This window comes from Aliikangiella coralliicola, from assembly GCF_007004725.1.
Classification (GTDB): Bacteria; Pseudomonadota; Gammaproteobacteria; order Enterobacterales; family Kangiellaceae; genus Aliikangiella; species Aliikangiella coralliicola.
Genome location: NZ_ML660167.1, coordinates 1 through 230,686 on the forward strand (window position 1 = coordinate 1; position 230,686 = coordinate 230,686).

Below are 230,686 nucleotides of genomic sequence, written 5' to 3' on the forward strand. Positions count from 1 at the left end.
TTTGGTCTGACGCAATGAAAGTTGGATATTTTTTAGATGAAGGATATTGGGGGTATTTTGTTCGGCAAGTGGACGAAATTTGCAATAGTCCAGATGAGTTCCATCCATTGCAAGTCCAAGTAGCGAAAGAAGTACAAAAAGTATTTGACGATCCAGAAATACCTGAAAGAGCAAAACTAGATATAGAAAAAAGCCGCGCAGGAGAATATGCCGACTAATAGGAGAGCGGTATGGTTGAAACATTTCTAGCTGTATATTTCGAGTGTAAGTCAAAAGAGCAAGTCAGTAATATTTTAAAATACTTCGATGAAGAACGTCGTCCAGATTTTGTCGAAGAAGTGGATGAAAGCGAAGGCTTCTTAGTTGAATTGTTCGAGTTTTCAGAGTTTCCTGAAATAGAAAAAGAAAATGATAAAGAATACATCATGTATTTTGGTGATGATGATATTTTATTTGGTTTGCATCCATTGTTTAATCATTTCAATGTGACATTTTCGGGAGCGATAGTCGACGCGGAAGATTGTGAGCGGGAGTATTATTTGATGGTTCACGATAAAGCTAATGATTGTCGAGTATTCGAGCAAACATACATTGTTGGGCAGGATGAAATTCTGGATAAAGAATTGCTAGAGTTGGAGGTTCTGAAAGATAAAATCAAGCTTGTTGCGCAGTATTTTGATAAAAAAAAGTTGCTTTAGATTGTATGCTTGTATCAATGAAATAGAGCAACATAGATCAAATTCTTTTGATTGCCCTAAATGCTAACAAGAGGATTTAATAGCAGTGAATATAAAATACTCTGAGAGTGGGGCTTGAGCAATATCTTGAAAATATTAATCAATTCAGTAATTTTAGTGAACTGAGTGCTGCCTTGTGAAGCTTTACGTTTATAAGAGAGTTCCCCATGAACTGGAATGATAAAGGATATGTTTTAACGCAGCTTAAGAATGATGGGCTTCTATTGGAAAGCGCATCGGACGAACTAAAAAATGATGAAGAGATTGTTCTAGCTGCGATTGCACAAGACAAAGAATCATTTGTATATGCATCAGATAAATTAAAGAATGACAAAGAATTCGTTGCTAGAGCTATGGAAACAGAACCTTGGGTTTTCGAATTTGTGAGTGACAATTTACGTGCTGATCCAGACATTGTGCTACAGGCATGCAAAGAAAACTGGATGCTACTCGGGTATGCAGATGAAGTTCTCCAGTGGGATGAACAATTTTTAATTAAAGCAATCAAGCATAACCCTCAAATTATTCAATGTACCGACAAAGAGTTTCAAATAAATAATAGAGAGTTTGTGATTGATGTACTAAAACAAAACCGGGGATTGATAGAAACTGAAGAAGATATTTGTGAGGAGTTAAGGGCTGATGAAGAGGTTGCCAGTTTGTTGGCCTTATAGGCATGTAACAAAATGAATCACATGATTAGTGTGTGATCGAAGTATCGAAGATAAGAGCTCCTGTCATTAGCTATTCAAAAAACTTGGCTGTTTAACAAATGGTCTGCTAAATGCCTTGAAAATACAACTAACATGAGAAATAACTAAGTTGCCTAAATCTGAAAGTACTTTAAGCCTTAAGAAAATTATCGTTTGGTTGATTGTTCTGGCATTTATCCGAGAGACGATTCAAGCTGGCTTAAAAGTATTTAATGACCAAGGCGAGGAAACATTTTTCTTGTTAAGAACCGTCGAGCTAAACTACTACCAGTCAGGCGTCATTTCGCTAACAATCCTGTTAACTATGGCAGGATATTATTTGTACAAAAAAGTATCTGGTTTACCTGAAAAAGAAAAGGCTGATTAATTTTATTTTGACATCAACAGGCATTGCGGTAGCATAAGCGACTCAGGATATTGTGAGTTTTCGACTTTTGCTTCGAAAGGAACTGTATAAAAGGATTAAAAGGATCCCCCCCATGAAAAATACCATTCGTTTACTAGCAGGACTACTATTATTTTGTGGTGCTTTACAGGCTGCTGAAGATGCAGAGAGCTATTATAATAAGGCCAAGGAATTCGATAAAAACTCGGATTATCAACAAGCAGTCGTTTGGCATGAAAAAGCAGCGGAATTAGACCATGTAGAATCTCAATATATTCTTGGTATTAGCTATTATCGAGGAGAAGGAGTAGAGAAAGACTGGGTGAAGTCTGCCTACTGGTACAAACGAGCGGCTGAGCAAGGACACGCAGATGCGCAGGATGCCCTTGGCAGCATGTATGAAAAAGGAGAGGGGGTTGCAAAGAATAGCGATCAGGCTCACTTTTGGTATCGTAAAGCTGCAGAACAATCTCAAGTTAATCCTTAATCCAGGTGAATGGCCGTCATTTTTTTAGAAAAAGCTCTATTGTTGCGTAGTCCAATTAAACCAATAGTCTACGCGTCAAAAATCTGGGTTGTACTTTAAATTAATGCCTTCCTCATTGAAGACAACACTATTTTGGCTGAAATTGAGTCTGATGTCGCTAGTACTGCCGGGTATTGGTCACTTTTCAATTAATCAGTTCAGGCAATCAATTTCTCTCCCAGGCATACTGTTTTTGGGGATCGCTTTAATTGGTTGGAGCGGGTTGTTTTTCTGGAAAAATGGAAGCTGGATTTTACTGGCCTGGGTAGGGGCGGTCTATGTCTATGCGTTCGTTGATCTGGTTAGAAAAGCTCGCTCCAAAAGGCTAAACCTACAAAAAGATATTATAACTGATAGTCTGCCAGTTAGAGGAAGCGCATGGTGGCACACGCTGATTTATGTATGCATTTCCTTAACAATTGCTTTGTTGCTAATTATTCAGAAGTCTATGTTTTTTGGGTTTCAGATATACCGAATCCCCAGTGCTTCTATGCTGCCTACCTTAAAAGTAGGTGACCTGATTGTCGCAGACACTCGCTGGTTTTCATTAAAGCAACCTGTGTCGTCTGATATTGTCGTTTTCAAAAGAAGTCAAAAAGATAAGATTTTTTATATCAAAAGGATCATCGTAACAAGCGAGCAAACAGTAGAAATTAATGATGGTCTGTTGAAGATTAATGGGCAAATCTTTAAGGAAAATATCCGACCTAAATCGTTAAAGAAAAGAAAAATTGCCACGGATCATTATTTTTTAATAGGTGATAATTTTAATCACAGTTTCGATAGCCGACACTGGGGCGAAATACCCCGGAAAAATATTGTTGGTAAGTATCGACGAAAGCTCTTCGCTGAGGCGAAACCTGACAGCTAAATCTTCTTATTTGCCCGTGCAGGAATTGACGCAGGCTCGAAAGTCAACCCACAATCAGCCGTTCAACAATGCTAATCCGGGTACTGATTTTGAATGGCCACGATTTCAGCCATGTTATGTATCAGAATATGGCTTAGCTCTGGGTCAAAGTGCTTGTCACTTTCTGATTGAATAAAATCAATTATTTTACTGAGCGGCCAGGGTTCTTTATAGCAGCGCCGATTGTAGAGTGCATCAAACACGTCGGCAATTGCGGCAATACGTGCGTGGATACTGATTTCTTCTCCTTTTTTACCATTTGGATAACCTGAACCGTCCCATTTTTCATGGTGTTCCCCGGCAATTTTCGCGCCGATTTGGAGAACTTCTAATTTTGAATCAGCTAAAATATCGTGGCCTAGTTGTGCGTGGGTTTTCATAATTTCCCATTCATCATCGACCAATTTACCGGGTTTATTCAGGATGCTATCGGGAATAGCTATTTTACCAATATCGTGGAGCGGCGCAGCCATGCGAATTATTTCAAGATCCCGTTCATCAAAGCCTGATTTTTTCGCGAGCAGATGGCAAATTTCTGCCATGCGTTTAACATGAAAGCTGGTTTCTTTTGAACGGCTTTCGACGGCTTCACTTAATCGATAAACAATTTCCCGTTGAGTGATTTCAACTTCTTCAAACATGCTAATGTTATCGAAAGCAATACCAATGTGGTTGCAGAAAATCTGTAGCAAATGCCGATCTAACTCGGATAGTTTCGGTAGGCCTTCAAGATACAAAATGTTCTTTCGCTTCAGGTGAGATCGGTAAACACCAATGAAATATCCGTCAGCGAAATAGTTGCCGTGTTGTTGAAGATGTTCGAGTAATTTCTGCCGTGTAATATTTTTTACTGCATCTTCAATGTGTTCAGACACAAAATCGCTAAATTTACCAGTTGCGGCCAGTATCTGGTTTTCATCGCCGGATAATGTCGCAGCAATTCCTTCTAACTCTCCGTAAAAAGCGCCTTCGCTGACTTTTAGAAGTGCGGTGAGTTGGTCTAATGCTCCCTGGGTTAATTCTCTGAGTGAATGCTGTGCGAATATTTTTCCAGTTCCGGTGATAATTCCTTCTAACCCGAGTTTATTTCGATGCAGCGCAATAATATCTCGATAGGAGCGAAGGCTTGAGCACATTAATGTATAAAGTTTGTTCGATGTGAGTTCTGTTTTCTCTTTATAGTCATTAATGTCATAGTCGGTAATAACATCTCTCTCAGGAGCCTGACCTGGTTGCCCGGTCCTCAAAATTATCCTGACATGATGATCTTTCAGATCTTCCCGTACCCAGCGAGCCAGCTCCAAACCTGCATGATCAGTCTCCATCACAACATCGAGTAGCACAACAGCAAAGCTGTTTTCGGACATAACTTGTTTTGCTTCGCTGGCAGAGTACGCAGATTTAATATCGAGGGGAGTATCCTGAAAAGTAAAATTCCTCAGCGCTAGTTTAGTAACCTGATGAACTTCTGGCTCATCGTCAACGACCAATAAGTTCCAGCTATCTTTAATTTTATTATCTGATTGATTATTATCAGAATTATCGTTTTCGTCTTGGAATATCAACTCGTCTGACCCTGTCATCAGAAACCTGTATTTTGTTTATGTTCCTTCTATTTATAGTACGGTTTGTCGTTTTGAGCCATTTTTTTGCTCTGGAAGCCATAATCGTTGTACAGTCATCTATACTTTAATCCAGATAAAGAAAAAGGGTTTAAAAACCATGGGAAAATCTGGGAAGACTCTCAATTTGATTGCTTACCTGTTTTTGGTGATTTTTTCCTGCCTGGGTAGCGCAGCGGAATCACCCCAGGAAGCCATTAAGAGTGCGTATATCTATAAATTCCTTAGCTATGTTGAATGGCCGGACGACAGTAATAAAAATACCTTGGTATTAACTTATTTCGGGAAAAACAAACAGTTTTTTGAATTGCTTTCAGCCGTAGAAAAAAGAAAAGTCCGCGGTCATTCTATGAAAACTAGGTGGGTGAGAAATATTGCTGAGCTACTCCCCACCGATGTCATTATCGTTGATCAAAAATTCAATCGCCACCTATCAAAAATTAATTCGCTAATTAAAGATGAACCTGTTCTGGTGATTTCTGACCATGCCAAGGAAAAGCAGTTATTTGGAATTAATTTTACTTCACTTGAGTCGAATAGAATCGGGTTTGAGATCAATCGTTACAATCTGGTTTACCAAAAACTGAAAGTTTCGACAGATATAGTCATTTTAGGGGGAACAGAAATTGAAATTGCGTCTTTGGTTAAGGAAATGGAGTCGGATATTGAGGACAGTCGAGACAAGTTATCTCAAATGGAAAATGAAGTAATCCAGAAACAGAAACTGCTTGATGAACAAAGCCTGGCATTGAAACAACAAGAGCGACAGTTGGCAGATCTCGATCAAACAATCCGAGGTCAGCGGAAATCTTATGACAAACTTAAAAAAGAATACACCGAGCTTAACGCATCGCTGGTTGTTAGTCGAACCGAACTTAATCAAAATAATCAGTTACTGCAAACTAAGCAAGAAGAGCTGCAACAAAAATCGGTTGCGATTGATGATCTTGCTGAGTTAATCAATCGGAATAAACAACTTTTAATTGAGCAGAGCAACGCATTAAAGAGCCAAAAGGCTGAATTGACCCAGTCTCAACGTCAACTAGAAAATCAGATGCAAACTCTCAGTCAACAAGAACTGACGCTAAAAGAGCAGAGTTCAACCATCAAAACGCAGTCCACAGCCTTGTATGGCTCTATCATTTTGTTGTTATCAATTACTGTATCAGTGGTCATGGTATACCGTGGTTTTCGTATTAAACAAAAAGCAAATCTTGATCTTGAAAGTAAAAATAACGAGTTGAAAGAAATTAACTTTAAACTGACTCACACTCAAGATCAGTTGGTGGAATCTGAGAAAATGGCCGCGTTAGGTGGATTGGTGGCAGGCGTTGCTCACGAAATTAATACACCCATTGGTGTTGGCGTAACCTCGTCCAGCCACCTGTTAGACTTACTGAAAAACTTTAGTCGAATGTATGAAAAAGGTCAGATAAAACGCTCTGACCTTGAGAGTTTACTCGCTGATTTGACTGAATCCGGTGATATCCTTCATCGAAACTTATTGCGAGCAAGCGGTTTGATCCGAAGTTTTAAACAAGTATCCGCGGATCAAACTAATGAAGAAATCAGAACATTTAATTTGAACGAATATCTCGGAGAGATATGTCAAAACTTAAGACATAAGTTAAAACAAAAGAAGCATGAAGTAATCATTGATTGTCCCAAACACTTAAGTATCACATCCTATCCAGGGGCTCTGTCACAAGTGATTACGAATTTAATTGTTAATTCAGTTATTCACGGTTTTGGTGATAAGACCAATGGTCAAATTGACATTCAGGCGACGCTCGTTGAAGATCAATTAATCGTTAACTACCGAGACAATGGTAAGGGAATTCCCGAAGGAACTCGAGAAAAAGTTTTTGATCCTTTTTTTACTACCAATCGGTCGGAGGGAGGAACTGGTTTAGGTTTACATATTTCATTTAACCTTACTCAAAAGCTGGGCGGTCGTATCAAGTGTTTACCTGCTAGCGAAGGTGCCTATTTTCAAATAACTTTACCGGTAGTAAAGGAAAAATGAAAAGGTTATTTTATTATTCAGACTATTATTCCAACCCAGGTTTTATTATTTAGAAATGTTATTTTCCAGAAGTATTGTTGTTCCAAATGTAACTGTTCCAAATACTATTTCCTCGAATTCAAGATAGTCAAGGTTGGTTCAAATCAAGCGCATGCTATTCCTGAATGAATAGCGTTAAAACAGCTGACTCGACTAATTCCAGGCTTGGAGCTGAGTTTTTCACTAAGAATACTGTTTCCCTTTTGGAATAGTCGTTGCCGGTGTTGTTGTTGTCACGGTTGTTACTGTCATAATTGTTATTGGTTTGAGCAGAATAGTCAGTGCCGCCGTTTTGGAGATTATTAGCCTGAGTATTGGCGTTGAATTTATCTCCTGAAGAAATAGCAAACAGGGTCGTCGCAATTATTAAGTAAGTCAGGAGAGTTTTTTCTCTAAGTTGCATTGTGGTTTCTCTAAACAGAAAAAGTGGGTCATGAAAATAAATGTGAGAGAAGCATAACCGATCAGCCTGAATCAATACTGAATGACTCTGGTTTGCTAGTGTTTGAAGTATCAAAAAAGCGAGATGTAAAATCTCGCTTATAGTTTTTGGTCGCTATTAGAAATTGAGAAACCAGAAGCAGATAAACCAGAAATAGACAGTCATACTGTTTTTAATTTCCAATGACCAAGTCTGAATATATAAACACTCACCAGCGTCATCAAACTTTCTGCTATTGTAATAGATAGAAAAACGCCCGTTGGACCTAGCTCGAAATATTGCGCAAAAGTATAGGCCATCGGGATCTGACACATCCAAAAACAGAAAAAGTTTATTTTGGTAGGCGTCATAGTATCTCCTGCGCCATTAAAAGCCTGCACTACAATCATACCAATAGCGTAAAAGCCATACCCATAACTGATATATCGAAGACAATCGACACCATATTGGATAACCATCTGGTTGTCAGTGAACAAACCAATAATGATTTCAGCAAAGGCAATAAAAATAATGGCGACGCTTAGCATAAAGTAGACATTGTATTTGGCTAGTTTCCAAACTGATTTTTCTGCGCGTTCAGCTTCTCCAGCGCCCAGGTTTTGCCCAACCAGTGTAGCCACGGCGTTACTTAAACCCCAGGCCGGAAGAATCGTAAAAATAATGACTCTGATGGCAATCGTATAACCCGCGACCGCGGCGCTCCCGTAGGAAGACACTAGCCTGACTAGCACCACCCAACTGGCTGTGGCGATGATAAACTGCAAAATACCACCGACAGATACGCGTAATAATCTGGCACACACTCCAACCACCAGTTTTAAATTTGCGAGTCCAAGGCGAATACGACTGTCTTTGCCACTTAAATGATAAAGCTGATATAAAACGCCGATTCCTCGACCAATGTTTGTGGCAACTGCGGCGCCTGTGACGCCCATTTCCGGGAAAGGCCCGACGCCATAAATGAGTAAAGGATCTAATACAATGTTAATACCATTGGCTAACCAAAGTGATCGCATAGCAATAGTGGCATCACCGGCGCCACGAAAGATCGCATTGATTAAGAATAAGTATAAAATGGTGATAGAACCGCCTAACATAATACTGGTGTAGGATTCTCCAACGGCGAGAACGTTATCGCTTGCACCCATAAATATCAGAATATTATCGGCATAGTTAAGCCCAACCAGGCCGACTATTAAGGCAACTAAAAGTCCAACCCACAAGGTTTGTGCCGCTACGATATTAGCGGCTTCATATTTTTTTTCGCCGATCCGTCTTGCGACCATTGCAGTAACCGCCATACTCAGCCCAATTGCGACAGCGTAGAGTAGTGTGATGACGGCTTCGGTCAGGCCGACGACTGCGACTGCATCTGCACCTAAACCTGATACAAAAAAGATATCTGTGATAGCAAATACTGATTCCATCGCCATTTCTAGTACCATCGGCACTGCGAGTAAAAAGGCTGCTTTTCCAATTGAACCTTTGGTGTAGTCTTGCTGATTGTTACCGGATAGCGCCTGTTTAAATAGTGTAAAAAATGATTCGAGTTTTTTAATATTGGTCATTACAGTTTTCCTTTTCTCGGACTTCATAACAGGCCACCCTGAAAAGCGACTTAGATAGCGAGCTGTATACGATTTGCGCAGCAGGCTATTTCAATTTAATGTCCGAAAATAGATTGTTTAACAACAGCTCAAAGCTGTGGCATAAAATTCAAGTGAATGTTGTCAGGGGATTTTGTTTTAACTTATCAACCCGAATTTGGTTTTATCCATTAGAAGCTAGTGCTAAACCTGTTCATTCGATTTGGTTCGAAAGAACAGCATTGCAAAATGTGGTCTTTAAGGTAACTAAGGCACTACTTTGCCTAAAACATAAAGCTAGTTTAAAACACAAAATTGGGGATATTACGTTTAATCCAACCTGTAAAACTAATTTCTTCGTGGTCGAAGCACAGGAGATCGCATAATGAAAAATGAGAACTTCACTGTGCTTTTCAACACACGGTCAGTGCAAGCAAGTTTGGAGATGACATAACTGTTCATTGACTTGTTCTCATTGATTGAAGTGATGTGCAATATTCTGCACGAATAATCAGGAATGTCAATCTCGTAACGCGAGAACATTCAAACAATTAGTTATAAAATTACCATTGGTGATAAATGGATTAGAAGATCCTTAAACAAGGAAAGTTTTAAAATCATTTGTACGGTAATTAATTCAGTCAATCAACCTGATTAATTTTGCTCAAGCATCGCAAATTTTCATAACAAAAGGATCGTTAAACACCTAATTAAGATCAATTTAAGGTTTTATCTGTTTGTCTAGCTGTCTATAATGGCTTCTTTACATCCTATTAAAAAAAACGAATCGGAGACAAGTATGCGTATCATTCTTCTTGGCGCGCCGGGTGCTGGTAAAGGTACACAAGCTCAGTTCATTAAGGACAAATATAATATCCCGCAAATTTCCACGGGTGATATGCTAAGGGCTGCAGTCAAAGCAGGTACGCCGCTTGGTTTGCAAGCCAAAGAAGTGATGGACGCAGGAAAGCTGGTTTCTGACGACATCATTATTGGTCTGGTGAAAGAGCGAGTGGCCGAGGCTGATTGCGAAAATGGCTATCTATTAGATGGTTTTCCCAGAACAATTCCACAAGCCGATGCGATGAAAGAAAATGGCATCAATGTTGATTATGTTGTGGAAATTGACGTCGCAGATGAAGAAATTATCAAGCGATTGAGTGGACGACGTGTTCACCCAGGTTCAGGCCGAACTTATCACATTCAATATAATCCCCCGAAAGTTGACGGAAAAGACGATGTAACCGGCGAAGATCTGGTACAGCGTCCAGATGATAGTGAGTCGACAGTCAAAGATAGACTATCGGTTTACCATGAGCAAACTCGTCCGTTGGTCGATTACTACTCAGGTTGGGCAAACAAAGGTGGCGAAAATGCGCCAGCTTATGTGACTGTGCCAGGCGTTGGCGGGCTTGATGATATCAGGGAAGCCATCTTTAAGGCGCTCTCCTGATCATTGCCAGTGTTTGAAAGAACATAATGCCTGAAGGAACATAATGTCTGAGCGAAAATATGGTGTTCTCCTGGTAAATCTGGGAACACCTGCAGAGCCAACGGTGCCGGCTGTCAGGTCATTTCTTAAAGATTTTTTAAGTGACCGACGAGTTGTCGATTTGCCGCGTATTATCTGGTTGCCAATATTGTACGGCGTTATTCTCACTTTCAGGCCCAAAAAAGTCACCAAAAACTATCAGAAAATCTGGTTTGAAGATGGCTCTCCACTGATGGTGTACAGTCGTGAGCAACAAGCAGCGCTTCAGATGATATTGGATCAAACTGATAATGCAGCGAACGACGAGATAAATAAAGAGAATAATACTTGCGGGATAAAAGTTGAGTTGGGCATGACCTATGGTCAACCATCTATCAAGCAAGCGGTTAACAATCTCGAAACCTGGGGGGCTGATGAAATTATCGTGCTTCCACTTTATCCTCAATATTCTTTTACCACGACTGCACCGGTCACCGATCAACTTGAATTAATAACTGCCGAGAGTGGTCGAGAGTTTTCCGTGGTTTCCGATTATCATGATGAGGTTAATTATATTCAAGCGTTAGCGGAAACGGTTAAAGCGGCTGGTACGTTCAATGTTGATGAAGACAACAATCAGTCAATTCAACAAAACAATAGCCAGAAAGAAACTGGTCAAGAACAAGCTGATCATGAACACACAAAACCGTTTGATAAATTAATTTTATCTTTTCATGGGATACCGAAAAGGTATGTGGTAAACGGTGATCCCTATCAAGCTCAATGTGAAAAAACAGCGGAAAGATTAGCCGAGGAGCTTGGATTAAAACCGACACAGTGGGAAATAGCCTATCAATCCAGAGTTGGCAGGGAAGAGTGGTTAACGCCTTACCTGGACCAACGAATGACCCAATTAGCCGATGAAGGCGTACATAATATATTGGTCATTTGTCCCGGGTTTTCTGTTGATTGTCTGGAGACGCTGGAAGAGATTGCCATGGAAAATAGAGACATCTTTCTTGAAAATGGCGGCCAGCAATTTCAGTATATCGACGCGTTAAACGCGCAACCAGCTCACATTCAGATGATGAAAAGTCTGGTTAATCAACAAATACAAAAACTGAACACTAAAAAGCCAGCCTGACATTCAAATCAATGAAGTGTCTAAAAACGATGAAGTGCTTAAAAAAGATGAACTGTTTAAAGCGCCGTATCAGGCGCTAAGCGAATTTTGTTTGCCACGGCGTGTAAGCCGGGGCGGGCTTAAAACAACAATTCAAAAACCTGATCATAATGACCAACGAAATGAACTTTCAATCCCTTTTGAATGTGCTTTGGAAGTTTTTCGTATCGTCCCTCAACAGCCTTAGGCAAAATAATGTTGTTGATGCCTTCCCGTTTAGCGGCAATTACCTTTTCTCGGATACCGCCCACAGCCAGCACCGAACCGCTCAATGTCAGTTCACCAGTCATGGCAAACTTGGAGCGAACTTTCTTTTTTAACACGAGTGATAAAAGAGCACTGGCCATCGTAATTCCGGCGCTTGGTCCGTCTTTTGGTGTGGCGCCTTCAGGAACATGTAAATGAACGTATTGTTTATCCAGTGCTTTTTCATCAACCCCATACCTGGCAAGATGTGCAGCGATGTAGCTGTAAGCGATATCTGCAGACTCCTTCATCACATTACCCAACTGACCTGTCAGTTTAAAGCCGCGTGAGCTGCCATGTATTTTGGCGGCTTCAATGCTTAAAGTAACACCACCAAGAGAAGTCCAGGCAAGTCCGGTACATATGCCCACGCCCGTAATCAGAGAGTCTCGACTGAACAGTGGCATCCCCAGAAAATTGGTCAGGTTATTTTTGCTGATACTGATTTTTTTGACGTGTTCGTTGACAATACTAACAGCACATTTGCGAATAATTTTGGCGAGTAACTTATCCAGATTACGAACCCCGGCCTCGCGGGCGTAACCATCAATAAGCGCTTTTAGTGCGCTATCAGTGAGTTTAATTTTGGATGGCGCGATACCCGAGCGCTGAATTTGCTTAGGCCATAAATGTTGTTTCGCGATTTCAATTTTTTCTTCCAGAATATAACCACTCAAGCGGATGACTTCCATACGATCGAGTAACGGGCGAGGTATCGTATCCAGCTGATTTGCGGTACAGATAAACAGCACTTTCGAGAGATCGACGCGTGTATCCAGGTAATGATCGAGAAATTGATTATTTTGCTCCGGATCTAAAACTTCGAGTAATGCAGAGGAAGGATCACCTTGGTAACTGGAACCAATTTTGTCAATCTCATCAAGCATAATCACTGGATTAGAAGAGCCGGATTCAATTAAGGCTTGTACAATTTTTCCCGGCATGGCGCCGATATAAGTACGACGATGTCCCTTTATCTCGGCTTCATCACGCATTCCGCCCACAGAAAAACGGAAGAATTCACGTTTCAACGCAGCGGCGATTGAACGACCCACAGAAGTCTTGCCAACCCCCGGCGGTCCAACTAACAATAAAATCGAGCCAGAAATTTCGCCTTTTAACGCGCCAAGCGCTAAAAATTCGATAATGCGTTGTTTAACGTCTTTTAATCCTGCGTGTTCTCTGTCTAACGCCAGTTTGGCCGAGCGCAACTTTAAGTTATCTTCGGTAAATATTCCCCAGGGGAGTTTAGAAAATACTTCCAGGTAGTTTCGCGTGACTGCGTATTCCGGAGAGCCAGATTCGAGAATTGATAATTTATTGAACTCTTCGTAAAATTTTTCGCGGGCCAGTTTGGGTAATAATTTATCACTGATATTTTTTTCGAATCTCTCCAGATCAGCGGTTTTGTCGTCTTTGGCAATGCCAAGTTCTTTTTGAATCGCTTTTAACTGCTCTTTAAGGAAGAAACGTCGTTGATGTTCGCTCAGTGTTTCTTCAACCTGATCATGGATGTCTTTTTGTAACCTGGCAACTTCCAGTTCCTTCTTGATTAATACCAGCACTTTTTCCATGCGTCTTTTCAAATGTACCGTTTCCAACACTCTTTGTAATTCATTTCGAGTAGCAGTGGTTACGCTGGCTGCAAAGTCAGTCAGTTGCGATGGCTCGTTAGGATCGAAGCGGTTAAGAAAAAACTTGAGCTCTTCACTATACAGCGGGTTTAAAGGAACCATTTCTTTGAGCGTGTTAATAATTGCGATGGCATAAGCCTTCAGTTCGTCGCTTTCTGTATATTCTGGCTCATGGGGGTACTCGACCTGGACAATAAAGGGAGGCGTCCTGTCAATCCATTTCTTAATTCTGAACCGCTGTAATCCTTCTGCGATAAATTGAACCTTGCCAGAAGACAAGACAGGGTGATGAATTTTAACCAGTGTGCCGACTTTAAAAAATTCTTCAGGTTTAGCGTCTTCGGGTAGCGGATTTTTAACCAAAACCAGGCCGGTAATGTTTTTATGTTTTTCACTAATGAATTCGATAGTGTCCCGCCAACTTTCTTCATTCATTAAAATGGGTAATGTTTGCGGCGGAAAAAACGGGCGCTCACTAATAGGTAAAAGGCAAACTTCGCTGGGTAGATATTTGACGCTTTTTTCGCCATCTCGGATTTTTGTTATTTGTTTGTCGTGGTTTTCCATATCAAGACTCAATTAGTTTGTTAATTTCCAGATTAACGGCCGATAGTTTTATCCGATTCAGTACGGTTTAGTGCGGGACTGAATTTCAATGATCTTAACATTGTTTCGGAGATTGATTTAGCATTGAATCAGATTTGTTTTAGAGTATAGCAACTAAACACAAGTTCGCGCATAATTCTGATTTTGCGATAAAATTTACATCAAGGGTTACTAGTGTTTATTAAGTATCCTGGTTAGTTTGTAAACTGGTTGACTATTCATCAGATCTTTTGTCATCAGAACCTTTTCGGGGGAGGTTGGATGTATCCTCCAGGGCAGAAAAAAATATGGTGGTGACGCTTTTGTGGAAATAATTATCTCATATTAAATTTCTAAATTTTAATGCCGATATAAAAGATAAGTAGTATTGAATCAATAGTTCGCAAGTTAGCTCAAACGAGAAAACGTAACACATGATTAATATTGGCGATATCAGCAAACCCAGCGTCAGTGAAAGCCCGGTTAAACCGAAGCGTTCTAAGCAAGGTGTTGCCAAATTGGAGGAGACCACAGCATTGGAGGCTGCCAGTAAAACCACCGTCTTAGAGAAGCGACCTCCAGATGATGGCTATCCAAAGAAGAAACGTCAAAAACGTGCAATTTCGGATGAAAAAAATAAGCTTTCGGATAGTGAGAAAGACTCTTCATTAGAGGGCGAAGAACCTGTCAGTGGAGCTGTGTATCATGGTCGCAGCGAGCAAATGGAGACCTTGTCTGAAGAAAATCGAACCCAGCCCAACAAACCCAGCCCTGGCGAACAAAACACTTATGATAAGCGTGGTCGTAAAACGCCACAAACCCGGGTTGATATTAAAGTGTGATCTTCAATTATTCTGAATTCAAATAAATTTTCATTGATTAAGTAACCTGAGTTCGGGATAAGTATCATCTCCGGCGTTGTTTCAGACCTGAAACTGAGGCCTGTTATCTACTTGTTTATCGGGCTATAATTGCTTGAAATTCGATTGTTTAAAATTAACTCGCCTGACTCAAATTGAAAATAGGTTTGAAGAAAGAGCTCGCATAAAAATACAGTGACCAGTCAAGTAGCAAAAATTACTTATAACATCGCGGCGCTAATGGAGCAGACGCGGTTGGTTGCTGCTGATTATCGCAACACCACAGGACAAGCATTACCTGTGACCGCAGAACTGGCGAGGTTTGATGCGATTGATCGCTTAAATCTACAGAAGCTGGATGGAGAGCAGGGGGTTGATGCGGTTGACGCTAATAAGACCCAAGAAAAATATCTGATCAAAGGCAGGGTTATTTTTAAAGGCGGTAAAGCGCGCCAAAAATTAGGGCAGTTGAGTTTAGAGTCTGGATGGGAATATTTGTTGATGGTAATTTACGATGCGACCTATCAACCGACACAAATCTATAAAGTGGATAGAACAATTATCGAAAAAGAACTGGTTAATTCGCCAAAAGATAAACGGGGATCGATGACTGTAGCTAAATACAAAGCGATTGGCGAGCTTGTCTGGTCGTTAGAATCAGAATGATTGATATTAAACGAGCAAAAAATTGAAGATTAGTGACAAGCAGATCAACGAACTCCTCGGTAATGAAGGTCCTTTTGCAAAAGTTCGAAAAAACTTCAAAGCCAGATCTGAACAGCAAACGATGTCAGTTGCTGTTAATCAAGCCATTCAGAACCAGGATAATCTCATTGTAGAGGCAGGGACGGGAGTAGGTAAGACTTTTGCTTATTTGCTACCTGCGCTTTTGTCAGAAAAACAAGTCGTTATTTCAACGGGCACGAAAAATCTTCAGGATCAGCTGTTCAAGCGTGACTTGCCCACCATAATGAAAGTGTTGCAAATTAGTCCGCTAACAGCATTGCTGAAAGGTCGCAGCAATTATCTTTGCGAATATCGCCTGGAGAGCACGCTGGCGTCAGGACGGTTGCCAGACCCAAAAGCAGTGAAACATCTCGGCATGGTTAATCGCTGGCGTGATAAAACATTGAGCGGTGATCTCTCTGAATTGTCTGCGCTACCCGAAAATTCCCCGGTAATCTCATACGTTACCAGTACTGCTGACAATTGTCTGGGACAAGAATGCCCATTTATTGAGAAATGCTTCCTGGCTGCTGCCAGAGAAAAAGCCCGTAAAGCGAAGGTATTAGTGGTTAATCATCATCTGCTACTGGCCGATCTGGTATTAAAAGAAGATGGATTCGGTGAGCTGCTACCCGATACTGATGTATTTATCGTCGATGAGGCACACCACCTGAGCAGAACCGCTTACCAGTTTTATGGAGATTCAATTTCCAGTCGCCAAATCGCTGATTTATGTCGAGAGGTTGAATTAGAGTATCGGACCCAGGTCACCGATTGCCGAGATTTAATGCTTGAAGCGCAAAGGTTAAATAATGAAGCGAAAGAATTCAGGCTGGCACTGCCGGTATTCGATACTAAAGAAGATTGGAAGCCAGAACCAAGAATTGTCGATGCTGTAAAAAAATTGTCATTAAAAATCAATTCACTATATGAAATAGTTAAAGTTAATTCTACAAGAACTAAAACCCTGGAATCTTGTTTTGAACGGCTCATTGGGTTTCGCCATACCATTGAGCAGTTTATGGCGCAGACCACAGGAGCAACGTCGGGCCAGCGCGGAGCGAGACGGAGTGAAAATACTTCTGATGATGTGGCCGAATCCACTGCTGTAAAACCGAGAATCAACTGGTACGAAACCATGAAAAGTGGTTTCAGGCTAAATACCACACCATTGGATGTGGACGAGTTGTTTCAGCAAAGCCGGCAGCGATATGCAAATTCCAGCTGGATTATGACTTCGGCAACACTGAGCGTTGACGACAGTTTCGACCATTATGTCCAGTCCTTGGGTTGGGATGACGTTAAAAACCTGATTTTACCGTCGTCGTTTGATTACGAAAACCAGTCATTGTTATATGTTCCTCGGGGTTTGCCCTCTATCCGTCAGTCAAACCGGACGCAGGTGATAATTGATACCATTTTACCTTTGCTACAACATGCTACCGGACGGGCTTTTGTTTTATTCACTAGTCACAGGGCGCTAAAAGAAGGGGCGGAAGCCTTGCGAGAAATGGCGTTATTTAATTGTCTTGTGCAAGGAGAAGCGAGTAAAGAAGAGTTGTTAAACCAATTTCACGACCTTGAAAATGCAGTGTTACTCGCTACCGGCAGCTTTTGGGAGGGCATTGACGTGGCTGGTGATAACCTGATTCTAGTGGTGATTGATAAATTGCCGTTTGCGCCGCCTGATGACCCCATTTTAAACGCCAAAATACGCCAAAGCCGTCAACAGGGGGGCAATCCGTTTTTTGAGCTACAAATTCCCGAAGCGGTTTTATCTTTGAAACAGGGTTGTGGTCGATTAATCAGGAGCGTCGAAGACAGAGGGGTTGTTTGCATTTGTGATCCTCGGATTGTGGGCAAGAATTATGGCGAAGTATTTTTAAATAGTCTTCCCGCAATGCGAAGAACGCGCGATCAACAATTGGTCACCCAGTTTTTGACTGATATAATTTTGACCTCTGAAAAAGACGAAATTGAAATTAACGAAGCTGAAGATGATAAGTCGGAGAAAAATACCGCGGCGGAAAAACTGTCTGATGTGGAAGAGCCTGCGCTTGTTGAAAGTTCAGAGTCAGTTAATTGAAGAGCTTAAAAGCTCGTGGCTAAAATTAACGACCATAATTAATATTTCTGATAACCAAACCACCAATAACCAAAATACCGATAATGACAAAAATTCTAGTAATTGATTCGTCCACTGAAGCTTGTTCCGTCGCTTTGTTAAATGATGGAGAAGTCAGCGAACGATACCAGCTTGCTCCGCGAGAACATGCGAAACTGCTGTTGCCCATGGTTCAATCGTTGCTCGCAGATGCAGAACTATCGCTCACCCAATTAGATGCTATTGGATGTAATGTTGGTCCCGGCGCCTTTACCGGAATTCGTATCGCTGTGTCAGTGGCTCAAGGACTAGCCTTCGGTGCCAATTTGCCGGCGATTTCGCTTTCAAGTTTGGCTAACCTGGCTTGCTATGGTCAGGCAGAGTCGGATAAAAAAGCTTGGTTTTGTGCAATAGATGCTCGTATGAATGAAGTGTATTTTTCGGGCTACAAAGTATCAGATGGCGTGGCGACGATTATCGGTGAGGAAATGGTTATTCCTCCTGAGTCGATTAACTGGGCTGAATTAAGCGATAAGTTAGCCGCTGATTTCGATGATGTGGGTTTGATCGGCAGTGGTTGGCTGGCCTACGAGAAAACAATGCTAGCAGCGCCTCTTTGCCGCGAGCAACTCATTGAAGAGCGTTTTCCCAGGGCTTTATACGGGTTAAAACAGGCAGAACAGATTTTTTTAGACTCTCAGAAGTCTGATTCTCAAGAATCCAGCTCGCAATTGTTAGAGCCAGAGTTTTTACAACCAATTTACTTAAGAAACAATGTCGCGAAAAAGTCGACTAAAAAATGAGCTATAATTAGGCGGCTATGTTAAAAAAGCCTTAGTTGTTTTTATTGATTCAGCTATATAAAAGTTAATGACCAGAATGGACCTGTGTTAAAACAGGTGAAAACTTGATGATTAAAACATTAATAATAAATTTGCTTTCAGTTTTGCCTTAGTGAATGAACATTATTAACCCAATAGCAACCAGTTCTCAAGCGTTACCGCAGAATACAAGGGCGAGAGTTGAGGTGTTACCCGCTTCGGATAATGCCCCAGATCCAACCCAGGTTCGCACCAATACTTCGCTTAGGGTCATCCGGGTCGCGGAGGAAGGCGTTGAAATCGCAGAATTTGGTGGTAATGGTGCTTCCGGTGGTGGCACAGGCCTGGTGAACGCCTCGCCTTTGCAACAATATGAGTCGAATCAGCAGTTATTGCAACGGGAACAAATTGCCTCTCAGGTCGGAATTGACTTATTCGCTTAAACTCAATTTTCCAACTTACTCTAACTTGATAATCTTCTAACCAGGCCCTTGGCAATCAACCTCCTATTGAGCCGCTGTTATACCGTTGATAGTAAAAAATCGCCCAATCTTCCCAGGCTGCCGTCTCGTCGTTGAAAATTTGACTCGGCGATTAGTCGGTTATTTTCTCCATAAGGGGTGGAGCGGATTTCAGATAACAATGAAAGGCTATCTATATCGTGTGTTGATAAATGACTTAATACTTGATTGCCTCCAGTATCAAAGTGAAGCAGCATCAGGTTTTCGAAAATTCGATCACTTGCGTTAATTTGTCCATTATTATCATCGTCGTATCGACTCAATTCCTGAAAACCATCTTTAGCGCCATTTGCGTCGCCAAATAGTTCTGAGCCATCATCAATGACACCATTTTCATTGATATCTAGCGCCAGAAACGCGTTACCATTTTGCAAACGATCAATGTTATCAATATTTCCATCGGCATCGAGATCAAATTGAATTTTTTGAGATGGATCGAAATTAAAATCTGAATTGTCCAGATTAAGAATAAGTGGATCGGCTTGTTCTGGCTCAAGGGTTTGCGCTGAAGCGCTAAATGAAAAGTGACTTTGCCGCGAAATGGTGACAGATATTTCAGTTCCTGATAATGGATCGGTCAGCGTGAATTCAAACGTTTCTGAAAAGCTTGTTTCAAAATCAAATGAAAAACCACTCGAATCGCCAGTGTTAAAAAACTCGATGTCAGCAAAGAAAGATTCCTGTTGTGCATATTCGACAGACAAGGTAAAGCCATCTAAAGCATTCGAAGATGTTTCTTCATTGGCTGGTACGAATTCAGCGTCATTGGACTCACCCGAATTAACACGAGCAATCGCTGCCATGAGTTGGAAAACGAGGGAATTTTCCCGATGTTGTTTAATCGATTCATTAATATCTGCTGGTTTTTCATTCGTTGCCTGAGGAACTGGGCTGGAAGTTGGCTGTCTTGGCGGAGAACCTTGACCAGATTTTTCGAATAGAAGGGGAGAATGACCTAATGCCGAATTTCCAATTGAGAAAACCATTATTCAACTCCTGATTTTATTGATAGTAACCGTTGGCTAAAAAATAATTTTAACTAGAGCTTCTTATCGATAGGCAATCCATGCTCAATATAAACGCGCTCAAGTAAAAGGATGAGCGATTACAAAACATGATTAGCTATAACACAAAACGGATTAATCCTATTGTTGAAAAAAAGACTAGCCGTCCCGAATGCCCGATTGTCATTTCAGGGTTTTAAATTCAGGATTGTTTAAACGATAAAAATTGCTGTCACTCAACTATATCGGAGTTTGAAATGCGGTCTTTAAATTTCGCTTGAGTTGATATTAACGTCATAGTGTTTATACCCAAACAATTTAAAAAATTTTGCCTGGGGTATTGATTCAGCGCTAACTAATTGAGTGGTGGAGTTTCTAACAATTAAACCATCTCATTAGTCGCTGAACTAGTGACGTAGACTGCGCTGTCGAATAAATTCGTTGATGCGGTTTAATTGTGAGTTAAGCCTCGCTCTGGCATAGGGATCTTCAGTATGAACATTCAGCGCTTGTTCAAACTGAATTCTCGCACCAGTTAAATCGCCCATCGCCAGGAGAAAATTTCCTTCGGTTTCGTAAACTTCAGATTGGTGGCCTGAACCTTCTTGAGCTTCGGCTAATAGTTTCAATAAGTAAGGCGCATATTCGGTCATGTGGATATTAGCCAACAGTAACTCACGACCTTTGACGTAATCGCTTTTGGCCAAATATAACTCGGCTAATGTTTCGACTAGTGCCTGGTTGCCCGGAGATTGAACTAATAACGATTCAATTAATTTTATTGAATTGGCTGGAGAATTTCTCTCGATATCAAGTTGCGCTAATGCGATGGCATAGCTAGGTTGTTTGGGGGCCGAAAAACGTAAGCTTTTTAGAATCTTTTCGGCAACGTCGAATTGTTTTGCACGGATCATAAAAACTGCATAGCCGTAGCGCTGTGCGTCTGTTTTAATTTCTCCGTTCTTGTAGCGGGTTTTCGTTTTATCGACAGTAACCGGATTAATTTTCGCTGTGAGCGCCTTGATTTTTTCTTTCATTAAAAGGTAAACCAGTCGTTCATCACGACGTCGACTCGGATATTCTCTGGCTCTCAGTCGGGCATCGGTGATTCTTGAGCGAGACAGTGGATGGGTTCTTAAAAATTCAAAAGCATTAGAGTAGTATCGAGAATTCTCCTGCATTTTCTCAAAAAAACTGATCGCACCTTTGGTGTCAAATCCTGCTTTATATAATGTAGAAATTCCGATTCGATCAGCTTCTGCTTCGTTAGAACGAGTGTGATTTATCATTGCCTGTTGCGCAAGTCCCTGAGCCCCCATCAGTGCGCCCATACCGGTCTGTGAACTCTTACTTTGAGAAGCAATCAAAATGGCAGCGGCAAACGCGGCCAGGGAAGGCAAAGTCAACTGGTTTTGTAGTTCGAGTCTGCGAGCTAAATGGCGTTGGGTAACATGGGCAATTTCATGGGAAAGAACAGATGCCAATTCGCTTTCTGTATCAGATTTAGTAATTAGCCCGGTATGAATGCCAATATAACCGCCGGGTAGAGCAAAAGCGTTAATGGAGTTTTCGCGAACGACAAAAAATGAAAATTGGCGATCCTGCGCGTCAGCGTTATTTTCGACCAGCTTAAATCCAAGATGCTGAATATAATCGTTAATCTCCGCGTCATTGACGATCGGCGCTATCGCTCTTATCTGTCGCATGTAGTCGTCGCCAACCGCTTGTTCTTCAACCAGGCTAAAAACTCTGGAAGAGCTACTGCCGATGTCGGGCAACTCGTTGGCGGCATAAGCTGCGGAAAAGAAGAAACAACTAATAAACGAAAAGATCGCTAATTTATACAATGAATGTTCCTCAAACTTCGAATCTCAAGTTAATCATTGACTATCAAAAGTTATCATCAATGGTTATCTACTATCAGAATTGCTTACCTGCCTGATTTGATAGCGGTACAATCCTATCAATCTGAATTGCTCAGACCGACAAAACTATTGCTTATAGGAACGCTTTGAGTATCATAAGTTCCTTATAACATTATATAAAACCAGTCTAGCACTTATGCCCAATTCAGAAAATAGTGATTTTGATGATAATCGTGAAGAAAAAATTGATGTCGGTCGCAATGACGACAATCAACAGCATTTAGATGATGGCATTGGGGAGAAACATGACTACAATATCGACGCCACCAATATCAATTGCCCCCTCCCATTGTTGAAAATGAAACAGGCGTTGAACCAGGCTAAGGTTGGTGAAGTGTTATTTGTGCGTGTGACCGATCCTGTGTCGGAGCGGGATTTTAAGGCATACCTGAAAATGACCAACCACCAGATGAAAATGAAAATTGAAAATAATGAATATTTATACTGGATCAAAAAAATAGATTAGGGGTATTGAATGACCAAGTTATTTGTACGCTGGTTCAGGAGAAATTTTTCGAATCCTCAATCGGTTATTCTGGCAGTGATATTATTATTTCTGTTTTTGGGGCTTTGGTTAATTGGTCCCATTATTATGCCGCTTCTGGTGGCTGTGGTTATCGCCTATCTTCTTGAGTGGGCTGTTTCGGCTATGCAAAAGTCCGGGTTACCTCGTAACGCCGCTGTGGTACTGGTATTTGTTGGCTTTGTGACGATTAGTCTTACAATTGTTATCGGAATTATACCTTTGGTGGGGCGGCAGTTAGAGTCTCTGTTCAGCGATTTGCCTTCAATGGCGAGTCGTATCAATTCGATGTTAATGGCGTTACCGGAAAAATATCCTGATTATGTTACCAAAGAGCAGTTAGAGGATTTCATTCAGAAGTTAGGTGGTAATTTCGGCAATATCGGCGACGTGCTGGTGTCATTTTCGCTGGCGTCGTTTAAAAATATTGTATCAGTATTGATTTATATGATTCTGGTCCCTTTATTGGTGTTCTTTTTCCTGAAAGACAAAGACAAAATTCTTACCTGGTTTTTACGCTGGTTGCCTGACGAGAGGCAGCTATCAACGCGGGTTTGGCAAGAAGTTGACGGCCAAATCGGTGCTTACGCTCGAGGCAAAGTGGTCGAAATCTTTATCGTTGGCTTAGTTAGCTACATCAGTTTTGTCTTCTTCGGGCTTAACTATGCTTTGTTATTGGGTGTTTTGGTCGGTTTTTCAGTGCTTATTCCCTATATTGGCGCGACTATTGTGACGATTCCAGTCGCCCTGGTGGCGCTCATCCAATGGGGCCCAAATGACACTTTCCTTTATTTGATAATTACCTATTTTATTATTCAGGCGCTTGACGGCAATGTGTTGGTTCCTTTACTTTTTTCTGAGGCGAATAATTTGCACCCGGTCGCAATTATCGCGGCAGTTTTATTCTTTGGTGGAATTTGGGGGTTCTGGGGCGTGTTTTTCGCAATACCACTGGCTACACTGGTGGTTGCGGTATTAGATGCCTGGGATGAAGCGAAGTCAGTGCCGGAAATACAAAGTCAGGCAAGTTAGTTGCCAACCTGGTTTGCAAACCTGGTGAGTGGGAGAAGGGGCTACTCGTGAAATGATAGCCAAACTTCCAGGTCACACCTGGTGTAGATTGACTATTTTGTGATTTATCTGAGCTGCGACCTTGTTAAGGTCTGAAATCTAAAGTTCAGAAATCTAAAATTCTGAAATCTAAACAGCCTAGCTACTTCTCTTCGTCAGTTTTGACTTTTTTTCTGGGGGGATTGACCCAGATTGTCTTAACAGCGTAAGGAGAAGTCATAGACATTCTTTCTACCTGGTCGATTTTTTCGGAGTCTTTAACCCAACGATAGCCAGAATTATTGGTTGCGGCACAGCCTGTAAACATTAAACTTGCGAAAACAATTAAAATCTTGGTCTTTTTCATTCCAAATCTCCCGTATTTTGGTGACTATAAAAACGAGATTACCACTCTCTAAAATTAGGCCATGAAAGACAGGGCGGACAAGTTGAAAAAAGTTGAATCGATGCCTATTTGAAAAATGATATAAAAAAATATTTTTTAATTATAATCGCGCATTAAACTAACTCGCCAACAATTGCATTCTGAAATTAAGTTGTGAGGCATTATTTCTAAGTAAGGTAGTTGGAGGAAAGCACCATTTTCGGAGGAAGAGGAGAAGCGGCCGAGTGTGGTTTAGAGACTCGGCCTAACTTAGCAAGTTGATTAATTGATATTGATTTACAAGTTCTCTGAGGCAAAATCTGCGAGGCGAGATCTTTCTCCTCTAATTAACTTAATATGACCGCCGTATTTCCAATTTTTGAAATGATCCACCACATAACTGATCCCTGAACTGGTTTCCGTTAAATAAGGTGTATCGATTTGCGCGACATTACCGAGGCAGACGACTTTGGTACCTGGCCCTGCGCGGGTTATCAGCGTTTTCATCTGTTTGGGCGTCAGGTTTTGTGCTTCGTCAATAATGACAAATTTATTGATGAAAGTTCGACCGCGCATAAAGTTGAGCGATCTGACTTTTAACCATTTTTGTAAGATGTCCTGTGTGGCCTGTCTTCCCCAGTCGTCGTTTGACTGAGACGGAGAAAGGACTTCAAGGTTATCAGTAAACGCGCCCATCCAGGGATTCATTTTTTCTTCTTCCGTTCCTGGTAAAAAGCCGATATCTTCGCCAACTGGTACAGTCACCCGAGTAACAATAATTTCATTGTACAGCTTACTTTCAATGGTTTGCTCCAGCGCGGCGGCAAGGGCTAACAATGTTTTTCCGGTACCGGCGGGGCCCTGAAGTGTGACAAAATCAATTTCCGGATCCATTAGCAAATTCAGCGCAAAACTTTGCTCGATATTTCTTGCCGTGACTCCCCAGACATCGTTAGCCTGCGAGCTGTGATCCTTAGCGAGTTCTATCGTGGCTTCGTCGCCGTTGGTTTCTCTAACGATAGCAGAAAATTCGGAGCCATCTTCCATGTACACAAACTGGTTAACCACCCAATGTTTTACTAAAGGGCCTGAAATACGGTAGAAGGTTCGACCTTCTTCCTTCCAGGACTTCATTTCTTTGTCATGGGATTCCCAGAAATCATTGGGTAGGACGCTCTGCCCGGTAAAAAGAGATTCGAGGTCGTCCAAAACCTGGTCATTAAAGTAATCTTCAGCGTGAACGCCCAATATTTTGGCTTTGATCCTCAAGTTGATGTCTTTCGAAATCAAAGTAACCAGTTTATCTTTATTATCACGCTGTAGTGTGTGGGCAATACTCACAATCGTATTGTCGACCTTGCTTGTTGCCAGGCCGGTTGGAAAATTTGAAGCGTCGATTTCCGATGTTTGGAAAAATAATAAACCATCAGTTCTTTCTTCCTTCGGCAGGTAAGGGGAGTTGCCTAAGGGTAGTCCTTTATTGATTTCATCTTCGCTAGCCGACTCCATTAATTGATCAAAGTATCGACTCACCTGACGGGCATTACGCGCGACTTCTGACATGCCTTTTTTACCGTTGTCGAGCTCTTCAAGGACAACCATCGGAAGGTAGACGTTATGCTCTGCAAAGCGAAAGATTGATGTGGGGTCATGTAGCAACACGTTAGTGTCTAACACGAATAAACGAGAACCAGAAAACTTAAGTCTTGGCATTATTGATTCCTTATTGAATAAGGTATGTAACAGCGAAGATTAATATCATCGCCTTTTACATTGACCTTTTAACAGAGTTAACAGGACCAGTGTCAGTAAACCCTAAAGCTGTTTAACCGCCTCCAGTACCTCATCAACATGGCCTTTTACTCGAACTTTCCTCCATTCATTAGTTAATTTACCTTTTTTATTGAACAAAAACGTACTTCGTTCAACGCCCATAAACTCTTTACCGTACATTTTTTTTAACTTTATCACTTCAAATGCGTTGCATAATTCTTCGTCTGGATCAGACAGTAGATCAAATGGAAATTCCTGTTTTTCTTTGAAACGCTCGTGAGATTTAATCGAATCTCTGGACACACCGAGAATAATGCAATCAAGTTTTTTGAAAGCTTTAATATTATCTCGAAAATCCTGTCCTTCAGTGGTACAGCCAGGAGTGCTGTCTTTGGGGTAAAAGTAGACAACGACGTTATCGCCTTTTAGTTTTGCCAGGTTAATGGTTTGCTCGCCAGTGGCTGCTAAATCAATATTGGGTAATTTATCGCCAATTTTCATGGGCTGAATAATTCCTTATAAAGTTAGTATAGATTATTGTGCGATGGGTTCCATATTTCCGTCTAAATTGGTTTTAGCACAGAATTTATTAAACCTTTCGCGAATTTCTGAAACGGAACTCCCTGAAGGAATACCGACGGTGAGTTTAATTGATCCAATCATTGCACCTGTCTGCACGGCAGGGTAGGTATTACAACTCATTTCTTGAATTTCGATTTTTTGATCAGCAAAAAAATTGGTTAGATCTTTACTGATCCCAGGGTAATCGAGCGCGATTACTTTGACGCGGTAGGGTAATTCTTTCCTCGGTTCGGTTGGACCGGTTCGTTGCATCATGGTGGTCATTCCCAGTGATGATGCTTTGTTCGGTAGTATATGCTCAAGTTTGGCAAGTGCATTCCATTCGCCTTTAGCCATTAATACTAAACTGAAGGTGTTACCCATGGCTTTCATTTTACTTTCTGTGATGTTGCAACCACAGTCAGTTACTAGTGAGATAATTTCGTGGGCGATTCCCGGGCGGTCGGGTGCAATTGCAGAGATAACGAGCTGGCTTGACATATACTTCCTGGTAGAGTCCTGTGTTTGAACTGATGTTATTTTCCTTGAGTATAAGAGGTTTATCGCCAATAGTGAATAAGATTTGCCAGCCCGCAAAACCTTGAACTGAAATTGCGGACTGAGTGGCTAAAAACTATGCAGAGGTGCTCAAAAAACACTCTGATTTGATTGAAAAACAAACAAGTGTTATTAAAAATTAAACAATTTCGCCAATTTTTAAGATCTTTAAAGCATTAGTTCCGCCAAGGATCCCCATGTGGTCTCCTTTGGTTAATAAAATCAGATCGCCTTCTTTAACGACGCCTCGCTTCATTAATTCATCTGCAGCAAGTCGATTAACATCGTGGCGAGCTAGCACTGTTGGGTCAAAACTGATCGCTTCCACACCTCTAAATAGCGCCATTCTTCGTTTTGTTGATTCAAGACGGGTCAACGCGTAAATAGGCATTCCACTACGAATACGAGACATTAGCAACGGAGTAGAACCTGACTCGGTTAAGCAAACAATCGCTTTAATATCAGGCAGATGGTTGGCGGCGTACATCGAAGCCATTGCGATGGTTTCATCAATATTTTTCCACTGCAGCTCGACTCGATGGCCGGATATTTGCGTCGACTTTTGTTTTTCCGCACCTAGACACACCCGCGACATTGCTTCAACGACTCGAATAGGGTGTTCGCCGGTTGCTGTTTCTGCTGACAACATGACGGCATCGGTTCCATCAAGAACGGCATTGGCGACGTCAAAAACTTCAGCTCGAGTAGGAATGGCATTGGTGATCATCGATTCCATCATTTGGGTGGCGGTGATAACTGCGCGATCCTGGGCGCGAGCGCGTTGAATAATCTTTTTCTGTACACCAATTAATTCAGCATCGCCGATTTCTACCCCAAGATCACCCCTGGCTACCATCACAGCCGCTGATGCTTGAATGATTTCGTCAAGCAAGTTGTCATCGGAGACAGTCTCAGCCCTTTCAATTTTTGCGACCATGCCTGCTTCGGAGCCCGCGGCGCGAGTCAGTTTTTTGGCGAAACGAATATCTTCTGCCGTTCTTGGAAAGGAGACGGCAAGATAATCGACACCAATTTTTGCCGCTGTTTTAATATCTTCCATATCTTTATTTGTCAACGCAGACGCGGAAAGACCGCCGCCTCTTAAATTAATGCCCTTATTATTGGAGATTTCGCCGCCGATAATGACTTCTGTGATGACTTTATTGCCGTCAATGTTTTTGATTTCTAGCTCGATACGCCCATCATCGAGTAAAAGTTCGTCGCCAATTTTGCAATCCTTGGGTAATTCTTTGTAATCAATACCAACCTGATTCTCATCACCGGCAGTTTTATCAAGATCGGCATCCAGGATAAAACTATCACCTTGATTTATAATAACTTTATTGTTCTTGAACTTAGCGATGCGAATTTTGGGGCCTTGCAGGTCACCAAGAATTGCAATGTTCAAGTCGAGATCTGCCGCAACTTTTCGAACCATTTTGGCTCGATTTATGTGGTCATCGGCTGTCCCGTGAGAAAAATTCATTCTTACGACATTGGCGCCAGCCTTAAAAAGGTCGGTTAATGCTTCCTCATTATCGGTAGCCGGGCCTAAGGTAGTAACAATTTTCGTGCGACGTATCAAAGTAAACTCCAAAATACAAAATGGTTGGTGGTATTGAATACCGATTTGATTATTTTTTGTGTCAAGTTAGTCAAGCTGGTTATCTACCTTGGCGATTCAATAGAAGATAATCAAGTAGCAAGGGTAGAATTCTTTTTATTTTTACGAATTTTAACCTTGAAAACCCCTCGATGTAACCCAATAGTTAGGCCAATAGGTAATTTAACTAACAACCAGTCATAGGAACCAAGCAATGTCTGAAACTGTGAACAAAGAAACCCATAGTTTTCAAACCGAGGTTAAGCAGCTCCTTAACCTCATGATCCACTCTTTATATAGTAATAAAGAGATCTTCCTGAGAGAGTTAATCTCGAATGCAGCGGATGCGGCTGATAAGTTGCGTTTTGAAGCACTAAGTCATGACAACTATTTCGAAAATGACAGTGAGCTGAAAATTCGTATTACCGCCGATAAAGAAGAAGGCACTCTTACCATCGCCGATAACGGTATCGGGATGAGTCGCGAAGAAGTTATGAAAAATCTGGGCACGATTGCCCGATCGGGTACTGCTGAGTTTTTAGAAGCGCTTTCAAAAGAGCAAAAGTCTGATAGTAATTTGATTGGCCAATTTGGTGTTGGTTTTTACTCAGCGTTTATTGTTGCCGATAAAGTTGAAGTAAGAACGCGCAGAGCTGGTGAGCAAACTGAAGAAGCCGTTAGCTGGATTTCTGCTGGTGAAGGCGAGTTTACTATCGAGCCGCTTGATAAAGAGTCTCGTGGTACCGAAATCATCCTTCATTTAAAAGAAGAAGAAAAAGAGTTCCTGGAACCTTGGCGTTTACGTTCAATTATAGGCAAGTACTCTGATCATATTTCATTACCTGTTGAAATGGAAAAGGTTGACACAGGTAACATGGGTCAGGAAGAAGAGGAAAAAGAAGAAGACGAAGTTGTCGTTCCTGAGTTTGAAGTGGTCAATAAAGCGACTGCTTTATGGACTCGTGGAAAGTCTGACATTGAAGAAGACGAGTATAAAGAATTCTACAAGCATATTTCCCATGACTTTAATGAGCCATTAGTTTGGTCTCACAATAAAGTTGAAGGTAAACAAGAATACACCAGCCTTTTATATCTTCCTAAAAAAGCGCCGTTTGATTTATGGAATCGCGAAAAGCCACGTGGTGTAAAACTCTACGTACAACGCGTTTTTATTATGGACGATGCTGAACAGTTTCTTCCAGTATATCTGCGTATGGTTCGCGGTGTTCTTGATTCGAACGACCTGCCACTGAATGTTTCCAGAGAAATACTGCAAGACAGTTCGGCAACTCAAACACTGCGTAATGCTTGTGTAAAACGCGTATTGAGCATGTTGGAAAAACTTGCCAAAAGCCAGAAAGAAGATTATCAAGGTTTCTGGGATGAGTTTGGCTCGGTGTTAAAAGAAGGTTTAGCCGAAGACCATAGCAACCGCGAAAAAATTGCCGGCTTAATGCGTTTTGCTTCAACCCATGAAAACACCGATGTACAAAATGTTTCACTCAACGAATACGTCGAGCGAATGAAGCCAGAACAAGACAAGATTTATTACCTGGTGGCGGATAATTTTGCGACTGCTAAGAATAGTCCTCATCTTGAAATTTATCGTAAGAAAGGTATTGAAGTATTATTATTGTCAGATCGTATTGACGAGTGGGCGATGGGTTACCTGACTGAGTTTGGCGATAAAAAACTTCAAGCCGTTACCCATGGTGAACTTGATCTTGGTGGACTTGAAAGTGAAGAAGATAAGCAAGCGGTTGAAAAAGCCACCGAAGAAAATTCAGACTTAATTGAAAAAATGAAAACTTTCCTCGGCGAAAAAGTTGAAGATGTTAAAATTTCAGCTCGTTTAGATGAGTCGCCTGCTTGTGTGGTTTCTAGCGACGGCGGTATGAGCTTGCAAATGGCGCGCATGTTAAAAGCGGCCGGACAACCGGCTCCAGAAGCTAAGCCTGTCTTCGAGATTAATATCGACCATCAACTGGTCAAGCAGTTAGATGCAGATATGCCTCAGGAAGTATTTGAGGACTGGGTCGCTTTGCTATTTGACCAGGCGGTATTAGCTGACAGCGGTCAGCTTGAAGATCCTTCAGCGTTTACACAACGATTAAATCGACTGTTAATGAAGTAATTCGATTTTTTAGTCTGTTGAAAAGGGAGCTTCGGCTCCTTTTTTGTGTTCAGGTAACAAAACGGCTATTGAGGCATCTAATATTTGACCTGAGTTGATTTTGTTAATGTATTGATTCAGCTATATTCCTCTTGGATCAAGGCGCGATAGCAAACTAAATCAACTAAACTAACTGTCACATTCGTTTAAACCGGAAAGTTAAATGAAGCCATCTACAATCGGTAAGCAGATACAACAGAACTTATTAGCACTGATTAGTCTCATCGTTGCGATTTCAGCTTTAAGTTATACCTCCTGGCGTAATGAAATTTCTGAAGATAATCGAAACCATCGAGCTGCTGGATTTGAAATTATGCGAGAAGCTGCTCACTTTCAACTGTTAGTTGACCAGGCGACCTTTTCCGACTCTGCACAATTTGACCCAATTCAAGGTTGGGTTCGCGTTAATTTGATCTTGTCGCTCTCGCGATTAATGTCCGAAGAAATTCAAAATAGAGCTGCTAATTTAAAGTTGGTGTGGTCAGAGAACTGGTCATCAATTATGGAAGATAAAAATTCAAATCGTATGGTCTCTGAGTCAATTAGTCAGTTAGTTACTTCTGTAAGTAAACATCTTGAAAGACTAAAATAAAAGAATAATTAGTTCTACAACGCGTACTTTAGAACTCAAACAAAAAATGACTTTCCTTTTCTACTGTTCCTTCTGGTGTAAAACTGCGCTCAACAAAAGTGAGCTTATTATTCGTGTCTATCAATACCAGGGTGCTGGAGCGTGTGCCGTATTCTTTTCCAGTAATAAAAATAGAAGACAGGCGTTTTTCCCATTCTAATGGGATCCCTGTGTCCGGCAGCAAATTAGTTTCTGGTTTTGATTGATCTTTTAATATTTCGAATAACTGATCGAAGGGAATTTGTTCCGTTGAATCCAGCTTGTCGCTTTTTTCAACTAAGGATTTAAGTTGACAAGTTCCTTTAGCCATCTTGGGCCAAATATCGTCAATGGCACCATTGGAAACAGAATGAAAACCTGAGTCGAGGAAAGTGTGAGTTTGAGTGACACTATTAAAACAATAAAGCGTTTTATGGTTACCATAAATTAAGTTAAATGGATTAAATGTGTGTCCATGTTCGGCCAACCAGGTTTGATTAATGGGAGAATCTGGTTCTAATGCCAGCGTGATCAGATCGCCCCTTGAACGCTTATCTGGATCTTGAGCTTGTCCATTTCTGATATTGGTGACCGCAGCAAATTCCCCTCCATTATTGACCCCAAACCAACTTCCGCCGGCTTGCAAATCTTTGCCGGCCAATAAGTAAGGTCGATCAGGCCAAAAGCTCGCCAGGCGAGTAGGGCGGCTATGAGATTCATCTCTGTTGGCGCAAATAATAAGTGGAAATTGTGGATGTTGTCTAATCGCTGTAAACAAAATACACATCAAATGATCCTGATTTATCGCAATGAATTTGATAATAACTTGAATGGAGTGAAAATGGTTTTAGTTTTGCGAACAAATTTGTTTCAATTGATGTTTATGGCGATGACTTTTATCCTCGACGTATCTTAACGCTAAGTATGTTTTTATCTTAATTATATTCTGCAATTGCTAAGCTAAACGAAAACTCAGTACCCACGCCCAATATTGAATTAACTTCTAAAATGCTGTTATGTAAGTGGAGCAACTCACGGGTGATCGGCAGGCCTAATCCAGAGCCTTCATTGGTGCGAGTAGAACTGCCGTCCACTTGTTCAAAAGGCTCAAAAATATGGAGTAACTCTTCTTCAGGGATCCCAATTCCCTGGTCTTTAATCGTTATTTTAATTTCAGCGTCAACTTTCTTTGCAATAATATAAATGCTGCCTTTGTCACTGAATTTTATTGAATTACCGACTAGATTGAGCAGCACTTGGTTTAATCTTTCAGGATCGGCTGAAACTGGCGGTAGTGCCAGTGGTAGTTGAGTTTTTAGTTCGAGACCTTTTTGTCCAGCGAGTTGAGCCAACAAAGAGTAGACCTGCTCGACAACCGTTTCTAAATCAACCGCAGTCACTTTGAGTTTTAATTTGCCAGCTTGTAATTGTGAGAAGTCAGTAATGTCCTGCACAAGACTCAATAGGCGTTGGCCGCAATTTTCGATAACTTTAATGTAATCTGCATTTTCTTCAGAAAGCCCTTCGTTCGATTCATCGAGTAACACCTGGGTCATACCGATGATGCCGTTGAGCGGCGTACGCAGTTCGTGAGAAGTGTTCGCCATGACCTGGTTTTTGACTTTGTCGAGCTCCTTTAACCGCTCGCTGACTTGCTTATGATCGAGTAATAATTTTCGTTGAGTTCGCCGGTAAAATAGAAAGAAAATAATTGCGGCGGCAAACAGCAAGCTACCGATAACGGCCAGGGAAATAACGCGTTGTTGTTCAATTTTTAATAGTTGCAGCGCATTTTCTGACTGAAGCAAATCAATTTGATGATTCTTCTTTTCGAGATCAAACTTTGCTTGCATCACTGACAACTGGGTATTTGCCCTTGAGTTGATAAAATCTCTCTCGATCATTACTGCTGTTTTATATAATTCGAGTGCCTGAGAGTGCTTACCAAGCTCCTCTAAAATCTGAGATTTCATACGATACCCCAGTTTCTGATTTTCCTTGTCATCAGTTTCAAGTGCTAATTTAATTGATCGGTCTACGTCAGTGAGCGCCAATTCAAAGTCACCTAGTTCAAGCAATGCTCTTGCTTTTAAGTGCAAAGTGTTGGCTTCGCGAAACAGGCGATTGCCTTTTTTCGCAGATATCAGCGTTTGTTCGAATAATTCGATAGCTTCCTTTGGTTTACCTTGTTCTAACAGGCTATAACCCAATCCTCTGGAAACAAGTTCTTGCCCCAACTGGTCATTAGTTTTCTTATAAAGTTCTAAGGCTTTATAGAAGTTTTGAATTGCATTTTCAGGTTCTCCAAGCACTTCATAAGTGTTTGCAAAACCCAAATACATCTTAGCCTGATCTCTGTCTGTTGTTGCAATTTCCCCGGACTGTCGATAAAAATCTAACGCAGCATAGGGTTTTGCAGCATGAAGGTAGGTATTGGCGATATTGTTGAATACTCGGCCGAGAAAAATTTTATTGTTTTGTTGGCGATAGTAAGAAGCCGCTTCCTGATAATGTGATAATGCCTCATCATATACTCCGATAGCTTGAAAAACGTTACCCTGTAACACTTTTGAACGAGCAGTGGCACCTTCGAGTTGGTTGTTTTTTGCATGGACTTCGGCATTCTTGGCACGTTGCATCGCCTCTGTGTAGCGACCAAGAAAATAGAGTGCATAAGAAGACTCATTTAATACTGTCGCTTTTGAAACAGCATCCGGCGATTTCTCGAAATATCTGAGCGCTGTTTCGGCAATATTGACCGCGGTCGCAGGATCATTTCGCGCGTGCTCTTTCACCTGGTTTGCGAACCATTTACCATCAAGGCTATCCGGTTGAACATCACTGGACTGGTTTGAAGAGAAGCTGGGAACTCTCGCCGGGCTTAGCGTGCTAATAAAAACAAAGCTCGCCAGAATTAAGTAGCTGGCGAGCTTGATACTGACTGATTTCATAAATATTAATGACTTCGTCTGAGACCTATTAAGCTCACGTTATTGTCGGTATTAGTCGTGTTCGTATTTTGTCCATTAGTGGCACTTTTTTCCAAATTGCTCCAATCACTAGAAACCGAACTAAGCTTCTTAGCCATCAAGTCTTTGAGCTGACTCTGAGTTAAGGATATGATTTCGTCACTTTCTTTAATGCCCGCCTTGGAAAGTATTTTTTTCCTATTTTCGGCGACTTCTTCAACTGTCTTTCCGCTGTTAAATAATTCTAGCTTAGAAGCATCAGTTGATAAGTCGAGATAAAATTGACTTAATTTATCCATACATATTTCCTCTTTAATTAAGTAGTTAAAAATGTAAATCTCCAGGACTAGTTAATCGCTTTTTCTTTTTCATCTTTTACCGGCTGGTCCCAAGCCGACAAATCTGCTTCGGTTAATCCTAACCATTCGAGCCTTTCTTTGGCAAAGTTCAATTCAGAATATGAAGGAACAACCAGCGTGGTTATTGATTTGACCGAAGCCGCTGGTAAGTCTTCTAACTCAATCCAGTCAATACGTGGGTCAAAACCGGGCAGGGTTGGTGCTTCATACAAACAAACCTTATGATCAGACGGATAGTGCTCCATTAGCAAACGTGTTATCGCTGATAATCCTCGCTTACCAGGTTGTTGTAATTTTAAAGTATGTTCACCAACGAGCCCTATTTGCCATAAAATTAATGCTGCGCCGTTGTCGATATCGCGGGCGGTTAATAAAAATTGGGTTGATTCATAAGCTTGGCAGCCTGTTGTTGCAGGGTCCAGGTTTAAATCAGCGAATAAACACGCGTCAGCAGAAATACCGGGCAACATTTTGACAGAGTAACCTTGTTGCTCCAACCGATCACGGGCAATATGGGTCGAAAGTACGAAAATGCCAGGGTGTCCATAGTAGATCGTGCACACCTTTTTTCCGCTCTGCACCAATTCTTCCATTCTATCGACCATTAAATAATAGGTTTGTAGGCGGGTAGTATCTTCTTTATAAAGTAACCCTAAATTTTCTATATTTGGGTTTAACGCGCGAATTTGTTGTACTGACAGCGCATTTGGCGCAACCACCAGAACGATATCAGCATGCTGAATATGGCTTTGAGTCTCAAGCGTCATATGGCCTGGATGAAGTCCACACCCAGCAATTACCAAGCTTCCCTGTTTGCATTGGCTTTCAGATTTTTCCATTTGTATCAAATCCTTAAGAGGTTTTGTTCGTGTTTTTTATCATATTAGAACAAATAGTTGCTCAGGGCGAAAGTTTTTATGACTATCGTTTTAACTGCGTTTTAGTTAGAGGCACCTAAAAGTGTAAAATCATGCTCGTTAAATAAAGTTAACACCTGACTATAATGCTGTTTTCGAATTCAGATTAGTGAGGTGGACAGGCGGATAGTTGCGGTAGATAAGGAAGGCGAAGCGATAATCTCCAGCGATAACCCAGATGGTAAGCATGTTTGATAGCAACCACAAGTTGATTGAGCGATTCTGGATAAAGGCGATGAGTTCGAGCTAAGTCAAGCTCGAACATCGATTTGACTGCCAACTGTTTCTTCAGCAGTTGTCCTTTCTTCCCTTTCATTCGCCGCCGCCTGTTGTTGTTCTCTTTGTTCGCGCGCTTGAACCTGCTCTTGAGCATTGGTTTCGTTGATCGCTGGTGTCTGATTAGTCACGGTTTCTTCCGTTGGCGTCGCAGCGTTTACCTCTGGCGTTTCTAACTCTTGCTGTTGTTCTTGACGCTGCAGGTTGTTGTTAACTTGTGTGTCTAAGACTGGATTCGAAGTATTAATTGAGATTGGCATTATAAGGTTCCTTAGAAAGCTTAAACTTGAAAGTTGATAAAATTACCAATACTTTGTTGCTGTAATTGGAAGCGTTTACGATTAATTTCTAGCTCTTTTTGCTGTAATTGACTTATTTCTCGTTCAATTTGTTGTTCTTGTTGTTGCAGCGCATCCTGGCGGCTTTGTATATCTTGTTGCTCTGTTGTCAGCTCTCTTAATTGATTGAGAGTGGAATCCTGGGGCGGTGGTGGCTCAAACGATTGTTGATTAATATTATTATCTTGAGCGACTTGGCGATTAATTTCAATAAATGGACTTTCGAGCTGATCATCCTGATTGACTTGTATGACTGGAGCAGGTGTAATTCCCACGTTGCCAACAGTGCTAGCAGATATATTTGCTGAAGTGCTATTTGACGATGGGCTATTTGCAACATTGAGTGTCGCCGATGATAAAGCAGCCGTACTTCCCTGTGAAACACTGGTATCATTCGTTTGAGAGCTAATAAGCTGTCCTGGCGCACTGATTGATATTACCACTGCAATACCTCCTCATACTGATTAGAATTTTAGCAGAATGTCGCAAGAAATTTTACTTGGAACGGAGTAAGCTAAGGAATATTTAGATCCATTAACGCTGGCTATTGTAAGAAATCGGAATAAAGCTAGTGACTTTCAGGCGCAAGAAACCAGGCTAGGAAAATGTGAGTTGTCGGACAATAATAGAAGTGAGTTGAAAGTCCATTTTGAATATCGCTACCGGAGAAGTAATGAAATCAGGTGACAAAAGTTTAATTTTTACCGTCATAGTATTCGGTATTTTTATGTGCGTATTTTTTATTGCAACGGAAACCGATGCAATACGTACTGTTAAAGATTTTTTTAACCAACCAGACTCATCCGCTAAAGCGCATAAGCAAAAAATCACATACTATCAGTGGAGCGAGAAAGGAAAAATGGTTATTGACACTCGTCCTCCTGAAGACGGTGTCGACTATATCAGTTTTGAAGCTGATCGAAAATTAAAGAGTTCTACCAATCATATTGACCACGCGCTTATTGCGAAAGCGGAAAAGTATCGCGAAGGCGTTTTACAAGAAAATAAAAGAGGCTCCAGGGACGATAATCAGACACCGGTTGAAGCGGCTTCTTTTGTTGAAGAATTATTGAGTCAACAGCAAGGCGAGGCTGCTCAATGCGTCGGTCTTGAAAACTGGCTGACTGATATTTCTGGTTCGCTAAAGTTTGATGAAGAAAGAACGAAAGAATTTTGCGAACTATTAGAAAAACGCATGAGCTCTCTTGAACAAATTGGATGTAAACAGACATTAAAGCGGTTTGAATCATCAATTTGTGGGTAAAGCCTGAAGTCATTAAATATCTAACTTATTTATCAATATAAGGTTAGTCAAATTCTATGTATTGAATGCTCGATACTCGCTTTGAATAGTAGGCAAAAACCAATCGTTGGTTATGTTTGTCTATGGTCATATTTTTTTGATTCCGAAGTGTGCCCATAGGAAACTTAGCTAAAAGTTGCGTCTCATTAGTATTTAAATCAAGCCGATAAATTTTGTCATAAGCGGGAGCTTCGTCATTTCGATAGCGTTTTAAGTAAACCAGAAAGTTATCATAGACATCCCAGTTTCCCCAGTCAGTATTATCCATATCTTGAACAAGGCGTTTTCTATTATTGAAATTGTTTGTAGCAATTTGCCATATTTCTCCTAATGGATTTGCAGCAAAAAAGTAATCACTATTTGAACCTGGTTTTGTGTGGATAAAGGGAAGGTTTAGTGCCTGGTGTTCTCCATTTTGTCTAAATTGATTTGTCCACAAAAATGGGTGACCATTACTATCCAGCTGGCTGCTAATGATAGCTGAATCATCAAAGTTCCAACTTGGAGATAGCGATTCGATGCTGCTTTCTTTTGTCAGAGGGAACAAGGTGTTCAATTTTAGATCGTAGATAAAAAGTGCAAATTTGTTTGCTTGCTCATGGGAGCGAATTTCAGAATTCGAACCTGAAAAAGCGACATACCTGCCACTTTTCGAACAAGAAGGCGCAAAGGCAATACTTTCATTACCGAAGCGAGTAAGTTGTTTGAGCTTTTCATTTTTTATTTGCCAGATTTCTTGTCCACCAGAAGAGTTTGAGATAAATATTATCGAGTCGGTTCCTTCACAATAACTGGGTTGGAAGTCAATCGAAAATGTCTGGGGATAGGGGAAAATTTCGGTCACAGTTGAAGTTGAATTTAAATTAATGCTGCCGAGTTGGCTTGGTTCTTGTCGTTTTACAAAAAACAGTCGATTATGTTTAGCATCAAATGCAAGATCGCTCATTTGACAGCAAGAGACGCCGAGTTCAAGCAAACTCGTTTTGTCCTTTGATAGCTGATAAAGCGATCTATTGTTGTTGTCTCTATCCCATCCAGTTAGAAATATGTCATTGTTAGGAAGTATCACCAACCCATAAATTTTCGCCAGAGTTTGAGAGATGTTATAGGTAGTTTGGGTTACCTCGCGACTATCAATGTCAACTTGAAATAATTCAGGTCGTTCGATCGATTTTTGCCTGACGAAATAAAGTGTTTTGCTATCAGCAGACCAGGTAGGGAAGAAATCACTAAAGGGTCCTGTTTTTTCTATCAGTGAAATCTGAGAAATCGTTGATGAAGTGTCGGGTCTAATAATACTGATAGTATCTTTGTCAGAACTATAGGCAATAAACTCTCCGCTAGGAGACCAGCTCAGAGAGGCTGCTCCGAATCGGGTGATTAAGCATGGGGCTAGTTTTACCTGTTTGTCTGTAGATAATTGATAGAGCATGACATTGCAGTCCTGGCTTCCTTTTACCATACGTAAATACGCGAAATGATCGCCATCAGGGGACCACACTGGTTTCAAATCATCATGTGTATCATCAGTTAGTTGACGTGGCGCTTTGTTGGAATCAGGTTGTTTAATAAAGATACTTGCTTTGCCTGAATTTTTACGCCAACTAAATAACATTTGATCGCCATTGGGCGCAATAGCAGGGTAGCGCTCTAGCCCAAAATTATTGGATGCGGAAACAACTTTTAAATCGTCGGACACGCCGTTCAAATTTTTATTAGTCAGGCTAAATAAAACGAATACAGTTGCCAAGAGCAGAAAAGTAATGACAAAGAGAAATAGGAGGCGATGAACTTGTTTCTTCCAATTTTTTTCTGAGTTAGGTTGCTGTTGCAAGCTTTCTTCAATAGCTAGCAAGTTAGTCTGTGGAACCAACCATTTGTATCCAACTTTCGGAATAGTTTCCAGGTAAACAGGATTTGCCGCATCTTCCTTAAGTGCTTTACGTATCCGCCATAATGCATTGCTGACTCCCTGGTCACCGACATATTCATTGCCATCCCACACAACATCAATTAACTCTGCCTTGGAAATTGTTTTTCCGGCGTTGTTTATCAGATGAGTTAATACTTGAACAGTTTTTCTTGGTAACTTGGTTTCTGATTGTTCGGTGAGGTTAACGAGGATCCCTCTCTCAGCATCTAATTGCTGATTGGCAAAACTAACAGATGTCAAAAATCAATCCTTAACTATTATCTATACCTAAAAATCTTTGACCACTGTATACATGCCATCGTTGTTAAAATCAATTAGCTTATTGCTGAAGTGTCGAGGAATGCTGATAAACGTAAAATAAAAGGAGCCAGTATTGGGAAGTTTACTTAGCTAGTTTAATTCGATATATTGAATGCTAGAAATATGTTTTAAGTAGTACCCCAAAACTAGTTGATTTTCTTTTGAGTTGTAAGCAAGGTTAGCCTGGTTATGAACAGTTTGATAGGGCAGTTTTGCGATTAATTTTCGCTCATTTGTTGTTATATCAAGTGAGTAGATTTCGTCATGGTCGAGAGCGCGTTTTAAGAAAAACAGAGTGTTTTCATCGATAACCCAGTTTCCCCAATCCATAATATTCAATTCGGCTTCAATAATTTTTCTTTGTTGGTAGTCATTCGCAGAAATTTGCCAGATTTCGCCTTTGTCATTAAAACCATACAGCCATTGGCCGGTTGGCTCCGCCCTGGTGTAGATAAATGCTAGTTCCAGATTTTTATAATGTCCCTGTGCTTTAAACTCATTGAGCCAGAGGTGAGGGACAGGACCATGGTCAACGCTTAGGATGGCTGAATTGTTAAAATTCCAGGATGGTGCATAAATGCCCTTGTTATTTGCCAGTGCAAAGGTTGTATTAAGCTCTTGATCGTAAACATAAAGTTTCAGGTCCATAATTTTTTCTACCTGTGGTATGGCACCGGTAAAAGCTATGTACCGTCCATTGGCTGAACAATTTGGCCAGAAGATAGCACTGTTTTCCCCATAGTGTGTCAGTTGAGTGAGGGAATTATTTTCACCTGACATCATCCAAAGATTAGTGCTACCCGAAGAATTGGATGTAAATACGATACTATCAGTTTTTTCACAGTATGTTGGCTGAAGATCGGAATTGAAAGTTTGTACAAGCGGCAGAACTTTAGTCGCTGGAACCGATGTGTTTAAGTCGATGTATCCTAAGTGAGACTCTTCCACTCGTTTGACAAAATATAGTCGATTATTTCTCGCATCTAGCGCTGGGTCGATTACATGTTGGTTTGAAGCCTCGAGTTTTACTGGGGTGCTCTCGCCAGGTAGAAGTTTAAAAAGTTTGGCGTTTGTAGGACTCTCTTCCGCAGCTGTGAAATAGATAACTTCATCTGGAGAAATACTCATCCCGAAAATACGCTTAAACTTATCAGTTTTTTGCATTACAGGTTTCAATTTTTTGTTGGTGATAGCAACAGCGTAAATTCCTTGACTAACCTGAGCATTTTGCCTGACAAAATACAATTTTTTACTATCGGGACTCCAGCCTGGATAAAGATCCATCACGTCACCAGGATTTTCCACAACAACTTGCGTTTCTCGAGTGTCAAGTGAAATGATACTGATTGAGGAAACTGTAACTTCTTTTTTAGTTTTGCTGTCAGATTTAAGATTGATAGAATTATAAGCGAGGTATTTTCCATCAGGAGACCAGCTCAGCGACGCGATATCAGCAATGAGCATACAGCTAGTCAGCTTATACTCTTCACTGGTTGCTAAATCATGAACCATTAAACTACAGGATACATCGACTTTATCTTGACGGATAAAGGCAAAATATTTTCCGTCCGGTGACCACACAGGTTTAAAATCGTCGTGACTGTCGTCGGTTATTTGCACCGGAGCTTTGATGTTGCCCAATTCTTTAATATAGATACTGGATTTACGCGCGCCTCGTCGCCAACTGAATAACATTTTACTGCCATCGGGGGATATCGCAGGGTAGCGCTCAACCCCATAATTGCTGGATGCGGAATGGATGAGATGTGCACTGCCAGTAAGCTTGCTAATGTCTTTGCGATAAATCGATATTGTGGTACCAATAATCAAAAACATTAGTAGGCTTATTATTGCTATTGTTGTTCGGTTGAAATGACGTTTGAATGAATTTTTATTATATTGCTGGAATTGCTGCGTCTTGTCAGCCACCTGATCAGTTAGCGAGGCTGCTGTTTCATCTGCTTTGAGTGGTGAAGGTTCTGTGGAAGTATACTGAGCAAAAATCTTCCATTTGTAACCAACTTTTGGAATGGTTTCCAGATACCTGGGGCTAGTTGAGTCTTCACCAAGTGCCTTACGAATTCGCCACAAAGCATTACTGACACCCTGATCTCCAACATAATCATTGCCTTTCCATACGTTCTCGATTAATTCCCGTTTCGAGACTGTCTTTCCGGTGTTATCAATAAGATAGATAAGTACAAGAAGCGTTTTTCTGGGGAGCTTAACCTTAGATTGAAGAGTTGCGTTGAAAAGGAGGCCTCTCTCTGTATCTAAATACCAATTGTCGAAATTAATCTGAGCCAAAACTATTCCTGTTGCTGAAACTAAGATAAACCACCGAGAAATTATTTCCCATTCAATTGTTTTGGCATTGTACCAGACAGACCTTCGTTTCAGATAACAGGTATTTCAGATAAAAAGATAGGGGAGAGAGGGGACTGAGACATTATTCAGGATTTTTGTTAGCTAGCAAATGGTGTTTTTCAACTAATTGATATTATTGGAAAAAATAAAAAGTTAAGTAAAAGTGAAGGAAGTTAAAAGGATATTTAATAGGCGTTTTAATCGAGTTGGATTAAGTTTTGCGCAAAACAACGAGCCATTTCAGTTTGAGCTGAGTTGTGTGAATTTTAATCTTTTAGGGAAGACGAAACACGATGAAATTTAAAAAATATCTTGTCTTAATTTTGGGAGTTTTGAGCCTGACGGGGGCAATCCAGTCTTCGGCGGACGAAGATAATATCAATGCACCGATGCAGATATTTGAAACGCGCTCAGACTCTATTGGCAATATTACAAGTTATTCCTCTCGCATTTCGGTCAATGATGTGACCGGAACAGTAAAGGCCAATTTGCCGACGGTTGGACCTGCTGCGTTTGGATTACAGCCTGTCTATGTGACTAATAACCGAGTGGCTGAATTGCCGAATGAAGAAAACACAGAGTCTGGCACCACAGGGTTGATCGGGTCCAAAGAGCTGAGCGGTCGAGGCACAGTCGAAATACCGGGAAATTTTAATGGTAATACTCGATACATTTCGCTACCTGAAGGACATGGCTCGATTGACGATCCCAAACGAGCAAATGTCGGCGAAAGTTGGTGGATGGATTACGGGCGCTTAATTGTTCAAAGGGGTATTCTTGACTGGTCAGTGATACCCAGACCGGGCGGAGCGGTCAAGTGGTCTATGTGGTCGGAAGTCGCACTTTACGAAAATGGCAGCAAAACGCAGTTTTCTCGCGATTTGACTTTTATGAATTACCCGCAGCCTCAGCCTGGAGACCAGGAGCGGATTAATGACTATGGCGATATCTGTTCCAGAGGCGCACTCGTACCAAATTGCCGGCCAGCACAGCTAGATGCTCATTTTATTGACGGAGATTTCAGGCGTATCACTACTGATTCTGATAAAGCCTTCACCAAAGCTTATTATTATTTGTCGAAGCCTAATGGTGAAATAATCACTTATGCGCCCAGAGTCAAAAAGACGATTCCGTCGGAAAAACCTAACGCGGAAGAGTTTGATGCCGAGGCCTACCAGAATTACTTTGCTGAGTTTTACCCCATCGAAATTCAGCGAGCTAATGGGCAGAAAATTTTTATTCACTATCAGGGAGAAACGACACAAGAAGGGATCACTTATACGACAACCAATAAAATTGATTATGTTCAAGATCAATTTGGTCGGAAATTAAAGTTTGAGTATGAAGGACAGAGTCAATACGTCAAATATGTCAGGTTACTTCACGGAACTAAATCGCAGTTGCTGGTTACCTTTAACCGCTCTGACGGGCAAGTTAAACAGTTAGAAGATGCTGAATACCCGGATACTAAATATACAATTTCATATGTCAGACACGGGCATATCGATTTTATCGAGACTATTGAGTCTGATGACTTTGAGAGGGTCGATGTTACCTATAAGCGTTATGCCGTTGACAGGGCCGATCAAAACTCTAATGTGTGTTCGGGACCTCCCAACGACCAATCATGGTGCGATACCATTTTCATTTTCAAGGACATTTATATTCGAGCAGCTGTAGTTTCGACTCAAGGCATTGACTACCAATATTGTTATTTTCAATATGGTGATAGAAACAATAATGGTCAGTTGGATGATGACGAACATATCCGTGCAGATGATCGCGGTTGGGACAATGAAATTGTCGATTGGGCACCGTTTTATACAATGACCGTTTCTAATGGAACCTGTGAAGACAATGTATTGCCGATTGAGCAGGAAGGATTTAACGAAAATACTCATGCGGTAGCATCAGCCTATTTTATAGAAACTAATCTTCACCCAAGACGGAGCATGAGCGATATGCTCCAAGGTTTGATCACGTCAAGATGGGAGTTGTACAAAGGTAAGGAGAAGTGGGAAACCTGGAAATACCGGCCTTATATTGGTGATTGGAAGAAAAGAGGAATGGCTGGAGGAAACGCAGCAAATGGAACTATATTTGCGAAAGCTAAACTTCAGCAATACCGCCAACAGATTGCCGACAACACCTGGCGACAAGTTGTCACAACGGATCCTTTTATAAACGTCGATATTTGGAAGCAGCCGTGGCGAATTGAGAGTTATCTTTGTCAAAAAACTCTCGGCGAAGACACGAATCTCTTTTTCGATAGTTGTGACAAGAAATCAAGAAACCAGTTAGTTCAATATATTCATGAACATCGTAACGCCGATACACTTTATCCTTCTATGGGGGACGAGTTCGATTCTTCAATTCCTTATGTCACCAACTTAAGAACAAAGCGCGAAGTATTTGCAGATGTTAATGTCGATCAGATAAATTCAGGAAAGCAGGTAGGCCGTCTGGAGGCTACTTATCATGATCTTTATCCGATACCGGTATCAACCACTCGTTACCACACACCCAACGATTCTTATACAACGACTTATCAATATCATGGGTTGGACACGGGCTGTACCGATACGACTCACTTTGGATTTCTTTGTAGCGAAACCAAAAATGGCGGAGATAAAACAGAGTTCGGTAATTACCAGTTTGGTCAAGCAGGGCAGGTAAAACAAAATGACATCGTGTTAAAAACTGCGGAATATAATTTTCTTGGGCAAGTCACGAAAGAAACCAGCAATCAAGTCACAACAGCTTATGAGTATTATCCAGAGAATTTACGCCTGAAATTTAAAATAAACCCCTACGGTGTTTTTGAACTGTACGAATATGAAGATGGCAGTTGTCCCGATGACAGCAGCGGTGTTTTCTCTTTCAACAGAGTGACTAATTCTTCCACTGGCAAAGTGACCACCAGTTGTTTTGATCAGTTTAAGCGGCCTGTCAGAACTCACGACATTGTTGACAATAGCGATGGTCAAAACCTGGCCGGTGATGTCAGCGAAACCGAATATGATCCGGTATTAGGGATCAGTCTGACTTCCCACGATTTAACATCACCGCTAGGGAAAACAACCACCACCAAAGAAATTGATGTTTATGGTAGAACCACAAATCAGACAACCAGTTTTTATAGTGAGTCTAGTCAGACAGTTCCCGAAACCATTAATGTTTCCTTTACCTACGAATACGACGACTTTGAACTCACAACGACCGAAAGAACCCAATATCTTGACAAGTTTGTAGAAAAAATCAGTGTTACTGATGAATTTGGCCGCGTGCTGAAAGCCGGATTAGATGGTTCGGGAAGTGATGCGGTTCAATACACTTTGCTTGGTTACTCTCGACAAAATGCTCTTCAGGTAACAGAAGTGAATGCCAACGGAAATATCCGGACCATGAAACATGACTGGATGAATCGTTTGCTGGAGGAAACCCATCCTGAACTGAAAAACATACCCGTTAAAAACGAATATAATGAAAAGGGGTTATTGGAGAAAACCACCACACCAACGGAAGTTTATTATTACTCTTATAATGGTCGAAACTTGCTTGAGCAAGTTGAGTATGCGAGGCCAAATGATCCTGACAACAAAATTATCATTAAACGGTTCGATTATGATCTGAATCGAGGTGTGTTGTTAAAAACTCGAAATGGCGAAGGACTGACTGCAGAACAACCATCCGCTACAGCGAACCCCGATAGTTCCGAAGTTTCAGTGTCATTTTTATCATTTAATTCATTGAATCAACCGACTCATATTCTTGTTGATATTCCTGATTTGCTTGCGCCGCCGACCGGCTTGGAAGTTGAAGGATTTTTGGGCAGAGATACCGAGTCGTTAGAAGTTAATTGGTCAGGTAACAATGACAGTTACGTGGTTGAATTCAGTAAGGCTGATTTACCGCCATTGGTGTGGGAAACCAGTGCGGCATCGTTAACCATTAACGCGAGCTCGTTTACCCAACAGCTTAATTCTCAGTACAGCCATCCTCAAGCGCCGCAAGAGATTAAAGACGTTTACAATGCCTATCAGGCCGACATCAGCGGTTCAAAATTTCTGGCTGATAATGGCGGCTACAAAGTTCGAGTTTATGGCATGAAAGGTTATGAGCCCTCAGTTCCCACGGAATATTTTCAGTTGGGTTCGGGACTCGATGACTTGACACTTGGCAGAGCAGAGTTCGATTTAACTTCACCAGTCGAGGAGAGCGAAAGCGATACTTCGACCCTGACTTACAGCGCAGAAGCAACTGATAATATCGAAGTTGAACTACCGGTTTTCTCTGGTCCATTTGAAGCCAAATTTGTTGATACGCCGGCCAATAAAATGACTCTGATCCCCGGACAATCGGTGAATTTTTCCATCACATTTCACGCGCCCGCAGAAATCACCAGCTTCGAAGAAGAGTCCTTCTTTAAAATCAATGGCGGTGCTTATACCTTACCGCTAAAAGTCAAAGGTACTTCCACTGAAGCAGGCTTGCCGATTATTAGTGTGAGTGGCGATTTAGATTTCGGGACTTTGCAATATGGTGAAAGTCGTGCCGTTGAAATTAGTGTGCGCAATGCTGGCGATGATGCGCTATCGGGTAACGTCATTGTGAGAAGCCTTGATACGGAAAATCCTGATACCTCAGCCATCACGCTTTCCACTCAGCGTTTTTCAGGTTTGAAAGGGGATGACACTCAACCGATTACCGTGACCTATAGCGCAGGGCCTGATGTTAATCAGCAACTGGAGCTCCGTTTTGTGGCGGATAATTCTTCTGTTGCTTCAGTGACTCGTCCCATTCAGGTGAATGTGATCCCCAATCTCAACAGTGGAACCATGCATGTGCGGGATACCCAGGTTGATTTTGGTCAAATCTATGAAGGACATAAGGGAACGGAGCGAGTTCGAGTACGAAATAGTGAAACTCATTCGACCCTGTATCGTTTTGATGTGACCTTAGTGTCTCACCCGAATGATGAATACGCCGGTGATCAACAATATTTTCGGCTTCAATCACCGCCAGGTGAGCAGTGCCCGCCGTTAAATTACAACTGGCAGTGCAGTGTGAAATTCGAATTTAATGCGCCATCAACAAAACGGGTTTATAAAGCCCTGGCGATTTTCACTCATGGTGATAATCCGCCGGTTCAGGTGGAACTGACTGCTGAAAGTGTGGCTATGGCCAAAGCAGTGGTCACAGATACCTATGGCCAAATTCCGGAGTTGTTAAACTTTGGTTTGGTCCCGACCATGACTACGCCGCGAGAGATCGACCTGAAAATCAAAAATATCGGTTCTTTTAAACTGGCTTACCGAGTCTCCAGTTATTCGTATAGCGACGATGGCCATAACCCCTTCAAGTTTAATCCAGCGATGGGTCAATGGTGGCTGCTGAATCCGGGCGATGAAAGTGATATTAAAGCGTTGTTTGATCCAGATGGCATGTATCCAGGAACATATCACGGTGGTTTTAAAATTGAAGAGTGTGCCGCAGGTACATCAAACCCCAATAACATCGTGACTGATTGTGAGGAGTATCGCCAGGAAATCAAACTGCCGGCTTATGGGTTGTTGAATATCGGTACGGTGGTTGAGTGGGAAGACACCCAGCCAACGGTTTTCCCTGCAGGCGCACCAGGACAAAAAGTCAGACTGCCACTGAAGTTGAAAAACCTTAACTATCCAGACAGAGCAGACGCTTTTCCATTGGTGGTTTATGGTAAAGGTGCGTTTGCTGGACGTGTCAGCACATCGGGCGGCTTTGGTTGTTCCAGTTACTATTGCTTGCCGCCATCAGGAAGTTACGCTGAAGATAGACTTTATTTTAAAGTGCCTGCTATCGGCCAGCAAAGCGGCGAAATCTGTGTCGCGATTCAGACCATGGATGAACCGATGACTGAAGAATGTCAGGAATTTACTGCAACCGGTGTGCGTCCGGTTAAAATCGCCACGCAATATTACCCGAACGAAACTTATGAAGTGAAAGTCAATCCATTAAGACAAACTTCCGGTGCATTGCAAATGGATAACTGGGGTGTTTGTCGTCCGGTGAAAATTGAAAAGCCGCAGGGTAGTGTGGATATTTACGCCAGTGTCGATGCGCCTTTCTTCCTGTCGAAATTCAGACGTCATGACTGGGAAGAGTTTCCTAAGTTGCCACTAGAAAGTCGACTTGAAGTTAATGCGGGACCATTTACCGAGTTTCACATCTGTGCCGGACCACAAGCATCTATTGGTGACGAAACCCGAATTACTTTTGAGCTAGATTATCCTGAATCAGCGTCAGACTCTTTTCCTGAAGATACCACCGTTGTCTCTCAGGTTCGCTATTTTGTACCGCAAAATGACGAAGTTGAAATTGAACTCGCCGCACCAAGCGAGCTGAACTTCGCTGCGGCTCAATTTGGCAGTGTGCGTTACCAGGAATTTGAAGTGCGCAACTTATCCACAGTTTCCACTAACTTGAAGTTTGATCGAAGGCTTACTGAATCTGATGGGCTTGGACGACAAATGGTTTATGGCCCTTTCAGAATTACGGCACTGGCAAACGGTAAAGAAGTGCCGGTTGAACAGTTTGGTCTGGGACCAGCCGGTGCTGCTGGTGGTTTCGATCGCATTCGCTTGCGAGCTTATTATGAACCCAAACTCACCAGTGACGCGGAACAAATCAGAATGACATTCCTTAGAGTAGACAACAATCAACCGGTTGACAGTTTGCTGCTTAAGGGAAGCGCGACTGGTTATGCCAATATTTATGACAGTGCAATCACTTTGTCAGAAAATAATCAGGTGTTAACGGAAATTGATTTTGGGAGTTTTGAGTCGAGTGAAATACGCAGCTTTAACTTTCAAATCAAAAATAATTCTCACCATCAATTTAACCTGGATGTAAGATACGTTTCGTCATCCGGCTCCGCTAACGGCGCGATAGGAACATCTGGCGCCAGCTTCGCATATTATGTTGGTGTAGCCGTTAATTCTCCAGGGGGTTATTTATCTAAGTATGGTATGGCGACACTGCCTGTTACTGTTATTGCAGACGGTAAGGGGAACTTCAATGGCAGCTTGCAAATTTTGGCCGGTGGTCAATTGGTGAAGAGCTATCCGGTTAAGGGCAGTGTCGGTCAGTCGAAACCTTTCACAGTTTACTATCGAGGTGAGCGCAAATTCTCGGGTGTTGCAGGAGTCGATAATTTCTCACCGCAAACCGTCGAAATTATTACTAATTCGAGAAGCTCAAGCAAAGGATTTAGTCGAGGCAGAAGTAGTAGCAGTAGTAGCGTGCGTTTCAAGCATCTGAATCAAACTAAAGCGTTGCATCCCATTGGTCCGATTGAGGCATTCCCGACGACTAGTGGTGATGGTTATCGATTTACTTACAATGCCTCTTCAAATTATTGGCTGCATACTTATTACCGGCCAATGATTGAAGATACTTTAACCGGTAAACGTTATTCCTTATCCAATATTTACTATCAGATTGATGCAAAACCTTCGGATGAATTAACGGTGCTCAATCTTGAAAAAGGCTGGATGGATTTCCGTTATACCGAGTATTACAAGCCACCTCATTCAGCGTCGGATTTAAATTACACACCTGAGTGGACGATTGTATTACGTAATAACACCAATCAAGCTCAGACTTATTCCCTTGAGTTTCAGGCCGTGGTCGACTATAGCGATTTTGCTCTGATTGAAAACAACGGTGCTTTCATTGTTTCGCAAAACAGCGTGATTGTAGCGCCCGGTCAAAGTCGAGAAGTCACGATAAGAAATCATCCTCAGGATTATGGTGATACTTTATCGATACTCAGTATCAAAGAGGGAGGCCGTGTCCTTAAAACGATTCCGGTAAGAAGTATGCCGTTACCGAATAGTTTGTGTTACGACCCGGATCATCCTCTGTATGAATCTTTGGAACATTGTGACTGGCCGCTGGCGCACTAAGCGCTGGCTGATGAGAATTAGCATTGAGGATTTTAGATATGAATAGCTTAAAGATTTTAATAGCTACATCTGTACTGGCATTGCTTTCTGGCAATGCCGAGGCCAGACAATTTACCATTAAACTGGACTACGACAATATTGGCCGAGTGGAAAAAGTCACTTACCCTGATGAAAAAGCAGTGGAATATCAATATACAACGTCAGGTATTCCCAAGAGGTTAATCTATGAAGGAAAAACTTTAGTTGAACATTCCGTTTTTGATTTAGCAGGAAATATTTATCAAACCAATTATGCGTCGATTACCGATCAAAATAGTGGTGAAACAATCATCGGTCGACGTTGCGAAGGAAAAGGGTATGACGGACTAGGAAGACTCAAACAGCAATCTTTAGAAACAGGGATTTGCGGCAGTTCGTCTGAGAAAACCTATCATGCTTCGAATATGAAATATGACGTTCGCAGTTATTTGAAAAGTGTGGATATAGATCGTGCATTTAAGGATGGTCAATTTAAAGGAAACTATACCTATGAATATGGTAAGCAGGGACAGTTGACCAACTACATCATTAGCAAAAATGGCACGGTTGAAAATGAGATTGAGTATGATTATGACAACCAGGGAAATTTAAAAAGCGCAATGCCTACTCACGGGCAATCGGGTTTACTAGAAGATTTTCAACCAACAGCAAATGTTCAATATATTGAAAAGTTTTTTCGGGCCGGTTGGCAGTATGATCCAAGTGGTCGGTTAACCGACGATGGAAAGTACCTGTATTTTTATGACAAAGGTAGTCGTTTGGTTTTGATTCGGGAAAAGTACACCCGAAAAGTTGTCGAACACTATTTATATGATGCTAATGGTATGCGGCTACGAAGTTTTGATGGAGAAAACGTTTCTTATAGCTTAAGAGACTCTAGTGACAATATTGTTTCTCAAATTGATGTGGATACCGAGGGCTATGTTATGGCTAAACGGAACTATTTGACCATGGGCGGTGAAAACTTGGTGACTGCTGAATACTTGGGTGACAATCCGACTGATGAATTTATCACTTATCAGTTTAATGATCGTATGGGTAATCCCGCTAATAAATGGGATCGTTTTGGCGAAATCAATCAGGAGTTTTCACCTTTTGGTCAACAGCTCGCTAATAATGATATTGACCGTCACCGAGGTGCCTATGGTTTTACGGGTCATGAAAATGATGAAAAAAATATTTATATGAAGGCGCGTTATTACGATCCGGTTGGTGCTAGGTTTACTAGACCTGATCCGGCTAGGGATTTTAATTTGTTTAAGCCGATGAGTTATAACTTGTATGAGTATGTTGGGAACAATCCGGTTAATGCATGGGATCCTACGGGATTGGCTGGCCAAGAACAGGAAAACACTACGCATAAACCTAAACAAGCTGACCTGGAAACATATCAAGTTGATGCTGCAGAAGAGAAAGAATATAACCTAGTAGATAAGGTTAAAGCGTGGTTTGGTAGAGGGAAGATAGTTGATGATAAAGCGCGAAAAGAAGAAGAAGCTTACATAAAGAAAATGAAAGAGGAAGATCCTGGGTATGATCCTGCCGATGATGTCAATTTGACACGTAAAAGAATGTTTAGAAAGTGGGAAGATGGAGCAGATGACACTCTCGTTGAAATAGGAACGACCGCTGGAGGTAAGAAAAAAGTTAGTGATGTGGCAAAAGAAGTTGGTAAGAAAAATCCAATATTCATCGAGCTAAAAGATAAATTAGTAGAGAAGGCTCAAGAAATGATCGATAAGATATCTTGGGAATGATGGCTTTGAAAAACGTAGTTCAATAGGTTGGGTTGCAAAGCCTAACATCATTAGTTGATGCAAGATAAAAAACTTAACTTTAGAGTGCTTAGTGGAGTCACACAAACCAATAACACGAAAGGTAAGGTGAGTTTGTGATGTTGACTAAATCTTTGATATCTATTGCTGGGTTTCCTTGGCCTAGCCAGCCTACGAGAAAAGTAGATGATAAAAGCTCGAATGAGAATTTTAACGCGTGAATAAGCTCGTAGGTTGGGTGGTAAAACCCAACAACATTGGTTGATGTAAGATAGAAAGCACAACTTCAGAGTGATTGTGAGTCACCCAAATCAATAATATAGAGGAGCATGGAGCTTATGACATTAATTAAAAGTTTGATATTTTTTGATTAGAAGAATTGGAGGTTAAGCGGTAACCAATGGTCAAATACAGCAAAAGACTAATCGATTACTGGCTCAACGATCCAGATGATTATTATGAGACTATTTACATTATCGCTCGAAGTGAAGACTACGAAGAAAGAATTTTATGATGTTCTAAGAAAAATATTTCTTAAGGAGGTTGGCAGAAAGCTCTTTAGCGACGAAGGAGCAAAAGTATACGAATGCTGTGGGGTGATAAGTGTATTAATAAAGTTTTAAGTGGTCAGAATAGTGTAATGAAGCAGGGGGCAGTTTTGAGAAGTTATTTCAAGGAGTTACTTTTTGATAAGAGAGTATACATCGATAACGTGCAAGAGAAATATGAAAAGATTAAATCCTTTTCCGCTATACGCTCCAACCGGTTATTGGTGAAGTGCAAGAATCCAGGAATTCATAGCGTAAAGTTTTTGCAGAGTTCCGAAACCATCGAGTTGCAGGTGCCTGGTTTTATATTAAGATTTTTGTATAGGGTGAATCACTTTGTTTTGAAAGTCTACAAAAGAGACTCGACGTTAAACGGTTCTAGCTATCAAGGTTCCAAGTATCAATACGTAAGGTGCGATCGCGCTACGTTTTTTCTTGCAAGAGATTATCTTGCTGAGGTTATCGACATTGCGTTCGCACCAAAACCAACCCGATTAATGCGAACTTATCGGAACCGTCTAGAATCGCTGATTACGATTTTCGATGAATCAGCTCAAATAAATAATTTGCAACGAATGATTTATCAACCAGCTAAACAGTTAGATTTTAGTGCGAATGATCAGCGAGAGTTGGAGCAAATGTACTGGGATAAGGTGATAGATTGTTTAGAAGGTGAGTGTTACTTTTCGGCAATAGACTGGCAAGACCATCCTGATGTAGTGATTGGTCAACTTAAACGTTTGGGAGCGCGTCACAATAAAGATATTCGTTTGAAAGCCAGCCCACAGATGAAAAAAGATTCGGATGCGCTGCTACTTGAACTTTCCTTACAAATTGCAACGCTTGAATTGCGTATTGTTGCTTTTTGTCTGGGAGATACAACCCTTGTGATGATTGCGAATAGTCATGAATACAGCAGAGCTAGGCAAAGGCGATTTGAACTAAGAAGTTTTGGCATGGAAATTTATTAATAAAGTCATTGGTGTTGCTATTTACTGATGTCGTTGACAGTAGTTTGAGATTTATGCTGGTTTTTAACATTAGCAATGCTCGATTCTCTGGTTCTCCGAGGCCGGTATGAAAAAGCTATACTAAAATTAACAGAGAAATAATTATGAACAATCTATTCTGTAAAACTAAAATCCTGATCTTACTATTACTTCCTTTGTCAGCATTAGCTTCAGATTGTGAAGTCGAATACCAGAGGCACTTGACCACTGACTTGGAGTTATCCTATGAAAAATTCGACCAGACAATGGATAATGGCTTTCGTCATCTCGCCAACGCGGGTTGCTATAAGGAAGCTGCAGATCTCATTGAAGCTTATATTAAACACAATCAGCTAAACAAAAATTCAATGCGCTGGCACGTTGCACAACTTCGCGCGAGCGCAGGTGAGACGGATAAGGCTATAGCGAGCGCTAAGCAGTCTCTTCTCGAAAAAGAAGATTTTTCAATAGAACCATTAAGATGGAATGATTATGTGAAAGCAACAATTGCATTTTTGGAAAAAGATAAGCTTGCTTTGAAACATCACCGAAACAAAGTGGCTGCTGGTCAACATGAATATTTTGGCAATGCGTTAAATTTAAAGTTACTAGACGCTCTTATAAAGCACTTTGATCAAAGCTATCTTTATGCCACCAGTCGCATTGAATGAGAATTTTTTAAGGGCCGAGCGAGTTCGGCTCGGACTTGTTTAAAGAAAATTCTGGCAATGTGACGCTGTGATCTTGCCTGGGAAGTAACGGTTAACTAAAAGGAGAGGAAATGCTCAAGTTATATCGAATAACCGATGACAAAAAAGAATACTGGGAGACTTGGAGTAACGGTGACGGATCTCATACAGTTCACTGGGGAGAACTTGGAACTGAAGGTAATTCGAAATCAGTAAAAGGCTCTTTTTTAAGAAAACCAGAAAAAATAATTCAATCAGAAGTCAACGACATGGTTGCAGCTGGTTTTAAGCCAGCAGAAAAAGAAGTTGTTCTTTTTATTGAGTACAAAGTGGATGGACTGGGCACGCTAGAAGATTTAGAAAAGCGCCACAATCTCCAAAAAAGAATGGACCAGACTTTGGGGTGGGCGGGCCTGGGCCACTGTGACGGCGGAAGCACAGGAAGTGACACTATGGAGGTGTGCTGTATCGTGATTGACTTTGAAATAGCGAAGAGCGTGATCGAAAAAGACTTGAGGGAGACAGCGTTTGAGAACTTCACTCGGATTTACGATGGTGGTACTGCATAATCAGTCAACGAATAAAGGTTGAGGAATTTGAGATTGGAATATGATGAACTATTTAAAAGGTATGTTTTTCAATAGAAAAGTATACATTAAAGATGCAAAAAAGAAATTTGATAAAATTAGTTTGCTTCCAGTAGGTTCGACCAATGCCATTCAAGTTAGTGTTAAAAATCCAAAAATCCATACCGCAAAAGTTTTATTAGATGAGCGAAAGGTTGAGCTGCAAATATCGGATTACACTTTAAATTATTACTACGAAAATGATCGTTTTATGCTTGAGGTTCATCGCAGGTTTCTCGGGGTGACGGGGTTGAGTTATGAACATGTTTTTTGTGACGGTCAGATGCTATCTAGTGCGAAGGACTATTTGAACGAGGTTGTTGATATTGTTCTAGCGCCTGCGCCGACTCACCTGTCAGAAAAAGCTCGAAATGATATTGATGCATATATTTCGATTTTTGACGAATCCAATGATATTAAAATGTTAAAGAAGTTGATTCTAAAGTCAGCTAAACAACTTCGTTTTAAAGTAAGAGATAGAAATGAACTTGAGCGGAAGTACTGGAACAAAGTTGATGATATACTAATGAAGAAAAATTATCATGCGATTGTCGACTGGAAAGAGGAACCTGACAGTGTCCGCGATCACTTGGCTGGACTAAGCCGTCGTCATTTTGACAAACCAATTCAGTTAAGTTTTGAGGAAAGGGAAGTCTATGAAATGGACGAGTTATTGTCAGAGTTTTCTGAGCAGATATTCGCTCAAGGATTAGCACTTGTTTCGTTTTGTACGGGCGATGATTGGATGCTGGTAATGTTGAATACGAACGAAATAGAAAGAGTAAAGACGAGTCGGGAAGAATTGTTAGACCTGGGGATAATTTTTTTTGATGAGTGAGTTCAGAACGGGCGAGATGCAAGAGGGAAACAGGAACATTGAGCCGCTATATTTTGTTGTTTAATTTTACCATCCTTAAATTGAACTAAAGGTCATTTATGTCTAAATGGGCAAGAAAAGCGCGAAAGCTGGGTATAACTCAAGCGAAAGTCTCTCAGCATACTTTACATCATACGATAAATGAAGCAAAGGGATCGCTTGAGTCACTTGAATTTATCATTGGCCATACCTCCTGCGAAGGCAGTTTAAGCTTTGATGTTTCAGGGTTGAACACTCTGGAATACTTTTATCGAAGCCGACTATTTACCAATGAAAGGTTGAATGAGTTTCCTGATGAAACTGTTGAGAGGTTGATGGGGCTTTTTCTAGGGCAGATTTTGGTAGAACACGGTATCGGCTATTGGGCAACATATGAAGGTCGGCATTATGTCGCGTATCCCCATGTCATTAAGCTGAATCAACCGAAAAGCACTTATGTCGATCCAGTTTCTTTTTGTGATGGTTTGCGAAATAAATCTGTAGATGGAAACCAAAGCATGAGTTCGCTTAGGCTTTTTTTCGAGAATGTAGAATCACGTAGCTTTACTTGAGCTTTATTTTGGTTTATGAGCTATTAGATAATTGCAGTACGCTAAAAGTGGCGATAATCATTGACATAATAAAGTGCCAACTTTTGAATATTAAATAAATCACGTTAACTAAAGGTGATTTAAAGGTTTGTAAAGTAACAAATAAGGTAGTCTGTAAAATGGTTAGGTACAGCAAAAGATTTGTAGATAGTCGTCTCAATGGCTCTGAACATTATTATGATGTTATTGACATTATTTTACGGAGCAAAGATTTTGATGAAGGCCTGGAGTTTTATGGTGTCGGAAGAAAAATATTTCTTGCCTATATATTTTGTGATCTGATAGCGACAACCATGCGCAGTGGTGTCGAACCCTTCTATGAGCTTGAACATGATTTCGCAGTGACAATTCAGAAAGCAATCCGAACTGAAGGTTATATTGATATTGCCAATGCCTTGAAGTTTGGAGAAGTTAATGTTAATAATGAAGGGGATATGGAGAAAATCAAGCAATGGATTTATGAAAATGAAGAATATCTTAATGAAACGATAAGGAAGCTTTTGAACGAAGAAAAATCAAAGGTATATCAACTCTGTAGGGTTACTGAGGCTTAATGGCAATATCTCTTGCAAACATTTAGAATTACAGGTTTGTGAGAAAAGGGGGCATAAGGATTTTTTTAAGCTTTTATTCCAACTCAATATATTCGATGCTAGAAACTCGCTTGGAAAAGTAAGCGACGACCAAGCGCTGTCTTTCACTATTAACAGCAAAACTATTTTGATTTCGAATTGTGCCGAATGGGAGCTGCGCAATCAATTTTGTTTTACCATCATTTAAGTTCAGTTGAAAAATTTGATCGTACATAACATTGGTGTTATCCGTTCGCTTTAAGTAGATTAAGGAACTGCCATCGATATCCCAGTTACCCCAGTCTGCTTCATCCATATCTTCGACAACTAACTGCCTTTTGCTGAAATCATTAAGGGCAACTTTCCAGATTTCACCATTTGCATTAGCGGTAAATAAAAAGGTTCCGTTTGGCCCTGACTTTGTGTTTAGAAAAGGTAAGTTTAGATTTTTGTTTTCACCATCTTGCCGAAATTCATTGCTCCACAATGAAGCACTCCCTTGGATATCGAGCTGGCCGCTTATTACTTCAGAGTCATCAAAGTTCCAACTTGGTGATACAGGCTCAAAGTTTTCGTCTTTTGTTAATTCTATAGTTGTATTGAGTTTTATATCATAAACATAAAGGTGAAATTGACGATTGAATTTTGTGCTGTCAGGCTTGGGAACATAACCGGAAAACGCGATGTAACGCCCGCTTTTTGAACAGGCGGGCGAAAAAACAACACTGTTTTCGCCAAAATAAGTGAGTTGCTCCAGTTGGTTGTTTTTAATTTGCCAAAGCTCCTGATTTCCTGAAGAGTTTGACACGAAAATAATGGTATCGGTCTCCTTACAATAACTGGGTTGAACATCGACTGAAAAAGTTGGTTGATAGGGAGAAACTTTGGTTACAACTGAAGGGGCATTTAAGTCGATATCGCCTAGGTGACTGGTGTGATAGGGTTTGGCATAGTACAGACGGTTGTATGTTGGATCAAATGTTAAATCCTTAAGTTTTGTATTCGGTTGTTTAACCGGTTTGAAATTACCGCTTTCAACGATTAACTGATAGAGCAATACGTTGTGGTCGATTCTATCGAGCCCGCTGAGCAATATCACCCCATCGGAAGCCATGGTTAAGCTATCAACTCTAACCAATTTCTTCGCGAGACTTTGAGTAACCTGGTGAACTTCTTTATTTTCTAGATAAACTTGGAAAACTTCAGGGTTATCAATGGCATTCTGTCGGATAAAAAACACCGTTTGACTATCGATAGACCAAGTGGGAAAAACATCAGTAAAAATGCCTGTATTAACAACAAGTGGGATTGATTTTCGTGAGTTTGGTTCGTTAAGGTTAGGATTGATTATACTGATTGTATTATCATTTGAATTATACGCAATAAATTTTCCGTCGGGGGACCAACTAAGTGAGGCTTCGCCAATTTCTGTTATTGTGCAGGAAGCGAGTTCTGTTTGTTCTCGATTTTGTAAATTGTATAGCATTAATTGACATTCACTGCTGCTAATACTTTGACGTAAATAGGCAAAGTGGCTAGCGTCAGGTGACCAGACTGGTTTCAAATCTTGGTAAAGATCATCGGTTAGCTGAATGGGTGTTTGCTCGGAATTTAAATCCTTCAGGAAAATATTTGCCTTCCCAGTTTCTTTACGCCAACTAAATAGCAGTTGGTTTCCATTGGGGGAGACAGCCGGATAGCGCTCGATACCGTAATTACTGGATACTGAGTGAACTTTGAAATCACTATGAGTTGGGATGTTGTCTGTATGCTGAATCAACTTCCAAACGACTATCGCTAATAAGAAAAGGCCAGTCATTACTACGCCAGAAGCATATAGTCTTTTTCTGCCCGCTATTTGAGAAGGAGGATTCTCAGGTTCCGAGCTTACTGGTGGAACTAACCACTTATAACCCACTTTGGGTATCGTTTCTAAAAAGACAGGTTTTGTTGATTCTTCTCCTAGTGCTTTGCGTATTCTCCATAAAGCGTTACTTACCCCTTGATCTCCAACATATTCATTGCCATTCCAGACAGTATCAATTAACTCTTTCTTTGGAATGGTTTTCCCCGAGTTTTGAAGCAGATGACAAAGGACAAGTGTGGTCTTTCTTGGTAATTTGGTTTCTGAATTCTCAGAAAGATCATACAAAATACCTTTTTCTGTATCGAGTTGTTTATCTGCAAAGTATATGTGTATCAAATAAAGAACCTTACTTTTTAATGACAGCTATTTTAAAAACGGCTGTCTAACGATTAACGGGCTAAAATCTAACGAACTTTTTATAAAATGACTTAGAAGTTTGTTGATAAAAATGAGCTTGTATTCAAATCTGATTAGTGTCAGAAATCAAGATGGAAAACCATTAAAGTTTAGTTAAAAAATATTTTAACTGAAATTTTACGCTCGAAAAATGGAATTTCTAAAAGAGCGAAGTACGTTAAGGAAAGAGAGACACTTATTTAGCGTGTATTAGAATTAAGTAACTAATTGAATTTAAAAGGTATGATAAAAAATAAGATAAGTTCAAATCAGAATAAAAGGAGGTAGTTTGACAGGCTTTTTCGGGGCCTCTGCACACCCGCATGCTGGCGCGGGTTGTGTAATAAAAGCTTGTCGCTCTTCAAGCAGTTGGATTTACAATAAATTTCCTGTAAAAGCGAGCAAGCTACAAACATTACTTAGTGCCTGTTAACAAGGCACTAAGTAGAAGCGACAGCTTCCATTTCTGACTATGGATTGAGTAGACAATCATCAATATACATTTGGCTACACAAATCACTGTCAATTCCCGGATCGGCCATGCAGTCTTTATACTGTCGCAAACACTCAGCAAAGTGGCTGCGTACCGAGCTTTCTGTCTTATTGTTGACTAACAAAGCGTTATAGGAATAAGTTTCCAGAGAGAGTTTAGTCGCATGTTCGTTACTTTTTTCTTTAGCGGAAACCTGCGCAAGTGCAATTGCTAAAGATGTAGAAATGGCTAAGTATTTCAGTTTCATGTGTCTTTCCTTTGTTACTGTTTAAGAGTCATCAAACAATAAAATAGATAGGTGCCTTATCAAATCACTTTTCCTTTTATTTTGTCTTGGTTTTAATTCACTGACGATTTCCACTATAAAATCAGCGTTAGTTTAAAGTGAAATTCTGAGTCAGATATCAGATGATCATGCTTTGTCGTTGATTTAGGTGTTGCGAAAATAATAGAACTAATCTGGTGAAGGTATCATTAAATCAAAAAAAACTGGTCTGGCTGATTTTGTTGATAAGCAAAGAAATATTAGTTAAAACAAAAAACGGTTTAACTAAATGCTAACTCATTGAAATCAAAAGGTGTTATGTAAAAGTGAAGTAAATTACAAGCTGAATAAATAGGTTAAATTTAAAAAAAACTTTAGAATTTTTTAAAACAACCTTAAACAAATGAATGGGTTGTAAAGGAAGTCAGTCGTGTGAAAAAAATTGTAAATGCAATTAACTATTTGCTGTGAACAGGCTGGCAATTAACAGGAATTAAATCGAAGTTGTACTAGAGGATTTTTATGAAACCGACTATTAATCAATTGAGTCTACTGGTGTCTATGGCATTGTTTCCAACAGCGCTTTTGGCTGACTCTTTTACAGACGCCCAAAATATAATCACATCTGCCGTTGAAGCTGAAGCAAATGATCATTTGCCAGCTCCGGTACCGGATAACTATCATTGGAAAGGCTGGGAAACTCCTTTTCTACCAAAGAATTATGACAAGGTTTTAACGATCAATGCACAAGATGGTGGTGCAACTGCAAATTCGGCGTTGACTATAGATTCTGACTTTGGCGGAGAGTATAGCGGAAGATTCCAGTTTAAGTGCGATGCAACTTATTCTGAGGGTGATCCATTATCCGGTGGAAAATTAGCATGTCGCACCAATTATACTTATCATCTGCCTAACCACCGACGAGAAGGCACACTGAAAGCTAGTTTAATTGCGGATGTTACGCCTGACGGCATGACCGTTAGCGCGGAAGCGCATCCTGAGGTTGGTATCGAATTGCGTGGAGAAAATACAGACAACATCTCATATGAAGACTTTGAGTTTGTTAATGGAAAATCAACTGCTGAAGTTAGCATCAGTGATCAACGTAAAGGTTCTATTTTACTTAATTCATCCTACAAAATTAGTGGGGGCCTGGAACCTCACCGGGCGTTTGGCGATTTTACAATGTCCTGGGACGCATTTCTTGACAGTTATCAGTTTAATGCTGAAACGAACGCGGACATTCTAGTTGACGCCGTTGAAGTCAATGAGCAGGGTAACAATCGTTATCATATGGCAGATAATTACACTAAGTGGGTCAGCGGTTTACTACCGGTAGACACTACTCAGAAATACCGCTTGAGTGGAAACTTTAAATCCGTTACCGAAGCGCCGTCATTTGTTTACTTCGGCATTGAAAGCTATGATGAAGACTATAACCTGATTTCTTCGGTTATGGTTAATCGTACTGGCAATGATGGGCTAGTCACGTCAGCTTCAGCGAATTCAATTCAAGTTGCGCAGCCTTTTTCGGGGTGGGCTCAAGCTGATGCGATGGAATTGAATAAAGGCATTGGTATCTATTATGACGGAGACACCAGCAAACACCCTGACTTTATTATTGATCCGATTAAATCGCCCGGCGTCCATGTTGGTTATCATAGCATAGGCAATCAGATTGTTGGCTTCGATGATTCGTTACCTGCTGACGTATTGGCAGAAATTGAACCGGGTGTGACAGTGATCAAAAACCACCAGGTCAGCAGCTCTCATATTTATATTGCCGGTCAATATGTACCTGAAGAGTGGACTAGCTTTAGTCAGGTGTTAGAAGGGGATGACCTCTGGTATAACAATCATCACAGCTTCAGACCGGGAACGAAATACGTTAAGGTCTATGTCGCTGGAAATTGGATAAATGGACAGAACTCAGAATTGTACTTTGATGACTTAATATTGGAAAAAATCGTCGAGTAATTGTAGATTAAATAACAGGTTGGTGATGTTTTCTAACCTGTTATTTTTACCAGTGGTTTATCATTCAAGTGACTATGGTTTATTTATTACGAACTCAGTTTATTTAGTTTAAGAGTGGTGATTGTTTTAATTTTTTCAAAGGCATGAAAACGAAATGCGATGGTTAGTTATTGTTATATTCACTTTTTCATTACCCGTTGTTGCCAAGAAAATGGTGACTGATGCCATCGTCGATATAGATTTTAATCATCAGTTTACGCCACTCAATCATAAGCATCGAACCAAGATACTGATCGACCGGTTTCATCAAACAATTTATAAAACGAAAAATGAAGATCATGGTGCTCATGCAATGTTGGATATTGCAAAGCGTGATGGATTTTCTTATCGATACACAGATGTCGCAATCACAAAAAACACACTTGATACAGATATTTTAATTATTCACGGATTACCAAACCTGGAAGTTGAGGTCGCTGAGAATACAACTTTCTGGAAGTCACCAATTAGCAGTAGTGAATTAGAAGCGATAGTTCGTTGGGTCGCAAACGGCGGCGGATTATTTTTGACTTTAAGCCATTTTCCCGGCGGGAGTGGAGCACGCCCTTTATTAGAAGCTTTCAATGTTAAATTTAGAGATGGCTATCTTTATTCTAAGGAATTTCCCAGTTTTACGTCGCCGGATGAAAGGTGTTCCCACTTTTTTGGAATGAGTGAAGGCAACAAAATTCTGAAAAAATCTCATGGCATTTTTGCAATGGGGGAAACGGTCAATAAAGTCGATTTTCATTGTGGGGCCGCAGTTTTTCGAGAACCAGATGACGTGATTCTTGCTTTTCCTAAAGGTTCAGCCAACTATGATGCGAATGACCGGTTGGTTGAGCAGTCTGATCATTATGCTGGAATGATTGGTTTTCAATATGGAAAAGGGAAAGTGGTGGTAGCAACCGATCAGGGAATGTTTCGAAACTTTATATTTACATTTGATGAGAAAGAAAAAGTCTACGTGACAATAACCAGCCCGAATAATGATAATGCTAACCTTTTTGTCAATTTACTGCGCTGGTTGTCGCCTAAAATTAATGATAGTCGGACATTAGTTGAATAACTAGTGTTGTAGTAGGACAAAAGAAACAAGAGGAGAAAACAAAGTGACTAGAATTTTTTATTATTGCTTGTTTATTACTCTATTTTTTCCTTATTTGCCAAGGGGGGAGGCTAACCCTCAAAATGGTAAATTGGTTTCAGCAAGCCTGCCGTCCGGAGAAAAACAAGGCGAAGAAACTCAACCGAAGAAAATGTATAAATGGGTCGATGAGGAGGGCAGAGTTCATTACAGTGAATCAAAACCTGTTACTGGTTCAAATAAAAGTGAAGCGGTTTCGATAAAACAGGTTCAAACAACAAAAATAAAGAAGTCTCCGAAAATTAATATATCTTCGCCGTCTCCTAAAAAAAAATCAAAAGCGCCAGTGAAGTCAGATAAAGAAATTCACTGTCAAAGATTACGAGAACAAATTAAAAGAGATGAAAAGTTCACGACTAATTCTCGTTCGTCTCAGCATCATGCACGAGTTCAGCGAACTAAAGATAATCGTTGGGAGCTGATTAAGAATTGCCATTAAAAAAATAGCCTTGATATCGATATATCAAGGCTATTGTAGGATATTGAATTGATTTTGAGATTAACAACTCAAACTGATTTTTTACCAATCCGCTAATGGACTAACATCTGCATCATAGTCGACACCATCAAATCCAAATCCGAATAACTTAAGAAAATCCTGATTGTAACCGGCATAATCACCGAGTTCGGGGAAGTTTTCAGTGGTTACTTCAGGCCATATTGCTTTAATTTTTCCTTGAATATCGTCGTTTGTTTCAACGCCGTCCATGCGCAAGCGATTGGCTTCGTCAACTGGTGGGTTATCGCTAAGTAACAAAGTATTGAACAGACCATAAATTTGCTCGATAACACCTTCATGACAGCCTTCATCTTTCATCACTTGATACATCAGCGAGATATATAGCGGCATAACAGGGATCGCAGAACTTGCCTGAGTGACCACCGCTTTAAGCGAAGTGACGTAGGCTTTAAGATTAATATCTGAATAGGTGTTGTTTAGTGCGGTTGAAGCGCGATCCAGGTCTTCCTTCGCTTTGCCGATGGTGGCATGACCATAGATTGGCCAGGTTAGTTCTTTGCCGATATAGGTATAAGCTGTAGTACGGCAATTCTGAGACAATACACCAGCTTCATTTAGCGCCTTAATCCAAAGTTCCCAGTCTTCACCACCCATTACTTTAACGGTGTTATCAATCTCGTCTTGATTGGCTGGCTCAAGTGTTATTTCGTGTACGAGCTTTTTGCTTGTGTCGAAAGTCTTTGTGGTATAGACATCACCTACAGGCTTTAAGCTTGATATATAGGCTTCACCTGTGTCAGGGTCGGTTCGGCGAGGAGAGGCAAGGCTGTAAACGATTAAATCAATCTCCCCCAGATCTTGTTTAATTAAATCAATAACTTGCTCTTTTAGCTCATGAGAAAATGCGTCGCCGTTTAACGTTTTATGATACAAACCAGCAGCTTCTGCCTGTTGGTGGAAGGCCGCAGTGTTATACCAGCCGGCAGTGCCTGTTTTACGCTCTGTCGGTTCTTTTTCAAAACAAACACCCAGTGTTTTAGCTTCGGCGCCAAATGCAGCCGTAATTCTAGAAGCCAGTCCGTAACCGGTAGAGCAACCGATAACCAGGACATTCTTAGGTGCATTTTCAAGTGCTCCCTGGCTTTTCACGTAGTCAATCTGTTCTTTGACACTCGCTGCACAGCCCGCTGGATGGGCGTTTGTGCAAATAAATCCTCTGACTTTCGGTTTGATAACCATAGATTACCTAATCCTCAATGATAATGTTTTAACGAATGATAATGTTTAACGAATGTTAGAATTGTCTATTTTATAGACAATTCTCTGGAATTAGCAAAATATGTCGGCATGTTACCTTGCTCGATGGGTATTTTAAAGCAGAATTAGAGAGGTCGGTTAAGTTGCGCCTAACAATTAAGAATAAACAATCTCAACAAAGTGTTAAATTAATCATCAGTGCGCGATAGAGTTCAGGTGTTAGCTTAAATTAAATGGAGTGAATTTTTTTGATCATTCTTCTGATTGCAGACTCCATTTCTCCATCATATCGAAACGAATGTCTATGTCCCGTTCGTTCCCTTAAAAATTTCGACAGAGAATAATTTTTTAAATCAAGCATTTTAATTTGCTCAATGAGATCTTGATCGATGTCGAGTATTTTTAGTGCTGTTAACTCATCGGGATCTCTGGTAAAAATGTTAAATGAATTGACATGCTCGATAAAACTTTTATCGACATTATAAATTTTAAGCCTCAGTGCTTGCGCTAGAGATAGGTTAACTAATTTTAGTTGTTCCATTCGCGACAAAAAATTACGATTAATTCGATGTATTTTCATAGCAAGAAAATCGCTGGCTTCAAGCTCGTCAAAACCGAGTGTTCTGGATTGATTGATAAATTTCGAATCGATATTATGTACAGAGAAAGCAGTGACTTCGTCTGCATCGAGGTCATCAAAACCGAGTTCTTTCAGGTTATTGACATAATCTTTATTGATGCCATGGACTCGAAATGCGATTAGCTCTCCTGCAGACAGATTATCGAAGCCAAACTCTGAAACTTCCTGGATAAAGTTTTGCGTAACATTGTGAACTCTAAAGGCGATTAGTTTTCCTGCTCCGAGGTTGTCATAACCCAGGGCTGAGACTTGATCAATATAATCTTCGGTGACACCGTGTATTCGAAATGCGATTAATTCGTTAGCTTCCAACGAGTCAAAACCTTTGGCTTTCATCGACAGAATATAGTCAGGAGTGACATCGTGAATTTTAAAAGCGACTATTTCATCGCGGTCTAGGTTGTCATATCCCGATGCGGCCAAGCTCTCGATAAAATCATCAGTGATGTTGTGAACATCGTAAGCATCTCGATAGGAGTAGTGACTCGTATAAGCCAAAACGCTTTGATTAATAAATAAGAAGCAAAGGCTAACTAGTAGCATTGATTGGGTTAGCTTTCTGATTGTACTTGATAGTTCTTGATATACTAATCTGCTTAAGTAGTTGTTCATCTTTTTTTCCTGAAGAAGACTATTCTTAGTATTCAATACTTATTTTTCAGGAAAAGGTTTTAAAAAAATAAAAATAATTTCTATCAGCGTCTGGAACTTTGCTGGTGAGAATAGCGAGTATGGATAGAAGGGAAAAAAGAAAAGGTAAAAAGAAAGGGCGAAACTACGCCCTCAGTCAGAATGTTTTGTCATTACTTTGTGTTGAAACTCACGATTCAAAAAAGCGAATGGCGACAAAGGATTAAAACCTTTATTTTTCGCGAATGTATATGTCTCCTCGAAAGGTATTCAACATTAACTTTTGCTGGCCACCATTTAGCTTCGCCGCCATCGCTCCGCCGATTGAGATCCGTTGCCTGTTTTCAGTTTTGTTGTTATCAACTTTATCAATGCTCCTGAACTCAGCATCAATTCCTGAAAAGATATCGCCTTGATAAGTTTTGACCTCAATATTCACTTTACTCTTTTTGGGTAATGTGACATCAATAACACCACGGTGAGCGGTTAATGATGAAGGATTTTTAGGATTGAAACTATCGAAGACGACAGTTACATCTTTGCGTCCAGATTCAGCAACAATCGGCCCTTTAATTCCTGTTGCAACAATAGCACCGCGAGGATTTTCAATATCGATATAACCATGTACATTTGTTACATTAATATCACTTCCACGGTGAAGTTCGAGTTCAAGATTGGTGTTGAAAGGAACCTTTACACTCACATTGATCTTATGGCTTTTCTGTGAAGACTCAATACTCACCTTGTTATTTCGTTCTTCGATATAAAGTTGAATTGCCGAATTGGTAATTCGCTTTAGGCCTTTAGTGGAGCGACCTGAACTCGAATGACTTTCACTTTTTCCGTGTGTCGACGTTTCTGCTTTTTTTACTTTTCCAAGCTTTTTAAGGCTACCTGTAGTCACGCTTATCTCAATTGTTTTTCCTTTATAGCCTTCAACCGCGATAGTACCACTCATCAAAGAGATGTCGAGTTCAGCAACTTTAGCTGGGTCAGTTAGACTGATACTACGTTCAATTGTTCTGGGTTCTGCCAATAAATTAGCAGAAAGAAACACAAAAAATGTTGCGATGATTGTTGCTTTTTTCACGAGCGATACCTCTTTTTTAGTCGTATATATTAATTCGTATTTGTTTAGATTCGTATCTATTCCAGTCTGTAAAGATTTTACTGTTTTGACTTGAATCTATTCCCATTAAACCGGTTGTCAGCTACGCTTCCTGAGCCGGTGTTTTAATAACATTTAGATAATCTGCCACTTCATCAATTAGCTGGTTATTTTCCAATAGCGCGTAAATTTGTTTTTTACTGGTTTGACTGCCGTCTTTTAGTAGCAGTTGAATAAGCGCAATCTGGACAATTGGTGAATCTTGTTTGGTAATACTATCGAGCAATTGATTCTGAAGTTTCTCTTCATTCAATCGTTGAGAAACGGTGTCGACTATTGCCAGGCGCACTGCGCTTGAACTATCAGAATTAAGTAGTTGGAGTAATGTCTGGGTGACTTTTCCATTCGCCTGATTACTCATGCTATAGCTGACGCCGGCAAGTCGTCCACTTGCTGATTGATCGTTGAGCATATTAAGTGCGACCATGGTATTTAGCGTTTCGATTTTTTGTTCGAGTTTAGACACTACTGCTGAAACATGAGGGGTTGGCTCAGGTGAGGTGTTGTTAGTCACATAACCGAGCCCAAACACCATGACCAATAACGCCATGGTGGCTAATGGTTGTGGATTGAATAACCTGGTTAACCAACCGCTTAAAGTTGAATCTGGCTTATTTTTTGTCGTAGCCTCAAGAGGCGGTTTAGCCGAGTTCAACTCAGATTGTGTCTGACTAAGCATTTGGTAAAACCTGGCGTCCATTTGCTGAGAAGGTTGCTCGACAGGTTGATGGTTATCTGCTTGCCATAAAGCTTCCATAAAACTAATCTCACTGGCTAACTCAGGTGAGCTATCAACAAGCTGCTGCATTTCTTCAGGCAGGTTTTGCCCATCTCCTGCTTGTAGCAACTCGATTTTTTTAGCAATAATATCTTCGTGTTTCATACATTCACTCGTTTTGTCTCTATTGACATTTGTATGTCTTAGTCACTTCCTTTCTGCTCACTCAACTGTTTTTTCAAGGAGCAGGTTGGTTGATTCAATTAATCATTTGTTCCGTTCACTGGGCTTCACCGCAAAGAACTTGATATCGTTCATGTAACTTTTCAATTGCCGTCCTCATCCGCGTTTTCAAAGTATTTAGGTTACAGTTGAGTAGCTCTGCAATATCCTGATAACTAAACTGTTGAAATCGACTTAGCACGATTATTTCTCTTTGTTCAACCGGAAGTGATGCCAGAGCCTTATCGAACATGCTGTGCTGGTGCTCATCTTCTAATATCTCCAGTGGTGAGTTTTCGCCTTTAAAATCTTGCTCAACAAAAGGATCATGTATTTCCTGGTTTCCCATTTTTCTGAAGTGATCAGAAACAGTATTTCGAGCGATCCGGTATAACCATGCTTTAAATGTACTTTCCGCTCGATAACTTGTGCGATAAGCAAGCACTCTGACAAAAGTTTCCTGAACCATATCTTCACTTAGTGCTCGATTCAGACCCATTCGCACGAAAAAACTAAACAGCCCTTGCTTATTTTTTTCGAAAAGATTGGCGAGGTAACCTAACTGACCTTCTTTCACTTTTAACATCAAGTCTTGCTCTGAATACATTAAATCCAATTTTCCCCGGTTTTATTGGCCAGGCGCGTTCTTAATGCGCTTATTTGACCTGATTTTATTATTATTACTTAAAAAATCAGAAAAGGTTTTCGAGAATCTTATTTTTTGAAAAATTAATTCGTCTGAATCGGCAAAGAGCAGTTATTACCAGCTCAAAAAATAGACTAATTAGAGGAGGGCGGCAGCTTGACAGTCACAACCGGTTAGATTCAACCAGTTAGACAGTCAAGCCTGTTTTTTTCGTGTTCGAGTTGGATCATTAACCATACTGGTTAGAATATTGAGTTGAGAGCTTTGTAAACCAAATGCGACTTCCAGAACGGCTTTGCTGTTATCACTATCACCGCCGATGCGCAATTTCTCGGCAATAATTACCAGTTCTTTGTGGAGTTCAGTCAGCCGATTTAACTCGTCTGCTATTCGATTACTGTTCACCAGGTGACTTCCTGCGGCTTAAAACAATTAGTTATCAAAGATAAGCTATTCTATACGAATTTTTATAAAGATAATATTCAAAATGTGAGATATCAATTGATGAATACGAATGTTGATAATTTACTAAATATTCGTAGTTACTGGCAGCTCTCTCGTGAAACGAGGTATTAAAAAAGCCCGCGCATGGCGGGCTTAAAACAGTTTTGTCTGATTTTATGTGAAGCCTAGCGAGTTACAGGGAAACCTCGAGCTCTCATTAGTGCTTCCACGCTGGCATCTTTGCCTCTGAACGCTCGGTAGGCGTCAGCAGGATCAACGGCATTTCTAACGCTAAACAAGTGCTCTACAAGTTTGGCTGCCAAAGCCTTGTCATAAAAGCCGCCTGGTGCCTCCGCAAAAGCTTCTGCAGCATCTGCTGTAAGAACCTCTGCCCACATATAACCGTAGTATCCGGCGGAGTAGCCTTCTCCAGAGAATATGTGACCGAAGTGAGGTGTACGATGACGCATAACAATCTCTTCCGGCATATTGAGTGCCGCCAAGGTTTCTCGTTCAAATTTATCGGCATCAATATCTTTCGGATCAGAAGTATGAAGTTTCATATCGACTAATGCAGAAGCAAGATATTCTGTTGTTTTGAAGCCTTCGTTGAATGTTGCTGCTTTCTTAATTTTGTTGATTAGTTCAGCCGGCATCGGCTCACCTGTTTTGTGATGAACCAGGAATTGGCTGATAACTTCATCGGTCGCCAACCAGTTTTCTAGTAGTTGTGATTGAAATTCGGTGTAGTCTCGAACACCGCCATTCAATGTTGGGTAAGCAACATTAGAGGATAAGGCATGTAGCGCATGGCCGAATTCGTGGAAGAAAGTTTCAGCGTCATCCCATGAAACTAATACTGGCTCTCCCGGGCTTGGCTTAATAAAGTTTGAATTATTTGACGCTAATACGTTTTGTTTACCGTCAAATGTCGTGTGGCTGCGATAACTGGTGGCCCAGGCACCAGAGCGTTTGCCTTTACGTGAAAATGGGTCAAGATACCACAATCCAACATGCTCGCCAGAACCTAGTTTGGTTACTTCCCAGACCTTAACATCAGGATGAAATACTGGAACAGAACCCTCTTTAACAGGGGTGAACTTGAAGTTAAAAAGTCGGCCCGCGACGTAAAACATGGCTTCGCGAAGTTTATCTAATTGCAGATATTGTTTTACTTCATCTGAGTCTAATGCGTATTTGGCTTTACGAACTTTTTCAGCATAGTGACGATAATCCCAAGGTTTAATTGCGTCAATTTGTCCACTTTTAGCTGCAAGGGTCTGCATGTCTGCAACTTCCTGTTTAACTCTTGCAATAGCAGCGGGCCAAACCGCTTCCATCAGCTTAATCGCATTTTCTGGCTTTTTGGCCATACGATCTTCTAGTCGCCATGAAGCGTAGTTGGGATAACCGAGCAAATTAACTCTTTCATGACGAAGCTTCAGTATTTCCGCGATAATGGCATTATTGTCGTGATTATCACCATTGTCACCGCGGTTGTAATAGGTCGACCAGACCTTTTTGCGCAATTCTCTTTCAGTTGAATAGGTTAAAAATGGGTCCATTGATGAACGGGTGTTTGTGATGGCATATTTCCCGTCTTGCTCTCGTTCGTTAGCGGCAGCAGCTGCGGCTTTAACTATGGATTCTGGTAGCCCGCCAATTTGTTCTTTGTTGAGGTAGAGCACATAGTTCTCTTCGTCAGCGAGAATGTTATTGGCAAATTTGGTATGCAGCTCTGCTAATTTCTGATTGATTTCTGCATAGCGTTTCTTAGCATCGCCCTTGAGTGTTGCGCCGTTTCGTGCGAAACCATTATAAGTCAGGTTAACCAGCCTTTGTTGATCTGGCCGCAATTGCTTCATTTCGTCGCTTTTATAGACGGTTTCTACGCGTAGAAAGAGCTTTTCATTTTGATTGATTTTCGAAAAGAATGCGGAGATTTTTGGCGCCATTTCAGCCTGTATTTCACGAAATTCTGGTGTAGAGGTGTTACTGCTCCAAATACCCCAGTAGGTGAAAATTCGGTTTAAGGACTTACCTGCGCGCTCCATTTCTACAATGGTATTTTCAAATGTGGCTGGTTCGGAATTGTTAGCAATAGATTCGATTTCTTTGAGGTTACTTGCCATTGCTTCTTTCAGTGCAGGCTTGAGGTCTTTCAATTTGACTTTATCAAATGCAGGGACGCCTTGATATGGACCTGCCCATTCTGCCAGTAGCAGGTTTTGAGTTTGCTGGCTTGGTTTGGCAGAAGTGCTCTCAACTTTTGCTTTTTCCTGGGGTTTTGTCTGTTCTTGCGTGCTAGTGTTGCTCGACTGGTCACTGCATCCGAATATCGCGCCGGATATTAGTGTGGCGATTATCAACTTATTTGGTTTCATAAAGGGCGATCTCCTAAAGGAATTTTATTGTTTTTTGACTGGTTGTTTTCAATTATTCTTATTATATGGTTTTGTTTTTGTAGATTTTGGCTGTTACTTTTTTCTGTAACAATATGATTTTAAAGAAATATTTAGTTGCAGTGCGAAGTCTCGTTTTCTGCTTATTTCTATTATGACCGAAGTACGATACACACAGCTGTATTAGAAAACTAGCCTAAAAATGTAAAAATCCATTATTACATGGCTTTCTCAAAATTATATTTGGAAAAGTGTTTGATTGTTGCGCGGCTAGAAGCCGTTGAATTGGAAAATTTATGGTGTGAGAAAATTCAGAATTTCGGGTTAGGCACAATAATATTCATGTAGTGTGCTAATAATGTTTTTGGCAACGCCTTCTTTTAGCGAGTAATAAATTGTTTGTGATTCCCGTCGAGTGTGAACCAGCTGATCAGAACGCAGCTTTGCGAGGTGCTGGGAGAGGGCAGATTGAGATAAATCGATCATCTCGTTTAGCTGACTAACCGATAGTTCGCCTTCTGATAAAATGCACAAAATCATTAGCCGATTAACATTAGCCAGGGCTTTCAGTTGCCGAGTAGCAGCGCCAGCGTGCATTCTGAGTTCATCAGGTAGACATTCGCTACAACTGAGTTCTGCTTGATTCATCACTGTACTCGCACATTTAATATCAGATAGCGCTAATGTAATGGAATCAACTTGGGGTGTCTATAGATCAGGGGCGACGAAATAGTTCTACCAAAATAACCAAAGAGAATGACGATAGCGGCAAGAGTCGATTTTCTTATAATAAAAACCTAACTAAAAAGGGATTAAAGGTGCTATTATCTTATATGCAGCTGGTAAATCTATGCTGGGACTAGGGCTGGAGAATCAGAAAATTTCGGAATGTACTTTCGGACTTCGCTGTTTTCTTTCAGTATTTCTTTGGCTGTGGGCACACAACGTCCGCAACAGTTTCCTACGCCCAGATGTTTTGTGATTGCACTCATACTGGTGTGGCCATTTTGTTGCGCTTCGATAATTTGACTGTCAGTTACAGCGTTACAAATACAGACGTACATGGGTTTACCTCAACTAAATCTGCGAATAATTATAGGAATCATTCTCATTAGTGTCAAGAGAAAATATGAATATTAATTAGTTGGATTCCAATTGAAACAACAGTCAGGGTATTACTTTTAACTACTTTAACCGAAATAAGCTAGGAGAGGGATTGTGAAAGGCGATAAACAAATCATTGCTCAACTCAATGATGTATTGAAATATCTGCTGACAGGAATCAATCAGTATTTTCTGCATTCAAGAATGTGCGAAAACTGGGGAATGGATCACTTGAAAAAGAAAGATTATGACTATTCGATTTATCTGATGAAGGCGTCTGATAAGTTGATCAAGCGTATTCTATTCCTTGAAGGGCTAGCTAATTTGCAAGACCTGGGCAAACTATACATCGGTGAAGATGTGCCTCAGATTCTCGCTGGAAATTTGAAATTTGATAGTGAGTTACGTGAAGCTTTGGTAAAGACAATTGCTTCATGTGAAAAAGCTGATGATTTTATCAGCCGTGAGTGCCTCGAATCCATTCTTGAAGAATGCGAGGAACAAATTGACTGGTTAGAAGCCCAGCAATATCTGATTGACAACGCAGGATTGAAAAATTACCTCCAATCGGCGGTATGAAGTATTTTTAATAATGTTAATTAACGAAGTACTAAGGATTAATAAATGCAAGGTAATCAAAAGGTTATAGAGCAATTACAGAAACTACTTGAATCAGAGTTAAGTGCATTTGATCAGTATTTTATCCATGCAAGAATGTATGGCGATTGGGATCTTTCTAAGTTAGAAGAAAGAATTTCCCATGAAGCAGAGGAAGAGAGAGAACACGCTCAACTTCTGATTGACCGAATGCTGTTTCTTGAAGCGAAACCTGACTTATCAAAAAGAACGGGCTTAAATATTGGTTCAACAGTACCAGAAATGCTGAAAAGCGATCTGGATTATGAACTCAAAGTTGCTGAAATGCTACGTGATGCGATTAACGTGTGCGAGCAAGAACAAGACTACCAGTCTCGGCAAATATTATTGAAGTTACTGGCTGATACTGAAGAGGATCATATGTATTGGTTAGAACAACAACTGGGCTTAATTGATAAAATGGGTTTGGAAAACTACATCCAAAGCCAAATGTAGTTGGTGAGTTCAATCTTTGAGTTGCTCTAAATAAATCGTTCTAAAGCAGGTTAGTGGAAATGATTGTTATACAGGCTGATTTTTCTATCAGCCTGCTTTATTACGAGCTTCTCTTTTCTTAATTCTCTCTTGCCAGGCGCTTAAAATATGGATTCGCCAGAATAAACGTAATCCCATATAACCTAGTCCAGCAGCGACCACACCACAAAGGAAGCAGCCCCATAAAAAAGGCCCCCAGAAGTCGTTAGCGGCTAACCAATCCCAACTGAGTTCAAATTCTGTACCATCGGTTTCTTGGCCCAATGTCCATAGACCAACCAGGTAAGCAAAACCAAATATGAAAGGCATTGTTATTGGGTTGGTGACCCAGACTAAAGCGACTGAAATGGCAATATTAGCGCGAAACATTATCGCACCACCTGCCGCTAAAACCATTTGGAAAGGAACCGGTATAAACGCACAGAAAAGGCCGACCAGGAAAGCATGGCTCACCGAAAAACGGGTCAGATGCCATAACTGAGGATCATGGATAAACTTTCCGAATACTCTCAGAAATTTGTTGTCCTTGATCGCATCAGGATCAGGCAGATAGCGTTTTATCAGTTTTCTTGGCATACTAGCGAACAGCAAAAGGCAGCGAAAAATTGTGGCTCATTGTATCCGTAAGTTGACGGAAATGTAAGTCACAGCGTATTGATTAATAATAGTGACATTATTAACTTTTGTAGAAAGATCGGTTTCACTACCAGTCATAGTCAGCCGAATAAAAATTGGATAAAGTTGAAAAGGATATTCATTGAGCATCAAGGCATTTGCTTTTTTATCAGGGATGATGAGTTTATTAATTATAACTAAGTCGTCACAGGCAATCTGGGCTTTGGTTATTGCCCTCATTGTTTACTTGTTGACCTATTTTTCTCAAGCTAAACAAACATTGACCAGAATGTTTCTAGCGGGTCTCTGCTGGAGCTGCGTCAATATCATAGTGTGGTCCTGCTATTCCGGTACAACCGTTTCCGAACCTGTTCGCGCCAATATTGATGGCCACATTTGCAGCATTCCGGGCTTTAGTCACGATTCTTACCGTTTTGATTTTTGTATTCATTCCATTGACCAGAAGAGGCTCAGTTTCGGACAACGAAATCGATTTAAATTGACCTGGGGAAAATATGTCACGCCACCGGAAATTGCTCTAAAAGCTGGTCAGCGCTGGCGATTTGCAGTTAAGTTACGACCACCACACGGCCGTGTGAACCCTGCTGGATTTGACTCTGAACAATGGATGTTATCGGAAGGTTATGGCGGAAATGGCTATATCAAAAGTGCAATATTGATGGAGCATGAGTTGACGCTGTCCTCCACCTACCACTACTTAAGACAAAAAGTTTTTGATTATTTAAGTGCTCATCTGGCGGACGTTCCAAATAAAGGATTGATATTAGCGATCACTATGGGAGAGCGTGACCAAGTTAAAACGGACCAATGGCAACTTTTTAAAAATACCGGTACTTCCCATCTTTTAGCGATATCGGGTTTACATATTGGCATCGCTGCGCTCTGGTCCTATTGGATTATTTTGTTTTTATGGCGGTTGAGTCACCGACTTTGTTTAACGGTGTCTGCGCAAAAAGCCGCTCAAATTGGGTCATTGATTGGTGCGTTTATGTTGCTGTTGCTGAGCGGTTTGGGATTACCGGCACAGCGAGCTTTTATCATGTTATTCATCTTTTTGATAAGTCGTTGGAGCGGTCGAAATTATCGGCTTGCCAGCGTGTTATCAATCGCATTGTTAGTGATCTTGATAATCTATCCCTTTGCTTTATTATCAGCCAGTTTCTGGCTCTCATTTTTTGCCATATTCATTATTAGTTGTGTCATCAACCGCGAAGTCAGCGAAGGCCGCCGAGTAACTGAATGGCTGAAAGTTAACTGGTATCTGTATTTAGCGTTAATTCCCATCACTTTGTTATTCTTCAATCTGCTTAGCCCTGTTTCCATCATCGCTAATTTATTATTGATCCCGCTGACTAGCTTTGTATTAACCCCTATTGCCTATGTTGCTTCGCTGGTTAGCATTGTAAACAGTTATTTAGCATCGCAACTATTTCAATTCGCTTCACTAGTTATCGATTTGACTCGGTGGTTACAGACACTATTAACATCGTTTGATTGGACCCACTTCACTTTATCTTTGCATTACTTTTCGATATTTCTGCTTTTGTTGATGGTCATGATTTTATTGGTGCCACGCAAGTTGGTATCTAAAGCAGTTTTGCTGCCCCTTGGTTTACTATTTTCCTTTTCACTATTAGTTTCGGAAAAAGAAAATAGCTTTGAGATGATTGTGTTTGATATTGGGCAGGGACTAGCTATTTATGTACAAACTCCCGAAGGAAACCTGTTGTATGATACGGGTTGGGGGAAGCAACAGTACGCGATTGCCGGCTCGGTGCTTTTACCCTTTTTTGAAGCCAGGGGGATCAAACGGTTAGATAAAGTGGTCATTAGTCATGGCGATGCAGACCATGCCGGTGGATTGAAAGTCGTTCAACAATCACTCCAAATTGATGAGTTGATTGCCGGAGAAGTTTTAGTAGCTGCACAATCACAGAATTGTCACTCGTACACTGACTGGCGTTGGGGAAACGTCCATTTCAAGTTTTTGTCTGCTGAATTATCAGGTGATGCTTTACCAGATGATAGTCTACCAAGTAATAATCTATCAGATAATCAGCGGTTAACGAGACACAGCTTATCTGGAAATAATTCTTCTTGTGTTCTGTCAATTGAAGTGACCCAAAGCAATTATGATGCACCGACAGAAAGTCAGACGCCGCTCACAAAGGCTGGTCCAGTTGAAAAAGAAAAATATAAAATATTGTTAACCGGCGATATTGAAAAACGCGTGGAGAAAAAATTACTAGCCAAAGGAATAGGCAAGTATGATGTCGTGATTGCGCCACACCATGGCAGTAAGACAAGTTCTACCAGCGAGTTTGTGGAACGTCTGAATCCCAGACATGTGATTTTCTCGACTGGCTATGATAATCAATGGAAATTTCCAAGAAAGTCAGTAGTACAGCGTTACTTAAAACAGGAAAGTCAAATTTGGGTAACCCATCAGCAAGGTGCGATTACTCTTAAAATCGCTCCAGAAACCGGGGCGATATTATCCTCGGAGCGAGAAACTCAACCACATTTCTGGACAAGCCAGTACTAGAGTCGCAAATAAATCACTGAGAATTAGGGAACAAATTAACAATTTTGCAAGTCACTAACAGCAAGCCTTGATATAATGCTGGGCATCGCTACAATCGGTTAATTAAATCAGACGGTTAAATAAATCAAGTGGTTAACTGATCTGAAATCAGCACATCTAGTGGTTGATTAATCAAAAAAGCTTTTTAACTCATAAAACGATTATCAAAAAAGTAAGGAAAATAGACTGTATGCTCGAATTACTTAAAGCCGGTGGTTGGCTTATGTTTCCAATTGCGCTTTGTTCCATCGCGGCACTCGCTATCTGTGTCGAGAGAGGCTGGAGTTTAAGAAGAACGAGAATTACGCCAAAACATCTGGTTGCTCAAGTTTGGACATGGATAAAAAACAATCAACTCGATAAAAATAAATTAAAGCAGCTGAAAGGAAGCTCGCCGCTTGGAGAAATACTGGCTGCTGGTTTGGTTAACCACGTTCATGGCCGGGAAACCATGAAAGAAAGCATTCAGGAAGCCGGTCGCCATGCCATTTTGTCTTTGGAAAAATACCTTAATACTTTGGGAACCATTGCCCAGGTGACACCATTACTCGGATTACTCGGAACCGTTATCGGCATGATTGATGTGTTTACCGTCATTACTATCCAGGGGACCGGCGACGCCAACGCACTTTCCAGAGGCATTTCCGAAGCCTTGATAACGACAGCCGCCGGCCTCACTATTGGTATTCCCGCTTTAATCTTCCATCGGCACTATGAAAGACGCGTCGAAGAGTTAGTAACCGCGATGGAACAGGAGGCGCTGAAAATGGTGGAAGTGCTACATGGCGAACGAGAAACTTTAAAAGGATAATTGCGTGTTTTTTAGAACGAAAAAACAAGACGTCGCCATTAACCTGACACCGTTAATTGATGTGGTCTTTTTGCTATTGATCTTTTTTATGGTGTCGACCAGCTTTACCCGTGAAACTCAAATTAAGCTGGAGCTGCCTAAAGCCAATGTAGAGAAACTGAAAACAGAACCGGAAGTTATTGAGATTAGTATCGATAAAGAAGGTCGTATTTTTATTAATGGTAAATCGTTAGTGAATGCACAGGTGGATACTTTGGTGAAGGCGATAACTCCGTTGATTGGCGACGATACAAATACGCCGGTTATTATCAGCGCTGATGCAAACACGGCTTATCAATCTGTTGTTACTGCATTAGACGCGGCATCTCAACTTGGCATTACCAATCTGAAAATGGCGACTCAAAAAAATAAAGAATAATGAGTCAATAAAATTAAAGATTGATAAAAGCAGACTAAAATATAGAAAACTAGAACATAGACAGTCCAATACAATAATTAAAATAATAACGACAGTAACCGAGAGCCGTGAATGAGTAAATTCGATTCCAGAACATCCAGAGCAACCTTGAAGCGACTACTGGGTTATGTGAAAGATCTGCTCGCCATTTTTATTATTGCCATGTTAGCTAATTTGATTTACGCGGCAATGGATGTGTGGTTTATCGCTTTAACAGAACCGCTAATGGATGAAGCGCTTCTTGGCGATAATATTGAGCTCATGAAATTAGCGCCATTATTTATTATTGGGATTTTGTTGATTCGAGGAATAGCTTCCATCATTTCTACCTATTGCATGGGATGGGTTGGGCAAAATGTTGTTCAGAGATTACGCCAACAATTAGTTGAAAGTTATATTTCTTTACCTTGCCGTTTTTTTGACGACAATCCTTCAGGTCAGTTGATTTCCAAAGTAACCTTTAATACTCAGCAGGTCGCTAGCGTAAGCTCCGATGCAATCACAAAACTGGTGAGGGAAGGGGCTTCCATCATTTATGCTGTCGCTTTTTTGTTTTATACGAATTGGCGTCTGGCGACAATTTACTTTATTGCGGTACCCATTATTGCTCTTATTGTCGCAGTAACGAGTAAGCGTTTTAAAAATGTGAGTAAAAATATTCAAAATGCAATGGGCGGTGTCACTCAGACAAGCCAGGAAATTGTTGATGGTTATAAAGTCATTAAGACTTTTAGTGGAGAAGTTTACGAAAAAGATCGATTTTTCAAAGTTGCTAATAAAAACCGTCAACAAAATATGAAGCTTATTCTAACAAAAGCAATCAGCGTTCCGTTAATTCAATTGATTGCCGCGTTAGCGATGGCGGTTGTGATTTATTATTCTGCATTTGAGTTAGAGAACGGCACTTTAAGCCCTGGTGAGTTTGTTGCCATGGTGATGATGATGATGTTTATTCTCAAGCCGTTAAAGGTTGTGTCAAACTTAAATAGTGTTTTGCAGCAAGGCATTGCAGCGGCGCAGGATATTTTCCAGGTTATCGACAGTGAAAAAGAGAAAGACACAGGTAAAAAAGTTTTAGAGACCAAACCTGATTCTATTGAGTTTAATGACATTGGTTTTTCATATGGAAATAGTGACAAGCCAATTATCGATAATGTTTCGTTTAGTATTAACCAGGGCGAAACGGTGGCGTTAGTAGGGCGTTCAGGTAGTGGTAAATCGACGCTAACCAATTTACTGTTGAGATTTTATGAACTTGATAATGGCGAGATAAAATTCGATGGTACCAATATTGAAGAATATAAACTCGCTTCCCTTAGAAAAAATATTGCCTATGTATCACAGCAGGTGACCTTATTTAATGATTCAGTCAGGGCTAATATCGCTTACGCCGAATCTGAAGTTGATGAAGAAAAAATGATTCAAGCTGCAGAGAAAGCCCATGCGCTAGAATTTATCAATCAGCTTGAACATGGTTTTGATTCCAATGTTGGAGAGAATGGTTCTAAGTTGTCGGGGGGACAGAGACAGCGGTTAGCGATTGCTCGTGCAATTTATAAAGATGCACCGATCATTATTTTAGATGAAGCAACTTCTGCTTTAGACACTGAATCAGAACGGCACATTCAGGCAGCGCTTGATGCATTAACGGAAAACAGAACGACGCTTGTGATTGCTCACCGTTTATCGACAATTGAAAATGCTGATAATATTATTGTGATGGATGCGGGAAAAATTGTTGAGCAGGGTGATCACAATAGCTTATTAGAGAAAAACGGTGCCTACGCGCGATTGCACGCGCTGCAGTTTTCCGAAGAATCTAGATAAGTGCTTCAAAAAGATATCCAGGTCGGGTGTTTTGTAGTTTTGATTGGTGGGAGCTACGAGTAGATAAAATATTGTAGGTTGGGTTGCGAAACCCAACATCATTGGCAGGGATTAACGCCGATGTTGAGTTTTATTCTTAAACCCAGCCTACCAAAAAACGCAAAACAAGAAAGTCGGTGTTACGTTTGCGTTGATGATGTCGATGTATAATTATAAGCGGGAAATTGAACAGTGTCGCAAATTTCAATGATCGAAAAATTCTGGTATTCCCCAGGCTATTTTAAATGGCTTTTCTGGCCATTTAGTTTAGTGATTCAAATTATTGCGATGTTGAAGCGTTTTTTTTACGTGCAAGGTATTCAAAAGGTCAATACATCATCGGTTCCTGTGATTGTTGTTGGTAACATTACGGTCGGTGGCACCGGGAAAACGCCTTTCATCAGTTTTCTAGTTAATGAATTTAAAACAAGAAATATTAAGGTTGGTATTGTCAGCCGAGGGTATAAATCGAACGCGGAGAATTACCCTCACATCATTACCGAAGATGATACTGTTGAAGTTGTTGGTGATGAAGCTTTCATGCAATACCACACCACTAAAGTTCCAATGGCGGTTGGCGCTGATAGAGCATCGGCAGTTGATGCCTTGGTACAAACTCACAGTTTGGATGTTATTATTAGTGATGATGGCCTGCAACATTACGCGATGGCTCGTCAATTTGAAATACTAATGGTTGATGGAGAGCGTCAATTTGGAAATCAGCTGATGTTACCCTTTGGCCCGCTAAGAGAGCCAGTTTCTCGGGTTAAGTCAGTTGATTATGTAGTTGTTAATGGCGGCGACACAGAAGCCGACTTGATTGATTTATCCGACGGCATATCACTGTCGCATATGGTAATAGAAACTAGCAAACTGGTTCATATTAAATCTGATGAGTCGGTGTCTTTGTCTAATCTAAAAGAGAACAGTGTTTCTGCTGTTGCTGGAATAGGAAACCCAAATCGTTTTTTTAAAAGTTTATCAAAACATTGTTCAGGTTATGAGCAAAAAGTTTTCGTTGACCATCATGAGTTTCAAGAAAGCGATTTCGATGATCTAAAAAATGATATTGTGGTAATGACGGAGAAAGACGCGGTTAAGTGTAGAAAATTTGCGAAAGATAATTGGTATTTTTTGAAAATTAATGCGAAATTAACGTCAGAAGATTTCAATCAACTTTTTGACAGGCTCGATAGTAAGCTCTTCAATAAAGCATGATTAGGAGTAGGATTGTTGAAGCCTAATGCTATCCAGCACAAAAGGCTTATTCTGACAAGTAACAGGTAAAGAATTATGGATAAAAAACTTCTGGATATCCTAGTATGTCCTATGTGTAACAGTAAATTAAACTATATTAAAGATAAGAAGGTTTTACTTTGTCAGTTTGATAGGGTGACTTATCCGATTGAAGATGATATTCCTGTTTTGTTACCGGAAAGAACAACCCGTCTTACAGCAGAACAACTAGAGACTTTAAATGGATAGTTTTCATGTCATCATTCCCGCACGATACCAATCGAGTCGGTTGCCGGGAAAACCGCTAACGCAAATTGGTAATCAATCTATGATTCTCCACGTTTGTGATAGAGCGAAGGAGAGTGGTGCCGAGTCGATAACTGTTGCCACCGACAATAATGCAATTCTCGATGAAGTTCAGCAGCATGGATATGACGCTGTGTTAACTCGAGAGGATCATCCATCAGGAAGCGATCGGATTTATGAAGCGGCAGAAAAAATTGGTTTGAACGATGAGCAGATTATCGTTAATGTGCAAGGTGATGAACCCTTCATTCCTGCTGAAAATATTTCTCTGGTGGCGTCATTATTAAGTTCTCCTGAAGATCAGATGTCGACACTTTGTTGTCCCATTTCTGAAGCCGAAGAAGTGCTTGATCCGAATGCTGTTAAAGTTATTTTTGATAAGAATGGTAAAGCGATTTATTTTTCTCGCTCTCCGATTCCGTATGATCGAGAAAATATTATTAAATTGGGGTCACCGCTTTCTGCTTCTTATTATCGACACATCGGAATTTATGCATATCGTAAGAGTTTTTTAAAACAGTTTATTTCCTGGTCACCGAGTGAATTAGAAAGTGCTGAATCGTTGGAGCAACTAAGAGTGATTGAAAACGGATTTTCGATAAAAATTGCAGCACTGGAAAAGTCGCCACCTCATGGGGTTGATACGCCGTTAGATTTAGAGAAAGCTAAGCACTATTTCGAAAGTTTAAAGTAGTGTTGAAGCATAAAAATCGCGCCGGAAAACTATTGAGTGCTACTTATTTGGATGAGTATCAAATAACAAGTTATTAACTTGTCGAGTTAAATGGGCATTACTCTATTAATCCCTTGTTAACCCTCTGCAAACACTTTAATTTAACGTTCACTCAACCATGGTTTCCAGAACCGCACTAGTGAGCCGTTTTTCTAAGGAGGTTGTATCTTGGCCGCATAGGAAGAATCGGCAAATTTTTAGAGTACAAAACTTTTCCATGCCCAAACAAGTAAAGGTATCAGCAATGATGTCATTATCCATTTCCAATAAGTGTTGGCGAACTTTCGCAAACTATAAGTTGGATTGACGCTGATAAAAATTTCGTTGTCGATTATCGGATAGTCTTTGAACTCTTGGCCTGTTTCTAACTTAAATCTAGATGTTACTTTTAAGTGAATTTCTTTAAGCCCTAAACTTTTTGCGGTAATATCCCAGCTCCAGTTAGTAACGTCGTTATCGCTGACAATTTGTTCTTCCTCTGATAAAGCAAGGATATCGAAATCATTTCCAATCAATTTTACTTTCATAAATTCTGAAATTTTTAGTTTTTCAAATTGTGGTTTTCCTGCCCCTTTCAAGTTTGCTGCTAATTCCTTCATAAACTTAGTCGAAATTCTTACTTCAACTCTCTCTTTAGTTCCAAGCTTCATCTTTTGGGGCGGGTTATACATTAAGATACCCAAAGGCATGTCTTGAATTACTTTCGAAATAGGAAAGTGGGATTTTTTTACATTTTCAGTAGATTCTTCATTAAAGTTTGGGAGGTCGTAAGAAGTCCCATCGTTCATATCGCCTAAATCAGAGTCATCCCAGTCCTCAGGGATCAAACTATGTTCATGGTCAGGATTGGGGCTAATTACTGCAAGATTGTCAGGATCTAAGCTGGTATCAGAAAAGGCTTCAGAAACTTGCAAGTTTCTCCTGGCATGTTCTAAATTCGTTAATGGATCAGTTTCCTCCTGCAGGCTCTCAGTATACCTTTCTATCGACGGCAAACTGAATGGATCATCATGTCCTTCTGATACTTCATGTAAAATTCTAGTTTCATGTAACGTTGAGTCAAATGGTTCTAAATTGACTACGACTTCGAAGTCTCCGAATACCAGGATATCTTTGTCACATAAAAGCACCTGACGACCTTTTCTAACTTGTACTTCATTTACCTGAGTACCATTTGTACCAAGACTAATTAATTGAAAATTAATGCCGTCAAAAATTATTTCTATATGTTTACTGCTTACAAACTTGTCAGGGTCAATGATATTTATGTCACACGCTTCGTTTCTTCCTATCGTACAACCAATGTCTATTCCTTCCCATAGTATGGGACTTGAGGTTACATTTTCGTTTAATGATTTTATTTTCAGGGATAATTTCATCTTCACTTCAACGTTGTTTCAACTGTTTAATTAGCGTAACTATCTGTTGTTGATTTGTTCTTTTTCGAATAGGTTCTATCTGCTATTTTTGCGATAGTTTTTTGTTTCCTCACTTTCGAACCGGAGGAGAGTCTACTTTCTTAAGAGAGAGTATAAGTGTCCAGGGGGCAAACAGCACCAAGTAAAAGAGCTTCGTGCAATGTGATAGGTCTTTCATGATTCGTCCTTTTATCTCTTTTTGAAATTATTATTGGTTGTGCAGTTAGAAAGTATATAACGAATTCTGCGAATAGTGGAATGAAATATTAGAAAGGCGAATGCAGAGTCGTTGGAGTAATTAAGAGTGATTGAAAATGGATTTTCGATAAAAATTGCGGCGTTGGAAAAATCACCGCCTCATGAGGTTGATACGCCGTTTGATTTGGAGAAAGCTATAAATTATTACGAGCAGTTAAAAACTAACAAAAAAACTTGAGCAAGGAAAAACAAATGAAAAGAGCTATTCGTTATGCTTACTCAAGTAACACCATTCAATGCGGTAAATCTCGTTATTGTCCCTAAGAAATTCTACATATTGTAAGTTTTATTAATTAGAAAAAAGCTTATTGAGCTTAAAGTTAGGTTTCTACGAATATTATCAGATAGTTACTGAACTAATTGGGAATATTGGGTGAGCATTGAGCTCCTTTTTTATTTATAATCGTGCCTTGAGTTATTAAATATAGGAGAAATTTAGTGAAAAAGTATTTGTTTCTAGGGATATTATTGGTTTTATCATCAGATTGTTTTGCTGGCACTTGGACTAATGGACAACAACTAGTAAAGCATGTGATATGGAGACCAGGTTACCATGGCTTTTATGTCGATAGCAGTAAATTTCATGATCCAGAAGGTTGTCGAACTACTGGTACTGCGAACATGTATTTGATAGACCAGACTTGGGAAACTCAAAATGAGAAAACTGTAGATAGACTTTATTCGGCGATTCTTTTGGCGTTTTCAACTGGTAAAAAAGTACATGTATTTGTTGACGGATGTATTGGGCAAATTCCAAAAATGACAGGTATACAAATAAACCCGTAAACCTGCTCTTTCAAAAAGCCCCACTAAAATGGGGTTTCTATAACCGCATTAAACTCGCAAGCTGGGGCTATAAATATACTAAGAGGTTTACGAAATTTTCTGAAATTGAAACTGGTTTTATGAATAAGTTTATTTGTTTACATTGTCTTTTCGGTAAAAAATTACAGCTAAATCCCTCCCAAAAACAATCACGTAAGCATTTGATTTCATCAGTCTGAATAAGGTACGATTTTAACCTAAAATTTCCCGTTTCTTCTGAGGTCAACCCTTTGAAAAATAACAAAATTAATTCAGTCCTTTTCGTCTGCATGGGCAACATTTGCCGTTCTCCAACAGCAGAAGGAGTGTTTCGAAGAATTGCAGATACAGAACTTAATGAGGTCGGCTTATCTATCGATTCCGCCGGAACTATTGGTTATCACTGTGGCGAACATGCTGATCATCGTTCGATAAAAGCGGCAAAAAATCGCGGGTATGATTTATCAAAAATTATTTCTCGCCAGGTGAGAGATAGTGATTTTTCCGAGTTTGATTTAATTTTAGCGATGGATAAAGAAAATTTTCGAAACCTGATTAAGCAAGCTGAAAAGTCGGGTAATGGATCTTATGCGGATAAAATAAAGTTATTTTTAGATTTTTCTAAACAGAGTGATTATGAGGAAGTTCCCGACCCTTATTATGGTGGAGAAAAAGGATTTGATTTGGTAATCGATCTAATTGAAGACGCAAGCAGGGGATTAATTAATTTTATTAATAAGGGAAAAGCGGATTAGATTTCGAGTTAATTAACGACTTATTATTCTCAATAAAAAACCTCCATCATGGAGGTTTTTTATTGGTGTTTCATTAGAAAAATATTTGCTTAAAACTCATCAGGCGCCACAGCCTTGGTCATTGGACTATAACTTCTGTTCGCAGATTGATTTTCTTGAACATTGGAAGTTACTTTTTGCCCAGGCTCAAAGCTTGGAAAGTCAAATGTCACTGCCTGCGGTGGAATCGCTTCCGCAGGTTGTGGCTTAGTTGCAGGCGCATAAGATTTACATTCAATCACCTGTAAAACGGGTTTGCTTGCCACTTTTTCTGGTTGTGACTTTACTTCTTCTTTACTTGTCTCAGCGGCCGGTTGACTGGTCGCTGAATCATCAGATTTTGCTAAAGCATTTGATTCAACAGCCACTTCAGCTGGCGCTGCATTTGAACTTTCAGAAGTTACCGCTTCTGGTGAAGCTACATCATTATTTTGCGGTGCTACCGTGCTTTCAACTGTTTCCTTTTGAGTATTAACGACATCTGGACCTTGGTTTGACGGCTGCGGTGCTTTATTTTGTGCCTCGCTTTTTTGTTCAGTAGTTTCTGATGGTTTTATTTCCGAAGGCTTTGTTTCCGAAACCTTGTCTACTTTATTCGCTACTTTGTTTTCAACAGGCGCTTTTGTTTGTTGTTTTGGTTGTGATTTATCGACAAACTCAGCAACCGTTTTAGCTTCAACTTGTTGCTTTTTCTGCTGCGCAGGTTTCGCATCTGCTGGCGCTTGATTTTTGTGCTGGCCTTGTTCAGGTGCCGCTTTCTGAGCTGCAGCTAAATGCTTTTCACGTGTTTGTGCCTGAGTTTTTTGACGTTCTTCTCTAGACTGGCGAGGCGGACGATCTTTTCTCGGCTTTTGAGTATCTCTGTTAGATGATTTTGCTGAAGCACCTTGTTGCTTTTGTTGCGGTTTTTGCTGACGCTTGCGACGATCATCCTGTTTTTGTCTAGGCTGCTTTTTATCTTGCTTATTACCTTGTTTGTTGTCTGAAGAATCTCCGCCTTTTGCTTGTTGCTTGCGGCGATTGCGAGAGCGGTTTTTGTCGTAACGGCCACCACGGCGATTGCGATTAGGTCGCTTTCCGTGATGTTTTTTCTTCTTCTCTTCTTCTTTGCCAAACAATGCTTGCCATAGTCGGGCAAACAAACCTGGTTTATCTTCTTTCTTTTTGACATGAGTTGGCGCTGGTGGTGGAGCGTCCAAAGTGACGGCTGCTTGCTCTGCCGGCTTAACCGACTGTACTTCAGTTGATGCGGTCACTATTTCTAATTGAGGTTGAACCGGAACGTCATAAGTGGCTGTTTCAAGTTTTTCGCTTCCCCGCATTCTAACGATTTCATAGTTAGGCGTTTCCATGTACGGGTTAGGGATAATAATAATGTGAACTTTCTGGCGCTTTTCGATGGCGTGAATAATTTTACGCTTTTCATTGAGCAGGAAAGTCGCCACTTCGACCGGCAATTGAGCCTGAACCGAAGTTGTTGAATCTTTGGTGGCTTCTTCTTCTAACAAGCGAAGAATTGAAAGTGCCAGAGACTCTACTCCTCGAACTGCGCCGGTGCCGCTACAACGAGGGCAAACATTATGAGCCGACTCTCCCAGCGAAGGTTTGAGACGTTGACGAGACATTTCCAGTAAGCCGAATCTAGAGATTTTTCCAACTTGAACTCTGGCTCTGTCGCGGGTGAGTGCTTCTTTAAGCACTGACTCGACTTCACGCTGGTTTTTGACCGGAGACATGTCAATGAAATCAATAACAATGAGTCCACCCATATCTCTTAAGCGTAATTGACGGGCAATTTCCTGAGCGGCTTCTTTGTTAGTCTGTAATGCTGTTTCTTCAATATCTGCGCCCTTGGTTGCACGGGACGAGTTGATATCAATAGAAACCAATGCTTCGGTTGGATCAATAACAATTGAGCCACCTGAAGGTAGTCTAACTTCTCGCTGATAAGCAGTTTCAATTTGTGATTCAATTTGATAACGGTTGAATAGCGGAATTTCGCGATCTTCATTCAACTTAACTCGGTTAAGAAAAGCTGGGCGAATAGATTGGATCTGCCTTTTTACTTTTTCAAAAACTTCTCGCTTATCCGCAATAATTTCACCGATATCGGAACGCAGATAGTCCCTTAGCGAGCGAATGATAACGTCACTTTCCTGGTGAATCAGGAAAGGGGCGGGGCGTTCTTCTGCAGCTTTCTTAATGGCGGCCCACAAGTTTTGCAGAACCGTCATATCCCATTCAAGTTCTTCAGAATTACGACCAACGCCTGCGGTTCGAACAATACAACCCATACCTTTTGGGGTTTGAATGTTGCGCATTGCATTGCGTAATTCTTCTCTTTCTTCACCTTCAATTCGGCGAGAAATACCACCTGCGCGTGGATTATTGGGCATTAATACAAGGTAGCAACCAGCAAGACTGATAAATGTGGTCAGGGCAGCACCTTTATTACCACGTTCTTCTTTATCGATTTGTACGATAATTTCCTGGCCTTCTGTGACTGTGTCTTTGATGTTTGGACGACCACGGAAGTTTTTGTCGGAAAAGTATTCTCTGGAAATTTCTTTTAGTGGCAAAAAGCCATGTCTTTCTGCGCCATAGTCGACAAATGCGGCTTCAAGGCTGGGTTCTACTCGGGTGACTTTTCCTTTATAAATATTGGCTTTTTTCTGTTCTCGTCCAATAAGCTCAATATCTAAATCAAAAAGTTTTTGACCATCAACTAATGCGACGCGTACTTCTTCAGGTTGCGTTGCATTGATTAACATACGTTTCATAAATGTTTTTCTCTCGTTTTGTTATTATCAAGCAAGGGAAACGAAAGAAGGGAAGGTTGAGAGGTAGCCTGGATTTGACTAGTAAACAGCTAGATTTATATTGTTATTGTAATGCGTAAAGCAAAATTTATTGTTTTAATATTAAACTCATTGTTTTAATAAAAAATAATATTGCTTTAATATCAATAAGTTAGTGTCGGCGCGTTCTGGATTAACGCTATGTTTTGTAAGGTATTTAGCCAGACGGCCGTACTTTAATCTATCGCTACAATATCTGTAGCCCATTGTTTCACTAATACTAAACGGGTCTTATGACCTTCAAAATTCTTTTCTTATGTGGCCTTTGCCTAATCTATTTTGGTGAGCTCAAATCGATCTGATTTTTTAAGCTTTATCGTTAGTCTTTATGACCTGTTAATCGATGAGACTGACAGTCGACTTGATTTTCTCACTGCTAAATTTTTCTACTGTCGCATTGACAATAGATTCATATTCTCTTTTCAATCTTTCAGATTTCAATGTCATTACTGACACTTATACGGTATATATTTATTGCGCTACTCGGTTGTTATCAACTCAAAATAGTTAAGTTGCCGTCTTAAAAAGAGTGTTTGTAGTCAAACACAGATGTTAGGCTTTAATACTTAACTACCTGATTAGCGCGACATATCCCCGCGGGGTAGTACATTTTTTAGCCAGTTAATTAGCCAGCTTCAATGAGTTTTACCAGTGACTGAACTATAGCAACTATTATCTGTAGCATCAATTTTTAGGCCATTTTTGTTCGAAATTTTAGATATTTACTTATTATTGTTCGCTTTTTAATCATTTATTCGACATTATTAATTAGCAGGTTTTCGGATGATGGGGTCATCGATTGCCACTACCGGGTTAATTCCATATAATTCGGCCGCTGGGAAGCGTTGTATATTAGTTTAAACGCTTCAATTTCCTCATCTTTAACTGACATTATGGGCTATTGCCTTATTTTGGAGTATTTCAGTGGACTATTCACAAACGGTTGCAAACCTTAATCCAGAAGTTGTTCAAAAACTGAAAACAGCGATTGAACTAGGTCGCTGGGAAAACGGTGAAAAACTGACATCAGAACAGGTCGAGTCAGCAATGCAAGCGGTTATGCTCTGGGAAGCCCAGTACATTGGTAACAAGGAGAATGAACCATTTATTGTCGGTTCTAAAGGTGAGTTATACACCGGGAAGGGCAAAAGTCATGAATTGACGCCTGCTCCAGAAGTCGATGATCCTAATATCATCGCAAAAAATAAGGTCTAAATATGTTAAAAACAGTAATTAGAAAAGAGCATAAAAATGACTGGGAAAAACGTACTGCGTTAGTCCCGTCAGATGCTGCTGAATTGGTAGAAAAAGGTTTCCCAATCAGCGTTGAACCGAGTGAAATTAGAATTTATTCAGATGCTGATTACCTGGCACACGAGGTTCCTATTGATGGTTGTCCAGAAAAAGGCGAGTTTGTTATTGGTATTAAAGAACCGCCGGTTAGTTCAATTCAGGCTAATCAGGTTCACCTGGCTTTTTCTCACACGATTAAAGGTCAAGACTATAACATGGCGTTGCTCCAAAAATTCATTGATGAAAAAGCGACTCTGTTTGACTACGAACCTATTGTGGATGAGTCTGGAAAACGCACCATTGCGTTCGGCCGGTTTGCTGGAATCGCAGGCGCCATTGATAGTTTTTTTGTAGCGGGTCAAAAACACCTGGTTCGAAATGAGCAAAGTTGTTTAACCCAGGTAAAACAAACCTGGGAATATGGCTGCATTGAAAAAGTTAAGCAGCACTTTGATTCAATTGATATCAATGCGGGAGCTCCTGTTCGAGTATTAGTTGTCGGAACGGGTAATGTTGGCAAAGGGAGTGAAGAAGTTTGCCAATGGTTAGGCTTACCAAAAATTGATATTCAACAATTATTGGACGGTGAAACGCCCGATGGTAGTTGGTATGCAGTAGCGAGTAGCCGACATATTAACCGCCGTAAAGACGGTGGCGCTTTCGATATGCAAGACTTTATCGAGCATGGCGTCGACACTTACGAAAGTACATTTGACCAGTTATTAGGTCAGTTCAATATTCTTTTACAGACACCTTATTGGACGGAAAAATATCCGAAACATTTAGATCAAAACCGAATGTTAGCCAATCAAGACAAACTGCCATTGGTTGTTGGCGATATTAGCTGTGACATTAACGGTTCACTTGAATGCACCACTAAAGCGTCGGATATCGATACACCGGCTTTTACCTATGATGTCGAAAAAGGTGAGTCCACTGACGGTGTTTTTGCTGATGGCATCACAGTGATGTCAATTGATAATTTACCTTGTGAATTATCGTTAGATGCTTCTCAACATTTTTCGAATATTTTGAAAGGCTATATGGAAAACTTGATGTCCATGGATCTGAGTAAACCGTTTGATGGGTGTGGCTTAATTTCAGAGTTAGCAAGAGCGGTCATTGTTTATAACGGTAAGCTCACACCAGACTATCAATATTTGCAGTCTTTTCTGGATGAATTTCACAGATCCAATTCTTAGTCTCTTCAACTCTTAGATTTTTCGGTTTTTGATGTGGGCGGTTTTTGCCCACATTTCCTAGCACATATTTTTTTCTTTTTGAAGTTTTATTCTTGTGGGCAGGTTAGAAAATTATTAATTACTCTACTGCTTAGATATCTATAACATATGAGATTGCCTGTATTGTCGTTTCAACTAAAATTACAGAACGACAAATAATAATGTTAGCGATAAAAATGAATGCTAGATGGGGTTACGATGAGGTTTAAGAAATTTTCGTTAAGCCAGTGGTTTATTATACTTGCTTGTTTATTATTAAATGCTTGTGGAGGAAGTTCGTCTGATACGGTTGAAGAAGTGGTTCAACAAAAGAGTTTTATTACTTTAAAAATAACCGATGCGCCAATTGATACTGCAACTGAGGTAGTGGTTGAATTTACTGGTGTGGAATTAAAGCCTGCTTCGGGTGCTCCACTGAATTTCGACTTTGATGAAGCTAAAACTATTGATCTTTTAGCCTTACAGGGGAATGATTCAGAGGTATTGTTAGAAAATATTGAAGTAGAATCTGGTAGTTACCAGTGGGCCCGGCTAAAAGTTAATGCGCAGATCAATACGATGGATTCGTATATCAGTTTCGAAAATGGTAATAGCTTTTCGCTTTATGTTCCTAGTGGTAATCAGTCTGGACTTAAACTGAATGATAGTTTTACTGTGCTTGCCGGTCAGACAACGTCTTTTACAATTGATTTTGATTTAAGAAAGTCAGTCATTAATCCCAAAGGTCTCGTTAATGATTATATTTTAAAACCTCGGCTTCGGATAATTGATAATGCGGAAATAAGTACTATAACAGGAACAGTTTCAGATGAATTAATGAATCAAGCTTCATGTGCCGAAGGAGCATCTATATATGTATTCTCCGGACATGACATGACACCGGATGATGAAGGAAGTAGTACGCCACCTTTAACCAGTAGTTTTGTTAATTTAAATTCGGAAAGTGGCATTTATGAATTTGTTGTCGCTTACTTGTCTCCGGGAAATTACACTCTGTCGTTAACATGCGATGCTGACTTAGACGCTCCTGAAGTCGATGATGATATCACTTTTTTAGCTAGTGTTAATGTGAGCACTGATGCAAACCAGACTGCAGAAGTAATGATTAATTAGCATTTGTATTAGTTATTATTTATTAATAGATATCAGTGGAAATCTCTTGAGTTTCTTCTAAACTCAGGCAGCTTTTCACTAATATCTTTGATATGACCAGCAATGATGTGCACAACTTTCCGTTCTCTTTCAATTGTACCTTTTATTAACAAGAGGCGACTCCCTAAAATTTCTTTGCGGAATTTTTCCAGTGTTTTTTTCCAGACAATAATATTCATGTTACCGGTTTCATCTTCTAGTGTGATAAATAAAACACCCGAGGCTGTTCCTGGTCTTTGGCGGCAGGTAACAACCCCTGAAACTTTGACAAACTGACCTTGCCTTAGTTTTTTTAAATCAATGGCACGTTTGCATGGTTCAACCCAATTTTTCTCTCGCATGATAGCCAACGGATGCTTTTTTAAAGTGAGTCCGACTGTTTGATAATCAGTGACCATATCCTCAACTTGCGTCGGAGCCCTTAATGAAAGTTCCGATTCTGAAGGGGGTAATGATGTTGAATCTAACTTGATTAAAATCGGTTTGCTTTCTTCAATGGCTAATGATTGCCATTGTGCCTGATAACGATGTTTCGCTAAGCGGGGAAGTGTATTTGCTTGAACCAGGGCGTCTTTTTCAATAGCGTTGAGTTTCACTCTAAAAACGAGATCTTTAATATTGGTGAAAAGACTTTGTCTTCTTTCATCAATTAATCTACTGGCTGCTTGTTCATTGAAACCTTTGACTAAATGCATTCCCAGACGAATAGCCTCTGGCTTTTCATCTTGATCAACATTTTCCGAAAAAACAATAATTGACTCCCAACGGCTGTGATCAATATCAACGGGTAAAACCTTAATTCGATGTTTTTGAGCATCTTGCACTAATTGAGAAGGGCTATAAAAACCCATCGGCTGGCTGTTTAATAATGCACAATAAAAAGCGGCAGTATGGTGACGTTTAAGCCAGGCCGAAAAATAAGCGAGAATGGCAAAGCTGGCGGAGTGTGACTCAGGAAAACCATAACTCCCAAATCCTTTCATCTGTTCAAAAAGCCTTTCAGCAAACTCTTGCGGGTAACCATTTTTAAGCATGCCTTTAACGAGTTTTTCCTTAAATTGTTGCAAGTCGCCGTTACGCCCCCAGGTTGCCATAGCCCGCCTTAACTGATCTGCCTCGCCGCCGGAAAAACCAGCCGCAACCATGGATAATTGAATCACTTGCTCTTGAAAAATAGGAATGCCTAAAGTACGTTCAAGCACTTCTTCCATTTTTTCGTCATAATAAGTTGGTTTTTCTTCTCCGTTACGACGCTTTAAAAAGGGATGCACCATATTGCCCTGAATTGGACCGGGACGAACAATAGCAATCTGAATCACCAGATCATAAAACTGACGAGGGCGCAGGCGGGGTAACATGCTCATTTGCGCGCGGGATTCTATTTGAAAAATCCCCACGGTATCGGCGTTGCAAATCATATCATAGGTTCTCTCGTCTTCTTTTTTAATATGGGAAAGCTTGCTAATTGAAGAATAACTGGCTGTTAATTCCAGGCACTTTCTAATCATGGTTAGCATTCCCAAACCGAGTACATCAACTTTCAGTAGCCCTAAAGCTTCAATATCGTATTTGTCCCATTGAATAACTGTCCGATCAGGCATTGAGGCGTTTTCAACAGGAACCAGCTCTGACATAGGACGATTAGTGATAATAAAACCACCCACATGTTGGGATAAGTGGCGAGGGAATTTTAAAATATCAAACACTAGCTCGCTAAATAATTGAGCCAAAGCGCCACCGCCGGATAAATTCATTTGTTTAAAATAGTTTTGTAAAGAATCGGGTTTATCCCACCAGGCAATAGATTTTGATAAAAACTCTAAAATAGGTTGATCAATACCAAGCGCTTTGCCCACATCTCTAATGGCGCTTTTAAAACGATAGGTGATAACCGTTGCGGTTAAGGCTGCGCGATCTCGAGAATACTTTTTATAAATATATTGAATGACTTCTTCGCGTCTTTGGTGTTCAAAATCAACGTCAATATCCGGGGGCTCTTTTCTTTCCTCAGAAATAAAACGCTCAAATAATAAATTACTCTGTTGTGGACTGACTTCAGTAATAAAAAGGCAATAGCAAACTAACGAATTAGCAGCAGAACCGCGCCCCTGACAAAGTATTTTCTGGTTTCTGGCAAATTGTACTATGTCATAAACGGTTAAAAAATAGTGTTCGTATTTCAGTGTTGCAATGACTTCAAGTTCATACTCTAGTTGCTTTTTGTCCCCATCATTAATGCCTTCAGGCCAACGTTCAACGGCACCTTGAAAACAGAGCTGCCGTAAATACTCTGATGCTGATACGCTTTGGGGGAGTATTTCGTCGGGGTATTCATATCGCAGTTCCTTAAGAGAAAAGTGGCACTGCTCAGCAATGGTTTTAGTTTCAAGTAACAGGTTTTCTGGATAAAGATTTTGTAAAGCCTCAAGCGTTCTAAGACTTTGTTCGGCATTGCCAATCAAGTCGGTCCCCAAACTCTGAATCGTTTGATTTTTTTTGATTGCTGTTAAGCAGTGCTGAAGCTTTAAGCGTTTTTTAGTATGCATCAGCACTTTATTTTGACTAACAATCGGAATGTTAAAATTTTTAGCGAGTTGAATGCATTGTAAATAGCTTTGATAATCATCTAGCTGTAGTAGTCGATGATAGCCAATCCAGATTTTCTGAGGGAAAATCTCTGCTAGTATTTTTAATTGATTATGAGAGTCTTGGTATTCTTTATTGGGCAACCAGATACATAAACAGAGATTAATATGCTGTGATAAATCTTTTAGCTTGACTTGATAAGTACCTTTTTCTGCCCGGCGTCTCGCCCGAGTGATCAAAGTAGAAAGCTCTGCATAAGCTTCGCGGCAAGGGCAGAGTAGAATCACTTCCATATCTTGCTGCGACTGCCAATCTATTTTTAGTCTGGAGCCAATGATTAATTGAAAAGAGGGAGAGCATTTTTTTTCTTCTATCTGATTTTTAATTTCAATATAAGCTCTAACTATGCCTGCTAATGTGCACTCGTCTGTGATGGCAATACCTGAATAACCTAGATTTATTGCCTGAGAAACTAATTCTTCGGGATGAGATGCTCCGACTAAGAATGTGAAGTTGGTTGTGGTGTTGAGTTCGTAGTAGTCCATTTGAATTTTCCCTCTCCCTAACCCTCTCCCTTAGGGAGAGGGGACAGAAAATTAGTAGCGATTAGTATCTTTTTTCTTTTATTTGGAGAGTTTAACACTTTTGGTTTCCTTTCTCGCTTGGAGGGCTTGGAGTTAGCGAGGAGTTTGAAGGTTTAGATACTTTAATTCCCTCTCCCTCTGGGAGAGGGTTAGGGAGAGGGAAAGAAGCACAGCTTCAAACTCACTCAAAATTTGGTTGTTCCAAAACCGAATCACCTTGTAACCTTTACTCTCTAAATATTTTGTTCTTACAATATCTTGTCGTTGGCTATCCATATGCTGACCTCCATCTAACTCAACCACTAACTTCAAGTCTCGGTTAACAAAATCGACAACATATGGTGAAATAATAAACTGCCGATAAAACTTCCTATTTTCAAACCGTTTAGCCCGAATTGCCCGCCAAAGTTGTTGTTCGGCAGTCGTTTGATTTGTTCTAAGACGTTTAGCTTTGTTTAATAATGTTTCCATATTTCCTCCTTGATTTTTACAAAATTCTGGGGCTTTCAAAAAATACTCTAGCTATAAACGCCATGTAAAAACCACTGCTTACGTAACAGATCATAAAATACCCAGTAAATTGTTCCGTTGTCATGTTCAGCTAAAAAATAATCTCTTGCGACTTTTTTCTTCCACCAATAATTAGTGATTCTTTCTTGAGAAGAAATGATTTTTAATTCTCCGTGCCATAATAATTTTCGCTGGTTAAAACGAATTTTTTCAGGCTTTTCTAGCAGCCAGCTGGGGCGGGGTAAGTTATTTTCTATACTGATATTGTTTTGAACTTTTTCTATATTATTCGGTATTTTCTCAACCTGGTAACTGGCATTAGAAATTTCGGCCACCTGGCAGCTGGCCAGCTCAGGTATGTGTTCCGATTTTTGTTGCAATTGATAACAGCTATCATTGCCCAGTTTTGCTTGAATTTTATTGATGAAGGTTGTGGTCTGCTTAAAGTCTCCGCTGTCTTCAAATAACTGCTTGTTTTGAGCATTCAATTCATGCATTTTATTGACAGTTAATGAAATAGCTTCAATGGGAGCGTGTAGTGTGTAATGTTCTAAATGCAGCTGAGTTAATTCAACATAAACTTTGTCATTTATTCTACTGTCGGCAATTAACACGTCAAAGCCTATCATGTTTTTTTCCGAGTCGAATAGTTCCCAGTGCAAACATTGACAGTTCTTTTGTTTGACGGTTAAAAAACGACACAGATCTTTGATTAATCTTTTAATCGGAAAGAGCAGCCCCTGACGGTGGTGGATAACGTCGATAAATTCCAGCCTTTGCAAGAAATTTTCCGGCGGAATAAAGTAGTCTTTAGGATCAGGGAGTTTGTTATACAGTTTTAATAAATAATGGCTAACTTCTTCACCAAACCTTTTTCTAATGGACTTCTCAGGCAACTTAGTCAGCTCGCCTAATTTTTTTGCACCAATTGACTGGATTTGAGCGATTGCTTTGGGCGAAATATTCATCAACTCAACAGGCAAGTCGGATAACCGCTGTTCTAATTCTGAAAAAACTATTTTTTGTTGTTTGTTTTGCCATACTTTTAATGAGTAATCTAAAGGCATAAAGGATAAAATTTCGGCGCTTTTCGGTGTATGACCAATGGCTAGACGATAGCTAATAGATTCTTTATCAAGTGTTTCTTTTAGCGAGGACAGCAAATTTTCCAGACCATGAAAAAGTTTTAAACTATGAACTATTTCAACCAGCAATATGGCGTTTTCTTCGATAGCAACTGAAGGAGAGAATGAATATAGCAATAAGGCAAGATTATTGAGTTGTTGTTGCTCTTGCGACTGGTTTCGTTCAAACAACTGGATGCTATCACAAAAGGTAAAAGCACTTGCAATGGTTTGTGAGATCTTAATTCCTTTTTCACAGGCTGCTTGGTTTGCACAGAAAATTAAATTATCTTCAATAACAGCTTGTGGCTTTTGTGTTTGACTGGTGTGATTTTTTTCTGATAGGGGGACGGATTTACACAAAGTCTCCAAAGGTAATAAGGGTAAACGAATTGATAGCCACATAACATTTTCCTGACTAATGATAGGGCTGTTTTGGGCGATCAACAGAGCGGATTGTGCGTTGACTTTTATCAATTATCGCTTCGGAAAAACACATTGATTTTTGTTGTAATTCAAACAACCACTGAGGTTGTTTGGCGGTTGGTGATATTTCCATTTGCGGAGTTCTTACCTGTGGTTTTTCAGGTGAAAATACTGGCCAGTATTTCACATCAAAAGGATTCCAGTTAATTCGCTCTGGAAATAATTCAAGGCTGATCTGTTGGCCGCTCCAGCCACCAGGTTGCTTGATTATGGACAGCAGATGTTTTTGCTGCCTAACCTGCAAAATAACCCGCAAAGTAGCTGGAGAAGACTGTTGGCTCAAACTTTGATGTCTTAAGAGAATTCCCCAGCATTTACCGGCTTTAGCGGCCAAACTAAGTTTGCGTATTTCATTGCCTAACACTTTTTTCGGTAGCCAGACTAATACCGCTGAACTCGCTGTTGATGCCATTGCTTGTTGAGCAGCCCAGATTGTTTCCTGAACAGTGGAAGTCTTAACGATTACTTGCTTATCGAGTTTTAAGCGTTGATTAACCAAAGCGGGCGCATAAGGCAAATAGGGTGGGTTAACCCAGGTGATATACCCCGGCTTTTGATTCAATCTGGCTAGTAATGGGCTCAATAAGCGGATTTCGCCTATACCATTGTGACTGAGTAATAATTCAGATATTGCCCCTTGCGGCCAGCCAGAGTAGTGTAGCTGGCGATCCAATTCGGCATAGCCCGTACTCATAGCAAGACGCAGGTTGTTTTTTTGGGAAGCTTGCCAAATTCCATCATTTTGTAATAGTTGGCTAATAGTGGGCGACGACATAATAAATACTAAACAATTAACTACTTATATAAATAGCATTTATTTGAGTGGTTATCTAGTGTTTTTTACACATTTGAGATTAAGTGATTGAATTATTGAGAAGTTTATTTTGAGGTTAATGGCAATCTCATTGAACGTCTGTTCATTAATTTTGTAATAACAATGCAATCAGGAGACTTTGTTCATATAAAAAGTTCTAAGGAAAAATCTAGTCTTATTGACTGAATTCGCGTAAAAATAGGTTAAATGTAGCCAGTATAAATTTGATGAAATCATCACAAATAGAATTTCAAACGAATTAAAAAACAGCCGACAAGTAGGAGAAATCATAATGTCGAAATCGCTAATCAAATGGGGAATGATTGGTTGTGGTAGCGTCACCGAAAAGAAAAGTGGGCCTGCGTTTAACCAAGTTGCCAATTCTCGACTTGAAGCCGTTATGCGAAGAGATCAGGAAAAGCTGCAAGACTATGCCACAAGGCATCAGATCACTAAATTTACCACCAATGCTGATGAAGTAATCAATGATCCTGAAGTTGATGCAATCTATATTGCGACACCACCAGATACTCATAAAGAATATGCATTGAAAGTCGCTGCTGCGAATAAAATCTGCTGCGTTGAAAAGCCGATGGCGCTGAATTACCAAGAGTGTCAACAAATGGTGGAGGCTTTTAACGAGATCAATAAGCCGCTATTTGTTTCTTATTACCGTCGATCTTTACCAAGGTTTAATCACGTGAAATCACTTATTGAGAGTGGCCAGATTGGTGAAGTCAGACATGTGCGTTGGGATTTCTCTCGCCAACCGAATAAACTTGATTTGAATCGAGAATATAATTGGCGAACTGTGCCATCAATATCAGGCGGTGGTTATTTTGTTGATCTGGCTAGTCATGGTCTGGATTTATTCATCTATTTATTAGGTGACGTTGAACAAGTTCACGGTATTAAACAAAATCAACAAGGGCTGTACGAAGCAGAGGACGCCGTTACTGCCTGTTGGAAACACAAGAGCGGGGCAACAGGTAGCGGCTTCTGGAATTTTGCCGCGTCAGAGAAGAACGACACTGTCACTATTTATGGCAGCGATGGTATCATTAATTTTTCCATTTTTAATGAAGCAGAAGTTCAGTTGCAAAGTAAAAATGGCCAGCAGAGTTTTATTATTGAACACCCTGACAATATTCAGTACTACCACATTGATAATATGATTCAGCATATTGGTGGTCAGGCGACGCACCCGTCTACCGGTGAACAAGCAATGAAAGTTTCCTGGATGATGGATCAAATATTGTCTACTGATTAATTATTGATAAACAGCAATCGTTCGTTTTTTATTGATCTAATCAACCTGTCAGACACACACCCAGGAGTTAGAAAGTTGCTTCTGGGTACAAAGCTTTTGGGCGGTGATCGCAATATCGATCACATAATACAAAGAAGCAAACCCCAGTTTTTTACGCCCAAGGTTGTGATAGATTAATCCGGTGGCAATATCTTCGGCAGAGTATTTGTTGTGTTCAGCAGCAAAATGGTTAGCTGCCTGATTAAAGTTTGGATCAAGCAATAGTTGTGAAATTCTGCCCACGCCACTGTGATAACTTTGCACTAATAGAAGAGAAAAAATGGTTTGTTGTTTATCTGCAGGCAGATGTCCAAATTTTTGATCAAATACCGGTTTAAGATTACGCCTGTTTTGTTGAAATAAGCGCACGGCACAATCTACCTGAGCCATACGGTGGCGATAGTGTTTTTGGGGGATTTGACAATCTTTCAAGACACTTGGTTTTAATTGTAATAAACCAATGGCATTGGCTTTGGATAAACCATTTTTGCGAGCGCCGCTTTCGATGATAATCTGAGCAAGAAAATGACGATATTCAGAAGCTTTAACCGGCTGTTTAATAATGGATGACTTCTTTTTATAAACTTCTTCTACTAGTTGATAAAGAGGTACCGGTGACTTTTCTGTGCCAATACGCATTCCATCCCAGGTTCCCCATAACCGATCTTTTTTGTCGTGGCCGAACAGGCGCTTCATTGCTGCGTAAATATCGGCATGGGGTTGATTACAGTTTAAGGCAAAAGGGTAACCAGTCTGATTTTTACGGCCTTCAATCCAGCGATTCACTTTTCCTTTTTGCTGTAGTGATTGGCGTGTATCGTTGAGTTTATTTTGAGTGAGCTTTTTTTCGGGCTGATTCTCAATGTAGCCTAAAAAGTTTCCGCGATAGTTAAACAGGATATGTCGCTCAGGGACTTCACAAAAGCCGTTTTGCAATAACACCCATTGACGAATATTACTCAAGTTTGAGTGAAAGCCGTTGCTGTAGCTATATGGAATTGAGCGGATGATTTTTAACCAGTCTGCGGCAATCAAATTAGGAGACGAAAATAGAATTCCACTGCTAATGCAAAATAGGAGTATTACTCTGATACCTGAATTCCTCATTTTTAGTGATTAAATTTTGTTATTTTATTTTGCAGAATTATAACGCTATTTTAAGAGAGGTTATATATTGATCTAACTATATCAAGTGATGAATCTTTGAATTCGCCAAAAGAATCAGGCTCTGCGAAGCTCGCAAACTTTAGAAGGAGTTAGCGGCACATCAAAATAAAAGCCTTGAGCTAACGAAAAGTCCATATTTTTGAGCACTTCATATTGGGACCGTTTTTCAATACCTTCAACAACTAGCATCAAATTCAACTCTCTACAAAGGTTAATGCAAGACTTTATGATTGCCTGGTGTTTTAAATTGGTTTCAATGTCTTCTACAAAAAAGCGATCTAATTTAACGCCAGACAAGGGAAGCTCTGATAATAATTTGAAAGAAGAGTGTCCGGTTCCAAAGTCATCAATAATGATTGAAAAGCCATTGCTTTGGAGTTCTTTTAATATTTCAAGAGCATGTGGAACTTGATAGAACAATTGTCGTTCAGTTATTTCAATCCAGATATCACTGGGATTAAGAGACGATTGCTCAACGCATTCAACCAACAAACGAATAACCGTTTTATTAATGGCTTTCGGTGGTAAATTAATCGAAATAGGAATCTGGTTATTAAATTCTTTTCGCCATAACACAAGACTTTCACAAATTGTTTTAAAGAAAAGGCGATGGAATGCAATTAGCAGTGGACCATCCTCGATTAAATTAATAAAAGTATCTGGTTTTATGTCACCCATCTGAGGGTGTTTCCAGCGGCATAAAGCTTCCAGTGCAAACCATTTTTTGCTTTTAATATCGACTATGGGTTGGAATAGAAGGTAAAACGCGTGAGAGTTTAAGGCTTCAGGGAATTCTGCAACTAAAGAGTGGCTAAGTTTTTGTGATTGTTTTAACTCATTTGAAAAAAAATAATACTGATTTTTACCTTTTTCTTTGGCTTTATAAAGCGCTAAATCCGCCGCTCTAATCAGTGACTTATCAGAGTCGGCATCGCTGGGATAAAAAGCACAGCCCATTGATAATGAATAATTAATAAAGTGTTCTTGTGTTTGTAAAGGTTGTCGAGAAAAACTTTGTAGCTTGTCTAAAATTATTTTTGTGTCCTTTTTCGACATGTTCTCAAGTAACAGAATAAACTCGTCGCCTCCCCATCGGCAAATAGTATCTGAAGCGCGTATTGAACTTTGTATTTTTTTACAAATATGACATAGCAACTCATCACCAACAACATGGCCAAAAGTATCATTAACTTGTTTAAAATAATCGACATCCATTAAAATAATTGCAAGAGAAGTATTTTGTCGTACTGCGCGAGCAATAGCGCGCGATAAACGATCATTCAATAAGCCTCGATTAACCGTGCCAGTTAAAGAATCATGACCTGCAAGAAATTGTATTTGATGAGAAAGTTCTGCACGTTTATAAGATTGAGTGATTGCTAAGTTTAATTTGGTTTGGGTTATTTCTCCTTTTACCAGATATTCGTGTGCACCAGCCTTCATTAGTGATACCGCAATGGTTTCATTACCCAGGCCAGTCAAGGCAATAATACCTAGAGGTTTTTGTGTGGGCGTATTTTGTAACTCGAGCAGCAGATCGGTTGCGACACCATCTGGTAGGTGATAATCGACCAAAAGCACGTCTATATCATTATGAGATAAAACCTGTTTGGATTCATTGAGATCTTCGGCCTCCCAAAGTTTGGAACCGTTTTGCATTTTATTGATTAAGCGGTTTAAGTGGAAACGATCGTCCTGGCTATCGTCAACAATGAGGATATTGAGTGGTTGATTATGGCTTAACATATAGCTCATAAGTCCATTTTAAAGAAACTCATCCGGTATAATGACATTGTTTATTATGATCGATTTAATAGTGATATTAAAATATAGTCGTCATAGATTCTATTTGTCAAAGCATGCATTAAAATATTATTCAGATAGTGATTTACGCTAAAGTTATCTTAATTAATTTGAGATATTACATTCATAAAACCTTGATAAACACAGTCTTTTTATAATAACTCTCTCCAAAAAACAAATTGCTAGATTTGTATAAAAAATAATACTAGGTTTAAACCATGTTCCTGATGATATTTTTCTCTTCAGGCTACCAGGCATCGATATCCAACCGTTAAAGAATAAAAGCAATATCCAGTTAAAACTCGTGACTCTAAAAAAATGTCACTGCAAACTGAGATTCTTAACCCAAGAAGGATTTTGAACAACATGCAGTTTTTTCAGCAGTTATCACAAATAAAAACACTCAATTCAAAAGTATTAATTACCATTGTAATGGGAACGCTATCGATTTTATTAGGGTCGATTGTCATTATCGGATGGTACACCCATGAGTTAACGCTCATCCAGGTTCTTCCACAGTTTGTGCCTATGCAATATAACACCGCACTAGGTTTTATACTGTGTGGAATAGGGATCCTTACCGTATTAAGTCATCACTTTTTTATTTCAAAGGCTGTCAGTCTGGCAATTATTTTTATCGCTTTGTTAACGCTTATTCAATATATATTCCGAGTTGATTTTGGAATCGATCAACTGTTTATGGAGCACTATATTGATTTATTGACATCGCAACCGGGACGTATGGCTCCCAACACGGCATTGTGTTTTGTGTTGACCGGACTTGCGATTTTTATTGCAAGCCATCAATGGCAGGGAAAATATAAATTAGGAACTTTGGAACTTATTGGTTTTTTCATTTTATCATTATCAATTCTTGCTTTGTATGGATACATTTTAGGGGCAGAGTCTGCGTATGGCTGGAGCAATTTGACGCGCATGGCAATTCACACCGCGATTGGATTTATTTTTTTAGGCGTTGGCATAATCACTTATACATGGTCAATGGAAACAATGAAAATTGCCAGCATTCCTATGTGGATTCCCGCGGTCATCTGGTTAGGAGGTTTGCTGTTTGATTTAGCTTTACCGCTTGGTGTTGCTGCGGGTATCATCTACGTTCCATTGATTTTTTGCGCAATCTGGTTTGCTCAACCTTACGCCAGTTTTATCTTTGCGGCGATTGGTATTTTTCTCACGATTCTTGGTTATTTTGCGTCTGCGCCCTTAGGGGAAAACTGGATGGTGTTGAGTAATAGAACTTTATCAATTTTCGTGCTCATTGTTGTTAGTATTCTGGTTTATTTCAGAAGAGCTTTAGAAATTGAACTAGCCGGTGTGCGTTTAAAGATGGAAGCAAATAATACCGCGTTAAAACGAAGTAATGAAGAGTTGGATAATTTTGCCCATATTGCTTCTCATGATCTCAAAGAGCCGTTAAGAGCTATTCACAATCATTCTCAGTTTCTTCTGGAAGACTACGAAAACGAACTTGATGAGGCTGGTGTAAAAAAGCTAAATAGATTAATTTATCTGACAAATCGAATGGAAAAGTTAATCAGCGATTTGCTCTACTATTCGAGGTTAGGCAGGGAAAAATTAGCTGTTACCGAAACGGACTTAAACCTGGTTATTAGTGACATCAAAAATACGATGAAAGATCAACTGGTATCTAAAAATGTGAGAGTCAAAGTCGCTGAGCCTCTACCAATAATTACTTGTGACCAAGTTCGAATAACGGAGCTTTTTCGAAACCTGATTTCGAACGCGATAAAATATAATGATAATGATGAGAAAGTCATTGAAATTGGTTTTGAAGAAATGCCAGAAAATTCAAACGTCTCAGCCACCAGGTTTTATGTGAAAGACAATGGAATTGGGATTTCAGAAGAATTTCACATAGATATTTTCCGAATTTTCAGACGCCTTCATGGCCCGAAGAAGTATGGTGAGGGAACCGGTTCTGGATTAACCTTCGTCAAAAAGATTGTTGAGCAACATGGCGGAAAAATCTGGTGTGAGTCGATACCAGGTCAGGGCACTACTTTTTATTTCACAATTGAAAGAGAAGCATCATGGAACAGTTAATGCCAATACAACCCATACTTGTTATTGAAGATAGCGACGACGATTTCGAAGCGACAGAGCGGGCATTCAAAAAGTCAGGCAATCTGGCCAACCCGCTTTTTCGTTGTGAAGATGGTCAGGAAGCTTTGGACTACCTACTGCGCAATGGCCAATATGCAGAATTAGAGTCTACTTCGAAACCAGGGTTAATCTTACTCGATTTAAATCTACCGGGAAAAGATGGACGATCGGTGTTAGCAGAAATAAAAAGTAATGAGGATTTGAAAACTATCCCTGTCGTTGTTTTAACCACCTCTGATGACGAAAAAGATATTTCTGAGTGTTATCGGCATGGTGCGAATACTTATATTAAGAAACCCGTCAATATTGAGCGTTTTTTCTATGCGATTAAGCAATTAAAAGAATACTGGTTTGAAATCGCGATAAAACCGAAGAAATGAGGCTCAAGATTAGAGTGATATTGAAGATGAACAAGCTTGACAATCGCAGTAAAAAGACAGGCAAACATAACGAAAAACATGTCTAATATTTATACAGTGTAATAAATCAACAATATTCTCTATGTGAGATAAATAAAGGGCTGCCGAAAGTTATCCCCAACCATATCCACTAAAATTGGGGATAACATCCTAAGGCATGTTTATCTTTTGTTTTATCTGGCCCAACTGGGATTATTGAACAATATCAATATAACTCAGATAACGCTGATGAATGTTTCTGACATAATTGACCGGTTCACTACCTCTACAGTAACCAAAGCGGGCTTGCTTATAATATTTAGGCTGCTGCAGTAATAACATGGCTTTTTCAACATGATTAAACCATTTGTCAGTTCGTAAGTTCATTTTTTCAGCAAGTCTTTGGGCGTCTTTAACATGTCCATACCCGGCATTGTAAGCTGCCAGTGCAAAAAGAACGCGTTCTTCGATTGGCAGATTCTTAGAAAAGCGTGAGCGAGTCCAGTCAAGGTATTGGACGCCGGCTGCAATTGACTGGTCTGGATTGGTTAAGTCAAAATAGCCCATTTCTTTTGCTGTTCTCGGCAACACCTGCATTAAACCTTGTGCACCGGCCGCTGATCGAGCTTTTGGATTAAAGCGGCTTTCCTGGTACATTTGAGAAACAATCAATCGCCAGTCAAACTGGTATTCTCTCGACTTGTTTTTTACCTGAGCATCGAAAGGGGAGAGAGTTGAAGTGGATGTAATTCTTTCTTCGATATGTTTTTTCTGGCGTTTCTTATTTGAAAAGTACTTATTTTTAACCACATTATAAAAGGTTCCGCGATACTCCTTACGAACAAATTCATTGAGTGCACTTAAAAGTTTGGGGTTATTTTTGCGCACTGCATAGGCGTAAGGGACGTTTTCTTTCAAAGTGAGTGGGGTCACAATATTGTCTCTGAAGCTCTCCTCAATGCTGATTAAGTTACTGTCAGCAATTGTCAGATCAATGTTTTTACTCGCAACCTGGCCAATTAAAAGTTCGGTAGACATATCTTCATCGGCAGCCTTAACTTTCACGCCATAATCTTGCGCCAGTTTTTGTGCTGTTGACCAGAAGGCGCTCGTTTTTCTGACTGATATTTCTCGACCTTTCAGATCTTCATAGTTTGAAATCGTACCGCCGTCTTTATGCGCTACTAGTTTTTCTGAAACTCGGTTATAACGAATGCTAAAAGTTAAATCGGTTTTTCTCTCATCAGTTCGCGATAGTCCAGCTGCAATCAGGTCTGCTTTGCCCTGGTTGAGTAAACCAACCATCTGTTGATAGTTTTCTGCGACAATAATTTCCAGCCTCAGTTTGTGACGTTTTGCGAAGGCCCGTATGAGTTCATATTCAAATCCCATTAACTCGCCGCGCCACAGAAAATAAGTTTCCGGACTGTTGCGAGTGATAACCCTCAGTGGTAAATGCTTTTCTTTGATACGGTCGAGATCATGCGTACGATCCTGATCGATGAGTTGCGAAATATGATGCTCAGCGATAAATTGGTTGAGCTTGTCCAACAGGCTCTGGTTTTCTCGGTTGACGGCCCATGCGAGTTGTTTTAATCCCGGTAACTCAAGCACTGGAACAATATCATTTCGGTAGCGTGTTAATGTGTTCACAGATAAACCATCTAAAACGCTAAACTCAAATTCTCCTCGAACAATCGCATCAGCAATTTCTTCTGAATTGAGTGATTGTTCTAAAGTGGTAATTTCCCAATTGGGATAATGTTTTTTAACCGATTCAATATAAGCAGTGTTGCTTGGAACGGATACTTTTATCGACCTATCAGCGAGGTTATTTTCTGTTGCTTTTGCAGAGATTAATACCTCTTTATCTTGAACCAGCGGATGGGTAAATCCCATATGTTTTTGACGCTCGGCTGTCACCGTGAGGTGTCGGGGAATAATATCAGCCTCAAAAGCAGACAATGCTTGAAACATTTGTTTAAGGTTAGGTACCTTCACCCATTGAATAGTTAAATCATTCTCTGTAGCAAATTGCGACAAAAGTTCAGTGTGGTAAAGACTGGTAGAACCTGACCGTGGTAAGCTTTCTTCATCCTCCCACTGTAATTTTAGTGCTCTGATAATACCGCTTTGACGAATTTCTGACCAACTTCTAAGAGTATTGGGGATTGAAATCGTATCAGGTATTGAATCTGAGCCCTGAGTCGGTACTTGGTTTGGGTTAGCGTGCGTTGCTGTTTGTTGAGCTTCTTCACCTGGAGAGCTATTGTTCTCAGCATCACAAGAACAAAGTACGAATAAAAATAAAATTGCCAGTGCCGTTTTTCTTATCATTTATTAGCCAATATCAACAGTAAGGGTAGGCTAATACTAAACAAATCTCTTTAGCGATATCAATGAGAATCAATATTAACTCCAGGATTCCTTTTTTACGGTAGGGATAAGAATTGCTCAGAGTAAGAAAATCAAGCGCTTATCGGACAAAGCTATGACTGGCGTTAACTAATGAGCACTAACCAGGTTAGCGATAGAAATGTTTGGAATAAAAATTATTATTAATAAGATGAATTTGTAAAACTACTGCCTATTACCAACCATCGGAAAGTATTCCGATACATCGTTCGCAAACCATTGGAACAGCCAAAATAGTGAAAGGCACTGTTTTTATAGAGAAATTCTGTTTTATCCTGCTAAAAACTCAAAAAAATCTCAAAAATAAGGCTATTCTTGATATATAAGATTTTCATAAGTCCTTCCCCCCATTTTGTAAAGAGTTAAAAAAATGTTTGGAAATAAAGCAAGAATTAATGAGTTGGAAGAGGCCAACACAGCCTTACAAAGCGAAGTCAAAGCGCTCAAAGCCCAACTAGCAGAGATGGAAAGCAATCAACAGGGCAATATTGAGGCTTTTCAGGAAGAAGAAAAGGACCGGGCACTAACCCGGGAAATTTGGCTACTTTTATTAGATTCGATTTCGTCGATCTTTGAAATACGAGAGAGCTTTTCCGAAACCACGAACAGAGCCATGGCCGAAAGCTCGAAACTGGAAAAGTTTGATAGTGTGTTTGAGGAAAGCTCGTCAGTGCTAACAAATATTTTGAGCAGTGTTAGCAAAATAGAAAAGGAGGCCAGTGCCAGTGGTTCTAAAATGGCATCTTTGATCTCTGCGTCAGAAAATATTGCGAGTTTTGTTGATGTTATCAGTAATATTTCCGGTCAAACAAACTTATTGGCATTAAATGCCGCTATCGAAGCGGCCAGAGCGGGTGAACAGGGTCGAGGTTTTGCCGTAGTTGCCGACGAAGTCAGAGCACTGGCGCAAAATACCGGAGACGCTACCGCTAAAATCAGCGATCTGATTAGTAAAGTCAAAAGTGACACCAGTGAAGCGGGCGCAACCATTGAGGGCTTAACCCAATATAGCACGGAGATTGTCGCTAAAAATGAGGCGTTAAAATCCAGCTACGATATGCTGCTGGAATCATCAACAACAATGCGAGATACCATTAACCGCGCATCGATTGATAATTTTATCCAAACGTCAAAGCTTGACCATGTGGTTTGGAAGTCGGAAATTTATTCGGTCATATTTGATCGTTCCTCCAGCACTGCCGATGATTTTACCGACCATACAAGATGTCGTTTAGGAGAATGGTATTACCAGGGACAAGGCGCTGAAACCATGCAGGGCAGTTCCGCATTTCAACGACTGGAAGAGCCACACAAAAATGTTCACAAATACGGTATTCAGGCGTTGGGGGCTAAAGGTTCTGGCGATAAGCAAGCCATGTTTTCTCATTTACAAGCCATGGAGTCTGCAAGCAAAGAATTGATGTCTATGCTGGATCGATTAAGTTAATCATTCATTATCAAATCAAAATTAAGGTCTGGTAAAATTGATTTTCTTTAAGCTGTGATGCTGTATGTGCGGTAACGCTTGCAATCAATTTTTGTATTTAAAACCGATGATTGATCGATACGGCGAAAGTTGCACATTAATGCCATCACATTAATGGTATGAGGCATGGAAATAAAGTAAGACAAAGCAGCAAGAGGTATTAAGGTGCGTCTTAGTTTTGGCAACAGAAAATTATTGGTTGTTAGCTTTGTGTTACTGATAAGCAACATGGCCTTCGCAAATTCCCAAAAAATAAAAATAGTCACTGAACACTTCCCGCCATTGCAGATTAAAAATGAAGACAGTCTGTCCGGCTTTTCCATCGATGTTATTAACGAGCTATTGAGTACCACTGAGGTCAAAGCCGAAATCGATGTACTTCCCTGGGCGAGGGCGATAAAAATAGCGGACACTCGCAAAAATACCATGATTTTTAGTATTACAAGAACACCTGAAAGAGAGCATAAATATCAGTGGATTGGCGCTTTGGAAATCGATACAAAGCAATGCTTTTGGAGTCTTAAGTCTCGACGAGACATTGTTATAACCGGATGGGCTGACGTAAAAGATCTAAGAACCGCAATTGCGAGAGAAGACTCTCAAATAAATCGCTTAAATCAAAACGGGTTTATTGAATCGAAAAACCTGTACCTCACTAATGATTTAGCACAAAGTCTGCAAATGTTGATGCAGGGAAGAGTCGAATTTTTACTGGCGGGAGAATTATTTATTTCGTATTACATTAAAAAACTTGGTTTGCCTAAAAGCAAGCTTAAAAGATATTGTTTTAGGAATGATGGGTATTATCCATTGAGCATTGCGTTTAACAAAAATACCTCTCAAGACACCATTGAGCTATTCAAAAAGTCCCTTCAAGAAATGAAAGAGAGTGGGGCTTTAAAAAAGATATATTCTAAGTGGATGATGTTTGATGGTGAGGTAGGGAAGTGATAGTGCGATTATTGCGTTCCTATTATTTTCAAAATCTGCCGCTTAATTTCGCAAACCCTATCAAGGCTACCTTGTTCGATAATTTATCTGTATTATCTTGGTTTATTGAATAGAGCAAGCTGTTATATAGTTAAGGCAATGAAACTAATAAATAGAAAGTCCGAAATTATACTCGAACCACAAGAAGATGAAATTGTCATTGCATTCGAGGACATTGTTGCTAACCCAGAATCCGATGATGTTTATTCGTCAATATATTTGGAGGATGCTGACGGGTGGAGGCTTACATCATATGGTACTGAGCTGATTGTCTTAGATCATGAAGATGGGCAAAATCTCACTTGGCAGGCCTGGCTGAAAATGAAGCACTTGAGGTATTGATCGCTTTTTCAAAGGGGGATGATATAAACGATAAAAACTGGGTTGTCGGTTATGGACCAAATTAGCGTGGCCTTGCAAAATAATCAGGAAAAACCGCCTGAGTTTATGAGCTAGATGTTAGGTTTCTAATGGAAATAATCTCAATCAAGCATGGAAAACCAGCTTCGGTAAATAATCCGATTGTCGATGCTTGTGAATATACAAAGTAGATCAGGCGATATAACCTTTCTGACTTAGCTAAAACTAGTTGTCCTGAAAATGTAAACGCTCAATACAAATTCTTAATACGATATCAAGTGGTTTAACAGGTGTACGGGTTAATATTAATAAGCTACTGCGTGAGAGCTTGACCAATAAGAAAATGATTGGCTGAAACTGGCTACTATGAGGCGAATTACAAAACTGTTAGATCGAGTCTGAACTACTAAAAATCATCAATCACTATCTACTTTTCAGAAACAGGTTTACTCGTTTGTGAATTAGCTGACTCAAGATCTTCAGGAGTAACCGGATCAAAAGTATCTCCAAATAAACTGTGCAGCACAATAACATCCTGCTTAGTTTTCTGTTGTTTCATATCTTGCCAAGGAACAATATATAAAACTTGAGGAAGTTCTTTATTGCCTTTAATAAATGTTGTCTCTAGCTCAATTCTATCTTCTTCAGCAGAACCGAAAAAGGAAATGACTATCAATAGGAAACCTGTAAGAATAAACTTTATTTTCATGTGTTATCACTCTTCATGTTAAGTCTAAGTTCTTCTACCCAGCTTTTTGTTTTGCTGTCTTCAACTTTTATTAAGGACAAATATTGTTCATAGTGTTGAACGGCTTTTGGGATATCCTGCAGGTAGATATCATAAAGTAGTGCTAAGTTGTAATGGGCAAGGGCATAATCTGGTTTATTTTTGATAGCTTTTTCATAAAAGCTTTTAGCCTGATTAATTTCTCCTTTTTGATTTTCAATATAGCCTGCCAGATTGAGTGCTTGCGGCATATCAGGATTTTTCTGTAAAGCTATTTGAATATTTTCCTCGGCTTTTTCCATATGTTCTTGCTTGAGATAGACTAAGGCCAGGTTGGCCCATGGTCCCGCTAGATCAGGATGCAGCTCAGTCATTTTGGTAAATGATTGCTCGGCTTTATCCAGCTCGTTATTGTTCAATTCAGTAATTGCCTGGCGATATAATCCAAGCTCATTATTAAGCGTCTCCTGCGATGCTGGAGTTTGATTGTTTTGCGGGATATTAGAAGTAGGCGATTCTTGCTTCCGACCGGAGCTACAACTTGCGAGTAAAAATAATGAAAGCATCCAGCATAATAGATTCTTAGTTCTTTTAATGTAGTACATTGATAAATCCTTCCAACTTAGGTTTACGCTGGTATCGCACTGGAAATAACTTCTTTAATTGTGAATAACTTTCCGAAACCCATTGATCATAAATATCGTCTTTAACATGAACTAAATTTACTTCATAAAACTCAATTGCCTTTTCTTCAAATGGGAATGCTTGGTCTTCCAGTAAAATTTGGTATTGCTCTAGCTCGTCCTTATTTAAATTTTTCGGTCTTTCTGATTCTAGCAATGCACGGCTGAAATTATAATAAATCTCAGCAATTGCATGGGTTGCTTCGGTCGCCGTTTCAGCAATTCCATCAGCTGATGCTCTGGCGTATAAATTAACTGCACGTTGCATCGCACGCTTTTTCCTTTTTAAATTTTTCTTAAGTGGATGAACCAATCTCGTTTTCTCAAAGAGTGCGTTGTTCTTTCGAGCTAGTTCAAGCGCTGTAGTTGATGCAATGAGTTTTGTTCGATCGGTTTTCTGACTTGATCGCGCTTTTTTATCAACTCGCATAATTTTGTTACGCCAGCGATCAACCTGTTTGGTATTTTTTCGTAAACTATTTAACTCAACCAATTTATACATAGATTCCATATATCGGGGAAAAGGGCGCGTGAATGTTTTAGCGTATTTCTCATAAGATCGAATGGCCGACTGATAGTCTTGTTTCGATTGATATAACTCCCCAGCTTTGAATAATGCAGCCATTTGATACTCTTTGCTTTTTTCCCGTGTTGATAACTTCTCCAGCTCTTTAGCTGCCGCAATACTTTGCTTGGTATTTAAATAAGCGACTGAGAGTTTTTTAGCAATATCAACAGAGTGTTTGTGCTTTGGGTATAACTTGCGAAATTGCTGGATATAACTGATTGATTCTGTCCATAACTCATTCTTTATCGCCAGCGCAATCGCATCGTAAAGGCCGGTAGCAGCTGTTTCTGACTGGGGGACGAGCTCGACAATACGAGCATAATGTTGGATGGCTTCTGCGTAATTGTTTTTCTCATTGGCATTTTTGCCCTGATAATAAATTGATAACGCGAGCGCTTCTAGTGATGAAGCTTTGGCTTTTGGTTTTAAGTCGCTGGTTTTTAAAATATCAAGATAAGTGTTTTCGGCCGCAGGATACTGGCCAATCTTAAAGTATGAATGCGCTTTAATGGTGTTAATATCTAAAAACAAATCTGATTCACTATCGTGTTCGATTAATTCTGATAACACAATGGTTTTATCATACATTTCGTTTTCATAGGCTAATTCACTTGCATGAGCGATTACTTTAAGTGTTCTTTTATCGCCTGGGTATTGTTGACTATACAGCGTTGAAAAATGAATCAATTTATTCAGCCAGGTCGAAACCGATTGTTTATTCTGACTTAATTGGGAAAGCTGAGACGCGAGGGTTATCGTTTCATAAGCGGCATCTTTATTGATAATAATATCTGAGTCGTAAGCTGATAATTCAAAGTGTTTTAAAGCCTCAGGATAGTTTTTATTTTCGGACAACAAAGTACCGAATAGGTAGTGGATATTATCTTTATGTGAATAGGACGAGTAATGCTGAAGGTAATTACTATACCAGCGTCTCGCGTTGTTAAAATCGCCATTACTTTTGGTTAATTGAAACTGTTTATGATAGTTTGCTGCAACTGTTAAAATGTAAGTTCTTAATGTGTCCTTGACCAGTTTCGCTACTTCAAGATCGGTTCCGTCTTTTCGCCAGTATTGACTGGCCGGATGGTATTGGGCGTAAAAAGATTCTAGTGCACTACTCATTTTCGAACCGAAACCACTGGTTTTCCAGATTGAAATTGCTTTTAGCAGCGCTTCAGGAACTCGACTTGAAGAAGGATTATATTGGGTAAAATACTTCAAGGTATTTACCGCATCATTGTACCTGCCTTGTTTGACAAAAATATCACTGACATGGACATAGGTATAATACAAATGCCGAAATGATTGCCCATCTCGCGCAAGCTGTTCAAAGTACTCATTTAGCGGCTCAGCGCCGCCTAAATAAGCAAATGACAAACCAATGGCGCGAAAATATTCATTAAACAAATTTTGCGCGTTTTTATCCAGTTTAGAATATTGATCGAATTGATTGTAATTAACGACTTGTAGAAAATCATCAACGGCTTCCAGATAATACTCTTGTTTGAAACGAGACCAGCCACGCTTATAGAGTGCCTTTTCATAAAAAACATTATTTTTCTTTGAGCCAATAATTTCCGTATACTTGTCCTCTGCCAGTGTGTATTGTCTCGAACTGAAAGCATCTTCGGCCAGACGAAACTGACTTTCTATATAGTATTTAGATTTTGGAAATTGCTTAACGAGCTGTTCTATCGTTGAATGAGTTTCCTGGTTGAATCCTCGTTGATCATAAGCCTTTGCGAGTTGATACAATGTTCGATCATTGTTTTTCGCATTGGGATAGTCTTGCAAAGAGGTTCTTAACAGGTCGATAGTTCGATCGAGTTTAGCGTTATAAAGTTGATCATCTAACGACTCAAAGGTATCTCCCTTCTTTTTGTTGAGTAACTGTTCAGACAACTCAAATTCAAGTTCGGCAAGGCGATTGAGCGCGACAACTCTTGAATCGTCCTGTTTAGAGGCATGCTTCAGGTAATTGGCATAGGCTTTGCGAATATCATCGCTCGACTTAGGAATGACGCTTTTTCCAGACTTGATAATGCCTGTGGTATCGATATCCGCTAATGTTGCTCTTTTAACTGGTGAACTCTGACAGGCGGTAACAAGTAATATCACCGCAAAGATAAGGGCATTTCGAAAAACACTGTTGGTGAAGAAGTTACTCATTGTTGGCTAACCAGGTTTTTATCATATAGTCTGGCCAATCCAAATCGAGATTGATCCATATAACTACTCAAATGTTCAATTCTTTGAGTCAAAATTATCGTTGTCATTTTATTAATTGTCGTATCATACTTAGCTTTCAGTTGATTAAAATCTGCTAAAAGTTGTTTGTTGTTCAGATCGTCAAGGTAGGGACGAAAACTTTGTAACATTAAGTAGTTTTTAAAAAAGTAACCGGGATAATGAGACGAAAAATCAATCTGGTTTTTACCGATATTTATCACGAAACTATCTTTTCTAGAATTTGATAAAGGCACTTCTTTATAAAGAGAAGATAGGAGTGAGTCAGATGCCAAAATATTTTGAATCTCACTAATTCTTCCCTGGTAATAATTAATCGCTTCGGTATAGCCTGTAGAAGCTGTTGTGTGCTGTTGTAGTTGCTCGTAAAAGTAGGGCATCAGTAAATGTGATTCATCCACAACAAGTTCAAAGGTATTTTTTTGTTTCAGTATTCGCACCGCATTTAATGCGCCAACATAGTCTTTTTGGTTTGCGGCTGTTAACGCAATACCGAGTAAGGCTCGATTGGTGAAAGGTCCATTAAGTCCAACATTGCGAAAGGACTCCCTGGAGTTACGATAATACTCTTGTTTTAAGAAAGAATAACCTAATGTTAAATACAGTCGGTCAATCGTTGTATCCTGTTTTTGCACACCAGGATTTTTAAGAATTGCTTGAACGATATTATACCCATCAGTCCACCAGCCTTGACGGATATTCGCTATTGCCATATTTAGCCGGGCAGAAACATAATACTTTGAAGTCTGTGGTATTTTTTCATAGGCAACAATTGCTTTTCGATGCCTGGTGAGTTTTTGTAGTGCAATGCCTTTGATGAGTAAGGCATGATGGTAATTCTCGTTGGGCAATTCATTAATGGTATCATCCAGATACTCTAGTGCTTTCTCTAAACTTTGTCGTTCAAAGTAAAATTGAGCGAGAATGTAAGCGACGTTTGCTGCTAATGTTAAATCGCCATCTTCTTTTATGTAAATGAGCAGGCTATTGGCTGACTGCCACTCGTTGTTATCGAGTAGTACCTTAATAACATTAAAAACAGAAACATCATCGTAGTTGGTTTTTAACATCGATAAATTGTTAAGAATCGTATTGGTCGCAACCACCGGTTTATGTTGGGCCAATAAATTTTCAACAGAGTTTTCAAGCGCGTTAACTGTTTGATACACCTGGGGCGTTGCAGCAGAGTGCTTACTAAATTCACGATAAAATTTAGCTGAAAATTGCTGATGTTGTTGATCAATGAGTTCCAGCTGTTCGAGTTCTAATGCTGTTTTTTCGGCTGCAGAACAAAATGGGGCGATTAGCAATAACAAAACAGAAAAGATAATATTTCTGAATTGAAGGTTGATTGGATGAGAAGTTCTTTTTGCCATCTTGAATTCTTAAATGACTAAGCCGCTAAAGGAAGGTAAAAGTATTTATTAAAGATGAGCATCGATGTGTATCCTTAGTCTCTTCACAATTTTACCCCAATCCCGAACGGCATATTTTATATTCATTATCTTTAAATCCTTTTAGTTTTTTTAACCTGTTCCATCAGCTAGTTCTTTTAATTAGCACTGACTCGATTAATATCGAGCCAGTATTTTTATTGCGAACAATTGGTTAAGAAATCTCATAAGTAAACTGACTCTCGTCAGTAACATTGACGTGTATTTTTGATATTTCCTGATTATCAGAAAGTCGACTCAAACACTCAGTCGCCATTTCCGGTAACAAAGTTCGTGTCAAAATATTTTCAATGTTTCTGGCCCCAGTATCAACTTCCTGGCTGCGTGCAACAATATGAAGCATAACATCTTCGTCATAGCTGAACTCCGCGTTGTAATGACCTTTAACCCGTTTGGCGATTCTGTTCATATTAATCTTACAGATTTTAAGCAACTCTTCATCACCTAGTGGGTAGTAGGGGATCACTGTCGTTCTACCCAGAAAAGCGGGCTTGAAATAGTTGAGTAGTTGCGGTCTGAAGTTATCCAACAGTACTTCGGGATCAAGTGGTGTTTCACTTTGCGCGCACATCGCTCGAATATGTTCTTCCCCGGCATTTGATGTCATGATAATGATAGTATTTCTAAAATCAATGTCTCGACCTTCACCATCTTTAATTGTTCCTTTATCAAAGAGATTATAAAAAACGTCTTGAACACCTGGATGGGCTTTTTCCATTTCATCTAACAAAATAATACTGTGGGGTTTTCTACGGGCCGCTTCAGTTAGAACACCGCCTTCACCATAACCGACATAACCGGGAGGTGATCCTAACAGCATTGAAACTTTGTGTTCTTCTTTAAACTCCGACATATTGATAGTCGTAATATTCTGCTCACCACCATAGAGTACTTCGGCGAGAGAAATTGCAGTCTCGGTTTTTCCGACACCACTAGGGCCCACCATGAAAAATACGCCGACAGGTTTTCTTGGATCTGTTAATCCTGCTCGGGCTGTGCGAATATTTTCAGCGATGGCAGTTAGCGCATGAGGTTGTCCAATAACTCTTTCTTCAAGCTTATCTTTCAAGTTGAGAATCGAATTGATTTCGTCCGAAACCATTTTTCCGACAGGAATTCCTGTCCAGTTAGCGACGACCTCCGCGATTGCCTGGCTATCGACATTCACTTGAATCATTGGTGTTTCACCTTGTAGTTCAGTAATTGCTTCCATCAGTTTGTGTAACTCGTCTTTAACTGATTGTCGCTCTGAATCGCTCAAAAGCTTTGGAGCATTGTCTTTTTTCAAGGCTTCTTCGGACAATGACTGTGCGTTGAAATCCGCTTCAATTTGTTTTTGCAACTGATGGATTTGAGCAACGAGATCCTGTTCTTTTTCCCACTGTTCCTGTTGAGTCGCAAGATGTTCCTCTAATGTTTTTTGCTCTTCTTTTAACTCGTCGATTCTTGTTTCATGATTGCCGAGAGTCGCGTTCTCACGTTCAAGTGAAGTGATCGTTTTTTGGCACTGCATGATCCTTCGCCGAGTATTCTCAACGTCTGCAGGTGTTGAACTCTGGCTCAATGAAACTCGCGCGCATGCAGTGTCGAGTAAACTAACTGACTTGTCGGGTAGTTGTCGTGAAGTGATATAACGACTGGATAAGCGAACTGAGTCAACAATCGCTTCATCCATAATTCTGACGCCGTGGTGAGCTTGTAACATTTCAGAGATTGCGCGCATCATGTTGATGGCTTTCTCTTCGTTAGGTTCTTCGATTTTTACCACCTGGAACCGCCGAGTGAGTGCTGGGTCTCGCTCGAAATATTTTTTATATTCCGCCCAGGTCGTTGCAGCAATGGTTCTTAGTTCGCCTCTGGCTAATGCAGGTTTTAATAAATTGGCTGCATCGCCTTGACCTTCCTTTCCACCTGCACCGATGAGGGTGTGGGCCTCGTCAATAAACATAATAATTGGTTGTGGTGACGCTTTCACTTCAGCAATAACAGATTTAAGTCGGTTTTCAAATTCACCTTTGACGCTTGCACCTGCTTGCAATAGGCCCAAATCTAAAGTTCGAACGCAAACGTCCTTTAATGGCTCGGGAACATCCCCGGAAGCAATACGTAAAGCAAAGCCTTCAACTACTGCTGTTTTACCAACACCAGCTTCGCCAGTGAGGATAGGGTTATTTTGTCGACGTCGAATCAGTATGTCGATAATTTGTCGAACTTCGTCGTCTCTACCTAAAATGGTATCGATTTTTCCCTGTTTCGCATCTTCGGTCAGGTTGATGGTAAATTTATCGAGTGACGGTGTCTTGCTGGGCGCACCCGAAGCCGATTGTTGATTGATTGTTGAAGTATCTCCAATGGCAGTCGTCACTGATTCTCCAGTTGTCCCTACAATTGCGCGCACAACTTCTCGCAGTGATTCCGGGGTAATTTTCTTTAGCTCTCGTGATGATGCTTCAGTTGAACGACGAAGGTTCTCGTCTAGCATGAGTGCAGCGAGAATATGCGCAGAAGTTGCCTGTGCATGCTCATATTCAACAGAGGCTAACATCCAGGCGTTTTTGGTAATATCGACAATTGTGGGGGAGAGCGCAGGCGCCCGAGTGTTGCCGCCTTTTATGCGGTCAAGTTCCTGGTTTAAATCCTGGTTCAATTTGCCTAAGTCGATTTCAAACTTTTTCAGGATCGCCAGCAAGTCACTATCGGGGATTTCAAGTAACTTGAGTAACCAGTGCTCAATTTCCACGTTAAAATGAGTACGGGCCAGACACAAACCGGCAGCGCCTTCGAGTGCATTTCGCGATGCTTCGTTCAGTCTTCCAACTAATGATTTTAAGTCAATTGTTATCATAATTATTCCTTACTGGTTTTGCCCTTAATAGGCCCTTACTCTCATTGACGAAGGTTTTAACATATCCCTCGCACTTTGTCGCAGCATTTTATTCCGCATATTTTAACAAATCGATCATTATCACTATAAAATTCACCAACACCGCCGGCTCGTATCACCCAATGATATTTTTCCCCATATAAATAGGCGGTACCACTAGAAAAACAGGGAAGCACTTTATATTTATCGCCAGGGTCTTTTTCATGGGTGAGCGCAGCATTATGATAAAACATTTCAACTTTTTCAGCTGACATAAGAAACCCTTTACAGATTTCTGCCATCTCCGGACGATTGGGATAATGCTTCCCTTCATTTAATATCTCTATGTAAGATATTGGTATAGTTTTATCAATACTCGAACATGCGACAATAATAAAAGCGCTAATCAAGAAATAAAAGGTTTTATTCACTCGAATTACCCTGTTAAGTTTACTTTCGTTAGTCTTATTTTAATTAACCTTATTCCGGTTTGGTTCGCTTTGGTCTGGTTTACTTAGATCAAGCTGTCTTGAGGAAACCGGAATATCAATCGTGTCATCTGAATCAGAAAACCGGCCGGCTTTGCTCGGCAGCCACGTGGTCCAGCCAACAATTGGCGGTTGAGTAGCCGATAGTTGCGCACGTTCTGGAATATCTTTTTTCTTGATACGCATCACGAAACTATAATCATGTTCAAATCCCAGGTAGAGACGAACGATTTCATCGAGCGCCTTTAGTACCTTAGAGCCAGGAGAAAACTTGCCGAGTTGTGATTTATTGAGTGGCCCGAGAACGATATTGATTTTGCCCTGGGCAAACCAGCCATTTTTACCTAACATCACTGATTTTCCCAGACAGTTATTCTGTCCCGGCTGACCGCCATGAGGCAGCCGAGTACGAACGTCAGTGATCAATTCCTGCCACTGGCCGACAAACTCTTTGATTTCCACTGGAATGCAGAAGTGATTTTCCAGAATCTGTTTTAGGCCTGAGGCGGTCGGTATTTTACTGGTGAACAAACCAGCATAATAAATCAGCGACTCATCTTGAGTGTATAAGCGATTGTTAATATGCCGAGTGCCGAAGCCTATCAGCGAGAGCAGCGCCTGAGTGTAATTATCTTTTATTTGATGAGCGCCGTTTTTCTGCTCTGTATTAAGTCGTTTTCTTTCGTACTCGATCGGAAGGTTATATTTAAACGACGATTGGAAAAATAACGATGTGGTTCGATGATTAAATAAATCAAAAAAATGGCTCATCGACTTATCTTTAAGTTTTAATCTTTTGAGCGATGTTTCTGTATAGTGATAAGGCAGAATTCCGCCAGCCCCGGTCAGACCGATAAAATTAACTTCCATTCTCCATTGATTAGCGGTCGAGTTTTTATTTGCCTGTTTCACTGAAGCGATTTCAGACGAAGGAAATGACAAAGACTCTTTGTTACTAAACCGCACGAATTCAGAAGTGGGTGGAACAAAGCGAGCAACAGGCTTACTTGATGATTTGCTTTCAGCCGGCAAATAGGCATTACTACGTTCTAAGACACGAACGGCCTGCTTAAAAGAAAAATCATACGGTTGTTCCGCTAATTTCTCTGTTACAGAAGTATTTTTTCGCCGGCTCTTGGAGGACATTTCTTTAAATAACCTTCTTTACTTTTAACTTTAACCAGAAATCTGGTGAACGAGTTTATTGAACAATAGAGTGCGAAAAAATGTTCGAGTACGCTAGAAAACAGGTAGACACTGCTGCCACTTAAGAGCGCGTCATCTAATGTTACTTCTATTTCTACACCGCGGCACATAGTTGTGTGTCCATCGATATTCAAAGGTGCGCTAATTGGTCTGGCATTGACCGACATGATAGAGTCTATTAACGCGCGAGTAACGGCTGAGTCTTTAAAATCATATAAGCGAAGTATTTCTTTCAATGCCATACCGGCATCATCACCGCCGGTTAGCGATAGGAAGTTAAGACTTAAGTGAGATATCAAACGCCATCTAGCATGATTTTGAAGTGGCGCTCTGACCACCGCAGTCGGTTGAATTAAACAACGAATTTTAGTGCAGGGCGGTGCGCTATCAACACATTGCAGTTGTGGTTGATCAGCTGTGTATTTCAGTTTTTGCGGCAAATCGCGATTACTACAAATGGTCTCTATCGTTAAAGTTCTGTCGTCGGGCAAGTTTGGATTGAAATCTAAATCCACCAACGAAAGGTACATATCGGTACCGTCATCGCGGTCAAATATGCCGAGTTTGGCATTACGCCTGGAAGCAAACCAGAAAGCGTGGGCATCGGTATGCTGCTGTTCATGATTCAATCCATAAAACGGCGTGTACTCTTCATCTTCGCCAGATGAAGACGTGGCAACCACTTTATCAACCGAATAAACTTCATAGCCGACGGGACGCCTGGAGTCCGGCGTTATTTTATATTCATGATGAGTATGTTCTAGTTTTATTGGGTCGGCAGTGTGAGCAAAAAGATTAATAATCGGCGAGCAGCCTAGCGCGAATGTTTCTTCAGAAATGTTGTGTTCTAACTCGACGTCCGACACGTTCAGGTAAATATAAAGTTCTAATTTATCACCTGCGCTTTCGGAAATTTTTTCCGCTAAGCCGACTATGTCGATAAACATAAATTTCTCAGGAAATACAAAATACTCCGTTAACAACCGGTAGCCAACAAATGAAGAAGCGGGATAAATTAGCAGCCCTTCATCAATGCCGAACCCGACCGGCTGAATTGCTTTTGCGCCAAGTGTTATTGGAGAGGTATCATCTTCTGCCTGGGCCATAACAATATTATTACAGTTATTTAACAGCATTTGATAAAGCGGGTTGACATGCTGAGGTTGCCCTTTCAGATAGAAACGTAATTTCTCTGGTTTTAGCTCTGCGAATGTAAGCTCTTCTGAGAAAGTCGAAAGAGAAAGTTTTAGGACGCTTTCGGCCCCGCGCATGGTGGACGAACCCGGGGTAGAAAATGGACGTCCAATCAAATCGGCAGACTCCACTTTAATCGGTAGAAGCTCGGTGTCGTAAACCGTCGAAAATCGACAGTTTTCCCCTTGAAATTGCTCGGTCTCCAATAGCGTGTTTTTAGGCACAATATACTGAGAATCTAATTGCTCGGTATCGGCTTCAAATTGAATAATGGACATTGATGGAATAGGGCGCTGATAGTGCGGATACAAAATACTAATAAGCGCGTCACTTAACTCAGGAAAGTCGTCGTCAAGCTTGTGTTGTATTCTCGCGTTTAAAAACGCGAAACTCTCAATTAAGCGCGATACGTGAGGGTCTTCAATGGTGTCATCATTGATGCCGAGGCGTCCCGCGATCTTAGGGTGCTCTTTGGCAAACTCAGCGCCTAACTGACGTATAAACACTAATTCTTTTTCGTAGTAGGGAAGCAGTTCATCTGCCATGGCTTATTTCCTTGACGCTTACAGAACTTGTTGCGGATTCCAGAATTGAATCGTATATGACAACTTCAGGTAGTGGATCTGCGTAAATTGTTGCATCAATCCTGAATCGCAGGGTGCGGTCAATACTATCAGAATTATCGAGAAAGAAAACTTTCACTGATTTAAATCTTGGTTCAAATATTTTCAGTGTTTGTTCGAGTTTTCGCGCAAATTCGTTGCGCTTATCCAGGTCGACAATGTTAACTGTGGCTAGGTCGGGCAAACCATAATTAAACAGCGAACGGTCAATTTCGGGATAATCATCGGGTGGGTCTGACAGGTAAAAGCGAGAGTTAAGTAAATGCTCTAAATCTCGGCGTATACTACTGCGTAATTGTTTTAGCAATTGATGATGGCCTGGATCGCGTTCGCTTTGATTGTAGGGATCATCGTCAAATAATCGGTCAAGAACAGATGGTCTTAATTTTTTCTTTTTGTCGACACGAGCCATTAATTATTTTTCCCTGAAAATTATTTTCCAAATACTGCCAGTTCAGTCACCAATTCAAGTTCGGAAACCATTTGGTCGAGCTGGTAGTGAGGTTGTAAATGAATCACACATAGGAAAACACCTGGTTTTGCCGGGTGCTCTTTGACCTTCACCATGCCATCTTTGAGAGGATATCTTGCTTGCTCTTCCCAATCAAGATCCTCACGCCCGGTTGTGTATTTCATCAACCAGTCTTGTACATATCTTTCGCAACGGTCCGCGGTAATAAATGAACCCACTTTGTCTCTGATCATTAATTTAATGTAGTGGGCGATACGTGATCCGCATAATACATGTTGCAACATCGCTGACAATTTCGCGTTGGTTGTGGTAGCGACATCTCCACGCTCTTTGGCCCGATGAACAGATTGGTTACTGTAGAAGGTTGCGTAGGTTGAGAGATAACTTTGACAAAGAGGTATAAAACCCAGTTCGCTAATCTTTTTCTCGGCAGCATCGGTAACAATAACGTCTGTGACCGGTTTATAGGCGATGTTCTTTGAATCGGTTTGGTGTGAATCAACAGGAAGCTCTCTCACCAGGCCTCCCGATAGATAATTTCTAGGCACGCCACGTATGTGACCAAACCAGCCAACATTTGCGAACTCGCGAATTAATATGCCGCCAAATGCGTAACAGGCATTGCCCCACAAGTGATTTTTTCGCTGGTTGTTCGCTTTTTCGTAAAAATAAACTCCCTTGTAGCTGCCCGGTGTTGTTCTGTATGGGCGGCGCATTAACACTTTGGGCAATGTCAATCCTAGAAAACGCGTATCGGAAATTTTCCTTAATGAATGCCACTTAATATATTCTGTTTGCGAAAAGATATTTTCCAGATTAATGGGTTGCCCAAGTCCTGAAAAATCCTCCATTCCCAATAATTCACTTGAAGCTGAAGCGACAAAAGGGGAGAAAGAAGCAGCAGCAATTTGCGCAATACCTTGCAAGGTATACAAATCATCATAAGGGTGTTCTTTTGAAACTCTATGGCTTATTTCATAGTCTCCAATAATTGCGCCAAAAGGTTCGCCACCTGCTGTATCGTATTCGTCGCTGTATATTTTTTGGAACAATCGACTTTGATCAAATTCTAATGCTTTGCTGATATCTTTTGCGACTTCAGCCCAACTAACATTGAGCATTTTTATTTTAATATTCTGGCTACCTTCGGCTTGTTTAACTAATAGCCAAAGCCCTCGCCAGGAAGCTTCTAGTTTCTGTAATCTTGGATGGTGAATGATTGCGTTGAGCTGAGTATTGATTTGTTCGTCTAACTCTGCAATCAACGATAAAATAGCGCTTTTTACGGCTGAGGTTGACGAACGTTTAGTTTCCGGAATTAAAGTTTCAATGCAGTAACCTAATGCTTTATGGTCATCAGGTTCACTTAAAAATTGATCCAGGTTAGTAACAAAGGCGGGTTGGGTCAGTATGTCTTCAAAGTTGATGTTAATCTGGATTCGCTTATCGGGTGATTTTTCTATTGTTGACACAGATTTCGCCGTTAGCTTAAGTGGAGTTTTAATTTTATTAATTTCGAGTCTTGTTAATTTCGAATTGCGTTAAATTCAAATTGTGTTTAATTAACGCTACATTAAAAATACTACTTAAACATTAATATGAGTTAAGTAGTAAAATACTGCGCTCGTCCCTGAGCGTAATTGATATTTTCCAGTATTATTATCCCGCTTTCGGAATTTTTGCGACTAATCGAAGCGATGCAGTCAATTCTTCCATTTGTAACCATGGACGCATCCACGCAATCGCGCTGAATACTCCCGGTTGACCCGGAATTTCCTTAACTTCAACGTGCGCTTCCGCTAGTGGGTAACGGGCTTTCATTTCCGCGCTGGCGTCTGGGCTGTTATTGACATAATTTGAAATCCATTTATTCAGCCATTCTTCGGCATCAGAAGCTTCCATAAATGAACCAATTTTGTCGCGAGCCATGACTTTCAAAAAGTGCGCGATACGGCCTGTTGCCATAATATAAGGAAGACGAGCTGAAATTTCAGAATTGGCGGTTGCATCTGGGTCGTCAAACTTCTTTGGCTTCTGAGTGGTTTGAGCACCGAAAAATACAGCATAATCAGTGTTTTTGTAATGACAAAGAGGAAGAAAGCCGAGTTTACTCAGTTCAGCTTCACGGCGATCAGTAATACCAATTTCAGTTGGGCATTTCTGATCCATATCACCATCATCACTCATAAATACGTGACTTGGAAGTCCTTCGACTTTACCACCGCCTTCAGCGCCCCGAATACTGGTGCACCAGCCATACTCTGCGAATGAACGAGAGAGTGTTGCACCCATTGCATAAGCAGCATTCATCCAGCAATAGTTGTCGTGCTCGTTTTTAAGTTGACGACCGTCGCTGTCTACCGTGCCTTCCTCGAAATTGAACGCTTCGATTGGTTTGGTATCTTCACCATAAGGTAAACGCGCGAGAACTCGTGGCATAGTGAGAGTCACAAAACGAGAGTCCTCGCTGTCACGGAAGCTGCGCCATTTGATATATTCTGAAGAGTCAAAAATCTTTTCCAGATCTCGAGGTTTTGATAACTCTGAGAAGGATTCAAATCCAAACATTTTTGGCGCAGTTGCTGAAATAAATGGGCAGAATCCTGCTGCAGCAATATTAGATATGTTAGATAACAAATCAATGTCGTCTGGGTGGGCAGAAAACTCATAATCACCAATTAATGCAGCGTAAGGCTCACCACCTGCAGTCCCAAACTCATTTTCATAAATTTTCTTAAACGTCAGACTTTGATCAAATTCAACGGCTTTTTCTAAGTCCTTAGCCATTTCTTTTTTACTGATATTCATCACTCGAATTTTAAGCTCTGAACTGGTTTCAGAGTTCATTACCAAGTGATGCAAACCACGCCATGAACCTTCAAGCTTGTTGAATTTTTCATTTTGCATAATCGCTGAAAGTTGCTTTGACAAGGTTTCATCGATGGCGTTAATGGCTGCATTAATTGTTACAGTCAAACTTTTATCCCAAGAGACGGTTCCTTTCATCGCTTCCTGGGTTAAGGTTTTTAACAACTCTTCAGTTTCATCTCTAGGCGTTTGCTTGGTAGCGCCTATCGCCTGCTCCAGGAAACTTACTTCCGTTGCAGCTGCTTCTTCCTGGGAACTCGCTTGTTCTTCTTTGTTACTCATTATTTGTCACCTTCTTCTTTATCAATCCCTAACTCGCCAGATAGTGAGGCAATGGTTTCTGTGTTACTAAGAATTTCCTCAAGAAGATCTTCTAATTCTTCAGAACGGTCTGCCTTACTGAGTAGGTCACGTAATTTGTTTCGAGTTTCCATTAATTTTCTTAACGGCTCAACTTGATCGACAATTTTGTGAGGTTCGAAATCTTCCATATGCTTGAAGTCAAGATTAACTGACATTTCAGAGCCGTCACCTTCCATTGTGTTGTCAACTTTGAGGTCTAACTTTGGCGCGGTTTTCGCCATAATTTCATTGAAGTTATCACGGTCAATTTGTGAAAACTTTCGGTCCTTTAGTGCCTTTTTATTTTCCGTATTATCGCCGGAATAATCACCCATAACCCCCATAACAAATGGAATTTCTTTTTTGGAAACAGCACCGTTTGTTTCCACATCATAGGTTATGTGCACTCGTGGCTTCCTAACCCGCTTAAGTTTATTGTGAATGCTTTCAGCCATTGTAATTCCTCCGTAGATTTCCAATTTTAAATATTAATAATTTGTCTGTATCTTGTGCACTTCGCTCAATCAATGTTGTGTGAGTTGAGCTTGTATTAATTAGTTAATAATCATTTCTGGTGCTATTTCTGAGTTTATTAATTTTGAACCTGTTAATTCAAATCTTATCAATTCTTAATCGTCGTCTTTATGAACACCGGTAAGTGAACAGTAAGTTCCTAATGACGATGAGTCTGGAATTAGTTCACTCATGAGTTGGTCGAGCGGCATGTCACCCCATCTTACCGCTTTATCAATAATGTAGGATATCGGCGAATGAGGCTCAGTTCTGCGAAAAAACTCCGATATAGTTGTTAGTTGTTTAAACGCTTCTACACGAGAGTTGACTACTGAACCGACAACGATAGAAGAATCCGATGTTGGCGCTTGTTCATCATTTGATGATTCCTCTGCTGATGAATCGGCTGCTGGCTCTAATGGAAACTTGTGTTTTGCAATGTAATTGACCGCACCCAGCGACTCTTCTAATAGTTCAATGATTTTGCTAGTTGATGGTGCATCATGAGTGCCGCAATGTGAGGTCAGCAATTCGCTGATTTGGCGATATTCACTTAAACAGTCAGTAATGTCATCGCGGAGATCGACAAAGTATTCGCTCGAAGATTGTTCAACTGATTTTTCTATATCATCCATACTAAACCCAGCTTTGCTGGCTTGTGCGGCTCGATTATCTTCGTCAGTAATGCGTTTTATGTCGATAGCTTGCTTATATTGCCAGAGACTGAATGGACCAGGCGCGATGTCATCGGTTATATAAGCACTACGAATTGGGGCTAACAAAACACCTTCAGCACCTTCACCATTTAATCCGGATACTGGCGCAACTCGCGTTTCGATTCCATCTTCATCTTCAACCGGGTATAAATTGCTTTCCCAGTACTTTTCGATTAACTGTCTGATAAGGGTAAAGCCGTCTCTTAATCCTTGAAATCCCGCATTTCTGATCAGCGCTTCAGAGTACCAGCAGGCGACCTCAAGGTCCTTGGCAACCGACGAAAGAATCTGAGGGGCCAATGACATAATTTCTTTCCACTTCTCATTCGCTTCAGTATTGTCACCATCGAACATGCTATTTCTTTCGGCTGCTCTTGCCGAATTACGCGCATCTTTAATTTTAGAATAGAGGGAAGTGGGAGAGGGGTCATTACGTGGATCGTCGCCGACGATATTCTCTTCAGATATCGGTTCCACCAAACTGCTGATATCAACTATTTCCGGCGACGACATTTTGTTCTCCTAGAATCAATTTTGTAGCGATTATAATTTTAAGTTTTATCTTGGTACGAAATTATAATGGAGCTTAATATGATATTGTTTTTAGTACCAGCCCCATTTTATGCTTACTTTCTTATCAAAACGAACATTTATTAAACTGAGCGATTACCAAAGCAGGTAAAATATCAAACTTGGCTTATCCTACCTGACTTACTTCGCATCCTGCTAAATAGTGACCTCACTGAATGTCGCAAATGGCCACTAATTTTAACAAGCCACATACTATATGAAATTCAGCTAAAGTAGGAACCACTATTTGTTACTTAACAGAGTCTTTATGGTGGTTCTTTCTGTTCACCAACCAATAACCTGAATTACGTCACACTTTTGTAAAAGACAATACTAGTATAAATATCAATAAATTAGATTATATTATACATAAAGGAGGGTAAATTGTATAATCAAGGACTGATAAAGATTTGCTTACTTGCAGGCTCCCTGAAATCAAATTAAACGAATAAAATCAAGGAAGTGATGCTGGTAGTACAATAACAAATCTCAAAAGGCAACATGCTTAACTGGTCTCAAAAGAATCAAACTCAGTTTTGTTGCAAATTTGGGTTAAATCTTGTGATATTTGCTTAATTTAACAACAATCGATCATGAAGATCGTTGCCCCAATTAATAGGGCTGTTATCAGGAAATAAATAGTATGCCGATTGATATAAAGATAATAAATTCACCAGGAAATGTGAATGTTGGCAAGTCTTACCAGACCTTTTCTGAGGAAGGCGGTACAATAGGTCGCGGCCCAAGCAACTCTTGGGTTTTGGAAGATCCTGAAAAATATATGTCTTCCGTCCACACCCAAATTTCTTTCGAAGATGGTCGCTATTTCTTAACCGATTTAAGTACCAATGGTACTTTTATTAATGGTTCAATGGAGCCTATTGGTAAAGGCAATAAAATAGGTTTAAATGAGGGTGATCATTTCGTTATTAGTGATTATGAGTTTGTTGTTACTATTAATGAGATTAGCCAAAGTAGCGAACATTTGTTTGAGCAACCTTCCAGTCAAGCGACACAATTTGACCCTTTTGCAGGTACAACTAGCGGAACTCCTGAGAATAATAGTTCGGCAGATAATCATTTTATCTCGTCATCAGATGATCCTTTTGCATCACCGGTTAATGAACCATTTGCAGTAACAGACTCTCTCGCGAAATTTGATGAAGCTGAGACTGATCCGCTTGCCGTGTTAGACAAAGCCAGTTCCAATAATCAATCGGCATTTCAGAATAATGCGGCTTCAGATGCTGGTATTGTCGACAACTTTTCAGACGCGGCATTTGCTAATAGCCAGTCGGTTGATAGTGGACATTCTGAGTCTGGATTTGCTGACCAGGGAAACGTCGCAAGCGACTCAATTGACTGGCCTAAAGCAAATGTTGATTCCGGACTAATTCCAGATGACTGGGATAGTGATGACTTGTCTGAGTCTGATACGAGTGGAAATCAATATTTTTCACAAAGCCCCGTTAATCATCATCAAGAAAATCCCAGTAATATCTCTAATAGAAATAATGAAGCGGATCAATCAGGCAATTCTGCCACTGCAGTGCGCAACGAAAGCGAATATTTAGCACTCGAAAATAAGGCGCTTGTTCTCGAAAATAAAAACCTTGCTCTTGAAAATGAGAATCAAGCATTAATGTCGGAGGTTAAAAAGCTAAAGCGTTATATTAAAAAACATGCTGTGGGCGCTAAGCAAACCCCACAAACATCGGCTTCTGTAGTAGACAGCCCAAATATTGAGTCGTCAGTTGAAAAGACGGCGCGAAAAGCGACATTACAAGACCGGACATTGATTGAATCGATGGGATTGTCGAAATGGAATCTGGATGAGGAGAGAATGACTCAAACCAGCGAAACCGTTGGTTTGTTGGTTAGAGAGACCTTAAAAGGAATGATGCGTGTTCTGAAATTCAGGAAAAAAATTAAAGAAGAGTTTAGAATCAACGTCACAACAATTCAGCCGGTTGAAAATAACCCGTTGAAGTTTTCCGCCAATATTGATGATGCGATGGAAAACATGTTTATTAAAGAGAATAATGCGTATAAGAAGCCGGTGGAAGCTGTAATCGAGGGATTTCAGGGAATCGCGGAGCATCAGATTGCAGTATTGGCTGGAATGCAGGCTGCGTTTCAAGGGATGCTGGATAGACTTAATCCTGATACGCTTGAGAGCCGGTTTGAAAAGTATCAGAAGTCGAGTTTGATTAACCTTGGACAAAAGGGTAAAAACTGGGAGTCTTATAAAGAGTATCATAAAGGGTTAATTGATAATTTAGATGATTCTTTTCAACACTTGTTTGGTTATGATTTTGTTCAAGCATATGAAGATCAAATGCGACGTTTAGTCACAGAGAAGCTATCGAAGAAAAAAAACGGTAAGAAATAAAACTATTTAAATGTTAACAGTTTTAAGGGAGATATGATGAGTAAATTGCGTTTTGTGAAATATTGGTTTTCTGGAATTTTAGTTCTGTTGCTTACATCTTGTACATCTTTGAATACCAAGGTCGGTGGATTACTCAATCTTGATACCGATTTGCAACTGACATTTACCGTTAACGCAGATGTTAATCCCGACGACAACAAAACACCGTCGCCACTTATTATTAGAATGTATGAACTGAAGTCACCAACTCAGTTTAAGAACGCCAATTTCATTGACATATACGAAAGAGACGCAGAAATTCTCGGCGGCGATATGCTAACCAAGCAAAGCTTAAAGCCAGTGCAACCGGGAGAAAACCGAAAAGAAAGCTTTGTGTTGAGTAAAGAAACCAAATATGTCGGATTATTTGCAGAATTTCTGAAATATAAAGATGCGAAATATAAATTAATTATTCCGGTTGCGCAGACAAACGTGGTTAGTTCCTCTGCAAAAATTCAGTTATCAGGGAACCGAATCATAATACTATAAATCTCGGTTTTATCGAGCGTGGTTTTATTGTTCACAGTATTATCAATTTATTTTGACTGTGAGTTTTTTTGTTTCGCTAGTCAAAACGAGTTTGCAGATAAAATAATCAATATTCAGGCAATTACATATGTCATTAGATAGTAAAGTCGTTTGGTCAGAAGGGATGTTTCTCAATCCCCACCATTTTCAGCAACAAGATCGTTATTTTGAGCGCTATATAAACGGTAAATGTTCCGCATATGGTGCTTATGGATGGGGGATCCATGAGATTGAAATTGATCAGGAATTACTTAAATTAGGAAAAGTGTCAATCATTAGCGGCAGAGGCGTTTTTCCTGATGGAACGCCTTTTAGTTTTCCCGATCAATATGAGCGTCCAGCAGTATTAGAAGTGCCGGAAAATACCCATCAGAAAGTGGTCTATTTAGCCATTCCGGTAAGACGCCCTGGCGCCGTTGATGTACTGACTAAAAATGAAACACAAGGACTAGCTCGGTATTATTCGTCGAAAGAAGATATTCGAGATGTATCATTTGACGGCGGAGAAACCATCGAAATTGACGTTGGGCAATTACGTTTACGTCTTTTATTAGAATCTGATGATCGTAGCGGCTATGCCACCATTGGTATTTTAAAAATCAATGAAGCACGAGAAGATAAAAATGTGTTGTTAGATGATAAATATATTCCAACTTGTCTGGATTGTTCAGCTTCGCAAAAGCTTGTGGGATTCCTGTCAGAATTGGTTGGTCTGTTACATCACCGTGGACAATCGATTGCCGGTCGATTAGCTGATACACAACGAGGCGGTACTGCTGAAGTGGCGGATTATTTGATGTTGCAAATGGTTAACAGGTTAGAGCCGCTAGCCATGCATTTATCGCAAATGAAAGGGTTGCATCCATTGCAACTTTATACTGAAGTCGTGCAAATGATAGGGGAGTTTTCAACTTTTGTCGCTGAGAATAAACGCCCACCTGCATTGCCGCCTTATTTACACGATGATTTAACCACCGCTTTTGTGCCGGTGATGAATTCATTGAGGCAATGTTTGAGCATGGTTTACGAACAAACGGCTGTGTCATTACCATTAGTTGAGAAAAAGTTTGGTATTCGAGTTGCACAAATTCCCGATCGATCTTTGCTCAACAATGCCATGTTTATATTGGCCGTTCGAGCCGATGTGCCAGAGAATACTATTCGCTCGCAGTTTCCCGCACAGGTAAAAGTTGGGCCGGTAGAACGAATTCGACAATTAGTGAACGCGGCAATGCCGGGTATACCGTTGAAGCCCTTACCAGTTGCTCCTCGGCAAATTCCGTTTCATGCCGGTTTTAACTATTTTGAGCTTGAACGCAGTAACGACTTTTGGAAAGAGCTTAATCATTCAGGTGGCTTCGCCGTTCATGTCGGTGGTGATTTCCCTGGGCTAGAGCTTGAGTTTTGGTCTATTCGACTGTAACGCTTTTAGTGAATTGTAAGGAGTAAAAGATGTCTTCAGATAGGCCTGATAATCCAGACAAAACAGTCTTTAGGCAACCAGTCAGAAGAGGGGATGGAACCGTTGTGAGACCGGTGCCCGGTGGACGCGCGCCAGGCGGACAATCGCCTGACCCCAGAGGAATGGAAGAACGCCAGCCGCAACAACAACCCGCATACATGCAACAGCCAGCAACCAATTATCAATCAGCACCGCAAAACGCTGGCTCTAATCAGTTTTACACCAGTGACGGCTTAAACCCTTTGGTCAATGCTGCATCGGTACTTTTAGCGGTATTTTCTAAAACTCGAGATTCTATTAACCATCCTAATGTCGGTGGTTTACATCAGCAGTTAGAAAAGGAAATCAAGGCATTTGATACCAAAGCAAGAGCACAAGGCATTAAGTCAGAAAAGGTGATTGTTGCCAGGTATGTGTTATGCACCATTCTTGATGAAGCAGTCTTGAATACGCCTTGGGGTGCAGAAAGTGCCTGGACCCAAAGAACCCTGTTGAGCATGTTTCATAATGAGACCGGCGGCGGCGAGAAGTTTTTTGCAATACTGGATCGAATGCGGGAATCTCCCGCTGAAAACCTGGACTTCTTAGAGTTGATGTATATATGCCTGAGTCTTGGTTATGAAGGCAAGTACCGGGTAGTGGCCCGCGGAAGAGATAACCTGGAGCAATTAAGAGATGATCTGTTCCAGATAATTCGTAGTCACAGAGGGGATTACGAGCGCTCACTGTCACCACGATGGCAAGGTCTCGGTAAGATACGCAACACGCTTTCGAGCTATATGCCCATGTGGGTAGTTGCCAGCGTTGTCGCCGGAATAATGGCGCTTAGCTATTCTGGGTTTAGATATTGGTTACACCGTTCAACTAACCATGTGGCTAGTCAGCTTGTTGAAATTTCCGAAACTGATATTACTGCGAAACCTAAACAGTTAGATGAAAAATAAATCATTCGATCTGAGAATTTCATGAAAAAAATTGTAGCGTTTTTTAAGAATAGAATTGTGATTTCGGTCTTCGGGCTGATTGTACTTTCTTTGTTAATTTGGTTTGTCGGACCCGCAATCAAGTTTGGTGAAAATAATTTTGCGCCGCTAGGTGGCGAAACTACCAGGCTATTAGCCATTATAATAATTGCTGTTATTTGGGGACTGAATAATTTACGAATACAAATTCAGGAAAACAAAAATAACAATGAATTAGTGAGCGATCTGCAACAGGGTGTCGATGATAAAGGTGCGTCGGGCTCAGATATTCTTCAGGATCAAACCTCTGAAGAAATGAATCAGATTGGGGAACGATTTTCTCACGCCTTGGCGACTTTGAAGAAACTGAAATTTAAAGGGCGCGGCGCAAAAGCCGCTTTGTATGAATTACCCTGGTATATTATTATCGGCCCGCCAGGCTCTGGAAAAACGACGGCATTGGTTAACTCAAGCTTAGATTTTCCACTTGCAGAACAATTTGGAAAGGGAGCGCTTCAGGGCGTTGGCGGCACTCGAAATTGCGATTGGTGGTTTACTAATGAAGCTGTGTTGATTGATACGGCCGGACGTTACACGACACAAGATAGTCACAAGGTAATTGATAGTTCTGCCTGGGAAGGTTTCCTTGGCTTGCTTAAGAAACATCGGCGTAGAAGACCCATTAACGGCGCGATTATCACCATTAGCCTACAAGATTTATTAACCCAAACCGAAGAAGAACGCATTAAGCACGCCAAAACCATACGAACACGTATTGATGAGTTAATGGATAAACTGGAAATTCGTTTCCCGGTTTATTTAATGTTTACAAAATGCGATTTAGTATCGGGCTTTACCGAGTTCTTTGAAGATCTTAACAAGGAAGATCGAGAGCAGGTATGGGGTGTATCGTTACCGAATGCACCCAAAGATTCTGAAGCACCAGACTTCAGTTATTTGAGTACCGAATATCATTATTTAGTCAAGCGACTTTATGACAGGGTATTGTGGCGTGTCCACCAGGAACGTGACGTAAAACGTCGTAGCGCTATTCAAGGATTCCCGCAGCAAATGGAGAACTTGAAAGGTATTCTCGACCATTTTGTGCAGCAGACTTTCGTGAAGAATCGTTACCGGTTTCAACCTTATTTACGCGGTATTTATTTCTCTAGCGGTACACAAGATGGTACGCCGATCGACCGTTTAATGACTTCAGTTTCTTCGAACTTTGGTTTCAATCGCGATACTGTTGCGTCTTATCAGCAACAAGGAAAAGGTTATTTCCTGGGGCAATTGTTCCGTCAGGTTATTTTTCCAGAGTCTGAGCTTGTCGGTTCCAATCGCCGCCACGATAATTTCATTAAATGGTCGCAAAGAGCGGCTTACGTCGGTATGGCAAGTATTGCGGTTATTATGCTCATCGTGTGGGCTGGAAGTTTTGCTCGTCACGAAGTTTATATGCATGAAGTGGAATCTTACGTGGCAGAATTTAATGCCGAGAAAAAACGAATTAAAGCATGGACAAGTGACATCAGGAATACCTTACCGACACTAAATGCGCTAGCGAAAGCGAGTGTTGTTTATGATCAAGAGCAACATCCTTGGCTGTCTGGTTTGGGCATGTATGATAGTAATGTTGATGATGCCGCGAATAAAGCTTATGAGTTTCAACTAACTCAATTATTTTTGCCGAAGCTCATTAAATATATTGAAATATATTTAAAACGAGGACATAGCGGCGGCGACCTTTATAGTACCTTCCGAACTTATGTCATGTTCAATAAGTTAGAACATATGGACAAACAGTTAGTAATCGACTGGTTCACTGCTAAATGGGAAAAACAACTCGAAGGACAAGCGACAAAAAGGAAAGAACTGGCCGCACACCTAACCGCTTTACTGGATAAGCCGTTAGCTTCGTCAGAGCTCGATAAAAATTTACTTTCATCTACTCGAAACTTGTTATTGCGGGTACCGGTTTCTCAACGAATTTATGAGCGCATTCGCACTAATCCGAAGTATTCACAAGAAGTGGATTTATTCTACGAATTGGGCGAATCAGTAAGAGAGTTTTATGTTGATAGTCCTGCGGTGACCAAACAGCTTTCTGTGCCTTTGTTGTTTACTAAAGAAGGTTATGAAGATATCGATTTTTCTCCCGATTCGAGCGTTATTTCAAGCATTGTAAACGAACGCTGGCTATTAGAAGATGATGAAAAGGCTAAGGTCGATTTTATCCAGGATGATTTGGATGAGATCAGTGAGAAAGTGAAAGACCATTATCTGGCAGATTACAGCGCCTATTGGCAAAAGGTTTATGAAGTGCTAGAAGTAAAACCATTTAAGGACTTAAGGCAAAGCAGCGAGGTGCTATCGAGTTTTACTGACCCGGTGTATTCGCCGCTACTTTCAATTCTACATGTTGCCGCGAGTAACACCCAGTTATCAAACCAGACTGTTGCGAATTTGGCTTCAGATCATGGTAAAAACCGAACTGCAAAACTGGCGGATTCCGAGCTGGTCAGCGCCAACTGGACAACGGTCGATCGGCAATTTCGAGATCTCAACGAGTTAATCAGAGAGTCATCGAAAAAGCCTGCTGCCGTTAATGGCATTATTGCAAAAATTGCGCAGTTACAAGAGTTTGTTAATCAAATTACCCTGGCGCCAGATCCTGCTAAAAAAGCATTTGATATTGCCAAAATTCGTTACCAGAGTGGTTCTGGTAATGCCGTTTCTTCGCTGCGCGCCTATGCTCAAAATATGCCGAAGCCAATCAGGCGTTGGTTGATAAAAATATCTGACGAAACCTGGCGAGTGATACTGCGTTCGGCGCATCAACATATTAATATGGAATGGCGAACGCGAGTTTATGAGCCATACCGCCAAGCCCTTTCCGGTCGATATCCAATCAGTAGTTCTTCGCAAAGCGAAGTCGCCTTACACGATTTCATCGAGTTTTTTAAACCCGGCGGTACGATGGACGCTTTTCACCTGGAATATATCAAACCTTTTATTAACACCCGAGACGGGTGGCAAAATCGTAGCATTGATAATTACAGTTTAGGACTTTCTTCCGATACGATTACGCAGATTAGAAGAGCGTTACAAATAAAGAATATATTTTTCAGAAATAACGCTGAGGTGCCTAGTTTAACATTTATGTTAAAACCCCATTTTATGCCGAAAAATGATGCGCGATTTATGTTAGAAGTCGGTGACGCTCGCCTTTCATACAGCCATGGTCCGAAGTTCTGGAATAACTTGAAGTGGGCGGGGAATGACGAGCAAAATCGGGTTCGTATTGTGTTTGAAGATCTAAATGAACAACAGCATAGTAAAACCTTTGAAGGTCCTTGGGCGTGGTTTAGATTAATGTCACAGTCAAAGTTGACAAAAACATCTCAGTCTAATGTTTATTTGGTCACATATGATGTTAATGGGCGAGCGTCGAGTCGTTCGAGCAAACATGAAATTACCTACCAGATCAAAGCGAAGAGCGTTAACAATCCATTTAAAAATAATTTGTTAGGCACCTTTAGATGCCCAGAGAGGATTTAAGTGGATACTGAAAAACAAATTGGGGTTTATGGTAAGCTGCCGTTGCATGGTGATTTTATTCACCGAAACTTACCAACTGCATTTATTAACACCTGGGATAACTGGTTGCAGTTGTTTATAGCCGGATCTAAAGAACAGATGGGCGAAGATTGGTTAGATATTTATTTGACCAGTCCAATTTGGCGCTTCGTACTTTCTGCCGGTGTTATCGATGAACATCATTGGGCTGGGATAGTGTTGCCGAGTGTCGATCAGGTAGGGCGTTATTATCCTTTTTCCATCACAATGCCGTTAACCGCTTCGATTAACCCACTGGAATTCCTTTCATTAAATTCTAACTGGTACGAGCAAATTGAAGAGCTAGCTCTGCAAGCACTCGACGAACAATTTCAGGTGGATGAACTGGTCGAAGCTGCAAGCGCGGTAAAAAATAATTTTGTTTTCAGTTATCAGAAAACAGGACAAAGAATGGAGGGGAATTCCTGGCAAGTGAATATGCAGTTTGAAGAAGAATTGCCGATGTCAGTCTATGCTCATTTATTGGATTCTGTGTTGTTAAAAACAATGAGTAGCTATAGCGTTTGGACCACGAGTGGATCTGAAAGAATTACTCCATGTTTGTTCAGTGTACAGGGATTGCCTTCGGTCAATAATGTTCCAGCGATGATGGATGGACAATGGTCTCACTGGGGCTGGCCACAAACTTATGTTGTTAAATAAGCGATCAGGTTGATATGAACGATATTACCATAAGGCGTCCTGTGCGGTGGATTAGTGCGGAAGAAACTAACGTCGGCGCAGTTCGTCAGGAAAACGAAGATTCGGTTATCTCTGTACCTGATATAGGTGTTTGGGCGGTTGCTGATGGAATGGGGGGGCATGACGCCGGAAATGTTGCCAGCGATATGATCGTCAATGCGCTCAGTGAAATAAAACGAGAACATAAATTAAGTGATTTCGTTGCCAAAATTGAAGACGAAATCATTGACGTTAACCAGCGTCTGCAAGAATATTCAGAAATTATGCTTGATGGAAGAATCGTTGGCAGCACTGTGGTCACGCTTTTGATCAAGGGACGTATTGGGGTTTGTTTATGGGCGGGAGATTCCCGTTTGTATCGTTTTCGAAATAATCAGATAACGCAGATTAGTTCTGATCATAGTCATGTTTCTGAACTATTGAAACACGGCTCCATCACCGCCGAGGAAGCTGAAAACCATCCTGAGTCGAATGTCATTACGCGAGCGGTTGGCACTTATGAGGAATTACTTCTTGATATTGATATTTTCGAAGTGAGGGTTGGTGATATCTATTTACTTTGTAGCGACGGCTTATACAATTCAGTGAATGAGGAGACTATTGTAAATTGCATTCGAAATAACAACATAGAGTCTGCGGTTGAAAAGCTGATTGAAATATCCTTGCAAAATAAGGCGGCTGATAATGTATCGGTTATCCTAGTGAAAGGTGTCCACAAAAGTGTCGTTTAAGTTGTATTGCAGGAGCGCGAGTATTTATCATGGCTAATTTTGATGATCAAAATGACGGCAGGGATCCCAATAAAACGGTTTTTAAAAACGTCAGACAAAACGCTGACGACTCGGCTAGTTCAAAAATCTCTGAGCAAGTCGGTGTTAAAGATAGGACCGATATTGAAAATAAAGATTCGCAGAAAGAGCTGGAGACTGCGCAAGATAAAACTGTGTTCGTTAACAAAAAAACAGTTAACGCAAACTTGAATGACAAAACTCAGCTTGCAAGCCGACCAGCTAACCCCAATGCAACAGTCATCAAAAAAACAGAGACTCCCATATCTCAGGGTCATGATTCTACGCGGTTTAAGGCACCTGACAAAAAGCCAAAGGCTCAAGTTGAAAAACACAATCAGGTTGAAGAACACAATAGAACACAGGTAAAAAAGCCATCTCCACAAGAACCGGTCGAACCACGTCCGATGCCGTCGACCACCGCAACAGGCTCATATCTTCAAGTATTAAAGGATCGCTTTGTACTCGAAGAAGTGCTCGGCGCGGGCGGAATGGGGGTTGTTTATAAGGCGAAAGACAGGTTAAAGGTCGAAGCCAAAGATAGCGATCCTTATGTGGCGATCAAGGTACTTAGCGAGGAGTTCAAGTCACACCCCGAAGCCTTTATTTCGCTGCAAAGAGAATCAAGAAAAACACAACGCATCGCTAACCCAAACACTGTGAAAGTTTATGACTTTGACCGTGATGGCGATAACGTGTTTATGACTATGGAATATCTCGTCGGTCAGCCGTTGGACCAAATGGTAAAACAATATCACGCCACTGGATTGCCGCGGAATGAAGCCTGGAAAATATTGTTAGGCATGTGCACAGCGCTGACTCATGCACATGAAGAAAATATTGTGCATTCTGATCTCAAGCCGGGAAATGTCTATGTGACTGAGAATGGAACCGCGAAGATATTTGATTTTGGTATCGCGCGCGCGGTCGCCAACATTGACCGACATACCGGTGAGAATTTAGATCGAACCGTATTTGATGCGGGCAATTTAGGCGCATTAACGCCTGCTTATGCCAGCCTGGAAATGCTTATGGGGCATACACCAGATACGCGAGATGATATTTATGCACTTGGCTGCGTTGCTTATGAGATTTTAACTGGAGAACATCCCTTTACCCGGCTTCCGGCAGACGAAGCTTTTAAGAAAAAACTGAAGCCCAAGCGCATACCTGACATCAATAAACGTCAATGGAAAGCCATTGAGGCTGCGTTAGCATTTGAGCGTAAAGATCGCATTGAGTCGGTAGAAGAATTCCATAAGCAATTAACCGCCAAGGGCAAGGCGAAACCGGTTGTGGCGATAGCAGCGGTAACGCTTATTGGTATCTCACTTTTTGTATTTAACCAATTTATCGAAAAACCTGTGACTGAAGTTTCCCAGTCGGAAATACGGGATGAGCTGGAATTTGAAATACGCTATAAGTTGTTCAAAAAAAATATTGAGGAGCTATTGGCAAATCCAAGTTTTTCTCCAGAGTGGGAAAACACAATGTGGAATAATATTGAAGGCGTAAAAGGGATATTCGAGGGCGAGCCCGATGAATGGTATGTCACCACCAAAACGAAAGTTTACCAACTTTATATCGATAAAATTAACGAGGTGATAGAAAAGTCTAACTTTGAATTCGCGACGGGGTTAATTGATAACGCTTACCGCTATACGAATGATCCCAGTGAGTTAGATGAATCTAAAGTTAAGTTGGCAGATATGATACGCCAGGAACAACTGCGCCGAGAAGAAGAGAAACGGTTGGCACAAGAACAAGAAAAAGTTAACAAAGCCAAACAAAAGCAGACTGCGGAGAAACGTAAGCAAAATAGTTTATTTAATGTCGCTAACGCGAATGTTAACAAACATCTTGAATGTGCATCGACATTGAATATGAGAGATTTTAAAATTGCGATCGAGAAACTACGTTCTATCGATCTTGCCCGGTATAAGAAGCTAGAGGGGACGATAACAGATCAGCTTGCACAGTGTATTACAGCGATCGGCAAGATTAACCCGGAACACGCCAAAGATTCCAAGCGTTATGCACTTCGTATCTTTAAAAATAATTCGGCGTTAACTGCGGTCACAATTAAACCCAGAGACGACTGTAACTCAGCCATTGCCGGTTTAGGTGCGCGAGGAGAACGAGCTGTTTGTCGGGACAAATTTCAAAATGGCGGCCTTGGTCCGACGTTAGTTGTCATCCCAAGTAACAATCGAATTAAGTCATTTGCGATTGGAAAATATGAAATTTCATTGGCTGAAATCGAAAACTATTGTAAAAAATCAAAAGAATGTAGTATGCAGGCCACCGGCAACAAAAACTTACCGGTTACTAAGGTTAATATTGAAACGATTTCAAATTACTTGAAATGGTTAAGCAAGACTACCCGTAAAAAATACCGTTTACCGACCAGGCGAGAGTGGGTCTATGCGGCAAAATCTAATTCGAAGAATAAGCTTGATTCGAATAGAAATTGTCAGCTTAGTACCCGTGGTATTGAAAAAGGCGGAGAACTTGTAAGAACAACAACGGGTCGACAAAACGCCTGGGGGTTGGTGAATTATGCGGGAAATGCGCAAGAGTTAGTGTATGATACCGGCAGAAAACTAGTGGCTGTTGGTGGGTCATTTAAGTCATCGATGGAATCTTGCAACCCAACAACAATTACCAGTCACTCTGGAAGTCCCGATGAAGTTACCGGGTTTCGAGTGGCGCGAGAATTGGCCGATAATTAATGCGGCTAAATAACGAGCGAATAGTATACCGAATGATGAGTATTTTAGATTTTTCAAGACAACTAAGAGAGCTGGTGGAAGATTACGCCAATGAAAGGGTTGCCTTTGAAGATTATCGTGCAAAAAGAAAAGAAATTTTGGATGAAATTGACTTAGAAAAGAACGGGATAGATTTAATGAATGATAGTCAAACAAATATCAACGCCTCTAAGATAAATAGCAGAGTCGATCGACTTATCGGAATGTTAAAAAAGGATGAGGAATGATGAGTCGTCTTAATAATAGTTGCCAATTTAATTTATCTGTAGAGTGTAATCAGAGGGTGTCGTTATGGAAATAGTTAAATTATTCCAAGCTGGGGGATCTTTCATGTATCCCATACTTGTCGTGTTCGCCATCGGCGTTGCCATTGCGTTGGAGCGTTTTTTTTATTTAACAAAGACAAATCGCATTACCAACAAACTTTGGACCGAACTTGTGCCAATGCTAAAAGCGCTGGATTTTCAACGGGCAATTAAACTGACCAGTACAGTGAAAACACCCATGGCGAATGTACTCAACTATGGATTTTCGCAACACAGCGAGAACAAGCGCCGTGAAATTATTGAGTCGGCCATGGAAGAAGGTATTATGGATGAAATGCCAGAGTTGACACAACGCACTCATTACCTCGCGACTTTCGCAAACATCGCAACGCTCTTAGGGCTACTTGGAACAATCGTAGGGCTTATCCAAGCATTCACTGCAGTGGCTGAAGCTGACCCAGCAGAGAAAGCCGACTTGCTATCAGCGAGTATTTCTGTGGCGATGAATACCACGGCATTCGGATTGATGGCCGCGATTCCATTACTACTGGCCCATTCATACCTCGTGACGAAAACTGCTCGATTGGTTGATAGTCTGGAAAAGGCTGCGCTTAAATCACTTAATTTGATGGTCAGGGATTAATGAAAAAAAGGGGATTAAAACACTTACAAGAAGCAGAAGAACTGAATATTACCGCTTTTCTGAATTTGATGGTGATATTGGTTCCTTTTCTGCTGATTACTGCGGTGTTTTCTAGAATGACAGTGCTTGAGCTAAACCTGCCTGCGTTGGATGCTAAGGCAAAACCTCAGGAAAAAGTGAAGCTGCAATTAGAGTTGGTGCTGAGAGATCAAAGCTTTGATATTCAAGATGCCAATCTTGGTGTGATAAAAAAGTTTGCGCGAACCAAAGGGGAGACTCGATGGGATTTGTTTACTGATTCGTTAGTTGAAATAAAAAGCAGATTTCCAGAAGAAGATAGTATTACTTTATTATTAGAACCTTCTATCGATTATAAAACCATGATTAAGGTCATGGACCGAGTGCGAAGTGCTGATGTGGTGTCAGCGCTCAGTGTTGAAACCGTTATTTTATTTCCCAATATTTCCATTGGCGATGCGCCACCAGTTGTTACTGATTCACAAACTGAAAGTGGTCAAAAATGAAAAATTCTAAATTAACCGGTCGTCTGAAAAGAATGGAGCATCTTGAGGGACTGCATAAGCGGAAAGGACTCAACCTGGTTTCGTTGATGGATATTTTTACCATATTAGTCTTTTTCTTATTGGTGAGTTCAGGGACCCAACAGTTACCGAATAGTAAAGATATGAAGCTACCCCTTTCTGTAGCAGATAAAACGCCGAAAGAGACATTGGTTATCGCGATCACGAAAGAGGATATTTTAGTTCAGGGTAAAAAAGTTGCTGCGATTTCTCAAGTCCTGGAAAGTAACGATGCGGTTATCATTGCATTAGAAGAAGAACTAAAATTTAGAAGTTCAAACAGCTTACTGGCGCAGACAGATAATTCGGCAGGACGTGCTGTGACAATCATGGGAGATGAAAATATTTCTTATCAATTACTAAGAAAAATTTTAGCAACTTGTCGGCAAGCGAATTACACTCGAATCGCATTCGCAGCATTTCAGGCTGCAAAATCTAAGGGCTAACTTTGATGACCGCAATGACTTATCAAAATTTATCCCTGGCATGGCATCCCGAAAACAAGAGGGACAGGCGCTACACCATTTTTTCAATAGGAGTTCTGGCGCTATTTGTCAGTGTTGGCTTATTTTTCGGTTCAATCGAAGTGCCGGAAGAGCCGAGAAAAGAACGTGTCGAAGTACCTGAGCGTATTGCTAATTTCATTCTTGAAAAGCCAAAGCCTCAGCCAAAGCCCAAGGAAATAGAAGAACCGAAACCGATCCCTAAGCCGAAACCAAAAGTAAAAAGAAAGCGACCGGAAAAAGAAATTGAGCTAACCGAAACTCAAAAAGTTGCACGTAAGAAAGCTGAAGAAAGTGGTTTGTTAGCGCTAAGCGATGAGTTATCAGATTTAATCGATACTTCGAGTATTGATTCTATGGTTGGTAAAAAGCTGAATAAGAATAATCAAGTTACAAAAGTTGCCTCTGCTGATACCAGTTTGCTGACGGCTGACGCTTCCAAAGGAAGTGACGGTGTTAACAGTGGCGAAATTCTGTCGCGCTCAAGTGGCGGTGTCAAACTCGATGCTCAGCAACGCAAAATTGCGCAACAGTTATTAACCGCGCGAGCGAGTAGCGGGAAAGGAAAAGCAGTCGATAAGTCTGATTCGAAACCACGTATTGGCAATTATCGTTCTGAAGAAGATATCGCCTATGTAATGGATCAAAATAAAAGTAATTTACATACCATTTATCGACGAGCTCGTAGGAATAACCCTGGCATCAAAGGAAAAATTGTTCTTGAAATTACCATTTCACCAGCTGGAAAGGTACTTGATGTTATAGTCGCTTCAAGCGAGCTGAATGATCCCGGCCTTGAATCTCGCATTGTCGCCAGAATAAAACAGTTTAACTTTGGTGCCAAAAATGTGAAGACGGTAACGGTCACTTATCCGGTTGAGTTTTTACCTTCATAGGTTTGCAGAGGGATTGCTGTAAATAAGTCTCCCGCATATGTAGAAGAAGCGGGGGACTACCTCTGGTTGTGCGAATACGCCAATGACTGTGGTGTTTATTAATACCAGGATTAATGCCTATCGATAGCAGAAAAATTGACAAGGCATCAATCAATAACTTCTATTTTTAAGTCTTCCATAATTTTTAGCTGTAATGGTGACTGACTTTTAATATGCTCATAGGCCCGATCTTCTAATCCGGGAAATTGCCTTGAATCATAATAAACAGAAACATAAACAGGCTGGGGAAAGTCCTGGGTAAATTGAAAAACAATCGTGCGAAAGCCGGTGTCAGTTTCTTCTGTTCCACCATTTAAATTGCGTGAAATATTAATTTCTCGTTCGATCTCTACTGGAATGCCACTAATGGTTTCTCCGGTTCTTATCGAACTCGGCAAATCAAATACCTGTTTTCCAATAGACCGGCCTGGAAGTTTGACGACTATCATGACCAAAATAAATATTGCGATATTTATCGCGACTAACTTGCCAATACTTAACCCCCAGGGTTTGAGCATCGCTTGAAAAGCATCGAGTGTCGACAGGGAAGAATTGAAACCAGAGACTCCCAGCTCAATGACGATGGGATAAGCTAACGTATGTAATACTCCGACCAAAGGAAGTAACATTGCAAGCCCGACTAGGAATGAAGAGAGCAATGACATCGCAGAAAATGATTCGACGGTAGAACCTAACCGATCAGTGCCTTTGTCACGTTTGAATTGTGTCTTGGTAAATAGTGTAGAAAAACTATAATTATAGCTGTCGCTAGAGTCTGAGTATTCAATGGGAGGAGACTTCAGATTATCAGGGGAAACATATAGCCCTTTGTTTTTTGATTTTTCACCAATATATATAAGCGTGTGAGTTTCGCCATGAAAAGCTAATGAAGCTGCTTGAAATATATGACCAAAGGTAGCAAAGAATGAAAAGTAGGTGAAGAAGAAGGCAATGACTAACACGCCCAAATAATCGACGGTGTCATAATTTTTAAACCACCAGATAGCTAGTTTGAGCTGTCCTATCTGATAAACGCTCCGCAGGAAGAGTTCTATCAACAGTAGTGGAGCGAGAACCAGAAAAGCATCTTTTAAATAAGTGTAAACGTTGGACATGATAAGAATTTATCGAATCATCACCCACTGATTATTTTTATCGAGGAAAAACATAAATTTATAGAGATGGAATAAACGACTTTTAGGATCATAGTAAAAAATAGGTTGTGCATTAAGGTAATTCTTTATTCGCGCTAGCTTTCCATTTGCTGACACTTCAAAAGTCATCCCATCTAAAAATAGATCATTTAACTCAAGGGAAACATTTTGCATATCTTCCCCAGTACTTAATTTCTTTTGACCTTCTTCTTCGTTGGATAGTCCATAGGCTATCGCTATTTCTTTTGCTCTGACACGATACAGACTCTTCAGTTTGCCTAAATCTTTTGCTTTTAAAGTTGAATGAATATTCTTATACACTTCTAGCAGTGAATTAAAATTTTCCTTGTTATTTTCGATTTGTTGACCATCCTGCCATGCCCATTTTGGAAAAGGCGATTTAATCTGTGTCGTTATTTCTACAGATGCACTTTTTTCTTCGGTTAAAACCACTTTTGGCGTAGTTTGCTCATTTTTAATATGATCATCCAGTTGGGCAATTACCCCGGCTTCGGTCAATTTTAAAGTCGCCGAAACTAATTGACGCTTACTGTTGTTTTTCGATAAATCTTGTTCGAACAAAGTAATCGTCGCATATGCGCCATTTTCATATTCTGAAGTTTGATCGCCGCTCTGTTCATCGTATGGCAAAAATATGTTGAGACTTAAATTGTTGAGGCCATCAATTATTGATTCAGGAGTTGGAACCTCTACCGTCAGTTGTCCTTTTGTGTAATCGAAATAAACGGGAATGTCGTTGACTCGAACATCCACACCGACATTGTGCAAGTCAACATCAACACCATAAAAAGGAGCAGCATTTACTGTACTAGACATAATTAAACCTTTGACGATTAATAACAAAAACCATTTACTTGTATTTAAAAAATTTTTCATAGCTGTTAAAACTTAATGATGTAGTGGCGGTTGGCCGACTGTGTTGCTGGACTTCCCGCCGCAGTCGCAGTATCCGCTGGTGCCTCTTCATCGGCATCTGGTTCAATCCAGGTAAATTCTGTCGTTGTCGACTCTTCTGCCTGGTCAGGAACCTTGCCTAAGGCTTTAGCCATCGGGTTACCGCCTGTAACCGACTTCTCTAATTTTTCATATTTAGTAAAATAAACAATCAATCCATTAAACAAAAAACGAGAATACCAATAATAACCAACATCATCTCTTTCTATAATTATCTTTCCAACAAAACCCGTCTTTATTCCTGCCTTATAGCTTTTCTCAAACTTAATGACCCAAATATGACCTTTAGCGCCGACGACTCCTTCAAATTTAAACTCCATCGCGATAGCTTGCTCAGACTTACAGCTAGCATTATCTTTGCCATTTTCACCGCTCGTAGAAAAGTTAATTGTTACTTTACTTTCAATGCTAAAAACCAGTTGAATATCTGCTTTAAGGCTGGCGACGCTCTTATCACTTCCTACACCTTTTAACGCCGCTTCTAACACAGATGCTATAGGCCTGCCTGCAGGATGTGTCTTGACCGCTTTTAGTAGTACAGGAAAAACATCAATGCTACCTTTCATTCCTATCAAGGGATCAGCAGATAAACTCAGATCGTAGCTGCTGACCACTTCAGGACTACTTTTGTCTTCTTTCAATTCTGTTTCGTATTTGATACCAAGGTTAGGCCAGAATATTTCAAGCTTTAATGGTGCGTCATCTCCCATATAGGTTAGAAACCGATCAACTTTTCTTCTTACGTAGTTGAGTCTCTGCAATATATCATCAATACCGTTTTTATATTCTAAGGTTAAATCCCTTTTTTCTTCATCATAAAAGAATTCCATTTTTCCGGAAAACTTACCTGCCTTGCTACTATGTTCATTACTGACAACACCAGTACTGTTAGCTTCTCTTTTAGATTCTTTGCCCCCGAAAGAGTAAGCTATATTTGCATTCCATTTAACTTTTGGAAAAACATTCACTTCGACAGAGGCGGGAGAGTATCTCTCACAAGCACTTGCCGCTATTTTGTAGGTTGATGGTTTTATTGAAGGCAACCACAAATACCGCAACGGGTTAGTAACGGGTTCGCAAGATAAATGATAAGTATTCTCTAACGAGCCTTTAACCGTTTTTGCGGGGGCTGGATGTATTGTTGAACTTGAAGAAGTATGAGTTGAGCAAGCGCTATCAACCTCTAGCTTAGCTTTAATTTTTTCAAATCCACGTTTAGCCGTTTCACTGGCTACAACATCTAAACTTAAAATTCCTGCCGTTTTCTCGATAACCTCCTGCTTGCGACCATCGTGGGCACAAGAAACTGTAAACTTAGTCAGTTTGCATACCGGCTCTTCTTGTTTTTGTTCTTCTGCAGCGGTTTCAGAAGTTGCTTCGGTCGCGTGGGGACCTAAATCGACAGGCGTCGTTTTTGTTTCAACAAAATTATCTTTCGATGCGGGTTTATTGGCTTCTTCTTCCACTGCAATAATGATATCGCCATTGACAAGTGCATTGCTTAAATTTTGCTTTGGGGATTCTGTGTAAGCAAAACCACCGGCATTGGCACCGGTTGAATGCTCAGGCAAGTCTAGCGATTCTTCTAATTCACTCAGTTGCTTATCGGACAAATTTAGATTTTCTATGAATGTGTTTGCATCTGCGACTGAATTGAACGATTTGGTTTCCGAAGGAGAACTAATGAGAGTATTTGCAGCTGGTATAAACTGATAGCTAATACCATAGGGCGTTTTAAATTGGCGTTCCGATGAGGAAGGGTGAAAAACATCATCTGCTTTGATCGAAAATACCTGGATGTGACCATTGATTAAACAGTAAGCGATATATTCCTCTATCGCTGACCAGGGGTGAGCATTGCGCCAACCTTCATATCCAAAACCAAGGCAAGAACTCGCGAGCTGATGCCAGAAACCAGTCATTACATTGAGGTTTTGAACAAAATGCAGGGTAGCAAAGTCATCCCAAAAATATTTAGGTGTAAGTGACTGAGATAATGTTTCTCGACCGGGGATACGAAATACGAAAAACTGGCCGTTTTCGGCTTTGACAATTTGTGAATTGAACATCGTGCTGCGAAATGATCCCTCTTATGCATTAATTCTTGTCTTTGACTGGTATTATACTCATGCATTTAACTGAATTGAACGATTTTCATCTTCAATTAGATTACTGACCACATTTTGTGAACAGTTACTCAATAGTTGTGAGTTTGAGAGTAATAGTTTAGTCTTTTTTAGCTTATCATATCGGAGCAGAAAAATGGGCCTGACTGATGCTTCACAAATAATGTTCCATATGGACTAGAAAATAGCTGGCTTTATAGTGGATATGCTCGAACAATAGATTATTCATAGGTGAGAGTAAAAAGTAAGCAGGCTTTAGTAACTAGTTGTTGAAATATTTTTGTAAAACTGTCAACAAAATCAATACGCATTAAGGATGCAGACTGCGTGAAAAACAAAACTCAGATTTTTATTCTCGGTGCCGGAATGATTACTCCTGTCGGTATCGATTCGAATATGACTATTGCTTCAATCCAGGCAGGTATTAGCAAAATTGAAGTGACTGCTGAGCATGATTGTTATGCGGAACCTTTCAAATTGGCCACTGTGCCAGAAGATGCACTGCCACCACTGAATGATAAATTAAATGCGCAAGGATTAACCAGCCGATACCGCAGGTTATTGCGCCTCGCGTCACCAGCTTTAATTGAAGTAATGCAGTCATACTCTGAAGATGAACCACTCCCTCTTTTTCTCGCCGGCCCAGAAACATTACCAGGTAGGGCATCGGTTTTACAACGCTCTTTTATTGAGCGATTGAGTATTCAAACAGGTGTTAAATTTAATCAACAATTGAGTCGAATTTTTTCAACCGGCAGAGCTGGTGGGTTTCAAGCAATCGACATGGTATTTCGGTATTTCGAAGCGACCGGTGCTGATTATGCACTGGTAGGTGGATTGGATACTCATCTTGATTTACATTTATTGGGTACTTTGGATCGAGAAAGTCGCATTCTCACAGATGATCGTAAAGATGGATTTATCCCAGGTGAAGCTGCTGGTTTTTTATTGTTAGTCTCAGAAAATGCGCGCCAACGAATGGGAAATGTATCGCTTCCTGAGCTATTTATGCCTGGCTTTGGGAATGAATCAGGACATCGTTATAGTGAGCAACCCTACACCGGTGATGGGTTGAGTGAAGCTGTTCGATTGGCTGTTCTGAGTGCGAAAGGGCGACGTGTCAGTACAATTTTTTCAAGCCTTAATGGAGAACATTTCGGCGCCAAAGAATACGGCGTTGCTATCACTCGAAATAGCGATACGATTTCTGAAAACATAAATTTAGAACACCCGGCAGATTGTTTTGGCGACATTGGCGCAGCTTTTGTTCCTGTTTTGAGTAGTTTGGCGATTCACCAACACATTAACAGTAAGCACAATCAGAGTTCGTTACTTTATTGTTCGTCTGAGGGAGCTCTAAGGGGCGCAATGCTAATTGCATAACAGTGATTAATCACTGAGTTTAAAACATCAAACTAACAATATCAGCTCGGGTTAATACAAATATTAAGATACGGAGAGAAAAATGGCGGAGCTCGGCGAAAGTGCCTTAATGACAAAAATATTAGAACATAAGCACGACGATGAAACTTGCCCTTTTTGTCAGAAGAACGATGAAGTTGAGCAGGATGGCGTGAGTAGTAAAGAGCAGGACTGGGATGATGACGAGCGAACCAGTGACGAGTATTGGACGAAAAAGATTGGCAATAATTCTGGGAAACTTGAAACCAACATGGCGGCGAACGATGAGCCGAGGCCTACTGATTGGGAGTTACTACACCCAGTTTATGATTGTAAAGGTAAGGAAATTGATTTGCCTGATTCGCATAAGATTACGCCTAATCCGCATCATTTGATTCCTGGGAATGAATCGTTGAAAAAAGCAAAAGAGTTACTTGTGTGGATTTATGCTGATGCTGATGGAAGCCAAATTGAGAGTGATATTAATTATGATGTAAACAATGCTCAAAATGGTATTTGGCTCCCAAGTAATAATTCCATGCGTGGCAATGATGACTGGAAATGCGAAACTGTTAAAATTACTTATGCTAATGCTGCGCAGCCAGGTAGGGGGTGTTTTCATGATCGCCATACAAATTATTCGGAATTTGTTACTCGACTTCTCAACAAAATAGCGGACAAAATGGGACAAGAAGATTCTGTTTGTCAATATAACACTGAAGAAAGTGGTGAAAAACATAAACCGCCTTATGCTTTAGTACCGAGACTTAATGGGGTTTCACAACGCTTGAAAAGCTATCTTAAAAGTTTTAACCCTGATGGTTACCAGCCTCCGCTCTATACCTCAAAGTTGGTAGATATACGCGTCAAAATCATTAAAGATTTTGATGAGGGAAAAGTAGCAGCAATAAATTGTGATCAACACAAACTATAGGATTAAACATGTCAGAACATTTTATGCTTGAGTGCTATATGCCCATTGAATGGGATGATATGGCGTTATTAGAAGGCGTTTTTTTTGCTGGAGTTGGTTCATGGCGATTGGGACGGAGGTTTAAAAAGCAACCACCTAATCCAGTAATTGTAGAAATAAGTCCAGGCTACCCGAACGATCTCAAGGAGATGTACTACAATGATGCAATCATCATAACAAAGCGTCTACTAGCTGCGTTACAAGAGGCTGGCGTCGATAACTTAGATGTTTATCCCTGCATTATTGTTAACGAGGATACTGGTTTTCGAACAGAAGATTATGTAGCGATTAACTTAATTGGCCTGGTTAAAGCGGCGGATATTGCAAATTCGAAGGTAACGGGCGGAGACGGTGACCATTTATTGGATACTGATTTCGATGGTGTAGCAATCGATCCGAAAAAAGCGAAAGATTATCTTATGTTCAGGCTCGCCGAAAACACCAGCGCGATAGTGATCCATCGATCCGTCAAAGAACACCTAGTTAAAAAAGGATTTAATATGCTGACATACGTCGAACCAAAGGACTGGATTGGTTAATAATGTCTGAGTACTTTATGCTTGAGTGCTATATGCCCATTGAGTGGGATGATATTGCATTGTTAAAGTCCGTGTACTTTAAAGCAATTGAAACTTGGCGAAATGATATTGATTCTTGGCGAATGGGTAAACGTTTCGTTAGCGAGATTCCAAATCCTATTCAGGTGAAAATTCGACCTGGATATCCTGACGCTTTAAAAGAAATGTATTACAACGATGCCATTATTATGACTAAACGACTTGTCGAGGCGCTTCAAGAGGCTGGAGTCGACAATTTGGATACTTATCCTTGCGTTATTACCAATGAAAAGACTGGTTTTCGTACCGAAAACTATGTGGCAGTAAACCTGATTGGTTTAGTTAAAGCTGCAGATATCTCTAAATCAAATGTGGTTGGTGGAGATGAAGAGCATTTATTGGATACTGACTTTGATGGTGTAGCAATCGATCCGAAAAAGGCGAAAGATTATCTTATGTTCAGGTTGGCAGAAAACACCAGCGCTATAGTGATCCATCGATCCGTAAAAGAACACCTAGTTAAAAAGGGATTTAACATGCTAACTTATGTCGAGCCTAAAGACTGGATTGGTTAAATTTTAACTAAACAGGGGTTATAGGTATAACTTTATCTCTCCCTGTTATTTTTTCGCTCGCAAGTAGCCCTGACTTGAACTTTTTATAACCTCCAAATACTTATTCTGTGAGCCGATGCACAAGAATAGATTGAGATCATCTATACTTGGTGTCGGATTATTGACGGTGTTATTTTTAGTGTGATATTTTTCACAATTGCCGAGAGTGTGTTCGGTCGGGCCCATTTTACATCAGCAGTGAAAGTAACAGAAATCTTAGGGAGGGGAATACTTTGCTTTTTATTTCGGTATCATCTTCATCATTGTTCCCTAATTAGTCAATTATCGACATTTCAAGTCTTTCATTCCGCAAGTAAATTAGCTTGATGCTGGCTTCTGATCACCGCTCGTCATTGAGAATTTTATTGAAAGTCAGCCATATACTAATTCGCTATTGGTAATAGTACGGATTTGAAGGTTTTGTCTATGCCTTCGTTAGCCGGTAATGTTAAAATTAGTCGACATTATTTATGGATTATCAGAACGGCGAAACATTAAATTTTATTGTGCTAAGGGCTGAAATTTAAGCTGATTGAACACAACAAATAGTATTGCCGATTGAGTAGTTAGTGATTGAAGTAAAAAGAAATAGAAGTAATTAATTCAGGAATATGCTGTTCGCAACCTAAATAGCTTTCTCCTGAAAAATCCCTTAATGCGATAAATGCATTTTGTGAAATCTACTAATTAGTATGACTTAAGGAATAAGGAAAAGTCTAAATGAATATTGTTGGTAAGAAAATTCAGGGTCTTCAAATTCAAGGTTTTAAGAATCGAAGCATTCAAAGTTTTCATTGGCTATTGTGTTTAGGAATCTTTGCATTTCTTACCGCATGTGGCGGCGGAGGAACCACAGTAACACCGCCGGACACAACCCCCAACGCATTTACTTTTACCGATCAAACCGATGTGGCACTCAGCACTGTCATTGAATCAAATTCTATTTCCATTGCTGGAATTACTGCCGCCACCAGTATTACTATTTCCGGTGGTGAATATTCAATTGCAGGAGGCACCTTTACCAGCAGCGCTGGAACCGTGATGAACGGTCAATCAGTCATTGTTCGACAAACTTCATCTGCAAACAATTCTACAACTACAGATGCGACACTAACTGTTGGCGGTGTTAGTGATGTATTTAGTGTGACTACTTTAGACGATTTAACGCCTGATGCTTTTACTTTTGTTGATCAAACGGGTGTTGCGCTTGGTACACTTATTGAGTCTGCTGCTATCACTGTGGCAGGAATCAGCGCAGAGACGGCTATCTCTGTGACAGGTGGCGAATATTCTATTGATAGCGGAGCATTTACTAGTGAAGATGGAATGGTTGCCAATGGTCAGTCAGTGGTCGTGCGACAAACTTCTTCTGCGAATAATTCTACGACCACTGATGCGACGCTAACCATTGGTGGCGTTAGTGATGTTTTTAGCGTCACGACTTTAGATGATACGATTCCTGACGCGTTTAGTTTTGTTGATCAGACAGGGATTGCTTTAAATACCCAAGTTGAGTCCTCAGCTATTTCTGTGGCTGGGATTAACGCGGCTTCAAATATTAGCGTCGCGGGCGGTGAGTATTCGATAGATGGCGAGGCTTTTACCAGCCAGGATGGAATGGTGCTTAATGGCCAATCTGTCATAGTAAGGCAAATTTCCTCCAGTGCTCATGCAACTACGACAGATGTGACGTTAAACATTGGCGGTGTGTCCGATGTGTTTAGTGTGACTACTATCGAAACTTTATCGTTGACCAATTTTCAAGCTGCTGATGTTGTGATTGGGCAAGCCGGCTTTGCCGTTGATCCCAGCGATAATGGCGATAGAAACCCTGCAGCAAATACACTACTTGAACAATTTGGAAATCCCGTTATTGCGAATGGGCGATTGTATTTATCAGATAGCGAGAATCACCGACTATTAGGGTTTAATTCTATACCAACAGCTAATAATGCATCGGCTGATATTGTTTTGGGGCAACCAGATTTTACGACTAATACTTCAGGTACTTCAGATGTTATCTTTAATTTCCCTGAATCTGTTTCTGTTGATAATAATAAAATGTTTCTTGCAGACCCGGGTAACAACCGTATTTTAATTTGGAATAGTGTACCAACAAGCTCGGGAACACCGGCAGATGTTGTTTTAGGTCAAGCTGATTTTTCTTCAAGTGCTGCAGGGGCATGTAATTCGACTGGCTTAGAAGTAGCAGAAGCTGTTTTTGCCATTGATGGTAAGCTGATTGTTGCAGACAGAGATCATAATCGTGTCTTAATTTGGAATACGATTCCTACCTCAAATAATGCACCTGCAGATATTGTTTTGGGGCAGCAAGATTTTACCCACTGTGCAGCAAACGACACTGATAACGACGGCGTTACCGATGGACCAAGTGCTCAGACATTAAGCGATCCGGCTGGCATATGGAGCGATGGTACAAGATTAGTAATTGTCGATAAGCGCAATAATCGAGTTTTGATTTGGAGCACTTTTCCGTCAACCAACTTTGCTGCGGCGGATGTTGTTATAGGACAGAGTGATTTCACGCATAATACTCGCAACGATGATAATCAAGATAACGTTGTTGATGCTAATCCATCCGCGCGAACTTTATTTAGCCCTGTCTTAGGAATTTACTCAAATGGTACGCAATTATTTATTGCTGATACTTCCAATAACCGAGTTCTTGTTTGGAACAACTTTCCTTCAACCAATTTTGCTGCGGCAGATGTTGTCATAGGGCAGGGGGATTTTACACATAATGAACGAAATGATGATGATCAGGATGGAAACGAAGATTCTATGTCGTCAGCTCGTACGCTGATTCAGCCAGGCGGAATTTACCAAGTCGAAAATCAGTTAATTATTAGCGATGGCGGTAACAGCCGGGTGCTTATATTTAACAATCAATAGTTCGGTTAGAAGTTCTTAGTGGTCAGGAAAAACAGAATGAAAAAACAACAATTAAAAACATTGAAAAAGAACGGATTTCGTGGCCACTTACTGGTATGCGCCTTAACTGTTTCACCTCTTTTGATAGTACCCGGTGTATATGCTGGAGGGCCGACCGGAGGTGAAGTTGTCGGCGGTACAGGAACTATCAATCAGTCTGGTAATACAACAACCATCAACCAGACTACTCAGAATATGGCGATTGACTGGCAAACTTTTAATGTTGCTTCTGACGAATTAGTCCAATACATTCAGCCCAACTCTTCTTCAATTTCTCTTAATCGTATTCTTAGTAATAACGGCTCGGTTATTGCCGGACGTATAGACGCTAATGGCCAAGTTATTTTGGCAAATCCCAATGGAGTATTTTTTACTTCTACTTCGGTCGTTAATGTCGGTGGAATTATCGCATCTGGCTTAGATATAAAGCCTGAAGATTTTATGAATGGAAATTATATTTTTAGCGAAGTTTTAGGTACTGAAGGTGCGGTAATTAATAGTGGAATGATTAATGCCGCCGTCGGTGGAAACGTTGCGCTAATCGGTCGCCAGGTAGAAAACAACGGTATGATTGTGGCCAACTTGGGCAGTGTTTCTTTAGCTGCAGGAAAGGAAGCAGTACTAACTTTTGATCAAGCTGGGTTGTTGGGAGTAAGAGTTAGCAAAGAAATTTTACAAGATGAGTTAGGCGTTGACCACGCAGTTATCAATAGTGGAGATATTCGCGCGGAAAGCGGTCGAGTATTACTAACAGCAAGCGCTAGTCAAAATGTATTTTCTCAGGCTGTAAATTCAGGCATAGAACACGCCACTAATGTTGTTTTACATGAAGATGGTAGTTTTACCTTAGGCGGAGAAGAGTTATATGCTGAGATTAGGAGTGATAGGCAACTCCGTGTCAATCAAGTAGTTGGCGCTGCCGATGTCCTTAATAGTGGCAGTATCGACACATCGACTTCGGTTAACGGTCAGAGCGCAGGTAGTATTGTTCTCGAAGGGGATAATGTCACAAGTAGCGGCGAGCTACTCGCAAATGCTGCTAATGGCAATGGCGGTCACATCGAGCTTAATGCACAAGACACCGCATTGTTAGTTGGTGATAGTTTAACTTCTGCGCGTTCGGAAAGCCAAGGTCTGGGAGGCTCAGTTGAAGTGCTTGGCGATAATGTCGGTTTATTCGATAATTCAGTGATCGACGTGTCAGGTTCAAATGGCGGCGGCGAGGTTCTTATAGGCGGAGATTATCAGGGAGAAAACCCTTATATACCAAACGCGAATCGCACCTATGTGAGTGACAATTCTTTTATCTATGCCGACGCGATTAATAACGGTGATGGCGGTAAGGTAATTGTTTGGGCCGATGAAAGCACTCAATTTTACGGTAATATTTTTGCGCGAGGTGGTAGTGAAACTGGTGATGGCGGGTTAGTCGAAGTTTCCGGGAAAGAAGGAATGATCTTCGACGGTTTTGTAGACACAACCGCTGCGAATGGTGAGAATGGGCTTCTATTGTTAGACCCAAAGAATATTATTATCAGTACCGATTCATCATCTCATGGTACTAACGATTACAATCAATTTGCAGATATTTCAGGTATCGATACAACGCTGAATAACGGCGATCTTGCAAGTTGGTTGACAACCTCAGATGTAAGACTAAGAGCGAATACTGATATCACATTTGCTGCTGATGTGACCGCCTTTTACACCCCCGCTGGAGTTGCGACCCTCACATTAGATGCAGGACGTTCGATCATTATTAACGATAACGTAACAATTGACTTAGGTTACATTGATTTTGTCGCAACGATTAACCATGAACTTGCCACGAGTATTTATCGTGATGCAGGAGACGCCCAATTTACCATGGGAACAGGCTCAAGCATCAGAAGTAATAGTGGCGATATTATCATTCAGACAGGGTCTTTTTCTGGTGGTTCTTCGGTGGGTGATATTTCACTGCAAATCTTAAATACGTCTGGTGACAACGTGAGAGATGCTGGCTCAATTAGTGTCACCAATGACTACGGAAATATTGTTGTTAATGATCAACTATTGGCCGTTGGACGTTCAGGCTCAGGCGATGGAGGTGATGGTGGGAACATTACTTTAACCGCAACCAATGGAGACGTGACTGTTAATACTCATGCTACTTTAGATGTATTAATTTCAGCCAATGGTGGCGACAGAGAAGGAGACAATGACGATGGTGGAGATGCTGGAACGATAAGTATCACGGCGGGGAACGATATATTAATTAACGAAGGATTAACTGCAAATGGAGGAATTGCAAACGGCGGAACTACTGGCGGGGACGAAAATGCAGGAGATGGCGGAACCATTAACCTGAACGCAGGCAATGATATTAATCTCAATGCCAGTATTGAGTCGAATGGTGGAGCTGCTGAAGATAATAATGCAAATTCTGGTAGCGGTGGCGATATCACCTTAACTGTTGCTAATAATTTAACGGTTGGGGCAAATATTACAACCCAAGCTGGAGTTGTCGGTGGAAATGGAAACTCAGGTTCTGATGGAGCAATAGTTTTTAATGGTGACAACTCTGATAACACTTTTAATATTAATAATGGCGCTTCATTTCTTGCAGCTTCCGCAACGTTAAATGGGTTAGGGGGAAATGATACCTTAGTAACTGGCGGTGTTCTGAATAATACCTGGATAGTTGATGGAACGAATACTGGAACTTTAGATAGCAACAATATAGCCGATGAGTTGATTCGTTTTAACCAGATAGAAAATTTAACAGGAAATTCTGGTAACGATGGTTATACGGTGACAGGCTCAATAGTGAGTATTGATGCTGGTGATGGAACAAATAATATTACAGTCAACAATGGCGGCAGTGTTTCTGGCGCAATAACAACGGGGACTGGTAATGACACCGTTATATTAGCTGATGTTGGAACTGGTTCGGTCGGTTCTATTAGCGCGGGTGATGGGACGAATATCATCACTATCAATACTGGTGGGACGGTGACGAATGCAATCACATCTGGAGACGGTACACTAGATACTATTACGGTTGCTGGTAGCGTTGGTTCAATAAATGCCGGCAATGGTACTAATTCAATAACAGTCAATAATGGCGGTAGTGTTTCCGGTGCTATTACAACTGGTACCGGTGATGACACAATTATTTTGGCTGATGTCGGAACTGGCATCGTTGATTCTATTAGTGCGGGTGATGGGACAAATATCATCACAGTCAACACCGGCGGAACAGTAACAAATGCGATTACAGCTGGAGATGGAACACTAGATACAATTACGGTTGCTGGTAGTGTTGGTTCAATAAACGCGGGCAATGGTACTAACTCTGTAACAGTTAATAACGGCGGAATCGTTACAGGAGCAATAACCACAGGCACAGGCGATGACACCATTGTTCTTGCCGATTCAGGTAGTGGAAGTGCCGGTTCTATCGATGTTGGAAATGGGACTAATTCTGTAACTGTCAACAGTGGCGGCTCAGTTTCAGGTGCAATTACAGGCGGTACCGATGTAGATACGATTAACATAAGTGGAACTGCCGGCTCACTCGATACCGGTGCCAATAATGATCTGATAACGATTGTTGATAACAGTTCTGTCACTGGATTAATTGATGGCGGCGCAGGTTCTGACACTGTTACCGTTACCACTAATTCAGGTTTTACCATAACTCTTGGTACTGATGTTGACCGAGTTGAAACTTTAACTGCACAAGGTTCAGGGACCAACGTTCTAGTTGGCGCTAATGTTGTCGGTGGCAACACCTGGAATATAGCAGGTGCTGGTAATACCGTTGACGATTCCACCACACAAACCACTTTTTCAAATTTCTCTGTAATAACAGCTGGTACGGGTGGAGACGATTTCTTTGTCAGTACTTCAGGAGTTTCCACCATTAATGGTAATAGTGGTGATGACAATATCACTCTTGATACTGTTGGTCTTGTTGACAACGTTAACGGTAATCAAGGGACCGATAGTTTGTCGATTACCAATGGCAATAGTACTTGGGTCATGACGACAACTATCGACGGTAATGTGACTGATACTGACACACCAGCGAATGATACAGATTTCACTTCTATCGAGACTCGCACAGGAAGTTTGGTGGGCATTGATTCGATTGATTTATCCGGCTTGGGCGCAGCTATTATTATGCTCGCCGACTATCAAAATTTCGACCAGATAATTGGTAGCATTACTGGAACTTTACAAGGGATTGACGGGCTGCAAAATGATTGGAGCATTCAATCGATTAGCGGTTCTGATGGCATTAATGATGGCTCGGTAACTGTGGGTGGAGTTACTACAAACTTTTTAAATTTTCTCAATTTAATTGGTGGTAATTCGACAGATAATTTCACGATTACAAGTTCAGGACATTGGGCGGGAGACATCAATGGCGGTGGTGGTGTCAACACCCTTATTGGCGCTAATGTAGCAAATACCTGGAACGTTAGTGGAGCTGGTGCGGGTAGCTTGTTGTACACGACAACGCCTGGTGCAGCGACCACGACATTTTCGAACATTAATACATTAATGGGTGGTTCAAATACTGACGATTTTAATCTCTCTGGTATTTTCGCCGGATTAATGGATGGTGGTGCCGGTACGGATACGTTGACCATAACGGCAGCTGGTGATCAAATTATTCAGTTAGGCAATCAATCAAATGCCAACATTAATATTTATCAAGTTGAAACAGTAACGGCCAATGCAGCAACTACCAATGAACTAATCAGTGATGGTAATGCAGCAACCAATACCTGGAATTTGAATGGGGTGCGAGCCGGTGATGTAAACGATGGCACAACCACGACGACATTTTCTAATATCGATAATGTAACAGGTGGTGCCAGTGTCGATAACTTTACCATGGCGGCTGCCTTTGCCGGTTTAATCGATGGCGGTGCGGGAACTGACTCTCTCACCATCACTGCAGCGGGTGATCGTATTATCGAGTTAGGCGACCAAGTTACCGGCAATACTAATGTTTACCAGATCGAAACAGTTGCCGCTAATGCCGCAACCACCAATGAATTAGTTGGTGATGGCAATGCAGCAACCAACACCTGGAATTTAAATGGTGTGCGTAACGGTGATGTGAATGATGGTTCTACTACCACAACATTTACCAATATCGATAATGTGACCGGTGGGGCGACTATTGATAACTTTACTATGGCTGCAGCCTTTGCCGGGTTAATTGATGGTGGTGCGGGTACTGATTCATTAACCATCACTGCAGCCGGCGACCGGATTATCGAGTTGGGTGATCAAGTGACAACGAACACCAATGTCTACCAAATGGAAACTGTGAATGCGAATGCAGCGGTTAACAATGAATTAGTGGCAGACAGCACCGCAGCAACCAATACCTGGACATTATCAGGTGCAAGAAATGGCAACGTGGACGATGGTTCCACCACGACAACATTTACCAACATTGATAATGCAACTGGTGGTTCGACTGTCGATAATTTTACGCTGTCAGGAAACTTCGCCGGTTTAATTGATGGTAGTGCTGGCGCTGATTCATTAACCATCACCGCAGCAGGTAATCGAATTATTGAGTTGGGTGATCAGGTTACAACGAATACCAATGTCTACCAAATAGAAACGGTTAATGCGAATGCCGCCGTTATTAACGAATTGATCGGAGATGGTATTGCGGCGATTAACACCTGGCTACTTTCCGCAGCACGCGCAGGTAGTGTCAACGACGGAACAACTACAACTGCGTTTACCAATATTGATAATGTGACTGGTAATCTGAATACCGATAACTTTACCCTGGCAGGTGATTTCGACGGGTTGATTGACGGTGGTGCAGGAAGTGATTCTCTGACTGTCACAGCAGCTGGTGATCGAATTATCGAGTTAGGCGACCAAGTTACCGGCAATACCAATGTCTATCAAATTGAAACCGTGGCAGCTAACGCGGCGACTACCAATGAATTAGTTGGCGATGGTAATGCGGCAACCAATACCTGGAATTTGAGTGGTGTACGAGCTGGAGATGTGAACGATGGCACAACCACGACAACATTTTCTAATATCGATAACGTAACCGGTGGTGCAAGTATTGATAACTTTACCATGGCGGCTGCTTTCGCCGGGTTAATCGATGGCGGTGCGGGCATTGATTCATTAACTGTCACAGCCGCTGGTGATCGAATTTTCGAACTGGGTGATCAAGTCACAGCGAACACTAATGTTTATCAAATTGAAACAGTTGCCGCTAATGCCGCAACCACCAATGAGTTAGTTGGAGATGGTAACGCGGTAACCAACACCTGGAATTTAAATGGTGTGCGTAACGGTGATGTGAATGATGGTGCTACTACCACAACATTTACTAATATCGATAATGTGACTGGTGGGGCGACTATTGATAACTTTACCATGGCTGCAGCCTTTGCCGGGTTAATTGATGGTGGTGCGGGTACTGATTCATTAACCATTACCGCAGCCGGCGACCGAATTATCGAGTTGGGTGATCAAGTCACAGCCAATACCAATGTTTACCAAATGGAAACGGTTAATGGGAATGCAGCAGTTAGCAACGAGTTAGTGGCAGACAGCACCGCAGCAACCAATACTTGGACATTATCAGGTGCAAGAAATGGCAACGTGGACGATGGTTCCACCACGACAACATTTACCAATATCGATAATGCAACCGGCGGTTCAACTGTCGATAATTTTACTTTGTCAGGAAACTTTGCTGGTTTAATTGATGGTAGTGCTGGCGCTGATTCTCTGACCATCACCGCAGCTGGTGATCGAATTATTGAGTTGGGTGATCAGGTCACAACGAATACCAATGTCTACCAAATAGAAACGGTTAACGCGAATGCCGCCGTTATTAACGAATTGATTGGAGACGGTATCGCAGCGATTAATACCTGGCTACTTTCAGCGGCACGCGCAGGTAGTGTCAACGACGGAACAACCACAACGGCGTTTACCAATATTGATAATGTGACCGGTAATCTGAATACCGATAACTTTACTTTGGCCGGTGATTTCGCCGGGTTGATTGACGGTGGAGCGGGGAGTGATTCTCTGACTATCACCGCGGCAGGTGATCGAATTATAGAGCTAGGTGATCAAGTCACAGCGAATACCAATGTTTATCAAATCGAAACCGTGGCAGCTAATGCGGCAACGACCAATGAGCTGGTTGGTGATGGCAATGCGGCTACCAACACCTGGAATTTAAGTGGTGTGAGAAATGGTAATGTGAATGACGGTACAACGACGACGGTTTTCACGAATATCGATAATGTCACTGGTGGGGTGAGTGTCGATAACTTCACCATGACAGCAAACTTCGCTGGTTTAATCGACGGCGGTGCTGGAACTGATTCCTTGACCATCACTGCTGCGGGTGATCGAGTTATCGAGCTGGGTGATCAAGTGACAGCCAATACCAATGTCTATCAAATTGAAACGCTTGATGCGAACGCGGCCGTTACTAATGAATTAGTGAGCGATGGTAATGCGGCGACTAATACCTGGAATTTGAACGGGGTGCGTAACGGTGATGTGAATGATGGCTCTACTACCACGACATTTACCAGTATTGATAATGTGACCGGTGGGGCTAGCGTTGATAACTTCACCATGGCAGCAAATTTCGCCGGTTTAATCGATGGCGGAGCAGGCACCGATTCGTTAACCATTACCGCAGCCGGCGATCGAATTATCGAGCTGGGCGATCAAGTCACAGCCAATACCAATGTCTACCAAATGGAAACCGTCAATGCGAATGCGGCGGTCATTAATGAATTAATTGGAGACAGTATTGCGGCAATCAATACCTGGCTGCTTTCTGGAGCGCGAGCCGGGAATGTTAACGATGGAACAACCACAACGGCCTTTACCAATATTGATAATGTCACTGGCGGTTCGACTGTCGATAACTTTACTCTGTCAGGAAATTTCGCGGGTTTAATTGATGGCGGTTCCGGTACCGACTCTTTGACCATTACCGCAGCCGGTGATCGAATTATTGAGCTGGGCGATCAAGTCACAACCAATACCAATGTCTATCAAATCGAAAGTATCGCGGCGAATGCGGCAGTCACCAATGAGCTGGTAGCCGATAGCACTGCGGCGACCAATACCTGGACTTTATCTGGTGTGAGAGATGGTTCGGTTAACGATGGAACAACAGCCACCACATTTACTGATATTGACAATGTGACCGGTGGTTTAAATGTTGATAATTTCACCATGTCTGCCGCCTTTGCGGGGCTAATTGACGGCGGCGCCGGAACAGATTCCTTAACCATTACAGCAGCAGGCGATCGGATTATCGAGTTAGGCGATCAAGTGACAGCGAATACCAATGTTTATCAAATCGAAACCGTGGCAGCTAATGCGGCAACCACCAATGAACTGGTTGGTGATGGCAATGCGGCAACCAACACCTGGAATTTAAGTGGCGTGCGAGCGGGGGATGTGAATGATGGCTCTACAACAACTGCTTTCACGAATATCGATAATGTCACTGGTGGTGTGAGTGTCGATAACTTTACCATGGCAGCGGCGTTTGCCGGGTTAATTGATGGTGGTGCGGGCGCTGATTCATTAACTGTCACAGCCGCTGGTGATCGAATTTTCGAACTGGGTGATCAAGTCACAGCGAATACAAATGTCTATCAAATTGAAACGCTTGATGCGAACGCGGCCGTTACTAATGAACTAGTGAGCGATGGTAATGCGGCGACTAATACCTGGAATTTGAATGGGGTGCGTAATGGTGATGTAAATGATGGTTCTACTACCACGACATTTACCAGTATTGATAATGTGACCGGTGGGGCTAGCGTTGATAACTTTACCATGTCAGCTAACTTCGCCGGTTTAATCGATGGCGGTGCAGGCACTGATTCGTTAACTATCACTGCAGCAGGCGACCGAATTATCGAGCTGGGTGATCAAGTCACAGCTAATACCAATGTTTACCAAATGGAAACCGTTAATGCGAATGCAGCGGTCATTAACGAGTTAATTGGAGACAGTATTGCGGCAATCAATACTTGGCTGCTTTCTGGAGCGCGTGCCGGGAATGTTAACGATGGAACGACCACAACTGCATTTACCAATATTGATAATGCAACTGGCGGTTCCAGTACCGATAATTTTACCTTGGCTGCGGACTTTGCTGGAGTCATTAATGGTGGGGTGGGTAACGACACTCTAACCATAACCGCTGCAGGTGATCGCGTCGTTGAGCTAGGTAATCGACGCAATGGCAACACCAATGTTTATCAAATTGAAACGATTACTGCCAACGTTAGTGCAACACGAAATGAGCTAATCGGTGATTTAGACCAAGCTACAGCGACCCATAACTGGACCATTGATGGAAGCGATACCGGTACATTAATTGACGGTGTTAACAACGTCCGCTTCATTAATTTCACTGACCTGACCGGAACTGACGCAGCTGACGTTTTTACTTTTACAGCAGTGACTTCAGCGATTTCTTCTTTAATCAACGGAATGGGAGGTATTGATAGTCTGGTATTTGCACTCAATTCCGGCGATAGAACGGTTGAACTTGGTAACACTCGAAACGCAAACTTGAATGTCTATCAGGTCGAAAATATTACCGGGGACAGTAACGCTAACAATGAATTAATTGGTGATAGTGCATCGGCAGAAAATACCTGGACAGTGACGTCAGTTAATGGTGGTAATGTCACCGATGGTGCCACAACAACAAACTTTACCAGCTTTGCAACTTTGACCGGTGGAAACTCAATCGACCGATTTACTGTCAATTCAGGTGCAAGTGTGACGACCTTAAATGGCGGTGACGGAAATGATAATTTTACGTTACTAGGAACGGTTGACGATCTAAACGCCGGCGATGGTAATGATATTGTGACTTTAACAGGAAACGCTGTAATTACGACGATTGATGGTGGTGACGGAAATGATACTTTTAATTTACAAAATGATCTTGTCGGCGGCGTAATCGGCGGCGGCGATGGTGATGATAGTTTTAATGTTACCGGCAATGTCACTAATGTCACGCTGAATGGTGAAGCCGGCAGCGATAACTTTGTGGTTGGTGTGGTCACCAGCCTGAATGTGAATGGCGGAGAAGATCCTGATAACTCTGACGTTGACTCATTAGGCTCAACCATTGATGGATTTACCTTAACCCTTGGCGATGCCATTTCAATTAGCGGAGTCACGGCGACAGGAATAGAAGCTGTTTCTGCAGTTAACGGCGTACTTAATGCACGAGACGGCACGACCACCACATGGGATATCACCGGTCAAAACAGCGGCACAGTATCTGATTTTGGAGATTCGCTGATTTTTACTGGCTTTGTCACCTTAAACGGTGGCAGCGGTGTGGATATATTTAATTTGAGCGGAAACGGTTCTGTATCGGGAATTGTCACCGGCGGTGGAGGCAATGACCGGCTAACAGTTGATTTAAGCGGACGCACGCAGTCTGGATTAATCAATTTTGAAGGTGGTTCGGGAACCGATGAAATAACGGTTATTGGTACCGCTAACGCGTATGACGAAACCTATAATCCTAACACTGGAGGTTACGATCAACTAAGTTATGCGAGCAATTCAAATGCAGCAAGTTTTGATCTCAATTTTAACCAGGTCGCTACCGTTAACGATAACATTCAAACTACCAGTCTCACGATTAATAACTCAGGTGCTTCTGATAATATTCATATTGGCGGGACAGTGTTTGGCGCAGATTCCGGTTCGGTAGATATTAACTATGATTCAGGTATTAAAGGCAATATCAATATAGTCGCCCAAAATGGCGGCGATGTTCAAATTCTTGATAACATCAATGTTAATGGTGTGCTCTCAATAACTGCCGATCAGCTTACTCAAGCGTCGGGCGTGGTCACAGCAAATGGGCTTACCTTAGATGCAGTGTCTCAGGCCGGTAGTGCGACAAATACGCTTGCAACTAATATCAATGAACTTCGAGTTCTCAACCATACAGGCGCTATTTTCCTGACTGAGCAGGACGGGCTAACAATAGCCGAAATCACTAATACCTCAGGTAATATTGACATTACAACATCTGCGGGATCAATAAACAGCAATGCAAACCTCATATCAAGCGGAGAGCTTAATTTAACTTCAGCCGGTGATATCGATTTGTCGGCTCAAAATGAATTGTCAGGCTTACTTTCTTTGGTCGCGGCGAATGACATTAACCTGACTAACCAGGTAACCACAAATTTAGCGAATGTGTCTGCACAAAACCTGACACTGTCTTCACAAGGCGATATCAATTCAACTGGCCCGATAACAGTCCAAAACGCAGGTGCCGGTATTGCGACGTTAACTTCAACTAATGGCAGCATCCTTCTTAACGGTGCTACTAATAGTTTTGACAGCCTCACCTTAAATGCGGCCAATAACATTTCGTTAGCTGACTTGTCTGCGTTAAATTTGAACGCGACGGCAGCTGCGGATATTAGCGGAAATGGCGTAATTGATGTCCGTAACGGCGGAGCCGGTGTTACCACGTTAACATCCACTAGTGGCAATATTTTGCTGAGTGGACCAACTAGCTTATTCGACACAGTGAATTTGAGCGCAGCGAATGAGGTGAGCCTCGCTGGATTAACGGCACAAAATTTAGATATTGATTCTGCTGGCGATGTAACTGTTTCTGGTGAGCTGAATGTACAAAATAGCGGTGCAGGTATCGCGTCAATTGATTCAGCTAATGGTAGCGTTTTACTCAACGGAGCAGCGAACAATTTCGACTCACTGACCTTAACAGCCTCAAACGGTGTCAGTGTGGCTAGTTTATCTGCACAAGACTTAACGCTTACGGCTGGTGGAGATGTTACCTCTTCGGGCAATCTTGTCGTTCAAAATAGTGGTGGAGCGATGGCATCTATCACATCAAATAACGGTAGCATTTCTCTTAACGGCGCGACAAACAGTTTTGATACTGTTGCTCTTAATGCCGCTACTGACGTGAATTTAGCAGGGCTTTCGGCGCTTAACCTCGATATTGACGCTGGTGGGGATATCAATGGAAACGGTGTACTCAGCGTTCAAAATGGTGGAAACGGTGTTGCAACCTTAACTTCTAGCGGTGGTAGCATTCTCCTCAGCGGGGGCACTAGCCTGTTTGATACAGTTAGCTTTGATGCCGCAAACGAAGTCGGCTTAGCTGGTTTGACGGCGAGAAGTTTAACCGTTAACGCAGTTAACAACATTTCTGCTAACGGGGCGTTAGACGTTCGTAACAGCGGTTCTGGACTAGCAAGATTAACATCGTCTAGCGGAAGTATTGTGTTAAGTGGTGCAACGAGTACCTTTGATAACGCGACTTTTGATGCTGCAAATGCGATCAGCATAACGGAGTTATCGGCTCAAAATTTAACGCTTACAGCAAATAACGACATCAGCGCCAGTGGTAATTTAGCAGTTCAAAATGGCGGAGCAGGCGTGGCGACTATCACCTCGGCAACCGGTAATATTGTACTTGGCGGCACAAACAATAATTTTGATGACGCTAATATTAACGCCGGAGACAGCGTGAGCATTGCCAATTTGTCAGCACAAAATTTAACGCTGGTTGCCAGTAACGATATCGACGCTACCGGAAATGTCGTTGTAGAAAACAGTGGTACTGGAGATGCGACAATTACCTCAACCAATGGCAGCGTAGCACTTGGCGGTGCCGATAATCGGTTCGAAGATGTCAGTATCAATGCCGCCAATAATGTGACTTTGGCTAGTTTGTCGGCTCAAAATCTGGATTTGGTTGCAGGCAGCGACGTTAACGCCTCTGGCAATATAGTCGTACAGAATAACGGAGCGGGCAATACAAACATTACTTCGACTAATGGAAGCGTTTCCCTTGGCGGCGCTGGTAATAATTTTGACGATGTGAGCATCAACGCAGGCAACAATGTAACCCTGGCGAGCTTAAACGCGCAAAATCTGACTTTGGTTGCTGCCAATGAAATCAACGCATCTGGCAATATCATCGTGCAAAATAGCGGCACTGGTGACGCAAGTATTACTTCAACTAACGGAAGTGTTGTACTGAGTGGTACTGGCAATAATTTTGACGATGTCAGCATCAATGCAGGAAGCAATGTTACCGTGGCAGGTTTGGCGGCGCAAAACCTGACTTTAACTGCAGGTAATGACGTTAATACGAGTGGCGATATTAGTGTTCAAAACAACGGTACAGGTGTGGCTAACATCACAGCGACTGCTGGTAGTATTTCCCTGGGAGGCGCTAATAATAACTTCGATACTGTCAGTTTAAATGCGGCAAATAATGTCAACATTGCGGGCCTGTCTGCGCAAGATTTAACTGTAGAAACAACTAATGGCGATATTGTTGGCTCGGGTCCATTAAACGTGCAAAACGGCGGTGCTGGAATTGCGAGATTGACATCTAATAACGGCAGCATATTACTCGATACTGTCGCCAACAATTTTGAAAACGTGATCTTAAATGCAGCGAATGACGCGAATCTGTTAGAAACAGACGCTATTAACATTGACGGTTCAACTATCGGCGGTGCGCTTAATGTCACTGCGAATGGCAATATGGGCGTTGGAGACATTACAGCGGGGACTTCGATGATGTTAGATGCTGGTCAAGGCGCGATTGTCGATCAATCATCTAACTTAATTGCACCGCAAATTAGTTTAAGAGCAGCTGCAGGAATAGGTGCCGGTTCGGTTAACTATGCCGATGGATTTAGTATCGATGAGTTTGGCGCTATTAGAACCACCACCGAGTTGTTAAGTGCTATCAATACCAGTTCTGGAACAATCAATATTAATAACACTGGGGCTGTTACAGTAACTGATTTAAGAAATTCAGGTGATATTATCTTGAGAAACACTGGCGATATCACACTGGATATCACAGAGAACAACGGTGTAAGAGAAGGGGCAATTGATGCTAACTTCGGCGGCTCTATCGAAGATGAGGTTTACGCGGGAGATGTTGCGATACTCAATGATTCGTCAGACTCGATTTTCACCACTGGCCTCGGCTTTAGCGAAGCAGATATCACAGCGGAAAACCTGCTAGTACAAAGTGTTATTAGTTTTGGTGAGTTCGGCAGACCAATTCGCATCAGGGTGAATAATCAGTTTACGCTATTTGCCAGCCTGGGTTCGATTTTCTACTTTGGCGGAGAGCCAAGAGGAATTACAACTAGTGATGATCTTGCGTTACAGGTTGTCGATGGAATTACTGGTTTGTCGGGCCAACAGCTGATTGACGTTGAATCGCTTGATGACGTTGATCCCGCAATCTTTACTGAGGTGAGAAATTATAACTATGACGATATCTCAGTTCTGTTGCCCGCGGACCAGCGTTACACTGATGACGAAGAAGAAGAAAAGCAACAAGCGGCAGAATAAAAATTTCATTGCTAAAAGCTAAGTAGTAACCAATACCAGTTGCTAATTTTGAAAATTGATTGTCTATTATTTTAAAGGGTTGATTTAGGTGCGTGTTGAGTTTGGTAGTAAAACAATAATAAAGAACTTTCTGGTATTGATACTCTTTAGCGCGTTTAGTGCATCGGTTATGGCAGAATTTGTCAAAATGCCGAAAATCGAAGAGTTAAGAAAGATAAAAGAAAAAACGCTGTTAAGAGATATGGATATTCCTGGTGTTCGTGATCGATCTCCTGATCCAACGGCTGGTCCAAGGCTTGCGGTTTCTGAATTCCGAATTCAAGGCTTGGTCGAATTTCCTGAATTAGGGATCACCCATAAAGCATTAAACGACTTAATGGAAAGTATTCGTTTTGATCTCATGGGCGAGGGCAAGCTCTTGGAATCTGGTTACACCATTGAGGAGTTGGGCGAGCTTTCAGACTTGTTAGTTGAGATCGAAGAAGAAACCCTGGATCGCCATGTAACTCCCCTTGAAGTTCAACAGCTAGTCTGGCTGATACGCGCGCAGCGAGGCAAACGTGGTGTCACGCTCGGCCAGATTGAAGGCGTGGCTGATAGCATTACACGTTTTTATCGTGAACGCGGTTTTATTCTTGCAAAAGCATATATTCCAAAACAGGAAGTCCGCGACGGAATCGTCAATTTAACTTTGTTGTTAGGGATGTTAGGAGAAGTTAAAGTTAACGGTAATGATTTATATGCTGTTGATACCATTCAGTCAGTTTTTGACAATCTCATGTCTCAACCCATCACCAACAAGTCTGTTGAGGAAAACCTTTTTATTATCAATAGTTTTCCGGGCATCAATGTTGATGGCTATTTTGAGCCGGGAACACAAGTTGGTGATACACGGTTAAATATCAATGTAAAACAGGAAAATCGCTACAATGCCAATGTCAGAGTCGACAATCATGGTACCGATGAGTCCGGGCTGTATCGTGTCTTTGTCGACGGGCAAATCAACAATCTGTTTGGTTCTGCTGACTCTCTCAATCTAAGTGTGCTGCAGGCGATGTCACCAGAAAATACCACCTTTGGAAAGTTAAACTTTGAAAGTAATTTGTTTAGCTCAAAATTCCGTCTTGGCATCGATCTCTCACAAAACCAGTTTATTGTGGATCAATCACAAGTTGCATCCAACATTAACTTAAATGGAAAAGTTGATGTGGCGGGCATCACTGGTCGGTACATTGCTGAACGCAGCAGAAAAGAAAACAGCAGTTATGAGATCAGGTACGAAACGATTAAGTCTGATCTTCAGATTGGTGATTTACCCGATATCGGAAATTTCCTTGATGAGGAATTAACTCATCTTTCAGCAACTTATCATTTCGATATTCTGGATGATGTCAACAAACGACTCCATGAAGGGAGCGTTAAACTGATCAGTGGAAAGTTCGATATGGGGGCTGCCACCGGTCAAAAAGAGAGTTATCAAATTTTGTTCGGCGAATATAGCTTACTAAGCTTTGTAAAAGTTCCGTTCACTGAGATCGATTCACGCTTAATTTTACGTAGTAACCTTCAATATTCAGGGACAAACCTTTCGGCACTTGCTCGATTTTCATTAGCAGGGCCAACCAGAACAAGAGGGTTTTCGCCGAGTTTATTTACCGCTGATGACGCCCTGTATCTTGGCGCTGACTGGATATTCAAAAGTCCCGATTTATTTGATTTTAATATCGGCTCCACCAGCTTTAAGGACATCGTCAGACCCTTTGTATTTATTGATTATTCCTATGGTTTACAATATTCATTAGTAGAGGATGAGTCAGATACAACGGGTCAATTGGGCGATGTCGGCTTCGGATTGCAATTTTCTCACGCAGATTTTAGCGGTAACTTACAGGTGGGATTTCCGGTTCTTGAAGATTTCTCCTTTACTCAAGAACAACCTGAATCCGATAGCGTGAGAGTATTGTTTGATTTTCAATATCGTTTTTAATGTGAAACAGGATTTGATAGCGGCAGATTAGTAACAATCAGTCAAAAAAATTGGTTAATTTCGATAAAAAAAATTGCTAAAAATATCTCAAAAACGGGATTTTTTTTAATTGTTTATTGGTCAAATATTCACAAATTAAATACATCACTTACGACTCGTGTTAACATTAAATAAAATTAACTTCAATAGTTATTTTTTAACTAAAGGGTACACGCGACACACTATGAAGAATTTGTCGGCTGATATGTGGTTTTTTTCGGTCATTCAAACAAAAGATTTTCAAATAATAAAACAAGTCACAGCGTTATATTAATTACGTAAGCGTTTGAAATAGCTCAACAAATGAGTTGGCTGTGGGTTGATTATTGTGAGTGTTTACCCTATAGTTACAGCATTATTGAACGGTGAATGTTAATTCACTTTATTGGTTATTTTTTTAATAAATGGAAAAGGAAAATCGAAATGGCGATATATGTTGAATATGACGGTATGAAAGGCAACGTAACTGCTGAAGGTTATGAAAATCACTTACAAGTTGAATCTTGTAGCTTTGGTGTTCAGCGAAACCTTACCATGGAGCCTGGAAAAATGGCTAACCGCGAGGTAGGTAAACCACATATAACTGAGGTCTGCTTAACCAGGGTATCCGATAATTCTGCTACAGCTCTTTTTAAAGAATCTGTTTCTGGTTCTTCCGGAAAAAAAGTAACCATTAAATTTGTTCGTACTGGTACGGATAAAGTTGAAGAGTTTATGCAGTACGCACTGAGTGATTGTTTGGTGAGTGGTTATGAAGTTAGCTGTCAAGGTGACGGAGATCCCCATGAAACAATTACACTTAGTTTTTCTAAGTGCGAAATCAACTATACTGATTACGACAATAGCAATAAGAGTGGTAGCCCGCAGCGTTCTGGTTACGACTTAAAAGCTGCTAAAGCACTATAGTCCTTGTTTGAAACCCAACAGGATCTGAGTTGTTCAGATCCTGTTGGGCTACTATCACGTACCCTAAGAATTGGGTATATCTACCAATTTATTTTCGGGGCAGGGAAGTTTAGTTAGATGAGTGACTTTACTCAGGACGGCCGTTTTATAGCGATCGAAACACCTTTAGGCAAAGATGAGCTTTTGCTCACCGCCTTTGAAGGTGTCGAAACCATATCATCTTCTTTTCAATTTCAGCTCTCTGCATATTCCAGTAATCTGGAAATTACGCCAGAGTCTCTAGTCGGTAAACGAATAACTGTCAAAATTCAGAATGAGCAAGGCCGAGTCTTTAATGGCTTTGTCAATCAGTTTTCATTCGGTGAAACGAAAAGTGGGTTTCGCGAATATTATCTGACGATGGTCCCCTGGTTGTGGTTTTTAGGAAAGACGGAAAGCCGCCGAATTTTTCAAAACAAAAATTGTAAGGATATCGTTAGCCAGGTTTTCAACCAGCTCGGATTTAGTGATTTTGATTTTAGAGCTGCAGGTGGTAAGCCAAGAGAATATTGCGTCCAATATGGAGAAAGCGATTTAGACTTTGTTCTTAGATTGCTCGAAGAAGAAGGCTATGCGTGCTTTTTCAACCACGAGGCGAGCAAGCATACGTTAGTTATCGTTGATAAGGCTAATGCCTATGCCGAATGCTCAGAAACCTGTCTCACTTACTCAAAAGGCAGTACACCGGATTCAGAAATTCAAAAGTGGCGGCATGTTTATGAATTTAGAAAAGGTGGTTGGGCTTTAAACGATTATAACTTTAAAGAGCCGAGTAAAAGTTTGCTTGCCGAGACAAACTCGAAAAGTAAGTTTGCCAATAATGATAAATTTAAGCACTACAGCTATTCCGATTTGTATGATTTTGGCAGTGGTTCTGATTTAGTTAAAATTAGGATGGATGCTGAAGAAGCACGAATCAATACCGTAGAAGGCCAAAGTAACTGCAGCAGTTTTTATGCCGGTGGATTTTTTAAACTGGATAAGCATGATGCCAAAAGCGAGAAAGGGAGTTACCTGCTATTAGCTGTCCATCATCGAGCGACTGATTCAAGCTATCATACTGGTCAAAGTGGCAAAGAGGAGTATGTTAATACTTTTAAATGTATGCCTCTGGATGTGCATTTCAGGCCTTTACAAACTCACCACCGACCGGTTATGAAAGGACCGCAATCAGCAATTGTCACGGGACCTGCCGGAGAAGAAATTTTTATCGATGAATTTGGACGTATCAAAGTTCAGTTTATCTGGGACAGGGAAGGCAAGAATGACGATAATAGTTCCTGTTTCTTACGAGTCATGCAATCTTGGGCAGGAAAAGGATGGGGTGCTTCATTCATTCCACGAATTGGACATGAAGTTATCGTTACATTTCTAGATGGTGATCCCGACAGACCAATCGTTTCTGGAACTGTTTACAATGGCAATAATAAACCGCCATACAGCTCGAAGACTCAAAGTGGTATAAAAACCCATTCGACAAAAGGCGGAAGTGCATCCAATTATAATGAACTTCGTTTCGAAGATAAAAAAGATGCCGAACAGATCTATATTCATGCTGAAAAAGATCTGGATACTATGGTTGAAAATAATGAAACTTTAACCATTGATAATGATCGCACTAAACATGTTAAGCATGATGAAAATTCCAAGATTGACAACAACAGAAATAAAACTGTTGGCAAAAATCAGACAGAGAATATTGGTGAAAACAAAAGCATTGAAGTTGGCAAAAATCATAATGAAAAAATAGGTAAGAACGCAACGATTGATGTTGCCGAAAATCAAAGTGAAAGCGTTGGTAAAAATATTGATATTACCATTGCTGAAAATCACACTGAAAGTGTCGGCAAAAATATGACTATCAGTGTCGAAAAGGACTTGAAAGAATCAGTCAACGGTAAATATACAGAAACAGTCACCAAAGAATATGGTCTTCAGGCGAAGACGATTACCATGCAAGCAGAAGATCAAATCACCCTCAAAACTGGATCAGCTCAAATTGTAATGAAAAAAAATGGTGACATAACCATTAGTGGAAAAAACATCAATGTGAAAGGTTCTGGTAATATCGTTCTCAAAGGCAGCAAGGTTTCTTCTAATTAGTATTGTTGATAAAGTAAACAGTCAGAGAAATTTAAAGCGCTGCCTTTTAATGCCAACGTCGGCGACAGTAAGTAATTGAATAACATAAAGTTGGTTAATGTTATGAGTAATCAATCAGAATCTTTTCCTGAACAAACCTCTTCCTTAGATTATGAAACCACCAAAACAGAGAGAATCATTGCACCCGGTGAGATTGTAATTGGTGAGTTATTGGGTTTTAACGAAAATGGTGAACCGCAAGTTAAATTTCCAGGCGCAGCTGAAACAGCTCTGACCGCTATTTCAACCGTTGCAGTTACCCACGAGCATAAAGGCCGCCGATTAGCTTTATTGTTTGCAGATGGCGACTTGTCCAAGCCTGTTATAATGGGCCTGATTCACAGTCCATTACTCGATATTTTAAACAACGTAGAATTTGTTCCCGCGGATGAGCCTGCTGACAGACCAGCTCAACTTGATGATGATCTGGAAAGCAAAGAATCAAACAGCGAAACTGATAACGCTAAAGAACCAGATGAAGTCGCCTATATTGATGGTGAGCGAGTTGTTTTAGAAGGCAAAGAAGAAATCACCTTGAAGTGCGGTGAAGCTAGTATTACTTTAACTAAAGCGGGTAAAATTCTTATTCGGGGTAAGTATCTGTTAAATCGATCGACAGGCGTTAATCGAATTATGGGAGGTTCGGTTCAGGTTAACTAGATCGAATTTAAATGGCGACACACATCTATGCTTCAGTTAAAAAATTCAACACCATTTGCCGCAGAAATTGCTGTTTTTCCTAACGAGCAAGGCGTCGACACGCTTTACTCAATAGTGAAAGCGACCTTTATCTCGGGTAATGGTTGGACGCTTGCTGACGAACAGGCACCGCCCCAGCAAGAGGATGAATTTTGGGGTGAGGCAGGCCAGTCGAGTATCAAACTAAGTTCCGATTTTCACACAGGAAAGTTGGCAACGGATATCGTGATGCTAGGTGAAGCATGTGCACCAAGCCAACGAGAAGTTTCTCAACTGGATGTCCATTTGTCCGTTGGTAAAGTGGGTAAATCAGCCAGAATTTTCGGTGACAGGTTTTGGCATGGCGGCAGGATCTCAGCGCCGGCACCTTTTACTTCGATGCCGCTAATCTATGAGAGAGCTTATGGTGGGCGGCACGATATTGATGAACATCAATATTTGGCCGAAGAAAGAAATCCTGTGGGCCGTGGTTATATTGGCAAACGCTCTCGAAGTGAATTAAATGGGTCGCCGCTCCCTAATATTGAAAATCCCAACGACTTGATCGCAAGCCCGAGCGATAAACCGGCTCCAACCGGTTATGGATTTAGCGCGCCTAACTGGCTTCCGCGTCGGCAATATGCAGGAACCTATGATGAGCGTTGGCAAAAAGAACGAGCGCCTTATTTACCGTTAGATTTTGACCGGCGCTTTCTCAACGCTGCCCACCCTGACTTAATTTATCCTGGGTTTCTACAAGGCGGTGAGCCGATTCTGGTGAGAAACATGCATCCCGATGGTGACTTCGAGGTTTCATTGCCAGAAGTCAAAGTGCACTCGATCGTAAAGCTTGATGGTCAAAAAAACTTACCGGAAATGAACCTGGAAAGTTTAATTTTGGAGCCTAATAAGCGACAATTATCAATGGTGTGGAAAGCGGCTTTCGCCTGTGACAAAAAAGTACTCAATATTAATGAAGTCGAAATAAAACTATCGCGCTAGCGAAAATGATTAAAATTTTGAGCGCGATTGAGTTTATTAGCGCTGATGGAGACATAAATGGCACAAACAACATTCGCAAATACAAGAGGTATTGCTCACAAAGGCAGTGGTGGTATGAGCACTGTTTTTCCTGATGTTTGCAAAACGCCGACACCCGGCGGACCCGTGCCCATTCCATATCCTAACCTGGGAAAATCTTCTGATACTGCAAAAGGTCCAAAGTCAGTTAAAACCGATAAAAAAATGCCAATGGTCAAAGGCGCAATTTACACCACCAGTACTGGCGATGAAGCAGGAACTGCCGGAGGCGGTGTCGTCAGCGGAAAAATCAAAGGAGAATGTGAATACATGATGTATTCGTTTGATGTGAAGTTTGAGGGAAAAAATGTATGTCGTATCGGTGATCCCCTTTTCCACAATAAAAAAAATATCATGGGTTAGTTGTTTCTGACTATGAAAATTATGAATGTTTTTCGGAATAAAACCGGAAACCAGCCTGTTAGTGCTTATCGAGATATATTTGAACAATATATTACCGACGCTTCTTTCTTATGGGTGTTGCGTTCAATCGGTGTAAAGCAACCTCACTATTCTGTGTCTGATATTGCTGAGCTCGAGTTGAGAATTGACGCCAGCTTAGATGGTTTGATGAATTCCATCGACCTTGCCTGGGAACTCTGCAAAGAGTCGCTCACATTTGAACAAGCAGGAGAAGCATTTACGGCAGCAGTTATTGCTTTCAGAAGCCACGATGTTGAAAAAATAAAAACGGCGGTGTCTGCCGGTTTAGTGAATGACGAAACTTTTAAAGGGCTCACTTCCGCATTGGGTTGGCTGCCCGGTAATTTAGTTCACGGCTGGATCCAAAAATTTTTAACCAGTAAAGATCTTAATCATAAATATTTAGCAATCTCGGCTTGTAGCGTGCGTCGAGAAAATCCTGGTGAAATTTTAGCTCAAATTTTGCAGAGAGAAGATTGTCTTGCTCATACGAAACTTCGAGCGAGAGCTTTACGACTAATCGGCGAGTTAAAAATACATGATTTAAAATGGGCATTATCTGATACGGAATCTGATACGCAGGCTGATGACGAGCCTGAAGTGAAATTTTGGCTGAACTGGTCGAGGTTAATGTTAGGTGATTCGGCGCAAATTGAACAATTACAAGAGTATGTTGTTCAACCTGGAGCATTGCAAACTATAGCAATAGAGACGGCGTTTCGAGCGCTACCCGTTGCGACCGGCAGAAAATGGATCTCGCAAATCGCGGCTGATCCAGAACAAGTTCGGGCAGTTATTCGCGCGACGGGTGTACTAGGTGATCCTCACGCGGTGCCATGGCTGATTGATAAAATGGGCAATGCAGAAACTGCCCGTTTAGCTGCAGAAGCTTTTAGCATGATCACTGGAATTGACCTCGTACGCTATGATCTGTCAATTGAAGTGCCGGAAGACATTACAATCTTACCAAATGATAACCCTGAAGATGAAAATGTCGACTTGGATGAGGATGAAAATTTGCCTTACCCTGATGTGAATAAAGTTGCTTACGCGTGGCAAAAACATGGTGGAAAATATGTCGCCGGTCAAAGATATTTCATGGGTGGAGCGATTAACCGTCAGGCATTAGAAGAAAAGTTAACCCGGGGATTACAACGACAACGCAATGCCGCAGCCTTAGCGCTAGCACTGCTGGAAACTCAAACGCTACTTATCAATACAAAAGCAAGAAGTAGTCGACAATAAGATGGTTTAGCTTAAAAAAAGCTTATGCCTGTTTTCTTTCCTAAAATCATTTCGACAAAAGCGCATCAATAACAATCTAACGAATTGTGTTCAACTTCTCACTAGTTATTTAATGGCTTTCTAGAATAATCATTAAATGATTCCTATACTTCCATTACTCGCAGAATTAAAAATAGCGGATTGTGTTTTTAGAATGAGTGTTATAAAAACTAGAATATGAAAGTAGTGATATCACACAAAGCGACGCGCCATTATTTTGCCTGGCTTATGTTTACATTGGCGATAAACATTCCTGTTGCCAGTACCTCCGAAATCGAAACCAAACATCAAACTCAAATTAGCCAGTTGCTTAAAGCCGGTGCACCTGTCACTCGAATTTATTCGCCCAAAGAATACGAAGCGAATGTACAAAACTGGGCTCTCGCTCAAACACCAGATGGTATGATTTACGTCGGTAATGGTGACGGAGTGCTTGAATTTGACGGCGTAAACTGGCGCCTCATTCCTGTCAGCAATAACACGCTGGTGCGTTCGCTTGCGATAGATCCGCATACCGGAAGGATCTACGTGGGAGCCGTCGGCGAGTTTGGTTATCTTGCACCGGACTCTAACGGCAAAATGCAATATGTTTCCATGGTTTACAGACTTGCTGGGAAAGAAAGCGTTTTTGCGGACGTATGGCAGACATTTTATACGCCTGATGGAATTATTTTTTCTACTTTCTCCAGGCTTTTCAGAGTAAGTGACACCAAGGTGGAGTCCTGGACACCTGAAAAGGACTTTCACTTCAGTTTTAAAGTCGGTCAAAGAGTTTTCATTCGAGAGCAGGGACGTGGTCTTTTAGAGCTAATTGACGGACAATTGCAACTACTCCCCTCGGGCGAATTTTTTGCTGATGAGCGAGTTTATGGTCTAATCAAATCACCAAACTCTGATTCGGAATTGTTGATTGGAAGCCGCACTAAAGGATTGTTTTTGCACAATGGTAATTCCCTGCAATCTTATCCCACCGAAATAGACACTCAGCTTAAACGAGACTTGTTGTATAGCGCTTTGCTGTTGCCAGACGGTCGAGTGGCTTTAGCAACCCTTCAGGGAGGTCTGTATCTAATCAACAGCGCAGGAAAGTGGGTTGGCAAGCTCGGTCGGAAAACGGGTTTGCTGGATAGCTCTGTGACCGCATTAATGATAGATAAAGAAAAGGGACTATGGTTGACGTTATCCAGAGGATTAGCGCGAGCAGAAGTAGATAGTTCGCTGTCATATTTTAATGAGGAGTCAGGGCTTATCGGCGACGTTATTTCGATGACACAGTATCGAGGTGCTTTACATGTAGGGACTGGCGATGGACTTTTCCGACAAAAGCCTGGGCCAGTACCAAGTTTTGAAGCAGTCAATGGAGTGAGGAATCAAACCTGGGAGCAGTTGGTCTTCAACGAGAAACTTTTAGTCGCAAATTACTTAGGCGTTTTTGAAATCACTGAAAATTCGACAAAGCTAATTTACCAGACTGATACCGCATTCGCTTTTTTGCGCGATGTGAAATCGAATTCACGCGTGTTGGTTGGCGTTCGAAACGGCGTCGTGATGTTACGACATGAAAATGGCAACTGGATCAATGAAGGCAGAATTCCTGGTATCGAAGATGAAGTGAGAGAGTTCTGGCAAAGTTCCTCCGGCGAGATTTGGATTAACACTTATGCGACGGGCTTAATTAGATTAAAACCGATTGAAGGCAACACACCTGAGATAAAAAGATATGGTGTTGCACAAGGCTTACCCGACCAGAGTGGCAACGGGTTTGCCGAGTTTGAAGGAAAGCTGTTAGTTTTGACCTCAGAGGGAATTTATTTATTCGACGCAGTTAAAGACCGATTCAAACCAGACGTGCGTTTTGAAAAACTATTTTCCGATGGCCGGCGACCAGTGTTTGATTTGGAGACGGACCCTGAACGAGGATTATGGCTAACCACTGGCAAATTAAACTCAAGGTCGAATGAATCTGGTTTAGTCGAACGCCTTAGCGACGGAAATTATGCTTGGCGACCGGAGGCTTTAAGTGGAATGCTTGTTGGAGAACCGAATGAGATTTATCGCGAGCAGAGTGGGATACTCTGGCTGGCGGGTAGCGAAGGCTTGTTTCGATTTGACCCGGCCTCAACTAAAGACTATTCACTCAATTTTCACGTGGTGCTCCGGCAAGTCAGTACTGGTGATGGCAACATATTATACGCTGGGTCAGGAACGCCTGCGCGGTTAAGTTTACCTTTTACAAGTAACCGCTTGCGTTTTGAGTTTGCAGGTTTGAGTTTTGATAGCGTAGGGCTGACTCAATACCAGGTGCGTTTAGAGGGAGCCGATACAGAGTGGTCGCCATGGAGTCTGGAAGCATTTAAAGATTATTCCAATCTCTGGGAAGGTGATTATCAATTACATTTACGCGCCAAAAACCGTTATGGCACTGTCGCTGAATCGATAGTTTATCGATTTTCAATTTTACCACCCTGGTATCGAAGTCCTTTAGCTTATTTCTGCTACATTGCTTTATTGAGTTTAATTACCTGGGGACTGATACATTGGCGAGTAGGGCGATTACGAATGCAAAAACGCCTGTTGCGCAATCAGGTTGAGGAACGAACCCAGCAACTTGCAACTTTGAATGCTGTTGGTAGAGAAATTACAGCGACGCTTGATCTCGATGCTGTGTTAGAGTCGTTATACAACAACATGAATCGAATGCTCGATGCAAAAGTGTTTGGTATTGGTTTGTATCACGCCGAGAAGGGAGAAATCGAGTTTCGATTAGCGATGCAGAACGGTCAGCGATATAAGCCTTATTCGCGTCGTATGGAAGATAAAAGCCAGTTAGCCGTGTGGTGCGTTGATCATTGTGAACCGGTTCTGATCGGTGACTATCCAAACGAATACCAGCAGTATGTAGAAGAGTGTGACTCAACGGTTCACACCTTATTTGACGGAAGCGAATCTCGTCAACCTAAGTCCTTGCTTTATGTGCCGATTGTATTACAAGAACAAGTTATCGGCGTATTGAGTGTGCAGAGCTTTGCAACCCACGCTTATCGTCGCCAACACCTGGATTTACTGCAAACTTTAGCGAGTTATGCGGCAATAGCAATCGATAACGGACGGGCTCACGCAGATTTACTGATTGCCTATGAAACTATGCAAGAAGTCAGCGTAACCGATCAATTAACGGGTCTTAAGAACCGCCGTTTTCTTGCGTTGCATTTTAAAGAAGACGTCAATAAAACTTTAAGGGATTATGCTAATTGGGAAGTCGGTCTAAAAAGTGAAATGCCAAAAGAGTCTGATCATGTATTCTTTCTACTGGATCTTGATCATTTCAAGCAAGTGAATGATACCTATGGCCATGCAGCCGGTGATTGTGTCTTGGTCGAAATAAAGAACTTGTTAACCAAAGTATTTCGTGATTCAGACTTTCTAATCCGGTGGGGCGGCGAAGAGTTTTTAGTGATCACTCGTTTTACCAAACGAAGTTCAGCGGTGGTATTAGCCGAAAGAATAAGATCGGCAATTGAGCAACATAAGTTTGATATCGGTGATGGTCAAATCATTAAAATGACTTCCTCAATAGGCTTTACCGCTTTTCCTTTTATTCCTAAGCAATACAAAGCACTAACCTGGGAACAAGTGATTAATATTGCTGATTATTGTCTGTATGTTGCCAAAAATAACCAGCGAAATGCCTGGGTTGGTGTTTTTTCCGGAGAAATGACAGAAGGTGAAAAGTTTTTAAAGTGCCTCACTCACTCCCCTGAAAACTTGTTAGTTGACCATGACTTAGAGGTAGTAACATCGATTCCAGATGAGCAGGAAATTAAGTGGTAAAATTTCAATTGTGGAATCGTCCAAACAATTTTCAGCACAAATTGTTTTAAATAATTGTCGAATATGTGACTCGCTAGGTAGAGAGAGTTTGAGCTTTAACGCATAGTTAACCTCTGTTAAGAAGCAACTGTTTTACCGAGCGATGGCCTTGCGTCACACGAGTTCATACAATGGGCAATATCATTTCACAATTTCCTATTATCAGTTTGACACTATTATTGATACTAATAGCCGTTGGTTTATGGCTGTGGCTGTTGCACTTTTATCTCAAACCCCATGAAGAAAAAATGTCCGTGATGGAGCAAAATATTGAAGAGCTTCGTGACGAAGTTCTCACAATGCAAGAGAGAGAACGTAAAAGGGTGCAAAGAATTTCTGAAAAAAGGAGATTGTTAAAAGAGAAGCAGTCGATAAAAAATGTTGAGGTTAGCCGCAAAGTTGATAATAAAGAAAAAGCTGAAAGACTGGTGGTTAATGATTTACAGACACTTCTTGATACCTGGAGCGATAAGAAGTTGACTAAGCTTCAAAGAAAAAATATTGAAGATAGTTATATCGGGAAAAAAGTGAACTGGGAAGTGAAAGTAATGTCGGTATCAGAAGAAAAAAATGACCAGATATGGGTAACAATCGCGCCGAAATCCGCCGACTTGGGAATCGATTCGGCGCACGCCGTTTTTGATAAAATGTTTAAGCGCAGATTATTAGATATCGATAACGGAGAGGTCGTGGTTATCACCGGGATTGTCGAGCGTTTTTTCCTGTCGCCGGTTATTGGTGATTGTTTTCTTGTGAATAGCAATGTCGCTAGCCAGCCCAGACTAGTTAGTTGAACTAGAAGAGGTGCTTAGAAAATTAATTGCATGGGTAAATAGTATGAAAGGGCGATTAGGTTGAATCAATAACCTGAAGCGTTTTTTTTTCCTCTGTCTTTTCCCTCTCTTTTGAAGGAGAGGGAGAGAGCCTTTTTTGTTAGAGCATAAAGTAGAAAAAGAATTTTCCCTGATTGATTACGCGCTGATTATTCATTGTCAAAGGGCGGAAAAACTGTCGGTGCATCAGCAGCTGTGCCAACCTGACCACCAACGATTCCTGTGACCGGTTTGGCGTCATTGGGTAGATAAGCTCCGCCAAATTGCAATTGAAACTGGTCTTTAAGTTGTTGGTTCATCAGACCGACGTATTGACTGGCAATGTGGTGTTGCTCGCCAGAGGTTGTGGTATAAGTCGCATTTTCTGCCAACATCGGAATAAACTCGGGTACTTGTTGATTATAGAAAAGACCTTGATTATCGAAAGTACCAAAATCTAAAGTGATCCTGTCTGGCATTAAGAAAAACAACGATTCTTTTGGCAAGGCCCCTCTAGGGAAACCGTCTTGGGTAACACCCAGTAATGTGAAATCCGGCGCCATTTGGAAATTGATCCTTTCCTGGTTATTAAAAGCCTGTGTATCGGAAAACTGAATGTCCTTAAAAGTTAAATTTCTCGGTCCACGCTGCGGATTTTCAATTCGAAAATCAACTTTATTCGCATAGGTACCGCCTTTTATCACTACATTACCTTGAGTTGGAACTTCCATCCCCACACCGAAATCCTCGATACTCACATTTTCAAATTGGTAGTTAACCAAGTTGTACAGGTGATCAGCATCAATGCCAACTTGAGAGTCATTGCCGTTACCCACCAGACGAACATTTTTAAAACTCACTCTCTCGGTAAAATTAAAACCGATACTGTGTTGCTTGATATTCCAGAAAATTAAATCTTCAAAAGAAGATTGCAAAGTCGCTAGATATGCCTCGGTTACTTTATCTTGATTGCCTGTAAAAAAATGGTGAGCGTGAAGGTAAAAAAATTCTAATCCTTTGGTGGCGTTATATCCGATGTTATTTTTGAACGATAAGACTGGTAAATACCACACATCGATTTTTTGATTGGGGGCTAGCAGATGATTGTTAGGAAAGCGTGCCGAATCAATTAACATCATCTTTGATTCACCATTAACATTTTCAATCAACCCTTCCGGCCAGTAAATGTAGGCGTGTCCACTCGCGCCGGCAACCACGTTACCCTCAACTTTGGTACCGCCACTGTGTAACCAGAAACCGTCTCCCTGGAATGAAAAATCTTGACGGTCTTCGCGGTTATCGACCACAGACTCGGGACAATTACAGTTTAATGGATCATTCGGGTTGATGGTGCGTAATGCAATATTTCGAATGAAAGAACCTTTTTCATCACCGGCTTCTGTTTGAAAGGCGCCGCCTACCACGTTATAAGAAACATTTTCAATAAAGTCCACATGGCCTGAATGATTCACGTAAGCCCAGCCTGGGTTATCTTCAACAACATTGCCGCGGACTCTGGCGGGTATAGAATCTACGCCGACACCACCACGGTGAAAATGAATAGAATAACGACCACGCATATTATTGCCTTCCAATTGAATTGCTGGTCCATCATCTAGGTCAGGCCAGGTAAAATCATCGATAGGAATGGTTTTATCCGTGCGGCCGAGCTGATAAAACCGAGCATAGTTAACATCGACATTTAAGTTGTGCATAAACATCACGTGTCCGCGCCTGAGTATTGCTGAGTTTTCTGACAATAATTCGATGTTACGAGTAAGGTTGGCCACGTGTACGTCAAGGTCGGCTTTTAACGCTTGATGGTCTTTGACTAACGGACTCGTCAAAGTAATAACGTTGCCATTTACATTGGCAATCGTTGCCACTTCATCACTCTTTGGATCGTCAGGGTCGGTTGCTGCTAACACGAGTCTATCGTTGGGTTTCCAGCCAATCGGACTGTCTTTCAAAATGAGACTGGAATCTCCCGATTTAGGTTGTTGAGAGAGCACGGCCCAGGCTGTTTTTTTCGCTCCCCACATACGCGTTGGCCCCATCAATATTGCACCTCGGGAGAGCTGTTTGGGATCTTTGGTACGGTCTATGGCGCCGTAATCGGCAAAAATAATACGCGCACTAACATCGGCAGAGATGGGGTTACTCTCACTACCAATCTCCAGACGGCCTTGCATGTTGCTGGTAATCGTCTCGACCTTAAGCTGTGTATTGATTTGGGTAGCAAAATTCAATGTTCCCTCAATCTCAATTTTCTTTAGCTTTTCCTTAATTTCACCGTCTACAGTTAAGGTGAGCCCTGAGGGAATCAGAATTCTGGCATTTTCAGCCGGTAAAGCGGAGTTATTCCAGGTTTTTGGATCCGACCAATTTCCAGAGGAAGCGACTTTTGCATCAATTGTTGTTGTCGCTGGAGGAGGGGTATCAGCAGTTGGCGGCTCGCTAATATTGGGCGCTTGAACACTATCAGAATTTCCGCCACTACAGCCACCCAGCAAAATTGAGATGGTACAAATTAGAACACTAAAACGACTTTTGCGTATCATTTAGAACCTCACACAGTAGAGTCATAGTTAAAATCTTTGTTGGTAATGCGAACCATAATGCTTATCAATGGTAAGCAGTCTGTTTTCGAGAGCAAATAACCAACACTCGACTAGGAAGACGGTTGTGAAGTCAAATTGAGGAATAAAATATTAAAAAAATTCAAAATATCTATGCTATTCCTTAAAAAACGAGTTTGAATCAGGCTGTTAAAGTAATTATGCTTGGTTCTAAAATTGAGACCTGATGACCTAAGTTAATTTATGCATGAAACATTGCTACAGTCCTATAAAGAGCACCGTCAGGAACTCTTGGCATTTTTACGTAAACGGTTGCCAGACTCAGCAATTGCCGATGACTTACTACAAGAGTTATATTTGAAGCTTGAGCGTTATTCGACTGAAAAAGTGATTGCGATGCCGCGAGCCTACTTATATCGCGCGGCAAATAATCTTGTGGCTGATTATTTTCGTCAGCAAGCAAGGTTACAGAAAAAGCAGGAACTAGAATTTGACAATGCAGTTGAAGAACGAACGCCAGACAGAATTTTAGAACAGCAGCAACGTATTCGTCTCTTGGCTGAAGCATTAACGGAGCTGCCAGAGAAATGTCAGCAAGCATTTCGATGGCACAGGGTTGAACAACTCGCTAAAACTGAGGTGGCCGAACGGCTGGGTGTCTCCGTCAATATGGTAGAAAAGCACATTCGAAAGGCTCTAGAACATTGTCATCGGCGAATTTTTGAGGCGCAGAATGAATAAAACGATTCCTCAATTGGTGTTCAACGACGTCTTCTTTGGTAGGTCACTTATTGATATGCTAGATGTAAGGCATAATCGTAACTGCGCCAGAAATGACTATCGGAAACAAGCTTTAGTGAGCAAGCTGAAATGAGCCAGTTTAAAACATCCCAAATTACGCAAGTGAGAGAGCAGGCTGCAGACTGGTTGTTACGTATGGAATCATCAAACCTTGATGAATTAGAAGAACAGCAATTTGTCAGTTGGCTTAATCACGACGAGCTACATCAGGATATTTTCGCTCAAGTTGAACAGGTCTGGCTTGATACAGGGCAACTGCCGGATAATTCCGTGCAAACGGCCCAGGTTGTGAAACTAGAACAGCCAACTCAGCACGGTGATAAAAACGAACGCCGAAGTGTTGGATGGAAACCCTGGGCGATAGCAGCTAGTTTGCTGTTGGGGATGCTCGTTATTTTCCCTGAGTTTCAGCTGCGGTATTCCGCAGATTATATGACAAGTGTCGGAGAACAGCGTGAAGTTATCCTTGAGGATAACAGCCGGGTTTTACTGAATACAGACTCGGCCATCCAGGTGCATTATTCTGACAATCTGCGGCGGGTTGTGTTATTGCAGGGAGAGGCATTTTTTGATGTTATGGATGAACCTGACAGGGCATTTATCGTCAACGCCGGTGAACTTTCAGCCAGAGCTTTGGGCACTGCTTTTTCAGTTCGACTTTTTCAAGATGATTCAGCCAGGGTCACTGTAACCGAACATCGAGTACAAGTGAAAACAAGCAACGATACCTCAGGTGAAAAACATTTGGTCGATGAAGGGCAAGCTTTTTATCAAGAAAATGGAGAATCCAAACTTCAATCGGTAGACCCATTGCAAGCAACTGCCTGGCACAAAGGACGCTTAATTATCGATAACCAGCCGTTGGCCGAAGTAATCGAGGAAATTAACCGTTATCATAGTGGGAAAATAGTCCTACGAGGTGATGGCGTAAACGATTTGATTGTGAGCGGTGTATTTCGACTTGATCAGCCATTGGCCACTTTAGAAAAACTCAAAGTCAGCCTGAAACTTGATATTACTCAAATTACTCCTTATTTTGTGATCGTTAGTAAAGCCTAGCCCGAGGAACTTCTTATCTCTAAACACTTGATAGGTTTTTTCTTGTTGATTGGGTTGCTTGTCTCGCCTGCATCAGCACAATTAATACCTGAATACGAATTCGATATTAAGCCGCAAACGCTGGAAAAAGCGATTGTTTCCTTTGCGCTAGCTCGCGACTTAGAAGTGATCTATTTATCCAGTTTAACGGAAGGGGTCACTTCTAAAGGGGTCACTGGACGATACACTCTGGCCGACGCGCTAAAATTGCTTTTTGCTGAAACTGGTCTGCAAGCCAAAATCACAACTGACCGCGCTATCGTCATTATGGCGCGTTCGAAAGAGCGTAATCGCAGACTCAACGCCAAACCTGTTTTACCTTCGTCCAACAAGTTAAGGCCGCGCCCGAAAAAAAATATTGAAGCTGAAAACCGAATGGTTGTCGTGGGCAAACTAATATCTCCTTATCGTCTTAACGCGACAGTGTCGAGTACTAAATCGCAACGAGATTTTCTGGCGACGCCGCAGTCTGTCAGTGGGTTACCTCAAGAACTGATACAAGATTTAAATCCGCGAGATTATAGCGATTTAAGTCTTCAGGTTTCGTCCACGACTTATCTTGAAAAAAACGCAGGGATCACTAACGAACTGCGCCTGCGAGGTTTTTCTTATCCAGCAATAAAAGTCGATGGCTTTTCTGGGCACGCATACTCATTAGCGCCGGATATTGCTTTTATCGACAAACTTGAAGTTGCTAAAGGTCCCAGTTCTACGCTTTATGGCCGGATGGAGCCGGGCGGACTGGTTAATTTATTGCTAAAGCAGCCGGATGGCAGCGAGTCATCGGTTAGTTTTATTCGCTCAAGTGAAGATTATCAACGGAGTGAGCTGGACTGGTCCCATGAACCGGCGGATGAAATTTTTTCACGGCTAATTATTTATCATCAAACGGAAGGGAGTCGTCGCGATTATGATTTGAACGATAGTAATGGTTTGATGTTGACCTTGCAAAAAGAAATGGATGACGGTGCCACTTTAAATCTGCAATTGCGCAGTGAACAACTCAACGCGGCACAGAGTTTTGGGCGGTCTCCCGAACAATTTCAAGACAGGATCCAGTTTGTCGGCCTGGAAGAAAATGGTTTATATGTGAGTAGTGTTGAAAATAATTTGCTCACAGAAGTGGATCTTGAAACCAGGCACTTCCAGCTGCGCGCCCAAGATATTTTGATGGATGACTGGGCACTCAATATACAACTACAACATGAAGAATATCAATCAAAGAACCGCGTTTTGTTTCCATTTCTTGCCGAATTTGAATTCAATTATCAAGGTCAGTTGATTAATGTTAATACGCTCGATGACGACCAGATAAATGATCCGCAATTGTTAATCGCTTTAACCGAAGCACTCAATAATGCGGACCTTACTAGTGATCAATTGGGGTTTGATATCAACCAGCTGGCAAATGACGCCCAGTTTACTAGTTCTGAATTGACTGCTTCTAAAATGACCGAGTTATTTGGATTAGAATTAGAACAACTTTACGGACTTAATTTCAGTTATTCAAAACCCGGCCAGCTGATTTGGCAAACCCATGACAATCGCGGTGCCATCAACGCGGGAATAAATAATCAGCTGGTGATCAATAATTCGGACATCCCGGTTAATGTTGTAGAGAGAAACCTGGCGCTTTTTGCCCAATGGATATTACAAGCGAGCCAATCGAATAGTCTATTTTTGGGAAGTCGCCTCGACTATTTCGACACCGAAAGTAAACATCCATCTCACCCATCTAAAAAAACACTGATAGAGCCATCTCTACGCGTCGGTTTTATACATCAGTTAAATGAGGCCTCAAGTTTATACGCGTCTTATAGTCAAGCGTTTACACCTCAGTTTAACTGGGTTGTTGAAGAGAGCGACATAGCAGAACAGACGGTTGAGTATGTGAGTTTTGCTGAACCAGCTGAATCGAACCAGTGGGAGATTGGGGTTAAACAACTATGGCTGGATAGACAGATACAAGCGAGTTGTGCAGCGTTTGTGATCGACAAAAAACGTATTATTTCAAGTATTGGTCAACAGCGTAACCAGGGATTAGAGTGTGATCTAGTAGGTCAGTTAAGTCCAAACTGGAACTTATTATTCTCTGTCAGCCACGTTGACTCAGAAATATTGCAAAGTGGTGAGGAAGAGTTAATTCATAATCAGCCAAGGATGAGTCCAAAAAAAAGCGGTAGCCTTTGGTTCAATTATCGACAGAGGCTACCATCAAATAACAAAGTGTCCTGGGGGATAGGTTATTCTTATGTCGATGAACGATTTGCCGATAATGAAAATCAATTTAAATTTTCCAGTTATAACTTGCTTAATGTTAGCTTTAGTTTTGAGTATCAGAATCAATGGCATTTCGGACTTTATTTGAAAAACATTTTGGATGAATCTTATCAACAGGGAGTGTTCAATAATTTTCCATTTTGGAGTAATGCCGGTAGACCGAGAACGGTTGAAGCGAGTGTTCGATACCAGTTTTAAAACCTGAGTGCGAGCTTGGCATATTACTCTCTCAGCTTATTAGAATGACTAACTTTGTTAATTTTTCTAATAGACTTCGCACTTATTACACAAAAAAAATCTTCATTTTTACAACTGCAACTCAAACCTTTTTAACAATCATAAGTATATAGAAGTGTTACAACCCAAAAAGCTAAGGCTTTCGCCAGAGAGCTTGCACGAATAAACAATTAACCAAGAAAAAAACCTAAAAAAGGGAAATGTGTAGCATGTTGATGTCAGTTATAAAAGTTTTAGGCAACTTTGCAATACTATTAATGTTGACTGGTCTTCAGGTACCGGCAAGAGCCCAGGATAAAGTCACCGCAATCGTTAACGCAGTGATCATTGATGGTAATGGCAATTCGCCGATCGAAGATGGTTCGATAATTATTCGCGGCGGTAAAATAGAAGCCGTGGGAAGCCAATTAAAGGTACCTTCGGGGGCTGAAATTATTGACGCCGCAGGTCAGGTCGCCATGCCCGGGTTGGCAGATATGCACGTACATCTAACCTGGGGTGGAGAAGGACATGATTTGCTGGGTTATCAGCGTCGCCTCAATGCATTGCTGTACGCCGGCGTTACCACAGTGTTAGATACTGGTGCGGTGTTACCATTCGTCCAACAAATGCATCAGGCTATTGAAGCCGGAAAAATTGTCGGCCCTAACATATATTACGTAGGCCCCTTAATCGACAGCGTTGATCCTCAATGGCCAGCGGTTTCGCTGAGTATGGCATCGGAAACACAGGCTCAAAAAATTACCCGCTATTTGAAAAATAATGGCGTGAGCGCAATAAAAGCTTACGCGAAATTAACGCGCCCTCAAATCGTGGCTTTGGTCAATCATGGTAAAAAACTAGGCCTTCCGGTAATTGTCGATGCCTGGTTTTCTAACGGTGCTGAACATCTTGTCACAACGGGGTTGAGAGCGTTCGCTCATACGCCACGTAGAGTGATCGATGACACACTCAAAATCATGAAACAAAATGAGGTACAAATAATTACTACGCGAGCAGTAGGGGGAATCGTTAAACACGCGCGCCTGAGAGGTTTATCATTTTTACAAAGTGATTTAATCAAAAATACGACGCCGTCATGGCTTCTGGAAAAGGCGAGTAAAGATGCTTCGCGGGCACTCACAGATAAGCAATTCGCTAACGACAACTTTAGTGAGCACTTTCACAAGCTACTCCAGAAAAACGTAAAACTAATTTTTGACGCCGGTATCCCGCTAGTAGCAGGCACGGATAACGATGGACTATTCACCGGTGAAGAACTTCACTTTGAACTTGAACTATTGGTAGATGCAGGTCTCACGCCGCTGGAAGCTATTACAACTGCGACCAAAAACGCGGCAAAATTGATGAAAGAAGACGACAAGTGGGGGACACTTGAACCAGGAAAGCGCGCTGATATTATTCTAGTTGATGGCAGACCGGATAAAAATATATCCGACACCAGAAACATTAAACTGGTAATGGTTCGAGGTAGAGTGATCGAGCGTGAGAAACTCGTTCTAAATGAACAAACAGATTTAAACGTTCGCGATACAAAGTTTGGGTACTAGTCAGTCAATTCACAGTGGCAGATAATCAGAATCAGGTAATCAGAGTCAGATAATAGTGCCGCTTTTTATTGGTGTTAATTAAGAATTTTTATTTTAATTTTAAAGAGGGTTTTATGTTGAAAAGACTAATAATTATCAGTGCAATAATCTTGGGTTGCGTTGCGAGCAACCATTCATTCTCCTCAGAACTTAAGAGTCACGAACTTCGCAAGCAAACGACAAAAGTTGTACATAAAAATGGCGATACAACCATAGTTGAATCAAATGAAACAGGGCACAAGGTTGTAAGAAAGGATTCTAAAGGCGCGATTAAAAGTCAATGGTCAGGAAGAAGCGGGGGAATGACGCACGAACAGGTTGTTAAGAGAGAGCAATTTCCTAATGAGCCAAAACGTTCGAAGAAACTAAAACATCGCAAAGAGAAAAAGGAAGCAAAGGTGCAGCGCGTTAAAGACTGATAAGTTGTTTTACTGTTTTCGAATCTTACTATAGAACTCTTCGGGCATTAGCAAACTTTGGAAGATAGACTACAATTCTTTAAAGAGAAATAGTCATGGGTCAGGGAGAAAAAGATATGAGCGAAGATTCTCAAACTACCACCGATAAAAAAGCAGACTCGAAAAATAGTAAACAGTCTCCTGCCAACTTGTCAAACTTGATCAACCAGGTTATTAATCCCGATAATCTTGCGCTTTTAAAGAAAGGCGATCGCTTTATCATTATGGCGGGCGGCCTGATTGTCCTTGCCGCCCTGGGCGCTGTTACAGCAATGAAGGATTCGCCTTTTGAACAAACACTGTTGACCATCGTCGCTATGGTGCTGGTGATTATCTTAGTTGGTCTGGTTCAATGGCGCGCAGTTACCATGAAAGATGCGGAAGCCGATTTACAATCGCAGGCAACGGCAGCGAGAAGCGTTAATGGTCATTGGTGGCAACTCGTTTATTCTGAAAAACACTCAGGGCTTTCCTATGTGAGTATTTCTATTTCTGATGTAGCGGAAAAACATGCAATGCACGGTATCGCATTTAACGAAAATGGTCACCGCGTTGCCAGATGGTCTAGTGACGCCATTGCAATACGCACAACGACACCGGTTGAGCTATTTTATTTTTGGAGCGGAACAAAACTTGATTCAGGGCAATCAAAAGTGATTTCTGGTCTCGGTCGTTTTCGTTTCGATTCCGTTGGAAGAGAAAGCTTTCCATTCGAAGCTGAAGGCGCTTTTACTAAAGGAACTTCTGCTTTACTAGAGTTTGAGTCTGCGGTGACCGTCGAATTAATTCGGTTCAGGAAAGATGAGGTTGAGCAAATCATTCGCGATCCTGCGAATCTCTCTAAACTTGCCATCGCTGCATTTAATCGCTTTAGAGAACAACGAGACAGAGTTTTGAACCAGCGTTTTATATCAAATGACGGAGAAAAAGGTTAAAACTAGCGTTGAAAAACAAAATTACAAAATCTGTGGGTAGAGCTTCTATGTGAATATTGAAAAACAATGTATTATGCAGACGATGATTTATCCTCATTGCTGAAGATCAGAAGTTCTTGTTTGAGCGCTTTGGGGGCTACTATAAAAACTACAAAGGAAATTTCATGTTTAGATTTGTATTTTGTCTCTCTTTTATCGTCCTGTTATTCGGTTGTGCAAGGGGGATCGGCCATGACCCTGCATCTTTCGTAAAATATAGTGATGATAGTTATTTTGAAGTCTCGGAACCAATGAAATACAGCGAAAGAAGAGGTATTGGGGTGTTATGGGAACAAGGCATTAAACCCGGTATTTACAAACCAACTTATCAAGATAAAAAAGGTTACTATTATATTGGTCCAGATGCGGCGGTTTGTCAGGGAAATCCTGAGTGTCCTGACTTTGGCGAAGGTTTTGGCGGAGACGGTGGAATTTGGGTGTCAAAAAAATCACCTGAAGATGTCAGGTTGTTTGTTGTTCATGAAGTAAAAGATGAAGATGCAGCAAGGAAAAGACAGGTCGGTGCGTTGATTAGTTATTTGATCAGCCAGGATGATGGAAAAATATTTATTTTTGACGCCAATCCAGAATTCAGCAAAACGCTTTTAGAAAAAAAGCGCTGAGCTAGACAAGTCACTTTTGTTGGTTGAGCTTACTACATAAGCAGTCAACTAAAGGAAAAGCTCCATTTAAAAAATATGGAAAAATTTACCCTTTAGTTGGTTGCTTTTAAATCCAGATATTACTCAACAAAAAGGCAATGTGTTTTTCTGAAGACACTAAGGATATTTTCTCTACTGTTGAATAGAGCAATCCTTCTTTAAAAACGATTTAATCAACTCTGTCCTGCTCTTAACGTTTCATCAACCGCTTAAATACAAAAAAACATAAAAAATTTTGTTGGTATGAAACGACTTACATGTGACATTAGCTAGCTTTTCTGAGTAACGAATATCACGAACAAATTCAAATTATTGTTATAACCCTATGTATTTTAAAGGTTTTGTTGTCAGCTCTTCCATGCACTAATCAATATTTTTCTCGAAAAATTTTCGCTTGACCCTTAATTTTTCTCATGGTTACTATTTGAACAACCATTGTATAAAAAATGTAATTTTGGAGGCTAAAATGGATCGAAAAATAAGAAAAAACTGTTTGTTTAAAGCCGCTATAACTTGTCAGCTATTCATCGTTTTTCTTATGACAACAGGGTCGTTTCAAAAAGTAAATGCGGCAAACTGCGCAGTTTTATCACAACCAAACAACTTGAGTGAAGTAGCTAATACTGGAACCGCCGTAAGTCTACAATGGGATGAAGTATATAGCGCTGATCAATACATTGTTCAGTACTATATTAACGGTGGATATCAACAAGTATACGCGAGTGACAATCAGACAACGATCAGCGGATTACCTGCCGGGCAATTTTATTTTAATGTGACAGCGAAAAACGATTGCGGCAACTATAGCACAGCGAGTGAATGGCTCGCGGTTGAAATGTCTGGCGTTGATGAATGCCAGGCACCGAGTGTACCGAGTGGATTAAAAGCAATCAATGTAACCGGAAATAGCTTTACTGCTACCTGGTCTAATGTTGCTAATGCCGATAGCTACCATTTACAACGCTGGAATGACGCGAGCGGCTGGGGGAATGTCGGTTCTTCTCAAACAAATACTTATGAGTTTGAGGAACTCTCCGCTGGTGTGGAATATGTTAGGGTCGCTGCAAACAACGCCTGTGGTATGAGCGATTATAGCGGTTATATTTCTGTAACGATGACTGGTGTTGATGACTGCCCAACAGCTCTTTCAAAAGCATCCAACCTGGCCACGTCCAATGTTTCTTCGACATCGTTTACTATTAATTGGAACAAAGTAGAAAATGCCGATCGATACAGCGTCCAGTTATGGATCAATGGGGCATGGTCGACTGTCGGAACAACTGACGAGTTGTTTTATCAATTAACCGGCTTAGCCGCACAATCCACACAATATGTTCGCATCGTCGCTAAAGTTGACTGTGATCAAACCGTTTACAGTGAAAGCCAATGGATCACTGTTATCCTTTCAGAAAATATGTGTCCGTCAGAATTAACAGAACCAACCCAATTAACAGCTACCAATATTACCGAATCATCTTTTAGAATAAACTGGAGCGCGGTTACTGATGCAGATAGCTATGCTATTCAACTTTGGATTAATGGCGCTTGGTCTACTGTGGGGACAACCGAAAATTTATTTTATGATTTACGAGACCTGGCGCAACTCTCGACCCAATATGTGCGAATTATTGCGGAAGTAGAATGTGACGACAGTGTTAAGGGAACGAGCAACTGGATTACGGTTAAATTAGAAAGTAGTTGTCCGGCTGAACTCAGTAGGCCGACGGGGCTCAACTTAAGCGGTGCGACTGAAAGTTCCTTTCTGGCTGAATGGAATAGTGTGCCAGAGGCAACGGGTTACCAGGTTTATCTCGCAACCAATAATGTTTGGCAAAATATCGGCAACCAATCTAGCACTGCTAAAACGATAAGCGGACTTTCTGCTGGCTCTTATCAGGTGAAAGTTTCGGCCACTTGTGGTGACACAACAAGCCCCGAAAGTGCGGTTGAAAGTATTGTTATTGAAGCACCGACAACTTGTAACCTGCCAGATGTTAATGGTGGAATTGACATTAGCAAATATGGCGATTCATTCGATGATTTTTCTGTGAGCGGAAACTTATATGTACAAGGGAGTGGCTTTAACCCTGCTAATTATGAAATGAAAATAACGTGTCAAGGCGATTACGGTATTGCTGCAAACACCCAGGATCACCACGACGATAATTACGTTCCCTTTACTTATAGCTATTCTCACTTCGGCGCACGTTCAAGTAATGTCGAAACCATTCAGTTCGAAATTCGCAGCGGTAATTCTCTGTCGCGTAAAACCCTTTCCTGGAACCTTAATATCAGTACTCAACAAAATCCGGTACAACCGAGTTGTAATGACATCAATACTGATAACGACGTCGATGGCATTCCTGATTGTGCGGAGGAGTATGGAAAAACATTTTTTGGGATGCCTGTTTATCAATGGGGAGCGAGAAAAGGCAACACTGATATTTTTATTGAGGTCGATTATATGAGCAAGCAAAGCTCCGGTGATCATGGGACGCAACCGAGGCGTGAAGTTTTCGATAAAGTGAAAAGTGTGTTTGCAGAGCGGGGTTACCATTTGCATTTTGATGTCGGTAATTTATTTGGCCAAGGCGTTGAAAATTACAATCTTGGGGGCGGGCAGGCCGTCCAATATTCTCCCTGGATAGGCTTGTCAGACTGGAGAAATGAATACAACGGAAATCACGCTGTTCCCGGAATGAAAAACAATGACTCGTATCCTGGCGTGTTTAGTTACATGCCGGTGTATTTTGAAAATAAACCGGAACGCTCACGTTTATTTTACTACGCGTTATTTGCCGGATCACAAGCGGCTGGTGGTGAAGGTTCCTCGGGACAAGCGCCTGACTACTTCGATTACTATTTTTACGTTTCGCTGGGCTCTCCCGCTGCTGCGCCGAGAAGTCGATGGTATTTAAATGATAGTTCACAGACCGAACTAAATCGCATGATAAACAGTCAAGCTTCGGTATTTATGCACGAATTAGGTCACGTTTTAGGGTTAAGTCACGGCGGTTGGCCCGACGCTTATCCTAACAGCGAACCTAATTTTAAACCAAATTACACCAGTATCATGAACTACGCTTACGCGCTAAGTGGTGTGCCGTACAATGGTGATGGTTTGACCGAAAAAGAAATGATTTCCGATCGCCATTATGTCGGTGTACGGCGGGATAAAAATGCTGGCTGTATGCAGCAGCTTGAAGCGAAATATGGATCAGGGGTAAGTCGTCGAAATATTCCCGGTGGATTAGAAACTGATTGGCGAACTTATCATCTTGATTACTCTAATGGCAAGCATGCAAGCTTCTCAGAAAGCGGATTTAACGAAGCTTATGTTTTAGGTGGTCAAGATTTAAATTGTGACGGTATTATCAGTAACTCTCAAACTTCGTTTAATATTAACTACGATTATCGAGCACCTGACTTTGTAACACCAAGGTTTGACACTCTGCGGGACTACAACGATTGGGATAACATTTATCTTTACTATCGCCATTTGAATTACTCGCAGGACGGTCACTTCTTAGCAACTCCAAATCTAGCGGCAAAATATGCAATCGAGCCCGCCGACGTCGTTCCAGGTGCGATTGGGTCAGGTAAATCCGTTAATACCACGTCACGAGTTAATCAGGAGTCGCTAATTGAATCGAGAAGCTTCTCTAAAACGTCTCGCCCAATTGGTGTTCCAGAGCAACCTACAGCACCACTCGATGAAAAAAATAATTAAATCCTATAAGAAAATAAAGGGTCGCAATTGCGGCCCTTTATGACAGATTTTCATTTTATTAGGCCAATAAGACTGAGACTTTGTTACTCCGTAGAGAACCTGCTTATTTCTAAAGTTTTTGCTGTCTTCCAATTTTCCCATCTGAATTCTTTACGTCGCTACCGACAAGATAATCGTAAAAAAGCCGACGTATGTTTTCTTATTCTTGCAATGCAAAAAAATAACTTTTTTCTTTCAAAAAAGCGTTGGCTATGAGTTGCTGATTTTATGCTGTTAATACCTGGTTTCATGTAACAAAAATTTCATGTTTTCAGAAGTGTTTGTTTAAGTTGTTGATGTTAAAGGGAATAGGTGTTTGCCGGTATTTATTCAGAAATATTTGCGCGCTAAAAAATATATTTGGAAGGTTATTGTGTACGATGTAAATTACTCAAGGGGTTCTCGGTAAGTTCATTTTCAGACCGTTAACATAGCTGGAATTTTTGCTAGTGCTAAGAACCAAAAGCGCTTACCAAAAATATCTAAGAGAAAAAATAGAGCTCGTTTTGAATAGCTGCATTAATTGTTTTCTCAGAATCTAAAAGGCGCAAAAATTTCTCTATTCGTAAAACTGATAGGAGGGGTAGTTGAATGAAAACTCACTTAATAAGAAACAAGGCAACGAAACAATTTCGGTGCAAATTAATGATTTTGATATTGGTGCTTTTGACTGGCGTTTTATCCGGCTCGAGTTTTGCCACTGTGAAAAAATCTCCGCCAACGACAGCGTTAAAAAATAATCTTAGTAAACCTGGATCACATATACATAAAGCTATCAGCTCACATCTTAATGACGCGGTCTCACTATATGCAAGCGAAAACATTCTAAGGTATCACTACAATTGCGGAAGTAAAATTTCGATACGCTCTGAATCATATATTAGCGCTGTTAACTTGCAGGCCGTTTGCGATGAATTGGTTTCTGAAGAAGCCCGCTTTCACAACTTGATGAAAACTGACCAACAACCACTAACCGGTGACACTAATGCAACGGTTGAAATTGTCGCATTTAAGGACTATGCATCCTATCAATATAATGGCGCGCTAATGTTCGGCATTGATACAAATAATGGCGGTATGTATTTAGAAGGTGATCCCACTGTACCGGGTAACCAGGCTCGATACATTACCTATATTACCGATGACGGCAGCAATTGGTGGATCATGAATTTGTCACATGAATTCAATCATTACCTGGATGGTAGATTTAATATGGAGGGAAATTTTTCTACCTACATGTCGAGTTCTAATAACGTTGTATTTTGGTTGGAGGGATCGGCTGAGTATATTGCCTGGGTTGATTGGCCTTACGACTACATTCGAGAACTCGCTGGAACCGCCGCAATGAGTTTATCCGATGTAGTCAATACAACTTACGATCACGATGTTGGACGAGTATATCAGTGGGGATATCTGGGTGTTGCATTTCTTTTTGAACGTCACCCTGAAGCACTCGATTCAATACTGAGCTATTTTAGAGCCGGAGATTACTCGGCTTACAATAATTTTATCCAAAATTTTGCGTATCAAAATAATAGTGAATGGTATCAGTGGTTGAACTGTACTGCGACCTATCACGATAGCGTTAATAAAGAGTGTTGGGACCATACGCCCGGAGACGGAGGAGGAGATGTCGACGCATCATGTAGCACCTTAGGTCCATACTCAGGGCGAACGTCCACGTTAACGTCAATAAGTATTGAAAACTTGAGTGATAAAAATTTTCAGATTCGATGGTTACAAACTGACGGCACACTTTACTCAAATGTTTATGACAGCAATTTTCAGCCAGGAGAAACCTGGACCCATAGTTCTTATATTGGAGATAAATGGGTGATCACTGATCTTCAAGGCAGTTGCATGAAATTAATCACAACCGAGAAAGATGGCGTTTATACTATCGGTGACGGAAATAGCGGCGGCGATAAGGACACTGAATTAACCAAGGGAAATGAGGTTATCTTTAATGCCGCGACCGGTAGTGAAAGAGCTTTCTTTATCAAAGCACCGGCGGATGCAACAGAAATAAGTTTTACTATTGCGGCTAACAACGGGGATGCAGATCTCTATGTCAAGAAAGGTTCAAAGCCGACTAAGTCAAGTTATGGTTGTAAATCAGACTCGCCGGATAGCAATGAAACTTGTACCATCGGTAATGGCGAAGGTACTTATTATGCGTTAGTGTCAGCTTATTCGGCATTTAACAATTTAACTATCACAGCAGATTTTCAAATCGACAATAACGATGATTTGAAGCCCGATGCTTCGTGTGCACTTGAAGGACAATCCTATACTCGAAATGGGTCACAAACTCAATTCACGATAAACAACAATAGCAGTAGCAACTTAAAAATCCAGTGGTTACAAGCAGACGGTTCTCGTTACCACAAAATTTACAATGGCAATTTCGCGCCTGGAGAAAGCTGGAACAAAACGAGCTATACCGGTGATAGATGGGTTGTGATGGACCAAAGTGGACAATGCATGAGGGTTTACACTGTAACATCTAATGCCAGTTTTAATATTATTAACGATGGAAATGTGATGCAAGGTTGTGAGGGAGGGATCCAAAGCTACCCCAGCAGTTGGCCTAACAGTTGGTACTACACTCGATTGTGCTCATCAGGCACAGGCGTGCCGATTATTTCGTCTAACAAGGCTTCAAATGCATCGTTAGAACGTACCGCTTATTTGTTGGATGGCGTTATGCAAACTGTGGATAGTCGAGTGGTGCCGAAGATGATAACAAATGGTTTTCGACACGCGGTGATGGGGCGTTATCCATATGAGCTGACAACGCAATTGCCTGAGTATAGTCATCTGGACTCTTCCTACTGGGATGAACGAGCCAGAGGCCTTGGCGGCATGCCGTCGGTACCGCTGGGCTCTAGCGCAGAAGAAAATGCAATGTGTTATTCCGACGATCGCTATTTAGGTGAGGATATTACCATTCACGAATTTGCACACTCTTTGCATTTATTAGGATTGGATTATGTTTTCCCCGGGTTTAGTTCTCAATTGCAATCTGCTTACGCCAACGCCAGACGCTATAATTTGTGGGGGGCTGGTCATTACGCGATGACCGATTATAAAGAATACTGGGCGGAAGGTGTGCAAAGTTTCTTTAACTCAAATATGGGCGGAGGACCAAATACTCGTTCTGCACTACAGTCGCGAGATCCAACGCTTTATGGCATCGTATATAATATTTTCGGCGATAGTCCGTTTTATCGCACTTGCCCTTGATTTATCAAGTCGGGATTTATAAAAAGACTTGCCTGGTCGAATATCAGCCCTGTCAGAAATGACAGGGCTGTTTAACTTTGAATCGTTAAATGGGTCATATACGGATCGTGTATCAACTAGTGAGGGGATTTTTTCGTTCGTGATAAATCTTAAAAGTTTTGGTTAAATTATTTTGCTTATTCTGCGTATAACTTTAGGAAGACGGCAGCGATCATTATTCCATATCAAGATTTTTAAAGTATGTCTGTGCTATTCTATTTTTGTTGATCGAAATTGTTGCGAAAATCCTTTGCTAACTTGAAGCGACTTGCTTAACTCTCGCATGATGGCTTCCATTTGTTCTCCATCTGCATTTTTTACGTGCCTTAAATAGTTAATGTTAATCACTGTACTACGATGTATTTGCCAGAAAACATCAGGATCTAAATTTTCCAAAAGTTTTTTCAGGGGAATGCGAATTAAACCCTCCCGCTTGCCGGTTACAATTTTAACATAACGTCCACTGGCTTGAATTGATATTACTTCCGATGTTGGGACCACCCATAGCTTAGTTCCAATCTGTATTTTTAGATGTTTTAAATAGATTTTACCAGAAGAGGTAAACTGGGCGAGTAAGGATTGAAGGTCTGCAGGAATTTCTGAAAGACGGGATTGAATCCTTTTAATACACTCGATTAGACGAGCATCAGTAACAGGTTTGAGCAAATAATCTATCGCGCCTTTTTCAAATGCTTCAATGGCATATTGGTCGAACGCTGTAACAAAAACGATATGGCAATGATGCGTTGCTTGTTGGACGACTTGAATTCCAGTTAGCCCGCCCATCCGAATATCCAGAAAAGCCACGTCGGGCTTCAATCTATTGAGACTGTCTAAGGCATCGATACCATTTTCTGCTTGTGCGACAATTTTTGAATCGCTCCAATAGTTGGATAACTTTCTCGCCAAACTATTTCTTAAAATAGATTCGTCTTCTGCAATGAGTATTTTAACCATATACAGGGACTTCCAGGTTTACCTGCGTTTCATCATTTAAGGTTTTTCCAAACGATAATGACGTCGAAGATTCATAAGCAACTTCTAATCGTTCAACTAAATTACTCAAGCCAGTGCCAAACTTTGGTGTTTTAAGCAGGCCCGCGCTATCGATAATCGAAACGTTTAACAATCCTTTCCGCTCAGAGGTTGCGTTAATCGTAATGTTTCCCTCTCCGGACTTTTTTTCTATTCCGTGAATAATGGCATTTTCAACGAGTGTTAATAAAGACATAGGTAGTATGGGTAAGCTTTTTAATTCATCTGAGACACTAATGTTGTAAGTTAATCGATGAGAGAAACGAATTTGTTGAATGTTAAGGTAGTGTTTAACCATTTTTAACTCATCTCCCAATTGAATAAATTTTCGTCTAAACTGGGGGATTGATGTTCTGAGGTAATCTGAAAGCTGTTCTAATAATTTCTTAGCATCATCGGGATTTGATTCAATTAAACTATGTAGATTGGCCAGGGTATTAAAGAAAAAATGTGGCTCAATTTGCGCCTGCAATAAATGCAATTCCATTTCTGCCTTTTCTCGACTTAATGATTCTTCTGCGATTTGTTGTTTCAATAACTGAAATCGAGGCTGAGACTCTCTACTTTTTATATACAACATTACAATGAGCGCCCAAGCGGAAATCAACAAGGTTGCAAACAAATAGATAGCGGCTTGTAGGGTAGGGTGGAGATTGCTTTCGTCCCAGGTAAAAAATAGTAACGTGAATGGATAGCTAATAACGAAAGCCAAAACGCCTATGGCAACAATCCTTGTTATTGACATCTTTATGTCAGGACCTTTGGAAAGCCCCAGATAAGCAAAAACCATGGAAAAACCATAGAGGTTGAGCATTTTAAAGTAACCATAAAGTTCTCTCCAGAAAGTATCCCAGTTTGGTTCAAGAACACTTAATTGATAGAGTGCTTTTAAAAATGCACAAGTGGAATTCATCAGAAAAACAGCGACTATCAATTTCAAAGATAAAACGGCAAAGATACTCTTTAGTCGCTTAATTATTTTTATTGTAAGATCTTTGTCTAATATTTTCATCTGGCTATAGTAATTGAAAAATAAGGCTTTGTGAATAAGAACAACAAAATGACGAAACAGTGTTTAAAATTGGTGCGCTGTTTACGTACTAGCTTGCTAATTGAGATAACAAACCATAAACAGTACTTAACTCTATCGAACTTAAAGTTGAGTTACTTGTAATCTTCTTTCGTCGGTTCTTTCTATTAATACAGATGTAATTGCAATAAATCATCGCTTTTGGTCATGAAGCAGTTGATTCAGGTAACAGGCGCTAAATATCGGCGCTTGAGTTGATTTACATGTTTTTCTAGCAATAGTTCGAAAACCCGGAATTGGTAATGGTAAAGCGAGTTTTGAGCAATTTTAATGACCTTAAAGTGCCAGTTTAAGTCCTTCGTACTTTAGCCCTTGTCGGATAATTGCTCTAATTGATCGAACACCAACTTAAATTCAGGAATAAAAAATTGAAACTCAGTACATTAGTATTTTTGCTATTGATTTATTGCCCCGGAACAAACGCTATTGGTTTTGCTGAAGGAACATTGAGAATGGATTATTTGCATACAGGGGGAAATAGAACATCTGATTCAATAAAATTTGTTGAGTTGATAGATGAAGCACAAAAATGGAGTGGATTGCTTGAGTCATCAGACAAATTGTTAAGAGGGGATTATCAATTTACGATTACAGATCAATCAACCAGACAAGTGTTATTCACTAATTCTTTTTCATCAGTCTATAGTGACTGGGCCATGAGTGTGGAATATAAAGAAAAACAACGAACTTTCGAAGAGTCGATTCGCTTTCCAAAGCCCAGTGATGATTTTACGGTTACCTTGTTTAAGCGCGATCTATCTGTTAAAGGGCAACCGTTTGTTAAATTTTGGGAAAAAAGCTTCGTTTTAAAAAAAGAAAAAATTCGAGCATTAAGGAAACTAAACATAAAAAGCGAAATGATTATAGAATCAGGCAGCCCTGAAAAAAAAGTTGATGTCGTCATTATCGCTGAAGGATTCACTAAAGCAGATGAAACAAATTTTTTTGAACAGGCTAAACAGGTCACTCGAAAATTATTTTCCTACTCGCCTTACAAGGAATATCAATCTCACTTTAATGTCAGGGCAATTTTTCCAGTATCAGAGCAGAGAGGTGTTGCCATTCCATCAAAAGAATACTATCCCAGTACCGCACTTTCAGTCTATTCCGAAGCGCTTGGGATGACGAGATATGCATTGACCTTGCAGAACAATCAACTAAGGGATATCGCAGCAAATGTGCCATACGATACTATTATTATTTTGACCAATTCAAATAAGTATAGCGCGGCTGGTATTTATGGGGCCTATACAATTGTTCCCGCTTTTGAACAAAGATCCGGGTTTTTAATGGCGCACGAGTTTGGCCATCATTTTGCCGGGCTGGCTGATGAATATTTTCATTCGACTCCTGGATACGAGAAATCGAAAGCGATTATAGAACCTTACCAGCCGAATATTACTATCGGAAAAACCAGGAAAACGATAAAGTGGCGGGATTTAATCGGCGATAAGACACCGATCCCAACGCCATGGCAGGAACAGGATGATTCGAACCTTCAAAATTATTCTTCAACTGTGGGTGCTTTCGAGGGAGCATTTTATAGTAAGTATAATTATTTCCGACCTAGCGAATCATGCCTCATGAGATTGAACGGAAAAAATATCGAATTTTGTACTGTGTGTAAGGAAGCTATTATTCAAATGATTAAGGCATACTCAAAGTAAATCAGGCTCGCGGGAGGAAACTGTTGACTCCATACAAATAAACCTCCCTTAGTCAAACAGTGACCATTATTGAATGTATCATTGTTGAAGAAGCTCTTCTTGATAAGAGTTAGTTTCTGTTATACAGAAAAAAAGAGCAACCGAAGTTGCTCTAAAAGGAGGAATGAACTATAGCTCTACAGTGGCTCTTAAGTAGTAATACCGACCTAGAGAATTGTATGTTCTCGCGTCATATCCATTGCGAAAACTCCCCAGAACTTTTGGTGGATCCTGGTCTAATACGTTTTCGATTCCAAAAGAAATTACAGCGCTTTCAAAGGCATTGTAGACGAACTGTAAATCGTGTTGTGTGTAGCTATCAATTTTCCGATTATGATCGGCAGGCCACCAACCACCATCGCCACTTCTGCCTTCGACTGAGTCACGAAATTTAATTTCGTGAAATATAGTGAAGTCTGAAAATGACCATTGAGTGCCGAAATTAACTCGCCACTCGTTTAATGAACCAAATCCTTCTAACCAACTACCGACAGTGTCCGGACAAAAAGCACCTTGCACCCAGTTTCCGTCAATGGTGCATCCATTTTGTAGTTCGCCATTGATTAAGGAAGTACCCATCGAGGTGTATCGCAGTATTTTGGTTGCTTGCAAGCGAAAGTCGAAAGATCCATATTCGGTATCTGCAAGCTTGTAATTAAATTCGAAATCAACACCTTCGATTTCTCGCTTGTTCAAGTTTTCGTAATTTCGCGTCACTTCGATGACAGTGCCATTACTCATTCGAACCACTCGGTCGCTATAAAGTTGGCCATATTGATCCCGGTTATCCGCAATACCATAAGCAAGGTCGAGTGTTGTCGCTAAGCCAAGTGTCGAGATTTCATCTTCTTTTTCAATTGAGTACCAATCTATTGCTGCAGAAAATCCCTCAAGATATTCTGGTGTGTAAACGATGCCGAATGTATTACTGGTGCTCTGCTCAGGTTTAAGGTTTAGATTTCCAGTTGTGTTGGAAAATGCGCCTATCGGATTTGCGATTGAACCAAATTCCGCGATGACGCCGGCACAACCAGGGTATTCCACCAAGTCAACAGTACCTGCACATGGGTCAGTTAAACTGCCATATCCACCATTTGACCCGGACAACAATTCGTGAAAGTTTGGTGCACGAAAACCTTCAGCTAAAGTGAGACGAACCAAAACATCCTCAACAGGGCGGTACTTAATGCCAATCTTTGGATTAGTTGTTGAGCCAAAATCACTATAATCCGAATAACGAATCGCAGCTTCCAGATCCAATCGATAGGCGCCAGGGTTATCGGCAAGTAGTGGGATTAATATTTCACCATAGGCTTCGCTCACTTTTCTTTTGTAAAGGTCGGTATCACTGGCAATGCCCTGGAATATTCGATCATCTTCTTCGTCGATAGCTGCCACATCAATGGTTGCCGATGATTCGGAAGATTGGAGACCAAACGCAACCCCAACATCACCGGCTGGCATTTCGAAAAGTGAGCCAGACATGTTGAACGAGGCTACCTGAAGATCGGTAATCGTAGTGCTATCGGCGGGTCTTTGAATATAATCTAACATTGCCTGACTCATAGTGCCGTCGTTATAGATACCGCCAAAATCAATTGAGACACAGCCGTCATTTCTTGCCAGACAGGCATCAGTCGGGCCTGCTGCAGCTTGCAGTCGTGACATTGATACGCCGTCGATATCATTATCACTCCTGACATCTTGTTTCGAAATAGATAAGTCCCAATCGAAAGATCCAGCGCTTCCTTGTAAACCGCCAATCATTCGACGGGTGACAGAAGTAACATTATTAACTTCGCGAGCACCAAGTTCGACAAACGCGTGGGCTATAAAGGCATCTTCTCCAAATGGGTTGTGGATATTATCAGCAGACCAGATTAGCTCGTCGCCAAAATCCCCGGTCACGCCGTAGGGTTGAGAACGCGATAAACTTTTTCTGTGAGTGTAGCCTGCTTCGAAAAACGCAGTGATATCATCACTAACATCGTAAGTTCCAGATGCCCACAAATTGTCGGAACCCAAGTCAGCAGCTCCCATGTCGTAATCCCAATAACTAAAGTTATCATTACAAGGACCGTTGCAATTATTATTCGGCCCCCAAGGGTGTAAGTAGTTTCTGAGATCGCCGCGAGCTGTTGCGTGGTTATTGCTTTCATCAAGTACCCAATAGGCATCGTAATCCCACTGTTGGAAGTTTCCGTCGATTCCCCTGAAAACAAAAACTGTAGAGCGCGTAGAAAAAGGATCAGATAAATTATTCCCGCCCATCGGTCGCAGATCTGTATGTCTTTGCACATCACGAGAATTCATGATGTAACCGTCAAAATTGCTGCGGTTATAGTTAAATAATAGATTACCTTTATCGCCATTTACGCCATAAGTCACGCTAAAGGAATTTCGATTTGCGTCGCTTTGTCCTGATTGTCCGACTTCAGCAGATAACATTAATCCTTCATAATCTTGTTTTGTAATAATGTTAACAACACCTGCGACTGCATCGGTGCCATAGACGGCAGATGCACCATCTTTCAAAATTTCAATACGGTCGACAATATCAAGAGGGATGGCGTTAAGATCAACTACGCCATCGGTACCAGATGGAATGAATCTTCGTCCGTTAAGTAAGACCAGTGTGTTGACAGCGCCCAGTCCACGTAAAGTAATCGTTGCTCTTCCTGAAGAAAATTGTTGTTGATTTGACTCAACGGGACCGGCAACAGAAGTATTTTCTCTTAGTAGCTCGCCGACGTTTGTGGCTCCCGACAGATTGATGTCTTCTCGTTCGTAGATAGTGACCGGTGCACTGCCTTCCAGATCTTGTCGGGCAATTCGAGAGCCGGTGACAACAATTGTCTGCGCTTCATCTTTGTCCACTATCTCGCTTTCGGCTGCCGATAGGGATGATATATTGGATACATTAAGAACCGAAATTACCGCTAGTGATAATAAATTTCTTTTTGTATTTTTTATATCGGTGATACTCGGTTGAGATAGTGTTATTTCATTTAGAACACGATTTTTTTTCACTTTTATTGCCCCTTCAACTAAAGCTGTTAGAATTTAAAAATACGTTTTTGTAATAAGTTATGAGTTATCGGAACAGATAGAAAAGTCCTAGCAGGACCGTTCTTCCAGAATGTCTAAAGAAGACCTGAGTACTCGAAAACATAGTTTTCCACTCTTAGAATTATTTGATTACATCTACTAAAGAAAAACGAACAAACCACTTAATCTACGCGAGGCATTTTTGCGCTTGAGCGATTTGCATAAGGAGAGTTATATAACAGAAATAATATATAGTATACGATATATTAACCGGTGTGCATGAAGCCGTCTTGTGAAGACATTAGCCATTTTTTTTGAGGCATGAAAAAGTTAACAATTACCCATGCCAATAATCAAAAGAGTCGCAAATATTTAGCGTTTGATTATGCGCAAATAGGTTGCGACTTTTATTGACGTGTTAAAGATTTTCTTTGGCAATTGGTAAGGTTTACGTAAATAACGTGACTTATCAATTATTTTTTATTAAGCGAAATTAGTTTATCCAAAATAGATTCTCCGTCGACCCGAATACCATTATGTTCATATTCAGAAGTGAGCCAGTATTTTAAATTTGGAATTCTATTGGCTGTTTTTAAACTCAACGTCTTATCAACGAACATATCTTCGGTATAAATTGCGGCAGCAATCGGTACCTCATTGTTACTAAGTCTTTCTATGTTATATAGTTTCGGCCAATCAGCCTTTAGGGCTAAGCGATTCGCTACCTCTTTGAATGGAATGAGTTGTTTAAACTGTTCAAACATCCATGGGTAAATCATTTCACCTGTAAACATTAAAGCCTTTCCAGGCTGGTAATTAAACTCGGGAAACTTTTGCCTGACTTTTTCCGCTGACCACTGCGTTGCAAATTCTTGACTATAAATGGGTTCGTGAAGAATTGAGAAAATTGGATTAGAATTATAGTCGATGAGTTGCGAGAATTTCTCAAGAAAGTAGGGGTTAATCTTTTTGCCGAATGGCGTTTTAATAATCGCTTGTTCGATCAGGTAGTAGACATCTGCTGCGCCATGCTGTAAGCCCAGGTTAATGCCAATTAATTGCAACATTTCTACCGTCAATCTTTCTCCGGAAGGCAAGAAAACCTCATTACTATTAACATAGTCTGCTAGTTCTGTAAGTAAGTCCTGCGCATCTTCGAAACGTGAAAAAAATGCTTTATTTTTTTCAATGACACGTTGATAAGTTGCGTGGTAAACGTCATCTGCATGACCATCCAACAAAGGGATGCCACCGGTTATATAAGCCGCAGACAAAGAGTCTGGAAAATCACCCAGGTATTGTAAGACGCAAAAACCACCGAAGCTTTGTCCTAATATACTCCATTTGTTATTTGCGCAAATTAATTGGCGAATTTCTTCCGCATCTCTGACAATCGCGTCTGCTCGAAAACAGGACAGGTAATTAACCTTTTCATCATCAGTCAAATGACTTAAAGAGTCAGCGTTAATTGGTGAGGATAATCCTGTTCCTCTTGGGTCAATTAACAGAACTCGGTACTCTTTTAATGCTCTTTTTATCCATCCCTCATTATCGTTTGGTCGAGGCGCTGAAAAACCTGGCCCACCTTGAAAAAAAACCAAATAAGGAAGCTGTTCAAACTCGGCTTCACTTGCAACTAGCTCTCTGGCAAAGATGGTTAATCTTTGAAAGTCATCAGAGCGATAGTCAACTGGTAGGTTAAAAAAATGTTTTTTCGTTTTTACACCGGGGATTGTTTCTTTGAATGTCATCGCGTTTCTTTGCCAAATGAAAGATTATTAATTTAGTTGTTTTCGCCGAGTTAAAGCCTTGGAGAATGAGGATAAAAAGCTCAAGAATCGGACTCTGGAATTAAACAATAATTACTATAAGATTGTCCAGTGACAGAACTGCAGTTCAGCATAAAATTTCGTGTTTTGGAAAAAACATGGCGCGAGGTTCACGTCGTTTGCTTAATATGCAAGCAAGATACGACAACGGATATTTAAGAGAAGAAATTATCCAGGGAAAATTGTTAGCTGCTTTGAGTAGATCTAAAGAGTAAAAAAGAAGCGAACTGCCTGCTCTATATCCTTGTCCTATTTGAACAAATAAAGATAGTGAGCAGGCATTGATTGACTTACCAGATTGAAAAATTAATAAACGGTTACCCAGTTTGAGTATTGACTATTCCCACAACTATTTGACGCTCTAACGCGAACATACTGAGTGCCTGATAAACCCAAAGAGTAAGACGGTGACGATGAGCTACCATGATAAGTCCACACGCCGGTCCAATACTCGACATCATAACGAGTGGCTCCCGGCACAGCATTCCAACTAATAGCGCGACTGCTACCGTTTAAACCTGTTGGAACTGCCGGCGCAGAGGTGCATCCGTCAGAAGGCAATTCCATTTCAGACCAATAACTATAGTAGCTACTACCGCAGCTATTGCTTGCATTGACACGAACATATTGCGTGCTACCGGCAGGCAAACCTTTAAACGTATATTCACTGTCTGATGTAGTATCGACGGTTTGCCATTCACTATCATTCACCCAAAGTTGTACCGCATAACTTGTTGCCTGGCTCACCGAATTCCAATCGGCGGTAAATGATGTTGATGAGTTAGCGGTGTTAACTGGTTTGTTGGGTGTGGCCGGGGCTGAGGTACAACTCCCGCCGTCGTTTGCTGCTTTATAAGTGTAATACAACTGCGACCATTGTCCGTTTTCATAATAGTGGAAGGTAATATGAACTGTTGAACCGTCAGTCGGTAAACCTGTTACAGTATGAGATGTGCCATTAATTACGCTGGAATTTCTGTAGTAGTCTCTTGCGCCGCGAGACGAACCTGCATAAAACCAAAAGCCAGTTGCGTTGCCAGGATTCCACCTGAAAAGTTGCGATGATCCTGAGAGTGTTTCGCCTTCCGTCGGACTAGTAATACCAAGTTTTCCATTATTGTTTTCATCAAAGGCTGTATAAGTGTAATAGGATTGAGACCAGCGGTCCTTGATTAGATAATGAAGTGTCACATGAACGATTGATCCATCTGTTGGCAAGCCGGTCGCAGTTTCAGAAGTATCTGTTGTTGGTTTTGAGATCCCGTAATAATCTTCCGCTCCCTGTGATGAGCCTGCGGCTAATCTGAACTCTGTTGCATCTCCACTGTTCCAGGAAAATAGTTGGGATGAGCCACTCAAGGTCGAGCCATTAGCAATATTATTAATTATTGGAATATCGTTGCCTGTTCCTGCGCCGGAAATCGTGCCTTCTATTGCGTAATAACCGAGAGAGGAATATTTTGAAAAACCTCGACTCGGTGTACCTTCAGCGCCACCGGTAATTTCAAGTGTATAATTTCCCGCTGACAAAGTAAGGTCAAAGGAAGCTGAACGGTTAACACTTTTATTGGATTGCGCAACAATATTTCCAGATGCATCTTTTATCCTTGCGTGAACGTCGAGCATTCCTCCACCAATATGCTCGGCTCTATCGATAGTTAAATTGACATGTCCACCTGAGGAACCTATTGAGAACGCAAAGCTATCTGAGTCGGTATTATACTCAATTTGTCCAATGTTATTTGCGGCACTTACGTTGCCACCAGAATCGATGATCAAGGCTTTGGTGTTAGAAATGTCATCTGGTTTAAAAGGAATAAAACGGTTGATTTTAACGAAGTCATCTTCACGATTTGACGCGCCCGAATATTCGCCTTTACTCCACTGATAGAGCGCATTATTCCAACTAGTTCCCATCCAGATATTTCCCATTACCGGCACCCATTCAAACTCGGGAATACCGTTATAATATTCTCCTCCAGGATAGCCTCCATCATGGGCGAGGTGAAGTAAATGTCCAATTTCGTGGGCAGCAATTCGTCCTTGACCATAAGCATCGCTTTCACGGTAAAGAGTACAGAAAGTAGAGGTGCCAAACGCGAAGTGACATGAGGAACGACCAGACTCACGATACATAGTTGCGCCACCGCGTCGGCTTGGTGCGGCGTTATCATAAACCCTTTGATTGGTTGTGACGTTTACGTCAAACATGGAAAAACTTGCTGCAACAATTTGCCAGGTTGTCCAAATGAATTCCTTTGAAACATCATAGGGAATACCATTGCTCATGACTCGACGTGTATCTAAAAGAATAACGTAACTCGACCCAGGCTTACTTTCTAACTGGCCAACGTGTGTTCCAGGATAAGGTCCAATATGAGGGATATCTGACAACGAGTATTGAAATGCATGCTTTGTTGTGGCGATAAGTCTATCGTGTTTATGGTGTTCGAAGTCACAAACCGGATGAACGTCTGTAATCGCAATTTCGTCAACCACCAGATTTTTGCCAACTGTTGTATATTCGTAGGCGAGGTTTCGGTCCCTTAAGATTATCCAACCATAAACATTGTTCTCGTTGCCCTGTAAGATAAACTCTGAATTAGGAATACCGGTTGCGTGCCCATTCATAGAGAGCGTACCATTGGTTTCTAAGAAGAAGTTTTCTGCAACGACTTCGATTCCTCCACCTTCATTATCAACCAAAGTAAAATTTGTTAGTCCAAGATTTGACTGTGAGTTAGTGATGTTATCATTTAAACTCAAATTTTTTGCCGCAATTTCATTGATACCTAACTGCTCAAGAAAAGAAGCTGGTGTACCCAGGGATAATTGCGTTGGTGTCGAAATAAGAGTGTTTTGTTCACCTTTGTTCCAGTTCTCCAAGCTCGGATCACTAGTTGCCTGTAGTATTGGGCTGAAAAACAAACAAGCGAATAAAACCTTTAATCGGATTTTTTGGAAAAACCTTAAAAGAAATTGATGAGTTGTATTTGTTTTCATATTTATCCATCCAAAAGTGCAGTAACTACTAGCTAATCACGGGCTGTGAGCACGACGGAAAAATTTAAACTTCAACAATGCAAATATACTAATATTAACGGAAATAGTTTTTTAGATCGCATATTATTAAATTTATGACTGACTGAATCTATTTTAGTGGTACGACCGAAACCTCGGCTTCTACAAAAGCCTTCGGAAAATACTGAAATAGTTTGCGGCTCTACTTTTATGATTATCGCCATTGTTATTGTTACTACCAATATTTGTCGTTATGGCGAAAGTTTCAATTTCAGATTTAATTTAAAATGAAAAAGAACTCACGATTGTCGTTAATGCCAACAATCCGTACGCCAGTGTATATTTTTAGCTGGTTGATTCTCTACCAGCAACTTCTGAGATTATCAATAAGCGAAACAGCTTTCTATGGCAAGTGTTTCGAATGGCGGTAATTGGTGTGTGAGTCAGTTATTATTGTCTTTAAATGACTAAGAGTGATAAGAGGTCAACAGAAATATCAATCTAACTCTGTTAACATAACGCGTTAGTATGCGATTAAAAACCTGCGGACAAGTAAAATTATGAAGATTAAAATGGTTTTGCTTCTTGTACTGTTTTCGTTATCTATTCAGGCAGCCGATGAAGACAGGTTGTTGGTTCTGACTGAAGAATGGAAACCATTCAGTTTTGAGGAAAACGGAAAAATATCAGGTGTTAGTACAGCCATGGTTAAAGCAATTTTAGACCATGCAAATCTTCAATATGAGATAGATTTACTACCGTGGAAGAGGGCCTATCGTATTGCCAACAATAAAAAGAATACTATTTTATTTAGCGTTAGCCGTATAGCAAGTCGAGAATCGGACTTTATCTGGGTTGGCCCTTTATTTCTAGAGAATACTTCTTTTTATCGTTTAACCGAACGAGAAGATATTCAGATCAATGATGCCGCTGATTTAACCCGTTACACTATTGGCGTGTCCCGCGGCGGTTCAGCTGAGGCCTATTTAAATAAGAACGGTTTCAAAGAAAACCAGAATTACTATAGTTATGAAAGTGATCAACAAGCTGAAAAGATGCTGGTTTCTGATAGAGTGGACTTAATTCCAATTTCAGATATGAGGTATTTGTATCGAAGAAATGTTGGTAACTCTACGTTACCGAAAGTGGCTAAAGCGTTTACTTATCAAAGTGAAAGCTTTTATGTGGGAATCAATAAAGGCACTTCAGAGAAAGTGGTCAAAAGAATAACAGAATCATTTAAACAACTGAGCCAAAAGAATTTCCAGGAAAAAATTATCAATAACTTCTTCCTGAAAATTAAAAAGAAAGGAAGAGAAGCACATTAATCTGCTTATGCACTTTCATTAATTTCCTGTACCTGCCCACACAAAAGCCATGGCGTCAGCAATTGTGGCTGCGCCTTGTTCACCATCATGTTGACGAGTTAAACTCACTTTTATAGTGTCATTTTGTTGAGCCGAAACGGAACCCAATAAAACCCACTGGCCTGCGGATGTATTTTGGTTTTTACTAATGCTGATATTAGCACTGCCAGATTGAATGATATATTCAGCAGAACTATCTCGCGAGTAGTTTGAGCCATTCGGTTTTCTGTTACTCCACCAGGCATAAACTTGATAGAAACCTGATTGAGTTGCTTTCGCTTGCCAGCTCACGGTTTCATTTTCTTGATTTGCGTAGCGAGACTGACTGAGTTTTTCTTTGGGGTAGTTATCAACAGCACTCGATGATTGCCAACCGTTAGTTTCAAAATACCCTTTGTAATCGTGATCAACAACAATTGTTTTGGGTGAGCAAGGGAACTGACTGTCATTATCATCACAATAGTGATATTTCATAAAAGTGCGAATGTTATCAGCCATTCTATCGGTAAACCAATTTCGTTGTGTTTCAGAAAAGCGAATGTCGCTGCCAATTTCAAACTGAATTGCGTCTAATCCTTCGGTATTGTGGCTGCCGTTAAATTTAATCGTAGCACCGCCGCTTAAATTACTTTCCGGGGTTGGTAAGGCATCTGTCGGTATTTGACTATTGTCTGGTTGGATAGTAAAACCTTGTTCAGATAGCAGGCCAAAAAAACTATGACTGCCAACGACCGCATCCCAGCCGTGTTTTGTCAGCAGCTTTTCGACAGAGAAACCATTTCGGGTTCCGCGAATGATTTCAGCCGGGTGTTGGGCTTGGCCGTGAATATCCAATAAAATGCCTTGACCGAATTTCCGTTGAATATCATTAATAAATGTTTCGATTTTACTATGGTAACTTTCGTAGTAAAGTCGAGCGTTTTTGCTTTCAAAAGCTTGATGCTCTGGGCGGTTGGCGTCAATATATTTACGATGGAATTCGGCTGCAACGATGTAAGGTGTGCCGCCGTATTTTTGCGAGTATTTTGAAACGATGTCTTTCGCGATACCTTTTGTCCAACTATCTTTTACAATGTTAAAATCTTCAACCGGTATTCCGTTTAAGTCAAATCCTGTCCGTTCGTTAACATTCGCTGGTTGCTCACTACCACCATGGGGTGCAGTAATTAGAATTGGAATCGTACCTTCGACAAAATAAACAAGATTCTCACTTTCTCCACGGGCGTCTCTTATTCCGAAGAATACCAGTAAAAGCAGGGCACAACTAACAAAGAGATTATTGTTTTTCATTTTCTTCTCCTGATTTTCTAGCTAATAGAAACACTACAAAAAAAGAAATCCTAATAGAATTTTTTGTGAAAGGTATGCGTTTTAGTTATGAAAGGTGTTTTTCAGGTTTTAGTTTACCTGGAGGCAAAGTAAGTCAAAAACTTACTTGTGCTTTTCCAGTGGTCAACCACTGAGAAATTTCACATTGATTTCACACGGAAGAAGTTAATCTACCGCTACACAAACACAGGTAGATACTATGTTAAAGAAAATACTTATTTCAACCTTAATCCTGGTCACAGTCTTAGTTGGATCATTTTATGGTGGAAAAGCATGGCTTAAAAGCCTGTTGCCAGACAAAGCTCACTTTCAAGCGCTTAAACAAACTCAAACCAGTGACTTGCCTTACGTAACCGAAAATATTCCTGCTAACCGCGGCAAGATCCTTGCGGTTGTCACCAATGTTAGTGAGATGGGGATAGACGAAGAAACTGGAGAAGCTCGAAAGACAGGTTATGAACACACAGAGTTGGCTCGAGCGTATTGGGTGTTCATCGCCAATGGTTTTGAGGTGGATATTGCCAGCCCAAAAGGCGGCAAGCCACCGGTTGTGATTGACGGAGAAGACATGGGAGCGTATGACTACGCATTTTTAAATGACGTTGCAATTCAACAACAAATAGACAACTCAATTCCGCTGGCTGATATTGATCCGTCAGATTATGAAGCCGTGTATTTTGTCGGCGGTAAAGGAACCATGTTTGATTTTCCAGACAACAAAGATATTCAACGCATCACAAAAGCTTTATACCAAGATGGCAAAGTGGTTAGCGCGGTTTGCCATGGTCCTGCGGCGCTTGTCAATGTTCAGTTGGACAACGGTGAAATGCTACTCGCCAACAAGCAGGTCAGCGGTTTTACCAATGAAGAAGAGTTAATTCTAATCTCTGATGCGAAAGAGATTTTCCCATTCATGCTAGAAGACAAATTAATTGAACAAGGCGCACAATTTCAAGCAGGAAACAACTTCTTAGAAAAAGTCAGTCAGGACGGTAAACTAATCACTGGTCAAAATCCCTGGTCAGTCTGGACCATGGCTGAAATGGTGGTTGAAGAATTAGGATACGAACCAAAGGAAAGAGCAAGAACGCCTGAAGAATTTTCCATTGAATTGCTAATGACCTACGAAAAATACGGATTAGAAACTGCGAAAGAAGAACTAAAAAAGCAACCCGAATCTTACCAGCGAGTTCAGCTCCTTATGCATGCGGTGCTGGCCTTTATGCAATATGAAATCAGCAAAGGGGTCGATATTCTAAGTCTTGTGGAAGATTTAAAGGAACTAGCCGGTTAATCGTGCTGGTTCCTGTTCAAATCCAAAAGACAAAACTCAGACATTTCAGCAAATTCAGATCGTCAATTGATGAATATTGCGTTATTCACTTAACGAGAGTTCAACCACTTCTTTTTTTGCGGCCACCTGAATTGTCATTAAAAGATGTGTCTGATTGATATCCGTTAAGTAATCTATACTTTTATCGAAATCTCCTAAAATTTTAAAAGATTCATTGTCGAGATCGTAGGACCAGAGCTGATTTTTACGATTAAAAGCGTAGAGAACATTACCATTAATCATGAAGCCTTTAGCTTTACTTCGCTGATTAGTCAATGATTTAATCTGCCGATCTTCAACGGGGCCCGACTGCCAAAATTGGTCTAGGTGATCTTTGTAGATCAAACGGCCATCTTCACTTTTTTGTGCCCATAAAATAGTCTTGTCGCTGATCTCTTTAAACTCTGAATTACTAAAATCGTATTCCACAGCGATTGGTTTGCCGTTGACACTGATAGCCAATAATGCGCTATTGTTTTTACTATCCCATTGAAAAAGCCGAATAACAGGATAGTTTAATGAAAAGTTTTTCTGATTTGAGTCGAGAAAAACCTGGGTAAGGATACTGTTGGCATTAACTAAAAGACTTTTGCCATCTGCGGCCCAGTCAAACCCACGAATATAAGTATCCATCGGAAAACGGCTGACCTGTTTTGGGTCATTGCCATCGCTTATCCAGATTTGCGGTTCTCCTGAACGCTCAGACCAGAATGCAATTAGTTCGCCCTCAGGTTGAAAAATAGCAAAATCTTCTCCGACATTGGTGCGCTCTATACTTGTATAGCTTTGCGGTAGCCTATTTTGGAACTGAGTCGATTGAATCTGATTTGGTTGGGTTGTTTGAGTTGTAAGGGGGGAATGGTTTAACTCGGCCAATTGATTTAACGGCAGCTTTACAATATCACTATCGTAAGGGCCTTTTATCATGAGTAATTTTTTGCCGTCCGGATGAAATTCGGGTTGCGCCATGCTATCGGAAAAAGGAGAGCTGATTTTGGCAACTTTACCATCAAAAGAGAGGGTAAAGAGCTGTTTACCAGTACTAAAAATGAGTTGTTCGTGAGAAGGCGTAAAGTTCGGATAAATTGGCCGAAATTTGGGAATTGCCGGCGGCCTCTCTATCGTGTGGCTGGATAAAATATCGCCATCAGGGTTTAACATTTCAACATAATGTTTGCCGTCCTTATGGACACTTGTTACTGCGATAAGGTTACGTTTTGCTGAATAAGCGAAATCGATTAAATTGCCGTCATTGACATCGTAAAGATCACGGCTGCTGTTGTCACCTGGTGAATAAATGATCAACTTCCATCGGTTTGCATGTCTTTTCATTAGAGCAATCTTATTATCACTCAACCAAACAGGCTTTTTCACTAACGAGTTTTTGCATTGAAGTATGACCTTTGGTTGCTGTGGGCTTTCTAATGCCTTTTCAAAATCTAAACTAACCAAATCGTGGCAGTATTTTTGGTCAACGGGCTCGGTACAAGGTTCTGTTGCCAAAAACACCATTTTTTTGCCATCTATAGAAAAACTATGACGACCATAGGCGCCCCAATCTTGAGTGAGTTGGAATTCTTTTTGCGTGCTCGTGTTTTTAGCCCATATTTTATTAACGCACTGTTTATCCAGGTAGCGATGGAAAACAATATATTGACCGTCAGGCGAATAGGTTGCGTCAAATTCTTTGTCGTCAGTCGCCGTAAGCAAGCGGAGTTGGTCAAAAGATATTTGGGATTTCGTTGGTGTTAGATTTTGATAGCCAATAATGGCTAGAATGATGACACCAGCGATGATAGATATCAGCTTGAAATTTGTGTTTGATGGCGCTGTTTCAGGGGTTAAATCAATACTCCCTTTGCTATGTTTAATTTGGGATTCGTCTAAGCTATTTTTTAGAGAACTGGCATCTCTTAGAGAGTCGCTGTCTTTTGCAGAACCGCTGGCAGTTGCAGATTCAGCGATTGTCGATTCAGAGACTGCCGAGTCAGAGATTGCTGATTCGGAGATTGTCGAATTGACGTTGTCTTGCCATCTAACATCACATTCCAGACTATAGCCTTGTTTAGCATGGGTTTTGATATAGAGATTTCCTTCTTCACCAAGCGCCTTTCTTAGTTGAGCGATGCTCTTTTGCAGTGTATTAGGCGACACAGCGGTGTCTTGCCAGACTTTAGATAACAAAGCGTCTTGACTCACCACCTGACCCTGGTTTTCTGCCAGGTAGGTGAGAACCGCCAAAGCTTTGGGCGCTATAGTTTGAGATTGCCTATTTTGAGTGATCTGATTTCTGGATAAATCGATAAAGAAACCACCTACCCAATATTGTGCTGACATATAACCTCTAATTGACAATTGCATGGTTCTTAACTTTCCAAAACGGAAGCTGCTGCTGAACCGAAAGCCTACGAGAAAACCCGTATCTTAACATACGTCGGGATTGTTATGAAATTTATAACTGATTGATAAATAAGCAAAATTTTAACGTCAGCAAAAATTCAGCAAGACGTCAGTGGAACTTCAAGCATTTTTATTTCGAATCGATTAATTTCAACTTTCAATTTAATCCACCGAAAGTCTTTTACCAAGAGATAAATATGAAAAAGAGTTTAATCGTCTTTCTTTTAGTGTTGTTACCTTTTCTAAAGCTTGAGGCTGTTGCCGGCGACTCATATGAAATAACTGGCTATAAAATGCCGGGCATACAAGTCATACCAATCAAAGATACAAAATCGAACAGGCAATACGAGCTCCTCGTTAAACTGCCTGAAAATTATGCGGAAAATAAGGACAAAAAATACCCGGTTATTTATTTCACCGATGCTGTCTGGCATATCGAATTATTATCTTCTATCACTTTTTTCATGATGGAAGACGTGATACTGGTTGGAGTCTCCTGGCAGAAAGACATTGGAGAAGATTTAATCAAGGAAGAGGGAGCCCATGTTAGTCGATACCGCGATTACTCATTCAAAAAGTCCAGCAATGCCGAACGTCAGGCCAAATATGAGTTTGGACAGGCCAGCAATCATCTGGCGTTTATTCGCAACGATGTCTTCAAGTACGTAGAAACTAACTATCGAACCGAACCTGACAATCGTACCTATTTCGGTTTTTCAATGGGTGGCCTCTTTGGCGCATACGCACTACTAACGCAACCTGACTCATTTAAAAATTACCTGCTTGGTAGTCCATCACTTTGGCAGCTTTCCGCGCTTGAATCTAAAGCCGATGCAAATGTTAAAAATATGAACGCCAATGTTTTTGTTTCATATGGTTCTCTGGAGGAAAAACTCCGTCCGCATATTGAAGATTTTGTTCGCTTAATGAAAAAAAGAAACGATAAGAGTCTAAAGCTAAAGCAAGTAGTGATTGAATCTGCTGGCCATAGTGATTCCTCTCCTATGATGAGCGTGCGCAGCGTGAAATGGCTATCAAGCTTGCAGCCAAAAGGAGATAAATAATGAAGCCGATCTATTGTTTTTTAATCTCGCTTTGCGCATTTGCACTGGGTAACAACAGTTACAGCCAAGATAACGCAGCTACCAAAAGTTATCCGCTTTTGGAAGGGCCTTACATGGGACAAAAGCCGCCGGGCATGGTAGCAGAGCCTTTCGCACCAGGTATTATTTCCACAGAAGGCTGGGAAATCGAAGGCACATTTGCGCCGGGCATGAAAGAGTTTTACTTCACTTCTGACAATGGCAAAGGGACGCCTATCATCGTCACCGGCTTTCGCCAGGAAAACAATGTTTGGAAGAAATACATCGAATTTAGGCGAAGAGGTGAGGTGACTTTCTCACCAGACGGCGAGCGTATGCATATGGCGAGCGGATTTAAGGACCGCGCCGGTGATGGCTGGTCAGAACGCAAGAGCTTGGGGCCAGCTTTTGAAGCAATAAGAATCATGCGCCTTAGCGCCTCATCCAATGGGACTTATGTCTTAGATGAGGCAAGAAGAAATGGAGACGGGGTCATTCGTTCTTCGCGTTTAATTAACGGTAAACGTGAAGCGCCAAAACCGCTCGGCAAGGAGATTAACAGTGGTAGATTGACGGCGCATCCTTTTATCGCTCCTGACGAAAGCTATCTGATTTGGGATAGTGTGCGCGAGGGTGGCTTTGGGGCCTCTGACCTTTATATTAGTTTCCGACAAAAGGATGGTTCATGGGGGCCTGCCATTAATATGGGGCCGAAGGTTAATACCGACAAAGGGGATACCTACGCTAGTGTCACGCCAGATGGCAAATACATTCTTTTCAACAGGCGTATCGATGACGAAAAAGATAACACTGATATTTACTGGATAGATGCGAAAGTTATCGAGATACTTAGGAGCAAGCAATAAATCATGAGAACTATTTACATTTTGAATTTCAACCTGAAATTGACAAGTTTAATTGGTGTCGCACTATTAACCTTTTTCTGTGGCGCAGTTGCGGCAAAATCGCCGCAAGAAGCTTCAGTAACCAACGCGAAAACCAACGCTAAGGTCCCATTTCGGGATATACCTTATCTTAAAGAGGCCTTTATTGATGCTTCACCGGAAAAAAGAAAGGATGATATTCCCGTGGGCAAGTTAGGCATTGATGGCGGCGATAAAGCTGTGATTGCAGAGTTAGCCCAGGACATCGCTAATAAAAAATATGGTTTTGTCGACAGTTTACTGATCGCTCAAAAAGGCAAGCTTTTGTTTGAGTCTTATTATTTGCGTGGTCGTTTGGGTTTACCTCATGGACAAGCGTCAACCACTAAATCTTATGTTAGCTTGGCGATTGGACGCGCCATTCAGCTGGGTTATCTGACAATGGCGGATCTGGATAAGCCTTTGGTGAATTTTCTCAAAGAACTAGATTTATCAAAGTTAGTTAAGGGCGCGGAAACGATTACGTTGCATAAGGCGCTGAGTATGCAATCTGGCGCGCGCATCAGCCGAGAACAGATAAAGGAGTTTGAGAAAAATCCGTGTCAGCTAAAAGGTCAGCGACAGGTACAAACTTTTCTTGAACAGAGTCCGCTTATTTCCTCGACATCTCAAGGTTTTAAATATCAAAGTATTGATCCGAGGTTAGTGATGCAGGTGCTTGATGCTGTGGTGCCTGGTACCGCTAAAGATTTTATCAAAAATGAGCTTCTCGATAAATTGGGGATCACTGAATATGGCTGGGAGGATGATGTGAGCGGATTACCAATGGGGCCTCATTCGTCAAGCATGACATCGCGGGATATGCTTAAGTGGGGAATGTTGGTGATGAATAAAGGTCAATGGAAGGGCGAGCAACTGATTTCAAAAGCTTATCTTGCCAGAGCGACCAATAAAATTGTCCGCCTTGGTGATGATGATATTTTCTTTACTGGTGATAATGTGACTAGTCCTGGTTATGGTTATTACTTTTGGCAAGCAGATATGAAGGCTGGCAACAAAAGATACTTCACGCGATCCGCTCAAGGCGGTGGGGGCCAGTATATTATTTTGATTGATGAGCTTGATTTGATTGTTGTTGCTACTGGTCATGAAAGGGATGATAGAACGATGCAAATGGCGGCGGGAGGGGTATTGCCTGCTTTTGTTAAAAAATGATTAAGTATGAAAACCACATTCAATTAACACAGAAATTTGAACAGTCTCTGATTGAGACTGTTCAAATATCAGTTGCACATCCGTTAGCTGCCACTGGGCCAGGACTTACGCCACTCAGCTCGGAGCCCCGCTCGGTCGACTTCTTTTCCCCGAAGGTATACCTTATTAATCTTTCGAGTATTGGTAATGTCATTAAGAGGATTTGCATCTAACACCATGAATGCGGCTTCTTTACCGGGCGCTATCAATCCCAGATCTTCAAGTCTCAGACTATCAGCAGCGGTTTTGGTCGCGGCAACAATGACTTCGGCCGGGGTAAAACCCGCGGCAACCATATTTTCCATGTCCACATGGGTTGTCCAGCCAACAGGTTTATCGCGACCGGCACCACCCGCGTCGGACCCCATCGTAAATTGCACTCCGGCGGCCCGCAGTTTTTTCACGATGGCGACCTGCTTTTCCCAATCCGCTTTTCTCTTCTCCCTAACTTCACGCTTAGGGTTTGGAAAACGCTTCTGCATTGATTTGAGGTGAATTGGCGCGATCATCTCTGCCAGCAAGGGGTCTGATGGGTGAAGATAGGGCGCGTAAAACTCCACTCGTCCTCCAGCGCTGGTCAGTGCGGAGTATGTAGTGAACTCCTTCACTAATCCGTCATCTAACTCGAAATAAGGATGAAGCATTATCGCGCCGCCGCGAATCATTTCCTGCGCATCCTCAAGGTTGGTTGGGTGGAATCCCACTCGCATGTTGTGCTTGCGCGCCTCGTCGATAACGGCTCGATAGACTAAAGGGCTCATTGCCGGATTCGAATTGGGCCACAACTTAATCTGCGTCACTTTCCAATCGGCTAATCGTTGAACTGCTGCGCGAGCTTCCGCTTCTGAACTGACGCCAAATGCGGACTGTCTGCCATAATCTGGAATAATCGCTTCGCGGGTTGTGATACCTGGACCGGCAGGATAATATCTCGCCGCATTCGGGTGCTGTCCAGCTAAAATTTCGTCTCTTATCTTATAAGGGATTTCGCCGAATTCGTAGCCGGCACTCCACACGGCGGCGACACCAGCGTATGCGAGCCTGGACATGTGGTCGAGAATATTATCTCGTGTAAAATTTTGCGGTCCCCAATTGAATAACCCGCGTCCAGACGGATCGATTTGCGCCCACTTCGAAATGACATGGCTATACCTGTCGTATCCAATGTGGGTGTGGGTGTCGATGAGTCCTGGGATGACGGTCTTTCCGCTTAGATCAATTCGCTTCGCGCCTACGGGGTAGCGCAGCTCTCCTTTTTTTCCGACGTGGGTAAATTTTCCGTTTTTCACGAGGAAAGCGGAACTTTCAATCGGTGGTCCCCCGTGACCGGTAATGAGCCGTGCACCTTCGAACAAGGTTGTTTCGCCACTTATGTCGGCTGCAAAACTGTTAAAAACGATGGCTACTGTTAACAAAACAGTGCCGATAATTTTCTTTATCATGTGTAAATGCCTCAAATAAGCGCGAAAAAATGAATAACTCTACATATTGATGTCGTGATGCTCGCCTGGAAATGTCTAATTTTCTTTCTGGCTTACTGTATTTCTCAATAAACCAACTTTTTCCAGGTCTACTTCAACGACATCGCCGGGCTGAATTGCACCGGTTTTACCGGGGGTGCCGGTAAAAACTAAATCACCCGGCTCTAAGGTGACATACTGACTGATATAACTGACTATCTCGGCAGAACTAAAGATCATATCTTTTGTCCGTTGCGATTGTTTTGTCTTGCCATTGACACGCGTTCGTAACTGCAAGTTATCGTAGTTGACGCCGCTGACCATCACTGGCCCAACCGGACCGAAAGTGTCCGACGCCTTGCCCCTAAACCATTGCACATCGTTATCCTGCCAGTTACGCTCGCTGACATCGTTACCTGGTGTAACTGCAAAAATATAATCAGGTGCTTCATCGACTGACACTTTCGTCGCGGTTTTCCCAATGACCAGGACCATCTCTCCTTCAAAATGAAGATTGCGTGCATCGGCAAAATATTGAATGTGACCACCGTGACCAATCAGAGACGTCGGTAGTTTGGTAAATAAAACGGGTTCTTTAGGCATCGGTAAATCGTCAATGTGGCTTTTGTAATTATATCCGACAGCGATCACTTTTTTAGGATCGGTTGGTGGCAGCACTTCTACCTGTTTTACTAGTACTTTTTTACCTGTTCGGTGTGGAGAGTTAAAAACATTACCCTTTAGTTGGTAAATAGTGTCGCCCTCCAGAATTCCATACGAGATCGTATCGCTATGCTTATAGCGTATATATTTTTTGATCGTATCGGAAAACGCATTTTTACTAATCATTGTTATCAGTATCAAAAACAAAAACGGAATTGTCCGCAACATACTTTCACCTCACTTTTATTTTTCAAATGACGGTGCTAGCATAATGTGACTATCTGCTCAGACGAAAGACAAACCTTGCCAACGGCTCTATAGACCTGCGGACGGCTCTGAGGAATTATAAAAGAGGCAAAACAGGGACTATCAGGGTAGACGGTGCTTGATATACTTATACCGTGTGCGACTCACCGGCAGGGTCTCAGCATTGTGTAATACCAGATCATATTTACTCCCTCCGTGGCTTCTAAAATGGCTGGCATCGCGGAGGTTTACAATAAATGATCGATGTATCCTTATAAAGCTAGCGGGTAAAATACTCTCCAACACATTCAGGGATTTGTCATGCAATTCGGATTCACCTTTTTGTAAGTGAATCTCGGCATATATCCCACTGCCTTGAATATATCGGATGTCTTCAACATCAATTAATGTCAGGCCCTGTGGTTTACGTATAGAGAGGTATTTTGTCGAGCGAGCGGCACCAGTTTCGCTCGAGTGATAACGCTCAAAAGCTGTTTGTAACCGCTTGACGGTTACGGGCTTACTGACAAAATCCAGCACCCCAAATTCAAACGCAGCAACAGCCTTATCGGTGTTCGCCGATATGATCACGGTATGAAAAGCTTGGGCAACCGCCTGTTTTAGCACCTCGAATCCGTCCTTGCCATTTAAGTTGAGATCGAGCAACAGCAAGTCAATGCAGTGTTCCTGTAGGTAGTTAATTGCGCCTTCCAATGTTGACTGAATTGAAATAGATACCAAATCGGACCGCAATATCTGTTTACTAAGGCGAACAATGCGCTGGGCTACGAGAGGTTCGTCTTCGACGACTATAATCCTCATGAAGCTTTTCTCTCACTTACTCGGTTGTCATGGATTTCTATCGTGACAGACCAACCATTGTCTACGGCATGGGATTTCAACGTCCAGGCATCCGGGTAAGATTCCTGCAAACGAGATTCAACATATTTTAGCCCGGTCCCCCTGTCACTCTCGTTCTGAGTTGCGGTGGACACAGAGGTTACAGGCACAGCGATCTCTCCGTCATTAAAAAGCTGATATCTAACGCCAGAATTGGTCGCGGTTTTCGATAACAAGAAACGCCCTTGTTGCTGTTGGCTATAGCCGTGCGTAATTCCATTTTCTATCAGCGTATGAAAAATAGCGGGTGGAATGCGTTCATCACCAACAATACCTTCAGTCTCCAAGGTAAATTTAGTGCGTTTCCGATGGCTCATAATGCTGAGGTGTGCCTCACACAGGGCCAGTTCATCACCGATAGCGATCCGCTTTTCTCCTGCCATTTGAGAAAAACCTCTAAACTCTTCAGCTAACGCCTCAATAAAATCACTCGCTTGTTGTGGGTTATCCTCCAACAGTTCCTGAAGCGACATCAGTGAGTTCATTATAAAATGAGGTTGGATGTGTTTTTTAAGTAATTCGTTTTCTAACCGAGCAGATCGTAAGATTGCTTCCTGGTGTTGGCGGGTTTGCTGAACCATTCGCGACCCCAGGGAAAATGCCATACAAACAACAAAAAAGATTATCCCAACAAAATAACCAAAATTGATTATCTTAAGGTTACCCAATACGGAAAATAGACTATAACCGATCAGTCCGATAATACTCAGTAGTGCACCTTTTCTTTTATGCGTTAGCGCATAAATGGATAAGCCAAATGCCAACGCAATAGATAAGGCAATATGCAGAACTCTTAGCTGTAGTAAGAAAAATACCAGCGTCACCGCCGCACACCCCAATACCCAATATCGGAGATTGGGTATAGCAAAGTTATCCAGTAAAAACGCTACCAGCAATAATCCCCCGAGATAGACAGACAGGTGCATCGCGGCGATAGCCAAATCGTAAACTGGAAAGGTTAACTCACCATAGGAAGTCAAGTATACTAAACTCACTTTGACTGTCTGGACTAGGCAAAATAAACTGAATAATAAATACGCAGGCTTCCGATTGAAGCCCACAAAAAAGAGGCTAATAAACAGCACTGCTGTTAAAAATATACCCACAATAAAACTGGCTGCACTTTTGGCTTGATATCGATGCGTGAGTAAATCGTCGTACAAGCCAATAGCAATAGAAGGGGGATCCTGAGCTGTGACATCATGGTGATTGGACACTCTTATCGCAAGCAGATGTTCACCCGCTCGTGCTAAATGTGTTGGGATATGAACAATACTTCTCACATTGCCAGGCTGTTCTTGTTGTAGAGTGAGACCAATCTTTCCGGAGCGGTACAGTAATTCTCCATCCCAATAGAGTTCGCTGGCACTTCTCAAATTAGTATAATACAAAGCTAACGGAGAATGTTTAGGTGGTGATTCACCAATTGTGATGTATTGGCGTAACCAATAGCCTGTGTGCTGAATCGCATCTACTGCGTTTTTATCTTCAAGGTTAAGAGAGCCCCATTGGGTGTCGTCAACTACTGTCGATGACCAGTTAGGTTGATCGCCTTTGTGATAATGCCAGAGATTTAACCATAAAAAAGGCTTTTCGGCTGTCTGTAATTCATCAACGTCAACTTCTATTTGTTGTGCCGCTATGCCACTTAACGACAACAATAACGTAAGGCATAATACCGATATGACATACTTGATCATGTTAGTTGCCTGACATCCAACGATTCAACATTATAAGCATTATTGCTAAGTCCAGTCTTTCTTTTTTCAAACGATATAGATTGGCTAATAAATTGGCGGGTCACTTACTCCTTATCGATTATTACGTTTAATAAGGCTGTGTGAACTCGTTCTGATAAGCGCCCGGCTTGAAGGTTAATCAATCATCCACTTTCGATGTCGAGTATGAGTGTGGCCTGTCTGATTTCGATGCACCAAATTCTATATTTGGCTTATCACTTAATGTAAAGTCGAGATGAACAGGTTGGTTGATGTAAGAATCATCAATCCAGCTTTTCTTTGTTGGAATCTCGTTGATTGTTAGCGATTTAATATACTTATCTCGTGCTGATGAAGAGTTCGTTGTAATTGTCAGGTTACCAATCTGCGCAGCACTAAACACCGGACTTGATAATACCAGATCGGCTCTGCCAGGATATAACGGATAAATTCCAAGAGAAGAAAACACATACCAGGAAGACATTTGACCTGCATCGTCTTGTCCAGGAATTCCTTTAGGCGAATCATTCCATAATTGTTTTAGGGTTTCTCTAACGGTCAATTGAGTTTTATAAGCATTACCGGTAAACAAATACATCCATGGGGAATTTATTGATGGCTGGTTAGAAACATCGGCGTAATTTCCTGAGTCGCGAAACAAAACCCAGCTTTGATCGGGTTTACGAAACAGACGATCCAGCCTTTCCGTCATTATTTGTTCTCCACCAAGAAGTTCCATCAAACCTGAACCATCGAATGGTATCATCCACAAGTATTGAGTGGGACTACCTTCAACGAATAGTCCCTCGTTGGCAGGATCGAAATCTTTTTTCCAGCTACCATCTTTATTTTTGCCTTGTATAAAACCATGTTCTTTCGTCGCGTCAGGATTAAATATATTTTTCCAGTAACCTGAACGATGAGTAAAGGAGTGGTAGTCTTCATCGTGACCCAGGCGTTTTGCCAACTGACCAAGAGCGAAATCTGCCGAGACCTGTTCTAATGTTTCGGAAGCACCTTCCCATGAATTAGACTGGTCTGAAATATAATTCAGTGACAGCCATTGATCGAGTGATGGCCGTTGACCGCGGCAAAAAACTGGGCAGCCTGTTGAACTTAAATCAAATTCGGTTGGTTCGGTTGCCGCTTTCTTAAGCGAAGCGAAAATGTCATGGTAGTTCACATCTTGTGCGCCAAACGCGGCAAAGTTAGCCATAGCAATGGTGGCCGGATCGCCGTTCATCACACCAGTTGCCCCGGAGTTATGAGTCCAACGATCCCAAATGCCATTATATTGGTTTGCTTGATTAAATAGTGATTGAGCGATGTCACCAGCACGTTTTTGATCGAGTAGTGTGACCAGTTGTAGTTGTGAACGGTAAACATCCCATCCAGAAAAATTAGCATATTGGGCTTGTTGGGGAGATTTCACTCGATGAACTGTTTTATCAAAACCATAGTATTCGCCATTCACGTCACTAAAAATATTAGGATGGAATTGTGAGTGATAAAGTGCAGTGTAAAACGTAGTTAATTTTCGTTTATCGTTTGACTCAACTTTTACTTTTTGCAGGGCATTATTCCAAGCTTTTTGTGCTTTTATTCGGATATCATCGAATGTACTGTTTGCTGCTTGTTCGGCTTTAAGGTTTTCTCGTGCGTTTTTCAAGCTAACATAAGAAATCCCGACGCGCATAGTCACTGTTTTATTTCTTGACAAGTCGAGGTTGACCCACATTCCGGAACCCTTACCTAAATCAGGAACTCCATTTTCCCCATAGCCCATACCACCTGAAACGTTGTTCGCATCTGAGTATACTTGACTATCTTTCCAGGAACCCGAAGAAACAATATCAGCATCTAGTTTGGCAACGAAATGTAGTGTGTAATAGTCCCTTCGGTTATGTTCACCTAAGTAACCACAAAAGTTACCGCTGGTGACATATCCGTGTATTTCATTTTTTTCCTGGTCGACCTGGGTATAAGCGTTACCACTGCCTAACTGTGAATAAGAACTTCTAATTAGTAGCTTCGCTTTTTCCACAGTGGGAAAGTCAAATTCAGCAATTCCTGAGCGTAATGTTGCGCTGAGTTTTACGTTAATCCCATTGCCCATTTTAACTTGATAATATCCCGGCTCGGCGCGTTCGTTTTCGTGAGAAAATGAAGCGCTGTAATAAGCGTCAAGGAAATCGTTGTCGGGGGAATGCTTAATGTCTTTGTTAAATGGCAAAAAAGGGATGTCACCGGAAGCACCTAAGCATCCGGTGCCCGATAAACGAGTCAACGAAAATCCTTTGATTCGACTCGCAGCGTAGTTGTAGCCACCAGCAGACACTGGCATTCGTTTTCTTTCTTCTATTACCCAGCGATGTGATCGTTTATTTTCCGCGAGTAAATCCTCAGTGTAAGCGTGTTCCGGGCCGAAATTAACCATGCCGTATGGTAGTGCTACGCCGGGGCTAACATTAGCAGCCTGGCGATGATCAAATACCCCTTCGGTGCCAATTAAGGGATCAACAAAGTTAACCGGATTTTTCACCCATTGAGGTGACTTTTGCTGATAGATTATCTTTGTCTCAGCAGTATCTTTTCTTTTATCTGATTGAGTCAGTGAGCAACTGCTGGTCATCAAAAGTAAACTGAAACAACTTGCGTAAACTGTATTTTTTTTCATGGATATCATCTCGAAAACTCAATTAGCGAGCTGCATTTTGCGTTGAGCTCAGTGAAGGAGGGCGCTGTTGTATCGGTTGGCCCCATTCTTTATTCGGAGTGGATGACATGTAAAAAGTTAGCTCTCCACCATCGATAATTTCACTATGTTTAATGTACGAGCGTTGTAGTTTCTCTCCGTTTAAAAATACTGATTTGATGTACTTATTTTTTTCTGAAATATTGATGGCGTTGATTGTAAATATTTTATTTTCGGCAAGGTTTAGAGACATTCTATTAACTTGCGGTGCGCCGATGACATAGGTGAGATCACCGGGAGCGACAGGATAGAAGCCCATTGATGAAAACAAATACCAGGCTGACATTTGGCCTACATCGTCATTCCCCGCTAATCCGTCAGGTTTGTCTGACGACAACGTATCCATTATCTGACGAACTCTTTCTTGTGTACGCCAGGGTTGGCCTGCGTAATTGTATAGATAACTAATATGGTGACTAGGCTCGTTGCCGTGTGCGTATTGACCAATTAACCCGGCAATATCTTCATGTTCTTTTATTTTTTCGTGAGATAAATTTTTACTAAACAATGTATCTAGCCGTTCAACAAATTTTGTGTCGCCGCCAATTAATTTAATCAAACCAGCAACATCGTGAGGAACATAAAAAGTATATTGAAAGCTGTTTCCTTCGGTGAATGGCCCCATTAACTTAGCTTCTTCTGGATCAAATTGTTTATCCCAGTTCCCAACACTATCTTTGCCTCGCATAAAGCCCACATCATGGTCAAAAAGGTTGTTGTAGGACATTGCTCTGCTATAAAAGTTTTTGGCTATTTCTTTTTTTCCCATCGCTTGCGCCATTTGGGCAATGCTAAAATCGTCATAAGCGTACTCTAGAGTGATTGAGACAGACTCGCTTAGTTTGTCCATTGGAACATAGCCAAATTTTTTGTACTCTGGGATCGCGTCGTATATCGGACTATTCGCGCTATCAAGCATGGCCTGGAATGCAAGCTCAGCATTAAAGTTTTTAATACCCTTCAGATAAGCGTCGGCAATGACAGAGACAGCGTGATAACCAATCATGGTCCAGGTTTCGTGTCCATGAAAAGACCAAACCGGTAAAATGCCGTCGTAACTTTGTTGATAGTGTGCCAGCATCGAATTGATCATATCTGGTACTCTGTCTGGGGAAGTGATTGTTAACAAAGGGTGTAGCGCCCTGTAGGTATCCCATAGAGAAAATAGTGTGTGATTTTCGAAGTTTTGCGCGTGATGTACTTCACCATCGACACCACGATATTGACCATTCACGTCTTGATAAATTGAAGGCGCTTGTAATGCATGATAAAGCGCAGTGTAAATTTGTCTTTTCTTAGATGGCGTACTGTCGA

The 230,686-nt window shown here is 41.0% G+C and carries 164 protein-coding genes (1 of these 164 cut by a window edge); 93 read left to right on the plus strand and 71 right to left on the minus strand.

The annotated features are described in order from the left end of the window. The 6 genes from FLL46_RS27050 to lepB all read left to right on the plus strand — a co-directional run. Positions 1-218 (plus strand): hypothetical protein (locus FLL46_RS27050; protein ID WP_168204222.1); only part of this gene is annotated, 218 nt, incomplete at its 5' end. Between the two features lie 12 nt (positions 219-230). Beyond that, a complete protein-coding gene (locus tag FLL46_RS17760; RefSeq protein ID WP_142932690.1) occupies positions 231-698 on the plus strand; it encodes a hypothetical protein in 468 nt (155 codons plus the stop codon). 206 nt (positions 699-904) lie between these two features. Further along, positions 905-1,411: a DUF4116 domain-containing protein gene (locus tag FLL46_RS17765; RefSeq protein ID WP_142932691.1), complete on the plus strand. Its 507-nt coding sequence runs from the start codon at positions 905-907 to the stop codon at positions 1,409-1,411. 148 nt (positions 1,412-1,559) lie between these two features. After that, on the plus strand, positions 1,560-1,817 hold the full coding sequence (locus tag FLL46_RS17770) for a hypothetical protein (protein WP_142932692.1): 258 nt from the start codon (positions 1,560-1,562) through the stop codon (positions 1,815-1,817). Positions 1,818-1,929: 112 nt separating this feature from the next. Then, positions 1,930-2,322 carry a tetratricopeptide repeat protein gene (locus FLL46_RS17775; protein ID WP_142932693.1) on the plus strand — a complete coding sequence of 131 codons (393 nt, stop codon included), beginning with the start codon at positions 1,930-1,932 and terminating at the stop codon, positions 2,320-2,322. Between the two features lie 151 nt (positions 2,323-2,473). After that, positions 2,474-3,232 carry a signal peptidase I gene (gene lepB, locus FLL46_RS17780; RefSeq protein WP_168204223.1) on the plus strand — a complete coding sequence of 253 codons (759 nt, stop codon included), beginning with the start codon at positions 2,474-2,476 and terminating at the stop codon, positions 3,230-3,232. 71 nt (positions 3,233-3,303) lie between these two features. Here the strand turns inward: lepB and FLL46_RS17785 are convergent, their stop codons facing one another. Further along, positions 3,304-4,854, minus strand: coding sequence for a DUF3369 domain-containing protein (locus FLL46_RS17785; protein ID WP_142932695.1), 1,551 nt, complete (start codon positions 4,852-4,854; stop codon positions 3,304-3,306). Positions 4,855-4,993: 139 nt separating this feature from the next. Here FLL46_RS17785 and FLL46_RS17790 point away from each other — a divergent pair, with 139 nt between their 5' ends. Beyond that, on the plus strand, positions 4,994-6,919 hold the full coding sequence (locus FLL46_RS17790) for a YfiR/HmsC family protein (protein WP_142932696.1): 1,926 nt from the start codon (positions 4,994-4,996) through the stop codon (positions 6,917-6,919). 154 nt (positions 6,920-7,073) lie between these two features. Here the strand turns inward: FLL46_RS17790 and FLL46_RS17795 are convergent, their stop codons facing one another. Together FLL46_RS17795 and FLL46_RS17800 are read right to left on the minus strand one after the other, a co-directional pair. Beyond that, entirely contained in the window at positions 7,074-7,361 is a 288-nt protein-coding gene (locus FLL46_RS17795) for a hypothetical protein (RefSeq protein ID WP_142932697.1), read from the minus strand. 200 nt (positions 7,362-7,561) lie between these two features. Further along, on the minus strand, positions 7,562-8,968 hold the full coding sequence (locus FLL46_RS17800) for an MATE family efflux transporter (protein ID WP_142932698.1): 1,407 nt from the start codon (positions 8,966-8,968) through the stop codon (positions 7,562-7,564). 817 nt (positions 8,969-9,785) lie between these two features. On the opposite strand from FLL46_RS17800, the gene adk reads away from it, so the two are divergent. Beyond that, entirely contained in the window at positions 9,786-10,439 is a 654-nt protein-coding gene (gene adk / locus FLL46_RS17805) for an adenylate kinase (RefSeq protein WP_142932699.1), read from the plus strand. A gap of 43 nt (positions 10,440-10,482) precedes the next feature. Beyond that, positions 10,483-11,601 (plus strand): ferrochelatase, encoded by a 1,119-nt coding sequence (gene hemH / locus FLL46_RS17810; protein WP_142932700.1) that lies wholly within the window; start codon positions 10,483-10,485, stop codon positions 11,599-11,601. A 119-nt stretch (positions 11,602-11,720) separates the two neighbouring features. Here hemH and lon read toward each other — a convergent pair whose 3' ends face one another. After that, positions 11,721-14,087 carry an endopeptidase La gene (gene lon / locus FLL46_RS17815; protein ID WP_142932701.1) on the minus strand — a complete coding sequence of 789 codons (2,367 nt, stop codon included), beginning with the start codon at positions 14,085-14,087 and terminating at the stop codon, positions 11,721-11,723. A gap of 452 nt (positions 14,088-14,539) precedes the next feature. Here lon and FLL46_RS17820 point away from each other — a divergent pair, with 452 nt between their 5' ends. The 5 genes from FLL46_RS17820 to FLL46_RS17840 all read left to right on the plus strand — a co-directional run bounded on the left by FLL46_RS17820 (position 14,540) and on the right by FLL46_RS17840 (position 19,059). After that, entirely contained in the window at positions 14,540-14,947 is a 408-nt protein-coding gene (locus FLL46_RS17820; RefSeq protein WP_142932702.1) for a hypothetical protein, read from the plus strand. 213 nt (positions 14,948-15,160) lie between these two features. Next, positions 15,161-15,631 carry a hypothetical protein gene (locus tag FLL46_RS17825; protein WP_142932703.1) on the plus strand — a complete coding sequence of 157 codons (471 nt, stop codon included), beginning with the start codon at positions 15,161-15,163 and terminating at the stop codon, positions 15,629-15,631. A 22-nt stretch (positions 15,632-15,653) separates the two neighbouring features. Continuing rightward, entirely contained in the window at positions 15,654-17,777 is a 2,124-nt protein-coding gene (yoaA, locus tag FLL46_RS17830; RefSeq protein ID WP_142932704.1) for a DNA repair helicase YoaA, read from the plus strand. 83 nt (positions 17,778-17,860) lie between these two features. Beyond that, entirely contained in the window at positions 17,861-18,598 is a 738-nt protein-coding gene (gene tsaB, locus FLL46_RS17835; protein ID WP_142932705.1) for a tRNA (adenosine(37)-N6)-threonylcarbamoyltransferase complex dimerization subunit type 1 TsaB, read from the plus strand. Positions 18,599-18,753: 155 nt separating this feature from the next. Then, the gene (locus tag FLL46_RS17840; RefSeq protein ID WP_142932706.1) at positions 18,754-19,059 is read left to right on the plus strand and encodes a hypothetical protein; all 306 of its coding nucleotides are present in this window, start codon (positions 18,754-18,756) and stop codon (positions 19,057-19,059) included. A gap of 77 nt (positions 19,060-19,136) precedes the next feature. On the opposite strand, the gene FLL46_RS17845 is transcribed toward FLL46_RS17840, so the two are convergent. Together FLL46_RS17845 and FLL46_RS17850 are read right to left on the minus strand one after the other, a co-directional pair. After that, positions 19,137-20,123, minus strand: coding sequence for a hypothetical protein (locus FLL46_RS17845; RefSeq protein ID WP_142932707.1), 987 nt, complete (start codon positions 20,121-20,123; stop codon positions 19,137-19,139). A gap of 425 nt (positions 20,124-20,548) precedes the next feature. Continuing rightward, positions 20,549-21,988 carry a M48 family metalloprotease gene (locus FLL46_RS17850; protein WP_142932708.1) on the minus strand — a complete coding sequence of 480 codons (1,440 nt, stop codon included), beginning with the start codon at positions 21,986-21,988 and terminating at the stop codon, positions 20,549-20,551. A 214-nt stretch (positions 21,989-22,202) separates the two neighbouring features. Here FLL46_RS17850 and FLL46_RS17855 point away from each other — a divergent pair, with 214 nt between their 5' ends. Both FLL46_RS17855 and FLL46_RS17860 read left to right on the plus strand, forming a co-directional pair. Next, a complete protein-coding gene (locus tag FLL46_RS17855; RefSeq protein ID WP_142932709.1) occupies positions 22,203-22,532 on the plus strand; it encodes a sulfurtransferase TusA family protein in 330 nt (109 codons plus the stop codon). A 9-nt stretch (positions 22,533-22,541) separates the two neighbouring features. Next, positions 22,542-23,621, plus strand: a complete 1,080-nt coding sequence (locus FLL46_RS17860) for an AI-2E family transporter (protein WP_142932710.1) — start codon at positions 22,542-22,544, stop codon at positions 23,619-23,621. A 181-nt stretch (positions 23,622-23,802) separates the two neighbouring features. On the opposite strand, the gene FLL46_RS17865 is transcribed toward FLL46_RS17860, so the two are convergent. The 5 genes from FLL46_RS17865 to pyk all read right to left on the minus strand — a co-directional run bounded on the left by FLL46_RS17865 (position 23,803) and on the right by pyk (position 28,501). After that, a complete protein-coding gene (locus tag FLL46_RS17865) occupies positions 23,803-24,006 on the minus strand; it encodes a hypothetical protein (protein WP_142932711.1) in 204 nt (67 codons plus the stop codon). A gap of 315 nt (positions 24,007-24,321) precedes the next feature. Further along, positions 24,322-25,737, minus strand: coding sequence for a PhoH family protein (locus FLL46_RS17870; RefSeq protein ID WP_142932712.1), 1,416 nt, complete (start codon positions 25,735-25,737; stop codon positions 24,322-24,324). 102 nt (positions 25,738-25,839) lie between these two features. Beyond that, positions 25,840-26,298, minus strand: coding sequence for a peroxiredoxin (locus FLL46_RS17875; RefSeq protein WP_210418745.1), 459 nt, complete (start codon positions 26,296-26,298; stop codon positions 25,840-25,842). 33 nt (positions 26,299-26,331) lie between these two features. Further along, on the minus strand, positions 26,332-26,859 hold the full coding sequence (locus FLL46_RS17880) for a glycine cleavage system transcriptional repressor (RefSeq protein WP_142932714.1): 528 nt from the start codon (positions 26,857-26,859) through the stop codon (positions 26,332-26,334). 196 nt (positions 26,860-27,055) lie between these two features. Then, entirely contained in the window at positions 27,056-28,501 is a 1,446-nt protein-coding gene (pyk, locus tag FLL46_RS17885; protein WP_142932715.1) for a pyruvate kinase, read from the minus strand. Positions 28,502-28,733: 232 nt separating this feature from the next. Here pyk and htpG point away from each other — a divergent pair, with 232 nt between their 5' ends. Then, positions 28,734-30,653, plus strand: coding sequence for a molecular chaperone HtpG (htpG, locus tag FLL46_RS17890; protein WP_142932716.1), 1,920 nt, complete (start codon positions 28,734-28,736; stop codon positions 30,651-30,653). Positions 30,654-30,855: 202 nt separating this feature from the next. Beyond that, positions 30,856-31,284 carry a hypothetical protein gene (locus tag FLL46_RS17895; protein WP_142932717.1) on the plus strand — a complete coding sequence of 143 codons (429 nt, stop codon included), beginning with the start codon at positions 30,856-30,858 and terminating at the stop codon, positions 31,282-31,284. 28 nt (positions 31,285-31,312) lie between these two features. Here FLL46_RS17895 and FLL46_RS17900 read toward each other — a convergent pair whose 3' ends face one another. The 7 genes from FLL46_RS17900 to FLL46_RS17925 form a co-directional block, all read right to left on the minus strand. After that, positions 31,313-32,089 carry an NRDE family protein gene (locus FLL46_RS17900; protein ID WP_142932718.1) on the minus strand — a complete coding sequence of 259 codons (777 nt, stop codon included), beginning with the start codon at positions 32,087-32,089 and terminating at the stop codon, positions 31,313-31,315. A gap of 148 nt (positions 32,090-32,237) precedes the next feature. Further along, on the minus strand, positions 32,238-34,253 hold the full coding sequence (locus FLL46_RS17905; protein WP_142932719.1) for a tetratricopeptide repeat protein: 2,016 nt from the start codon (positions 34,251-34,253) through the stop codon (positions 32,238-32,240). A 5-nt stretch (positions 34,254-34,258) separates the two neighbouring features. Next, complete coding sequence (locus tag FLL46_RS17910) at positions 34,259-34,570, minus strand: hypothetical protein (protein ID WP_142932720.1); 312 nt, start codon at positions 34,568-34,570, stop codon at positions 34,259-34,261. A 47-nt stretch (positions 34,571-34,617) separates the two neighbouring features. Next, a complete protein-coding gene (locus tag FLL46_RS17915; protein WP_142932721.1) occupies positions 34,618-35,469 on the minus strand; it encodes an SAM-dependent methyltransferase in 852 nt (283 codons plus the stop codon). A gap of 184 nt (positions 35,470-35,653) precedes the next feature. Further along, the gene (locus FLL46_RS27055; RefSeq protein ID WP_168204224.1) at positions 35,654-35,812 is read right to left on the minus strand and encodes a hypothetical protein; all 159 of its coding nucleotides are present in this window, start codon (positions 35,810-35,812) and stop codon (positions 35,654-35,656) included. Next, entirely contained in the window at positions 35,799-36,083 is a 285-nt protein-coding gene (locus FLL46_RS17920) for a hypothetical protein (protein WP_142932722.1), read from the minus strand. Before FLL46_RS17920 ends, FLL46_RS27055 begins: the two co-directional genes overlap by 14 nt. 20 nt (positions 36,084-36,103) lie before the next feature. Further along, positions 36,104-36,604: a hypothetical protein gene (locus FLL46_RS17925; protein WP_142932723.1), complete on the minus strand. Its 501-nt coding sequence runs from the start codon at positions 36,602-36,604 to the stop codon at positions 36,104-36,106. 230 nt (positions 36,605-36,834) lie between these two features. Between FLL46_RS17925 and FLL46_RS17930 the strand changes: the two genes are divergently transcribed. Next, a complete protein-coding gene (locus tag FLL46_RS17930; RefSeq protein WP_142932724.1) occupies positions 36,835-37,425 on the plus strand; it encodes a hypothetical protein in 591 nt (196 codons plus the stop codon). A gap of 43 nt (positions 37,426-37,468) precedes the next feature. Here the strand turns inward: FLL46_RS17930 and FLL46_RS17935 are convergent, their stop codons facing one another. Next, positions 37,469-39,637, minus strand: coding sequence for a winged helix-turn-helix domain-containing protein (locus tag FLL46_RS17935; RefSeq protein ID WP_142932725.1), 2,169 nt, complete (start codon positions 39,635-39,637; stop codon positions 37,469-37,471). A gap of 150 nt (positions 39,638-39,787) precedes the next feature. Then, positions 39,788-42,004, minus strand: coding sequence for a winged helix-turn-helix domain-containing protein (locus tag FLL46_RS17940; protein WP_142932726.1), 2,217 nt, complete (start codon positions 42,002-42,004; stop codon positions 39,788-39,790). A gap of 353 nt (positions 42,005-42,357) precedes the next feature. Between FLL46_RS17940 and FLL46_RS17945 the strand changes: the two genes are divergently transcribed. From FLL46_RS17945 to FLL46_RS17980, 8 genes are all read left to right on the plus strand, one after another. Beyond that, entirely contained in the window at positions 42,358-50,013 is a 7,656-nt protein-coding gene (locus FLL46_RS17945; protein ID WP_142932727.1) for a COG1470 family protein, read from the plus strand. Positions 50,014-50,051: 38 nt separating this feature from the next. Beyond that, positions 50,052-51,809, plus strand: coding sequence for an RHS repeat domain-containing protein (locus tag FLL46_RS17950; RefSeq protein ID WP_142932728.1), 1,758 nt, complete (start codon positions 50,052-50,054; stop codon positions 51,807-51,809). A 604-nt stretch (positions 51,810-52,413) separates the two neighbouring features. Then, positions 52,414-53,346: a DUF6630 family protein gene (locus tag FLL46_RS17955; RefSeq protein WP_142932729.1), complete on the plus strand. Its 933-nt coding sequence runs from the start codon at positions 52,414-52,416 to the stop codon at positions 53,344-53,346. A gap of 143 nt (positions 53,347-53,489) precedes the next feature. After that, positions 53,490-54,035 carry a hypothetical protein gene (locus FLL46_RS17960; RefSeq protein ID WP_142932730.1) on the plus strand — a complete coding sequence of 182 codons (546 nt, stop codon included), beginning with the start codon at positions 53,490-53,492 and terminating at the stop codon, positions 54,033-54,035. 110 nt (positions 54,036-54,145) lie between these two features. Further along, on the plus strand, positions 54,146-54,622 hold the full coding sequence (locus FLL46_RS17965; RefSeq protein ID WP_142932731.1) for a hypothetical protein: 477 nt from the start codon (positions 54,146-54,148) through the stop codon (positions 54,620-54,622). A 40-nt stretch (positions 54,623-54,662) separates the two neighbouring features. Then, positions 54,663-55,517 carry a DUF6630 family protein gene (locus FLL46_RS17970; RefSeq protein ID WP_142932732.1) on the plus strand — a complete coding sequence of 285 codons (855 nt, stop codon included), beginning with the start codon at positions 54,663-54,665 and terminating at the stop codon, positions 55,515-55,517. A 98-nt stretch (positions 55,518-55,615) separates the two neighbouring features. Then, entirely contained in the window at positions 55,616-56,107 is a 492-nt protein-coding gene (locus FLL46_RS17975; protein ID WP_142932733.1) for a hypothetical protein, read from the plus strand. A 158-nt stretch (positions 56,108-56,265) separates the two neighbouring features. After that, positions 56,266-56,700 carry a hypothetical protein gene (locus tag FLL46_RS17980; protein WP_142932734.1) on the plus strand — a complete coding sequence of 145 codons (435 nt, stop codon included), beginning with the start codon at positions 56,266-56,268 and terminating at the stop codon, positions 56,698-56,700. 73 nt (positions 56,701-56,773) lie between these two features. Here FLL46_RS17980 and FLL46_RS17985 read toward each other — a convergent pair whose 3' ends face one another. Next, positions 56,774-58,921 carry a winged helix-turn-helix domain-containing protein gene (locus FLL46_RS17985; protein WP_142932735.1) on the minus strand — a complete coding sequence of 716 codons (2,148 nt, stop codon included), beginning with the start codon at positions 58,919-58,921 and terminating at the stop codon, positions 56,774-56,776. Positions 58,922-59,451: 530 nt separating this feature from the next. After that, positions 59,452-59,721, minus strand: coding sequence for a hypothetical protein (locus tag FLL46_RS17990; protein ID WP_142932736.1), 270 nt, complete (start codon positions 59,719-59,721; stop codon positions 59,452-59,454). A 540-nt stretch (positions 59,722-60,261) separates the two neighbouring features. Between FLL46_RS17990 and FLL46_RS17995 the strand changes: the two genes are divergently transcribed. The 3 genes from FLL46_RS17995 to FLL46_RS18005 all read left to right on the plus strand — a co-directional run bounded on the left by FLL46_RS17995 (position 60,262) and on the right by FLL46_RS18005 (position 63,341). Continuing rightward, positions 60,262-61,716 carry a hypothetical protein gene (locus FLL46_RS17995; RefSeq protein ID WP_142932737.1) on the plus strand — a complete coding sequence of 485 codons (1,455 nt, stop codon included), beginning with the start codon at positions 60,262-60,264 and terminating at the stop codon, positions 61,714-61,716. A 154-nt stretch (positions 61,717-61,870) separates the two neighbouring features. Next, positions 61,871-62,824, plus strand: a complete 954-nt coding sequence (locus tag FLL46_RS18000; RefSeq protein WP_142932738.1) for a DUF4350 domain-containing protein — start codon at positions 61,871-61,873, stop codon at positions 62,822-62,824. 43 nt (positions 62,825-62,867) lie between these two features. Then, positions 62,868-63,341, plus strand: coding sequence for a DUF4124 domain-containing protein (locus FLL46_RS18005; RefSeq protein ID WP_142932739.1), 474 nt, complete (start codon positions 62,868-62,870; stop codon positions 63,339-63,341). A gap of 81 nt (positions 63,342-63,422) precedes the next feature. Here FLL46_RS18005 and fabV read toward each other — a convergent pair whose 3' ends face one another. From fabV to FLL46_RS18050, 9 genes are all read right to left on the minus strand, one after another. Further along, positions 63,423-64,601 carry an enoyl-ACP reductase FabV gene (gene fabV / locus FLL46_RS18010; protein ID WP_142932740.1) on the minus strand — a complete coding sequence of 393 codons (1,179 nt, stop codon included), beginning with the start codon at positions 64,599-64,601 and terminating at the stop codon, positions 63,423-63,425. Positions 64,602-64,848: 247 nt separating this feature from the next. Beyond that, a complete protein-coding gene (locus FLL46_RS18015; RefSeq protein ID WP_142932741.1) occupies positions 64,849-65,871 on the minus strand; it encodes a hypothetical protein in 1,023 nt (340 codons plus the stop codon). A 250-nt stretch (positions 65,872-66,121) separates the two neighbouring features. Further along, on the minus strand, positions 66,122-66,979 hold the full coding sequence (locus tag FLL46_RS18020; RefSeq protein WP_142932742.1) for a DUF4097 family beta strand repeat-containing protein: 858 nt from the start codon (positions 66,977-66,979) through the stop codon (positions 66,122-66,124). Positions 66,980-67,100: 121 nt separating this feature from the next. Next, the gene (locus FLL46_RS18025; RefSeq protein WP_142932743.1) at positions 67,101-67,940 is read right to left on the minus strand and encodes a hypothetical protein; all 840 of its coding nucleotides are present in this window, start codon (positions 67,938-67,940) and stop codon (positions 67,101-67,103) included. 115 nt (positions 67,941-68,055) lie between these two features. Further along, complete coding sequence (locus FLL46_RS18030; protein ID WP_142932744.1) at positions 68,056-68,604, minus strand: RNA polymerase sigma factor; 549 nt, start codon at positions 68,602-68,604, stop codon at positions 68,056-68,058. 234 nt (positions 68,605-68,838) lie between these two features. Further along, positions 68,839-69,048 carry a hypothetical protein gene (locus tag FLL46_RS18035; RefSeq protein WP_142932745.1) on the minus strand — a complete coding sequence of 70 codons (210 nt, stop codon included), beginning with the start codon at positions 69,046-69,048 and terminating at the stop codon, positions 68,839-68,841. Positions 69,049-69,272: 224 nt separating this feature from the next. Further along, a complete protein-coding gene (locus FLL46_RS18040) occupies positions 69,273-71,471 on the minus strand; it encodes a M3 family metallopeptidase (protein WP_142932746.1) in 2,199 nt (732 codons plus the stop codon). A gap of 342 nt (positions 71,472-71,813) precedes the next feature. After that, complete coding sequence (locus FLL46_RS18045) at positions 71,814-72,086, minus strand: ArsR/SmtB family transcription factor (protein ID WP_246119355.1); 273 nt, start codon at positions 72,084-72,086, stop codon at positions 71,814-71,816. Positions 72,087-72,337: 251 nt separating this feature from the next. Further along, positions 72,338-72,553, minus strand: a complete 216-nt coding sequence (locus FLL46_RS18050; protein WP_142932748.1) for a bacterioferritin-associated ferredoxin — start codon at positions 72,551-72,553, stop codon at positions 72,338-72,340. A gap of 154 nt (positions 72,554-72,707) precedes the next feature. Between FLL46_RS18050 and bfr (FLL46_RS18055) the strand changes: the two genes are divergently transcribed. Continuing rightward, a complete protein-coding gene (gene bfr, locus FLL46_RS18055; RefSeq protein ID WP_142932749.1) occupies positions 72,708-73,172 on the plus strand; it encodes a bacterioferritin in 465 nt (154 codons plus the stop codon). Between the two features lie 45 nt (positions 73,173-73,217). After that, on the plus strand, positions 73,218-73,685 hold the full coding sequence (gene bfr / locus FLL46_RS18060; RefSeq protein ID WP_142932750.1) for a bacterioferritin: 468 nt from the start codon (positions 73,218-73,220) through the stop codon (positions 73,683-73,685). A gap of 87 nt (positions 73,686-73,772) precedes the next feature. Here bfr (FLL46_RS18060) and FLL46_RS18065 read toward each other — a convergent pair whose 3' ends face one another. Then, positions 73,773-74,300 (minus strand): DUF2062 domain-containing protein, encoded by a 528-nt coding sequence (locus FLL46_RS18065; RefSeq protein ID WP_142932751.1) that lies wholly within the window; start codon positions 74,298-74,300, stop codon positions 73,773-73,775. A gap of 181 nt (positions 74,301-74,481) precedes the next feature. Here FLL46_RS18065 and FLL46_RS18070 point away from each other — a divergent pair, with 181 nt between their 5' ends. From FLL46_RS18070 to kdsB, 7 genes are all read left to right on the plus strand, one after another. Beyond that, entirely contained in the window at positions 74,482-76,905 is a 2,424-nt protein-coding gene (locus FLL46_RS18070; protein ID WP_142932752.1) for a DNA internalization-related competence protein ComEC/Rec2, read from the plus strand. 229 nt (positions 76,906-77,134) lie between these two features. Then, positions 77,135-77,755: a MotA/TolQ/ExbB proton channel family protein gene (locus FLL46_RS18075; RefSeq protein WP_142932753.1), complete on the plus strand. Its 621-nt coding sequence runs from the start codon at positions 77,135-77,137 to the stop codon at positions 77,753-77,755. A 4-nt stretch (positions 77,756-77,759) separates the two neighbouring features. Next, positions 77,760-78,173, plus strand: a complete 414-nt coding sequence (locus FLL46_RS18080) for an ExbD/TolR family protein (RefSeq protein ID WP_142932754.1) — start codon at positions 77,760-77,762, stop codon at positions 78,171-78,173. A 111-nt stretch (positions 78,174-78,284) separates the two neighbouring features. Beyond that, a complete protein-coding gene (gene msbA, locus FLL46_RS18085; protein ID WP_142932755.1) occupies positions 78,285-80,039 on the plus strand; it encodes a lipid A export permease/ATP-binding protein MsbA in 1,755 nt (584 codons plus the stop codon). A gap of 231 nt (positions 80,040-80,270) precedes the next feature. Beyond that, positions 80,271-81,296 carry a tetraacyldisaccharide 4'-kinase gene (gene lpxK, locus FLL46_RS18090; protein ID WP_142932756.1) on the plus strand — a complete coding sequence of 342 codons (1,026 nt, stop codon included), beginning with the start codon at positions 80,271-80,273 and terminating at the stop codon, positions 81,294-81,296. Between the two features lie 75 nt (positions 81,297-81,371). Next, a complete protein-coding gene (locus FLL46_RS18095; protein WP_142932757.1) occupies positions 81,372-81,563 on the plus strand; it encodes a Trm112 family protein in 192 nt (63 codons plus the stop codon). Beyond that, positions 81,556-82,314, plus strand: a complete 759-nt coding sequence (gene kdsB / locus FLL46_RS18100; RefSeq protein WP_142932758.1) for a 3-deoxy-manno-octulosonate cytidylyltransferase — start codon at positions 81,556-81,558, stop codon at positions 82,312-82,314. Before FLL46_RS18095 ends, kdsB begins: the two co-directional genes overlap by 8 nt. A 236-nt stretch (positions 82,315-82,550) precedes the next feature. Here the strand turns inward: kdsB and FLL46_RS18105 are convergent, their stop codons facing one another. Beyond that, entirely contained in the window at positions 82,551-83,732 is a 1,182-nt protein-coding gene (locus FLL46_RS18105) for an FHA domain-containing protein (RefSeq protein ID WP_142932759.1), read from the minus strand. Between the two features lie 343 nt (positions 83,733-84,075). Between FLL46_RS18105 and FLL46_RS27865 the strand changes: the two genes are divergently transcribed. The 3 genes from FLL46_RS27865 (at position 84,076) to FLL46_RS18115 (ending at position 85,588) form a co-directional block, all read left to right on the plus strand. Next, positions 84,076-84,207, plus strand: a complete 132-nt coding sequence (locus FLL46_RS27865; protein ID WP_281281980.1) for a hypothetical protein — start codon at positions 84,076-84,078, stop codon at positions 84,205-84,207. A 260-nt stretch (positions 84,208-84,467) separates the two neighbouring features. Then, positions 84,468-84,815: a hypothetical protein gene (locus FLL46_RS18110; protein WP_142932760.1), complete on the plus strand. Its 348-nt coding sequence runs from the start codon at positions 84,468-84,470 to the stop codon at positions 84,813-84,815. Between the two features lie 269 nt (positions 84,816-85,084). Beyond that, positions 85,085-85,588, plus strand: coding sequence for a low molecular weight protein-tyrosine-phosphatase (locus FLL46_RS18115; protein ID WP_246119350.1), 504 nt, complete (start codon positions 85,085-85,087; stop codon positions 85,586-85,588). Between the two features lie 89 nt (positions 85,589-85,677). Here FLL46_RS18115 and rne read toward each other — a convergent pair whose 3' ends face one another. Then, positions 85,678-88,407: a ribonuclease E gene (gene rne, locus FLL46_RS18120; protein ID WP_142932761.1), complete on the minus strand. Its 2,730-nt coding sequence runs from the start codon at positions 88,405-88,407 to the stop codon at positions 85,678-85,680. A gap of 1,002 nt (positions 88,408-89,409) precedes the next feature. On the opposite strand from rne, the gene FLL46_RS18125 reads away from it, so the two are divergent. The 3 genes from FLL46_RS18125 (at position 89,410) to FLL46_RS18135 (ending at position 92,132) form a co-directional block, all read left to right on the plus strand. After that, on the plus strand, positions 89,410-89,700 hold the full coding sequence (locus FLL46_RS18125; protein ID WP_168204225.1) for a DUF1315 family protein: 291 nt from the start codon (positions 89,410-89,412) through the stop codon (positions 89,698-89,700). Positions 89,701-89,702: 2 nt separating this feature from the next. Next, positions 89,703-90,980, plus strand: a complete 1,278-nt coding sequence (locus FLL46_RS18130; RefSeq protein ID WP_142932763.1) for a Rossmann-fold NAD(P)-binding domain-containing protein — start codon at positions 89,703-89,705, stop codon at positions 90,978-90,980. Positions 90,981-91,217: 237 nt separating this feature from the next. Then, positions 91,218-92,132, plus strand: a complete 915-nt coding sequence (locus tag FLL46_RS18135; RefSeq protein ID WP_168204226.1) for a DUF4382 domain-containing protein — start codon at positions 91,218-91,220, stop codon at positions 92,130-92,132. Between the two features lie 32 nt (positions 92,133-92,164). Here the strand turns inward: FLL46_RS18135 and FLL46_RS18140 are convergent, their stop codons facing one another. The 4 genes from FLL46_RS18140 to imuA all read right to left on the minus strand — a co-directional run bounded on the left by FLL46_RS18140 (position 92,165) and on the right by imuA (position 98,236). Beyond that, positions 92,165-95,302, minus strand: a complete 3,138-nt coding sequence (locus tag FLL46_RS18140) for an error-prone DNA polymerase (protein WP_142932765.1) — start codon at positions 95,300-95,302, stop codon at positions 92,165-92,167. 132 nt (positions 95,303-95,434) lie between these two features. Continuing rightward, positions 95,435-95,812: an endonuclease domain-containing protein gene (locus FLL46_RS18145; RefSeq protein ID WP_142932766.1), complete on the minus strand. Its 378-nt coding sequence runs from the start codon at positions 95,810-95,812 to the stop codon at positions 95,435-95,437. Between the two features lie 47 nt (positions 95,813-95,859). Beyond that, positions 95,860-97,380 carry a Y-family DNA polymerase gene (locus tag FLL46_RS18150; protein ID WP_142932767.1) on the minus strand — a complete coding sequence of 507 codons (1,521 nt, stop codon included), beginning with the start codon at positions 97,378-97,380 and terminating at the stop codon, positions 95,860-95,862. 13 nt (positions 97,381-97,393) lie between these two features. Continuing rightward, positions 97,394-98,236 carry a translesion DNA synthesis-associated protein ImuA gene (gene imuA, locus FLL46_RS18155; RefSeq protein ID WP_142932768.1) on the minus strand — a complete coding sequence of 281 codons (843 nt, stop codon included), beginning with the start codon at positions 98,234-98,236 and terminating at the stop codon, positions 97,394-97,396. Between the two features lie 331 nt (positions 98,237-98,567). Here imuA and FLL46_RS18160 point away from each other — a divergent pair, with 331 nt between their 5' ends. Then, a complete protein-coding gene (locus tag FLL46_RS18160) occupies positions 98,568-99,545 on the plus strand; it encodes a Gfo/Idh/MocA family protein (RefSeq protein ID WP_142932769.1) in 978 nt (325 codons plus the stop codon). 48 nt (positions 99,546-99,593) lie between these two features. Here FLL46_RS18160 and FLL46_RS18165 read toward each other — a convergent pair whose 3' ends face one another. After that, entirely contained in the window at positions 99,594-100,691 is a 1,098-nt protein-coding gene (locus FLL46_RS18165; protein WP_142932770.1) for a hypothetical protein, read from the minus strand. Positions 100,692-100,805: 114 nt separating this feature from the next. Then, positions 100,806-102,497 (minus strand): GGDEF/EAL domain-containing response regulator, encoded by a 1,692-nt coding sequence (locus FLL46_RS18170; protein WP_168204227.1) that lies wholly within the window; start codon positions 102,495-102,497, stop codon positions 100,806-100,808. A gap of 423 nt (positions 102,498-102,920) precedes the next feature. On the opposite strand from FLL46_RS18170, the gene FLL46_RS18175 reads away from it, so the two are divergent. After that, entirely contained in the window at positions 102,921-104,639 is a 1,719-nt protein-coding gene (locus FLL46_RS18175; protein WP_168204228.1) for a sensor histidine kinase, read from the plus strand. Next, positions 104,627-105,079, plus strand: coding sequence for a response regulator (locus tag FLL46_RS18180; protein ID WP_210418746.1), 453 nt, complete (start codon positions 104,627-104,629; stop codon positions 105,077-105,079). The genes FLL46_RS18175 and FLL46_RS18180 overlap by 13 nt, the downstream gene beginning before the upstream one ends. 231 nt (positions 105,080-105,310) lie before the next feature. Here FLL46_RS18180 and FLL46_RS18185 read toward each other — a convergent pair whose 3' ends face one another. After that, on the minus strand, positions 105,311-107,434 hold the full coding sequence (locus FLL46_RS18185) for a transporter substrate-binding domain-containing protein (protein WP_142932773.1): 2,124 nt from the start codon (positions 107,432-107,434) through the stop codon (positions 105,311-105,313). 448 nt (positions 107,435-107,882) lie between these two features. Here FLL46_RS18185 and FLL46_RS27870 point away from each other — a divergent pair, with 448 nt between their 5' ends. After that, on the plus strand, positions 107,883-108,959 hold the full coding sequence (locus FLL46_RS27870; RefSeq protein ID WP_142932774.1) for a methyl-accepting chemotaxis protein: 1,077 nt from the start codon (positions 107,883-107,885) through the stop codon (positions 108,957-108,959). Between the two features lie 204 nt (positions 108,960-109,163). Then, a complete protein-coding gene (locus FLL46_RS18195) occupies positions 109,164-109,949 on the plus strand; it encodes a substrate-binding periplasmic protein (RefSeq protein ID WP_142932775.1) in 786 nt (261 codons plus the stop codon). Positions 109,950-110,775: 826 nt separating this feature from the next. On the opposite strand, the gene FLL46_RS18200 is transcribed toward FLL46_RS18195, so the two are convergent. The 13 genes from FLL46_RS18200 to tssA all read right to left on the minus strand — a co-directional run bounded on the left by FLL46_RS18200 (position 110,776) and on the right by tssA (position 127,828). Next, complete coding sequence (locus FLL46_RS18200; RefSeq protein WP_142932776.1) at positions 110,776-111,057, minus strand: hypothetical protein; 282 nt, start codon at positions 111,055-111,057, stop codon at positions 110,776-110,778. Next, complete coding sequence (locus FLL46_RS18205) at positions 111,054-111,680, minus strand: tetratricopeptide repeat protein (RefSeq protein WP_142932777.1); 627 nt, start codon at positions 111,678-111,680, stop codon at positions 111,054-111,056. Before FLL46_RS18205 ends, FLL46_RS18200 begins: the two co-directional genes overlap by 4 nt. Further along, a complete protein-coding gene (locus FLL46_RS18210; protein WP_142932778.1) occupies positions 111,667-114,498 on the minus strand; it encodes a tetratricopeptide repeat protein in 2,832 nt (943 codons plus the stop codon). Before FLL46_RS18210 ends, FLL46_RS18205 begins: the two co-directional genes overlap by 14 nt. Continuing rightward, positions 114,495-115,952, minus strand: coding sequence for a tetratricopeptide repeat protein (locus FLL46_RS18215; protein ID WP_142932779.1), 1,458 nt, complete (start codon positions 115,950-115,952; stop codon positions 114,495-114,497). The genes FLL46_RS18210 and FLL46_RS18215 overlap by 4 nt, the downstream gene beginning before the upstream one ends. Before the next feature lie 232 nt (positions 115,953-116,184). Continuing rightward, a complete protein-coding gene (gene tssH, locus FLL46_RS18220; RefSeq protein WP_142932780.1) occupies positions 116,185-118,875 on the minus strand; it encodes a type VI secretion system ATPase TssH in 2,691 nt (896 codons plus the stop codon). 56 nt (positions 118,876-118,931) lie between these two features. Beyond that, entirely contained in the window at positions 118,932-119,324 is a 393-nt protein-coding gene (locus tag FLL46_RS18225; protein WP_142932781.1) for a hypothetical protein, read from the minus strand. A gap of 39 nt (positions 119,325-119,363) precedes the next feature. After that, entirely contained in the window at positions 119,364-120,527 is a 1,164-nt protein-coding gene (gene tssG, locus FLL46_RS18230) for a type VI secretion system baseplate subunit TssG (protein WP_142932782.1), read from the minus strand. Next, entirely contained in the window at positions 120,491-122,326 is a 1,836-nt protein-coding gene (gene tssF / locus FLL46_RS18235) for a type VI secretion system baseplate subunit TssF (protein ID WP_142932783.1), read from the minus strand. Before tssF ends, tssG begins: the two co-directional genes overlap by 37 nt. Next, complete coding sequence (gene tssE / locus FLL46_RS18240) at positions 122,316-122,816, minus strand: type VI secretion system baseplate subunit TssE (protein ID WP_142932784.1); 501 nt, start codon at positions 122,814-122,816, stop codon at positions 122,316-122,318. Before tssE ends, tssF begins: the two co-directional genes overlap by 11 nt. Positions 122,817-122,836: 20 nt before the next feature. Further along, positions 122,837-124,348 carry a type VI secretion system contractile sheath large subunit gene (gene tssC, locus FLL46_RS18245; protein ID WP_210418747.1) on the minus strand — a complete coding sequence of 504 codons (1,512 nt, stop codon included), beginning with the start codon at positions 124,346-124,348 and terminating at the stop codon, positions 122,837-122,839. 187 nt (positions 124,349-124,535) lie between these two features. Further along, entirely contained in the window at positions 124,536-126,026 is a 1,491-nt protein-coding gene (gene tssC / locus FLL46_RS18250; protein WP_142932785.1) for a type VI secretion system contractile sheath large subunit, read from the minus strand. Beyond that, positions 126,026-126,541, minus strand: a complete 516-nt coding sequence (gene tssB, locus FLL46_RS18255; protein WP_142932786.1) for a type VI secretion system contractile sheath small subunit — start codon at positions 126,539-126,541, stop codon at positions 126,026-126,028. The genes tssC (FLL46_RS18250) and tssB overlap by 1 nt, the downstream gene beginning before the upstream one ends. A 174-nt stretch (positions 126,542-126,715) precedes the next feature. Beyond that, the gene (tssA, locus tag FLL46_RS18260) at positions 126,716-127,828 is read right to left on the minus strand and encodes a type VI secretion system protein TssA (protein ID WP_142932787.1); all 1,113 of its coding nucleotides are present in this window, start codon (positions 127,826-127,828) and stop codon (positions 126,716-126,718) included. Between the two features lie 700 nt (positions 127,829-128,528). Here tssA and tagH point away from each other — a divergent pair. The 13 genes from tagH (at position 128,529) to FLL46_RS18325 (ending at position 144,036) form a co-directional block, all read left to right on the plus strand. Then, the gene (tagH, locus tag FLL46_RS18265) at positions 128,529-130,277 is read left to right on the plus strand and encodes a type VI secretion system-associated FHA domain protein TagH (RefSeq protein ID WP_142932788.1); all 1,749 of its coding nucleotides are present in this window, start codon (positions 128,529-128,531) and stop codon (positions 130,275-130,277) included. A 33-nt stretch (positions 130,278-130,310) separates the two neighbouring features. After that, a complete protein-coding gene (gene tssJ / locus FLL46_RS18270; RefSeq protein WP_142932789.1) occupies positions 130,311-130,805 on the plus strand; it encodes a type VI secretion system lipoprotein TssJ in 495 nt (164 codons plus the stop codon). Between the two features lie 127 nt (positions 130,806-130,932). Next, positions 130,933-132,267 (plus strand): type VI secretion system baseplate subunit TssK, encoded by a 1,335-nt coding sequence (gene tssK / locus FLL46_RS18275; protein WP_142932790.1) that lies wholly within the window; start codon positions 130,933-130,935, stop codon positions 132,265-132,267. 29 nt (positions 132,268-132,296) lie between these two features. After that, positions 132,297-133,250 (plus strand): type IVB secretion system protein IcmH/DotU, encoded by a 954-nt coding sequence (gene icmH / locus FLL46_RS18280; protein WP_210418748.1) that lies wholly within the window; start codon positions 132,297-132,299, stop codon positions 133,248-133,250. 21 nt (positions 133,251-133,271) lie between these two features. After that, positions 133,272-136,829, plus strand: a complete 3,558-nt coding sequence (gene tssM, locus FLL46_RS18285; protein ID WP_142932791.1) for a type VI secretion system membrane subunit TssM — start codon at positions 133,272-133,274, stop codon at positions 136,827-136,829. Continuing rightward, positions 136,830-137,549, plus strand: a complete 720-nt coding sequence (gene tagF, locus FLL46_RS18290; protein ID WP_142932792.1) for a type VI secretion system-associated protein TagF — start codon at positions 136,830-136,832, stop codon at positions 137,547-137,549. It abuts the gene before it with no gap. 14 nt (positions 137,550-137,563) lie between these two features. Beyond that, positions 137,564-138,319 carry a PP2C family protein-serine/threonine phosphatase gene (locus tag FLL46_RS18295; protein ID WP_142932793.1) on the plus strand — a complete coding sequence of 252 codons (756 nt, stop codon included), beginning with the start codon at positions 137,564-137,566 and terminating at the stop codon, positions 138,317-138,319. 29 nt (positions 138,320-138,348) lie between these two features. Then, positions 138,349-141,108, plus strand: coding sequence for a bifunctional serine/threonine-protein kinase/formylglycine-generating enzyme family protein (locus FLL46_RS18300; protein ID WP_142932794.1), 2,760 nt, complete (start codon positions 138,349-138,351; stop codon positions 141,106-141,108). Between the two features lie 32 nt (positions 141,109-141,140). Next, positions 141,141-141,374 (plus strand): hypothetical protein, encoded by a 234-nt coding sequence (locus FLL46_RS18305; RefSeq protein WP_142932795.1) that lies wholly within the window; start codon positions 141,141-141,143, stop codon positions 141,372-141,374. A 64-nt stretch (positions 141,375-141,438) separates the two neighbouring features. After that, positions 141,439-142,056 carry a MotA/TolQ/ExbB proton channel family protein gene (locus FLL46_RS18310; protein ID WP_142932796.1) on the plus strand — a complete coding sequence of 206 codons (618 nt, stop codon included), beginning with the start codon at positions 141,439-141,441 and terminating at the stop codon, positions 142,054-142,056. Continuing rightward, on the plus strand, positions 142,056-142,580 hold the full coding sequence (locus FLL46_RS18315; protein ID WP_142932797.1) for an ExbD/TolR family protein: 525 nt from the start codon (positions 142,056-142,058) through the stop codon (positions 142,578-142,580). Before FLL46_RS18310 ends, FLL46_RS18315 begins: the two co-directional genes overlap by 1 nt. Continuing rightward, positions 142,577-143,083: an ExbD/TolR family protein gene (locus FLL46_RS18320; RefSeq protein ID WP_142932798.1), complete on the plus strand. Its 507-nt coding sequence runs from the start codon at positions 142,577-142,579 to the stop codon at positions 143,081-143,083. The genes FLL46_RS18315 and FLL46_RS18320 overlap by 4 nt, the downstream gene beginning before the upstream one ends. A gap of 5 nt (positions 143,084-143,088) precedes the next feature. Continuing rightward, complete coding sequence (locus FLL46_RS18325; RefSeq protein ID WP_142932799.1) at positions 143,089-144,036, plus strand: AgmX/PglI C-terminal domain-containing protein; 948 nt, start codon at positions 143,089-143,091, stop codon at positions 144,034-144,036. Between the two features lie 146 nt (positions 144,037-144,182). Here the strand turns inward: FLL46_RS18325 and FLL46_RS18330 are convergent, their stop codons facing one another. The 3 genes from FLL46_RS18330 to FLL46_RS18340 form a co-directional block, all read right to left on the minus strand. Then, positions 144,183-145,190 carry a hypothetical protein gene (locus FLL46_RS18330; RefSeq protein WP_142932800.1) on the minus strand — a complete coding sequence of 336 codons (1,008 nt, stop codon included), beginning with the start codon at positions 145,188-145,190 and terminating at the stop codon, positions 144,183-144,185. Between the two features lie 9 nt (positions 145,191-145,199). Next, positions 145,200-146,066 (minus strand): hypothetical protein, encoded by an 867-nt coding sequence (locus tag FLL46_RS18335; protein ID WP_142932801.1) that lies wholly within the window; start codon positions 146,064-146,066, stop codon positions 145,200-145,202. A gap of 65 nt (positions 146,067-146,131) precedes the next feature. Then, positions 146,132-148,273 carry a hypothetical protein gene (locus FLL46_RS18340; RefSeq protein WP_142932802.1) on the minus strand — a complete coding sequence of 714 codons (2,142 nt, stop codon included), beginning with the start codon at positions 148,271-148,273 and terminating at the stop codon, positions 146,132-146,134. 384 nt (positions 148,274-148,657) lie between these two features. On the opposite strand from FLL46_RS18340, the gene FLL46_RS18345 reads away from it, so the two are divergent. From FLL46_RS18345 to FLL46_RS18415, 15 genes are all read left to right on the plus strand, one after another. Further along, positions 148,658-149,713, plus strand: a complete 1,056-nt coding sequence (locus FLL46_RS18345; RefSeq protein WP_142932803.1) for a beta-ketoacyl synthase N-terminal-like domain-containing protein — start codon at positions 148,658-148,660, stop codon at positions 149,711-149,713. 82 nt (positions 149,714-149,795) lie between these two features. Next, entirely contained in the window at positions 149,796-150,665 is an 870-nt protein-coding gene (locus FLL46_RS18350; protein WP_142932804.1) for an AHH domain-containing protein, read from the plus strand. 8 nt (positions 150,666-150,673) lie between these two features. After that, on the plus strand, positions 150,674-151,243 hold the full coding sequence (locus tag FLL46_RS18355) for an imm11 family protein (RefSeq protein ID WP_142932805.1): 570 nt from the start codon (positions 150,674-150,676) through the stop codon (positions 151,241-151,243). A 2-nt stretch (positions 151,244-151,245) separates the two neighbouring features. Further along, positions 151,246-151,836: an imm11 family protein gene (locus tag FLL46_RS18360; RefSeq protein WP_142932806.1), complete on the plus strand. Its 591-nt coding sequence runs from the start codon at positions 151,246-151,248 to the stop codon at positions 151,834-151,836. Between the two features lie 759 nt (positions 151,837-152,595). Then, positions 152,596-154,788 carry an NHL repeat-containing protein gene (locus FLL46_RS18365; protein ID WP_142932807.1) on the plus strand — a complete coding sequence of 731 codons (2,193 nt, stop codon included), beginning with the start codon at positions 152,596-152,598 and terminating at the stop codon, positions 154,786-154,788. A 36-nt stretch (positions 154,789-154,824) separates the two neighbouring features. Beyond that, positions 154,825-169,260, plus strand: coding sequence for a beta strand repeat-containing protein (locus FLL46_RS18370; RefSeq protein ID WP_142932808.1), 14,436 nt, complete (start codon positions 154,825-154,827; stop codon positions 169,258-169,260). An 88-nt stretch (positions 169,261-169,348) separates the two neighbouring features. Then, the gene (locus FLL46_RS18375; RefSeq protein ID WP_142932809.1) at positions 169,349-171,247 is read left to right on the plus strand and encodes a ShlB/FhaC/HecB family hemolysin secretion/activation protein; all 1,899 of its coding nucleotides are present in this window, start codon (positions 169,349-169,351) and stop codon (positions 171,245-171,247) included. 462 nt (positions 171,248-171,709) lie between these two features. Beyond that, on the plus strand, positions 171,710-172,192 hold the full coding sequence (locus tag FLL46_RS18380; RefSeq protein ID WP_142932810.1) for an Hcp family type VI secretion system effector: 483 nt from the start codon (positions 171,710-171,712) through the stop codon (positions 172,190-172,192). A 117-nt stretch (positions 172,193-172,309) separates the two neighbouring features. Then, positions 172,310-174,334 (plus strand): type VI secretion system Vgr family protein, encoded by a 2,025-nt coding sequence (locus FLL46_RS18385; protein ID WP_142932811.1) that lies wholly within the window; start codon positions 172,310-172,312, stop codon positions 174,332-174,334. Between the two features lie 102 nt (positions 174,335-174,436). Beyond that, positions 174,437-175,033, plus strand: a complete 597-nt coding sequence (locus FLL46_RS27435) for a DUF6484 domain-containing protein (protein ID WP_210418749.1) — start codon at positions 174,437-174,439, stop codon at positions 175,031-175,033. 27 nt (positions 175,034-175,060) lie between these two features. Continuing rightward, positions 175,061-176,053, plus strand: coding sequence for a DUF2169 family type VI secretion system accessory protein (locus FLL46_RS18395; protein WP_142932812.1), 993 nt, complete (start codon positions 175,061-175,063; stop codon positions 176,051-176,053). 57 nt (positions 176,054-176,110) lie between these two features. Beyond that, positions 176,111-176,494: a DUF4150 domain-containing protein gene (locus tag FLL46_RS18400; RefSeq protein ID WP_142932813.1), complete on the plus strand. Its 384-nt coding sequence runs from the start codon at positions 176,111-176,113 to the stop codon at positions 176,492-176,494. Positions 176,495-176,515: 21 nt separating this feature from the next. After that, a complete protein-coding gene (locus FLL46_RS18405; protein ID WP_142932814.1) occupies positions 176,516-177,799 on the plus strand; it encodes a TIGR02270 family protein in 1,284 nt (427 codons plus the stop codon). Between the two features lie 216 nt (positions 177,800-178,015). Then, positions 178,016-181,669 (plus strand): diguanylate cyclase, encoded by a 3,654-nt coding sequence (locus FLL46_RS18410; protein WP_142932815.1) that lies wholly within the window; start codon positions 178,016-178,018, stop codon positions 181,667-181,669. A 170-nt stretch (positions 181,670-181,839) separates the two neighbouring features. Continuing rightward, a complete protein-coding gene (locus FLL46_RS18415; protein WP_142932816.1) occupies positions 181,840-182,502 on the plus strand; it encodes a hypothetical protein in 663 nt (220 codons plus the stop codon). Positions 182,503-182,690: 188 nt separating this feature from the next. Here FLL46_RS18415 and FLL46_RS18420 read toward each other — a convergent pair whose 3' ends face one another. Next, the gene (locus tag FLL46_RS18420) at positions 182,691-185,081 is read right to left on the minus strand and encodes a G8 domain-containing protein (protein ID WP_142932817.1); all 2,391 of its coding nucleotides are present in this window, start codon (positions 185,079-185,081) and stop codon (positions 182,691-182,693) included. A gap of 261 nt (positions 185,082-185,342) precedes the next feature. Here FLL46_RS18420 and FLL46_RS18425 point away from each other — a divergent pair, with 261 nt between their 5' ends. The 9 genes from FLL46_RS18425 to FLL46_RS18465 all read left to right on the plus strand — a co-directional run bounded on the left by FLL46_RS18425 (position 185,343) and on the right by FLL46_RS18465 (position 200,213). Beyond that, positions 185,343-185,840, plus strand: a complete 498-nt coding sequence (locus FLL46_RS18425; RefSeq protein WP_142932818.1) for an RNA polymerase sigma factor — start codon at positions 185,343-185,345, stop codon at positions 185,838-185,840. Between the two features lie 129 nt (positions 185,841-185,969). Then, positions 185,970-186,959, plus strand: coding sequence for a FecR family protein (locus tag FLL46_RS18430; RefSeq protein ID WP_142932819.1), 990 nt, complete (start codon positions 185,970-185,972; stop codon positions 186,957-186,959). Between the two features lie 45 nt (positions 186,960-187,004). Then, positions 187,005-189,476: a TonB-dependent siderophore receptor gene (locus tag FLL46_RS18435; RefSeq protein WP_142932820.1), complete on the plus strand. Its 2,472-nt coding sequence runs from the start codon at positions 187,005-187,007 to the stop codon at positions 189,474-189,476. Between the two features lie 254 nt (positions 189,477-189,730). Beyond that, on the plus strand, positions 189,731-191,065 hold the full coding sequence (locus FLL46_RS18440; RefSeq protein WP_168204229.1) for an amidohydrolase family protein: 1,335 nt from the start codon (positions 189,731-189,733) through the stop codon (positions 191,063-191,065). Between the two features lie 113 nt (positions 191,066-191,178). Next, the gene (locus FLL46_RS18445; RefSeq protein WP_142932822.1) at positions 191,179-191,523 is read left to right on the plus strand and encodes a hypothetical protein; all 345 of its coding nucleotides are present in this window, start codon (positions 191,179-191,181) and stop codon (positions 191,521-191,523) included. Between the two features lie 116 nt (positions 191,524-191,639). After that, positions 191,640-192,497 carry a hypothetical protein gene (locus FLL46_RS18450; RefSeq protein WP_142932823.1) on the plus strand — a complete coding sequence of 286 codons (858 nt, stop codon included), beginning with the start codon at positions 191,640-191,642 and terminating at the stop codon, positions 192,495-192,497. A 164-nt stretch (positions 192,498-192,661) separates the two neighbouring features. Next, positions 192,662-193,159: a hypothetical protein gene (locus tag FLL46_RS18455; protein ID WP_142932824.1), complete on the plus strand. Its 498-nt coding sequence runs from the start codon at positions 192,662-192,664 to the stop codon at positions 193,157-193,159. A 505-nt stretch (positions 193,160-193,664) separates the two neighbouring features. Further along, entirely contained in the window at positions 193,665-196,928 is a 3,264-nt protein-coding gene (locus tag FLL46_RS18460) for a fibronectin type III domain-containing protein (RefSeq protein WP_142932825.1), read from the plus strand. Between the two features lie 684 nt (positions 196,929-197,612). Further along, positions 197,613-200,213, plus strand: a complete 2,601-nt coding sequence (locus FLL46_RS18465; protein ID WP_168204230.1) for a collagenase — start codon at positions 197,613-197,615, stop codon at positions 200,211-200,213. Between the two features lie 249 nt (positions 200,214-200,462). On the opposite strand, the gene FLL46_RS18470 is transcribed toward FLL46_RS18465, so the two are convergent. Then, positions 200,463-201,209, minus strand: coding sequence for a LytR/AlgR family response regulator transcription factor (locus tag FLL46_RS18470; protein WP_142932827.1), 747 nt, complete (start codon positions 201,207-201,209; stop codon positions 200,463-200,465). Continuing rightward, on the minus strand, positions 201,202-202,299 hold the full coding sequence (locus FLL46_RS18475) for a sensor histidine kinase (RefSeq protein ID WP_142932828.1): 1,098 nt from the start codon (positions 202,297-202,299) through the stop codon (positions 201,202-201,204). The genes FLL46_RS18470 and FLL46_RS18475 overlap by 8 nt, the downstream gene beginning before the upstream one ends. 446 nt (positions 202,300-202,745) lie before the next feature. Here FLL46_RS18475 and FLL46_RS18480 point away from each other — a divergent pair, with 446 nt between their 5' ends. Next, positions 202,746-204,044 (plus strand): M64 family metallopeptidase, encoded by a 1,299-nt coding sequence (locus FLL46_RS18480; RefSeq protein ID WP_142932829.1) that lies wholly within the window; start codon positions 202,746-202,748, stop codon positions 204,042-204,044. Positions 204,045-204,212: 168 nt separating this feature from the next. Here the strand turns inward: FLL46_RS18480 and FLL46_RS18485 are convergent, their stop codons facing one another. From FLL46_RS18485 to FLL46_RS18495, 3 genes are all read right to left on the minus strand, one after another. Next, the gene (locus FLL46_RS18485; protein WP_142932830.1) at positions 204,213-207,113 is read right to left on the minus strand and encodes a TonB-dependent receptor plug domain-containing protein; all 2,901 of its coding nucleotides are present in this window, start codon (positions 207,111-207,113) and stop codon (positions 204,213-204,215) included. A gap of 491 nt (positions 207,114-207,604) precedes the next feature. Further along, a complete protein-coding gene (locus FLL46_RS18490; protein WP_142932831.1) occupies positions 207,605-208,882 on the minus strand; it encodes an alpha/beta fold hydrolase in 1,278 nt (425 codons plus the stop codon). A gap of 384 nt (positions 208,883-209,266) precedes the next feature. Beyond that, a complete protein-coding gene (locus tag FLL46_RS18495; RefSeq protein WP_142932832.1) occupies positions 209,267-211,963 on the minus strand; it encodes a fibronectin type III domain-containing protein in 2,697 nt (898 codons plus the stop codon). 578 nt (positions 211,964-212,541) lie between these two features. Between FLL46_RS18495 and FLL46_RS18500 the strand changes: the two genes are divergently transcribed. Then, complete coding sequence (locus FLL46_RS18500) at positions 212,542-213,309, plus strand: substrate-binding periplasmic protein (protein WP_142932833.1); 768 nt, start codon at positions 212,542-212,544, stop codon at positions 213,307-213,309. A gap of 18 nt (positions 213,310-213,327) precedes the next feature. Here FLL46_RS18500 and FLL46_RS18505 read toward each other — a convergent pair whose 3' ends face one another. Further along, positions 213,328-214,638 (minus strand): golvesin C-terminal-like domain-containing protein, encoded by a 1,311-nt coding sequence (locus FLL46_RS18505; protein WP_142932834.1) that lies wholly within the window; start codon positions 214,636-214,638, stop codon positions 213,328-213,330. A gap of 238 nt (positions 214,639-214,876) precedes the next feature. Between FLL46_RS18505 and FLL46_RS18510 the strand changes: the two genes are divergently transcribed. Beyond that, a complete protein-coding gene (locus FLL46_RS18510; protein WP_142932835.1) occupies positions 214,877-215,971 on the plus strand; it encodes a type 1 glutamine amidotransferase domain-containing protein in 1,095 nt (364 codons plus the stop codon). Between the two features lie 81 nt (positions 215,972-216,052). On the opposite strand, the gene FLL46_RS18515 is transcribed toward FLL46_RS18510, so the two are convergent. Beyond that, the gene (locus tag FLL46_RS18515) at positions 216,053-218,347 is read right to left on the minus strand and encodes a winged helix-turn-helix domain-containing protein (protein WP_142932836.1); all 2,295 of its coding nucleotides are present in this window, start codon (positions 218,345-218,347) and stop codon (positions 216,053-216,055) included. Between the two features lie 260 nt (positions 218,348-218,607). On the opposite strand from FLL46_RS18515, the gene FLL46_RS18520 reads away from it, so the two are divergent. From FLL46_RS18520 to FLL46_RS18530, 3 genes are read left to right on the plus strand one after another with little or no spacing between them, the layout of a single operon-like run. After that, entirely contained in the window at positions 218,608-219,474 is an 867-nt protein-coding gene (locus tag FLL46_RS18520; protein ID WP_210418750.1) for an alpha/beta hydrolase, read from the plus strand. After that, the gene (locus FLL46_RS18525; protein WP_142932837.1) at positions 219,474-220,358 is read left to right on the plus strand and encodes a TolB family protein; all 885 of its coding nucleotides are present in this window, start codon (positions 219,474-219,476) and stop codon (positions 220,356-220,358) included. Before FLL46_RS18520 ends, FLL46_RS18525 begins: the two co-directional genes overlap by 1 nt. A gap of 3 nt (positions 220,359-220,361) precedes the next feature. Beyond that, the gene (locus FLL46_RS18530) at positions 220,362-221,591 is read left to right on the plus strand and encodes a serine hydrolase domain-containing protein (RefSeq protein ID WP_210418751.1); all 1,230 of its coding nucleotides are present in this window, start codon (positions 220,362-220,364) and stop codon (positions 221,589-221,591) included. Between the two features lie 83 nt (positions 221,592-221,674). Here FLL46_RS18530 and FLL46_RS18535 read toward each other — a convergent pair whose 3' ends face one another. The 6 genes from FLL46_RS18535 to FLL46_RS18560 form a co-directional block, all read right to left on the minus strand. Then, positions 221,675-223,072, minus strand: a complete 1,398-nt coding sequence (locus FLL46_RS18535; RefSeq protein ID WP_142932838.1) for an amidohydrolase family protein — start codon at positions 223,070-223,072, stop codon at positions 221,675-221,677. 75 nt (positions 223,073-223,147) lie between these two features. Beyond that, positions 223,148-223,981 carry a fumarylacetoacetate hydrolase family protein gene (locus FLL46_RS18540; RefSeq protein ID WP_210418752.1) on the minus strand — a complete coding sequence of 278 codons (834 nt, stop codon included), beginning with the start codon at positions 223,979-223,981 and terminating at the stop codon, positions 223,148-223,150. Between the two features lie 141 nt (positions 223,982-224,122). After that, positions 224,123-224,821: a LytR/AlgR family response regulator transcription factor gene (locus FLL46_RS18545; protein WP_142932839.1), complete on the minus strand. Its 699-nt coding sequence runs from the start codon at positions 224,819-224,821 to the stop codon at positions 224,123-224,125. After that, positions 224,818-226,599: a sensor histidine kinase gene (locus tag FLL46_RS18550; protein ID WP_142932840.1), complete on the minus strand. Its 1,782-nt coding sequence runs from the start codon at positions 226,597-226,599 to the stop codon at positions 224,818-224,820. Before FLL46_RS18550 ends, FLL46_RS18545 begins: the two co-directional genes overlap by 4 nt. Before the next feature lie 178 nt (positions 226,600-226,777). Then, positions 226,778-229,294 carry a GH92 family glycosyl hydrolase gene (locus FLL46_RS18555; RefSeq protein WP_210418753.1) on the minus strand — a complete coding sequence of 839 codons (2,517 nt, stop codon included), beginning with the start codon at positions 229,292-229,294 and terminating at the stop codon, positions 226,778-226,780. 22 nt (positions 229,295-229,316) lie between these two features. Beyond that, positions 229,317-230,686: the 3' portion of a GH92 family glycosyl hydrolase gene (locus FLL46_RS18560; RefSeq protein WP_142932841.1), read on the minus strand. 1,030 nt of this gene lie beyond the right edge of the window; only the last 1,370 of its 2,400 coding nucleotides appear in the window; the start codon falls outside the window, past its right edge; the stop codon is at positions 229,317-229,319.

Bases quoted from the DNA above. Each gene is read 5' to 3' on its own strand.
- FLL46_RS17760 (WP_142932690.1), top strand. From the start codon at position 231: ATGGTTGAAACATTTCTAGCTGTATATTTCGAGTGTAAGTCAAAAGAG.
- FLL46_RS17765 (WP_142932691.1), top strand. From the start codon at position 905: ATGAACTGGAATGATAAAGGATATGTTTTAACGCAGCTTAAGAATGAT.
- FLL46_RS17775 (WP_142932693.1), top strand. From the start codon at position 1,930: ATGAAAAATACCATTCGTTTACTAGCAGGACTACTATTATTTTGTGGT.
- lepB (WP_168204223.1), top strand. From the start codon at position 2,474: ATGTCGCTAGTACTGCCGGGTATTGGTCACTTTTCAATTAATCAGTTC.
- FLL46_RS17785 (WP_142932695.1), bottom strand. From the start codon at position 4,854: ATGACAGGGTCAGACGAGTTGATATTCCAAGACGAAAACGATAATTCT.
- FLL46_RS17790 (WP_142932696.1), top strand. From the start codon at position 4,994: ATGGGAAAATCTGGGAAGACTCTCAATTTGATTGCTTACCTGTTTTTG.
- FLL46_RS17795 (WP_142932697.1), bottom strand. From the start codon at position 7,361: ATGCAACTTAGAGAAAAAACTCTCCTGACTTACTTAATAATTGCGACG.
- FLL46_RS17800 (WP_142932698.1), bottom strand. From the start codon at position 8,968: ATGACCAATATTAAAAAACTCGAATCATTTTTTACACTATTTAAACAG.
- adk (WP_142932699.1), top strand. From the start codon at position 9,786: ATGCGTATCATTCTTCTTGGCGCGCCGGGTGCTGGTAAAGGTACACAA.
- hemH (WP_142932700.1), top strand. From the start codon at position 10,483: ATGTCTGAGCGAAAATATGGTGTTCTCCTGGTAAATCTGGGAACACCT.
- lon (WP_142932701.1), bottom strand. From the start codon at position 14,087: ATGGAAAACCACGACAAACAAATAACAAAAATCCGAGATGGCGAAAAA.
- FLL46_RS17820 (WP_142932702.1), top strand. From the start codon at position 14,540: ATGATTAATATTGGCGATATCAGCAAACCCAGCGTCAGTGAAAGCCCG.
- tsaB (WP_142932705.1), top strand. From the start codon at position 17,861: ATGACAAAAATTCTAGTAATTGATTCGTCCACTGAAGCTTGTTCCGTC.
- FLL46_RS17840 (WP_142932706.1), top strand. From the start codon at position 18,754: ATGAACATTATTAACCCAATAGCAACCAGTTCTCAAGCGTTACCGCAG.
- FLL46_RS17845 (WP_142932707.1), bottom strand. From the start codon at position 20,123: ATGGTTTTCTCAATTGGAAATTCGGCATTAGGTCATTCTCCCCTTCTA.
- FLL46_RS17855 (WP_142932709.1), top strand. From the start codon at position 22,203: ATGCCCAATTCAGAAAATAGTGATTTTGATGATAATCGTGAAGAAAAA.
- FLL46_RS17860 (WP_142932710.1), top strand. From the start codon at position 22,542: ATGACCAAGTTATTTGTACGCTGGTTCAGGAGAAATTTTTCGAATCCT.
- FLL46_RS17865 (WP_142932711.1), bottom strand. From the start codon at position 24,006: ATGAAAAAGACCAAGATTTTAATTGTTTTCGCAAGTTTAATGTTTACA.
- FLL46_RS17870 (WP_142932712.1), bottom strand. From the start codon at position 25,737: ATGCCAAGACTTAAGTTTTCTGGTTCTCGTTTATTCGTGTTAGACACT.
- FLL46_RS17875 (WP_210418745.1), bottom strand. From the start codon at position 26,298: ATGAAAATTGGCGATAAATTACCCAATATTGATTTAGCAGCCACTGGC.
- FLL46_RS17880 (WP_142932714.1), bottom strand. From the start codon at position 26,859: ATGTCAAGCCAGCTCGTTATCTCTGCAATTGCACCCGACCGCCCGGGA.
- htpG (WP_142932716.1), top strand. From the start codon at position 28,734: ATGTCTGAAACTGTGAACAAAGAAACCCATAGTTTTCAAACCGAGGTT.
- FLL46_RS17895 (WP_142932717.1), top strand. From the start codon at position 30,856: ATGAAGCCATCTACAATCGGTAAGCAGATACAACAGAACTTATTAGCA.
- FLL46_RS17900 (WP_142932718.1), bottom strand. From the start codon at position 32,089: ATGTGTATTTTGTTTACAGCGATTAGACAACATCCACAATTTCCACTT.
- FLL46_RS17905 (WP_142932719.1), bottom strand. From the start codon at position 34,253: ATGAAATCAGTCAGTATCAAGCTCGCCAGCTACTTAATTCTGGCGAGC.
- FLL46_RS17910 (WP_142932720.1), bottom strand. From the start codon at position 34,570: ATGGATAAATTAAGTCAATTTTATCTCGACTTATCAACTGATGCTTCT.
- FLL46_RS17915 (WP_142932721.1), bottom strand. From the start codon at position 35,469: ATGGAAAAATCTGAAAGCCAATGCAAACAGGGAAGCTTGGTAATTGCT.
- FLL46_RS27055 (WP_168204224.1), bottom strand. From the start codon at position 35,812: ATGTTCGAGCTTGACTTAGCTCGAACTCATCGCCTTTATCCAGAATCG.
- FLL46_RS17920 (WP_142932722.1), bottom strand. From the start codon at position 36,083: ATGCCAATCTCAATTAATACTTCGAATCCAGTCTTAGACACACAAGTT.
- FLL46_RS17930 (WP_142932724.1), top strand. From the start codon at position 36,835: ATGAAATCAGGTGACAAAAGTTTAATTTTTACCGTCATAGTATTCGGT.
- FLL46_RS17945 (WP_142932727.1), top strand. From the start codon at position 42,358: ATGAAATTTAAAAAATATCTTGTCTTAATTTTGGGAGTTTTGAGCCTG.
- FLL46_RS17950 (WP_142932728.1), top strand. From the start codon at position 50,052: ATGAATAGCTTAAAGATTTTAATAGCTACATCTGTACTGGCATTGCTT.
- FLL46_RS17955 (WP_142932729.1), top strand. From the start codon at position 52,414: ATGCTGTGGGGTGATAAGTGTATTAATAAAGTTTTAAGTGGTCAGAAT.
- FLL46_RS17960 (WP_142932730.1), top strand. From the start codon at position 53,490: ATGAACAATCTATTCTGTAAAACTAAAATCCTGATCTTACTATTACTT.
- FLL46_RS17965 (WP_142932731.1), top strand. From the start codon at position 54,146: ATGCTCAAGTTATATCGAATAACCGATGACAAAAAAGAATACTGGGAG.
- FLL46_RS17970 (WP_142932732.1), top strand. From the start codon at position 54,663: ATGATGAACTATTTAAAAGGTATGTTTTTCAATAGAAAAGTATACATT.
- FLL46_RS17975 (WP_142932733.1), top strand. From the start codon at position 55,616: ATGTCTAAATGGGCAAGAAAAGCGCGAAAGCTGGGTATAACTCAAGCG.
- FLL46_RS17980 (WP_142932734.1), top strand. From the start codon at position 56,266: ATGGTTAGGTACAGCAAAAGATTTGTAGATAGTCGTCTCAATGGCTCT.
- FLL46_RS17990 (WP_142932736.1), bottom strand. From the start codon at position 59,721: ATGAAACTGAAATACTTAGCCATTTCTACATCTTTAGCAATTGCACTT.
- FLL46_RS17995 (WP_142932737.1), top strand. From the start codon at position 60,262: ATGAAACCGACTATTAATCAATTGAGTCTACTGGTGTCTATGGCATTG.
- FLL46_RS18000 (WP_142932738.1), top strand. From the start codon at position 61,871: ATGCGATGGTTAGTTATTGTTATATTCACTTTTTCATTACCCGTTGTT.
- fabV (WP_142932740.1), bottom strand. From the start codon at position 64,601: ATGGTTATCAAACCGAAAGTCAGAGGATTTATTTGCACAAACGCCCAT.
- FLL46_RS18015 (WP_142932741.1), bottom strand. From the start codon at position 65,871: ATGAACAACTACTTAAGCAGATTAGTATATCAAGAACTATCAAGTACA.
- FLL46_RS18025 (WP_142932743.1), bottom strand. From the start codon at position 67,940: ATGAAACACGAAGATATTATTGCTAAAAAAATCGAGTTGCTACAAGCA.
- FLL46_RS18030 (WP_142932744.1), bottom strand. From the start codon at position 68,604: ATGTATTCAGAGCAAGACTTGATGTTAAAAGTGAAAGAAGGTCAGTTA.
- FLL46_RS18040 (WP_142932746.1), bottom strand. From the start codon at position 71,471: ATGAAACCAAATAAGTTGATAATCGCCACACTAATATCCGGCGCGATA.
- FLL46_RS18045 (WP_246119355.1), bottom strand. From the start codon at position 72,086: ATGCACGCTGGCGCTGCTACTCGGCAACTGAAAGCCCTGGCTAATGTT.
- FLL46_RS18050 (WP_142932748.1), bottom strand. From the start codon at position 72,553: ATGTACGTCTGTATTTGTAACGCTGTAACTGACAGTCAAATTATCGAA.
- bfr (WP_142932750.1), top strand. From the start codon at position 73,218: ATGCAAGGTAATCAAAAGGTTATAGAGCAATTACAGAAACTACTTGAA.
- FLL46_RS18065 (WP_142932751.1), bottom strand. From the start codon at position 74,300: ATGCCAAGAAAACTGATAAAACGCTATCTGCCTGATCCTGATGCGATC.
- FLL46_RS18075 (WP_142932753.1), top strand. From the start codon at position 77,135: ATGCTCGAATTACTTAAAGCCGGTGGTTGGCTTATGTTTCCAATTGCG.
- msbA (WP_142932755.1), top strand. From the start codon at position 78,285: ATGAGTAAATTCGATTCCAGAACATCCAGAGCAACCTTGAAGCGACTA.
- FLL46_RS18095 (WP_142932757.1), top strand. From the start codon at position 81,372: ATGGATAAAAAACTTCTGGATATCCTAGTATGTCCTATGTGTAACAGT.
- kdsB (WP_142932758.1), top strand. From the start codon at position 81,556: ATGGATAGTTTTCATGTCATCATTCCCGCACGATACCAATCGAGTCGG.
- FLL46_RS18105 (WP_142932759.1), bottom strand. From the start codon at position 83,732: ATGAAATTATCCCTGAAAATAAAATCATTAAACGAAAATGTAACCTCA.
- rne (WP_142932761.1), bottom strand. From the start codon at position 88,407: ATGAAACGTATGTTAATCAATGCAACGCAACCTGAAGAAGTACGCGTC.
- FLL46_RS18130 (WP_142932763.1), top strand. From the start codon at position 89,703: ATGTTAAAAACAGTAATTAGAAAAGAGCATAAAAATGACTGGGAAAAA.
- FLL46_RS18135 (WP_168204226.1), top strand. From the start codon at position 91,218: ATGAGGTTTAAGAAATTTTCGTTAAGCCAGTGGTTTATTATACTTGCT.
- FLL46_RS18140 (WP_142932765.1), bottom strand. From the start codon at position 95,302: ATGGACTACTACGAACTCAACACCACAACCAACTTCACATTCTTAGTC.
- FLL46_RS18145 (WP_142932766.1), bottom strand. From the start codon at position 95,812: ATGGAAACATTATTAAACAAAGCTAAACGTCTTAGAACAAATCAAACG.
- FLL46_RS18150 (WP_142932767.1), bottom strand. From the start codon at position 97,380: ATGTGGCTATCAATTCGTTTACCCTTATTACCTTTGGAGACTTTGTGT.
- imuA (WP_142932768.1), bottom strand. From the start codon at position 98,236: ATGTCGTCGCCCACTATTAGCCAACTATTACAAAATGATGGAATTTGG.
- FLL46_RS18160 (WP_142932769.1), top strand. From the start codon at position 98,568: ATGTCGAAATCGCTAATCAAATGGGGAATGATTGGTTGTGGTAGCGTC.
- FLL46_RS18165 (WP_142932770.1), bottom strand. From the start codon at position 100,691: ATGAGGAATTCAGGTATCAGAGTAATACTCCTATTTTGCATTAGCAGT.
- FLL46_RS18170 (WP_168204227.1), bottom strand. From the start codon at position 102,497: ATGTTAAGCCATAATCAACCACTCAATATCCTCATTGTTGACGATAGC.
- FLL46_RS18175 (WP_168204228.1), top strand. From the start codon at position 102,921: ATGCAGTTTTTTCAGCAGTTATCACAAATAAAAACACTCAATTCAAAA.
- FLL46_RS18180 (WP_210418746.1), top strand. From the start codon at position 104,627: ATGGAACAGTTAATGCCAATACAACCCATACTTGTTATTGAAGATAGC.
- FLL46_RS18185 (WP_142932773.1), bottom strand. From the start codon at position 107,434: ATGATAAGAAAAACGGCACTGGCAATTTTATTTTTATTCGTACTTTGT.
- FLL46_RS27870 (WP_142932774.1), top strand. From the start codon at position 107,883: ATGTTTGGAAATAAAGCAAGAATTAATGAGTTGGAAGAGGCCAACACA.
- FLL46_RS18200 (WP_142932776.1), bottom strand. From the start codon at position 111,057: ATGAAAATAAAGTTTATTCTTACAGGTTTCCTATTGATAGTCATTTCC.
- FLL46_RS18205 (WP_142932777.1), bottom strand. From the start codon at position 111,680: ATGTACTACATTAAAAGAACTAAGAATCTATTATGCTGGATGCTTTCA.
- FLL46_RS18210 (WP_142932778.1), bottom strand. From the start codon at position 114,498: ATGAGTAACTTCTTCACCAACAGTGTTTTTCGAAATGCCCTTATCTTT.
- FLL46_RS18215 (WP_142932779.1), bottom strand. From the start codon at position 115,952: ATGGCAAAAAGAACTTCTCATCCAATCAACCTTCAATTCAGAAATATT.
- tssH (WP_142932780.1), bottom strand. From the start codon at position 118,875: ATGATAACAATTGACTTAAAATCATTAGTTGGAAGACTGAACGAAGCA.
- tssG (WP_142932782.1), bottom strand. From the start codon at position 120,527: ATGTCCTCCAAGAGCCGGCGAAAAAATACTTCTGTAACAGAGAAATTA.
- tssF (WP_142932783.1), bottom strand. From the start codon at position 122,326: ATGGCAGATGAACTGCTTCCCTACTACGAAAAAGAATTAGTGTTTATA.
- tssE (WP_142932784.1), bottom strand. From the start codon at position 122,816: ATGGCTCGTGTCGACAAAAAGAAAAAATTAAGACCATCTGTTCTTGAC.
- tssC (WP_142932785.1), bottom strand. From the start codon at position 126,026: ATGAGTAACAAAGAAGAACAAGCGAGTTCCCAGGAAGAAGCAGCTGCA.
- tssB (WP_142932786.1), bottom strand. From the start codon at position 126,541: ATGGCTGAAAGCATTCACAATAAACTTAAGCGGGTTAGGAAGCCACGA.
- tssA (WP_142932787.1), bottom strand. From the start codon at position 127,828: ATGTCGTCGCCGGAAATAGTTGATATCAGCAGTTTGGTGGAACCGATA.
- tagH (WP_142932788.1), top strand. From the start codon at position 128,529: ATGCCGATTGATATAAAGATAATAAATTCACCAGGAAATGTGAATGTT.
- tssJ (WP_142932789.1), top strand. From the start codon at position 130,311: ATGATGAGTAAATTGCGTTTTGTGAAATATTGGTTTTCTGGAATTTTA.
- tssK (WP_142932790.1), top strand. From the start codon at position 130,933: ATGTCATTAGATAGTAAAGTCGTTTGGTCAGAAGGGATGTTTCTCAAT.
- icmH (WP_210418748.1), top strand. From the start codon at position 132,297: ATGTCTTCAGATAGGCCTGATAATCCAGACAAAACAGTCTTTAGGCAA.
- tssM (WP_142932791.1), top strand. From the start codon at position 133,272: ATGAAAAAAATTGTAGCGTTTTTTAAGAATAGAATTGTGATTTCGGTC.
- FLL46_RS18295 (WP_142932793.1), top strand. From the start codon at position 137,564: ATGAACGATATTACCATAAGGCGTCCTGTGCGGTGGATTAGTGCGGAA.
- FLL46_RS18300 (WP_142932794.1), top strand. From the start codon at position 138,349: ATGGCTAATTTTGATGATCAAAATGACGGCAGGGATCCCAATAAAACG.
- FLL46_RS18305 (WP_142932795.1), top strand. From the start codon at position 141,141: ATGATGAGTATTTTAGATTTTTCAAGACAACTAAGAGAGCTGGTGGAA.
- FLL46_RS18310 (WP_142932796.1), top strand. From the start codon at position 141,439: ATGGAAATAGTTAAATTATTCCAAGCTGGGGGATCTTTCATGTATCCC.
- FLL46_RS18315 (WP_142932797.1), top strand. From the start codon at position 142,056: ATGAAAAAAAGGGGATTAAAACACTTACAAGAAGCAGAAGAACTGAAT.
- FLL46_RS18320 (WP_142932798.1), top strand. From the start codon at position 142,577: ATGAAAAATTCTAAATTAACCGGTCGTCTGAAAAGAATGGAGCATCTT.
- FLL46_RS18325 (WP_142932799.1), top strand. From the start codon at position 143,089: ATGACCGCAATGACTTATCAAAATTTATCCCTGGCATGGCATCCCGAA.
- FLL46_RS18330 (WP_142932800.1), bottom strand. From the start codon at position 145,190: ATGTCCAACGTTTACACTTATTTAAAAGATGCTTTTCTGGTTCTCGCT.
- FLL46_RS18335 (WP_142932801.1), bottom strand. From the start codon at position 146,066: ATGTCTAGTACAGTAAATGCTGCTCCTTTTTATGGTGTTGATGTTGAC.
- FLL46_RS18340 (WP_142932802.1), bottom strand. From the start codon at position 148,273: ATGTTCAATTCACAAATTGTCAAAGCCGAAAACGGCCAGTTTTTCGTA.
- FLL46_RS18350 (WP_142932804.1), top strand. From the start codon at position 149,796: ATGGCGGAGCTCGGCGAAAGTGCCTTAATGACAAAAATATTAGAACAT.
- FLL46_RS18355 (WP_142932805.1), top strand. From the start codon at position 150,674: ATGTCAGAACATTTTATGCTTGAGTGCTATATGCCCATTGAATGGGAT.
- FLL46_RS18360 (WP_142932806.1), top strand. From the start codon at position 151,246: ATGTCTGAGTACTTTATGCTTGAGTGCTATATGCCCATTGAGTGGGAT.
- FLL46_RS18365 (WP_142932807.1), top strand. From the start codon at position 152,596: ATGAATATTGTTGGTAAGAAAATTCAGGGTCTTCAAATTCAAGGTTTT.
- FLL46_RS18370 (WP_142932808.1), top strand. From the start codon at position 154,825: ATGAAAAAACAACAATTAAAAACATTGAAAAAGAACGGATTTCGTGGC.
- FLL46_RS18380 (WP_142932810.1), top strand. From the start codon at position 171,710: ATGGCGATATATGTTGAATATGACGGTATGAAAGGCAACGTAACTGCT.
- FLL46_RS18385 (WP_142932811.1), top strand. From the start codon at position 172,310: ATGAGTGACTTTACTCAGGACGGCCGTTTTATAGCGATCGAAACACCT.
- FLL46_RS27435 (WP_210418749.1), top strand. From the start codon at position 174,437: ATGAGTAATCAATCAGAATCTTTTCCTGAACAAACCTCTTCCTTAGAT.
- FLL46_RS18395 (WP_142932812.1), top strand. From the start codon at position 175,061: ATGCTTCAGTTAAAAAATTCAACACCATTTGCCGCAGAAATTGCTGTT.
- FLL46_RS18400 (WP_142932813.1), top strand. From the start codon at position 176,111: ATGGCACAAACAACATTCGCAAATACAAGAGGTATTGCTCACAAAGGC.
- FLL46_RS18405 (WP_142932814.1), top strand. From the start codon at position 176,516: ATGAATGTTTTTCGGAATAAAACCGGAAACCAGCCTGTTAGTGCTTAT.
- FLL46_RS18410 (WP_142932815.1), top strand. From the start codon at position 178,016: ATGAAAGTAGTGATATCACACAAAGCGACGCGCCATTATTTTGCCTGG.
- FLL46_RS18415 (WP_142932816.1), top strand. From the start codon at position 181,840: ATGGGCAATATCATTTCACAATTTCCTATTATCAGTTTGACACTATTA.
- FLL46_RS18420 (WP_142932817.1), bottom strand. From the start codon at position 185,081: ATGATACGCAAAAGTCGTTTTAGTGTTCTAATTTGTACCATCTCAATT.
- FLL46_RS18425 (WP_142932818.1), top strand. From the start codon at position 185,343: ATGCATGAAACATTGCTACAGTCCTATAAAGAGCACCGTCAGGAACTC.
- FLL46_RS18430 (WP_142932819.1), top strand. From the start codon at position 185,970: ATGAGCCAGTTTAAAACATCCCAAATTACGCAAGTGAGAGAGCAGGCT.
- FLL46_RS18440 (WP_168204229.1), top strand. From the start codon at position 189,731: ATGTCAGTTATAAAAGTTTTAGGCAACTTTGCAATACTATTAATGTTG.
- FLL46_RS18445 (WP_142932822.1), top strand. From the start codon at position 191,179: ATGTTGAAAAGACTAATAATTATCAGTGCAATAATCTTGGGTTGCGTT.
- FLL46_RS18450 (WP_142932823.1), top strand. From the start codon at position 191,640: ATGAGCGAAGATTCTCAAACTACCACCGATAAAAAAGCAGACTCGAAA.
- FLL46_RS18455 (WP_142932824.1), top strand. From the start codon at position 192,662: ATGTTTAGATTTGTATTTTGTCTCTCTTTTATCGTCCTGTTATTCGGT.
- FLL46_RS18460 (WP_142932825.1), top strand. From the start codon at position 193,665: ATGGATCGAAAAATAAGAAAAAACTGTTTGTTTAAAGCCGCTATAACT.
- FLL46_RS18465 (WP_168204230.1), top strand. From the start codon at position 197,613: ATGATTTTGATATTGGTGCTTTTGACTGGCGTTTTATCCGGCTCGAGT.
- FLL46_RS18470 (WP_142932827.1), bottom strand. From the start codon at position 201,209: ATGGTTAAAATACTCATTGCAGAAGACGAATCTATTTTAAGAAATAGT.
- FLL46_RS18475 (WP_142932828.1), bottom strand. From the start codon at position 202,299: ATGAAAATATTAGACAAAGATCTTACAATAAAAATAATTAAGCGACTA.
- FLL46_RS18490 (WP_142932831.1), bottom strand. From the start codon at position 208,882: ATGACATTCAAAGAAACAATCCCCGGTGTAAAAACGAAAAAACATTTT.
- FLL46_RS18495 (WP_142932832.1), bottom strand. From the start codon at position 211,963: ATGAAAACAAATACAACTCATCAATTTCTTTTAAGGTTTTTCCAAAAA.
- FLL46_RS18500 (WP_142932833.1), top strand. From the start codon at position 212,542: ATGAAGATTAAAATGGTTTTGCTTCTTGTACTGTTTTCGTTATCTATT.
- FLL46_RS18505 (WP_142932834.1), bottom strand. From the start codon at position 214,638: ATGAAAAACAATAATCTCTTTGTTAGTTGTGCCCTGCTTTTACTGGTA.
- FLL46_RS18510 (WP_142932835.1), top strand. From the start codon at position 214,877: ATGTTAAAGAAAATACTTATTTCAACCTTAATCCTGGTCACAGTCTTA.
- FLL46_RS18515 (WP_142932836.1), bottom strand. From the start codon at position 218,347: ATGTCAGCACAATATTGGGTAGGTGGTTTCTTTATCGATTTATCCAGA.
- FLL46_RS18520 (WP_210418750.1), top strand. From the start codon at position 218,608: ATGAAAAAGAGTTTAATCGTCTTTCTTTTAGTGTTGTTACCTTTTCTA.
- FLL46_RS18525 (WP_142932837.1), top strand. From the start codon at position 219,474: ATGAAGCCGATCTATTGTTTTTTAATCTCGCTTTGCGCATTTGCACTG.
- FLL46_RS18530 (WP_210418751.1), top strand. From the start codon at position 220,362: ATGAGAACTATTTACATTTTGAATTTCAACCTGAAATTGACAAGTTTA.
- FLL46_RS18535 (WP_142932838.1), bottom strand. From the start codon at position 223,072: ATGATAAAGAAAATTATCGGCACTGTTTTGTTAACAGTAGCCATCGTT.
- FLL46_RS18540 (WP_210418752.1), bottom strand. From the start codon at position 223,981: ATGTTGCGGACAATTCCGTTTTTGTTTTTGATACTGATAACAATGATT.
- FLL46_RS18545 (WP_142932839.1), bottom strand. From the start codon at position 224,821: ATGAGGATTATAGTCGTCGAAGACGAACCTCTCGTAGCCCAGCGCATT.
- FLL46_RS18550 (WP_142932840.1), bottom strand. From the start codon at position 226,599: ATGATCAAGTATGTCATATCGGTATTATGCCTTACGTTATTGTTGTCG.
- FLL46_RS18555 (WP_210418753.1), bottom strand. From the start codon at position 229,294: ATGAAAAAAAATACAGTTTACGCAAGTTGTTTCAGTTTACTTTTGATG.